The organism is Nocardia sp. CA-120079 (assembly GCF_050955745.1).
Lineage (GTDB): Bacteria > Actinomycetota > Actinomycetes > Mycobacteriales > Mycobacteriaceae > Nocardia.
On sequence record NZ_CP192088.1, the window covers coordinates 56,305 to 286,990 of the forward strand.

The 230,686-nt window shown below is 65.7% G+C and carries 208 protein-coding genes, 1 tRNA gene and 1 pseudogene (2 of these 210 running past the window's edge); 108 read left to right on the top strand and 102 right to left on the bottom strand.

Annotated features, from left to right (window positions below):
* On the top strand, positions 1-1,318 hold the 3' portion of the coding sequence (locus tag ACQPYR_RS00295; protein ID WP_433626158.1) for a hypothetical protein. Its footprint begins 98 nt before the window's first position; only the last 1,318 of its 1,416 coding nucleotides appear in the window; its start codon lies beyond the left edge, outside the window; its stop codon occupies positions 1,316-1,318.
* Here ACQPYR_RS00295 and ACQPYR_RS00300 read toward each other — a convergent pair.
* A complete protein-coding gene (locus ACQPYR_RS00300) occupies positions 1,311-1,943 on the bottom strand; it encodes a TetR/AcrR family transcriptional regulator (protein WP_433626160.1) in 633 nt (210 codons plus the stop codon). The genes ACQPYR_RS00295 and ACQPYR_RS00300 overlap by 8 nt on opposite strands.
* Positions 1,944-2,011: 68 nt before the next feature.
* Between ACQPYR_RS00300 and ACQPYR_RS00305 the strand changes: the two genes are divergently transcribed.
* Positions 2,012-4,198: an MMPL family transporter gene (locus tag ACQPYR_RS00305; RefSeq protein WP_433626162.1), complete on the top strand. Its 2,187-nt coding sequence runs from the start codon at positions 2,012-2,014 to the stop codon at positions 4,196-4,198.
* A gap of 725 nt (positions 4,199-4,923) precedes the next feature.
* Here the strand turns inward: ACQPYR_RS00305 and ACQPYR_RS00310 are convergent.
* Positions 4,924-5,955 (bottom strand): stage II sporulation protein M, encoded by a 1,032-nt coding sequence (locus tag ACQPYR_RS00310; protein ID WP_433626165.1) that lies wholly within the window; start codon positions 5,953-5,955, stop codon positions 4,924-4,926.
* 41 nt (positions 5,956-5,996) lie between these two features.
* Between ACQPYR_RS00310 and ACQPYR_RS00315 the strand changes: the two genes are divergently transcribed.
* Positions 5,997-6,803: an RDD family protein gene (locus ACQPYR_RS00315; RefSeq protein WP_433626168.1), complete on the top strand. Its 807-nt coding sequence runs from the start codon at positions 5,997-5,999 to the stop codon at positions 6,801-6,803.
* 307 nt (positions 6,804-7,110) lie between these two features.
* On the opposite strand, the gene ACQPYR_RS00320 is transcribed toward ACQPYR_RS00315, so the two are convergent.
* The 5 genes from ACQPYR_RS00320 to ACQPYR_RS00340 form a co-directional block, all read right to left on the bottom strand.
* Positions 7,111-8,406, bottom strand: coding sequence for a DUF58 domain-containing protein (locus ACQPYR_RS00320; protein ID WP_433626171.1), 1,296 nt, complete (start codon positions 8,404-8,406; stop codon positions 7,111-7,113).
* Positions 8,407-8,409: 3 nt separating this feature from the next.
* Positions 8,410-9,393, bottom strand: a complete 984-nt coding sequence (locus tag ACQPYR_RS00325; protein WP_040685688.1) for an AAA family ATPase — start codon at positions 9,391-9,393, stop codon at positions 8,410-8,412.
* Entirely contained in the window at positions 9,390-10,424 is a 1,035-nt protein-coding gene (locus ACQPYR_RS00330) for a DUF4129 domain-containing protein (RefSeq protein WP_433626174.1), read from the bottom strand. The genes ACQPYR_RS00325 and ACQPYR_RS00330 overlap by 4 nt, the downstream gene beginning before the upstream one ends.
* Positions 10,421-11,242 (bottom strand): hypothetical protein, encoded by an 822-nt coding sequence (locus ACQPYR_RS00335; protein ID WP_433626176.1) that lies wholly within the window; start codon positions 11,240-11,242, stop codon positions 10,421-10,423. Before ACQPYR_RS00335 ends, ACQPYR_RS00330 begins: the two co-directional genes overlap by 4 nt.
* A gap of 105 nt (positions 11,243-11,347) precedes the next feature.
* Entirely contained in the window at positions 11,348-11,515 is a 168-nt protein-coding gene (locus ACQPYR_RS00340) for a hypothetical protein (protein ID WP_433626177.1), read from the bottom strand.
* Positions 11,516-11,641: 126 nt separating this feature from the next.
* Between ACQPYR_RS00340 and ACQPYR_RS00345 the strand changes: the two genes are divergently transcribed.
* A complete protein-coding gene (locus ACQPYR_RS00345) occupies positions 11,642-12,466 on the top strand; it encodes an MFS transporter (RefSeq protein WP_433626180.1) in 825 nt (274 codons plus the stop codon).
* A 229-nt stretch (positions 12,467-12,695) separates the two neighbouring features.
* Here the strand turns inward: ACQPYR_RS00345 and ACQPYR_RS00350 are convergent, their stop codons facing one another.
* On the bottom strand, positions 12,696-14,261 hold the full coding sequence (locus ACQPYR_RS00350; protein ID WP_433626182.1) for an adenylate/guanylate cyclase domain-containing protein: 1,566 nt from the start codon (positions 14,259-14,261) through the stop codon (positions 12,696-12,698).
* Positions 14,262-14,665: 404 nt separating this feature from the next.
* A complete protein-coding gene (locus ACQPYR_RS00355; protein WP_433626185.1) occupies positions 14,666-16,411 on the bottom strand; it encodes a DUF4407 domain-containing protein in 1,746 nt (581 codons plus the stop codon).
* Between the two features lie 293 nt (positions 16,412-16,704).
* Here ACQPYR_RS00355 and aroQ point away from each other — a divergent pair, with 293 nt between their 5' ends.
* The 4 genes from aroQ to ACQPYR_RS00375 all read left to right on the top strand — a co-directional run bounded on the left by aroQ (position 16,705) and on the right by ACQPYR_RS00375 (position 25,523).
* Positions 16,705-17,259 (top strand): gamma subclass chorismate mutase AroQ, encoded by a 555-nt coding sequence (gene aroQ, locus ACQPYR_RS00360; RefSeq protein WP_433626187.1) that lies wholly within the window; start codon positions 16,705-16,707, stop codon positions 17,257-17,259.
* A gap of 766 nt (positions 17,260-18,025) precedes the next feature.
* Positions 18,026-22,678: a glutamate synthase large subunit gene (gltB, locus tag ACQPYR_RS00365; protein ID WP_433626190.1), complete on the top strand. Its 4,653-nt coding sequence runs from the start codon at positions 18,026-18,028 to the stop codon at positions 22,676-22,678.
* A 113-nt stretch (positions 22,679-22,791) separates the two neighbouring features.
* On the top strand, positions 22,792-24,261 hold the full coding sequence (locus ACQPYR_RS00370; RefSeq protein ID WP_433626192.1) for a glutamate synthase subunit beta: 1,470 nt from the start codon (positions 22,792-22,794) through the stop codon (positions 24,259-24,261).
* Positions 24,262-24,623: 362 nt separating this feature from the next.
* Positions 24,624-25,523 carry a cutinase family protein gene (locus ACQPYR_RS00375; protein WP_433626195.1) on the top strand — a complete coding sequence of 300 codons (900 nt, stop codon included), beginning with the start codon at positions 24,624-24,626 and terminating at the stop codon, positions 25,521-25,523.
* Between the two features lie 87 nt (positions 25,524-25,610).
* Here the strand turns inward: ACQPYR_RS00375 and ACQPYR_RS00380 are convergent, their stop codons facing one another.
* Both ACQPYR_RS00380 and ACQPYR_RS00385 read right to left on the bottom strand, forming a co-directional pair.
* Entirely contained in the window at positions 25,611-25,949 is a 339-nt protein-coding gene (locus ACQPYR_RS00380; RefSeq protein ID WP_433626197.1) for a hypothetical protein, read from the bottom strand.
* A gap of 160 nt (positions 25,950-26,109) precedes the next feature.
* Positions 26,110-26,727 (bottom strand): histidine phosphatase family protein, encoded by a 618-nt coding sequence (locus ACQPYR_RS00385; protein WP_433626199.1) that lies wholly within the window; start codon positions 26,725-26,727, stop codon positions 26,110-26,112.
* Positions 26,728-26,805: 78 nt separating this feature from the next.
* Here ACQPYR_RS00385 and ACQPYR_RS00390 point away from each other — a divergent pair, with 78 nt between their 5' ends.
* Positions 26,806-27,384: a Uma2 family endonuclease gene (locus tag ACQPYR_RS00390; protein WP_433626202.1), complete on the top strand. Its 579-nt coding sequence runs from the start codon at positions 26,806-26,808 to the stop codon at positions 27,382-27,384.
* Between the two features lie 12 nt (positions 27,385-27,396).
* On the opposite strand, the gene ACQPYR_RS00395 is transcribed toward ACQPYR_RS00390, so the two are convergent.
* Positions 27,397-28,104 (bottom strand): winged helix-turn-helix transcriptional regulator, encoded by a 708-nt coding sequence (locus ACQPYR_RS00395; protein WP_433626205.1) that lies wholly within the window; start codon positions 28,102-28,104, stop codon positions 27,397-27,399.
* A gap of 108 nt (positions 28,105-28,212) precedes the next feature.
* Here ACQPYR_RS00395 and ACQPYR_RS00400 point away from each other — a divergent pair, with 108 nt between their 5' ends.
* Entirely contained in the window at positions 28,213-29,727 is a 1,515-nt protein-coding gene (locus tag ACQPYR_RS00400; protein ID WP_433626208.1) for an MFS transporter, read from the top strand.
* 54 nt (positions 29,728-29,781) lie between these two features.
* On the opposite strand, the gene ACQPYR_RS00405 is transcribed toward ACQPYR_RS00400, so the two are convergent.
* Together ACQPYR_RS00405 and lysX are read right to left on the bottom strand one after the other, a co-directional pair.
* Positions 29,782-30,060: a hypothetical protein gene (locus ACQPYR_RS00405; protein WP_433626211.1), complete on the bottom strand. Its 279-nt coding sequence runs from the start codon at positions 30,058-30,060 to the stop codon at positions 29,782-29,784.
* A 79-nt stretch (positions 30,061-30,139) separates the two neighbouring features.
* A complete protein-coding gene (gene lysX, locus ACQPYR_RS00410; RefSeq protein WP_433635421.1) occupies positions 30,140-33,511 on the bottom strand; it encodes a bifunctional lysylphosphatidylglycerol synthetase/lysine--tRNA ligase LysX in 3,372 nt (1,123 codons plus the stop codon).
* A gap of 230 nt (positions 33,512-33,741) precedes the next feature.
* Between lysX and ACQPYR_RS00415 the strand changes: the two genes are divergently transcribed.
* The gene (locus tag ACQPYR_RS00415; RefSeq protein WP_040685709.1) at positions 33,742-33,963 is read left to right on the top strand and encodes an RNA-binding S4 domain-containing protein; all 222 of its coding nucleotides are present in this window, start codon (positions 33,742-33,744) and stop codon (positions 33,961-33,963) included.
* Between the two features lie 4 nt (positions 33,964-33,967).
* On the opposite strand, the gene rraA is transcribed toward ACQPYR_RS00415, so the two are convergent.
* From rraA to ACQPYR_RS00460, 9 genes are all read right to left on the bottom strand, one after another.
* A complete protein-coding gene (rraA, locus tag ACQPYR_RS00420; RefSeq protein WP_433635422.1) occupies positions 33,968-34,435 on the bottom strand; it encodes a ribonuclease E activity regulator RraA in 468 nt (155 codons plus the stop codon).
* A 234-nt stretch (positions 34,436-34,669) separates the two neighbouring features.
* Positions 34,670-35,035: a DUF5313 family protein gene (locus tag ACQPYR_RS00425; RefSeq protein WP_433626213.1), complete on the bottom strand. Its 366-nt coding sequence runs from the start codon at positions 35,033-35,035 to the stop codon at positions 34,670-34,672.
* Positions 35,036-35,098: 63 nt separating this feature from the next.
* Positions 35,099-35,479, bottom strand: coding sequence for a DUF5313 family protein (locus tag ACQPYR_RS00430; RefSeq protein ID WP_063044102.1), 381 nt, complete (start codon positions 35,477-35,479; stop codon positions 35,099-35,101).
* 44 nt (positions 35,480-35,523) lie between these two features.
* On the bottom strand, positions 35,524-35,982 hold the full coding sequence (locus ACQPYR_RS00435; RefSeq protein WP_433626215.1) for an SRPBCC family protein: 459 nt from the start codon (positions 35,980-35,982) through the stop codon (positions 35,524-35,526).
* A gap of 58 nt (positions 35,983-36,040) precedes the next feature.
* Positions 36,041-36,970: a copper resistance D family protein gene (locus ACQPYR_RS00440; RefSeq protein WP_433626218.1), complete on the bottom strand. Its 930-nt coding sequence runs from the start codon at positions 36,968-36,970 to the stop codon at positions 36,041-36,043.
* 22 nt (positions 36,971-36,992) lie between these two features.
* On the bottom strand, positions 36,993-37,550 hold the full coding sequence (locus ACQPYR_RS00445; protein ID WP_433626221.1) for a copper resistance CopC family protein: 558 nt from the start codon (positions 37,548-37,550) through the stop codon (positions 36,993-36,995).
* Entirely contained in the window at positions 37,547-38,200 is a 654-nt protein-coding gene (locus ACQPYR_RS00450) for a YcnI family copper-binding membrane protein (protein ID WP_433626223.1), read from the bottom strand. The genes ACQPYR_RS00445 and ACQPYR_RS00450 overlap by 4 nt, the downstream gene beginning before the upstream one ends.
* Positions 38,201-38,242: 42 nt before the next feature.
* Complete coding sequence (locus ACQPYR_RS00455; protein WP_433626226.1) at positions 38,243-38,782, bottom strand: hypothetical protein; 540 nt, start codon at positions 38,780-38,782, stop codon at positions 38,243-38,245.
* Positions 38,783-38,790: 8 nt separating this feature from the next.
* Positions 38,791-39,441 (bottom strand): DUF6474 family protein, encoded by a 651-nt coding sequence (locus ACQPYR_RS00460; RefSeq protein WP_433626228.1) that lies wholly within the window; start codon positions 39,439-39,441, stop codon positions 38,791-38,793.
* A 465-nt stretch (positions 39,442-39,906) separates the two neighbouring features.
* Here ACQPYR_RS00460 and ACQPYR_RS00465 point away from each other — a divergent pair, with 465 nt between their 5' ends.
* From ACQPYR_RS00465 to ACQPYR_RS00480, 4 genes are all read left to right on the top strand, one after another.
* Positions 39,907-41,580 carry a TM0106 family RecB-like putative nuclease gene (locus ACQPYR_RS00465; RefSeq protein WP_433635423.1) on the top strand — a complete coding sequence of 558 codons (1,674 nt, stop codon included), beginning with the start codon at positions 39,907-39,909 and terminating at the stop codon, positions 41,578-41,580.
* A 21-nt stretch (positions 41,581-41,601) separates the two neighbouring features.
* On the top strand, positions 41,602-43,557 hold the full coding sequence (gene htpG / locus ACQPYR_RS00470; protein ID WP_433626231.1) for a molecular chaperone HtpG: 1,956 nt from the start codon (positions 41,602-41,604) through the stop codon (positions 43,555-43,557).
* A gap of 160 nt (positions 43,558-43,717) precedes the next feature.
* Positions 43,718-44,200 carry an N-acetyltransferase family protein gene (locus ACQPYR_RS00475; protein WP_433626234.1) on the top strand — a complete coding sequence of 161 codons (483 nt, stop codon included), beginning with the start codon at positions 43,718-43,720 and terminating at the stop codon, positions 44,198-44,200.
* 91 nt (positions 44,201-44,291) lie between these two features.
* Entirely contained in the window at positions 44,292-45,110 is an 819-nt protein-coding gene (locus ACQPYR_RS00480; RefSeq protein WP_433626237.1) for a methyltransferase domain-containing protein, read from the top strand.
* A gap of 63 nt (positions 45,111-45,173) precedes the next feature.
* Here the strand turns inward: ACQPYR_RS00480 and ACQPYR_RS00485 are convergent, their stop codons facing one another.
* Positions 45,174-45,941 (bottom strand): SDR family NAD(P)-dependent oxidoreductase, encoded by a 768-nt coding sequence (locus tag ACQPYR_RS00485; RefSeq protein ID WP_063044096.1) that lies wholly within the window; start codon positions 45,939-45,941, stop codon positions 45,174-45,176.
* Between the two features lie 176 nt (positions 45,942-46,117).
* On the opposite strand from ACQPYR_RS00485, the gene ACQPYR_RS00490 reads away from it, so the two are divergent.
* Both ACQPYR_RS00490 and ACQPYR_RS00495 read left to right on the top strand, forming a co-directional pair.
* The gene (locus ACQPYR_RS00490; protein WP_433626239.1) at positions 46,118-47,041 is read left to right on the top strand and encodes an SDR family NAD(P)-dependent oxidoreductase; all 924 of its coding nucleotides are present in this window, start codon (positions 46,118-46,120) and stop codon (positions 47,039-47,041) included.
* Positions 47,038-47,712, top strand: a complete 675-nt coding sequence (locus ACQPYR_RS00495; RefSeq protein ID WP_433626242.1) for a TetR/AcrR family transcriptional regulator — start codon at positions 47,038-47,040, stop codon at positions 47,710-47,712. The genes ACQPYR_RS00490 and ACQPYR_RS00495 overlap by 4 nt, the downstream gene beginning before the upstream one ends.
* A gap of 414 nt (positions 47,713-48,126) precedes the next feature.
* On the opposite strand, the gene ACQPYR_RS00500 is transcribed toward ACQPYR_RS00495, so the two are convergent.
* From ACQPYR_RS00500 to ACQPYR_RS00510, 3 genes are all read right to left on the bottom strand, one after another.
* Positions 48,127-48,843 carry a TMEM165/GDT1 family protein gene (locus ACQPYR_RS00500; RefSeq protein WP_433626244.1) on the bottom strand — a complete coding sequence of 239 codons (717 nt, stop codon included), beginning with the start codon at positions 48,841-48,843 and terminating at the stop codon, positions 48,127-48,129.
* A 467-nt stretch (positions 48,844-49,310) separates the two neighbouring features.
* Positions 49,311-49,838 carry a hypothetical protein gene (locus ACQPYR_RS00505; RefSeq protein ID WP_040685718.1) on the bottom strand — a complete coding sequence of 176 codons (528 nt, stop codon included), beginning with the start codon at positions 49,836-49,838 and terminating at the stop codon, positions 49,311-49,313.
* A gap of 171 nt (positions 49,839-50,009) precedes the next feature.
* Complete coding sequence (locus tag ACQPYR_RS00510; RefSeq protein WP_063044086.1) at positions 50,010-50,633, bottom strand: superoxide dismutase; 624 nt, start codon at positions 50,631-50,633, stop codon at positions 50,010-50,012.
* A 284-nt stretch (positions 50,634-50,917) separates the two neighbouring features.
* Here ACQPYR_RS00510 and msrA point away from each other — a divergent pair, with 284 nt between their 5' ends.
* Positions 50,918-51,625, top strand: a complete 708-nt coding sequence (gene msrA, locus ACQPYR_RS00515) for a peptide-methionine (S)-S-oxide reductase MsrA (protein WP_433635424.1) — start codon at positions 50,918-50,920, stop codon at positions 51,623-51,625.
* Positions 51,626-51,675: 50 nt separating this feature from the next.
* Here the strand turns inward: msrA and ACQPYR_RS00520 are convergent, their stop codons facing one another.
* Positions 51,676-52,287, bottom strand: coding sequence for a hypothetical protein (locus ACQPYR_RS00520; protein ID WP_433626247.1), 612 nt, complete (start codon positions 52,285-52,287; stop codon positions 51,676-51,678).
* A 529-nt stretch (positions 52,288-52,816) separates the two neighbouring features.
* Here ACQPYR_RS00520 and ACQPYR_RS00525 point away from each other — a divergent pair.
* From ACQPYR_RS00525 to ACQPYR_RS00540, 4 genes are all read left to right on the top strand, one after another.
* Positions 52,817-53,188, top strand: a complete 372-nt coding sequence (locus ACQPYR_RS00525) for a rhodanese-like domain-containing protein (protein ID WP_433523779.1) — start codon at positions 52,817-52,819, stop codon at positions 53,186-53,188.
* Between the two features lie 19 nt (positions 53,189-53,207).
* A complete protein-coding gene (locus ACQPYR_RS00530) occupies positions 53,208-54,236 on the top strand; it encodes a DUF4328 domain-containing protein (protein ID WP_433626250.1) in 1,029 nt (342 codons plus the stop codon).
* A complete protein-coding gene (locus tag ACQPYR_RS00535) occupies positions 54,233-55,000 on the top strand; it encodes a glycerophosphodiester phosphodiesterase (protein WP_387287210.1) in 768 nt (255 codons plus the stop codon). The genes ACQPYR_RS00530 and ACQPYR_RS00535 overlap by 4 nt, the downstream gene beginning before the upstream one ends.
* 79 nt (positions 55,001-55,079) lie before the next feature.
* Positions 55,080-56,003 (top strand): DUF5926 family protein, encoded by a 924-nt coding sequence (locus ACQPYR_RS00540; RefSeq protein WP_433626252.1) that lies wholly within the window; start codon positions 55,080-55,082, stop codon positions 56,001-56,003.
* Positions 56,004-56,252: 249 nt separating this feature from the next.
* Here the strand turns inward: ACQPYR_RS00540 and ACQPYR_RS00545 are convergent, their stop codons facing one another.
* From ACQPYR_RS00545 to ACQPYR_RS00565, 5 genes are all read right to left on the bottom strand, one after another.
* A complete protein-coding gene (locus tag ACQPYR_RS00545) occupies positions 56,253-56,801 on the bottom strand; it encodes a ferritin (RefSeq protein ID WP_433626255.1) in 549 nt (182 codons plus the stop codon).
* A 71-nt stretch (positions 56,802-56,872) separates the two neighbouring features.
* Positions 56,873-57,421 (bottom strand): ferritin, encoded by a 549-nt coding sequence (locus ACQPYR_RS00550; RefSeq protein WP_433626258.1) that lies wholly within the window; start codon positions 57,419-57,421, stop codon positions 56,873-56,875.
* Between the two features lie 10 nt (positions 57,422-57,431).
* Positions 57,432-58,820 (bottom strand): LCP family protein, encoded by a 1,389-nt coding sequence (locus ACQPYR_RS00555; protein WP_433626260.1) that lies wholly within the window; start codon positions 58,818-58,820, stop codon positions 57,432-57,434.
* A gap of 109 nt (positions 58,821-58,929) precedes the next feature.
* Positions 58,930-59,718 (bottom strand): CPBP family intramembrane glutamic endopeptidase, encoded by a 789-nt coding sequence (locus tag ACQPYR_RS00560; RefSeq protein ID WP_433626263.1) that lies wholly within the window; start codon positions 59,716-59,718, stop codon positions 58,930-58,932.
* Between the two features lie 47 nt (positions 59,719-59,765).
* The gene (locus tag ACQPYR_RS00565) at positions 59,766-60,527 is read right to left on the bottom strand and encodes a DUF2470 domain-containing protein (RefSeq protein WP_433626265.1); all 762 of its coding nucleotides are present in this window, start codon (positions 60,525-60,527) and stop codon (positions 59,766-59,768) included.
* A gap of 730 nt (positions 60,528-61,257) precedes the next feature.
* Here ACQPYR_RS00565 and ACQPYR_RS00570 point away from each other — a divergent pair.
* The 3 genes from ACQPYR_RS00570 to ACQPYR_RS00580 are packed head-to-tail and all read left to right on the top strand — an operon-like array spanning position 61,258 to position 63,282.
* Positions 61,258-61,698: a hypothetical protein gene (locus ACQPYR_RS00570; RefSeq protein ID WP_433626268.1), complete on the top strand. Its 441-nt coding sequence runs from the start codon at positions 61,258-61,260 to the stop codon at positions 61,696-61,698.
* A gap of 10 nt (positions 61,699-61,708) precedes the next feature.
* Positions 61,709-62,623 carry a prephenate dehydratase gene (gene pheA / locus ACQPYR_RS00575; protein ID WP_433626271.1) on the top strand — a complete coding sequence of 305 codons (915 nt, stop codon included), beginning with the start codon at positions 61,709-61,711 and terminating at the stop codon, positions 62,621-62,623.
* On the top strand, positions 62,620-63,282 hold the full coding sequence (locus ACQPYR_RS00580; RefSeq protein ID WP_433626274.1) for a histidine phosphatase family protein: 663 nt from the start codon (positions 62,620-62,622) through the stop codon (positions 63,280-63,282). Before pheA ends, ACQPYR_RS00580 begins: the two co-directional genes overlap by 4 nt.
* 32 nt (positions 63,283-63,314) lie before the next feature.
* Here the strand turns inward: ACQPYR_RS00580 and ACQPYR_RS00585 are convergent, their stop codons facing one another.
* The 5 genes from ACQPYR_RS00585 to ACQPYR_RS00605 all read right to left on the bottom strand — a co-directional run bounded on the left by ACQPYR_RS00585 (position 63,315) and on the right by ACQPYR_RS00605 (position 67,310).
* On the bottom strand, positions 63,315-64,145 hold the full coding sequence (locus ACQPYR_RS00585; protein WP_433626276.1) for an ESX secretion-associated protein EspG: 831 nt from the start codon (positions 64,143-64,145) through the stop codon (positions 63,315-63,317).
* Positions 64,142-65,290, bottom strand: coding sequence for a PPE family protein (locus ACQPYR_RS00590; protein WP_433626279.1), 1,149 nt, complete (start codon positions 65,288-65,290; stop codon positions 64,142-64,144). The genes ACQPYR_RS00585 and ACQPYR_RS00590 overlap by 4 nt, the downstream gene beginning before the upstream one ends.
* Positions 65,291-65,340: 50 nt before the next feature.
* Positions 65,341-65,652 carry a PE family protein gene (locus tag ACQPYR_RS00595; protein WP_433626282.1) on the bottom strand — a complete coding sequence of 104 codons (312 nt, stop codon included), beginning with the start codon at positions 65,650-65,652 and terminating at the stop codon, positions 65,341-65,343.
* Positions 65,653-65,820: 168 nt separating this feature from the next.
* A complete protein-coding gene (locus ACQPYR_RS00600; protein WP_433626284.1) occupies positions 65,821-66,171 on the bottom strand; it encodes a metallopeptidase family protein in 351 nt (116 codons plus the stop codon).
* Positions 66,171-67,310 carry a septum formation family protein gene (locus ACQPYR_RS00605; RefSeq protein WP_433626287.1) on the bottom strand — a complete coding sequence of 380 codons (1,140 nt, stop codon included), beginning with the start codon at positions 67,308-67,310 and terminating at the stop codon, positions 66,171-66,173. The genes ACQPYR_RS00600 and ACQPYR_RS00605 overlap by 1 nt, the downstream gene beginning before the upstream one ends.
* A 251-nt stretch (positions 67,311-67,561) precedes the next feature.
* Here ACQPYR_RS00605 and serS point away from each other — a divergent pair, with 251 nt between their 5' ends.
* From serS to ACQPYR_RS00620, 3 genes are all read left to right on the top strand, one after another.
* Positions 67,562-68,824 (top strand): serine--tRNA ligase, encoded by a 1,263-nt coding sequence (gene serS / locus ACQPYR_RS00610; protein ID WP_433626290.1) that lies wholly within the window; start codon positions 67,562-67,564, stop codon positions 68,822-68,824.
* Positions 68,825-68,938: 114 nt separating this feature from the next.
* A complete protein-coding gene (locus tag ACQPYR_RS00615) occupies positions 68,939-70,801 on the top strand; it encodes a putative bifunctional diguanylate cyclase/phosphodiesterase (RefSeq protein ID WP_433626293.1) in 1,863 nt (620 codons plus the stop codon).
* Positions 70,802-70,936: 135 nt separating this feature from the next.
* The gene (locus ACQPYR_RS00620) at positions 70,937-72,370 is read left to right on the top strand and encodes an MFS transporter (RefSeq protein WP_433626295.1); all 1,434 of its coding nucleotides are present in this window, start codon (positions 70,937-70,939) and stop codon (positions 72,368-72,370) included.
* Between the two features lie 37 nt (positions 72,371-72,407).
* On the opposite strand, the gene ACQPYR_RS00625 is transcribed toward ACQPYR_RS00620, so the two are convergent.
* Entirely contained in the window at positions 72,408-73,052 is a 645-nt protein-coding gene (locus ACQPYR_RS00625; protein ID WP_433626298.1) for a TetR/AcrR family transcriptional regulator, read from the bottom strand.
* A 109-nt stretch (positions 73,053-73,161) separates the two neighbouring features.
* Here ACQPYR_RS00625 and ACQPYR_RS00630 point away from each other — a divergent pair, with 109 nt between their 5' ends.
* Together ACQPYR_RS00630 and ACQPYR_RS00635 are read left to right on the top strand one after the other, a co-directional pair.
* The gene (locus ACQPYR_RS00630) at positions 73,162-74,415 is read left to right on the top strand and encodes an oxygenase MpaB family protein (protein ID WP_433626300.1); all 1,254 of its coding nucleotides are present in this window, start codon (positions 73,162-73,164) and stop codon (positions 74,413-74,415) included.
* A 205-nt stretch (positions 74,416-74,620) separates the two neighbouring features.
* On the top strand, positions 74,621-75,577 hold the full coding sequence (locus ACQPYR_RS00635; RefSeq protein WP_433626302.1) for a DMT family transporter: 957 nt from the start codon (positions 74,621-74,623) through the stop codon (positions 75,575-75,577).
* A gap of 136 nt (positions 75,578-75,713) precedes the next feature.
* Here ACQPYR_RS00635 and ACQPYR_RS00640 read toward each other — a convergent pair whose 3' ends face one another.
* From ACQPYR_RS00640 to ACQPYR_RS00650, 3 genes are all read right to left on the bottom strand, one after another.
* Positions 75,714-76,064 carry a hypothetical protein gene (locus tag ACQPYR_RS00640; RefSeq protein ID WP_433626305.1) on the bottom strand — a complete coding sequence of 117 codons (351 nt, stop codon included), beginning with the start codon at positions 76,062-76,064 and terminating at the stop codon, positions 75,714-75,716.
* Between the two features lie 174 nt (positions 76,065-76,238).
* On the bottom strand, positions 76,239-77,777 hold the full coding sequence (locus tag ACQPYR_RS00645; protein ID WP_433626307.1) for a Rieske 2Fe-2S domain-containing protein: 1,539 nt from the start codon (positions 77,775-77,777) through the stop codon (positions 76,239-76,241).
* 43 nt (positions 77,778-77,820) lie between these two features.
* Entirely contained in the window at positions 77,821-78,657 is an 837-nt protein-coding gene (locus ACQPYR_RS00650; RefSeq protein WP_433626310.1) for a hypothetical protein, read from the bottom strand.
* 181 nt (positions 78,658-78,838) lie between these two features.
* Between ACQPYR_RS00650 and ACQPYR_RS00655 the strand changes: the two genes are divergently transcribed.
* Complete coding sequence (locus ACQPYR_RS00655) at positions 78,839-79,591, top strand: lysophospholipid acyltransferase family protein (protein ID WP_433626313.1); 753 nt, start codon at positions 78,839-78,841, stop codon at positions 79,589-79,591.
* Positions 79,592-79,598: 7 nt separating this feature from the next.
* Positions 79,599-80,351 (top strand): lysophospholipid acyltransferase family protein, encoded by a 753-nt coding sequence (locus tag ACQPYR_RS00660; RefSeq protein ID WP_433626316.1) that lies wholly within the window; start codon positions 79,599-79,601, stop codon positions 80,349-80,351.
* Here the strand turns inward: ACQPYR_RS00660 and ACQPYR_RS00665 are convergent.
* Positions 80,345-81,130 (bottom strand): helix-turn-helix domain-containing protein, encoded by a 786-nt coding sequence (locus ACQPYR_RS00665; protein WP_433635425.1) that lies wholly within the window; start codon positions 81,128-81,130, stop codon positions 80,345-80,347. The two genes, ACQPYR_RS00660 and ACQPYR_RS00665, sit on opposite strands and share 7 nt — an antisense overlap.
* 102 nt (positions 81,131-81,232) lie before the next feature.
* Here ACQPYR_RS00665 and ACQPYR_RS00670 point away from each other — a divergent pair, with 102 nt between their 5' ends.
* Together ACQPYR_RS00670 and ACQPYR_RS00675 are read left to right on the top strand one after the other, a co-directional pair.
* On the top strand, positions 81,233-82,099 hold the full coding sequence (locus ACQPYR_RS00670) for an NAD(P)H-binding protein (protein WP_433626319.1): 867 nt from the start codon (positions 81,233-81,235) through the stop codon (positions 82,097-82,099).
* A 99-nt stretch (positions 82,100-82,198) separates the two neighbouring features.
* Positions 82,199-82,274, top strand: a tRNA-Gly gene (locus tag ACQPYR_RS00675).
* A 475-nt stretch (positions 82,275-82,749) separates the two neighbouring features.
* Here the strand turns inward: ACQPYR_RS00675 and ACQPYR_RS00680 are convergent.
* Positions 82,750-83,256 carry a hypothetical protein gene (locus ACQPYR_RS00680; protein WP_433626322.1) on the bottom strand — a complete coding sequence of 169 codons (507 nt, stop codon included), beginning with the start codon at positions 83,254-83,256 and terminating at the stop codon, positions 82,750-82,752.
* Between the two features lie 756 nt (positions 83,257-84,012).
* On the opposite strand from ACQPYR_RS00680, the gene ACQPYR_RS00685 reads away from it, so the two are divergent.
* From ACQPYR_RS00685 to ACQPYR_RS00695, 3 genes are all read left to right on the top strand, one after another.
* A complete protein-coding gene (locus ACQPYR_RS00685) occupies positions 84,013-84,432 on the top strand; it encodes a hypothetical protein (RefSeq protein ID WP_433626325.1) in 420 nt (139 codons plus the stop codon).
* Positions 84,433-85,069: 637 nt separating this feature from the next.
* Positions 85,070-86,449: a serine hydrolase domain-containing protein gene (locus tag ACQPYR_RS00690; protein WP_433626327.1), complete on the top strand. Its 1,380-nt coding sequence runs from the start codon at positions 85,070-85,072 to the stop codon at positions 86,447-86,449.
* Positions 86,450-86,489: 40 nt separating this feature from the next.
* Positions 86,490-87,221: a MerR family transcriptional regulator gene (locus ACQPYR_RS00695; protein WP_433626330.1), complete on the top strand. Its 732-nt coding sequence runs from the start codon at positions 86,490-86,492 to the stop codon at positions 87,219-87,221.
* Positions 87,222-87,298: 77 nt separating this feature from the next.
* On the opposite strand, the gene ACQPYR_RS00700 is transcribed toward ACQPYR_RS00695, so the two are convergent.
* Positions 87,299-87,583: a hypothetical protein gene (locus ACQPYR_RS00700; RefSeq protein WP_433626333.1), complete on the bottom strand. Its 285-nt coding sequence runs from the start codon at positions 87,581-87,583 to the stop codon at positions 87,299-87,301.
* A gap of 121 nt (positions 87,584-87,704) precedes the next feature.
* Between ACQPYR_RS00700 and ACQPYR_RS00705 the strand changes: the two genes are divergently transcribed.
* The 4 genes from ACQPYR_RS00705 (at position 87,705) to ACQPYR_RS00720 (ending at position 91,421) form a co-directional block, all read left to right on the top strand.
* Positions 87,705-88,697, top strand: a complete 993-nt coding sequence (locus ACQPYR_RS00705; RefSeq protein WP_433626335.1) for an NADP-dependent oxidoreductase — start codon at positions 87,705-87,707, stop codon at positions 88,695-88,697.
* The gene (locus ACQPYR_RS00710) at positions 88,694-89,236 is read left to right on the top strand and encodes a TetR family transcriptional regulator (protein WP_433626338.1); all 543 of its coding nucleotides are present in this window, start codon (positions 88,694-88,696) and stop codon (positions 89,234-89,236) included. The genes ACQPYR_RS00705 and ACQPYR_RS00710 overlap by 4 nt, the downstream gene beginning before the upstream one ends.
* A gap of 326 nt (positions 89,237-89,562) precedes the next feature.
* Positions 89,563-90,390 carry a hypothetical protein gene (locus ACQPYR_RS00715; protein WP_433626341.1) on the top strand — a complete coding sequence of 276 codons (828 nt, stop codon included), beginning with the start codon at positions 89,563-89,565 and terminating at the stop codon, positions 90,388-90,390.
* Between the two features lie 110 nt (positions 90,391-90,500).
* On the top strand, positions 90,501-91,421 hold the full coding sequence (locus ACQPYR_RS00720; RefSeq protein WP_433626343.1) for a hypothetical protein: 921 nt from the start codon (positions 90,501-90,503) through the stop codon (positions 91,419-91,421).
* A 463-nt stretch (positions 91,422-91,884) separates the two neighbouring features.
* Here ACQPYR_RS00720 and ACQPYR_RS00725 read toward each other — a convergent pair whose 3' ends face one another.
* Positions 91,885-92,541, bottom strand: coding sequence for a TetR/AcrR family transcriptional regulator (locus tag ACQPYR_RS00725; protein ID WP_433626345.1), 657 nt, complete (start codon positions 92,539-92,541; stop codon positions 91,885-91,887).
* Positions 92,542-92,695: 154 nt separating this feature from the next.
* Between ACQPYR_RS00725 and abc-f the strand changes: the two genes are divergently transcribed.
* Both abc-f and ACQPYR_RS00735 read left to right on the top strand, forming a co-directional pair.
* Complete coding sequence (gene abc-f, locus ACQPYR_RS00730) at positions 92,696-94,303, top strand: ribosomal protection-like ABC-F family protein (RefSeq protein ID WP_433626347.1); 1,608 nt, start codon at positions 92,696-92,698, stop codon at positions 94,301-94,303.
* A 52-nt stretch (positions 94,304-94,355) separates the two neighbouring features.
* Positions 94,356-95,003 (top strand): CatB-related O-acetyltransferase, encoded by a 648-nt coding sequence (locus tag ACQPYR_RS00735; RefSeq protein WP_433626350.1) that lies wholly within the window; start codon positions 94,356-94,358, stop codon positions 95,001-95,003.
* Between the two features lie 354 nt (positions 95,004-95,357).
* On the opposite strand, the gene ACQPYR_RS00740 is transcribed toward ACQPYR_RS00735, so the two are convergent.
* A complete protein-coding gene (locus ACQPYR_RS00740; protein WP_433626352.1) occupies positions 95,358-95,501 on the bottom strand; it encodes a hypothetical protein in 144 nt (47 codons plus the stop codon).
* A 58-nt stretch (positions 95,502-95,559) separates the two neighbouring features.
* Here ACQPYR_RS00740 and ACQPYR_RS00745 point away from each other — a divergent pair, with 58 nt between their 5' ends.
* On the top strand, positions 95,560-96,003 hold the full coding sequence (locus ACQPYR_RS00745; RefSeq protein ID WP_433626355.1) for a GNAT family N-acetyltransferase: 444 nt from the start codon (positions 95,560-95,562) through the stop codon (positions 96,001-96,003).
* 100 nt (positions 96,004-96,103) lie between these two features.
* Here ACQPYR_RS00745 and ACQPYR_RS00750 read toward each other — a convergent pair whose 3' ends face one another.
* Together ACQPYR_RS00750 and ACQPYR_RS00755 are read right to left on the bottom strand one after the other, a co-directional pair.
* Entirely contained in the window at positions 96,104-96,742 is a 639-nt protein-coding gene (locus ACQPYR_RS00750) for an NAD(P)-dependent oxidoreductase (RefSeq protein ID WP_433626357.1), read from the bottom strand.
* A 40-nt stretch (positions 96,743-96,782) separates the two neighbouring features.
* Positions 96,783-97,154 (bottom strand): DoxX family protein, encoded by a 372-nt coding sequence (locus ACQPYR_RS00755; protein WP_433626360.1) that lies wholly within the window; start codon positions 97,152-97,154, stop codon positions 96,783-96,785.
* Positions 97,155-97,313: 159 nt separating this feature from the next.
* Between ACQPYR_RS00755 and ACQPYR_RS00760 the strand changes: the two genes are divergently transcribed.
* The gene (locus ACQPYR_RS00760) at positions 97,314-98,027 is read left to right on the top strand and encodes a TetR/AcrR family transcriptional regulator (protein ID WP_433626362.1); all 714 of its coding nucleotides are present in this window, start codon (positions 97,314-97,316) and stop codon (positions 98,025-98,027) included.
* A gap of 325 nt (positions 98,028-98,352) precedes the next feature.
* On the opposite strand, the gene ACQPYR_RS00765 is transcribed toward ACQPYR_RS00760, so the two are convergent.
* Together ACQPYR_RS00765 and ACQPYR_RS00770 are read right to left on the bottom strand one after the other, a co-directional pair.
* Positions 98,353-98,829 (bottom strand): NUDIX domain-containing protein, encoded by a 477-nt coding sequence (locus ACQPYR_RS00765; protein ID WP_433626365.1) that lies wholly within the window; start codon positions 98,827-98,829, stop codon positions 98,353-98,355.
* 41 nt (positions 98,830-98,870) lie between these two features.
* Positions 98,871-99,686 carry a class I SAM-dependent methyltransferase gene (locus tag ACQPYR_RS00770; RefSeq protein WP_433626367.1) on the bottom strand — a complete coding sequence of 272 codons (816 nt, stop codon included), beginning with the start codon at positions 99,684-99,686 and terminating at the stop codon, positions 98,871-98,873.
* Positions 99,687-99,959: 273 nt separating this feature from the next.
* Here ACQPYR_RS00770 and ACQPYR_RS00775 point away from each other — a divergent pair, with 273 nt between their 5' ends.
* Entirely contained in the window at positions 99,960-100,682 is a 723-nt protein-coding gene (locus ACQPYR_RS00775) for a GNAT family N-acetyltransferase (RefSeq protein WP_433626370.1), read from the top strand.
* A 380-nt stretch (positions 100,683-101,062) separates the two neighbouring features.
* Here the strand turns inward: ACQPYR_RS00775 and ACQPYR_RS00780 are convergent, their stop codons facing one another.
* Entirely contained in the window at positions 101,063-101,449 is a 387-nt protein-coding gene (locus tag ACQPYR_RS00780) for a winged helix-turn-helix transcriptional regulator (protein ID WP_433626373.1), read from the bottom strand.
* A 101-nt stretch (positions 101,450-101,550) separates the two neighbouring features.
* Between ACQPYR_RS00780 and ACQPYR_RS00785 the strand changes: the two genes are divergently transcribed.
* Positions 101,551-102,399 (top strand): alpha/beta fold hydrolase, encoded by an 849-nt coding sequence (locus ACQPYR_RS00785; protein ID WP_433626375.1) that lies wholly within the window; start codon positions 101,551-101,553, stop codon positions 102,397-102,399.
* 198 nt (positions 102,400-102,597) lie between these two features.
* Here the strand turns inward: ACQPYR_RS00785 and ACQPYR_RS00790 are convergent, their stop codons facing one another.
* Together ACQPYR_RS00790 and ACQPYR_RS00795 are read right to left on the bottom strand one after the other, a co-directional pair.
* Complete coding sequence (locus tag ACQPYR_RS00790) at positions 102,598-103,254, bottom strand: hypothetical protein (RefSeq protein ID WP_433626377.1); 657 nt, start codon at positions 103,252-103,254, stop codon at positions 102,598-102,600.
* A gap of 46 nt (positions 103,255-103,300) precedes the next feature.
* On the bottom strand, positions 103,301-104,902 hold the full coding sequence (locus ACQPYR_RS00795; RefSeq protein ID WP_433626380.1) for an ISL3 family transposase: 1,602 nt from the start codon (positions 104,900-104,902) through the stop codon (positions 103,301-103,303).
* A 332-nt stretch (positions 104,903-105,234) separates the two neighbouring features.
* Between ACQPYR_RS00795 and ACQPYR_RS00800 the strand changes: the two genes are divergently transcribed.
* The 4 genes from ACQPYR_RS00800 to ACQPYR_RS00815 all read left to right on the top strand — a co-directional run bounded on the left by ACQPYR_RS00800 (position 105,235) and on the right by ACQPYR_RS00815 (position 108,214).
* Entirely contained in the window at positions 105,235-106,413 is a 1,179-nt protein-coding gene (locus ACQPYR_RS00800; RefSeq protein ID WP_433626382.1) for a cytochrome P450, read from the top strand.
* Positions 106,414-106,580: 167 nt separating this feature from the next.
* The gene (locus tag ACQPYR_RS00805; RefSeq protein WP_433626385.1) at positions 106,581-106,778 is read left to right on the top strand and encodes a hypothetical protein; all 198 of its coding nucleotides are present in this window, start codon (positions 106,581-106,583) and stop codon (positions 106,776-106,778) included.
* The gene (locus ACQPYR_RS00810; protein WP_433626388.1) at positions 106,779-107,375 is read left to right on the top strand and encodes a MarR family winged helix-turn-helix transcriptional regulator; all 597 of its coding nucleotides are present in this window, start codon (positions 106,779-106,781) and stop codon (positions 107,373-107,375) included.
* A gap of 5 nt (positions 107,376-107,380) precedes the next feature.
* Positions 107,381-108,214 (top strand): EamA family transporter, encoded by an 834-nt coding sequence (locus ACQPYR_RS00815; protein ID WP_433626391.1) that lies wholly within the window; start codon positions 107,381-107,383, stop codon positions 108,212-108,214.
* A gap of 515 nt (positions 108,215-108,729) precedes the next feature.
* On the opposite strand, the gene ACQPYR_RS00820 is transcribed toward ACQPYR_RS00815, so the two are convergent.
* The 3 genes from ACQPYR_RS00820 to ACQPYR_RS00830 form a co-directional block, all read right to left on the bottom strand.
* A complete protein-coding gene (locus ACQPYR_RS00820; protein ID WP_433626394.1) occupies positions 108,730-109,218 on the bottom strand; it encodes a hypothetical protein in 489 nt (162 codons plus the stop codon).
* Between the two features lie 135 nt (positions 109,219-109,353).
* A complete protein-coding gene (locus ACQPYR_RS00825; protein WP_433626396.1) occupies positions 109,354-109,758 on the bottom strand; it encodes a nuclear transport factor 2 family protein in 405 nt (134 codons plus the stop codon).
* Between the two features lie 780 nt (positions 109,759-110,538).
* Entirely contained in the window at positions 110,539-111,435 is an 897-nt protein-coding gene (locus ACQPYR_RS00830; RefSeq protein WP_433626399.1) for a LysR family transcriptional regulator, read from the bottom strand.
* A gap of 48 nt (positions 111,436-111,483) precedes the next feature.
* Between ACQPYR_RS00830 and ACQPYR_RS00835 the strand changes: the two genes are divergently transcribed.
* The 3 genes from ACQPYR_RS00835 (at position 111,484) to ACQPYR_RS00845 (ending at position 113,678) form a co-directional block, all read left to right on the top strand.
* The gene (locus tag ACQPYR_RS00835) at positions 111,484-112,209 is read left to right on the top strand and encodes an SDR family oxidoreductase (RefSeq protein ID WP_433626401.1); all 726 of its coding nucleotides are present in this window, start codon (positions 111,484-111,486) and stop codon (positions 112,207-112,209) included.
* 60 nt (positions 112,210-112,269) lie between these two features.
* A complete protein-coding gene (locus ACQPYR_RS00840) occupies positions 112,270-113,193 on the top strand; it encodes an NADP-dependent oxidoreductase (RefSeq protein WP_433626404.1) in 924 nt (307 codons plus the stop codon).
* 344 nt (positions 113,194-113,537) lie between these two features.
* Positions 113,538-113,678 (top strand): hypothetical protein, encoded by a 141-nt coding sequence (locus ACQPYR_RS00845; protein WP_433626407.1) that lies wholly within the window; start codon positions 113,538-113,540, stop codon positions 113,676-113,678.
* Positions 113,679-113,956: 278 nt separating this feature from the next.
* Here the strand turns inward: ACQPYR_RS00845 and ACQPYR_RS00850 are convergent, their stop codons facing one another.
* From ACQPYR_RS00850 to ACQPYR_RS00860, 3 genes are all read right to left on the bottom strand, one after another.
* Positions 113,957-114,445, bottom strand: a complete 489-nt coding sequence (locus ACQPYR_RS00850) for a hypothetical protein (RefSeq protein ID WP_433626410.1) — start codon at positions 114,443-114,445, stop codon at positions 113,957-113,959.
* Between the two features lie 210 nt (positions 114,446-114,655).
* Complete coding sequence (locus ACQPYR_RS00855; RefSeq protein ID WP_433626412.1) at positions 114,656-114,910, bottom strand: hypothetical protein; 255 nt, start codon at positions 114,908-114,910, stop codon at positions 114,656-114,658.
* Between the two features lie 133 nt (positions 114,911-115,043).
* Positions 115,044-115,814: a hypothetical protein gene (locus ACQPYR_RS00860; RefSeq protein WP_433626415.1), complete on the bottom strand. Its 771-nt coding sequence runs from the start codon at positions 115,812-115,814 to the stop codon at positions 115,044-115,046.
* Between the two features lie 193 nt (positions 115,815-116,007).
* On the opposite strand from ACQPYR_RS00860, the gene ACQPYR_RS00865 reads away from it, so the two are divergent.
* From ACQPYR_RS00865 to ACQPYR_RS00905, 9 genes are all read left to right on the top strand, one after another.
* Positions 116,008-117,272, top strand: a protein-coding gene (locus tag ACQPYR_RS00865) for an IS3 family transposase (protein ID WP_433626418.1) whose coding sequence is annotated in 2 segments (ribosomal slippage) — positions 116,008-116,320 and positions 116,320-117,272 — 1,266 coding nt in all. Because the reading frame shifts where the segments join, the coding sequence is not laid out codon by codon here.
* 57 nt (positions 117,273-117,329) lie between these two features.
* On the top strand, positions 117,330-117,692 hold the full coding sequence (locus ACQPYR_RS00870) for a GFA family protein (RefSeq protein WP_433626420.1): 363 nt from the start codon (positions 117,330-117,332) through the stop codon (positions 117,690-117,692).
* Between the two features lie 437 nt (positions 117,693-118,129).
* Positions 118,130-119,230, top strand: a complete 1,101-nt coding sequence (locus tag ACQPYR_RS00875; RefSeq protein WP_433626423.1) for a hypothetical protein — start codon at positions 118,130-118,132, stop codon at positions 119,228-119,230.
* Between the two features lie 46 nt (positions 119,231-119,276).
* Positions 119,277-120,374, top strand: a complete 1,098-nt coding sequence (locus ACQPYR_RS00880; protein ID WP_433626426.1) for a hypothetical protein — start codon at positions 119,277-119,279, stop codon at positions 120,372-120,374.
* Positions 120,375-120,656: 282 nt separating this feature from the next.
* A complete protein-coding gene (locus tag ACQPYR_RS00885) occupies positions 120,657-121,058 on the top strand; it encodes a hypothetical protein (RefSeq protein WP_433626429.1) in 402 nt (133 codons plus the stop codon).
* Positions 121,059-121,060: 2 nt separating this feature from the next.
* Entirely contained in the window at positions 121,061-121,669 is a 609-nt protein-coding gene (locus tag ACQPYR_RS00890) for a type VII secretion target (protein ID WP_433626432.1), read from the top strand.
* On the top strand, positions 121,670-127,132 hold the full coding sequence (locus ACQPYR_RS00895; RefSeq protein ID WP_433626434.1) for a putative T7SS-secreted protein: 5,463 nt from the start codon (positions 121,670-121,672) through the stop codon (positions 127,130-127,132). It begins immediately after the preceding gene.
* Positions 127,133-127,138: 6 nt separating this feature from the next.
* Positions 127,139-127,372, top strand: coding sequence for a DUF6959 family protein (locus ACQPYR_RS00900; RefSeq protein WP_433626437.1), 234 nt, complete (start codon positions 127,139-127,141; stop codon positions 127,370-127,372).
* A 104-nt stretch (positions 127,373-127,476) separates the two neighbouring features.
* Positions 127,477-128,007, top strand: coding sequence for a HEAT repeat domain-containing protein (locus tag ACQPYR_RS00905; protein ID WP_433626439.1), 531 nt, complete (start codon positions 127,477-127,479; stop codon positions 128,005-128,007).
* 101 nt (positions 128,008-128,108) lie between these two features.
* Here the strand turns inward: ACQPYR_RS00905 and ACQPYR_RS00910 are convergent.
* From ACQPYR_RS00910 to ACQPYR_RS00945, 8 genes and pseudogenes are all read right to left on the bottom strand, one after another.
* Positions 128,109-128,612 (bottom strand): annotated as a pseudogene (locus ACQPYR_RS00910) (DUF4291 domain-containing protein); the annotation flags it as partial.
* 70 nt (positions 128,613-128,682) lie between these two features.
* Positions 128,683-129,827 (bottom strand): IS3 family transposase gene (locus tag ACQPYR_RS00915; protein WP_433626442.1). Its coding sequence is split into 2 segments (ribosomal slippage): positions 128,683-129,551 and positions 129,551-129,827, totalling 1,146 coding nucleotides; the frame shifts between segments, so codons are not numbered across the junction.
* 65 nt (positions 129,828-129,892) lie between these two features.
* Complete coding sequence (locus ACQPYR_RS00920; RefSeq protein WP_433626445.1) at positions 129,893-130,477, bottom strand: DUF4254 domain-containing protein; 585 nt, start codon at positions 130,475-130,477, stop codon at positions 129,893-129,895.
* Positions 130,478-130,649: 172 nt separating this feature from the next.
* Positions 130,650-130,979: a hypothetical protein gene (locus ACQPYR_RS00925; RefSeq protein WP_433626447.1), complete on the bottom strand. Its 330-nt coding sequence runs from the start codon at positions 130,977-130,979 to the stop codon at positions 130,650-130,652.
* A gap of 470 nt (positions 130,980-131,449) precedes the next feature.
* A complete protein-coding gene (locus ACQPYR_RS00930) occupies positions 131,450-131,890 on the bottom strand; it encodes a DUF4254 domain-containing protein (protein ID WP_433626449.1) in 441 nt (146 codons plus the stop codon).
* Positions 131,887-132,378, bottom strand: coding sequence for a DUF4254 domain-containing protein (locus ACQPYR_RS00935; protein WP_433626452.1), 492 nt, complete (start codon positions 132,376-132,378; stop codon positions 131,887-131,889). The genes ACQPYR_RS00930 and ACQPYR_RS00935 overlap by 4 nt, the downstream gene beginning before the upstream one ends.
* A 3-nt stretch (positions 132,379-132,381) precedes the next feature.
* Positions 132,382-132,762: a hypothetical protein gene (locus tag ACQPYR_RS00940; RefSeq protein ID WP_433626454.1), complete on the bottom strand. Its 381-nt coding sequence runs from the start codon at positions 132,760-132,762 to the stop codon at positions 132,382-132,384.
* A gap of 244 nt (positions 132,763-133,006) precedes the next feature.
* A complete protein-coding gene (locus ACQPYR_RS00945) occupies positions 133,007-133,309 on the bottom strand; it encodes a hypothetical protein (RefSeq protein WP_433626456.1) in 303 nt (100 codons plus the stop codon).
* A 101-nt stretch (positions 133,310-133,410) separates the two neighbouring features.
* Between ACQPYR_RS00945 and ACQPYR_RS00950 the strand changes: the two genes are divergently transcribed.
* The 3 genes from ACQPYR_RS00950 (at position 133,411) to ACQPYR_RS00960 (ending at position 135,945) form a co-directional block, all read left to right on the top strand.
* Complete coding sequence (locus ACQPYR_RS00950; protein WP_433626459.1) at positions 133,411-134,331, top strand: helix-turn-helix domain-containing protein; 921 nt, start codon at positions 133,411-133,413, stop codon at positions 134,329-134,331.
* Positions 134,332-134,340: 9 nt separating this feature from the next.
* Entirely contained in the window at positions 134,341-134,706 is a 366-nt protein-coding gene (locus tag ACQPYR_RS00955) for a DUF397 domain-containing protein (protein WP_433626462.1), read from the top strand.
* Between the two features lie 435 nt (positions 134,707-135,141).
* Positions 135,142-135,945 (top strand): LppP/LprE family lipoprotein, encoded by an 804-nt coding sequence (locus ACQPYR_RS00960; protein ID WP_433626465.1) that lies wholly within the window; start codon positions 135,142-135,144, stop codon positions 135,943-135,945.
* A gap of 11 nt (positions 135,946-135,956) precedes the next feature.
* On the opposite strand, the gene ACQPYR_RS00965 is transcribed toward ACQPYR_RS00960, so the two are convergent.
* Positions 135,957-136,187: a DUF6400 family protein gene (locus ACQPYR_RS00965; protein ID WP_433626467.1), complete on the bottom strand. Its 231-nt coding sequence runs from the start codon at positions 136,185-136,187 to the stop codon at positions 135,957-135,959.
* A gap of 442 nt (positions 136,188-136,629) precedes the next feature.
* On the opposite strand from ACQPYR_RS00965, the gene ACQPYR_RS00970 reads away from it, so the two are divergent.
* The gene (locus tag ACQPYR_RS00970; protein ID WP_433626470.1) at positions 136,630-136,761 is read left to right on the top strand and encodes a hypothetical protein; all 132 of its coding nucleotides are present in this window, start codon (positions 136,630-136,632) and stop codon (positions 136,759-136,761) included.
* Between the two features lie 77 nt (positions 136,762-136,838).
* Here ACQPYR_RS00970 and ACQPYR_RS00975 read toward each other — a convergent pair whose 3' ends face one another.
* Positions 136,839-137,192: a glycine zipper domain-containing protein gene (locus ACQPYR_RS00975; RefSeq protein WP_433626473.1), complete on the bottom strand. Its 354-nt coding sequence runs from the start codon at positions 137,190-137,192 to the stop codon at positions 136,839-136,841.
* 764 nt (positions 137,193-137,956) lie between these two features.
* Between ACQPYR_RS00975 and ACQPYR_RS00980 the strand changes: the two genes are divergently transcribed.
* The 6 genes from ACQPYR_RS00980 to ACQPYR_RS01005 all read left to right on the top strand — a co-directional run bounded on the left by ACQPYR_RS00980 (position 137,957) and on the right by ACQPYR_RS01005 (position 142,726).
* Positions 137,957-139,006, top strand: coding sequence for a serine/threonine-protein kinase (locus tag ACQPYR_RS00980; RefSeq protein ID WP_433626476.1), 1,050 nt, complete (start codon positions 137,957-137,959; stop codon positions 139,004-139,006).
* 103 nt (positions 139,007-139,109) lie between these two features.
* Positions 139,110-139,505, top strand: coding sequence for a DUF4352 domain-containing protein (locus ACQPYR_RS00985; protein WP_433626478.1), 396 nt, complete (start codon positions 139,110-139,112; stop codon positions 139,503-139,505).
* Positions 139,506-139,684: 179 nt separating this feature from the next.
* Positions 139,685-140,083 (top strand): TOBE domain-containing protein, encoded by a 399-nt coding sequence (locus tag ACQPYR_RS00990; protein ID WP_063039958.1) that lies wholly within the window; start codon positions 139,685-139,687, stop codon positions 140,081-140,083.
* 5 nt (positions 140,084-140,088) lie between these two features.
* Positions 140,089-140,868 carry a molybdate ABC transporter substrate-binding protein gene (gene modA / locus ACQPYR_RS00995; RefSeq protein ID WP_433626480.1) on the top strand — a complete coding sequence of 260 codons (780 nt, stop codon included), beginning with the start codon at positions 140,089-140,091 and terminating at the stop codon, positions 140,866-140,868.
* Positions 140,868-141,680 (top strand): molybdate ABC transporter permease subunit, encoded by an 813-nt coding sequence (gene modB, locus ACQPYR_RS01000; protein WP_433635426.1) that lies wholly within the window; start codon positions 140,868-140,870, stop codon positions 141,678-141,680. The genes modA and modB overlap by 1 nt, the downstream gene beginning before the upstream one ends.
* Positions 141,677-142,726 (top strand): ABC transporter ATP-binding protein, encoded by a 1,050-nt coding sequence (locus tag ACQPYR_RS01005; RefSeq protein WP_433626482.1) that lies wholly within the window; start codon positions 141,677-141,679, stop codon positions 142,724-142,726. The genes modB and ACQPYR_RS01005 overlap by 4 nt, the downstream gene beginning before the upstream one ends.
* A 6-nt stretch (positions 142,727-142,732) precedes the next feature.
* Here the strand turns inward: ACQPYR_RS01005 and ACQPYR_RS01010 are convergent, their stop codons facing one another.
* The 3 genes from ACQPYR_RS01010 to ACQPYR_RS01020 form a co-directional block, all read right to left on the bottom strand.
* Positions 142,733-143,770 (bottom strand): alpha/beta hydrolase, encoded by a 1,038-nt coding sequence (locus ACQPYR_RS01010; protein WP_433626485.1) that lies wholly within the window; start codon positions 143,768-143,770, stop codon positions 142,733-142,735.
* Between the two features lie 151 nt (positions 143,771-143,921).
* The gene (locus ACQPYR_RS01015) at positions 143,922-144,566 is read right to left on the bottom strand and encodes a dihydrofolate reductase family protein (protein ID WP_433626487.1); all 645 of its coding nucleotides are present in this window, start codon (positions 144,564-144,566) and stop codon (positions 143,922-143,924) included.
* Positions 144,567-144,660: 94 nt separating this feature from the next.
* A complete protein-coding gene (locus tag ACQPYR_RS01020; RefSeq protein WP_433626490.1) occupies positions 144,661-145,590 on the bottom strand; it encodes a MerR family transcriptional regulator in 930 nt (309 codons plus the stop codon).
* A 72-nt stretch (positions 145,591-145,662) separates the two neighbouring features.
* Between ACQPYR_RS01020 and ACQPYR_RS01025 the strand changes: the two genes are divergently transcribed.
* Positions 145,663-146,319 carry a maleylpyruvate isomerase family mycothiol-dependent enzyme gene (locus ACQPYR_RS01025; protein ID WP_433626492.1) on the top strand — a complete coding sequence of 219 codons (657 nt, stop codon included), beginning with the start codon at positions 145,663-145,665 and terminating at the stop codon, positions 146,317-146,319.
* A 284-nt stretch (positions 146,320-146,603) separates the two neighbouring features.
* Here ACQPYR_RS01025 and ACQPYR_RS01030 read toward each other — a convergent pair whose 3' ends face one another.
* The 3 genes from ACQPYR_RS01030 to ACQPYR_RS01040 all read right to left on the bottom strand — a co-directional run bounded on the left by ACQPYR_RS01030 (position 146,604) and on the right by ACQPYR_RS01040 (position 150,737).
* The gene (locus ACQPYR_RS01030) at positions 146,604-148,886 is read right to left on the bottom strand and encodes a heavy metal translocating P-type ATPase (RefSeq protein WP_433626495.1); all 2,283 of its coding nucleotides are present in this window, start codon (positions 148,884-148,886) and stop codon (positions 146,604-146,606) included.
* 34 nt (positions 148,887-148,920) lie between these two features.
* The gene (locus ACQPYR_RS01035; RefSeq protein ID WP_433626498.1) at positions 148,921-149,826 is read right to left on the bottom strand and encodes a hypothetical protein; all 906 of its coding nucleotides are present in this window, start codon (positions 149,824-149,826) and stop codon (positions 148,921-148,923) included.
* A 155-nt stretch (positions 149,827-149,981) separates the two neighbouring features.
* Positions 149,982-150,737 (bottom strand): carboxymuconolactone decarboxylase family protein, encoded by a 756-nt coding sequence (locus tag ACQPYR_RS01040; RefSeq protein WP_433626501.1) that lies wholly within the window; start codon positions 150,735-150,737, stop codon positions 149,982-149,984.
* Positions 150,738-150,856: 119 nt separating this feature from the next.
* Here ACQPYR_RS01040 and ACQPYR_RS01045 point away from each other — a divergent pair, with 119 nt between their 5' ends.
* Entirely contained in the window at positions 150,857-151,414 is a 558-nt protein-coding gene (locus ACQPYR_RS01045) for a TetR/AcrR family transcriptional regulator (RefSeq protein WP_433626504.1), read from the top strand.
* Between the two features lie 238 nt (positions 151,415-151,652).
* Here ACQPYR_RS01045 and ACQPYR_RS01050 read toward each other — a convergent pair whose 3' ends face one another.
* From ACQPYR_RS01050 to ACQPYR_RS01090, 9 genes are all read right to left on the bottom strand, one after another.
* Complete coding sequence (locus ACQPYR_RS01050; protein WP_433626507.1) at positions 151,653-152,357, bottom strand: sterol desaturase family protein; 705 nt, start codon at positions 152,355-152,357, stop codon at positions 151,653-151,655.
* Between the two features lie 109 nt (positions 152,358-152,466).
* On the bottom strand, positions 152,467-153,204 hold the full coding sequence (locus ACQPYR_RS01055; RefSeq protein WP_433626510.1) for a FadR/GntR family transcriptional regulator: 738 nt from the start codon (positions 153,202-153,204) through the stop codon (positions 152,467-152,469).
* A gap of 204 nt (positions 153,205-153,408) precedes the next feature.
* Positions 153,409-154,209, bottom strand: a complete 801-nt coding sequence (locus ACQPYR_RS01060) for a hypothetical protein (RefSeq protein WP_433626513.1) — start codon at positions 154,207-154,209, stop codon at positions 153,409-153,411.
* Complete coding sequence (locus ACQPYR_RS01065) at positions 154,206-155,873, bottom strand: ABC transporter family substrate-binding protein (RefSeq protein WP_433626515.1); 1,668 nt, start codon at positions 155,871-155,873, stop codon at positions 154,206-154,208. Before ACQPYR_RS01065 ends, ACQPYR_RS01060 begins: the two co-directional genes overlap by 4 nt.
* The gene (locus ACQPYR_RS01070) at positions 155,870-157,555 is read right to left on the bottom strand and encodes an ABC transporter family substrate-binding protein (protein ID WP_433626517.1); all 1,686 of its coding nucleotides are present in this window, start codon (positions 157,553-157,555) and stop codon (positions 155,870-155,872) included. Before ACQPYR_RS01070 ends, ACQPYR_RS01065 begins: the two co-directional genes overlap by 4 nt.
* A complete protein-coding gene (locus ACQPYR_RS01075) occupies positions 157,552-159,225 on the bottom strand; it encodes an ABC transporter family substrate-binding protein (protein WP_433626520.1) in 1,674 nt (557 codons plus the stop codon). The genes ACQPYR_RS01070 and ACQPYR_RS01075 overlap by 4 nt, the downstream gene beginning before the upstream one ends.
* A gap of 12 nt (positions 159,226-159,237) precedes the next feature.
* Positions 159,238-161,112 carry an ABC transporter ATP-binding protein gene (locus ACQPYR_RS01080; RefSeq protein ID WP_433626523.1) on the bottom strand — a complete coding sequence of 625 codons (1,875 nt, stop codon included), beginning with the start codon at positions 161,110-161,112 and terminating at the stop codon, positions 159,238-159,240.
* Positions 161,109-162,050: an ABC transporter permease gene (locus ACQPYR_RS01085; RefSeq protein WP_433626525.1), complete on the bottom strand. Its 942-nt coding sequence runs from the start codon at positions 162,048-162,050 to the stop codon at positions 161,109-161,111. The genes ACQPYR_RS01080 and ACQPYR_RS01085 overlap by 4 nt, the downstream gene beginning before the upstream one ends.
* Entirely contained in the window at positions 162,047-163,024 is a 978-nt protein-coding gene (locus ACQPYR_RS01090; RefSeq protein WP_063039893.1) for an ABC transporter permease, read from the bottom strand. The genes ACQPYR_RS01085 and ACQPYR_RS01090 overlap by 4 nt, the downstream gene beginning before the upstream one ends.
* Positions 163,025-163,184: 160 nt before the next feature.
* Between ACQPYR_RS01090 and ACQPYR_RS01095 the strand changes: the two genes are divergently transcribed.
* Together ACQPYR_RS01095 and ACQPYR_RS01100 are read left to right on the top strand one after the other, a co-directional pair.
* Positions 163,185-164,045, top strand: a complete 861-nt coding sequence (locus ACQPYR_RS01095; RefSeq protein WP_433626528.1) for a hypothetical protein — start codon at positions 163,185-163,187, stop codon at positions 164,043-164,045.
* Positions 164,046-164,119: 74 nt separating this feature from the next.
* A complete protein-coding gene (locus ACQPYR_RS01100; protein ID WP_433635427.1) occupies positions 164,120-164,920 on the top strand; it encodes an HAD family hydrolase in 801 nt (266 codons plus the stop codon).
* A gap of 9 nt (positions 164,921-164,929) precedes the next feature.
* On the opposite strand, the gene ACQPYR_RS01105 is transcribed toward ACQPYR_RS01100, so the two are convergent.
* On the bottom strand, positions 164,930-167,314 hold the full coding sequence (locus ACQPYR_RS01105) for an N-acetylmuramoyl-L-alanine amidase (protein ID WP_433626530.1): 2,385 nt from the start codon (positions 167,312-167,314) through the stop codon (positions 164,930-164,932).
* Positions 167,315-167,662: 348 nt separating this feature from the next.
* Here ACQPYR_RS01105 and ACQPYR_RS01110 point away from each other — a divergent pair, with 348 nt between their 5' ends.
* The gene (locus ACQPYR_RS01110) at positions 167,663-169,540 is read left to right on the top strand and encodes a SpoIID/LytB domain-containing protein (protein ID WP_433626533.1); all 1,878 of its coding nucleotides are present in this window, start codon (positions 167,663-167,665) and stop codon (positions 169,538-169,540) included.
* An 804-nt stretch (positions 169,541-170,344) separates the two neighbouring features.
* On the opposite strand, the gene ACQPYR_RS01115 is transcribed toward ACQPYR_RS01110, so the two are convergent.
* Positions 170,345-170,881, bottom strand: coding sequence for a MarR family winged helix-turn-helix transcriptional regulator (locus ACQPYR_RS01115; protein WP_433626535.1), 537 nt, complete (start codon positions 170,879-170,881; stop codon positions 170,345-170,347).
* Between the two features lie 70 nt (positions 170,882-170,951).
* Between ACQPYR_RS01115 and ACQPYR_RS01120 the strand changes: the two genes are divergently transcribed.
* The 3 genes from ACQPYR_RS01120 to ACQPYR_RS01130 all read left to right on the top strand — a co-directional run bounded on the left by ACQPYR_RS01120 (position 170,952) and on the right by ACQPYR_RS01130 (position 173,480).
* Positions 170,952-171,878 carry an EamA family transporter gene (locus tag ACQPYR_RS01120; protein WP_433626538.1) on the top strand — a complete coding sequence of 309 codons (927 nt, stop codon included), beginning with the start codon at positions 170,952-170,954 and terminating at the stop codon, positions 171,876-171,878.
* A 69-nt stretch (positions 171,879-171,947) separates the two neighbouring features.
* Positions 171,948-172,709, top strand: a complete 762-nt coding sequence (locus tag ACQPYR_RS01125) for a MerR family transcriptional regulator (protein WP_433626541.1) — start codon at positions 171,948-171,950, stop codon at positions 172,707-172,709.
* A 219-nt stretch (positions 172,710-172,928) separates the two neighbouring features.
* Positions 172,929-173,480, top strand: a complete 552-nt coding sequence (locus tag ACQPYR_RS01130; protein ID WP_433626544.1) for a hypothetical protein — start codon at positions 172,929-172,931, stop codon at positions 173,478-173,480.
* A gap of 252 nt (positions 173,481-173,732) precedes the next feature.
* On the opposite strand, the gene ACQPYR_RS01135 is transcribed toward ACQPYR_RS01130, so the two are convergent.
* A complete protein-coding gene (locus tag ACQPYR_RS01135; protein ID WP_433626547.1) occupies positions 173,733-174,359 on the bottom strand; it encodes a TetR/AcrR family transcriptional regulator in 627 nt (208 codons plus the stop codon).
* 104 nt (positions 174,360-174,463) lie between these two features.
* Here ACQPYR_RS01135 and ACQPYR_RS01140 point away from each other — a divergent pair, with 104 nt between their 5' ends.
* On the top strand, positions 174,464-175,186 hold the full coding sequence (locus ACQPYR_RS01140) for an SDR family NAD(P)-dependent oxidoreductase (RefSeq protein ID WP_433626550.1): 723 nt from the start codon (positions 174,464-174,466) through the stop codon (positions 175,184-175,186).
* Between the two features lie 168 nt (positions 175,187-175,354).
* Here ACQPYR_RS01140 and ACQPYR_RS01145 read toward each other — a convergent pair whose 3' ends face one another.
* Together ACQPYR_RS01145 and ACQPYR_RS01150 are read right to left on the bottom strand one after the other, a co-directional pair.
* Positions 175,355-175,741, bottom strand: a complete 387-nt coding sequence (locus ACQPYR_RS01145) for a hypothetical protein (RefSeq protein WP_433626553.1) — start codon at positions 175,739-175,741, stop codon at positions 175,355-175,357.
* Positions 175,738-176,040 carry a hypothetical protein gene (locus ACQPYR_RS01150; protein ID WP_433626556.1) on the bottom strand — a complete coding sequence of 101 codons (303 nt, stop codon included), beginning with the start codon at positions 176,038-176,040 and terminating at the stop codon, positions 175,738-175,740. The genes ACQPYR_RS01145 and ACQPYR_RS01150 overlap by 4 nt, the downstream gene beginning before the upstream one ends.
* A gap of 201 nt (positions 176,041-176,241) precedes the next feature.
* On the opposite strand from ACQPYR_RS01150, the gene glf reads away from it, so the two are divergent.
* The 15 genes from glf to ACQPYR_RS01225 all read left to right on the top strand — a co-directional run bounded on the left by glf (position 176,242) and on the right by ACQPYR_RS01225 (position 201,969).
* Positions 176,242-177,471, top strand: coding sequence for a UDP-galactopyranose mutase (glf, locus tag ACQPYR_RS01155; RefSeq protein ID WP_433626557.1), 1,230 nt, complete (start codon positions 176,242-176,244; stop codon positions 177,469-177,471).
* Between the two features lie 151 nt (positions 177,472-177,622).
* Complete coding sequence (locus ACQPYR_RS01160; protein WP_433626560.1) at positions 177,623-179,554, top strand: glycosyltransferase; 1,932 nt, start codon at positions 177,623-177,625, stop codon at positions 179,552-179,554.
* A gap of 80 nt (positions 179,555-179,634) precedes the next feature.
* A complete protein-coding gene (locus ACQPYR_RS01165) occupies positions 179,635-180,180 on the top strand; it encodes a phosphatase PAP2 family protein (RefSeq protein WP_433635428.1) in 546 nt (181 codons plus the stop codon).
* Position 180,181: 1 nt separating this feature from the next.
* Positions 180,182-181,114, top strand: a complete 933-nt coding sequence (locus ACQPYR_RS01170; protein WP_387295849.1) for a decaprenyl-phosphate phosphoribosyltransferase — start codon at positions 180,182-180,184, stop codon at positions 181,112-181,114.
* 7 nt (positions 181,115-181,121) lie between these two features.
* Entirely contained in the window at positions 181,122-183,047 is a 1,926-nt protein-coding gene (gene zomB / locus ACQPYR_RS01175) for a flagellar motor control protein ZomB (protein WP_433635429.1), read from the top strand.
* 239 nt (positions 183,048-183,286) lie between these two features.
* Positions 183,287-184,378: an alpha/beta hydrolase gene (locus tag ACQPYR_RS01180; protein ID WP_397043523.1), complete on the top strand. Its 1,092-nt coding sequence runs from the start codon at positions 183,287-183,289 to the stop codon at positions 184,376-184,378.
* 362 nt (positions 184,379-184,740) lie between these two features.
* The gene (locus ACQPYR_RS01185) at positions 184,741-185,844 is read left to right on the top strand and encodes an alpha/beta hydrolase (protein ID WP_433626563.1); all 1,104 of its coding nucleotides are present in this window, start codon (positions 184,741-184,743) and stop codon (positions 185,842-185,844) included.
* Between the two features lie 1,035 nt (positions 185,845-186,879).
* Entirely contained in the window at positions 186,880-187,917 is a 1,038-nt protein-coding gene (locus ACQPYR_RS01190; protein WP_433626566.1) for an alpha/beta hydrolase, read from the top strand.
* A gap of 201 nt (positions 187,918-188,118) precedes the next feature.
* A complete protein-coding gene (locus tag ACQPYR_RS01195; protein WP_433635430.1) occupies positions 188,119-189,921 on the top strand; it encodes an alpha/beta hydrolase-fold protein in 1,803 nt (600 codons plus the stop codon).
* A gap of 102 nt (positions 189,922-190,023) precedes the next feature.
* A complete protein-coding gene (locus ACQPYR_RS01200) occupies positions 190,024-190,554 on the top strand; it encodes a DUF732 domain-containing protein (protein ID WP_433626569.1) in 531 nt (176 codons plus the stop codon).
* Complete coding sequence (locus ACQPYR_RS01205; protein WP_433635431.1) at positions 190,545-191,540, top strand: cutinase family protein; 996 nt, start codon at positions 190,545-190,547, stop codon at positions 191,538-191,540. The genes ACQPYR_RS01200 and ACQPYR_RS01205 overlap by 10 nt, the downstream gene beginning before the upstream one ends.
* Before the next feature lie 188 nt (positions 191,541-191,728).
* A complete protein-coding gene (locus tag ACQPYR_RS01210) occupies positions 191,729-192,769 on the top strand; it encodes an LLM class F420-dependent oxidoreductase (RefSeq protein WP_433626572.1) in 1,041 nt (346 codons plus the stop codon).
* 192 nt (positions 192,770-192,961) lie between these two features.
* Complete coding sequence (fadD32, locus tag ACQPYR_RS01215; protein WP_433626574.1) at positions 192,962-194,878, top strand: long-chain-fatty-acid--AMP ligase FadD32; 1,917 nt, start codon at positions 192,962-192,964, stop codon at positions 194,876-194,878.
* Positions 194,879-194,984: 106 nt separating this feature from the next.
* A complete protein-coding gene (gene pks13, locus ACQPYR_RS01220) occupies positions 194,985-200,399 on the top strand; it encodes a polyketide synthase Pks13 (protein WP_433626577.1) in 5,415 nt (1,804 codons plus the stop codon).
* A gap of 25 nt (positions 200,400-200,424) precedes the next feature.
* The gene (locus ACQPYR_RS01225; RefSeq protein WP_433626580.1) at positions 200,425-201,969 is read left to right on the top strand and encodes an acyl-CoA carboxylase subunit beta; all 1,545 of its coding nucleotides are present in this window, start codon (positions 200,425-200,427) and stop codon (positions 201,967-201,969) included.
* Between the two features lie 58 nt (positions 201,970-202,027).
* On the opposite strand, the gene ACQPYR_RS01230 is transcribed toward ACQPYR_RS01225, so the two are convergent.
* A complete protein-coding gene (locus ACQPYR_RS01230) occupies positions 202,028-202,525 on the bottom strand; it encodes a peptidylprolyl isomerase (RefSeq protein ID WP_433626583.1) in 498 nt (165 codons plus the stop codon).
* 292 nt (positions 202,526-202,817) lie between these two features.
* On the opposite strand from ACQPYR_RS01230, the gene ACQPYR_RS01235 reads away from it, so the two are divergent.
* Complete coding sequence (locus ACQPYR_RS01235; RefSeq protein WP_433626586.1) at positions 202,818-206,186, top strand: arabinosyltransferase domain-containing protein; 3,369 nt, start codon at positions 202,818-202,820, stop codon at positions 206,184-206,186.
* A gap of 263 nt (positions 206,187-206,449) precedes the next feature.
* Here the strand turns inward: ACQPYR_RS01235 and ACQPYR_RS01240 are convergent, their stop codons facing one another.
* A complete protein-coding gene (locus ACQPYR_RS01240; RefSeq protein ID WP_169811244.1) occupies positions 206,450-206,611 on the bottom strand; it encodes a hypothetical protein in 162 nt (53 codons plus the stop codon).
* Between the two features lie 64 nt (positions 206,612-206,675).
* Positions 206,676-206,840: a winged helix-turn-helix transcriptional regulator gene (locus ACQPYR_RS01245; RefSeq protein WP_433626589.1), complete on the bottom strand. Its 165-nt coding sequence runs from the start codon at positions 206,838-206,840 to the stop codon at positions 206,676-206,678.
* On the opposite strand from ACQPYR_RS01245, the gene ACQPYR_RS01250 reads away from it, so the two are divergent.
* Complete coding sequence (locus ACQPYR_RS01250; RefSeq protein WP_433626592.1) at positions 206,775-206,945, top strand: zinc-binding dehydrogenase; 171 nt, start codon at positions 206,775-206,777, stop codon at positions 206,943-206,945. The two genes, ACQPYR_RS01245 and ACQPYR_RS01250, sit on opposite strands and share 66 nt — an antisense overlap.
* Before the next feature lie 204 nt (positions 206,946-207,149).
* Here ACQPYR_RS01250 and ACQPYR_RS01255 read toward each other — a convergent pair whose 3' ends face one another.
* Positions 207,150-210,020, bottom strand: coding sequence for a BTAD domain-containing putative transcriptional regulator (locus tag ACQPYR_RS01255; RefSeq protein ID WP_433626595.1), 2,871 nt, complete (start codon positions 210,018-210,020; stop codon positions 207,150-207,152).
* A gap of 99 nt (positions 210,021-210,119) precedes the next feature.
* On the opposite strand from ACQPYR_RS01255, the gene ACQPYR_RS01260 reads away from it, so the two are divergent.
* The 6 genes from ACQPYR_RS01260 to ACQPYR_RS01285 all read left to right on the top strand — a co-directional run bounded on the left by ACQPYR_RS01260 (position 210,120) and on the right by ACQPYR_RS01285 (position 214,351).
* Complete coding sequence (locus ACQPYR_RS01260; protein ID WP_433626597.1) at positions 210,120-210,686, top strand: carboxymuconolactone decarboxylase family protein; 567 nt, start codon at positions 210,120-210,122, stop codon at positions 210,684-210,686.
* A complete protein-coding gene (locus tag ACQPYR_RS01265) occupies positions 210,683-211,468 on the top strand; it encodes an SDR family oxidoreductase (protein ID WP_433626600.1) in 786 nt (261 codons plus the stop codon). The genes ACQPYR_RS01260 and ACQPYR_RS01265 overlap by 4 nt, the downstream gene beginning before the upstream one ends.
* 36 nt (positions 211,469-211,504) lie before the next feature.
* Positions 211,505-211,966, top strand: coding sequence for a carboxymuconolactone decarboxylase family protein (locus tag ACQPYR_RS01270; RefSeq protein WP_433626603.1), 462 nt, complete (start codon positions 211,505-211,507; stop codon positions 211,964-211,966).
* Between the two features lie 13 nt (positions 211,967-211,979).
* Entirely contained in the window at positions 211,980-212,471 is a 492-nt protein-coding gene (locus tag ACQPYR_RS01275; protein ID WP_433626606.1) for a DoxX family protein, read from the top strand.
* Positions 212,472-212,523: 52 nt separating this feature from the next.
* Positions 212,524-213,162, top strand: a complete 639-nt coding sequence (locus ACQPYR_RS01280; RefSeq protein ID WP_433626609.1) for a hemerythrin domain-containing protein — start codon at positions 212,524-212,526, stop codon at positions 213,160-213,162.
* A 199-nt stretch (positions 213,163-213,361) separates the two neighbouring features.
* The gene (locus ACQPYR_RS01285; RefSeq protein WP_433626612.1) at positions 213,362-214,351 is read left to right on the top strand and encodes a pyridoxal-phosphate dependent enzyme; all 990 of its coding nucleotides are present in this window, start codon (positions 213,362-213,364) and stop codon (positions 214,349-214,351) included.
* A gap of 33 nt (positions 214,352-214,384) precedes the next feature.
* Here the strand turns inward: ACQPYR_RS01285 and ACQPYR_RS01290 are convergent, their stop codons facing one another.
* The 5 genes from ACQPYR_RS01290 to ACQPYR_RS01310 form a co-directional block, all read right to left on the bottom strand.
* Positions 214,385-217,828, bottom strand: a complete 3,444-nt coding sequence (locus ACQPYR_RS01290; RefSeq protein ID WP_433626614.1) for an arabinosyltransferase domain-containing protein — start codon at positions 217,826-217,828, stop codon at positions 214,385-214,387.
* Between the two features lie 59 nt (positions 217,829-217,887).
* On the bottom strand, positions 217,888-219,729 hold the full coding sequence (locus ACQPYR_RS01295) for a glycosyl transferase (protein WP_433626617.1): 1,842 nt from the start codon (positions 219,727-219,729) through the stop codon (positions 217,888-217,890).
* 228 nt (positions 219,730-219,957) lie between these two features.
* Positions 219,958-221,967: a galactan 5-O-arabinofuranosyltransferase gene (locus ACQPYR_RS01300; protein ID WP_433635432.1), complete on the bottom strand. Its 2,010-nt coding sequence runs from the start codon at positions 221,965-221,967 to the stop codon at positions 219,958-219,960.
* A 349-nt stretch (positions 221,968-222,316) separates the two neighbouring features.
* Positions 222,317-223,078 carry a decaprenylphospho-beta-D-erythro-pentofuranosid-2-ulose 2-reductase gene (locus ACQPYR_RS01305; protein ID WP_433626619.1) on the bottom strand — a complete coding sequence of 254 codons (762 nt, stop codon included), beginning with the start codon at positions 223,076-223,078 and terminating at the stop codon, positions 222,317-222,319.
* Positions 223,075-224,529 carry an FAD-binding protein gene (locus ACQPYR_RS01310; RefSeq protein WP_433626622.1) on the bottom strand — a complete coding sequence of 485 codons (1,455 nt, stop codon included), beginning with the start codon at positions 224,527-224,529 and terminating at the stop codon, positions 223,075-223,077. The genes ACQPYR_RS01305 and ACQPYR_RS01310 overlap by 4 nt, the downstream gene beginning before the upstream one ends.
* A gap of 287 nt (positions 224,530-224,816) precedes the next feature.
* On the opposite strand from ACQPYR_RS01310, the gene ACQPYR_RS01315 reads away from it, so the two are divergent.
* A complete protein-coding gene (locus tag ACQPYR_RS01315; protein WP_433635433.1) occupies positions 224,817-225,266 on the top strand; it encodes a GtrA family protein in 450 nt (149 codons plus the stop codon).
* 80 nt (positions 225,267-225,346) lie between these two features.
* Here ACQPYR_RS01315 and ACQPYR_RS01320 read toward each other — a convergent pair whose 3' ends face one another.
* The 3 genes from ACQPYR_RS01320 to ACQPYR_RS01330 form a co-directional block, all read right to left on the bottom strand.
* On the bottom strand, positions 225,347-225,964 hold the full coding sequence (locus tag ACQPYR_RS01320; RefSeq protein WP_433626624.1) for a pyridoxamine 5'-phosphate oxidase family protein: 618 nt from the start codon (positions 225,962-225,964) through the stop codon (positions 225,347-225,349).
* A gap of 215 nt (positions 225,965-226,179) precedes the next feature.
* The gene (locus ACQPYR_RS01325; RefSeq protein WP_433626627.1) at positions 226,180-228,429 is read right to left on the bottom strand and encodes a molybdopterin-dependent oxidoreductase; all 2,250 of its coding nucleotides are present in this window, start codon (positions 228,427-228,429) and stop codon (positions 226,180-226,182) included.
* 241 nt (positions 228,430-228,670) lie between these two features.
* Positions 228,671-229,150, bottom strand: a complete 480-nt coding sequence (locus tag ACQPYR_RS01330) for a hypothetical protein (RefSeq protein WP_387295806.1) — start codon at positions 229,148-229,150, stop codon at positions 228,671-228,673.
* Positions 229,151-229,440: 290 nt separating this feature from the next.
* On the opposite strand from ACQPYR_RS01330, the gene ACQPYR_RS01335 reads away from it, so the two are divergent.
* Both ACQPYR_RS01335 and ACQPYR_RS01340 read left to right on the top strand, forming a co-directional pair.
* Positions 229,441-229,995, top strand: coding sequence for a DUF4282 domain-containing protein (locus tag ACQPYR_RS01335; RefSeq protein WP_433626630.1), 555 nt, complete (start codon positions 229,441-229,443; stop codon positions 229,993-229,995).
* A gap of 139 nt (positions 229,996-230,134) precedes the next feature.
* Positions 230,135-230,686, top strand: the 5' portion of a protein-coding gene (locus ACQPYR_RS01340; RefSeq protein WP_433626633.1) for a helix-turn-helix domain-containing protein. Its footprint extends 324 nt past the window's final position; the window shows 552 of its 876 coding nt (coding positions 1-552); the start codon lies at positions 230,135-230,137; its stop codon lies off the right edge, out of view.

The window sequence follows — 230,686 nt, forward strand, 5'->3', positions numbered from 1 at the left end:
GAATCCGTACCTCGGGCCGATCGGCACCGCGACCATGCACGGCGATGCCGGATCGTCGGATGCGACGCCGCTGGCCGGGCCTGGCACCGGAGCGATTTCGGTGGCCGGGTATCCACTGGCTTCGGCATGTCCGACCCTGCTGCAAGGGTCGGACAATCTGGTCATCGCGCTGTGCACACCCGTGATCGGCCAGACTCCGACCATCCATCTGCTCGATGCGTCCTTTGTCGGTCCGGTGGGCACCCCGCTGGCTTCGCTGGAGATCGCGAAGGGAAGTCTGCTCGGCGGTGTCTATGCCCATCTCGACAATGCCGACCGACTGGTCATCGTGGACGGTAACCGCACTCTGCTCCGCGTCGGCCACTCGCGTGACGCGGCGGGCAAATGGCGGCTGTCGATCGATTCGTCCACCGATCTCAGTTCCGTAATTCCGGTGGGCGACAACGTGACCGGGCTGGTGCCGGACTGGTCCGGCAATGTCTGGTTCGCCACCGGCAAGAGTCTCGTCGGCCTGGTGCCGCCCGCGGGTGCTGCGGCCACCGTCGCGCTGCCCGCGGGTGAAGCGGTGGCCAACAGCATTTCGTCGGCACCGAGCGGTCGGGTCGCGGTGGCCACCACGCACGCGCTGTACGAGTTGCGCGCCGATGCAACCGGGCGACCGGAGGTGCTGTGGCGCGCGGCCTACGACCGCGGATCGGCGCGCAAGCCCGGCCAGCTGAGCTGGGGTACCGGCTCCACCCCGACCTACTTCGGGCCCACCTCCGGCGCGGAATATCTGACCATCGTCGACAATGCCGACGGGCAGGTGAACGCACTGGTTTTCCGTTCCGGCACCGGACAATTGGTGTGCTCGCAACCGGTGCTCACCCGTGGTGGTGCGGGCAGCGAGAACTCGCCGATCGGCATCGGCCGGTCGCTGTTCGTCGCCAGCACCTACGGCTACCCGTACCCCACGGTCCCCGAGGGCGCGGGCCCCGCCGTTCCGGCATCCGCACCGTTCCTCGGCGGGATGACCAGGGTCGACGTCGAGGACACCGGCTGTCATACGGTATGGGAGAACACGGTTCGCAGCGCTGCCGTTCCGCATCTGTCCACCGCGGACGGCGCCATCTACACCGTGACGCGCGTCGGACTGGACCTCACCACCCCGCTCGACGGCTACGCGTTCACCGTCGTGAATCCCGATACCGGCGTGGTGATTTCGCATCGGCCGCTGGCCGGAACCATAGTCGACGATCCGCTGCAGACCTCACCGCTGATCACGCACGACCGCAAGATTCTGCAGGGCACGATCACCGGAATTCTGCGCGTCAGCTGAAGTCGGGGGCATTCGGGCCGGTGGCCAAACCCCGTTCGACCACCGCGAGGGCCCGGTGAATCGCGCTGTCCCTGGCCGCATCGTCGAGGTCGTCGAGTACGCCGTCGATGATCAGCGAGGCCATACCGTGGACCGTTGACCAGGCGGCGTATTCGGCGTCCGGTCGGTCCGCCGGGTCGAGGAAGCCGACGTCGACGAGTTCGTCCAGCAGTCCGGCCAGCAGATCGAAGGCGGGCGAAGGCATTTGGTCGCCGCAGAACGCGGTGCGGAACAGGCCGGGTTCGCGCAGCGCGAAGGTGATGTAGCCCCGGCCCACCGCGCCCAATCGGGTGATCGCATCCGCAGGCGGCGCCAAGCTCGCCATCGTCTCGGCCATTGCGCCGAACAGGGTGTGCTGAGCCTGTTCCTGTGCCGCGTTCAGTAACTCCTCGTGATTGGTGAAGTGCCGATAGGCCGCGGTCGGCGTGACGCCGACATGCCGGGCGGCCGCGCGCACCGTCACCGCCTCCGGCCCGCCGGTTTCGGCGAGTTCGGCGGCGGCGCGCACCAGGGCATTGCGCAGGTCGCCGTGGTGATACGGGCCGTCGCGGGTGGCGCGCTTCGGTGCTGTTTCCGAATCTGTCATCGCATCGATGTTGACACCCACACACATCGCGTGGCAAGTTAACACCCATAAAGTTTACGCATGACAACATGCCCGATCGGAGACCCGATATGTTCGAAATACTCGGCAGATTCGTTGTCCAACGCGCCCGCTGGATCCTGGTCGTCGGCGTGCTCGCCCTTATTGCGGGCGGTGTGGTCGGCGCGACGGCCTTCAGCAAGATGCAGCCCGGCGGCCAGCAGGACCCCAACGCCCAATCCAGTACCGCGCAGACCCAATTGGCCGATAAATTCGGCGCCGATACCGACTACGTCTTCATGATCGAGGCGAAACAGGGGACGGTCGACGGCGCTGCGGTCGCCACCATCGGCCGCGATCTGGCTCGGCGGCTCGCGGCCGATCAGCGCCTGACCAATGTCGTCTCGTATTGGGATACCGGATCACCGGCCATGCGCTCAGCAGACGGAACCGCGGCCGTCGTCCTGGCGGGCAATGTCGATAAGGACGCCACCGATAAGGAGAAGTCCGCCGCCTCGATCGTCGAGACCTATCGCGCCGACGGTCCGGTCGCACGGATCCAGGTCGGTGGCGGCACCGCGATCTTCCACTCGATCACCAAGCAGATCGGCAAGGATCTCGGCCTCGCCGAAGCCGTTGCGGTGCCGCTGATTCTGGCGCTGCTGGTGCTGGCCTTCGGCAATGTGGTCGCCGCGCTGCTCACCCAGGTGGTCGGCGGGATCGCCATCCTCGGCACCTTCACCGAACTCTCGATCCTCGGGTCCGTCACCGATGTGTCGATCTACGCGGTGAATCTGACCACCGGACTCGGACTCGGGCTCGCGGTGGATTACGGCCTGCTGATGGTCAGTCGCTTCCGTGAACGCCGCGCGGCCGGTGCCGAACCCGACGATGCGGTGATCGCTGCGGTATCGACGGCCGGACGCACCATCGCCTTCAGTGCGGCCACCGTCGTGGCGGCGCTGTCCGCGCTGGTGATCTTCCCGCAGTACTTCCTGCGGTCCTTCGCCTACGGCGGGATCGGCGTGGTCGCCATCTCCGCCGTTGCCGCGGTGGTCGTTTTGCCCGCGCTGCTCACGGTGCTCGGCGCGCGGACCGATGCGTGGCGGGTGCCCGGTGTCCGTGGGATTCGCGGTGACGCAACGCCGTTCTGGGCCGGCGTGGCCGGATTCGCGATGCGTCGGCCGTTGCTCGCGGGTGTGCCGGTGGTAGCGGTGCTGCTGCTCGCCGCCGCGCCGCTGTTGCACGTCCAGTTCGGTACACCCGACGATCGAGTGCTGCCGACCAGTACCGAGGTGCGTCAGGTCGGTGACGCGATGCGCGACGATTTCGGCGGCGGCGATGTGAACGCGCTGTCGGTGATCACCGAAACCGGCGTTGCCGCAGCGCCGCTCGCGGATTACGCGCGCACCCTGTCCAGGGTTGACCACGTCACCCAGGTCGAGTCGAGTGCGGGCACGTTCGTCCACGGCGAGCTGACGGCGAGCACACCCGCCGATGCCCGGTTCGCCCGCCCGGACGCGCAGCGCCTGACCGTACTCACCGATCTGGACCGCAATTCCTCCGCTGCCCGCGATCTGGTCGATCGCGTGCGTGACGTGCCAGGTCCGGCCGGTGTCAATGCGCTGGTCGGCGGGCAGGTGGCCGAACTGCGCGACGGCCTCGCATCGATCGGCGCGAAGCTGCCGATCGCCATCGGGTGGATCGTCGTGACGACCTTCGTGCTGCTGTTCCTGTTCACCGGCAGCATCGTGCAGCCGTTGCGCGCACTGGTGTCGAATGTGCTGAGTCTGGCCGCCACGCTCGGGCTGATGGTGTTCGTCTTCCAGCAGGGGCACCTGTCCGGACTGATCGGGTTCACCCCTGCGCCGCTGGATGTTTCGATGTTGCTGCTGCTGTTCTGCATCACCTTCGGACTGTCGATGGACTACGAGGTCTTCGTGATCAGCCGGATCAAGGAACTGCACGATCGCGGTGCGTCCACGAAGGAAGCGGTTATCGAGGGACTGGCCCGCACCGGCCGCTTGGTGACCACCGCGGCGGCGCTGATTTCGATCAGCTTCCTGGCCTTCACCAGCAGTGACGTCCGGTTCATCCAGTTCTTCGGACTCGGCGCGGGGTTGGCGATCCTGATCGACGCGACGCTGGTGCGCGGCGTGCTGGTGCCGGTCGCGATGCGACTGCTCGGTAGGGCGGCTTGGTACGCGCCGAAGCCGTTGCGTTTGGCGTACGGGCGGCTCGGTTTGGCCGAAGCCTGAGACGTAGGTCACGCGGCCCCGCATGCCACAGTGCGGGGCCGCGTTCGGCTGTCGCACTGTCGTTTTCGCCCGATCCGGCCGGGTCGAGCCAGGAAGGTGGCCGAGATCACAGAGCCGGTTATGGTTGCGGCCGTGGTGCTGACCGCGGTCCGATTCGGTGCTCCGGCGACCGCATTTGCGCACCTGGTTAATCATGATCTTGACCGGATGTAAGTCCACCCCGAAGGGTTACGGCTAGGTGTAGATCACGTTTATAACGCAGTAAACCAACCTGAAGTCTCTTTTGTTCTATCCAACTGTCAGCAACACCAATTATCGAGCGATAAATGTGCAGGTCCGAGCGGCATTTAGTAACCATTGAGGACTCTATGTTCACAATGCAGCTAATCGATCGAAGAATGTTTGTCGACAACCTGTGGTTTCTGGATCGTGATCTGGGATCGCGCGCCGAAGGTCGGTTCCGGGGTCTGGTTTCGGCCGCCGAATGGCCGCCGAAAGTTTGCTGGACTACCGAAAAACGATGCGCCCACCTGGGTTTGCTGGGGCGCTGCTTTATACGCCTGACCTCGGCGGGGAGGGTTGCGTCGGGATAACGATTGTGTAGAGTTGACGGTAACGCTGGCCGCAGCTGAGCTGGACTCGCTGCGGCCAGCGGAACTCAATTGGGGGACTTCGAATCTCAGTCGTTACATAGCGTTGCTACCGATTGCCCGGACCCATTTCACTCACCGTGTGCTCGGCGTTGTCTGCCAGCGCTTCGCGGAATCCTCTTCAGCGCCACCGAATCCCAGTGTCGCGGCGGCTCGTGCGTCCTGCTCGACTGCGGCCCGGCGACCCACCACGAAGACGTAGCCGAGAAACAGTGCCTCCGCGATGAATCCGACGCCGACCTTCACCGGCACAGGCAGCGAACTCGGTGTGACAAAACCCTCCAGCAGTCCGCAGACCAGCAGCACCGCGACCAGACCGAGCGCGACCGTCGCGGTGGCCCGGCCCTGGCGCGCGACCGCCTCCAGCCGACTCGAACGTCCCGGATCGATCAGCGTCCAGCCGAGCTTCAGACCGACCCCGCCGGCCACGAAGATCGCGGTCAGCTCGAGCGTGCCGTGCGGCAGGATGAATCCGAAGAACGAATCGAGCCGACCGGCATCGGCCATCAACCCGCCGGTCACCGCCGTATTGAGCGCGTTCCCGAACAGCAGGTACACCGCGGGCAGGATCAGCACCCCGGTGAACAGCACCATCGCCGTCACCCATGCGTTATTGGTCCACACCTGCGCGGCGAACGCGTCGTGCGGATGTTCGGAGTAGTAGGTCTCGAATTCGCCGCCTGGTGCGGTGAGCCAGTCGTTGTGATCGGAGATGCCGAACAGATCGCGCGCCGAACCGGAACCGGCGATCCAGACGGCCAGACCGGTGGAGACGATGATGAAGACCGCCGCCACCGCGACCCACCACGGCCACGCCCGATACAGCGTCGCGGGGAATCGGTGGGTGAAGAACCGGCCCACCTGGCTCCACGCGTCGCCCTTGGTGCCCAGCACCCGGCCGCGCGCCTTGGTCAGCAGTGCGCTGAGTCCGGCGATGAGTTCCGGATCCGGACTGTGCGATTGCAGCCGCGCCAGCTGCTGTGAGGTGCGCCGGTACAGCGCGACCAGTTCGTCGGCCTCCGCGCCGCTGAGCCTGCGCCGACCGGCCAGATAGGCCAGCCGATCCCATGCCCCCCGCTGTGCGTAGCTGTACGCATCTATGTCCATTGGTTGCCTCCCATACCGCCGGTCGGAAGAATGCTATCGACATGGCTGAATTCACCACCGGCGAAGCGGTCGCACTCGAGCTGCCGATCGCCCGGATCCCGACCAGGGCCACCGCGTTCCTCTTGGACGTGCTGGTGCAATTCATGCTGGGCAGCATGCTGATGCTCGGCCTGAGCGCGGCGCTGCTCTACTTCGGCGCCGACTCCGCGTGGTACAGCGCGGCGGCGATCACCACGATCGTCGCGACGCTGGTCGGCTATCCGGTGCTCTGCGAAACCCTCATGCGCGGACGGACTGTTGGCAAGCTCATGCTCGGCCTGCGGGTGGTGCGCGGCGACGGCGGACCGATCGATTTCCGCCACGCCCTGACCCGCGGGCTGGCGGGTGTGATCGTCGACTTCTGGATGTTGGGCGCATTCGGCGCGGTCGGGGTGATCACCTCGATGTGCTCGCCGAATGCGCGCCGGGTCGGTGATGTGCTCGCCGGCACCGTTGTCGTGCACAGCCAGCGCAGTGTGCCCTTCCCGCTGCTGGCCGTCGCACCGCCCTGGCTCGTCGCCTGGTCCGGACAGTTGGACCTGTCCGGCATCACCGAGGACCTCGCACTCGCGGTGCGCCAGTACCTGTCCCGCATCAACACCCTGAGCCCCGCCGCCCAGGCGAACCTCGGTCACACCCTGCTCCTCGCCGTGTGTGACCGGCTGCAAATTCCGGTACCCGCCGGGTATCCGCCCGTACAGATCCTCGGCGCGGTGATCGCCGAACGCCAACGCCGCACGCTCGCGCCGATCATCACGCCGATGGTGATGGCAGGTCCGCGCCCGATGCCGATCGCCCGCGCGAGCTGAGTCTCCATCTGCAACACGGTCATTCGGCGGTGACCCGAGCTGGGCTGCACGACCGCCGCGCTGGGGGACGGTTGACTCGCTGGCGGTTGAGGAGCGTGTTCATGGCTTCTATGGTCGGCGCTGCACCCGGGCTCGTAGTCGGGCTGGTTCTGATTGCCCGTCTGTGGGGCAGGGTTCGCGGGCGATCGTTCGCTCGCCAACGACTGGTTCGCCCCGGAGCGGGAGCTCGCAATCCGGATAGCGCAGTGTTCCCGGATCGACATCGATGCCGAGGCGACTTCGGGTCCACGCCCGAGCGATCGTGGAGTCACATTGTGCCGGACTGCTTCAGCTCCAGGTATTCGTCGGCAAGGGCTTCGGGGAGGCGCTCCGGGGAGGCCGCGACCACATCGATGCCCATGCGGCGCAGGGATTCCTGGACCAGGGCGCGTTCGGCGATCAGGGATTCGGCGGCGGCCGCGGGATAGAGGTCGGCGAGGGTGTCGCGTTTGGCGGCGGCCGCGGCGACGTCGGGATCGGTGACCGAGACGATCAGGACGCGGTGGCGTTGGGCGAGGGTCGGCAGGACCGGTAGCAGGTTCTCCTCGACAGCCGCCCCGTCCAGACTGGTGAACCAGACGACCAGGCTGCGGCGGCGGGCCCGTTGGATGGCGGCGCGCACCAGGCCCGCGCTGTCGGTGTCGACCAGTGCGGGGGTGACGCCCGCCATGGCGTGCATGAGTTTCAGTTGCAGGCGGCGGCCGCCCACACCGCGGACCTCGGTGCGTACCTGCCGGTCGTAGGCGAGCAGATCCACCGAATCGCCTGCGGCCGCGGCCAATCCGCCGAGCAGAAGCGCGGCCTCGATACTCGCGTCCAGCCGGGTGCCGGTGCCGACGCGGCCCGCGCTGATGCGGCCGGTGTCGAGCACCATCAGCATGTGCCGGTTACGTTCCGGACGCCAAGTGCGCACCAGCACATCGGTGGCGCGAGCTGTGGCCCGCCAATCGATGGCCCGCACATCGTCACCGGCGACATACTCGCGGAAGGAATCGAATTCGGTGCCCTGACCGCGCATATTCGCGACATTGCGGCCCTCGAGATGTTGCAGCCGTTTGACTTTCGAGCTCAGCAGCCGTTCGCTGTGGAATTCCGGCAGCGCCCGGACCCGCGCGGGCACGGTGTGGCGACTCTGCCATCCGGCCATACCGAGCAGGCCGAACAATCGCACCGTCACCGGACCGGCGACCCGATCGCCGCGGTAGGTCGGTGTCAATGCGGTTTGCACGCGCATGCGGGTGTTGGGCGGCAGATCCAGTCGGTGCGTGCGGGTTTCGGCGCGAGCGCTGCCGGGCCAGTCGTCCCACAGCCGCCCGCGCACGGTCCTGGTCCCGTTGTTCACCACGCCGAGTTCCACCTCGACGCTGCGCCCGAGCCGGATCACGGTCAACGATTCCCTGGTCAGCGTGAGGTCGCGCGCTCGCGCCACCGTGCCGAGATCGAAAAGGACAAGGGCGGCAAGCACACTCGTCATCAGTACGACACCGAGCCACGACGGCATGACGAAGCAGACGAACAGTGCGAGCACCGCCGCCGTCAGGGCGAGCCGACCGGTAACGACCACGAGCTACACCGGAACCGGAACCGAAAGCAGCAGTGACGACATGACGCCCTCGGTCGTCACACCGTCCAACTCCGCCTCGGGCCGCAGATGCAGCCGATGCCGAAGTACCGCGACCGCAACCGATTTCACGTCGTCCGGGGTCACGAACCCGCGACCGTTCAGCCATGCGAACGCGCGCGAGGCCGCCATCAGCGCGGTCGCGCCGCGGGTGGACGCACCGTGCTGGACCGCGGGGGAGTTGCGGGTGGCCCGGCAGATATCCACCGTGTAGGCGAGCACCTCCGGACTGATGGTGACCCGGGTGATCGCCGCCCGCGCCGCGGCGATATGCGCCGGTCCCGCGACCGGACGCAGACCGGCGGCGGTCAGATCGCGCGGATCGAAGCCGCCCGCGTGCCGCTGCAGAATGCGGAATTCGTCGTCGCGCCCGGGCAATTGGATATCGACCTTGAACAGGAAGCGGTCCAGCTGCGCCTCCGGCAGCGGATAGGTGCCCTCCTGTTCGATCGGATTCTGGGTGGCGACCACGACGAACGGGTCCGGCAGCGGCTGCGGCTTACCGTCCACCGAGACCTGACGCTCCTCCATCGATTCCAGCAGCGCCGATTGGGTTTTCGGTGGCGTGCGGTTGATCTCGTCGGCGAGCAGCAGATTGGTGAAGACCGGGCCGTGCCGGAAGGTGAATTCGGTGGTGTGCGGATCGTAGATCTGCGAACCGGTCACATCGCCCGGCATCAGGTCCGGGGTGAACTGGACCCTGGCGTGTTCCAGATCCAGGGCCGTCGCGAGCGCACGGACCAGCAGCGTCTTCGCCACGCCGGGAACGCCTTCCAGCAGCACATGGCCGCGGCAGAGCAGGGCGAGCACCAGATACATGATCGCGGTGTCGTTGCCGATCACCGCCTTGCCGATCTCGGCACGCAGTGCGGCGAATGCGGCGCCCGCCTCCTCGGCGGTCGGGGTGTGGTTGGTGTCCGTGCTGGTCATCCGACCTCCGCCTCTATCCATTCGAGTTGTGTGGCAACGAGTTGCAGGGTGCTCGCATCGGGCACCGGTCCGTACAGCGCGGCGCCGACGATGGCCGGATCGACCCGGGTCCGTGCGGCGACGGTCGCGACAAGCCGGTCCGGCGTGACATCGGTGCCGACGCCGAGCATCGGGCGGATGCGGCGCAGGGTGGCGGCGCGCAGCCGGGTCGCTACATGCTCGTGGTCCTTCGACCGGCGATAGAGCGCAGCCTGGCCGCCGAGCAGCTCGTTCGCGGCCACTTCCACGGGTCGCGGTTCGCCGACCAGCGTCCCGCGACGACGCGCCCGCCACCACACCAGCACGGCCGCGGCTATGAGGAATTGCAGGCCACCGAAGGCGACCGGTGCGGGCAGCCTGCCGAAGATGGAATCCTGGCCCGCGCCGAAGCCGGAGTCGTCGCGGTTGTCATCCGGATGGTGCTCGGGGGGTTTGGGCGGCGGGATATCCGGCGGTGTCGGCTTATGCGGTGCGGGCGCGGCACACGAATTCAACACCGCGTACAGCAGCACGATCAGCGCGATGGCGGCGAGCAGCGCGGCCCAGAATTTCGGATTGCGCAGCAGGTCCGGTAGCGGCGGGAGTTGTCTGCGGGCCTTGGTCTTCTCGGTGATCGTCGCTTCGACCGGTTCCGGTGCGGGCGGTGGGGCGCTGCGCGAGTAGCGGTCGGCATATTCGAGGCGGCGGTATTCGTCCTCGGTGGCGCGGCGGCCGCCGTACACGACCTCGTCGAAACTGTGTGCGGCCGGGTGTAATTCGCTCGCATGCTCGAGCGGTAGCGCGGTGGTCGCGTCGTCGGCGGTTTCCCGCGCGGTCCGCGAGCGGCGGACCTCCAGCATGCCGCGCTGTTCCAGGCCGCGTAGTACCGCGCGGAACCGCTCGCGGAGCGCGGTATCGAAATCTCGGTGCAGTGCGGCGTTTTCGGCGGCGTCGCGGTGGGCGTCCGCGGGTCCGAGTCGCGGGGTCGGCGGTGGGGCCGTGGGTTCTGTCATCGTTTATCCGTCCCGGGGACCCGGATATCGAGCCCCTCACGGCGGCACCGGCGATCCACATACGAGACCACCCGCGTCGCCGACTCGACCACCTCCCCGAAGGCGATGATCAACAGCGTCGACGTGGACAGCAGGACGATGACCTGCCAGCGATGAGTGCCGGTGAAATCCGAGAGGTACCACGGAATGCCGAGCAGCGGCACGGCGACGAGGACGACCAGGGCGCGGCAGGCGAACCACAATCCGGTTATCGACGACTGCGCCCCCTGGACGAGCAGCTTCGAGCGCGCGACCGCACCGGCATGGGTGGTCCGTTCGACGAAGATCACCGGCACCGCGACGAACCGTCCGGCGCGCAGATAGCCGAGCCAGATCAGCGCGAACGGATAGGTGATGATCAGCAGGCTGCCGACGATCAGCACGCCGATGCCGACCATCGTGAACAGCACGTGGAAGGCCAACAGCGGACCCGCGACCGCACCCACCCGACCCAGCGCGGTGCGCCAGCCGATCGGCGATCCGGCGACGGTCGCGAGTCCGTGGGCGACCGTCATCCCGCGCAGCAGGAACCGCAGCAACCAGGCGGCGGCCGCTGTCGACAGGATCGCCGCCCCCGCGGTGCCCGCGTCGGAGCCGTCGGTCAGATAGGAGATCCCGGCGGTGACCGCGACGACCAGCAGTTCGGCCAGGACGAGTCCGACCGCGGTCGTGCCCGCCAGCACGACGACATTCGCCTGGATCAGCGCGAACGGCTCGTCGAGCAGTTCGCGAAAGCTCAGTGGGCGGATCGGCACCGTCGTTCCAGGGGAGGTTGGCACCGGATCGTTCCCCGCCCCGACGGCACCGGCCGGCTCGGCGGCTGGTAACACGCGGCCGAGTCTAGCCGTCGGCGACCCGCCAGGTGGGGCGCAACATACGGGGGATCAACGCTCGAGCAGTCGGTCCACGACTTTTCGGTACCGCGTCGGGTCGACCGGCGCGAGACCGAGCAGCGCGCGCAGGTAAACGCCGTCGCCGACCAAACGAATGATGTCGGCCCGCACCGGATCCTCGATGTCGGTATCCAGGCCCTGCGACCAACTGTTCATCATGTCCGATAGCGCCTGCTGCACCTCGTCCGTCTCGGGGCCGGACTTGGCATCGATGGTGCCGGCTGCTGTCCATACTGGCCATGGTGCCGGTGGTGTACGCGGTCAAGGAAGTCCGCGGCGCACAGTATGAGCCCGCGGCTCTTGGTGATCGGTGCGATCGGCGTGATCGCGGGTGTGCTGTTCGTGCGCAGGCAGCGCGGTCTGGCACATCCGATGCTCGATTTGAAGCTGTTCGCATTGCCTAGGTTCCGCACTGCGGTGCTCACCAGTCGGCTTGCGGTATTCGCGCTGGCCGGTGTGCTGTTTTCCGGTTCGCAGTATCTGCAATTGGTGCTGGGGCGTTCGCCGATGCAGGCCGGATTGCTGCTGCTGCCCGGTCTCGGGGCGAGCGTATTCGCCTCGCTCGCGGCGGCGTGGATGGTTCGGGTGCTGCGTCCCGGAGTGGTGCTGGGTGGTGCGCTGGTGCTCGCCGCGGTCGGTGCGGCGCTGCTGCTGTGGCTGAGCCCGGATGCGGCGACCAGTACGGTGCCGTTCATCCTCGGGTTCCTGTTCATCGGGGCGGGTGTTGGTGTGGCGCTGACGGTTTCGTCCGATCTGGTGGTGAGTTCGGCTCCTGCCGAAAGGGCCGGTGCCGCCGCGGCGGTTTCGGAGACCGCCTACGAGAGCGGCATCGCTCTCGGTGTCGCCATCCTCGGCAGCGTGACCATGGCGGTGTTCCGCAGCGGGCTCGATCTGTCCCAGGTTCCAGGTGCGCAAACCGAGGCGGCGTCGGAATCCCTCGGCGGTGCTACCGAATTCGCGCGTCAGCTGCCGGAATCGGTGGCCGATGGATTCCTGACCTCGGTGCACGAAGCCTTCGTTTCGGGCGTCCACGCGGCTGCTATCGCCACGGCCGTCGTACTGTTGATCGCTGCTGTGGTGGCCTTCCGGTTGCGGAGGACACGCGGGTAGCCCATCGCAGCCGAGGAGATTCGCCACTGTCGCGAAGATCCCGGTCACCACGAGCGGCGGGGTCTCGGAGGCGGCCAACCGCCGTTCCTGGAGCGTTCGCCGACGCGGTCGAATACTCACTCGGCCAGGGCAGCCGCCATCGAGCGGGCCGCGTCCGCGGACTGGTCGCCGGTGCCGGGCGCGGAGACAGCGGCTCAGATAGCTGGTTTCACCCGGTCAGCCGGGGCTCCTACAGCGGCCTGCCCAGTTGGGTCTGTGTTATCCGGCCGCGGAGGGTGACGGACTCGCCGAGCAGCCAGTACGTCTCCTCGGACGGATCGGCGGCGGCGATGGTCGACGCCGAGGTGAGCAGGCGGTTGGGGTCGGATTTGGCGAGTTCGCAGAGTCGGGCGGCCTCGTTGACCGCATCGCCGATGACGGTGAATTCGTAGCGTTGGTGCGCGCCGACATTGCCCGCGACGACGCGGCCCGCGGCAACGCCGATGGCGGCGGTGAAATCGGAGGCCTTGGCGGTCAAGCGGTTTCGGATGGCGCGGGCACACGACAGGGCCGTGCCCGCCGCGTCGTCGAGCGGTGCCGGCGTGCCGAAGACGGCGAGTGCGGCGTCGCCCTGGAACTTGTTCAGCAGGCCGCCGCACCCTTCGACCTCGTCGACCACGATCTCGAAGAAACTGTTCAGGATGGCGACGATTTCGGTGGCGGGTCGGGTGGCGGTCATGGTCGTCGAGCCGATGATGTCGATGAACAGCACGGCCGCCTCGCGCTCCACCCCGCCGAGATTCGGCTCGCGCTCGAGCGCCGCCTCCGCCACCTCGTGGCCGACATGTCTGCCGAACAGATCCCTGATCTGTTCGCGCTCACGCAATCCCGCCACCATGCGATTGAATCCGCTTTGCAGCTCACCCAATTCGGTGCCGTCGTACACGGTGACCGCGACATCGAGATCGCCGTCCTCCACCCGACGCAGCGCGCGCCGCACACCTCGAATGGGTGCGACCGTCGCCGAAAGCGTCTGCGCCATCAGCAATAGACCGAAGCAGAGCCCGGCTCCGCCGAGCGCCAGCATGCACACCGCCAACCGCGCCGTGCTCACGGTGTCCATGGTCAGCGCCATGATCGCGAGCACCATAGAGCCTGCGACCGGCACCGCGGAGCCCAGCGTCCAGGCCAGAATCGACCGGCCGAAGACACCGATCCCGCGCCGCTGTCGTGAGGCGGCCGCCTCCAATACCCGGGCGGTCGAGGGTCGCAGCGCGAACTCGATGATCAGATAACTGTTGGCGGAAACCACGATCGCACTGATCCCGATGCCGAAGACGATTTTCGGAATCAGCGCCGGATCCGACAGTCCGTACAGCGTGGTCAGCAGCGCCATCCCGCCCAGCCACAGCACCGCCTGGCACCCTACGAGCAGTATCGGCACCCGCGTGGCCGCGATCTGTTCCGCCTCGTTCGGCACCTGATCCGGATCGATGGCCCAACGCAACGCACGCAGCCCGCGGGTCGTGCCCCACCACATCCCGATCAGCAGCGCCAGCACCCCGTACAGCGGTGTCGCAACGAAATTGAGCAGCACCAGCCGCCGGGTGAACACCGTCGGCCCGGGCAGTACGAAGCCGATCAAGGCGATCGAGACCGTAATCCCGGTGACATTCGCGATCAACAACGGCACTGTCAGCAGCAACTGCACCCGAATCCGCCGCTTCCCCGCCGACTCCCCGGCCGACCCGAGCAGCCGCGACCCCCACGGGGCAGCCCCCGCATCCGGCACGGTCCGCAAGTCACTGTCGGGCATGCGTTGCAGACTATGCGCCGCGGTGGTGTCAACGGCAGTCAGCGGTGCCGGCATCGAGCGGCCGCCGGTCGAGCTTGGCGGCAGCCTCTCGAACCGGGCCGCGACTTCCGCCGACAGCAGGGCACCCCACCGAGCCCGTCGCACAAGGCCGGGTGAACCAGATGTGGTTACCGCGGCCGATCGAAGGGACTCATGCCTCCGATGGCGCCATCGGTCAGGCCGCACGAACCGGCTGCTGGATCGTGCAGGCCAGTTGGCGGCAGCAGTTCCCCCGGAGTGACTGCGGCCCGCAGTTGGCACCGCATAGCACCCGCCGAACATTCGGTACACCAACGTGGACACGGCGGTTGATCCTCGGGCGTCCGGTCTCGGACGGCCATGAACCGGCTGCTGGATCGTGCGGATCAGTTGGCGGGCGGCAGTTCCCTTGGGCCGCGGTGGCCCGGGAGTTCGTTGCGGGGGCGGGTCGAGAGTTCGTCGTGGCGGTCGGCTTGGGAAAGGTTGTAGCCCTGGGAGTGGGGGTTCTGGGTGTAGTCCGCGTCGACGACAGTGGCTGCGACGCGTTGGGCGTGCCAGGACTCGGGGGTGGCGGGCAATTGGTAGCCGGGGTGCGCGGGCTGCGTCATGGCCGGGGCGTGCGAATCCTGGGTGTCGACGGTCACCTTGCGGGTGCGGCGCAGGGTGAAGGTGATCTCCTCGACCTCTTCGAACGCCTGGCGGGCGGTGCGCAGCGGGTGGGTGGCGGTGTCGAGCGCATTGGCGACGAACGCGGGCACCAGCGGTCGGATGAAGCGGGCCGCGGTATCGGAGAACGGCACGGTGCCGATCAGCGGAAGTTCCAGGCCGCCGCTCTTGGATGCGGCGGGTGCGGCCGAGGCGGTATGCGGTACCACCGCGCCTGCACCGCCGGTCGGTGCGAGCGCGCCCGCACTCACGGTGGCCGGAAGATTGGGGGTCACCTCATGAGACACGGAGCTGTCCTCTCGGTCGCCAGCCGTTCCGGCTGGAAGTTCACCGCGTCCCGGGTCCGTGATGCCGATTTCCAATCCGCCGATGGCGGCGATGATCCGGGTGCGCTGACGCTCCCGGTCGATGGCGGTATCGGCCTCGACGGCCAGTCGGGCGGCGGTCAATTGTTGTTCGGTGCGCAGGTTTTCGGCCTCGGTCCGCACCTCGGCGCGTTTCACCGCGATGGCGGCGTCGGCGCTGCGTTCGGCGCGGTCCTGCACGGTGTGGAAGGCCAGTCGCCGATCGAGTGAGGTCTCCCCGCGCCACCACCGCATGATCAGCGGCAGCAGCGCGAGCAGGACGAAGGTGAGGATGCTCAGCACCCGCAGCAGGAATGCGCCCGCCGTACCGGTGGTGTAGTCGTTCATGGCCAGCCAGCGCGCGCCGAGGCCGCGATCGGCTTCGGCGAAGGCGGCGGAACCGGCGGTGTCGAGGGCCTTCTGGTCCTCGGTGATCCGCTGGTCCAGTCCGGCGACCCGATCCTGCGCCGCGGCCAACTGCTTGCGCGCGTCGTCGAGCATCGCGTTGGCGGTCTGCGATTCGGGACCGCGACCGGGCACACCGGTGATCCGGGTCTGCGGGCATTCCGGCGTCGGGTTGTATTCGCAGCGCGCGATCACCAGCGCGTGGTCGATATCGGCCTGCGCTTTGGTAATCGACTGGTCCAGTGCGGCGCGATCGCCCTTGGCGCGGTCCAGTTCGGTCCGCGCGGTAACCACCGCAGGTGCGGAATCGACCGCACGCTGCGCCTTTTCATCGAGCAGCCGATCGACGGTGCCGCCGAACAGCACCGTCGAAGCGAGTTCTGCGACCAGTACCCCGGCCACCACCGCGACCGCAATCCGTCCGGCGAGGCCGCGGCGATCCGGTCCACCGGCGGGTCGTGCGGTCGCCAGGGCACGGGCCACCGTACCCGCCAGCAGTGCGACGACGAGCGCGACGAACACGATGGCTGACAGCGGCATGGCATCGACCGCGGCGAGTGCGATCGTGCCGACGATCCCGGCCACCGCCGCGAACAGCAGTACCACGGCGCCGCTCACGGCATAATCCGCCCGCTCATGCGGATAGTCGAGTTCGGTCCCACCCTGCTCGCGCCCGACACCTCCACCGAGCCAGGTGAACAAGCCGGTGACTGTCATGGGATCCCACATCCTCTACATCCCAAGTCAAAGTGGCGGCCCGCTAGCGACTGCTTGCAGGTCGCTCGAAAACCCGCCGAAGCTGTCACTGATTCGTTGTCACAGCGTGACAGGCCCGACCGCGACACACCGAGCACGCGGCCCGGGATGTGGTCAGGCTCACAGATTTGGTATGACCGCCCGACTTGTGCGCCCGCTCACCCTTAATCTGGCAGGAATGACCGCACCGGAAAGAGCCGACGAACGGGGTGTTGCGAGTGTTTTTCCGAGGCTCGGCAAGGGTTTTGTTGTGTGTGGCAGCTGCTCTGTTGATGGCCGCCCCCGATAGCCGTGCGCAAACACTCGATGACGATCCGGCCTTGGATCGCATCGTCGCTCTGGTGACCGAACGCCTGGATACCGCCGACGCCGTCGCCGCGGCCAAATGGGCGACGGCCGCGCAGAACGGCGGCAGGCCCTCGATCGACGATCCGGAACGCGAAGCGCAGGTGTACGGCGCGATGGTGCGCCTCGGCGCCGACCGCGGACTTCCGGAAAGCTGGATCTATCAGGTGTTCTTCGGACAGATCGAGGCCAACAAGATCGTCCAGCGCGGTCTGGTCACCCGGTGGCGCTTCGATCCGGCCGCGGCGCCGGGCACGCCGCCGGACCTGGCGTCGGTGCGTCCGGTGATCGACCGGGTGAATCTGGAAATCGTCGACCAACTCGTACTGCGCCGCGCCGAGCTCACCGGTCCGAACTGTGTCGTGCGCCTGGCATCGCCCGTTTTCGGGATGCTCGCCTCCGGCCGCGATGCGCTGCATCAGGCGGCGCTGGTCCGTGCCGCCGCCGCGCTGTGCGGTCCCTAGACGGGTGTGCCGCAAGCCGCAAGTCGTCGGCACCTGGTGTCGCCCGAGGTAAATGTGTTGTAAACCACTCGAATTCGATTGCTGGAAATGTGCTGAATCCCACATAGAGCAAAAGAGTCCGGACGGTCGGATCGGGTTGTGTGCTTGTCACACCCCTGTCGGAAATCTCTCATCCAGCCCGCCTGCGAGTTAGCCACCGTGGATCGGGTTTGCCCCGACCGAAGCAGGGGAAATCCACTTCGATGCAGGTGAGCGCCGGTTCTCGGGGTGTCGCGTGCGGCGTGGTGCGGGTACTGGGCACCCGTTCTCGCTGGTTGGCACCCGGTGCCAAGGGGATCGATCGCACCGCGTTCGCTGCTTTACACTGGACGACGCGCACACGTGGAGGACCAATTGAAGAAGCCCAGCTAGACCCGGTTATTAGCACGACCTAAGTTGGTTGGGCCCAGGACCTGACTTATCGTTTGCTCTTAATGCCGAACACAACAATGTTCGGCAATAGCGCCCGCTCGGGCTCGGAAAACCGGTGCCCAAGCGTAGCGGGCGCGCACCCGTGCGGAGGTAAGGGACACGTAAGCGTTCCGTTACCGACGAGCACCCCTACGTCATCGCAGCGGGTGGACAACTGGAGACGTGACTGCACGAAGAAGACCATCAGCGCGGCTGGTTTCGCAACGTACAGGCGCAGTCTTGACGGAGGCAATCGACGAAAGGCCCCTTTCCCATAGGCCGATTCATCGAGGCCGACTTTCTTGAAGGCAGAGGCATGACGCAACTTCCTGGCCACAGGTCCCCCGGACCCATCGGGCTCTATGACCCGGCGAACGAGCACGACGCCTGCGGTGTCGCATTCGTCGTCGACATGCACGGCCGCCGCAGCCGCGACATCGTCGACAAGGCTATTACGGCTCTGTTGAACCTGGAGCACCGCGGTGCCGCAGGTGCCGAACCCAATAGTGGTGACGGCGCCGGCATCCTGATCCAGATTCCGGACCGGTTCTTCCGTGCCGTGGTCGATTTCGAGTTGCCGCCGGAGGGCTCCTACGCCACCGGTATCGCCTTCCTGCCGCAGGCCCGCCGCGAGGCGACCAAGGCCGCCTACGGCCTGGAGCGCATCGTCGAATCCGAGGGCCTCGCCGTGCTCGGCTGGCGCGAGGTGCCCACCGACGAGTCCACCCTGGGTGCGCTGGCCCGCGACGCCATGCCGACCTTCCGCCAGATCTTCATCGGCTCGCCGAAGGGTTCGGCCGAGCAGCTGTCGGGCATGGATCTGGAGCGCCGGGCCTACGTGGTGCGCAAGCGCGTCGAGCACGAACTGGGCAAGGCCGGTGCGGGCGAGGGCGCGGTCGGCAAGGAATCGGTGTACTTCCCGAGCCTGTCCGGTCAGACCTTCGTCTACAAGGGCATGTTCACCACTCCGCAGCTGCGCGCGTTCTACCTGGACCTGCAGGACGGCCGGATGGAGTCCGCCCTCGGCATCGTGCACTCCCGGTTCTCCACCAACACCTTCCCGTCGTGGCCGCTGGCGCATCCGTTCCGCCGGGTCGCGCACAACGGTGAGATCAACACCGTCACCGGTAACGAGAACTGGATGCGCGCCCGCGAGGCGCTGCTGCGCTCGGATGTCTTCGGCATCGACGAGGCCGGCAACAACCGCCTGCAGAAGATCTTCCCCGTCTGTACCCCGGGGGCGAGTGATACCGCGCGCTTCGACGAGGTGCTGGAACTGCTGCACCTCGGCGGCCGCAGCTTGCCCCACGCGGTGCTGATGATGATTCCCGAGGCCTGGGAACGCAACGAGAACATGGACCCGCAGCGGCGGGCGTTCTACCGCTACCACTCGATGCTGATGGAGCCGTGGGACGGCCCGGCATCGGTGTGCTTCTCCGACGGCACCGTGGTCGGCGCCGTGCTCGACCGCAACGGTCTGCGCCCCAGCCGCATCTGGGTCACCGATGACGGTCTGGTGGTCATGGCCTCCGAGGTCGGTGTCCTCGATATCGATCCGGCCAAGGTGGTCCAGAAGGTGCGGCTGCAGCCGGGCCGCATGTTCCTGGTCGACACCTCGCAGGGCCGCATCGTCGGCGACGAGGAGCTCAAGAGCCAGCTGGCCGCCGAGCACCCGTACCAGGAATGGCTCGATGCCGGCGTGACCAAGCTGGCCGACCTGCCCGACCGTCCGCACGTGCACATGTCGCACGATCGCGTGCTGATCCGCCAGCAGATCTTCGGATACACCAATGAAGAGCTGAACCTGCTGATCTCGCCGATGGCCAAGACCGGCGGTGAGGCGCTCGGCTCGATGGGCACCGACACCCCGATCGCGGTGCTGTCCTCGCGCCCCCGGCTGCTCTTCGACTACTTCTCCCAGCTGTTCGCACAGGTGACCAACCCCCCGCTGGACGCGATCCGCGAAGAAGTGGTGACCAGCCTGCGCCGGGCCCTCGGCCCGGAGGCCGACCTGCTGCATCCCGGCCCGGAGTCCTGCCACCAGATCACCATCCCGCAGCCGATTCTGGACAACGACGAGCTGGCCAAGCTCATCCACATCAACGACGACGGCTCGCATCCGGAGCTGCGCTCGGTGGTCGTGCACGGTCTGTACCCGGTGAAGAAGGGTGGCAAGGGCCTGCGCAAGGCGCTCGAGGCCATCAACACCCAGGTCTCGGCCGCCATCGAGGGCGGCGCGCGGATCATCGTGCTGTCCGACCGCGAGTCCAATGAGAAGCTGGCGCCGATTCCGTCGCTGCTGCTGACCTCGTCGGTGCACCACCACCTGGTGCGCGAGCGCACTCGCACCATGGTCGGCGTGGTCGTCGAGGCCGGTGACGCCCGCGAGGTGCATCACATGGCCATGCTGGTCGGCTTCGGCGCGGCCGCGATCAACCCGTACATGGCCTTCGAGACCATCGAGGATCTGCTCGAGCGCGGTGGGCTCCAGATGCCGGGCAGCACCGGCGATCTGGCCGCCGATTACCGCAAGGCCGTCGCGAACTACAACAAGGCTGCGAGCAAGGGCGTGCTGAAGGTGATGTCCAAGATGGGCATCTCCACCATCGCCTCCTACACCGGCGCGCAGTTGTTCCAGGTGATCGGCCTGTCGCAGGAACTGGTGGACGAGTACTTCACCGGCCTGCGTTCGCATCTGGACGGCATCGGCCTCGACGAGATCGCCGCCGATGTGGCAGCCCGGCACACCGTGGCGTTCCTGGAGAACCGCAACGAGCGCGCGCACCGCGAGCTCGAGGTAGGCGGTGAATACCAGTGGCGGCGCGAGGGTGAATACCACCTGTTCAACCCCGACACCGTCTTCAAGCTGCAGCACGCCACCCGCAGCGGTCAGTACTCGATCTTCAAGGAGTACACCAAGCTGGTCGACGATCAGTCCGAGCGGCTGGCCTCGCTGCGCGGTCTGTTCAAATTCCGGACCGGTGAGCGCAAGCCGATTTCGATCGATGAGGTCGAACCGGCCAGCGCCATCGTCAAGCGGTTCTCCACCGGCGCGATGAGCTACGGCTCCATCTCCTCCGAGGCGCACGAGACCCTCGCGATCGCGATGAACCGCCTCGGCGGTCGCTCGAATTCCGGTGAGGGCGGCGAACATCCGGCCCGCTTCGAGGTCGAGGAGAACGGTGACTGGCGGCGTTCGGCGATCAAGCAGGTCGCCTCGGGTCGTTTCGGTGTCACCGCGCACTACCTGACCAACTGCACCGATATCCAGATCAAGATGGCGCAGGGCGCCAAGCCCGGTGAGGGCGGTCAGCTGCCCGCGCACAAGGTGTACCCGTGGGTCGCCGAGGTGCGGCACTCGACGCCGGGCGTCGGCCTGATCTCGCCGCCGCCGCACCACGATATCTACTCGATCGAGGATCTGGCGCAGCTGATCCACGATCTGAAGAACGCGAACCCGCAGGCGCGGATTCACGTGAAACTTGTTGCGGAGCCAGGTGTCGGCACGGTTGCGGCCGGTGTGTCGAAGGCGCACGCGGACGTGGTGCTGATCTCCGGCCACGACGGTGGTACCGGCGCCTCGCCGCTGACCTCGCTCAAGCATGCGGGCGGTCCCTGGGAGCTCGGCCTGGCCGAGACCCAGCAGACGTTGCTGCTCAACGGACTTCGCGATCGCATCGTCGTGCAGGTCGACGGCCAGATGAAGACCGGCCGCGACGTGATGATCGCCGCACTGCTCGGCGCCGAGGAATTCGGTTTCGCCACTGCGCCCCTGGTGGTTTCGGGCTGCATCATGATGCGGGTCTGCCACCTCGACACCTGCCCCGTCGGTGTCGCGACGCAGAACCCGGTGCTGCGCGAACGCTTCACCGGCAAGCCGGAATTCGTCGAGAACTTCATGCTGTTCATCGCCGAAGAGGTACGGGAACTGCTGGCGGAGTTGGGCTTCCGCACCCTGGACGAGGCCATCGGCCGGGTCGATATGCTCGACACCTCCCAGGCCAAGGCGCACTGGAAGGCCAGCAAGCTGGACCTGTCGCCGATCCTCGACGATGTCGAGACGGCATTCATGCGCCAGGACCGGTACTGCACCAAGAGCCAGGACCACGGCTTGGACCGGGCGCTGGACGTGCAGCTGATCGCGCAGAGCGCCGATGCGCTCGAGCGCGGCCAAGCGGTGAAGTTCGAAACCAAGATCACGAACGTGAACCGCACCGTCGGCACCATGCTCGGCCACGAGGTGACCAAGCTCTACGGTGGCGCGGGCCTGCCCGACGACACCATCGACATCACCTTCACCGGTTCCGCGGGCAACAGCTTCGGCGCGTTCGTGCCCGCCGGCATCACGCTGCGGGTGCAGGGCGACGCGAACGACTATGTGGGCAAGGGTCTTTCCGGCGGCCACCTGATCGTGCGCCCGTCGCTGAACGCACCGGCCGACTTCGTCGCGGAGCAGAACATCATCGCGGGCAACGTGATCCTGTTCGGCGCCACCAGCGGCCAGGCCTTCATCAACGGTGTGGTCGGCGAGCGGTTCGCCGTGCGCAACTCCGGCGCCACCGCGGTGGTCGAGGGCGTCGGTGACCACGGCTGTGAGTACATGACCGGTGGTCGGGTGGTCATCCTCGGTGAGACCGGCCGCAACTTCGGCGCCGGTATGTCCGGCGGTGTCGCGTTCGTCTACGACCCGAACGGCACCTTCGAGGCAAAGCTCAACCCCGAGCAGGCCGACGCGGTCGAGCAGCTCGCCGGTGACGACTTCACCTGGCTGCGCGACATCGTCACCCAACACCGCGATCAGACGGGTTCGGCTGTCGCCGAACGCATTCTGAGCGACTGGTCCCAGCAGGTGAACCACTTCGTGAAGGTTATGCCGCGCGAATACAAGAAGGTTTTGCTCGCGATCTCCGAGGCCGAGAAGAACGGCACGGACGTCGACGAGGCGATTATGGAGGCGGCACGTGGCTGACCAAAAAGTTCTAAAGATGTCGACGAGGCGCTGTGACCATTCAAGGCGGCACGTGGCTGACCAGGGAGTTTTAAAGATGTCGACGAGGCGCTGTGACTATTCGGGGGCGGCACGTGGCTGACCCGCAAGGATTTCTGAAGCACACCAAACGGGAACTGCCGACGCGTCGTCCGGTTCCGCTGCGCCTGATGGACTGGAAAGAGGTCTACGAGCAGGGTTTCTCACACCAGACCCTGCAGACCCAGGCCAGCCGGTGTATGGACTGCGGTATTCCGTTCTGTCACAACGGCTGTCCGCTGGGCAACCTGATCCCGGAGTGGAACGACCTGGTTCACAAGGGCCAGTGGCGTGAGGGCATCGACCGGCTGCACGCGACCAACAACTTCCCGGAGTTCACCGGGCGGCTGTGCCCGGCGCCGTGCGAGGCGTCCTGTGTCCTCGGCATCAACCAGGATCCGGTGACGATCAAGCAGGTCGAGGTCGAGCTCATCGAGAACGCCTTCGACGAGGGCTGGGTAACGCCGGTCTACCCGACCCGCCTCACCGGCAAGCGGGTCGCGGTGGTCGGTTCCGGTCCGGCCGGTCTGGCCGCCGCACAGCAGCTGACCAGGGCCGGTCACACCGTGACCGTCTTCGAGCGCGCCGACCGCATCGGTGGCCTGCTGCGCTACGGCATTCCGGAATTCAAGATGGAGAAGCGCTTCATCGACCGCAGGCTCGCGCAGATGGAGGCCGAGGGCACCATCTTCAAGACCGGGGTGAACGTCGGTGTCGACATCACCGCCGCGCAGCTGCGTGCGCGGTTCGACGCGATCGTGCTGGCCGGTGGCGCCACCCTCGCGCGTGACCTGCCCATCCCGGGCCGGGATCTGGACGGCATCCACCAGGCGATGGAATTCCTGCCGTGGGCCAACCGGGTGCAACTCGGCGACGATGTCACCGACGAGAACGGCCTGCCGCCGATCCACGCCAAGGACAAGAAGGTCGTCATCATCGGTGGCGGTGACACCGGCGCGGACTGCCTGGGCACCTCGCATCGTCAGGGCGCGGCCAGCATCCACCAGTTCGAGATCATGCCGCGGCCGCCGGAGGAGCGCGCCTCCTCCACCCCGTGGCCGACCTACCCGCTCATGTACCGGGTCTCCTCGGCGCACGAGGAGGGCGGCGAACGCGTGTTCTCGGTGAACACCGAGCGTTTCGTCGGCGCGGACGGCAAGGTCACCGCGCTGGAGGCGCACGAGGTCAAGATGGTCAACGGCCGCTTCGAGAAGGTGGAAGGCACCGACTTCACCCTCGAGGCCGATCTGGTGCTGCTCGCCATGGGCTTCACCGGACCCGAGAAGCCGGGCCTGCTCGAAGGTCTCGGCGTCGGCTACGACCAGCGCGGCAATGTCCAGCGCGATAAGAACTGGTCGACCAATGTCCCCGGCGTCTTCGTCGCCGGTGATATGGGCCGCGGCCAGTCGCTGATCGTCTGGGCCATCGCCGAGGGCCGCGCCGCCGCGTCTGCGGTCGACAAGTTCCTCGAGGGCGAGACCGCGCTGCCCGCGCCGATCCCGCCGACGGCGGTCGCGCAACGATAGAACCTCTCTTACCGGAGCGGAAAGGGCGCCTGTGGATCTCGAATCCACAGGCGCCCTTATCGTTTGCCATGCGTACGTATTCGATCTTGGCGCGACACGCGGAAGGTCGCTGAGCGGAGCCGTTTTCGGCGGGCGCTGACGGGAATCGGACACGGTAACGAGTTCGAATGGCGCAGGTCGAGGCGTTGCCTTATTGTGATCTGCGGCGTGGTGCGTGATCTTGGGATGTGGGTTGCGACGTATGTGTCATACCGGTGGGTGACCCGATATGCACTGGACCGACATCCGCCGAGGTCAGCACGGTTGGCAAATGACTGTCGGAGCTAGCTCTCGCAAGGGGCGATGTTTTGAACTGGAGCGGTATGCGGTTGAAGAAGGTGGCCGCCGCACTCGGTGCGTGCGCGGCTGTAGCATCCGGCGTAGTAGTTGGTAGCGGTTCGGTAACGGCCGATCCGGGCTGCCCGAGCCTGTATGTGGTCGCGATTCCCGGTACTTGGGAGACCGGCAAGGACAAGACGCCGCAGCCCGGCATGCTGGCCGGCGTCACCAATGGCCTGGGCCGATCGGTGGACGTCGATTACGTGACCTATGCCGCGACCGCGTTCCCGTGGGAGGGCGATGTCTACGGCGCGTCCAAGAAGGAAGCGACCGATCGCGCCCGCGGCCTGGCCACCGAGATGGCACAGAGCTGTGGCGGCACCAAGATCGCGATCGTCGGCTACAGCCAGGGTGCGGATGCGGCGGGCGACCTCGCCGCCGAAATCGGCACCGGGCTCAGCCCGATTCCGGCGGACCGGATCGCGGGTGTCGGCCTGATCTCCGATCCGCGCCGCTCGCCCACCGACATCCAGGTCGGACCGGTCGCGCCGGGCGCGGGCGCCGGCGGTGCCCGGGTCGGCGGCTTCGGCTGGCTCAGCGATCGCACCCGCACCATCTGCGCGCTCGACGATCTCTACTGCGCAACCGCCACCGACGATTTCGTGACCCGGTTCGCCGGCTTCCTCGCGCAGACCTCGGAGGCGAATCCGGCCAACCTCTGGCGCTACCAGCTCGAGGCGGGCGCCATCATGAACGACCTGATGAACCTCGGCGGCATCCCGACGCTGCAGTCGCAGCTCACCGAATCCGCCAACCAGCAGCGGGCGAAGGATCTGGAGCGGTTCTACAACTCGCACGCGCATACGCTCTACGGCAGCTACCCGGTGGGCGGCGGGCAGACCGCCATCTCCTGGATGCACAACTGGATCGCGGGCATGGCCTGACTCTGAGGCGATAGTCCCAGACAAAAGCGCAGGCCACCCTTCCACACGGAGGGGTGGCCTGCGCTTTTGCCGAACGCCCTGTACTGCTCAGCCAGCCGATCCGGTCGACGGCAGGGCCGGTACACCCGGCAGCAGCGGCGGCTGTCCGGGGCCATTGTGCCAATCACCGCCGGGGCCATTGTGCCAATCATCAGGACCGCGACCGTCATGGTCGCCGCGACCGTCCCAGTCACCGTGATGGTGGCGGTTGATTTCGGTGCCTTGCAACGGAATCTGGTCCGATACTGTCTGAACCGTCGGCACGGACGAATCGGCCGTGGCCGCGGATGCGGTGACCGCGAGCGCGCTGAGCGGAATTGCGGCCAACGCGCCCGCGATCGCAACGCGAGCGAAACCACGCCTGAAGGTCGATGTCTTGGTGAGCAAAACGGATTCCTTTCCTCGGACGATGAGTCGCTGGTTGGTTCGAGCGACCTTTCAGTAGTCGCTGCGGCGGCTCACCAGTCCAATACAAGGCTCCGTCACTGGGATTGAGGTGCGATCATTCTGGCAGTCGACTGTGAATGACCGGTGCTGGGAACAACCGTCAAGGTTGCTGTGAAATATTGCGCGGCAACAGATCCCACACGTGGCCGCTCTCATTGATGGTCGCGGCGGTCCGGCGGCCACTGCGGGAGAACAGGATCCGGGTGATCGAGCAGTAGTCGATCGGGAAGGTCAGCGGCCGGGCCAGGCCGAGCACCTCCTGCAGGAACACATTGATCACCCCGCCGTGCGCGAAGACGAGCACCGTATCGGCCGGATCGGTGTGCGCGGCGATCGAGGTGATGGCATCGCGTACCCGGGTGGTGAAGGCCGCCGCGTCGATCTGTTCGGGCAGATGCCCGGACTTTATCCGGTCGTAGACGGCCGCGAATTCGACCTTGGCATCCTCGATCGGAATGTAGGAGGGCAGGTCGCGATCGTATTCGGCCAGATCGTCGATCACATCCACCGCAAGCCCGAGTTTCGCCGCGGTCGGCTCGGCCGTCTCCCGCGCCCGTAGCTGCGGACTGCTCACGATCCGACTGATCCGATGCTGACTCAATGCCGCAGGCACTCGTTCGGCCTGCTCTAGGCCGACCGGCGCCAATCCGGGATCGGCCGGTCCATTGGAGTCTTGCACCCGCAACGGCTGAGCATGACGAACGAATATCAACTGCACCCAGCCCACTCTGCCGTATGATCGCTGTTCATTCGCACTAGGGGGATTAAGCGACGTATGGGTGCCATACTCGAAGCCATGACCGTCGAACCGTTTCCGCAGTGGCTGCGCCCGCCGCCGGGTGGGTTCGTCGCCGAGGATCTGGATCGCCTGCCGGACCTGCCCCCGCGTACCGAGTTGATCGACGGGAGTCTTGTCTTCGTCAGCCCGCAGGCGAAGTTTCACATGCAGGCCATTAACTTGCTCGCTTTCGCTCTGAACCCCTTGGCTCCCGCACATCTGCGGATTCGTCGGGAGATGTCAGTGACGCTGGGACGTGACCAGCGACCTGAACCCGACATCATCGCGGTACATGCCGACCGCGATGGTGGTCCGGAGCTGACGACATACCAGGCCGATGACGTCGTGCTCGCCATCGAGGTTGTGTCGGTGGAATCTCGCACTCGTGATCGCGAACGCAAGCCCCAGCTGTATGCACGGGCAGGCATCACCCACTTCTGGCGTGTCGAGAATGTCGACGGGCGTCCGGTGGTCTATGTCTACGAACTCGATCCCGCGACAAAGACATACGCCCTCACTGGGATCCATCATGACCGCCTGCGGCTGAGTGTTCCGTTCGAGATCGACATCGATCTGACTGAAATCGACCGGTGGTAGATTCGTCGCCGCTTACTGCGGGGGATTCGCGGTGCATTCCGGGGGTAGCTCGAAGAAGCTGACGAATTGTTCGACGGCAGCGGGCGGCCCACTGATCTCGGTTTCGCCGCAGGCCACGCTTTCGACCAGCGGTCGGCCGTGGAAGGCGATGGCGATGAAGACCGGGACCGTGGTGTGGATGGCGACGGTTGCGGAACCGGTCGCGCCACGGCTGATGCCCAGGGTGTCATCGGCGATCACCGCGTGGAATTCGTCTGTGCCGGAATCGGATCCGGTGAAGTACAAGTCGTAGTCGGCGTGCACACCTGCGGCACGGGCGGGTTGGAAGAAGGTGCGCAGGGTGACTATCAGCGAATCGGTGGACATGTCCGAGCAGCTGTAGCTGTTGGGGGTGCGGGCGCCCCAGCGGTTGAGCGCGACGATCACGTCATCGAGTTCGCGACCCCAATCGGTGAGGTCGTATACGGCGGCGCCGACCGGTGGCGGCAGCTTGCGTTTGTGCACGATGCCGATATGGACGAGTTCCTCGAGCCGTTGCGAGAGCACATTGGGACTGATGCCGGGCAGTCCGGCGCGCAGATCGGTGAAGCGCTTCGGGCCGTGGAGCAATTCGCGCACTACGAGCAGAGTCCAGCGCTCGCCGACGAGGTCGAGCGCGCGGGCGGCACCGCAGGCGTCGTGGTAGCTGCGCTTGGCGCGCTGCTCCGGGGCAACAGTCATGAGCTACAGCATATCAGTCGATTCTTCAACTGAATTAATTAGTTGTCTTTTAGGACTAACCATTGCTAGCGTGCCACAGTAACGATCTTCGGGTGGAAGGCGTCTGTGGTGACGGAAGCAAAAGAACGACATAGACAGGTGGGGGAGGCTCCGGCCGGTTCGGACAGCAAGCGCTGGCTCGCCCTCTATGTGTTGTGCGGCGGCATGCTGATGATCGTGCTCGATGCGACGATCGTGAATGTCGCACTCGCGGATATCCAGACCGACCTGGGCTTCACCGCATCGGGTCTGGCCTGGGTGGTGAACGGATATCTGATCTCCTTCGGTGGCCTGCTCATGCTGGCCGGCCGACTCGGTGACCTGATCGGTCGCCGCACCATGTTCCTGTCCGGTCTGGTGGTCTTCACCCTGGCCTCGGCGCTGTGTGGTGCGGCCGTCAACGAGGTGACCCTCATCGCGGCCCGCTTCCTGCAGGGCATCGGCGGCGCCATGACCTCGGCGGTCATCCTCGGCATGATCTTCGCGATGTTCCCGGATCCGCGCGAGCAGGCCAAGGCGATCGGTCGCTACGCCTTCGTCGCGTCGGCCGGTGGTGCGATCGGCCTGCTGCTCGGCGGTTTCCTGACCGCCCTGGACTGGCGGCTGATATTCCTGGTCAACCTGCCGATCGGCATTGCGGTCGGCCTCGGCGCGCTGAAGATCCTGGACAAGGACAAGGGCACCGGACTGAAGGACGGCGCGGATGTGCCCGGCGCCGTGCTGATCACGGCGGCGCTGATGCTCGGCGTCTACACGATCGTCAAGCCTGCGGCGGAATACGGCTGGACCGATCCGGTCACGCTCGGGCTCGGCGCGGCCGCGCTGGTACTGCTCGGCGGATTCATCGCGCGGGAAGCGACGGCGGCCACCCCGCTGATGCCGCTGAAAATCTTCCGCTCCCGGAATCTGTCCGGCGCCAATGTGATCCAGGTGCTGACCGTGGCCGGCATGTTCGGCATGTTCTTCATGGGTTCGCTGTACCTCAAGCAGGTGCTCGGTTATTCGCCGATCCAGCTCGGCACGGCCTTCTTCCCGGTCGCGGCGATCATGGGTCTGCTGTCGGTGCGCTACTCCGAACACCTGGTGATGCGCTTCGGCGCCCGCAAGGTGCTGATTCCCGGTCTGCTGCTGATCCTCGTCGCGCTGCTCTGGCTGACCCGGGCCCCGGTGGACGGCAGCTACTGGATCGACATCTTCGGCCCGATGGTGCTGTTCGGTACCGGTGCGGGTCTGGCGTTCCCGTCGCTGATGAATCTGGCCATGTCGGGGGTCGAGCCGCAGGAGGCCGGGCTGGCCTCGGGTCTGGCCAACACCACCATGCAGGTCGGTGGTGCGCTCGGTCTGGCGGTGCTGGCCACGCTGTCGGCGAGCAAGACCGAACATCTGCTGAAGGACGGTGTCGCGGCGAATGTGGCGCTCACCAACGGATTCCACCTGGCGTTCTGGATCGGTGCCGCACTGGTGATCGCCGCGCTGGTCGCGGCGATGGTGGTGCTGAAGTCGGTGCAGACGCAGTCGCACGACGAAATCGATGACGAGCTTTTGCTCGAGGCCGAGGTGGCCTCCGAACGCACCGTCATCTAGTCCGAAATACCGAAAAGGCCCGGTTCGCGAAGCGAGCCGGGCCTTTTCATGGATTTACTGCTGCTTCTTGCGCTGGGTCAGCAGGTAGATGCCGCCGACGATCAGGGCGACGACGACCAGGCAGCAGATGCCGCCGATGATCAGCCCGCTGCTGCTCTTCTTCTTTTTCTTGGCCGCGAACTCCACTGCCGATGCGACAGTGTCGGAGTTGGTCCACGTGTCCGCGCTCGCCCACACCTGCGGGTCCAGCAGGGCGGTGTTGGTCAGCAGATCAAGGTACATATGCATCCCATTGTCGAAGGTAACGGCCTCCTCCCGGGGCCGAATTGTCAACACTAGTAGGCGAATACCGCCTGGGAAGCCTTTCCAATGTTTGCAAATCCTTCAGAATGAAATTCTCACCGTGGAGATTTCAGCGCGGCTTCACCAATGGGAACGGAAGTGTCTCGCGGATGCTGCGGCCGGTGATCAACATGACGATGCGGTCTACGCCCATGCCCAATCCGCCGGTCGGCGGCATCGCATGCTCGAGCGCCTGCAGGAAGTCCTCGTCCAGCTCCATCGCTTCCGGATCACCGTTGGCCGCGAGCATCGACTGTTCGGTGAGCCTGCGGCGCTGTTCGATCGGATCGGTGAGTTCGCTGTAGGCCGTACCCAATTCGACGCCCCAGGCGACCAGATCCCAGCGCTCGGTCACGCCGGGGATGCTGCGGTGCGCACGGGTCAGCGGGGAGACCGAGGTGGGGAAGTCGATGTAGAAAGTCGGCTGCTCCGTACGGGATTCGACCAGATGCTCGTACATTTCCTGCACGACCTGCCCGGCATCCCAGCCGTGCTGATAAGGCACCTCCGCCTTGTCGCAGAGTTCGCGCAGCTCGTCGAGTGGGGTCTGCGGGTCGATCTTGGTGCCGAGCGCCTCCGATACCGCGCCGTGCACGGTCTTCACCGCCCACTCCCCGGAGATGTCCACCTCGTCGAAGGAGCCGTCCGGTTTGGGGCGCAGCGCAACCATCGAACCATTGGCGGCCTGCGCGGCGTTCTGGATGAGCTGGCGGGCCAGCTGCATCATCCGCTCGTAATCGGCATGTGCCTCATAGGCTTCCAGGCTGGTGAACTCCGGATTGTGGCTGAAGTCCACACCCTCGTTGCGGAAGTTGCGCCCGATTTCGAAGACCTTCTCCATACCGCCGACGCACAGCCGCTTGAGATACAGCTCGGGCGCGATCCGCAGATACAGATCCAGATCGTAGGCATTGATATGGGTGAGGAACGGTGTCGCATTGGCGCCGCCGTGCACTTGCTGCAGGATCGGGGTCTCCACCTCGAGATATCCCCAGGCGTTCAACGAATCCCGCAGCGAGCGCACCACCGCGGTCCGCTTGCTCAGCACCTCGCGGACTTCGGGATTGATCGCCATATCGACGTAGCGCTGACGCACCCTGGCCTCGGGATCGGCCAGGCCCTTCCACTTGTCCGGCAGCGGATGCAGGCATTTGCCGATCATCCGCCAGTCTGCGGCCAGCAGGGAGAGTTCACCGCGCCGACTGTGCCCGATCTGGCCGCTGACCTCGATCAGGTCGCCGAGGTCGAAGAATTCGCCGAATTCGGCGCTGCGTCCGGCGCCGACCCGATCGCGGTCGATGACCAGCTGGATATCGTCGGTCCAGTCCCGGACCACCGCGAAGATCACACCGCCGTAATCGCGGATGCGCAGCAGTCGGCCGCAGACCCGCACCGTGGTGCCGCGCGGTGAACGACGAGCTGCCGCAACGGTATGCGTCGGGGGATAGGCGACCGGATAGGCGTCGACGCCCGCGGACGCGAGCCTGTCGAGTTTGTCCATGCGCACCCGCACCTGCTCCGGGCGGCGGGGAAGCTGTTCCATACCGACGTTTTCCGGCAGATCCGGCGGACTGCCGTCGGCGTGCAGTCCGGTGACGCCCGCGGGTACCGCACTGTGCAGACCGGTGTGGGTGATGGTCTCGGGTTCCTTGCCGAAGCGCGGTAGGAAGCCCTCGGCGAGCGCACTGGCGATCGCCACCCGGGGTAGTTGCCTGCGCTCCTCGAACAGGAAGAACCGGGGCACCCAGTGCGGCTGATACTTCACATTCGACCGGTACAGCGCCTCCAACTGCCACCAGCGCGAAAAGAACAGCAGCACACCGCGCCACAGCCGCAGCACGGGTCCGGCGCCGATGCGTCCGCCCTCTTCGAAGACGGAGCGGAATACCGCGAAGTTCAGCGAAACCTTGGTGATGCCATGCTGTTCGGAGTTCAGCGCGAGCTGGGAGATCATCAGCTCCATGACACCGTTGGGGCCGTGTGGATCTCGACGCATCAGTTCGAGTGACGCACCGGTGCGTCCCCACGGCACCAGCGACAGCATGCCGAGCACCTGCTCCTCGGGTTCGGATGAGCCGGCCGCGGGCCCTCCGTTGCGGGTTGTGGTGGGCCGGCGGGTGGGCTTGACCGCCTCGACCAGCAGGCAGTCGCCGTCCAGCCGATCGCCGAGGCGGCCGAGCGCCATGGAGAAGCCGCGCTCGGTTTCGGTATCGCGCCAGGCATCGGCGTGGGCGATCACCTGCCGGAATTCCTCGGCCGGAATATCGCGATGGCGGCGGATCCGCACGGTGATCCCGTGCTTGCGCAACCGGTTCGCCGCCTGGCGGACCTGCTTCATCTCCGGGCCCGCGAGCGAGAACGTCCTGGTGTCGAGAATGGCCTCGTCACCGAGGCGCAGCGCCGAAAGTCCGGCCCGCCGGTACGCCGTGGCACCGAGTTCGCTCGCGCCCATGACCGCTGGCGCCCAACCGAATTCGTCGGCCAACTGCAGCCACGCATCGATCGCCTGCGGCCAGGCCTCGCGAATGCCGATCGGATCGCCACTGGCGAGGCAGACGCCCAATTCGACACGATAGGTCAGCGCCGCCTTGCCGCTCGGCGCGAACACCACCGCCTTATCGCGCCGAGTCGCGAAGTAGCCGAGCGAATCCTCGACATCGGAGCGCTCCAGCAGACCGCGGATCGCGGATTCGTCGGCGCCGGTCATCGCATTGCCCGCACGTTGCGAACGCAGCAGGATGACCACCGCGGCCAGCAGCGCGATGGCGCCGAAGAGGCCGAGCAGGAAGTTGACGAACGGGCGCGGATGGCCGTCGAAATGTTCGTTGTCGACCAAGACGGCGGCGGTAACCCGATATACCGACCACAGCGGCCGCTGCACGCCCCGGGGCAGCGAACCGGGGAGCAGCTCTACCAGACCCCAGCCGAGCAGACAGCCGACCGCGAGACCGCCTGCCAGTACGCCCAACGCCTTCCAGCCCGCCCCCGGGCGCACTTTGGTGTAGAACTCCCGCCAGGACGCGAGCAGCACGCCGATCGCGGCGAGCTGCACCACCGCGGCCACCAGCGCGTGCATATTGCCCTCGTCGGCGAATTCGAGCACATTCGCCAGCGCGTAGAGCGCGATATAGCCGAGCAGCAACCACCAGGCGATTCGCTTGCGGCTCGCCGTCGCCCCCGCGAGCAGACCGACCACCAGCGCCCACACCAGGCTGGTATCCGGTGCGTCGAAGTAGTACAGGTCGATGTAGCGACGCGGCACATGCGTCAGATATCGCAGTCCGGGCGAGAGGCTCCACAGGAAGCAGAGCACGGCGAACACGCCAAGGAGCAGACCCGCGATATGCGGGACCTCGCGCAACCGTCCGTGTCCGCGATGCGGAACCGGTGGTGCCGATCTTTCCGAGGGTGCTTCGGTGTCGATGTGTTGCCCGGCGTGCATGGTTGTCACAGCACCAGTGTGTACGGTGCCGCGGTAGTGGTGCTCGAAGACCACCCGGGCATGTCGGTGTTTAATTCGCGACACTCGCGGGTCCCTCCGTGGTCACGCTGCGCTACCGCCTCCGGGCCCGTCGCTCGCGTCGCCGGTATCGGTGCGTCATCCATGTGTGTCGGTCGCTTGCGTGGGGGTTGGATTTCCGGTCCGACGGCGACGGAGTAAGGATGTATCCCATGTCCGATGCAGTCGATGTGCCGATCGATGACGACGTCATTCGACTCGGTCAGTTCCTCAAGCTGGCCAATCTGATCGATTCCGGATCGGAGGCCAAGACCGTGATCGCCGCGGGTCTGGTTCGGGTGAACGAGGAGGTGGAACTGCGCCGCGGACGGCAATTGCATGTCGGCGACATTGTGGCCATCGCCGGTCACCGGGCCAGGGTGGCGGCCGTCTAGCCGCTCAGTCTTCGGCACGGACCACGATGCCGTCGTGGTCGCTGTAGAGCATATCGCCGGGCACGAAGGTGACACCGCCGAATTCGACCGGGACATCGCGTTCCCCGGTGCCGGTCTGGGTGCTCTTGCGCGGGTTGGTGCCCAGCGCCTTGATGCCGATATCGAGCGTGCGCAGGATGGCCGAGTCGCGCACCGCACCGTTGACGATGACGCCGGACCAGCCGTTGGCCACGCCGCGGCCGGCGATGATGTCGCCGACCAGTGCGGTGTGCACGCTGGCATCGCCGTCGACGACGAGCACGCCGCCGTTGCCCGGCTCGCCCAGCGTCTGTTTGACCAGCAGGTTGTCCTGGAAGCAGCGGATCGTGGTGATGCGCCCGGAGAACTCCCCGCGCCCGCCGAACTGGATGAACTGCGTATCGCAGCTACGGATTTCGGGGCCGATCTCGTCGGCGAGGTCCGCGGTGGCAATGGTGTTCACTGTGACATTCTGCCGCGCCTGCGGCGCGGCGTGTTCGCGGCCCCCTGGTGTGCGGTGGCCTCGCATTCGCTAGCGGTGCCGTCGAGACTCGCGCCTGCGGCGCATGCGCTTCGACGACTCGGACGCGAGACGGGCCGCGAACGGGTCGCTCGTAAGACTCGCTCCGTCGTGGTCGAGTGGTGCCGATGGTCTGCATTCACAGGCGAACCCGCTGCAAACCCGTCGCTAGCGATGCCCGTAATGCATCTGGTACTTGATTCGCTCGGTTTCGCGCATCTTGTTGTGGTTGATCCATTCCGGATCGAGGCCGTGCTGCTTCATCCGGTAGCGGCGCCAGACGTAGCTGCGCGCCACGGTGAACACCACCAGTGGCACGAGCATCATGATGATCACGCCGATCTTCAGCGCCACCGGCCCGGGGAACAGCAGCGGCAGTAGCAAGAGCGGGATGAACGGAACGATGAACCGGACGAGATAGCGCACCTCGGCCCCGTGCCCGACGAGGTCGTGGATGACCCACTCGTGCAGCTCCTCGGGGAGCTCGCGGCCGAGATCGTAGGAGATCCGCTGGCCTATCGTGGGACGTTTCATATGTTCAGGCTATGCCTGTGAGATGCGTCACGGCCAGGTTCGGCGAATATTCGGCAGCCGGATTCAAGCGCGGCCGTGGCGGCGTTCATAGGCCAGCCGCTCGGTCTCCGCGCGCTTCCTGGACGTGGCGTCGGCCAGTGCCGGATCCAAGCCGTGCTTGACCAGACGCGCCCTGCGATACACGTACATGAGCGCCGCGGTGAAGTAGATCAGCGGCAGATACAGCAGGGCCATCATCGCCAAACCCATCCATTTGGGTCCGGGTACCAGCAGGAACAGGCTCAGCACCGGAATCATCGGAATGAGGAAGCGCATCAGGTAGCGCCGTGCCGCACCGGGTCCGGTGAGATCCTCGAGCACCCACGCCGACATCGACTCCGGCAGCGTGCGCCCGCAGATGTAGGCGATGCGCTGCGGGAATGTCGGTGTCGTGCGGTCGGCCATATTGCACAGCATCCTCCGCCCGGACCGGCCCGGACAAGTGCTGGCTAGCCCTGCCTGCTGGCGTGGAATTCGGCGATCTGGGTGGTCAGGTTGTGCGTGGAGTGTTTGACGGCGAGCTTGACGAACGGCTCGATGGTCTTGCCGAGCACCTTGCCCGCGATTCCACCCGGCACGCGATAGTCGACGATCGCGTCGACCGTGCAGCTATCGGTGCCCTTGGCGTGGAACAGGAAGGTGGACTCGATTTCGAAACCCTTGATCGACTTCACCGCGATCGCGTAGTTCTCTTCCCACCGCACGACCCGCAGGCGCGAATGCAGCGCGGCGGGACCGAGTTTGATGGTGCCGTCGAAGGTCGCGCCGACGCCCTCGACCTGTTCGGTGATCGGCGTGAAGTCCTGGACCTCGGTGATGAAACGCGACAGATTCCGGTAGTCGTTGACGTACGCGAAGGCTGTTTCGGCCGATGCCACACAGTCTTCGACGATCTTCACCTCGGTCATGGCACAACTGTAACGGGTTGCTAACAGCCCGGCCGCAAGGTGCTTGCATTTGCAAGCGTCAGGCGGTTACCGCCAGGGTCGCGGCCAGTCCGAAGGCCACGGCCATCACTGCCACCTCGATGATCGCCCGCCGCAGTGAGGACTCGGCGGGCATTCGATGTCCCGTCGCCTGCGGTACCCAGCTTCGTCGCCACCACCAGCCGAGCGCCAGCAACCCAACCAGCACAAGGGTTTTCGCGAGCAGAATGCGGCCGTAGCCGGTCGTCACGAACGGGGCGATCCCGCCGACCCGCACCAACCCGTTGACCAGACCGGTGACCGTGACGATGCCGACCAGCGGCAGCGCCACCGCCGAATACCGGGGCAGCGTCACCGCCCACTCACCGCGGGTGCGCACCACCAGCGCCAGCGCGACCAGCAGGCCGAACCAGGACGCCGCCGCCAGTGCGTGCACCGCGGCGAGCACCGAGCCGAACGGCTGCTGCGACATATGCCCGGTGATCGGCCGCAGCGCGAGGGCCACCGCCGCGAAGACAAGCACCAGATCGGCCGACGCGGTCTCCGGCCGCCGGAACGCCATCGCCGAATAGCAGGCGACCGCACCGCTGCCGATCAGTACCGCGATGCCGACCTGACCGCCGCTGATCTCGACCAGGAAATTGCCGAACTGCCCAGCGCTGAGCTTGCCGACGGGCACGCCGACGACGGCGGCCGCCTCGAAGACGAGCACCGCGAATTCGGTGACACACCAGACCCCGGCCAGTACCGCGAGCGTCCACCACGGCGGCTGGAGCCGATCGTGCAGTCGGGGCAATGCGGCCAGTCCGAGCACTGTGGCCCCGGTGCAGTCCGCCAGCACCCGGATGACGCTCTCGGTTTGCGCGGGAGACGGGACAGCCAGGATCAGCGCGAGCGCCACCCCGAGCAGCCCGGCCGGGACGACCAGCAGCAGCGCTTGCGCATTTCCGCCGCCGGTCGTCCGCGGCACCCTGTTCACCCGTGTGCTCTTCTCACCGCTGCGATTTGCGGCTCCTGCCGCCGTACAGGGCGAATGCCAGACCACCGCCGAACAGGACGACCGCACCGATGATGAAGACCCACAGCGGAATTCCGCCGGAATCATCGTCGCCGCCACCGGAGTTGTGTCGGCTGTCGGCCTTTGGGCCGGGCGTACCGTTGCCCGCCTTGGTGAGGGTGAAGGTCCGCTCGCCCTTGACCGGATGACCGTCGGCGGAGGTGACCCGGTACCCGATCTTGTAGACGCCGGTCGGGCCGAGTTCGCCGACCGCGACGCTCACCGTCGGGCCGTCCACCTTCGGATCGCCCTTGGACCACAGATTCCCGTCCGGACCCACCACGGTGAGTGCCGGAAAGCTTTCCTGCAGCGGCTCGTTGAAGGTGATGCTCACCCGCTCCGGACCGGTTTCGATGCTCGCGCCGTCGGCGGGCACGCTGCTGACCGGCGTCGAATGGGCCGACGCCGTTCCGGCCGCGAGCGCGCCCATGCTCAGCAGGAGCAGGCCCGCGACCAGCCCGGCGACCGTGCGACGCACGGCGATGCCACTCATGCCCGGCGTCCGCGGATCACATTGCCCACACCGAGCGCCACGCCGAGCAGGCCGAGCGCGAGACCGATGCCGCCGAGCCAGCGCGCGGTGTTGTCGGTGTCCTTCGACTTCTGCGCGGCCGAACTGCCGACGTGGTGGTCGTCATGGCCGTCGCCGGAGGCTGCCGCGAGGGTGAGCATCGGTGCCGGATGCTCGGGTTCGGAACCGTCCGCGCCCATCGGCTGATCCCATTTGACGACCTTGCCGTCGCTGTAGGTCTGGGTGGCCGGGAAGCTGACCTCGTCCTGGGTCGGCAGCGGGCCGACCGAGAGGACGAAGCGCTGGAACTGGCCGGGACGCACACCGGGCGTGCCGGGATCGGCGGTCCAGGTGACCGAGGTGGCCTCGGCCTTGTCATTGCGGTCGACCTTGGAGCTCCAACCCGGGATGGGCTCGGTGCGGGCGCTCTTGAGGTTGGGCAGGGCGACGGTGAGCGTCGTGGTGTTCGCGGTCTCCGATTCGGTCGGGACCTTGAAGGTGATCACCGAGTAATCGCCCTGTGTCGCACCGGGTGCGTCGGCGGTGACGTGTGCGGAGGCGGTGCCGCCCGCGAGGAGAACGAAACCGGCTGCGGCGACCGCCGTGCAGGCGCGCGTGATCTGCGTACGCATGGGTGAAGTGCTTTCTGTCCGAAGGGGTTTGGGTGTGGCGGGTCAGGCCGACACCGGTGGCGCGCGCGGACCGATCGCGCCGTTCGGATGAAAGCGGTAGTGCCGCAGAATCGGATCGGACCAGCGGAGCGTGCGGTTGACCGCCAGCGGTGATCCGGCTGGGGAAACGGCGCGAATGACGCTGGACGCCAACGCATAGAGCCGCTCGGCCAGCAGGATCAGTGCGGCGCAGCCGAGCGTCGCGATCAAGTGCGCCGACAACATCCAGCCCGTGGGCAGAAATGGGGCGAGTTGCGGTACGGCGCTGTGGCTGTGGGTGTGGTCGATCAGCCCGGATAGCACCGCATGTCCGGCGAATTGTCCGAGCGTGAGCGGACCGAGCACGGCCCAATGCCCGATGGTGCCCCGGTGCAGCCGTCCTGCGGCCAAACCCGTCAATGCCGAAACAATCAGCAGCAGTGTGGATTCGGCCGAATCCGGAAATCCGCCACCGGCCGCACCGTGCGCGGTGATGGCGAGCGCACCGACCATGCCGCCGACCAGACAGCCACGCGGGCTGCCGGAGGGCTGGCCGGTAGACATCGGATGGATCAGCTGACGCCGAGGCGCGCCAAGACGTCGGCCTCGATACCGGACAGCTCGCTCGAGATCGACGCGTGTACGGCGCGGCGACGCGGTGCGGGCATCTGCTCCGCGGTCCGAATCGCGGCGGTCAGATTGCCGAGTCGATCCTGGGTGGCGGTGACGAATTTCTGGGTCTCCCCCTTGCCCGCCTTGTCGCCGGACTGCGTGCCGATTTTGTCGAGAGCGGCTTCGGTATTGGAGATCCGCGCCTGCAGCCGACCGCCGTGGCCGCTGAAATCACCGAGCTGTTCGACGCCGATGCCCAGCTGATGCGCCCGGCGGGTATCGATCCGGCCGCGGATGTAGGTCGCGGCGCGATAGGCCAGCGGTGCGAGTACGGGCACGAGCACCCGGGCGACACCGAGGTACTTGCGGACCTGGCTCGCGGTGAACGGATCCCGCTCGGCCTTGGCGGCCACCTTCAGTGCGGCCTTCTCCTCGGCTTGCAAGGTGGCGATCTGCGCCTTGGCAACCTTGGCCTGGGTGCGGGCCTCCGCTCGGCGAGCCTTGCGGTCGTTCCTGGCGCCGAGTTTCGCCTCCATGGCCGCCTTGTGCTTGAGGGCCTTCGCCTCGGCCCTGCGGCTCGGCCGCCGCTTGCGCTTCGTGAACAACCCCATCGAAGGCCCTCCGTGATGCTCGTTCGCCACTGGCAGTACGACGTCGGGGAACGCTCGTCCGCCCATGCCCCACATGTGTCGCAAGTACCCTAGCCTGTGTCATATTGTCGCGCCTACGGCGCTGTGTGCTCGCCTCCCCCGATGTCTCGCCGCCGACCCTGTCACGACCTGCGAGCAGTCGCTCGCGGTGCCGTTGAGACTCGCGCCCGCGGTGCATGCGCTTCGACGACTCGGCCGCGAACGGCGCTCTGAAGACTCGGTCGGAGCGGGTCCGGTTGATAGGCGAATCATTGGATGCCCCCGACCACCTTTCACCAGTCCCGCAGTAGGTCGCGTCATGCGGCTCACAGAGTTGTCAGGGGTCTGGACCATACTGCGTATGTGTATTCGGGCAGCGGTGACCGCGACGGTCGCAATCACGAAGGCGTAGCCGACGAGCGGCAGGCCGAGGTGAGTGCTGCGTCGATGCCCGCGGAGCCGAGCGCATTCGTCGATGCCAGGGCATTGATCGGGTGTCGGCACCGATTGCATTTGAATGCCGCGCATCCGAACCTGCTGACCGGGGTGGTCGAGGATGCCGGGGTCCGTCAGCGCCGGGAGGCCGCTACCGCGCATCGCACCCGGGTGCGTGAGGCGCTGATCGCCGCGGATCCGGGCAACTGGGTGGTGATCGATCCGACGCTGCGTGCGGGGGAGCGGGCCACGGCCACCATGCGCGCGTGTGCCGAAGGCGCACAACACATCTGGGGCGGACTGCTGCCGCAGGAACCGGATACCGGCCGCCGCGGCGGTTCGGAGATCCTGCTGCTCGACCGCGATCGCGGGGGCTACATCCCGGTCATCGTGGTCAATCACAAGGTCACCGATCCGCGCCAGCCCGAACCGGCCGATTTCCACCCGATCACCTCGGATCCGTATCACTGGGATCCGCAACCTGATCCGCATCGCAAACTGCGCCAGCAGCCCCGCGATCAACAGCGGCTCGCACATCTGTACCGCATGCTGCAGCGGCATGGTCTGGCTAGTCCGGCGCTGGTCGGCGGCGTGATCGGCTACCACTTCGACCGCATCCTGGTACACGATCTCGGCCCGCTGCTCGCCGATTACGACCGGCGCTATGCCGATCGAATCGCGGTGGTGCGCGGGGAATTGCCGACGGTTCCGTCGAAGGTGCCCGAATGCCGCCAGTGCCCGTGGTGGACGCGCAAGGCGCCCGCCGATGAGACGCAGGTCGCGGGTCACAGCTGCGAGGGCTGGCTGGCCGAGCACCGGGACGTGAGCCTGGTCGCGCCCGGTTCCCGCGCGGAGGTGCTGCGCGGACACGGCGTCGAGACGATCGACGATCTGGCCGCCTGGGTGGGCGACGATCCGGAGGACTGGCAGCACGGCCCGTTCGACGAGGCCGTGGTGACAGCCCGCGCTTGGCTCGCGGGTGCGCCGCTGGTGCGCCGGGTCGAGCGGGTCTGGGTGCGCCGGGCCGATGTCGAGGTGGATGTCGATCTGGAGAGCTTCCAGGAGTACGGCGCATACCTGTGGGGCACACTCCTCGACGGCGTGTACCGCCCGTTCGTCACCTGGGATCCGTTGCCCACCGAGGACGAGGGCCGCTCTTTCGGCGAATTCTGGACCTGGCTGATGACGGTGCGTGCCGAGGCCGTCGCGGCCGGGAAAACCTTTGCCGCCTACTGCTATTCGCGCACGGCCGAGGACAAGTGGCTCTACGAATCGGCGCGCCGGTTCGCGGGTAAGCCCGGGGTGCCCACGGTCGATCAGGTGCGCGCCTTCGTCGACGGACCACAGTGGGTGGATATGTTCCAGGCCGTCTCCGATCAATTCATCTGCCCGAACGGCAAGGGGCTCAAGAAGATCGCGCCGGTGGCCGGGTTCTCCTGGCGCGATCCCGAGGCGGGCGGCGAGGCGTCGATGAGCTGGTATCGGCTGGCCGTCGGCTACGAGGGCGAACCCGAGCTGAGTCAGCGCATCCGGCTGCTCGAGTACAACGAGGACGATGTGCGGGCCACCATGGTGCTGCGCGAATGGATGCATCCCCGGCCCACACGGGCGGATGACCCCCACCGCGCCGACATCGAGGTGCCCGGTCTGGCCGACTTCGGGCAGATGTCGGCGGATGTCGGATAGGCGTGGCGGTACCATCGCGACGTGACAGAGCACGTCGAACAACTCGAGTTCCAGGCAGAAACCCATCAGCTGCTCGAGCTGATGATCCATTCGGTCTACTCCAACAAGGACACGTTCCTGCGGGAGCTGATCTCGAACGCTTCCGACGCGCTGGACAAGCTGCGGCTGGAGTCCTTCCGCGATAAGGATCTGCACGTCGACACCGCCGATCTACATATCGAGCTGGAGGTCGACAAGGACAACCGGATCCTGACCGTCAGGGATAACGGCATCGGCATGTCCCGCGCCGAGGTGGTCGATCTGATCGGCACACTGGCCAAATCAGGCACCGCGGAGCTGCGCAAGAAACTGAACGAGGCGAAATCCGAGGCCGCCGCCGAGGAGCTGATCGGCCAGTTCGGCATCGGCTTCTATTCGACCTTCATGGTCGCCGACAAGGTCACCCTCACCACCCGCAAGGCGGGCGAGACCGAGGGCACCCGCTGGGAGTCGGCCGCGGGCAGCTCGACCTACACCATCGAAACCCTCGACGAGGCCCCGCAGGGCACCGCCGTATCGCTGCATCTCAAGACCCCCGACGAGGACGATCACCTCTTCGATTACACCCTGGAGTGGAAGCTCCGCGAGATCGTCAAGAAGTACTCGGACTTCATCGCCTGGCCGATCCGCATGCAGGTCGAGCGGACCGTCACCGAGGGTGAGGGCGAGGAGAAGACCGAGAAGACGATTCTCGAGGAGCAGACCCTCAATTCCATGAAGGCGCTGTGGACTCGTCCGAAGAGCGAGGTCAGCGACGAGGAGTACAAGGAGTTCTACAAGCACGTCAGCCACGGCTGGGACGATCCGCTGGAGATCATCCCGATGAAGGCCGAGGGCACCTTCGAGTACCAAGCACTGCTGTTCATTCCCTCGCAGGCGCCGTTCGACCTGTTCACCCGCGAGCACAAGCGCGGTGTCCAGCTCTACGTCAAGCGGGTGTTCATCATGGACAACTGCGAAGAGCTCATGCCGGAGTACCTGCGCTTCGTCAAGGGTGTGGTGGACGCGCAGGACCTGTCGCTCAATGTCTCCCGCGAGATCCTGCAGCAGGACCGGCAGATCCAGATGATCCGCAAGCGCCTGGTGAAGAAGGTGCTCTCGACGGTCAAGGAACTGCAGGGTGCGCAGGATCAGGAGAAATACCAGACGTTCTGGAAGGAGTTCGGGCGCGTCCTCAAGGAGGGCCTGCTCTCGGACTTCGACAACCGCGAGACGCTGCTGCAGGTCTCCTCGTTCGCCTCGACCAACTCCGAGGAAGAGCTGACCTCCCTCGCGGCCTACGTCGAGCGGATGCAGGACGGTCAGGACGCCATCTACTACATGACCGGTGAGACCCGGCAGCAAGTCGAAAGCTCTCCGCATATGGAGGCCTTCAAGGCCAAGGGCCGCGAGGTGCTGATCCTGACCGATCCGGTCGACGAGATGTGGGTCGGTTCGGTCACCGAATTCGACGGTAAGCCGTTGCAGTCCATCGCCAAGGGCGAGGTCGATCTGGAGACCGAGGAGGAGAAGAAGGCCACCGAATCGCTGCGTGAACAGCAGGACAAGGACTTCGCCGAACTGCTCGCCTGGCTCGGCAAGAATCTGGACAACGTCAAGGAGGTGCGCCTGACCAACCGGCTCACCACCTCGCCGGCCTGCCTCGTCGGTGATGTCTTCGACTTCACCCCGATGCTGGAGCGCATGTACCGCGCCTCCGGTCAGCTGGTGCCCGAGTCCAAGCGGATCCTCGAGCTCAACCCGACCCACCCGCTGGTCACCGGTCTGCGTGACGCCTACGACACCCGCCGGGACGACGCCGACGCGGGTAAGGTTCCCGAGCTCACCGAGACCGCCGAATTGCTCTACGGCACAGCGGTTCTCGCCGAGGGCGGCGAACTGAAGGATCCGGCCCGCTTCGCCCAGATCCTCACCGAGCGCCTGACCCGCACGCTCTGAAGGTCGACCCGCCAAGAATAGGGACACATAAACCAGTGAGCGGCTCACATAGGTTCCATCCAACCTGTGTGAGCCGCTCACCAGGTCTGCGACGACCCGCCAACGCGACTATCGTGGCACTTGATCTGGCTTGAATACGCGGGGAGGCGGGCTAGCTAACGTGCCGAATCCGAACGGGCCGGTCATCCGGGCCGCACGTGCCGATGACTACGACGCCATCGCCACCGTCATCGATGACTGGTGGGGACGCTCGGTGTTACCGCACCTGCCCAGGTTGTTCCTCGATCATTTCTACCGAACCAGCCTGGTCGCCGAGGTGCCCGGCGCCGGATGGCGGGAGCCGACCGAATGGCTGGCCGGATTCCTGATCGGCTTCCTCTCGCCGTCGGAATCCGATGAGGCCTACATCCACTTCGTCGGCGTCGACCCGCAGTCCCGCAAGAGCGGCCTCGCGCGCGAGCTGTACGAGCGGTTCTTCGCGATCGCCAGGGCCGATGACCGACACATCGTGAAGGCGATCACCGCGCCCGGCAATGACGCGTCGATCGGCTTCCACCGGCATCTGGGCTTCACCGTCGCCGGGCCGGTGCGTGATTACAACGGACCGGGCCATCACCTGGTCACCTTCGAACGCAAGATCTGATCCGCTTGGCGCACAGCGTGATCGGCCGGAGTTGGTAGGTTCCGGGGGTGCTGCCCGGTTAGCCTTTGACGGTCGAAAGGATCGTCAGCTGATGTCTGGTAACCCGCTTGCCGCCGCCGAACCGTGGGATCTCGTCGCCGACGGATATGCCGAATTCGGACCCGCGATCATGGCGCCCTTCTCCGCTCGCGCACTAGAACTGGCCGGTCTTTCCGCCGAATCACATGTGGTCGATGTCGCGGCCGGGCCGGGCACGCTGAGTCTGCCCGCCGCCGAACGAGTGGCACAGGTATCGGCCATCGACTTCTCCGAGCCGATGATCCAGCGACTCGCCGAGGATGCCAGCGCAGCTGGGCTGACCAATATCGAAACGCGGGTGGGGGACGGTCAGGCGCTGCCGTTCGACGACGACAGCTTCGACGCCGGTTTCTCGATGTTCGGGCTGATGTTCTTCCCGGATCGGGCCAAGGGCTTCGCGGAATTGTTCCGGGTACTGCGTCCCGGTGCTACCGCCGTGGTGTCGAGTTGGGCGCCGGTGGCCGAATCGACGCTCATGCGAATGATGTTCGGCGCCTTCGCCGCCGCCGATCCGACCATCTCCGAACCCCAGCCCGACTTTCTCAACCTGGAAAATCCCGAGGTCTTCGCGACCGAGATGCGCACCGCGGGCTTCGCCGGGGTGAGCATCCAACGCCATACCAGCACGATCGCTTTCGCCGACTCCGACGAGATGTGGGAGACCATGGTGCGCAGCAGCGCCCCACTGCTGCTGATGCGCCGCACGGTCGGGGAGCAGGTATGGGCCGAACGCGTTGCCCTGATGCGCGCCTACCTCGCCGTCAACTACCGCCCGAACAAACCCCTGTCCACCACGGCATTCCTCGGCATCGGCCACAAACCGACCCTCTGACAGCCGAAAAACGCCCCGCCATCCAGTGGATGACGGGGCTTGGTTGCCTTGCGACGCAGGCTATTAGCGGGGAGCCATGCGCAGGGCGCCATCCATGCGGATGGTCTCGCCGTTGAGGTAGTCGTGCTCGACGATGTACTGCGACAGCTGCGCGTACTCGTCCGGTCGGCCCAGGCGCGACGGGAACGGCACACCGGCCTCGAGGCCCTTGCGGTACTCCTCGGTGACACCGGCGAGCATCGGGGTGTCGATGATGCCGGGGGCGATGGTGTTCACGCGGATGCCGAACTGGGCCAGGTCACGCGCGGCCGGGACGGTCATGCCGTGCACGCCGCCCTTGGAGGCCGAGTACGCGATCTGGCCGATCTGGCCTTCGAAGGCGGCGACCGAGGCGGTGTTGATGATCACGCCGCGCTGGCCGTATTCGTCGACGGTGTCGGTCTTGGCGATCGCGTCGGCGGCCAGGCGCATCACATTGAAGGTGCCGAGCAGGTTGACGGTGATGACGGTGCGGAACAGTTCCAGGTCGTGCGGGCCGTTCTTGGACAGGATGCGTCCGGCCCATCCGACACCGGCGCAGTTGACCACGATGCGCAGCGGCGCACCGGAATCGACGACCTGCGCGACGGCGGCGGCGACCTCGTCGTTGCTGGTGACGTCGGCGGGGATGAGGGTGACACCGTCGGGCACGTTGTCCCCGGCGCGCTCGATGGATTGGGGTACGTCGAGTCCGAAGACGGTTGCGCCCAGATCGGCGAAACGCTTGGCAGTGGCGGCGCCGAGGCCGGATGCGCCTCCGGTGATGATGGCGGCGGAACCCGAAATCTCCACGATGGTCCTCTCGTTCGTGACAGCCAGTTGGCCCTTCGTCAATTGCACCCTAACCGGTGCCGTATGAGAGGCCGATCACGGCTCCCTCGCACCCGACGCCCGCCCTACATAGCACTGTCGGATAAACGGCAAATTATTTGCGAACATATATGTTCGCGGCTGGTATCGTCGCAGCTATGCAGCATCGCGTGTTTTCCGCCGCGCCCATAGCCGGGCGCCGGATTCTGATCACCGGCGCGGCGCGCGGCATCGGCGCCGCGCTGGCGCGGCAGTTGCACGCGAAAGGGGCGAAGGTAGCGCTGCTCGGGCTGGAGGCGGATCTGCTCGCGGAGGTGGCGCACGAATGCGGGGACGCGCCGTGGCGCTATTGCGATATCGCCGATCACCGGCAGGTGGAGCGCGTGGTGAGCACGCTGGTCACCGAACTCGGCGGGCTGGATGTGGTGGTGGCCAATGCGGGGATTGCCAAACAATTGCCGCTGCTGGGCGGGGATCCGACGGTCATGGAGGAGACGCTGGCGGTCAATGTGCTCGGCGTCTACTACACGCTGCGTGCCGCTGGACCGCACATCTGTCATCCGGACGGGTATGCGCTGGTCATCTCTTCGCTGGCGGCCGCGGTGAATCTGCCGCTGGTCGGGGCATACAGCGCGTCGAAGGCGGGGGTGGAGGCGCTCGGCAATACATTGCGGCACGAGGTCAGGCACACCGGCGCGAAGGTCGGGGTCGCGTATTTCGCCGAACTCGATACCGATATGACCGCGCGCGGCTTCGGCACCGCCGCAGCGCGGGCCATTCTCGGCCGGTCAACGGTGTCGGGAATCGCACCGCTCGGACCCGCGATCGATGTGGTCGAGCGCGCCATCGCCCGGCGCAAACGTCAGGTGGTATCGCCGTGGTGGGTGGCGGTGGCGCTGCCTTTCCGGCCGATCGCCCAGCGGGTCATCGATATCGCGCTGCGGCGCGGGGTGGCACGGGCGTTGGAGATCGCGCGCACCGAAGAGGCACCCTTCACCACCGACCAACCGGCCCGACCCCGCAAAATGGAGCGACCGGCGTGGCCGGACATCGCCCGCCCGACCCTCGGAGCCACTGAATGACCGAATCCGCAAGCAGCGCACGCCAACTCCCACGGGGGCGGCACGGCCTGCCGCGGGAGGAGGTGATCGCCTCGCAGCGCGAGCGGATCCTGAGCGCGATGGCCGAGGCCATGGTCGAGAACGGATACGTCGGGACCTCGGTCGCGGTCATCCTGAAGCGGGCCGGGGTTTCGCGGGAGACCTTCTACGAGCAATTCCGTTCCAAGGAGGATTGTTTCGAAGCCGCCTACGAGCGGGCCGTCGAACTGCTGATCGCGAATATCGCGAATGCGATGAGCGGTGATCCGCGGGATGCCGCCGACCCGGCCGATCCCGATCGGATGGGCCGCATCCTCGAGGCCTATTTCGACGGGCTCATCGCCGAGCCCGCATACGCCCGCCTCTACCTCGTCGAGGTCTACGCGGTGGGTTCGAAGGCGGTCGCCCGCCGCGCTCAATTGCAGGAATCATTCGTCGCCATGATCGCCGACGTCCTCGACGCCCGCACCGACCAACAGCGCTTCGCCTGCCAAACCCTCGCCGCCGCCGTCAGCGCCATGGTCACCGCCCGCGTAGCCGTCGACGACCTCCCCGGCCTCCGGGCACTGCGCGAACCCCTACTCGACCTGGTGCGCCGCAGCGGTGATCTGTACGGCGAGGCGATGCCGCGGCAGTCCGAAGTACGCGCCTGAGCGGCAGCAGGCCGAGGCTCCACGGTTGGCCCCACTTGCGGCGCTCGGCGGCATGCGGTTCGGGCCGATGATGTCCAAGGGCAAGCGAGTCGAGACGACTAGCCCAGAGAGTGACCGATGAGTGCATCTGTCGGCTTCTGGTGCCGGGTCGTTCGGGACGTGTGCCGAACTGCGCGCTAGCGGTGATCTGGACGGCGAGGCGATGCTGCGTAAGTCGGAAGTATGGGCCCAGCTGCAGCGGACTGACCGCTACTTGTGACGCTCGGCGGCATGCGGCCTGGGCCGATGATGTCCAAAGACAAGCAGCGTGGACCCGCCCTGGATGTCGATCCGCTTCGGCGCGGTGCCGTGCCCGAGACTTCTCCTATAGAGGCTGGCTGCTGTGGCCGAGTTGCTGCGAGCAGCAGTGCCTGGTCAGCGCAGCTCTTCGGCGGGCTCGGCCAGTGGGGCGCGTTCGGAAATTCGGCGTGCGCGCCGCGATCGAATCAGCAGGGCAATGCCTGCGGTGGCTGGGGCGAGGGTGGCGACTGCGCCGCCGGTGAGTATGCCTAGGTCGGGGAGGGCGGCGGCGAGCAGGCTCGCGGTGCCGAAGTAGAGGAACAGCAGGCCGGAGCAGATGCCGATGACATGTTCCGGGAGATGTTTGCCGACCAGGATGCCCGCTGCGATGGCGAGCGCGTCGGCGGCGACCATGCCGATGGTGGAGCCGATCCAGACGCCGATCCAGCTGTTGTCGGTGGCCAGGGCCGCGGTGGCGAACATGGTCCGGTCGCCGAGTTCGGCGAGCAGGAAGGCCGAGAGAACCACGAGGAACGGCGCGGTGGTCGAACGCGGCGGCTTGGGTTCGGCCTGGGCATCATCGCTGCCGAAATGTTCGCGCAGGGTCCACAGGCCGACGGCCAGGAAGGTGAGCGCGGCGACCAGTGTGATGGCCCGGGTGGGCAGCGCGGCACCGACGAAATAGCCGACACCGACCGAGATCAGATGCACCGCCGCACTCGCGCTCGCGATGCCGCCGAGCACCACCCACCAGCGGTAGCGCAGCGCGAACGTCAACGCCATCAGCTGGGACTTGTCACCCAACTCGGCGAGAAAGACGATTCCGACGCTGAGCAATATCGTCGCGATCATGTGGTCTGCACTCCCGGGCTCCGGCCTGCCGGCCGGGAGATCGGGTTACGCCTCCGGCCGACAACGAAATGGTTGTCTCGGCCGAAGGTCTCGCCCACCGGTTCTACGCCGGTTCACGCAGCCGGGTCCGCGCCCTCGTGGGGCGGCGGACCAGTATGTCGACAGCGCGATTGCGGGCTACTCCCCTTCGCTGTGATCGACTGTACCCCCGCAGCCATACTCACGCCAAGCCGTTGTAATCGAAATCGCAATGCGCACAATAAGTTTGGCGATCCAACTATCGAGTTTCGGGTGTCCTGACTGGTCCGGCAGCACGCGCTTATCCAGAAGTGAGCTAGCCCTTGGCAATCAGCGCAACCCGGTCGCGACCTGCTATCCGCGTTTGCTCAGCACCGGACAGCTCAACCCCGAGGACGCCGTCCGATTGCAGCGGCTCGCTCGGCGCAGCGGGCCAGGCGAAGAGTGGTTCAGGCGGCCAGGAGCATGGCCAGCACCGCGGTATCCGGATCGCTGATCGGATCCAGTCCGACCCGGCTCACCAAAGAGGTGACGGTGCCGTCGGATTCGGCCTCCGCCCACGCCGCCCGATGCTCCAATCCCAGATGCGGAACGCCGGGTAGGAGCACACAGCCCGATGCCACCCCGACGCATTCCGGCAGCGACGGCCGGGTTTCCGAGGGCGGGTGCAACATCAACAGCGCCGGCGGCACATGATCGGCGAACCGGCCGGGTTCCAGTGCCTGGTCGCCCAGCACCGGTCCCTCGGCGAGGACCAGCCCGACGGTGCCCGGCGCCGGATCGTCCGGTAGCTCCTCGCGCACACCGAAGACGGTCGAGGTGGTCAGCAGGCCCGGATACGAGGCCACCCGCACGGCGAGCACGAGTACCTGCGCCCATTCCTTGGTGGTGTCGGGCCAACGTCCGGAGATGACGAATCCCCGCAGCGATCCGCGGGCCTGGAACGGCGTGATGCCGATGGGTCCGTTCGTATGCATGATGCCTCCCGTGATCGAACCGGGGGCGGCTTTGCCCGTCCTCGAACTGTGGATTCTCGAGGATGCGCCAAAACTCAGTTGGCACACAAGTACCAAAGAGTGCTAATCGGACACGACGAACGCAACGAGCCCGCGAACCGGTCGGTTCGCGGGCTCGCAGGCGGGAAAAGCTCAGCCGAAGATGAGGCCCTTGGCCTGGCCGACGGCGCGCGCAAAGCGCTCCTGCACGTCCTCCCAATTGACGACGTTCCAGAACGCGGTCACGTAGTCCGCCTTGACGTTCTTGTACTGCAGGTAGAAGGCGTGCTCCCACATGTCGACCTGCAGCAGCGGGATGATGCCCAGCGGCACGTTGGCCTGCTGGTCGTAGAGCTGGAAGGTCAGCAGCTTCTGGCCGAGGGTGTCATAGCCGAGCACCGCCCAGCCGGAGCCCTGCAGGCCGTTGGCCGCTGCGGTGAACTGTGCGCGGAACTTGTCGAACGAACCGAACTGGTCGTCGATCGCGGCGGCCAGCTCGCCGGTCGGCTTGTCACCACCGTTGGGGGAGAGGTTCTTCCACCAGATCGAGTGGTTGACGTGCCCGCCCAGGTGGAAGGCCAGGTTCTTTTCGTTCAGGAAGATCGCGCCGTGGTCGCCCGCCTCGCGTGCGGCCTCGAGCTTCTCCAGCGCGGTGTTGACGCCGGCGACATAGGCAGCGTGGTGCTTGGAATGATGAATCTCGTTGATCTGCCCGGAGATATGGGGCTCCAGGGCGCTGTAGTCATAATCCAGATCTGGCAACGTGTACTCAGCCACGATGTCCCTTCCTAATGTCGGGCCGGGTGCGCCCGCCGTCTCGAACGCACTCAACCATCATTCGTACACCCGCTCGTTTGCAACCGCGCTCCTTGCCCCTACATTCCGCCGGGGCAACCTGCGCAGTGCGCTGGACAACTGACGGTACGACTGATTTCGTGAATACATGGGTAACTCGCCGGGCACGTCCGAAAGTCGGCTGGGCACCCCACGCAGGACCTGAGATTCAGGTCGTGCGGCACTCGACTCGTAGGCCTGAATACGCGGAGAGGCGGATGAGCACCATGTCCTGGTACGACGAACTAGTCGGACGGGTCCGTCTTCCCGAGCCGGTGATGGTGACGTCGGAGCAAGCGCTGCCCGGTCGTCTCGACCCGATACCGGTCCCGGAGAGCCATTATGTGAACGGTCGGCCGATCCATCCGCCGTTTCCGGAGGGTCTGCAGGTCGCGGTGGTGGCCATGGGCTGTTTCTGGGGTGCGGAACAGGAGTTCTGGCAACTCGACGGTGTCTTCACGACCGCGGTCGGGTACGTCGGGGGCTATACCCGCAACCCGACCTACGAAGAGGTCTGCAGTGGGCGCACCGGCCACGCCGAGGCGGTGCTGATCGTCTTCGATCCGAACGTCATCGACTACGCCGGTGTGCTGCGCCGATTCTGGGAGAACCATGATCCGACCCAGGGCATGCGGCAGGGCAACGATCGCGGCACCCAATACCGCTCGGCGCTCTTCACCGTCGACGCGGCGCAGGCGCGGCTCGCACGCAGCACCGCGCAGACCTTCGGTGAGCGGCTTGCTGTCGCGGGCTACGGCGAGATCACCACGGAGATCACCGAACTGCCGGGACAGGGCGGCACGGATCCGCTGCGGGCGCTGCCCGAGTTCTTCTACGCCGAGAGCTACCACCAGCAGTATCTGGCCAAGAACCCCGGTGGCTACTGCCCCGTGCACGCCACCGGCGTCAGCTGTCCGGTCGGACTCGGTGCCTGAAAACAGAACCGCACACCCGATGACCGGGTGTGCGGTTCGAGGTGCACCGACTACAGCTGCGGCACGATTCCGGCGCGCAGGGTCCGCGGATCGCCCGCGTCATGCGCTTTCCACCAGCGCACCCCGCCCGCGATGAACTCTTTCAGCGGGATTTCGGCGCCATCGGCATCGTGAATCGTCATGTCGTCGAACCACACCCGCACATCGAGTTCGCGCGGGTCGATGCCCTCCTCCTGGGAGAACTCGATGACGTGGGTGGTGGCGTGGGAGTCGATCCGGGTGTCGAAGCTGAGCAGTTCACTCCAGTGCACCCAGCCGCTTTCGTCCACGTCGATGAATTCCCAGCCGTGCAGCCGGCCGCCGCCGAAGCTGCGGATGGCCGCGTCCAGTTTGTCCAGCTGTAGCGGCAGCACCCTGGCCGCCACGTCGTCCCACTCCTGAATGCGCAGTGAGGCCGCGACTCGACCGACACCGGTGAATGTCAACTTCACGCGATAGTCCTCGGGCGCGGGGCCCTCGGCCGGAAGCGTCAGAACCTCCAGGTCGAGGCTCAGTTGTGCGTTCGCTGTATCGACCTCCACGCCTAGGCATGTGGCCTCGGAGAGTGCTGTGTTGAGTGCTGTTGTTTCCATTCCGTCGAGTAGCCCCCTGCTCACGTTCATGCATCCAGGCTACCGACAGCACCTGCGGGAACCCGGTATTTCAGTTATTCGCTGGTGTTCTGGTTTTTTTGGGGAACCGATCCGCGATCGGCGGCGTCCAAGAAGATATCGGGACCTGCACAGCCTCAGGTCCTGAAGCGGCGGCGAATGACCGCTCCGGGATGGCAAGGAGGGGAGTCTCGGATCGGTCGTTCGTACCGCGACCTGCTACAGCAAATCTCTCGGGATCGCCCGTTCGATCCGGTTCCAGCGCATCAGCCCTTGTAGATCGACAGCTGCTGGACGGGCGATATCCGCGATTGGTGTGCTGCCAGATAGCTGTGCCCTGTGGATCAAGTTGTGGATTATGTGGATAACTTTGACCGAGATATGCACAAGCGGCCCCGGAGCAGGGCATCGGACAGGATCCAGAAGCACAGAACATACCCGAGGTAACGTGCCGATGTCGAGGCCGTGAAGTGCCTGTGGGTCACCGGCATAGCGGGGCCGGAACTCCCCGGTGGTGGGCCACCCATGGCAGGATCGAAGCGTGACGAGCCCCGAAGTGTCGTCGGTGCCGGTGGAAGCCGTACCGGACGAATTCGACAAGACCGAGCGTGTCGCGGCGGACGCCCCGGCGGCGATTCTGCTCGACGTGCGCGAGGACGACGAATGGCAGCTCGGACATGCGCCCGGAGCGATCCACATTCCGATGGCAGACGTGCCCGCCCGCGTCGACGAGCTGGACTACGACGCCCAGCTATATGTGATCTGCCGCCAGGGCGGCCGCTCCATCGAGGTGGTCAAGTACCTGGCGCACATCGGATACGACGCGGTCGATGTCAGCGGTGGCATGGTGGCATGGCAGCGGGTGGGTCGACCATTGGTTGCGGACGGCGATCACCAGGCGAAGATCTACTGAGGAAAGAGAGAGGGGCGCCGTGAGTACGGTGGTACAACCTTGTGCGCGCTGCGGCGCGCGCTGGGCCGTGCAGACGACGCCGATGCACTGGTGCCCGCGCTGCCGTGGCGTGCTGTTGTCGCCGGCGCCCATCGACGCCCCCGCCGAGCGGCGAAACTACCGCTGGGTGGCCCGCCGTCCCGATCAGCGCACCCGCAAGTCGAGCTACGGTCGGCCGCGTCCGTCGGTGGAAACGCCGCGCTACCAGCAGATTCCGCGCTGGGGCCTACTGGATCCGCCAGTCGAGTCCGCGCCTGCGCCACAACGTCCGCTGGACCGGCTGACCAATCGGGCCGGTGCGCTACTCATCGCGACCGCGGCGGTTTTCGCGATCGCCGCCTGCGCCGAACTCGGGCGCTATCTGATCCTGCTGCGCAACCGCACCCGACTGATTCCGTCCTGGCTGCTGCACATCTCCGATGCCATGGTGTGGCTTTCGGCATTGGTCGGCCTCGCGCTCGGGTTGATCACCGCGATCGCGATGCTCGGCTGGTTGATCGAAACGCGTCGGGCCGCCTTCGCCGCGGTCGGCCGCCGTGACCCGCGCTTGGTCCGGACGCTCGCACTCGGCTGCCTGATACCGGTGGTGAATCTGTTGTGGCCCGGTGTATTTCTCACCGAGACGGTCGCCGTGCGGCCGGATCCGCGGACGCTGCGGGCCGTGCGCATCTGGTGGGTGGGCTGGGTGCTCGGCGCGGGCTGCACGGTGGCGGCGCTGCTGTGGCGGACCGCGGATACCCTGCAGGCCAAGGCGGACGGTGTGCTGTTCACCGCGTTCACCGATCTGGTCGCGGCCGGGGTCGCGGTGCTGACCTTCTGGGTGCAGCGGTCGATGTCGGGCCGGGATCTGTTCGGCCGCACCAGGATTGCGCGCCGGTGGGTGATCGCCGTCGATCCGGCGGTGCCCGTCATCGAACCGGTGCAGCCCGGTGGCGGCGCGGCGAAACAGCCCGTCGCACTCGAAACAAGTACACCGCACCGTGAGTACGAGGAGGTTTCGGCCAAGTGAGCCAGGGCAGTCGCGCACCGTTCGTCGTCGCGCACCGGGGATCATCGGCGGCGCTCCCGGAACATACGCTCGCCGCGTATGAACTGGCGCTGCAAGAGGGCGCCGATGGCGTGGAGTGCGATGTCCGGCTGACCAGGGACGGACATCTGGTCTGTGTGCACGACCGCACCGTAGACCGGACCTCGTCGGGCACCGGACTGGTCAGCGAAATGACCCTGGACGAACTCGAGGGACTCGACTTCGGGGCCGACGGCGCACCCGCATCGGTACTCACCCTCAGTCAATTGATCGAGCTGGTACTCGATTGGCGCAGCAGGCCGACCAAGCTGTTCATCGAGACCAAGCATCCGGTGCGCTACGGCGCGCTGGTGGAGAACAAGCTGCTCGCCGAACTCCAGCGCTTCGGCATCGCCACCCCCGCCTCCGCCGATCACTCCCGTGCGGTCGTCATGTCCTTCGCGGCCACCGCGGTCTGGCGGATCCGCCGTTCCGCACCGCTGCTGCCGACTGTCCTGCTCGGTGAATCATCGCGCTACCTGGGCGGCAGCGCCGCGACCACGGTCGGCGCGACGGCCGTGGGTCCCTCGGTGAAAACCCTGCGCGAACATCCGGACCTCGTCGACAAGGCTGCCGCCGCGGGCCGCGCCACCTACTGCTGGACGGTGGACGATCCCGACGATGTGCGCCTGTGCGCCGACCTGGGCGTCAGCTGGGTGGCCACCAACCACCCGGCCCGTACCAAGGCACTGCTGGCCGCGGCCTGATCTACCCGCCCGAACAGCTGCAAATCAGACAGAGCGGCGCGCAGCACATCCCGCGTTCGACCCTGTAGTTTGACCTGCCGTGGGTAAAAGCAAGCGCAATAGTCCGAAGCCCGGAGGGAACCGGGCCCAGCGTCTCGCCGAGCGGCGGGCGGCTTTGGAACTGCAGGCAGCGCGGTCCGGTGCGCGTCCGTTCGAAGGGCTGGCCGCGGAGTGCGATCTGGTCGCGCTGCGCGAATTCGTGCCGTCGGCGACCGCGACGCTGCCGCTGTCGTCCGATATCGCCGCGGAGCGTTCCGTCGTGCTGGCCACGGTATTGCCGGGCGCGGTCGCCGGATTGGTGCGGGCGGGCGAGCCGTCGATCGGATACGTCGCCACGCAGGTGCAATTCCAGGGTCCGGATCCGGCAGCCGATATCGCGGCGGCGATCCTGTGGACACAGTCCGCCGAACCCGGTGAATCGCTGACCGTGGCCGAAAGTGCCGAGGGCGGACCGCGATTGGCCGATGTAATCGATGCGGACGCACAGCTGGAACTGACCGTGCACCAGGACTTCGACTGGTGGGTACCCGAGGGCGTGCAGCCCGATCCGCAGGTCGCCGCGACCATCGAACAGGCCAAGCAGGCGATCATGCCGTCCGCGCGACTGGATCTCGGCCCCGATGCGATCAGCGCGGGCTGGTGGGTCGATGCCGGTGATAAGGCGCATCTGCGTTGGGTGCGCCCGGAGAACGAGGACGATCTGATGCTGGCGCTCGCGCGGCTGCATGCTTCGGGCGGACTGCATCTCGGCGATGGCTCCCGTTTCGCGGGCTCGTTCCGCACGCACGGCCTGCTGGTACCGGTATTCGACCTGGATCCGGAACTGCACGCCACCGAGTGGGCAAAACCGGCGATCGAATTCGGGGAACGCCTCGCGGCGGCGCTGGCCGACGACACGGCGCTCTCGGCGGAGGAGCGCCGTTCCCGGGATGGGCTGCGGTCGCGTCAGGTCACCCTCCGGTGATTTCAAAAAAATCGCAGAGAATTTTGTGAAACACCCTCCTTTCTAATCAACCCTCGGTTAGGTTCTCTGCATCACCGAAAGCTGGTGGTGGTGAGCGAAGTCTCACCGAAAGATGAGGAAAGTAGGACCATCATGGAAGCCATTCTGGCGCTGCTCAAGACGCTGCTCAGCTCCCTGAGCGCTGCATAAAGTCGACAGGGCCGGCTCGTCGTGACGAGCCGGCCCTGATTCCGCTATGGGAAGCGTGAATTAGATGCTGCCGCCCGCAGTGGACGGAGCGCCGGAAGCATCGCTCGGACCACTCATTTCACGAGCGATGAAATCCTCGAGGTCGAACAGGTTCGACCCGGCACGATCGGCGATGGTGAGCAGGGTCGTCATATTTGCGACTTCCTCCACCTGCTCCTTCAGGAACCACTGCATGAACTGTTCGCCCAGGTAATCGCCCTCTTCGCGGGCGGTGCTCGCCAATTGGATGATCTGCTCGGTGACGTTCTTTTCCTGCGCGAGGGCCAGCGCGATCGGTTCACGTGCATTCTCGAAATGCGATTTCGCGGCGTCGATGCCGGAAAGCTCGACGCTGATATCCCGGTCCAGGAAGTACTGCACGATCATCATCGCGTGATTGCGCTCTTCGACCGCCTGCGCATAAAAACGCTTGGCCAGCTGCGGCAGATCCGCATTGTCGAACCACACCGCGATCGCGATGTATTGATGCTCGGCATTGAATTCGTGCCGGATCTGATCGTGGAGCAGGCCGTGAAATTTGCTGCGTGGGGACTCCGGATGGCTGGACATAGTTGCGACATTAGCGCTGGTCATGCCGCGTGTCATCCAAGTGCAGCCTTATTGAGGCTAGTGTTGCCTAATTAATTCTTGGCAGCACCGGCCATTCTCGGAGCGGAAATATCGGCGCGCGGTGTGGTGCGCAGCTCGCGCGAGATGAAGTCCTCGACATCGAACAGATCGCCCGCGGCACGGTCGATGACGGTCAGCAGGGTGGTCATCCCGGCGACGTCCTCCACCTGCTCCTTGAGGAACCACTGGATGAATTGCTCGCCGAGGTAGTCGCCGGAGGTCCGCGCGGTGCCGGCCAATTCGGTGATCTGCGCATTGCGGGCGCGCTCGGATTCCAGCAGGAAAACGACGGCGCCGCGCGGTGATTCGAAGCTGGATCGCACGTCGTCGAGGCCGCCTACCTGCACTTCTAGATTGCGGTCGAGCAGGTACTGCACCATGCGCAGGGCGTGCGAGCGGTGCTCGGCGGATTTGCCGTAGCTGTGTCTGGCCAACTGCGGCAGGCGATTCGAATCGAAGTAGACCGCCGCCGCCAGATACTGCTGTGAGGCGGTGAAGCCACGACGGATCTGGTCGCGCAGCAGGTCCGGGAACGGCTCGTCGGCATCGGTATCGGGCATAGGCCCGACGCTACCTCGTAAGCAGATCGTCCGGGATCGGTTGGTCCTTCGCGAGGTCGTCGAAGAATTGACCCGCACGTTGCTTATCCCACAGCAATACATTTCCGCTATCGGTATCGGTGAAGCCGCCGATCGGGACGGTGGTCGCCACGGTATCGCCGCGCATCGCCCAGCCGAGCTGGCCGAGATTCCAGATGTGATCGCCTTTGTCGACCTTCAGCGATTTCGCGGTATCGCCGGCCAGCGGCCACAGCGTGAACGGATTGGCCAGCGTGCCCGCGCTGGTCGCCTTCTTCAGCAGGGCGGCCATGAACAGGCGCTGGTTGTTCATCCGGTCGATATCCGCGAGGGCGGTCGCCCGGCTGCGGACGAAGCCCAATGCCTGCGGACCATCCAGGGTTTGGCAGCCGGCAGCCAGATTGATGCCCGCGAGCGGATCGTCGATGGCCTTGGGCACGCAGACATCGATTCCGCCCAGGGTATCGACGATGCCGGCGAAGCCGCCGAATCCGATCTGCGCGTAGTGATCGATGTGCACGCCGGTCGCGGTTTCGACGGTCTGCACCAGCAGCGGTGCGCCACCGAAGGCGAAGGCGGCGTTGAGTTTGTCCTTGCCGTGGCCCGGAATGCTCACATACGAGTCGCGCGGCAGGCTGACCAGCGTGGTCGCACCCGATTTCGGAATATGCACCAGCATGATCGTGTCGGTGCGCTCGGGTCCGACCTCACCGCCGGTGGCGAGTTCCTGTTCCTGATCGGCCGTGAGTCCGGCCCGGCCGTCGGAGCCGACGAGCAGCCAGTTCGTCCCCGGGGTATCGCCGACGCGGTCGGAGTAGTTGGCGAGCGCGTCGATCCGGTTGAGCGAACCGTCGAGTTTGATGACGGCACCGACCACCGCGAGAACCAGCACCACCAGCAGCACGAGGAACCAGCGGAACGGGTGCCGTTTGCGACGACGGCGTGGTGGACGGGGTTCGCGGTCGCGGCGCGACGGCGGCAGGGATGGCGGCGGCGGGGGTTCCTTGCGGCGTGGGTGCAGGTTCCGCGGGTCGTGGTAGGGAACCGGCTGCTGCGGCGGCGCATAGCCGGGAACGCCGCGAGGCTGGGGCTCGTGATACGGCTGTGGCTGCTGCGTCGGCGCATGGGGGGGCCGGGAATTGCGCGGCGGCATCCGCGTTTCGGGCGGTACCTGCGAATATGCCAGTGGCGGTGCAAAATTCGACCCGTCGCGGCGGATGACCTTGGTGGGGTCGATATGCCTCGGGTCCGGACCGGGTCCGCGACGACCCGGCGGATGGGGGTCGCGCCGCTGCGGCGGCATGGATGGCGCACCGGGATTTCCGAAAGGTTGCGGCTCCCGGCGCGTCCGGTCGTAGCGCTGGGGGTCGTCGCCGTTCATCACACAGACTCTACTGTTCGAGGGCCGTCGGGGGGCTTGACGAGCGGCCGGAAGTTGGTGCGCTCGAGTGAGCGCTTGTCGATAAATTCGCCGCGGGGACCGGCGGGTGTTACGGCAACCAGGAAACGTGACCGCGTAGCAATGTATAGCCGATATAGGCGACCGCATCGATCGTCGCGTGCGCCAGCACCAGCGGCCACAGCCGGTTGGTGCGCTGCCAGAATCGGCCGAAAATCACACCCATGACCAGATTGCCGAGCCCGCCGCCCAAGCCCTGATAAAGGTGATAGCTCCCGCGCAGCAGCGCCGAAGCCAGCAGCGACCGGTTCTCCGCCCAGCCGAGCCTGCGCAGTCGGGTGATGAGATAGGCCACAACCAGGATTTCCTCGGCCGCCGCATTCGCACAGGCAGACACGATGAGTGCGGGCAACCGCCACCAGTGGTCACCCAGCGAACTCGGCACGATCGTCACGCTGAACCCCAGCGCATGCGCGGCCAAGTAGAGCCCGAGCCCGGGCAGCCCGATGACCGCAGCGAGGAGCAGTCCCGGCAGCACATCGGAACGCCAACGGACCCTGGCCAATCCGATCAGCCGCGGCCCTATTCCACTGCGCCACAACAGATACAGCCCGAGCGCACCCCACCCGGCCAGCCGCAACGCACTGAGCAGCTGGAAGAGCAGGTCGATGGTCGATTGCGCCGCCCGCGTCGGATTCAGCGCGACGGTCTGCCCGCCCACCCCGCCCGGCGACAGCGCGCTCTCGAGCAACGACAGCGCCGCATTCAACCCACTCAGCCCGAACGTCACCACCAGCACGACCAGGATTTCGAGCCGAATCCCCAGCCGCTCCCGATCGGTCAGCTCGGGCTCGTCCCCGGCACCGGTCTCAGCACGCATGCGTCCGAATCTATTGCCCGCGCCGTTCCGGCCCGAGCCTGGGCGCGTCAGATACGGCGCAGACCGTTCAGGAAGGGGCAGCCTGCGAGGGTGCGGACGGCGCGGCCGAGGGATTCGATGTCGTCGGCGGGGGAGTTGAACGGGAGGCGGAAGTCGTGGTCGCCGTCGTGGCCTTCGATGCGCAGGGTCACGCCGTAGCGATCGATGGCCAGTGGGTGCACCGCGCCGGTCTGCAGGCGTGGCGGGAGGTGGCGGGCGAGTTGGGCGATGATGTCGGCGTGGTCGGCATCCATATGCTGCAGCCAGGCGGATTCCAGTGCGCAGAACGGATCCGGTTGGGCCAGTCGGAGCTCGTCGACGCAGACGGATTCGGCGCCGGCCGAGTCGGCCACCACCGCGGAGTTGATCACCACGCGCAACAGGGTCGCGCCGTGGCCGACATCGAGCAGGTCGGGATGCGGATGATCCTTGGCGACTTCGGTGGCCAGCGCCCGCAGTGCCTGCGTCGGCACCGCGCGCACCCACCCGCGCAGCCACACCAGCGCACGCACCCGTTCCCGCAGCGGCAGCGTCGCATGATCGGTCAGCTCCAGCACCGCCGGCGCACCGCTCTCCCCCGAATTCCCGGCCAAGACCGCGGCCATGGACGCGGTCGGCACCGCGATCACCGCATCCCCGCACTGCCGCACGTGATGCACCGAAATCGGCGTCGGATCAATACCCGGCATCGCCAATACCGCCTGCTCCGCGTGGGCGCACGCACTCCGAACCCGCTCAGCGGTCGACGGTGCAACAGTCGGCTTCAGCATGCTGGCCTCCATACGAGTCACGCGGTGCAATTAGGTTACCCTAAGCTAAGTCACGCTCTCGCTTTCCGCAACCGCTCCCCGCACGAATCCCGACAATTCCCCGCCCTGAGTCCCGACTTGCGGCAGCACCGGCGCCGCGGCCCAACCCTTGCCGGCATCCTGCGCGAGCAGGCGGGCCGCGCGGGTCGAACGCGCGGAGCGGGCGGAGGTGGCGATGGTCTGTGCAGGCGAGTGTGCGCCGTGGGGCGGCCCGGTGCGAGGGGGTGGACGCCGGTGGCCGATCGCCGTGCGCGGGTGGGGATTGGACAGACGCGCGGAGTGGGCGGAGGTGGCGCTGGTCTGTGCGGGCGAGTGCGCGTCGTCGGGCGGCCCGGTGCGAGGGGGTGGACGCCGGGTGGCCGATCGCCGTGCGTAGGTGGGGATTGGGCAAACGCGCGGAGTGGGCGGAGGTGGCGCTGGTCTGTGCGGGCGAGTGCGCGTCGTCGGGCGACCCGGTGCGAGCGGTTGGACGCCGGGTGGCCGATCGCCGTGCGTAGGTGGGGATTGGGCAAACGCGCGGAGTGGGCGGAGGTGGCGCTGGTCTGTGCGGGCGAGTGCGCGTCGTCGGGCGACCCGGTGCGAGCGGTTGGACGCCGGGTGGCCGATCGCCGTGCGCGGGCGGGGATTGGACAGGTGGCCCGCGAGCCCGCGCAAGCGGGGTGGTGGGTGGGCGCGTGGTTACGGTGGACGTATGGCGGATGGAGTGCAGGCGGCGCATGGGGTGGCGGGGGAGCCGGTGTTGCTGTCGTTGGCGGCGCCGTCGGCGGCGCGGCGGAGTTTGGATGAGGGGCTGGTGCGGGCGGTGGGGACCGGGGCGGCCGGTGTCCGGGTTCTCGACGCGGATGTGAGCGATGCGGAGATCGCCGGATTTCTGGTCGAGGTCGCGCACTCGGATGGCGGGTTCATTGCGCGCACCTCCGATGGGCAGCGAGCGCTGGCTATTGTCGCGGGAACGGTTGCGGCGTTGTGCGGTGAGGATATTCGGGCGGCGTTGGCTCGGCCCGATATCGCCTTTCTGACCTCGTTGAAGCCACCTGCGGTCGAGGCTGCGCGCAGCGTGTTGCTGGCGATCGAATCCGATGCACCCGACGATCTAGCTGGAACTCTGAGCATCCTCCGCGCACGCAAGTAATGTCGTAACCGTGCCGCGAATCGCGTACTTCGGGCCGTCCGGAACCTTTACCGAGATGGCCCTCGCCAAGCTCGAGTCCTCGCAAGCCTTCGACGGACCGGTCGAGCGGATTGCCGCGCCCAGCCAAGGCGCGGCGCTAGATCTCATCCGGTCCGGTGATGTCGAGGGTGCGGTTGTGCCGATCGAGAGTTCGGTCGAGGGCTCCATCTCGTCGACCCTTGATTCGCTGGCCATCGGTCCGCGGCTGCAGATCGTGGCCGAAACCGAGCTCGAGGTGAGCTTCGCGATCCTGGCAAGGCCGGGCACGGAGCTGGCCGATGTTCGCATCCTGGCCGCCTATCCGGTCGCCGGGGCCCAGGTGCGGCTGTGGATAGCGCGGAGGCTGCCGGATGTCGAGATGTACACCTCGGCCTCGAATGCGGCTGCGGCCGAGGACGTCGCGGCCGGTCGTGCCGACGCCGCGGTCTCCACCGCGCTGGCCGGAGAACGCCTCGGTCTGACGGTGCTGGCGTCGGGTGTCGCCGACCACGACCAGGCGATTACCCGCTTCGTGCTGGTGACCCGCCCTCGAGTCGCGCCGTCGGCAACCGGTGCGGACCGCACCTCGATTGTGCTCGAGCTACCCAACGAACCGGGCTCGCTCATGCGCGCGTTCGCCGAATTCGCCACCCGCGGTATCGATCTCACCAGAATCGAATCCCGGCCAACCCGAACAGGTATGGGCACCTACCGCTTCTACCTCGACTGCGTCGGGCATATCGACGACACCGCGGTCGCCGAGGCACTCAAGGCATTACACCGCACGGCGCGGATCCGTTTCCTCGGTTCCTGGCCCGCGACCTCGGCGACCGGAACCCCACCGCCCTCGGATGAACCGGCCGCCGAGTGGCTGATCCAATTGCGTAAGGGGGTGGCCGACCTATGACCGGCAGACTGATACTCGTTCGCCACGGCGAGACCGAAGGCAACGTAGCCAAGATCTTGGACACCCGTATTCCCGGCCTACCGCTCACCGAACGTGGTGCGGCCCAAGCGAAAACATTCGGCTCGAGTCTGTTGAGACCGCCGAAGGCGCTGTTCTGCTCGGCCGCGCTGCGCGCCAGACAGACCGCCGGATACATCGAGGCGGCGACCGGCGTACCGGTCGAGGTACTCGATGACATCCACGAAGTTCAGGTCGGCGAGATGGAGGGTCTGAACACCGAGGAAGCCCACTCGTACTTCCAGCGGATCTACCGCGCCTGGCACGAAGGCGATCTCGCCGAACGCGTCCCCGGCGGCGAATCCGGATATGACGTCCTGGCCCGCTTCCTACCGGTCGTCGAGGACCTGCGCACCAAATACCTGACCGATGGCAGCGATGGCGACATCCTGGTGGTCAGCCACGGCGCCGCCATGCGCTTGGTCTCCCGGAACCTCAGTGGTGTGGCACCGCCTTTCACCACCAACAACCACCTCGACAACACCGAAACCATCGAACTCGTCCCCCGCCCCGTGGGTGGCTGGGAATGCATCCGTTGGGGCCGCTTCACGCCACCCTTCGCCTACGAAGTGGCGCCAACCGCCGACGACCCTATGGGCTGAATCCCCTTGGGGCACAGTGCCCCGTTCGGCCCTCAGGCCAACGTCGGACTTCTCGGAAACTCTTCCCGCTCCGGCAAGGAATGGATCAGATCCTCCACGGCGGCGCGCAGGCGGCCGGGCGTACCGCTGGCCAGTGACGACCACTTGGTGCCGTCGTCGGCAACGCTCGCCGTCGAGATGAATCGTCCGTTGCGCGTGTTGAATACGGCGATGTGCTTGTCGACGATGTCGCGGGTGCCGTCCCCATACAGCACGGCGCTGATCTGCGCATGCGAATGGATTTCGACCACGGCCGACGCGAGGGTTTGCGCGTCGTGCGCGGGAGTGCCGACCTTTGCGAGTCGTTCGGCGGTGGCGGCGGCATCGCCGAGGTCCTCGAAGATCGTGGCAAGCTCCTCGGTCGGTGCGTTCATGCCGTAGAGCTCGAGCGGCGGGGCCGTGCCGAGCGCCGCTATCACGGTGCCGGCCAGGTCGATTCCCACTTCGTCGATCACATACGAGTCCTGCCCGCGAAGGGCGACGACGGAAAGGTCATCGCTCTTCGCCAGACAGAAACGACTCACGTACCCCTCGACGATCAGCCGCATGGTGACAATCCAGTGCGGGCGGTTCAGTACCCGCAGTCGGTCCTCCAAGTCGGGTTGAACCGTGTTGTCGATCAGCAGGTCCCGTTGTTCGAGCGACTCGGCCGCGCGGGCCATTGCCGCCTGAAGCGCGGGCACACTGTCGAAGCGAGCGTATGCGTTCAGCACAACCGGAAGGTCATCGAGATCCAGCTTCTCGCGGAGAAACTGGATCTCGTCTGGCGACAGCACCACCGCCTCGAGTGCGGAGGGCCCACCACTGGTACCGAGGACGGTCACCCAACCGTCCCGGCGTTGGCGCCGATCACGCCGTCGGCGGCGAAGCGGCCGTCGGTGAAGTGATCGGACCGCAGGTCGACCTTGGTGTCGTGCTCGGACTCGTCGTCCTCGTCGCCACGAGTCTGGTTCCCCAGCAACGGGTTACCCGCACCGTTGTTGCTCGACCGGGCCGGTGCGGCTTCGACAGATGCGACCGTCTCGGGTGCCGCTGTCGCTGTGTTGCCGCCGATGACGCTGCCCGTACCCCAGCCTTCCGGCAGTTTGAGCTGGGTGCCGCCCGCACCGGCCGAGATTCCGGAGAACGAGACCGCGCGGGTCGCGGCCGTACTGCCCGCCGCTCCCATCGCGCCACCCATCGCCATCGGGGCCATTGTGCTCATCGGCGTGCTTGCCGCGGCGGTGACCGCATTGGTCGCCACACTGCCGACCGTCGAAACACCGGTGCTGACAACCGAACCGACCGCCTGTGCGGCCTGCGTGGCGGCACTGGCCACACCTGGGTTGGATACGAACGCCTGCACGGCGGCGACCGCCGTCGAGATCGGGTCGGTGGGCGCTCCGAACGCGGCATCGGCATTTCCGCTCGGCTCGGCCTGACCCGCGCCCGCAGCGATCGGCGGCGGCATCATGAAGTCGGCGGGTGTAGCCAACATCGCCGAGGTCGCCGCCTCATAGGTCTCCATCACCAGCGCCGCGCGGATGTCCATGGCGTTCCTGGCGATCTCGGCGGCCTCCATGGCGCCGGTGACGGCGCCTGCCGGGTTGGTCGAAGCGGCCAACGCGGCATTGACAGCCGCGATTTCGGGCGGGCTCGGCATCGCGAGCGCGGCAACGCCGTAAGCGATGACGTTCGCCGCGGCCTTACCGCCCATCGCCGCGGCCTGCACGCCCTGCTGCTCGGACCAGCCGAGGAATCCGGTCAGCTTGCCGAGCGCGGCGATACCGTTGACGCCCTGCATGCCGACGCCGAGCTCGGCCATGACGCGGGCAACGGTGGTCGTCGCGTCGACCCAGGCGGCGGTGAGTGCGCCCCACGCGGTAGCGGCAGCCGAAATCGGGATCGCATGTGCGCCCGCGTGAAGGGTGGCCGAGTTGACTTCGGATGGCCGGGCGATCCACACGACCCCGGTAACTCCTGCAACCATGCTTTAACTCCCCTGAATGTCTGAATGGTGGTTGAGGACAGCGGTGCGGGCTAGACCTGAATTGCGTCGACTCCGGCGGCGCGCACGACGTCGCCGGCGATGTGCTGGGCCAGCTGCATACGCAGTGTCTGGGCAGCATGGTGCAGTTCGAGAATGCCCTGGGCGATCGAATGATCGTGGGTCACCGCGCCCTGGTTGAAGTGGCTGGCGGATACGAGCGAAACCTCTTCGGCACCGGACGGGATCACGTGTGTGGCCGGCGCGGTGATCATGGACGCTGCGGAGAGCCGCTCGGCGACCAGATCGAGTTCGGCCGCGGCGGCGAGAATGGCCTCGGGCGAGATCAGTACATGTCCAACCATGACTCGACTCCTTCTAGTGGCTGTGGGGCGGAACCACGAGAATTCCCCCTTCGAGTGATAGGACGCGACAGCAACGCGATCGGTTCCATCGAATCCCCAAGTTTCTTCCGGTCATCCGTGCTGGTTTCGCGCTCGTCGAGCCGAGCCCGAAATACAGCTTGGATAAGACTAGCCCCATCCCAGCTCATGCAACCGGTCTTCGTCAATGCCGAAATAGTGTGCAATCTCATGGATCACAGTGATCGCGACCTCCTCGACGACCTCGTGCTCATCGCCGCAGACGTCGAGAATCGCCTCGCGATAGATGGTTACGGTGTCGGGTAGCGAGCCGCCGTAGTGACTGTCCCGTTCGGTCAACGCGATTCCGTGATACAGCCCGAGCAGATGTGGATCCTCCGGATTGCGCGGTTCGATCAGCACGACCACATTGTCGATTGCGCGAGCCAACTCCGGCGGGATGAGATCGAGCGCATCGCCGACCAGCTCCTCGAACCGGTCCGCGGACATGGTCACCGCCATCAGCGCGGTTGCGGCTGTGGTGGCAGCGGTGCGGCGCCGGGCAGCGGGGCGGGGGTGGAGCGTCCCGAATTCGGCGGCGGCACCGGAGCCTGGCCGTTGATCAGGATTTCGCCCCTGGCCGATCCGGTGATCGGTGCGAAACCCTCACGGTCGGTGCCCTTTCCGATCATGCAGTCCAATTTGCGGCTGCCCGCCAGCCAGCTGCGCGCGTCGAGGTAGTCGAAGAACAGCGTCAGCGTCTTATTGCGCACCGCGTCGGGCGAGCCGAGGTAGTCGTTGGCCGCCTTTGCGCACTCGTCCTCCATGAACTTGTCCTGGTCGTCCTTGGCGGGCGGGCCGCCGGAAAAGTGCTGGCCGAGGTCGACGGTGGACACGATCTCGACGGCATGCGCCTGCGCGCAGTCCACCGGATCGGTGGGCAGATTCTGATTGATGCCCAGACAGGTGCCGGGCTCGAAGACCTTCGACTGATCGTGCTCGGTAGCGGCGCCGGTGGTCGGTAGCGGAGTGCCGGTGCTGCCGGAGAACTGGAGTCCGCAGCGCAGTGTTCGATCACCGTGCTTCCACCCGTCCGGACTCGGATACATCAGGCCTACGACATAGCGGCCGCGCGGATCGAATTTGCCGTTCAGGTACTGGTCGACGGCCGGGGTGCAGTGCTCTTCCTTGAGTTCGGTCAGTCGCAGCGAGTCCGGAAAGCGTGAGCCCGGACCGAATTCCACGCCGGGATATTTGGCCATATCGACATCGGCCGCGACCTCGAACAGATGCTTGTTGGAGCAGGCGACCTTCACCAGATCGCCGCGGTCCTGTTTGCTCCAGCTGAGGCAATCGCCCTTGGCCGCGGTGCCGAACTCCTTGTCCAAGGCGGTCTGGCCCGGCGAACCCGGATTGTGCGCCTCCAGACGCTTGTCGTTGTCGTAGCCGGTGATGAACAGACCGACCAGCGAGATGATGACGGCACCGGTCGCTGCGGCGAGCAATACCCAACGCAGCTTCGGTGCGGACAGATGCAGCTTGCCGTCGGCGACGGCGTCGCGGTCGATGATCACCGACTGCGGGAACGATTCCGCGCGCGACGACTCGCCCGAGGGCGTTTCGGATTCGTGCGGGTCCATGGTCACATCCTCAGCAGACATTGCGACCCATCATGTCAGCGTCTGATCGCTGGTGCCACGACCTGGTCGAATCGATCCGAAGTGCCCCGGTCGTACCTATGCGCGGTGCGTCATCCACGGAACGTGGACAGGAACAGACCGGGCAACCGCGCGATGCGGACCGAAACCACTATCGAGAAACGCAGTGGCCGATCTTGTCGAGGGTGAGAAAATATGGTGCCTACCTATTGCGGCGTCGCCGCTCGATATCGCGACCATTAGGCTGGTCACCCATGATCGACCTCCGATTCCTGCGGGACAACCCCGACGCGGTCCGCGCCTCGCAGCGCGCCCGCGGCGAAGACCCCGCCCTCGTCGACGCCCTGCTCGAGGCGGACGCGGCGCGCCGTGCGGCGGTGGCCAACGCCGATAACCTGCGCGCCGAGCACAAGGCGATGGGCAAGCTGATCGGCAAGGCGAAGCCGGAGGAACGGTCCGTCCTGCTGGAACAGGCGCAGGAGATGTCGGCGAAGGTCAAGGAGGCCGAGGCCGCGCAGCACGCCGCCGACGCCGATATGGACACCGCGCACCGTGCCATCTCGAACGTGGTCCAGGAAGGCGCCCCGGCGGGCGGCGAGGACGATTACATCGTGCTCGAGACCATCGGCACGCCAAGGGAATTCGACTTCGAGCCCAAGGACCATGTGGAGCTCGGCGAATCGCTCGGTCTGTTCGATATGGAACGCGGCGCGAAGGTCTCGGGCGCGCGCTTCTACTTCATGACCGGTTACGGTGCGCTGCTGCAGCTGGGTCTGTTGCAACTCGCCGCGCAGAAGGCGGTGGCCAACGGGTTCACCATGATGATTCCGCCGGTGCTGGTCCGCCCGGAGGTCATGGCCGGCACCGGATTCCTCGGCCAGCACAGCGCCGAGGTCTACCACCTCGAGGAGGACGAGCTGTACCTGGTCGGCACCTCGGAGGTGCCGCTGGCGGGCTACCACGCGGACGAGATCCTGGACCTGAGCGCCGGCCCGAAGCGCTATGCGGGCTGGTCGTCGTGTTTCCGGCGCGAGGCGGGCAGCTACGGCAAGGACACCCGCGGCATCATTCGGGTGCACCAATTCGACAAGATCGAAATGTTCGTGTTCACCCCGCCGGAGCAGGCCGCGGCCGAGCACAAACGTCTTCTCGCCTGGGAGCAGGAGATGCTCGCGGCCGTCGAGGTGCCTTATCGAATTATCGATGTCGCCGCGGGCGATCTGGGCAGTTCGGCCGCTCGCAAATTCGACTGCGAGGCTTGGGTGCCCACCCAGCAGACCTACCGCGAGCTCACCTCGACCTCGAACTGCACCACCTTCCAGGCCCGCCGCCTCGCCGTGCGCTATCGCGACGAGAACGGAAAGCCGCAGATCGCAGCCACTTTGAACGGGACGCTGGCGACCACCCGCTGGATTGTGGCGATCCTGGAGAACAATCAGCAGGCCGATGGTTCTGTCCGGGTGCCTGCCGCGCTGGTACCGTTCGTCGGTACCGAGGTGCTGACACCACCGCGATAAATATCTCGAATTAGCCCGTCCCACATTGCCTACAGGTAAATAGCTAGGGGTTCGCCATGCCGGATTCACAGGATGTGGCAACTGTCGGTAATTTCTATGTCTAGGCTATTCCCCGTGCGAGGAATCGGGTCTCGCGGCGATACCCGAACCCGGGTGCGGGCCGCGTCTGCGTTGGCGACGGCAATGGTCATGTCCCGGACCACCGGTGCCTTCTACGTCATGGGGGGCGCGCTCGGCCTGCTGATCACGGGAATCGCCCCGGGCAGCGAAGGCAATCGAGCACTGGTGGGTACCGCCGCCGCGGTGGCGCTGCTGCTCGGACTCAGCCTGCTCGGCTGGGGTCCGCGGTTGCCGCACGGGATTCACCATGGTTATGTCGCGATTGCGACGGTATTGGTGACAATCGCGGTATACGCGTTCCCGAATACCGTCGGCGCGATCAGTCTCGCCTCCTTCTATGTATTCGTGGCCTGTGATGCCGCATTGTTCTTCGCATGGCCGCAGGCGTTCGCGCACATAGCGTTCGCTATGGGTTTGTGCCTGTGGGTGATGCCGACGCGGCCGGTGCACCCCACCTTGCCGTGGTGGTCCGGGTTGATTCCGGCCGGTGTGACGTTCGGCGTCGGCGTGGTGGTCGGCATCCTGACCCGAATGGCGTCCGAGGCCGATATCGATGTGCTCACCGGACTGCTCAACCGGCGCGGTTTCGACCGGGCGCTGAACGGCGCGATCGAAACCGCCACCCGCACCGGTCAGGGGCTGGCGCTGGTGCTGGTCGACCTCGACCGCTTCCAGAAGATCAACGATCACCTCGGCCATCGCGCGGGCGATGCGGTGCTGCAGCGGGTCGCCGATACCTGGTCGAAGTTGCTCGCGCCCGATCAGCGACTCGCCCGCTACGGCGGCGACGCCTTCGCGCTGCTGCTGCCGAATACGACCGAGCAGGCGGCGATTCTGCTGACCGAGCAGTTGCGGGCATCGGTGACCACCGGATGTTCGGCCGGTGTCACCTCCTGGCAGCCGGGTGAGTCGGGTTCGCTGCTGGTGAGTCGGGCCGATGTCGGTCTGTACCGGGCCAAGCAGGCGGGGCGCAACCGGACGGTGCTGGAGTCGTCGCGGCAGTTGCCGCTGGCGGTCGAGTTGCGCGAGGCGATCGACCGGGGCGCACTCGATGTGCACTACCAGCCGATCGTCAGCCTGACCGAGGGCGGCGGCAAGGCGGTCGGTGTCGAGGCGCTGCTGCGCTGGTCGTCGAGTGCGCAGCCGGATGTCACCACCGAGGGACTGATCCGGGTTGCCGAGGAATACGACCTCATCTCCGATCTGGACGAGTTGGTGCTGCGTCGGGCCTGCGCGGACGCGGCGCGCTTGCAGGAGACCTTCGCGCAACTGGATCTGACGCTGAACGTCAATGTCAGCGGTCTGGAACTGGCCGAGACCGGTTATGCGGACCGCGTAGCCAATATCCTGGCCAGCACCGGCTGGCCTGCCGATCAATTGGTGCTCGAGGTGACCGAGAGCGAGCTGGCGGCCGAATCTCAAACGGCCATCGGCAATCTGCACATCCTGCGCGAGCGTGGCGTCCGCATCGCGATCGACGACTTCGGCACCGGCTACTCCTCGCTGAGCCGCCTGGCCACTCTGCCCAGCGACATCCTCAAGGTCGACCAGTCCTTCGTCGCGGCGATCCGCTCGGACTCGCCCGCGCCGCCATTGCTCGGCGTGATCGCCGCACTGAGCAGTGCGCTGGACCTGCAGGTGATCGCCGAGGGCGTGGAGACCGAATACCAGGCCGCGGTGCTGACCGAACTCGGTTTCGCGCTGGCTCAGGGCTATCACTACAGCGATTCGCATCCGGTCTCGGAACTGATCACCGATCTGAACGAGCATCAGGGGCGAGTCGGCCCCGGGCTCAACGATCGGGAACTCGGCGATGGGGACCTGCATACCGCCAACGGATGGTTGCCGCTCGGCTGAGTGCGTCCGGAAAATCGCTTGACGTGCTCGGGGGCGGGTCGTCAGGCTGACGGTATGCGTTTGCTTATCTACGGCTATTGATTCGATAGGTCGCGGACCGGCGGGATCGATGTGCGCGCGCTTACGGTGCGAGCGGTGCTCTTCAAGGGCATCGGTGATCTCATTCCGCTGTATGCGCTGTATGCGGTGCTGTTCGCCGATCATGGTTTGAGCACCGGGCAGATCTCTTCGTTGCTGGCGATGTGGTCGGCGACCGCCTTCCTGTTCGAGGTGCCATCGGGTGCCTGGGCCGATACGGTGTCGCGGCGTGGGCTGTTGGTAACGAGCGGTGTGCTGCTGACCGCCGGTTTCACCTGCTGGACTGTGCTGCCGACTTACCTGGGTTTCGCGGCCGGCTTCGTGCTCTGGGGCACCTCGGGCGCGCTGGTGTCGGGGACGTTCGAGGCATTGCTCTATGACGAGCTCGTTGCCCGGAACGAGCAGCGGGCGTATCCGCGCATCATCGGATATGCCAGGGCGGCATCGGAAGCCGCGATCGTGATCGCGATCCTCGCCGCAACGCCGTTGTATATCTGGGGCGGCTATCCGTTGCTCGGCTGGTGCAGCGTGGCGTTCGCGGCGGTGCATACTCTGCTCGGGCTGTCGTTGCCGAGCGCGCCGAAGGCTGTATCGGCCGCGGCGGTCGAGGATCTGGATGATTCGGCTGGCTCGCCCGAGATCGTGGTTGCCCCAACTCGCGAGGTCGCGGTAAAGGAGTCGAGCGCGTCCCGGGTGGTCGCTGCCGCTGGGCAGTTGGATCGTGACAGTGCACAGGGTCCGGCGCAGCGTGGGAGCGTGGCGGCGGACGGACCCCTTCGGCGACGACCAGCGCTGGCAGCCGATTCCGGATCGCCAGGTGTCCACATCGCTGCGTCGATCTCGACGGAATCACGGCCGTTCGCTACGTATCTGAACATGCTGCGAACCGGTGTGGGGGAGGCGATTCGGGTGCGTGCCGTGCGTAATGGCGTGGCATTGGGGGCGCTGCTGTCCGGGGTTACGGCCTTCGACGAGTACTTCGCCTTGCTCGCCCAGGAGGTCGGGGTACAGACGGCGGTAGTGCCGGTGCTGGTCGGTATCACGGTTGTCGGTTCGCTGGTGGGTTCGGTGATGGCGGGGCGCACCGAGGGCATGTCGGCGCGCGCCATGGCGATCGCGGTGGCGCTGGGTGGTGTGCTGTTCGTCGGCGGCGCGGTGGTCGCCGGTCTCGCCGTCCGCTGGCCGGGTGCGGTGTATGTGCTTGCGGGCGTGGGATTTACGGCGATCGGTGTTTCCTACGGCATCGTCTACAACGCCAGTGTTGTGGCGGGCGCTCGGTTGCAGGACGCGATCGAAGGTCCGGCACGTGCGACGGTCACTTCGGTGTCCGGACTCGCCTCGGAGGTTATCGCGCTGGCGGTATTCGGTTTCGCCGCGGTCGCGACGCTGTGGCTGTCGATGTCGACAACGGTCGCGCTGCTGGGAGCATCCATGCTCGCGATAGCCCTGCTGATTCCGTCCTCGCTGCCGCGTCGGAAGTCCGATTCGTAGGTATCTCGCGTAACACCGCTGCCGACGGGCGGCACCATCACCCGCTCGTCAGTTCGATGAGATGGGTCGCGGTCAGCAGGAACTGATCGGTGGAGCGGTCGATCAGCGTGTCGCGGGATATCGCGAGGGTGCCCGCCAGCCAGCTGTTGGTGGTCTCCCATAGCCCGCCGAGCAGGTGGGTGGCGGCGAATTCTGCTTGGTCACCGGCACTTTCGACGATATCGGCACCGATCTCCTCGGCGCAGACCGCCATCATGATGCCCGCGAACGAGTGCATCACCTCGGCCCGGCGCATCAGCAGCGCCGGATTCAGCTGCGCCTCGACGGTGACGATGCGGGCCCTGCGTGGATCGTCGGCGATCAGGTCGACGGCCGCGGCGATGGCTGCTCGCGTCTTGGCGCGGATGTCGGCATCGGTCTCCATGAATGCGGTGACCACGGCCTGGCCGATTTCGTCGACGATGCGCTCGAACAAGTCGCTGAACACGGTGTCGAGGTCGCTGAAGCTCTCGTAGTAGTAGCGCTCGGAGAGTTTGGCCCGGGTGCACAGTCCGGAGACGGTGAGCTTGGCGAATCCCGAGGTCCCGATGATTTCCTGCGCGGCGTCCAGCAGTGCGGCGCGGCGGCGGGCGCGGCGCTGTTCGATCGGTATGCCGCCGTAGGACCGCGAGGTAGTAGCCATTGGGCTCCATTCTGGCATAGATTCTTGCCAGATATTCGAATTTGTGAGACGGTCTTGTCAGAATGTGCTCGGCCCGGGCGCGAACCTCTCTTGCGATGGGTGAAATGCAATGACGCATGACAACCAGCTCCTGCCCACTCCGCCGCTGTTCACGGAGTTCCCGTTCCGGTACGCGGTGCCGGTGCTGGCGCCCGGCGATCTGCGCTGCACCGCCGCGCAGCGGGATGCGTTCCGTCGGTTCACGCAGGTCGGGGATCCACTCGCGGACGATGTGGTCGCGATGTTCAAGCGGCTTCCGGTCGGCGAGGGTCGGCGGATGTTCGAGATGGCCGTGGAACGCGGTATCGATGCGGTGCCGGAGGCGCCCGCCGAGTTGACGGCATTCTTCGGTCGGGTCGAGACGGACCCGTACTGGCTGGACCGCACCAAGATCGACCGCGGTGCCCGGGTGGTGGAACGCACCAGCGTCTGGGGCGGCATCGCGATGGGCATGTTCGCGCTGATGGGGGGCTATCTGGCCGCCCGCGCGGATAAGATACTGGTCGGCACCGGCGACCTCGACGCCATGGCCCCGCGCCGCCTGGCCGAAACCACCCAGTGGTGGCTGGATGTCACGACTCCCGGTGGACTGCAACGCAATCAGGTCGGCTACAAGAGTGTGCTGCGAGTGCGGCTGATGCACGCGCTGGTTCGGGCGGGTATGAATCGACGTCCCGATTGGGATTACGAAGCCTGGGACCATCCGGTCAACCAGGTGCTCACCGTCGGCACGCTCGGGCTGTTCTCGATGGCGAATCTGGTTGGCGCACAGGCGCTCGGCCTGCGCTTCTCGGCGCAGGAGAAGGACGCCGTATTCCAGCTCTGGCGCTATGTCGGCTTCCTGCTCGGCATCGACACCGAAATCCTGCCGACCAATGAAACCGATACCTGGCGCGCATTCTGGATCCTGGCCGATACCGAATTCATTCCCGACGAGGACTCCCGCCGCTTGGCCCAGGCCCTGGTACCAGCTGCGGGTGGCCTGTTCATCGGCACCGACACCGCAGCTCAGCGTCTGATCCGCCGCGTGATCACCAGTTATATGGTCGCCTACAGCCGAATCGTCCTCGGCCCGACCAACTCCGATTTCCTCGGCCTGGAGAACAGCAAATTCTTCCAGAGCGCCGTCATGGCCACCGCCGTGGTCAACGGCGCATTGGAAGTGCCGCGCCAACTCATCCCCGGCGCCACCCGCTTCCAAGAACGACTCGGAGCCCGAATCCGCGCCCGCCTGGTTCGCGGCTCCATCGCTCGCAACGGGGGCGACCGCACCTACGCTCGTCACGACACCTACGCCGCCCGCACCACCCTGCGCGCCGGGTAACCGATGGCCTGTGCGCCAGGTGGTCGGCCTCCGGCCCGTTTCGACCGATGCCGCCGTGGCGGCACCGCGAGCTCTCGAGGGTCCGGCCATTGCGGGGCGAATTCGGGGCTGCGATCGCCAGCGAAGGGGTGTCTGATTCGGCCGTGCGGGGTCGCGGTGTGCTGTAGCGCGGTCGGGGATGTGGGGGTGGCGGTACGGTGCGGGGATGGTGGCGCGGGCGAAGGTGGGGTTGACCTTCGGGTTCTGCATCGGGGTCGGGGTGGCGGTGCAGGGCCGGATCAATGGGGCGTTGGGGGTGCGGTTGCAGGATGGGATCGCGGCTGCCTGTATCAGCTTCGGCCTCGGTCTGGTGGTGTTGCTGATTGCGTTCGCGGTCAGTCGGCGGTTGCGGGACGGGCTGGTGCGGGTGCGGCGGGCGGTGGCCGGTGGTGAGTTGCGGCCGGTGCAGTTGTTCGGTGGGCTCTGTGGAGCGTTCTTCGTTGCGTGCCAAGGACTCACCGTTGCGGCGATCGGCGTCACGGCCTTCACCGTCGCCACGGTCGGCGGTCAACTGCTGAGCAGTCTGGTGGTGGACCGGCTCGGGTTGGCGCCGAACGGCCGCACCCCGGTCACAATTTCGCGCGTCGGCGGCGCGGCGCTGGCCCTGGTCGCAGTGATCCTCGCCGCGGCGGGACGGTCTGGTGCGCCGGTCGGTTCCGCGGCGGTGCCCGAATGGCTGCGCACCGGGCCCACCGCCGCGCTGATCCTCTTGCCCGCGCTCGCCGGAATCGGACTGGCTTGGCAGCAGGCGGTCAACGGTCGCGTCGGCGCGGTCGGCGGCCCGTTCTCCGCCACCCTGGTGAACTTCGGCGTCGGCACGGCTGCCTTGTTCGCCATCGAGGCCTGCATCTTGTTCGGCACCGGCTGGCCGACCGAATTCCCCAGCGAGCCATGGCTCTATCTGGGCGGACTCATCGGCGTCGCCTTCATCGCCCTCGCCGCCGTCACCGTGCGCTGGATCGGTGTTCTGCTGCTCGGCCTGACCTCGGTAGCAGGCCAACTGCTGGCCTCGATAACCCTGGACCTCCTCACCCCAACCGGCGCCGGACTGTCACCAACCGCCGTAATCGGCTGCGCCCTGACCTTCGTCGCGGTCGTCGTCGCCACTCGTTCGCGAACCTGACCTGAGCATCCGCGCTCGAAGTTCCGGCACGGCAGTCCCTGCCTGCAGTTCCGGCTATCGAGGTGCCGATGTCCAGTGCGCCCGAACAGGGGTCACCCAGCGACGGCAACCGCAATGCCCGACATCGCCGGGAGATCTATCTCGCGGCGCTCGGATTTGTTCGATTAGCTGCTGCCGAACCAGCCTGGGGGAAGAACCAGCCCGGAGGGAAGAACCACTGGTTGCCCCAGCCGCACCCGCCCCAGCCCTTCCATGGGTTCCCGTGGAACTTCCACGGGTTGCCATGGCCGTGCCAGGGCTTGCCGGTGTCGAAGCCGAGGTCGAAGTCGAAGTCGCAATCAGTCTGTACGACACCGGGTCCAGGTGTCGGCATTGCCATGGCGGGAGCCGCCACTGCCGTCATCGGAACCGTCATCGCCGCCCCGATCAGTGCGACCTTTGCGATTAGTCGGCACGTGCCGTTGCCGCGCGCCTTGTTGGTGATCATGGTGACTTCTTCCGGCGAGCCGTCGCGCGGACCTGGCTCACCGACCGTTGAGAAGATCGTCGCTATTCCCGACGCTCCCGATTCTAGGAGCGCACAGTGGTCGCCACCAGCACATGAGCGGCTGGATTGCGTCGAATTTCAGAACCGCCGGCAGAAGGCCTCTGGGGCCAGGATTCAGACGAGCTTGCGCGAGCGCAGCTCATGCCCCTTGGAGGTTTTGCACCGGCCGGATTCCAGGTCCCACTGCCATCCGTGCAAATTGCAGGTGAGGTTATTTCCTTCGACCACGCCGAATTTCGACAGATCCGCCTTCAGGTGTGGGCAGCGGCGCTGGACTTCCCAGCCGGCCAATTCCGTCGAGGCGGAATCGTCGTGCGCCTCGGCGAACCATCCGTCCGCGTAGGCGATCCGCTCATCGGTGAGGCATTTGAAGAAGGTATACAGGAATTCGTTGTAGCCGCCGATGCGCCAGGCCTGGAATCGGGTGGACAGGAAAATGGTGTTCACCCAGTCCGGCTCCTCCTCGCGGAGCACGGTGCGCACCAGCTCCGGCGGGATCCGGAAGCCGTACCGGTACTTGCCTTCCCCCTCGACCGGCCCGCGCACCACCCGCTTGGGGAAGTCCAGCACCACGGTTTCGTCACCGATGACCAGCCCGACCGGATAGCCGATCCCGTCACAGATCAGATCGCTCTGCTTCATGATCGGCTCGAACAGTGCCTGCAGCGGTTCCAGCAGCCGTTCGTCACCAGTTGCCCACGCAGCCTTTTCGGCCGCCAGCACGGGCGCGAGGCGCTGCGCCATCAACTCGATGTATTCGGCCTTGTTGTCATAGATCAGGCCCGGCTCGAACGGATGGGTCAGCGTGAGTTCCGCACCGCGCACATCGGCGACCGAGCCCGGAATCATCAGGATCCCGCCCTCGTTGCCGTGGATCTTCATCTGTTCCAGGAACACCATCTGGTCCGGGAAGATATTGCCCTCGTCGCCGCGATCGTCATTGAGGTAGCGCAACTCGTCGTCGAGGAATACCGGCGGACCTGCCGATGGCACCACCCAGGTGGCGCCGACCTGCTCGATATAGCTGCGCGCCCGGTCCATTCCGCGCTGACGCTTCTGCTTACCGAAATTCGACTTGGTCCGCGCCGGAATGTCGTAGACCATCGGATACCAGATCGCGCCGGAGTACTGCAGCAGGTGGATATCGATATCCCCGAATGCGGCGTGCAGCACATCCATATCCACCGGACGGGCATCGTTCATGTTGAAACAGGTGGTCTCGCCGTCGGAGACGACCAGCCCGGAGTCGCCGATCGGTCCGTCGGCGGGTGCGCGCAGCGCGATGATCATGATGTCGATCTCGCCGCCGGGCCCGGCCACCCGGTGCTTCACCGAATCCTCGGTCTCGAAGAAGTTGTGGAAGCCGAGCTTCTCCAGTTCCCGCTTCAGATCCGGCACCGGGTAGTCCGGCAGCAGCACGGTCGCGTCCTTGTTGACGTGCTTCGCCAGGTGCGCCGCGTCGAAGTGGTCGCGGTGCAGATGCGAGACGTACAGGAAATCGCAATTGCCCAGCTCGTCCCAGTCCAGCTGGGTGTTGTCCGGAAACGGGAACCACGAACCGAAGTACGCGGGGTTGACCCAGGGATCGCAAAGGATCGACCCGGCCGCGGTACGGATGTGGAATCCGGCGTGTCCGACGCTGGTGATCTGCACGAGCTGTTCCTCCTGACCGGTTACCAGCCATCAAGGGTAGTGGTTAGGCAGAAACGTCGCCGATGCAGTAGCCCTCGTTGCCCGCGGTCAGGGTGAAGGTTCGGGTCTGCGTCACACCCGAGGAGTTCGTGACCGGAACCTCGACGCTGACGTAGCCCGCGCGCAGCCGCTCCGAGCGGATCTCCTGATCGGTGAATTTCGTGGTGCCGGTGAGCCTGCCCGGGTTGTTGGCCAGCGGCGGAGCTGTCGGACTTCCGGTTCCGCTCGGGTCCCAGTTCGCCGGGCTCGCCTTGCAGACCAGTGGGTAGGTTCCCTCTTTATCGGCGGGATCGAGTGGGGTGCCGACGAAGCGGGACAGATAGCGCCGCACGGTATGCCTGGCATCGGCCTCATTGGGTCCGGCGTCGGCCCCGTCCTGCGCCACCCATGGGCAGGCGATCTGGGACGAATTCTTCGTGGCTGCCACGAGTTCGTCCCGATCGAAGGCGACGGTCGTGCCCGCGTTCTGCCAGGTGACGGTGTTCTGTGTGGTGGTAGCGGGTTGTGCGAGGGCTTTGAGGATCGCCGTCTGCGCGGTGGCCATATCGGCCACATTGCCCGGAGCCAGCATCCAGCACTTGGACCGCAATTCGGCGGGTGTCGAACCAGCCAAGGCGGCCCCGAAGCGGGCCACGGCATCCGTCGCCCCGGGCAGGCCGGGGACCGCGCCGACCGGCACCGCGAACGCCTGCGCCACGGCCATAGGAGCTGTGGTCGCGATCGCGGCGGCCTGCGTGCTGGTAGTCGGCCCCGAGGTTCGCTCCGGCTCGTCGCCGGGAATGCCGGATACGGAATCACAGCCGGTGAGCAGGACGGCGCCGGTCAGAACCAGACCACCCATGATTGCCACCAGCCCTCTCCGGTCGCGGTCGCGCGGGTCCTTCCAGTCGCGTTCACGCGGTATCGGGCGGGCGCGTTCCACTTCGAGGGTCCTCTTTCATAGACGGTGAGCGACGGGTCAGACGCGCGCAGTCGCGGCGGCTCTGCCGGATGGGACAGTCAGCGACTACGCTAGCGGAATTGTGGAACCCGTCTACCGGACGATAATCGGGCTTGCCCGTACCGTCTTCTTTGTCGAAGGTTTGAAGTTCAGCGTCAAGGGCGCTGAACATATTCCGGCGCGCGGTGGCGCCGTCCTCGCGGTGAACCACACCGGCTACATGGACTTCACCTACGCGGGTCTGCCGGTGCGCACCCCCAAGCGGTACATCCGCTTCATGGCCAAGAAGGAGGTGTTCGACAACAAGATCTCCGGCCCGATCATGCGGGCGCTCAAGCACATTCCGGTCGATCGGTCCGCGGGGGCCGACTCGTACCAGGCGGCACTCGAGTACCTCCGCAAGGGCGAGTTGGTCGGCGTCTACCCGGAGGCGACCATCAGCCGCAGCTTCGAGATCAAGGCTTTCAAATCCGGTGCCGCGCGCATGGCGATCGAGGCGGACGTGCCGATCATTCCGATCGTCATCTGGGGCGCCCAGCGCGTGTGGACCAAGGGCTTCCCGAAGCGTCTGGGCCGCACCAATACCCCGATCTCCATTGCCGTCGGCGCACCGATCCAGCCCTATGAGCCCGCCGCCGAACTCACCGCCCAACTCCGCGGCACCATGCAGACCATGCTGCTGGATCTGCAGCAGGACTACGTGCACGAACCCGGCGCGTACTGGGTACCGGCACGTTTGGGCGGCAGTGCGCCTACTCTCGAAGAAGCTGATGCCATGGATGCCGCCGAAGCCGAGGAGAAGGCGGCGCGCCGGGCAGCCGAGGATTCGTTGTAGGGGAACTATGTCGCGGGAACCGGTCTATGACATTCTCACCGGTTTGGTTCGCGCGATGTTCGCGGTGCAGGGTCTGCGCATCGACATCACCGGCCAGGACCGGATCCCCCGCATCGGCGGCGCCGTACTCGCCGTGAATCACACCGCCTACCTGGACTTCATGGAGGTCGGGCTGGTCGGGCGCAAATCGCGGCGCAATGTCCGCTTCATGATGAAGGCCGAACTCGAGCACGGCATCGTCGGCTTTCTCATGAAGCACTGCAAGGCAATCGGCGTCGATCGCGCGGCCGGAGCGGCGTCGTTCCGGCACGCCCTCGAGGCGTTGCGCGGAGGCGAACTGGTCGTGGTCTATCCGGAAGCGACGATCAGCCGCAGTTTCGAGCTGAAGGAATTCAAATCCGGCGCGGCTCGTATGGCGATCGACGCGGACGTGCCGATCATTCCGATCGTCATATGGGGCGCGCACCGCATCTGGACCAAGGGTTTCCCCAAAAAGCTCGGCCGCCATCGTTTTCCGATCAATATCCGCATCGGCGATCCGATCCCGCCCGCCGAATCGACCGAGGACCTGACCGCCGAAATCCGTACGCGGATGGGCGAATTGCTCGAACAGGCGCAAACGGGCTATCCGATGCCCGAGGGTGCGCCTTGGGTTCCGGCCCGACTCGGCGGCAGTGCGCCCACCCTCGCCGAGGCCGCGGTGCTCGAGCGGGAAGAGATGGCCCGACGTCGTGCTGCGGCTCAGCGGAAGACTCACTGAGTTGGTCGGGCAGACCGGCACGAGGTCGGTGCGGGCACGTTTCCCTGGAAGAACTTGGCCGGTGGCACACCCATCAGTGCTTTGAAGTCCGCCGACATGTGGGATTGGTCGTAGTAGCCGTGGACGGCTGCGACGTCGGCCAATGAAGCCTCCGTGTTGCTCGCATCGACGAGGATCCGGCGGACGCGGCCGATCCTGGCGAAATGCTTTGGGGAGATACCGATTCCGCTGGTGAACAGGTTGCGTAGTTGGCGTTCGCTGACGGCGAGGTCGGTGGCGAGGTCGCGGACCGTTGGCGTCGCGGATATGGCGGCTACCGCATCGCGGAGAAGTTCGCGGTGGGTGCGTTGTGTCGCGTCTTCGGAGATCCGTTGTGGGAGAACCTCTTCCAGAAAAGGCAGGACCTCTTCGGCTGGCAGCATGGCGAGTTCGTTCGCCAATTCGGCGGCGACGCCGGGGACCTCGGCGAGGCGGACGACACGATCGGCGAGCTCGGCGGCGGGAACGCCGAGTAGTTGGCGGGTGGCGCCGGGGGCCAGGCGCAGGCGAGCGCAGCCAGCGGGTTTATCCGCCTTGGAGTACGAGGCGCGGGTTTGCGGGCCGAGGACCAATGCGTCGGGGCGGTCGGCAGCACGCAGCACGATCGTCGTGCCGGCATGCGGCACATGCGTGAACGGCAGGGACGCATCGGTGGCGGCGGGGAACCGTCCCAGCTCGGTGATCCACGGACGCAGCGACTCCGGCGCGGGCACCGTGGCTTCGATCAGGTCTACCTGCATGGTCACCCGACCCACTGTAAGCAGCGCACAGCCGGATACAGCGCCCGAAGCCGTGCCGAAATTTCCTATCGAACGGGGTGGCGCCGGCGGCACGCTCTCCTCATGATCGTCATCACCGGTGCCACGGGCACCATCGGCAGTGAAATTGTCCGTCAGCTGGCCGCACGCGGAGTGCGGGTCCGCGCGGTGACGCGGAATCCGGAGCGGGCGCCCGCCGGGGTCGAGGTGGTCCGGGGCGATTACCACGACCCCGACTCGATGGCCGCCGCGATGACCGGCGCGGATGCGGCCTTCCTCGTCGGCGTCCTCGGCCCCGACGACGCCGAAACCGATCGCGAACTGGTCCGCACGGCTCGCGACGCGGGCGTGCTCCGGATCGTCAAACTTTCCGCCATCGGCACCGGCGATCCGCAACTCGGCCGCGTCGGCACCTGGCATATGCCTGGCGAGCAGGCGGCTCGCGAAAGTGGTCTCGAATGGACGATCCTGCGTCCGACCAGCTTCGCCTCCAACACGTTGAGCTGGGCCGATCCCATCCGATCCGGCCGGCCCGTGCCGAATCTCACCGGTACCGGCAGCCAGGGCGTCATCGATCCACGTGACGTCGCCGCAGTCGCCGCCGAGGCTTTGCTGAGACCAGGCCACTCCGGACGCATCTACACCCTCACCGGCCCTGCGCTGCTCACCTGCGCCGACCAGGTCACCACACTGGCGACAATCCTCGGCCGCCCACTGGAGGTGGTCGATGTGCCGGAAGACGTTGCGCGCGAACACATGATCTCGTCAGGCATGTCCCCGGAATTCGCCGACGGAGCACTGGCCGGCCAAGCCTATGTCCGCGCCGGCGGCAACGCGACGCTCACCGACGACGTCCACCAAGTCCTGGGCCGCGCACCCCGCAGCTACGCCGATTGGGCCGCCGACCACGCCACCTTCTTCACCGCTCTCGCCGACCGCAGCGCTCCCTGATGCGCCAACGTCGCATGTCCGATTTTCATTTGGACGCGATGACGGACTACAGTTTTGACGCACGCCGTCGCGGCCCTCCCGGACCCCGACGAAGCGCATGCGGATGTAGCGCAGCTGGTAGCGCATCACCTTGCCAAGGTGAGGGTCGCGGGTTCGAATCCCGTCATCCGCTCCACTAAAACGCGGTCACAACCTGCTTCTCAGGGCACCTATCGGCTCTGGAGACTTCATGCTCACACCCCGCTCGCGACCCCGCCGCAACGGGTCGATCGCCTGGCAGGTTCCGTTCCACTACTACGACGAGACCAGGCGTCGGCGCTCGACTTCGGGAACGGGAACGGTTGGCACGGGTGTGCCCGTCACCAGGGCACTGTTCCGGCGTCGTCGAAGAATCCGCCGGTTGGTCCGTCGTCGGGCAGGGTCGCGAGGTGAATCGCGATCGCCGCGCCCTGTGGTGGTGTGCGGACGCCTCGGAAGCCGTTGAGGTCGGTGGCAGTGAAACCGGGACAGCAGCGAGATCTTGATGTGAAGTCTGCCGCGACTTGACGAACCAGGGTTGGCGACGGTCGTGGCCTTCCATGCCCACCCGGCCGACGCCACGCACGGGACCGACGAACATAGGTGGCGTTTGGTTCGGCGTGCGGCGGCGGTCAGCACTGTAGGTCCACATCAGTGGCATTCGCGGCGAAGGATACGTGCACGTGGTCGTAGTGATTTGCGGTCGGGCTCCCACGGTCTTCCATGGACGACCAGCCGTTGCCGTCGTTGTATCGCTGCCGCCAGATCACGTAGGTCACACCGAAACGCTGCTGATTGGCCAGCACGAATTCGGCGATCGCATCGCCGTGTGCAGAATCAGATGTCATCAAATCGACTGCCAGACCGGCGCCGTGATCGTCGCCGCCACGGCCCAAAGCACCGCCGATGTCGGTGATCCCGAACATCTTTCCGAGGAAGTTGCCCACCTGTGCCACATGCGGTCGGGTGCCGGCGAGTTCGGTCGAACACAGGACGCGTAGGTGTTTGATGTATTCCTCGGTCGGCGGTCGTAGTTGCTCGGCCGCGGCTGCCGGTGCCGGCCGTGCCGTCGACGGCGCGGCGGCAGGGGCTGCTTGGACCGCGGCATGTTGAGCGGTCGGGCTCGCCACCCACAGCACGACTGCGACAATGGCAGCGATGCCACACGTGGCCACAACCACAGTTAGCGGAGCGCGCTTGCGGCCTACCGGACGTTTGCGGTGTTGACCAGGCATAATGTTGACTACTGGCTATCGTTGGGGACGCGTCACCGATACATTACGAAATGATCTCGGAAATGTCACGCGGACGTGATCGGGTGCCGCTGGCTTGGAGGACCCCATCTCGGTGGTCCGTCCATCGGACTCAGCCCGAACGCAATCACACCTACCTGACCTCCAGACCCGATCCAGCACCCGGCCACCGTGCGGTGAATGCGCTCTTCTGCCGCTGACCGAACCGGCCAGCGCGAGGCGCTGGCGGCCGGAACCTGGTGCGGTGCAGAACATCCGCTACTGGCCGTTGTGACACGAAGTCACACGATTTGAGTGAGCTCGCAGATAGGAGGGCCGGATCTGGTTTCGGCTGTGTGAGTTCCGGGTGCGTGCTCGATGCCCGGCCCCGCTCTGACGTGCGTTGCTGGTAACGGCAGGGTGCAAAGCTCAGGGAAACACCGAAGGGCCTCCCGTTCCATCCCGGACCGACGGGTCAGGCCGGACGGGTGAATCGCGTGAACTTCGTTGATGTTTCGTAAAGCAGGCCCTGTCGATGGGTCGTGGTTGGCAGGGGTTGGGGCTGGCCGTTGAAGAGCGGCAGGCGCCGGTCGCGGCACTCGGTCGGGAGAGCACCGCCGCCCCCGGGATATAGAAGCCACCCGCCCCGAGTTCTCAGAGATTGTGACGTTCCTGCACGATCGGGAGCTGCTGCACATGGACTTCCACTTCGGCAACCTGCGCGCCGACGGCGAGCGTATCTATCTCAGCGATTTCGGGCTGGCTACCTCACCACATTTCGACCTGTCGCGCGCCGAACGTGACTTCGCCGAACGCCACGCCACTCATGACACCGACTACGCCGCTATGCGACTGGTCAACTGGCTGGTGACCGATGTCTGCGGAATACCGATGCCGACCAGCGGCGGCCCCGTCGCCCGCAATGAGTGCGTACTCCAGTGCGCCGCTGGCCACATCCCGGAGGGCGTGCCGCCAGTCGTGGCCGCGATCCTGACCCGGCACGCACCTGCCGCAGCGAAGATGAACGCCTTCTACTGGAAATTGTTCGGCGGCGACATCCACGCGGAATACCCGGCCGGTTGATACGCGATAGCGTCAGTGCACCCTGCGCGGCAACATGTTTCGGTGTTTTGCCATTGCACACCGACTGAGAGGGACCCGTATTCAACTGGTGTGCATTCCCCGGATCACCTCGTTGAGTCGCGGCCGGTTTCCTTGCCACCGACGCCCGCTACGGTCACAACGATCACCGCGCCAGCGCCGCAGCCGCACAGATCATCGCCAACAGGCTCCCCCGCGCCCGCGCCGCGATGCTGCGCACCGTCGCCTAACGCAGCCACACCCCGAGCACTCCACCTGCCCACCAGGATTCTTTTCATCACCGCAGTGTCGGAATGGAATGAAACGTCCATGATGCTGAAAGCCGTCAACCCACACACCATCACCACCGGCACCCCGACGGGAGCCCGTTGGACAACGGGGGCGCATGCGAGGCCGCCGTCCCGGCCAGCGGCAGACCGGGCGCACCGCGCAAATACTGCGACAACCCCGACCGCACCGCCCAAAAGCACTGCGCCGCAAGCGCCGAGGGTATCTCGCGAACGTTCGTTGATGAGATACCCCGAGGGGCAGTGGAATCCGGATCCGATGGGTCTTGCGGTCGGCGAGTTTCCGCTGAGGGCTTGACCTTGCCCCTGGGGCAGGGTTCGAGCATGGTGGCATGAACGAGGTAACGCAGCAACTGTCGGAATTCGTAGCGGCCACGGCCGAGAAGTTGGGCCTGCCGGGTGTGGCCGTCGGGGTGTCGGCCGATGGTCGAGAAGACTTCGCGTGCCACGGGGTGACGAGTATCGACAATCCGCTTGCGGTGGACCGGGACACGATGTTCGTGGTCGGGTCGGTTAGCAAGACGTTCACCGCGACCGCGTTGATGCGGCTGGTCGCCGAGGGGCGGGTGGAGTTGGACGCGCCGGTGCGGCGGTATGTCCCCGAATTCGCGCCCAGCGATGCGGTCGCGGACGAGATCACCGTATTGCGGCTGCTCAACCATACGGCCGGGCTGGAATGGAAGCTCGGCGTCGACACCGGCGAAGGAGACGATGCGTTGGCGCGGCACGCGGCGAAACTTGCCGAGTCGCCGTTGATCGCGGAACCGGGAGCGCGGGCGTCCTATAGCCAGGCGGCATTCAACCTGGCCGGCCGGATCATCGAGAACGTCACTGGATCGAGCTTCGAGCGGGCCGTCACGTCGCTGTTGTTCGAACCGCTCGGGCTGGCGCACAGCTGTTACGCGATCAACGACGTGATGACTCGGCGATTCGCGGTGGGCCACAACGTCGATGGGAACGGTGTGCTCGCGGTGGCCCGGCAGTGGAAGGACAACCGTTCCAACAATCCCGGCGGCGGTGTGGCGACCTCGGTGAGTGATCTGCTGCGCTGGGCGCGGTTCCATCTCGGCGACGGCCGGACCGAGGGCGGCAAGCGCATTCTGCCTACCGGAGTGCTGCACCGGATGCGAGAACAAACCGTAGAACTGCGCGGCAGCACCTTGGGTGACGCATTCGGCATCTGCTGGTTTCTGCGTGAAGTGGATGGTGTCGCGACCATCGGGCACGGCGGGTCGGGCAATGGTCAGTTCGCTGACCTCCTCATAGTGCCCGAGCGGAACTTCGCGGTTGCCGTGACGTCGAACGCGGGCCCGGATGCCGGCCTCGCGTTCAACCGGACCCTGGTGAACTGGGTGCTCGAACACTACCTCGGCGTGCTCGAACCCGACCCGGAACCGCTGCCCTACGACGCGGGGCGGGCGGCGGAGATCGCCGGGTACTACGAGAACGAGATGATGCGACTCACCCTCGACGCCGACGGGGCAGTGTTGACGATCGGTTGTGCCATCAAACCGGAGATCCGTGCCGCCGCGGACACCGAAATGCCGCCCGACCTGCCACCGGCTGTCCTCGGCCTGTTGCCCGGCGACGCGGACGAGTACATCGTCACCGACGGCGGTCTGCAAGGACAACGCGGGTTCTTCACCCGTGACGAATCCGGCGCCCTGACCGGAATCGATCTCGCCGGCCGGTTGTTCGCCCGGGTGCGATGATGTGCCACGCGCCTCGGCGCATCAGCGAAGGGAGACGCGCATGATCACGATCGGGCAGCTCGCACGGTATGCGGGCGTGACGATCAAGGCCGTGCGCGTCTACCACGAGCGCGGGCTGCTCCCGGAGCCGGCGCGCGACTGCTCCGGCTATCGCCGCTACGGTGCCGAAGACGCCGTCGATCTGGTCAAGATCAAGACACTGGCACGGGCCGGTGTGCCCCTGGCGCGCGTCAAGGAGTTACTGGCCGCGAACTCCGAGGAGTTCGCGGCGGCGATCGCCGAAATAGACTGCATGCTCGCAGAACGCGCCGAAGAGATCCGCCGGACCCGCGAGCAGATCGCCGAATTGGGTTGCGGCGACCGTCTATTCGTCTCCACCGACGTTGCCGAGTACCTCGACCGCCTGCAACACCTCGGGGTAAGCGAACGGGCGGTGCGGATGGAACGCGACATCTGGATTCTGTTGCAATCGGTCGCCCCGGAACAGGCGTCCGAGTGGATCGCCGACAAGCTCGACGCCATCGACGATCCGCAATTCCGGGCCATCTACCTCGATTACGACGCGGCCTTCGACTGGCCCCCCGACGACCCGCGCCTGGTCGATCTCGCCGACCGCACCCGGCAGTGGCTGACCGCCAGGTCCACTGGAGCAGGCCGGACAATCCCGGCGCTGGACCCGAAACTTGTTCGCCTGGTGAGCGAATCAATCGGAATCACATCGCCGGCCTGGGAACGACTTACACAGATCGCACAAAGCGCGACCGTTGAATAACCTTCTCTACGCGAAGGACACCACGGCAGCGCGTGCGCGAGCACGGCGCATCAAAACGGCGATGCCGAGCAGTTGGATCAGCGCGCCGGTGATATCCAGCGGTCGAGCGGAATCCATCCAGTGCCCTGCCCCAAGCCGCGGTCACCTCCGTCGAGCTGAGCCTCGTACCGTACCGCTACCTTGCCCTGCCGTGCCCTGGCCTGGGCCGTCGCCGCAGCCGCGATAGGCATCACGGCCTTCGCGATACGCACCCGCCCACACCGCAGCAACCACGGCAACGAGTCGGCCAGCCCGACCGTGGCCGACGACATCATCCGAAGCACCAGCTGAACCCAGTTGTGAATGTTCGAAGTCGCGTTCACCGCTGAACTGTGGTTTCGGTGTGTCAAAGCGAACGGGGCTGCTTGACCGATCGGTCAGGATGCTACACAATGAGAGTCCTGACCGATCGGTCAGGGCGTGGGTGGGAAGGTTGTGGTTGGCATGACGACGATGCGGGCCGTGGTGGTATTCACCTCGGGTGGTCCCGAGGTGGTGCGGGTGGAAGAGATCGACCGGCCGACCCCGGGAAATGGCGAGGTGTTGCTCGAGGTGCATGCGGCCGGGGTGAATCCCGCAGACCTGCGCGGCCGGAGCGGGTTCGCGGACCTGCCGCCGCAGTACCGGCCTCCGATTGCGCGCCCGTCCATTCCCGGCGCGGACGTCTCCGGTCAAGTCGTTGCTGTAGGCGCGGACGTTGCCGAGTTGTCTGTGGGGGACCAGGTCTATGGTCTTGTGCGCTTCCCGCCGTTCGACGGTCGCGGCCCAGGCCGCACACACGCGGAGTATGTGAACGTGCCGGTCGCCGACCTGGCGCCGAAACCGCACCGGCTCAGCCACATCGAGGCGGCGGCCGTGCCGATGGCGGCGCTGACCGCCTGGCAGCAGATCCACCGGCACGGCGCGGTTGCGTCGGGAGAGCGTGTGCTTGTCGTCGGCGCTGCGGGCGGGGTCGGTCATTTCGCAGTGCAGCTGGCGCGGCTGCACGGTGCCGAGGTTGTCGCAGTCGCGTCGGGTCGACACGAAAAGTTCCTGCGCGAGTTGGGGATCGAGACTTTCGTCGACTACACCGCCGCAGACCCGATCGGGGCCGTCGGCACGGTGGATGTCGTGATCGACTGTGTCGGCAGCGTCGGGGGAGTCGATTCCGCACGCTGGCTGTCGGTCATTGTCGACGGTGGCCGTCTGGTTCCCATCACGCTGGGGTTCTATCCGCCCGAAGAGCTTTCGCGGCGCGGTATCGCGCGAGTCGGCGGACAGGTGCAGTCCAGCGGGGCGGACCTGCGCGAGCTGAACAAACTGTTCGACGCCGGCACGCTCACGGTCGCCATCGACAGCGTCTACCCGCTGGAGGACGCCCGCAGTGCGCACGAGCGCGCCGAACGCGGGCACGCCCAGGGCAAGATCGTCCTGGCAATGGCGGCGAGCGCCCGGTGACCGCAGGCCGTCGTGACGAGATCCTGGCCGCAGCCCGGGAACTGTTCCTGCGCAAGGGATACGCCGCGACCTCGATCGCCGACATCGCTGCGGCGGCGGGCATCAGCAAGGCGGCGGTCTTCTACCACTTCAAGACGAAGGAGAGCATCACCGCCGAACTGCTGGAATCGCCGTTCACGGCCGTAGCCCGGCTGATCGAGCGAGCCGAGTCGCAGCGGCTGAGCCCAGCGCAGATCCTCGCCGACTACATCGACGGCGCGGCCGAAACCGGCGCCTTGTTCGTCGCATTCGCGACCGACCCTTCGGTGGTCGACCTCATCCCGCGACACGCCGCCGATGCCGCGTGCCGGCGGATCATCGATCTGCTCGCCGGCCCGACGGCAACGCCAGTCGACCGTGTTCGCGCCCGGGCCGCCTTCGCCGTCGCTCAGACCGTCATACCCGCGCTGCAGGAGAACGCGGGCCTACTCGACGACGCGGCCCGGCGGGAGATCCGCGACGCCGCGCTGCGGGCCCTCGGCACCGGATCAGGCTCCTGACACAATCCACTCACCGCTCGTGTAGATGACTTCCGACATCTGTGCACACGACTTTCCGGGCATGGCCAGCCAGACTCGCTCCCCCGACATCGCCGAACCACTGGCCCTCGATGGCCGCTCGCGTCGTTTTGGAGGCAATCTGGGGCCGCACCTGTCAGCGGTGGATGCCGACCTGGCGCGTCATCCACGAGATCCTCTGCCCAGGAAGCCGACGTGCCGGGAGTGGCAGCGACCATTGCTGCTCGTGACGATGGTGGCGGGAATACGATCGGCTCTGTGTTGCGGGGCGACGGGGGAGCCCGTTGCGGAATCGAAGGGCTACAGGGATGACCGATTCCAAGCGCGGACTTGACGGTCGGCCGCTTGTGCCGGGCGGTGTCGATTCCGCTGCGCGGCATCCGGATCCGCCGACAGGTGGCTGGGTCATGCCTGACGGGCCACCTGGCCGGGGATATGGGCCGACACTGTCGTATCAGCCACCATCGACTGGAGGCGGCAGAACGGTTCTCGTCATCGCGGGTGTTCTCGGGCTGGTGGTGATGCTGGGGGTCGGTGTGGCGATCGGTATCGTCGTCGGCCGGGGCGACAGGAGCAGTGACTCCGCCGGAGCCTCGGCTACTGGGAAAACCAGCACCTATTCGATGAATGCGGTCACCAATGCCTGCGATCTTGTCGATCCCACGTCGTTGACCAAGTGGTCGCCTACGCCGAAAGGTGTTCCCGAGCATAGGGAAACGCGGCCGACCGCCTACGAGAGCGGCGGGCTGAAGTGCGATGCCGGATATACCAGCGCGAGCGCTGGTGAGTTCCCCATGAACAAGGCCGGTATGAGCGTCGAGGCCGAATTCACCAACGGTGCGGCGCCTCCCTATTACGACCATTGGAAGCACGCCGATGTCGCCACACCTGCAGCGGAGTCGGCGTCTGGTGCGGTCACCGGAATCGGCAATCAGGGCTACTGGTACTCCGAAGTCAGAGGAGACCTCGTCGCGAACATGGCCTATGTCGTGTGTGTCCAGGACGGCAATGTTTCGGTGCGGGTGCAGATCTCCCTCACGCGTGAGCAGGGTTCGCCCGCGGTGCGGCGGGACGAACTCGATTCGATCGCCAGGTCCCAGGTCCGCAGGACACTGGACGGTCTGCGAGAGAAGTAGCGACCGGTGACTCGAGTGGAACGGTGCGGACGAGCGATGGTGGCTGGATACGATCGGGGCGGAGTTGAGGTCGACGGGGAGACCGTTGCGCAACCGGAGGGGCTATAGGGATGACCGATTCCCAGCATGGACCTGAGGATCGGCCGACGCCAGAGGGCGCCGATCCTGCTGTGCGACAACCCGATCCGCGAGTTGGCGGCTGGGGCATTCCGGACTTGGGCATGTACCCGCCTGCGCTCGAGGCTGCCCCCGGTCAGCCCGTTACCGCATACGGCCAACCTGGTCCGGGATACGGGCGGCCACCGTATCCGCCGCGAACCGGCAGCGGCAGAACGGGTCTGATCGTTGCCGGTGTGCTCGGGCTGGTGGTGGTGCTAGGTCTCGGTGTGGTGATCGGTGTCGTGGTCGGCAAGAGAGACAGCGGGTCCGCCGCTGCCCCGAACCGGTCCAACACCTCGGCCTCGTCCACTGCGGCCACGACGACATCCCTCCGGGAACCGGCGCCGGGAATCTATTCGATGAGTGGGATCACCAACGCGTGTGATCTTGTCGATCCCACGCCGTTGCATCGGTGGTCGTCCACCCCGCGGGAAGCCCCTGTGCATCAGGAATTCCCGCCGAATAACTCCGACGGCGGCAACCTGTACTGCGCCCTGCGCTACACCAGCCCCTCGACCGTCCCCGACGATGCCACCGTCGATGAAGCCGGCATCGGCCTGCAGGCGCAGATCACCGGCGCCGACGCCCCCGCTTACGACCGTTGGAAACAGACCGACACCACCGCCACCGGATCGGGGCGGGCCTGGGGCGAGGTCACCGGAATCGGCGCTCAGGGTTACTGGCATACCGCGAGCACGGACACCGGCAACGGGATGACCTATATCGTGGGCGTGCAGGACAGCAATGTTTCGGTGCGAGTGGAAGTCGCTGTCCTGCGCGCGAAGGGCGAGCGCCCGGTGAACCGGGACGAGCTCGCCGGGATCGCCGAAAGCCAAGCTCGCAGGGCGTTGGACGGATTGAAGAAGACGTAGCACGTTCGCCGACAGCGTCACCCGCGTCACGGGCTTGAATCCCAGCACCGATCCCTGCTGACCTAGCCCCCTCGAAATGAGGCTCTAGCTCAGTGCTGCACCCCGGGTTGCGTCACCGATCGGCAGAAACCGACCGCGACAATCTGTCCATACCCGACATAGCGCAGCTCATCGGCGAGACCACACACCAGATCAATTGTGTCCTTTGCCAGTTGATCTGACGCAGGCGACGAGGCCTGAGCAGGAGTGCGTCGGATGGGTGGCAGAGGATGGTGTCGGGTTCCTGTCAGGTTGTTGGCGCGATGTTGGGCTCGGCGGCCAGGCGGGGATTATGCGCATGGCTCTGTCTCGGGTGCGGTCCGTGGCGTTTCGACTTCGCTGGTGACCGACAGCGGTGGTTGGGGAGCCGGACCGATGTCGATCGGGAACCGGGGTTTCAGTGCGTCGGACCGCCCGGGGTCTTCTATTCGCTGCGCGTTCCAACGGTATTAGCGTCCGCCATCAGCGATTGGAAAGCACCGGCCTGTGCGGCCAGCACCGCCGCCGCGGCCGCACGCTCCGGAAAACCGGCGTCGGCGGGAGTGCGCAACAGCACCAACTGGTGATACACCGGCGCCGTAGCCGCGACAAGCAGTGCGCGCGTATCGGTTTCGGTCGGGATCTCACCGCGCTCGATCGCACGCTCCACGACGATCTCGCACTGCGTATAGCGATCCTCCCACAGTTGCCGCAGTGCTCGGGCCGCGTCCTCCGAGCGAAAAGATACCGCGATCAGTGCCATCGCGATCGACGATTCCTCGGTGAACGAATCCTGGATCTCGCGGTTCAATTCCGCGAGATCATCGCCAAGTGAACCGGTGTTAGGTGGATGCCAATCCAGATCGCGTGCGGCGGCGAACACATCGGCGATCAGGCCACCGACATCGCGCCAGCGGCGATACACGGTGGTGCGGTGCACGCCCGCGCGGGCGGCGACCGTGTCGACGGTCATTGCGTCGTAGCCGTTTTCGGTCAGTTCCGCCTCAACGGCCGCGAGGACCTGGGCGCGAATGCGGGCCGTGCGGCCGCCCGGGCGCGGGCGTGACCGCGGTGGGGCGGCGCTCTCTGTGACACGGGACATGGGACTTATCCGGTTGCTCGGCGGGACATCATGTGCGATCATCCTAACGCAACATTCGTCGCACTAGTGAGGTCGCCAATGCTCATTCGAAGTGTTCACCAGGCTCAGCGGTCGCCCCTGACCGTGTCGTCCTCGAATGCTTCGGAGGTAGTTCGTGCCCACTCAGATCACCGCGCTCGCGGTCAGCAAGTCCTTCAACGGCCGCACGGTTCTCGATGCGGTCACCTGCTCGCTCGGCGCGGGTGACCGCACCGGGATCATCGGGGAGAACGGGTCCGGTAAGAGCACGCTGCTGCGCCTGTTCGCCGGATGCGAGCAGCCCGATCAGGGTGAGATCGTCGTGCACGCCGAAGGCGGCGTCGGCTATCTCGCTCAGGACGAGCAACTCCCCGCGCACCTGAGCGTCCAGCAGATCGTCGACCGGTCGTTGCACGAGCTGCGCCGGATCGAGGATCGAATGCGCCGTCTCGAAATGGCGATGTCTACCGGCGACGAGTCGCACCTGGGCGAATATGCCGAACTGGCAACGGTTTTCGAGCTGCGCGGCGGTTACGATGCCGATGCTCGCGTGGAGCGAGCCCTGCACGGTCTCGGGCTGGGGGTGGTTCCGCGTGATCGAGCGGTCGGTGGACTGTCCGGCGGGGAACAGGTCCGTCTGCGCATGGCAGCCCTGCTCGCCGCGGCACCCGAGGTGCTGCTGCTGGACGAGCCGACCAACCATCTCGACGACGACGCGCTGACCTGGTTGGAGGACCATCTGCGGACTCGGCGCGGCACAACCGTCACCGTCTCCCACGACCGCACCTTCCTCGAGCGGGTAGCAACCACGCTGCTCGAAGTGGATTCCGATCGTCGATGCGTCGTGCGCCACGGCAACGGATACAGCGGCTACCTCGCCGAACGTGATGCCGCGCGGCAACGCTGGGCTCAGGCCCATCGGCGCTGGCAGGACGAAGCCGACCAACTGCGCGAAACCATCGCCACCACGGCACGGCGGGTCGCGCCGGGGCGCGCGATGAAGGACAACAACAAGATGGCCTACGACCGGGCAGGTGGCCGCGTGCAGCAGTCGCTGGCGGGCCGGGTACGCAATGCCGAGGAACGCCTGCGGCGGTTACTGGCCGATCCGGTACCGCCACCGCCGGAACCGTTGCAGTTCAAGGCGGTTCCCCCGGCGGCACGCGCGCAGGGGGTCGTCCTGGATGTCACCGATATCGCGGTGGACGGCAGGCTCGCACCCACGAGTGTGCGGGTGTCCGCGGGAGAACGGCTGCTGATCACCGGCCCGAACGGTGCGGGCAAGTCCACTCTGTTGCGGGTGCTGGCAGACGAGCTCACGCCCGACTGCGGCACAGTGATCCGGCGCGGCCGAGTCGGTTATCTCGCTCAAGAACCGCGTCCCCCTGTACCCGGTCAGACCTTGCTGTCCGCCTTCGCTCAGGGCCGTTCGGGGCAGCCCGGCGATCACACCGAACGCCTGCTGTCGCTGGGTCTGTTCACACGCGCCCAGGTCACGAACCGGGTGGAGAATCTGTCCACCGGGCAGCGGCAGCGGCTCGAACTGGCACGACTGGTCAGTGAACCATCGGAGCTGTTGCTCCTGGACGAGCCAACCAACCACCTCTCGCCCGGACTCGTCGAGGAGTTGGAAGCCGCCCTGGCCGGCTATCGAGGTGCGCTGGTGGTAGTCAGCCACGATCGCCGGCTCCGAGACCGCTGGCGTGGTGCCCGGCTCGATATGCGCGCACTGGCCTCGGCCTGATTTCGATCATCGACCACAACATTCGATCACTCACTGACAGAACGGATTCCGCATGCCCGAACAGCTCCCGGTCACCGCACCCACCGTGCTGCATCCGATGCCCGGACAGCCGCGCGTGGTACTGCTCAAACCCCTGGTCACCTCGCCGCTGATCGAGGTCGGCGAGTACTCCTACTACGACGACCCGGACGACCCCACCACCTTCGAAACCCGCAATGTCCTATACCACTACGGTCCGGAGAAGCTGATCATCGGCAAGTTCTGCGCCTTGGCCACGGGCGCGCGGTTCATCATGAACAGCGCCAACCACCGTATGGACGGACCGTCGACCTTCCCGTTCCCCACCATGGGCGGCGCGTGGTCGCAGCATGTCGATCTGCTCATGGACCTGCCGAATCGCGGTGACACCGTGGTTGGCAACGATGTCTGGATCGGATACAGCGTCACGGTGATGCCCGGCGTACGGATCGGCCACGGCGCGATCGTCGGCGCCGGCTCCGTGGTGACTGCCGACGTCCCGGACTACGGCATCGTCGGCGGCAATCCGGCCGAACTCATCCGCTATCGCTACAGCGCGGACGACATCGATCGCCTGCTGGCCCTCGCCTGGTGGGACTGGCCGATCGAGCACATCAATGCGAACGTCCGCACGATCATGTCCGGCACCATCGACGACCTGGAGAAGGCAGCGCCGGCGTAGGCGGTATAGCCATCATGTGGCCGCGCTCCCACACCAGTGGCCGATGACGTCGGACAGTGACCAGCTCCTCGGACGTCCACGCGCATCAGCGACGTCGTAGTTCGCCGATACCAGCGGATCTCAGCCTTGGCCGGTGACACCGTAGTTCGCGGCCACCCAGCAGGCATCACCAGCCGCGACCGCAGCGACAGCGCCCACCGGCCACAGATCTGGCGGTTCTGGACTTCCTGCTGTCGACGCGAGCTGAGCTCGATGTCGACGAATACGACTCGAGTGATGACGGCGACGACGGGTAGCCGCGATCCCGGGATTGCGGACGCTGTGACCAGCCCTGCCGTCACACTTGTTCCCTGATCACGGAATCGTCTTGTAGGCGCCGACGAGCCGACGTTCGGCTGCACGACTGCGATGCCACTGCAGGTATTCGTTGGTCGCACCGTCGGTGTGCTGGATATCGTCGGAAGTTCGGCAGATATGTACGGCGGTCCGAGCAGACATGACAACCCGAGGGGGCGGCGTGATAGAGGTGCGGGTCCTTCATCCTGAGGACTGGCGGATGTGGCGTCGGCTTCGTCGGGAGGCATTGACAGATGCACCGGCAGCGTTCGGCTCGACACTCGCCGATTGGAGCGGTGCTGGCGATACGGAGGTGCGGTGGCGTGCGCGGCTGACCGACTTTCCGTTCAATGTGATCGTTTGGTGGCGCGGGATCCCTGCAGGCATGGTCGGTGCCTACCTTGCCGATGCCGACCGGGTCGAACTCGTGTCGATGTGGGTCGCACCGTTCGCACGCGGCCGAGGTGTCGGAGACGCGGCTGTCAGCGCTGTCCTGCACTGGGCACACGACCGAGAAGTCGGGTTGTCGGTCAAGACCGACAACCAAGCTGCGATCCGGCTGTATCGGCGTCACGGATTCGTGGATTGCTCACCTCCCGACGACGCTGGCGAACGTCGGATGCTGAGGTCGATAAGCATGAACCAGAGGCCCGATGCGCCCTAACGCTGCATATCGTCGAGCGCTCAGCATCAGCCATCCGGCACTGCAAAAACACCGCCACTGAATGCTGCGAGTCACACTCTCCGGGAGTCTGGGTTTCGGGTCAGTTGCTGATGGCGGGCATGGCCCGGTGGTAGCGGGTGTCGGTGAGCTGGGTGATGAGGAACGCGGCGATATCGGCGCGGCTCATCGTGGAGCCGATCCGGTGGTGGCCGAGGAAACCGGACCGGATGTGGCCGGTGGCGGGTTTGTCCTTCGGCGCGGTGATGCGGGCGATGGTGTAGTCCAGGCCTGAGCCGGTGACCGCGGCGGTCATGTTCTCCAGCTCGATCAAGGCGTTGGGGAAGGCGAGCCGTGCCATCACCGGCAGGACCTTGTGTTTCCAGTGGGGCTTGTCGCGCGGGTCGGCCAGCGACGGGGTCGCCAAACCGATGAACCGCGACACCCCCGCGGCCTGCATGGCGGCCACAATTGTCTTCGTGGCGTCGGTGACGGGACGGCCGGTGTCGGAGCGTTTCAGCGAGGGGCCCAGGGCGCTGATCACCGCGTCCGCGCCGGTGACCGCCTCGGTTACCGCGGTGGTGTCGGTGAGCTCGGCGGTGACCACCGCGAGATCGGGATAGGTGAGGGTGAGTTTGGCGGGGTTACGGACCACGGCGGTGACGTGGTGGCCGGCCGCCAGCAGTTGGGCGACGACGAAGCGGCCGATACCGCCGGTGGCGCCGAACACGGTGACCTTCATATCGAAGTCATCTCCTTGTAGTCATGGAACAAGCGGGTGGTCAGAAGCTGTAGGGGCCGAATCGTCCCCATGCCACGAACACCGCGGCGGCCAGCAGCACGAGGTTGAACACGATCGCCGACGGTTCTTTGCGGCGGGCATGGGTGACGATGGCCAGGGCCATGATCACGGCCAGGCCGACCGCGGCGATCGGAGTCAGGATCGGGGCGATGCCTGTCCATGCCGGCAGGACCAACCCGAGCGCGCCCAGCGCCTCCGAGACACCGATCAGGCGCAGCGTGCCCACCGAGACGTCGGCGACCCACGGCAGCTTCTCGGCGAGTGTGTCCTTGGGCTGGGTGGCCTTCATCACCCCGGCCATCCCGAACATGACGGCCAGGACCCCGGCCACGATCCACAGGGCGACGTTCACGGCAGAACTCCTTGATTCGAATGATGGATCCAGCGGCTTTCCTGACAGGTCGGCGCTGGTCCGGCGGTTGCAGCAATAAGTGGAACGGTCTTCCCGGTTCGCTCGGGAAGTATAACCACGGAACTGGGTAGGGTGTTCCACTTGGGTAGAGTGGTGGCCGTGACATCCGCTGAACCCCCGGCCGAATCCGATGAGCAGCGCGAACTGCGCGCCGATGCCGAACGCAACCGCGAACGCATCCTGGCCGCGGCCCGGATCCTGTTCGCCCGCGAGGGCCTAGGGGTGTCGATGGCCGCGGTCGCCCGCGAGGCCGGGGTCGGCAAGGCGACCTTGTCGCGGCGCTTCGCCACCCGCGAGGACTTGATCACCGCGGTGTTCGCCGACCGCATGGACGCCTACGCTGCCGCGGTCGACACAGCCCTGGCCGACGCTGATCCCTGGCGTGGGTTCGCCGGCTACGTCCACGCGGTCTGCGCGATGCAGGCCGCCGACCGCGGGTTCGCCGATGTGCTCACCATGACCTTCCCCACCGCCAAACCCCTTGAAGCCCGCCGCGCCCAGGCTTACAACGGCTTACTCGAAGTCATCACCCGCGCCCAGGCCAGCGGACATCTGCGCCCAGAATTCTCCGACCGGGACATGGTGATCCTGTTGATGGCCAACGCCGGCGTCGTCGCCGCCACCGGCGACGCCGCCCCCGACGCATGGCAACGCCTGGTCGGCTACATGCTGCAGTCCTTTGCCACGCCCGGCACAGAACTGCCCCCGCTACCCCCGCCGCCGCAACCGCAGGCTCTCTACCGCGCCATGATCCGACTCACCCGGCCCCACCCGACCAGCGATACCGAAAAGCAGCCGCGCCACCCGGCGTGACCAGCGCGGATGACGGTCCAGCCTTCGGGGGACTGGAGGTGACAGACGGTACCGAAACGGGTGCGGATCTCGGTATCGGTGGTGGTGAAGTGCACGAGGTAGAACCGGCCGTCCATGGGGCAAGGCTGTCACCTGATCGACAGACGATGTGGCTCAGGTCATTTCACGTGAGTAGGTCGTGGAGGTCGGTCCACGATGCCTCTTCGGGAGTGGGCGATTCGTCGCGGGATTCGATGCAGTCCGCCGCTGCTTGCATCCGCTGCGTGTGGCGTCGTAATGCCGTGGCTCCTCCTCGTCGGATCGGGGGCTGCGGAACGCGGCCGCTTTATTTGTCGTTGTTCCAGCTGTGCCAGAACGATCTTGTGCCGCTGGCAATCACAGCTTTGAGGGCACCGGGGCGTAGGTCTGTGGTGTCGATCTGGTCTATTGGGAGCCAGTCGAATTCGAGGTGGTCTTCTTGGCTGGCCGGTGTGCCGTCGAGTTCTGCTTCGAAGATGAGATTGAGTTCGTGGTGTGTGTTGCCGTGATCGGTGTACCCGTGCTCGATTACACCGGCGAGGCCGGTGATCCTGCCTGCGGTTCCGAGTTCTTCGGCGAGTTCGCGGATGAGTGCGGATTCGACGGGTTCGCCGGGTTCGACATGTCCGCCGGGGAGGAAGGTCCAGGTTTTGCCGCGTTCGCGTGCCACGAGTAGCCGACCGCCATCGCGGATGATCGCGCGGGCAATGATTTCGGTGGCGGCGCTCATCGGTGGCTCTTCGTCGAAGGTCGTGTAGGTGTGGGTGGGGTGATTCAGAAGCAACGAGCTTCTTTGCTATCCAGCCTGTACTGACCGTCGGTGCGTTAGAACCGGAAGCGCACGATGCGGGTGGACCGTTTCATGCCCGGCAGCAGATTCAGGAGGCGGAACATGCGGCGCGCGTTCGCGGGTGCTTTGGCCATCAGCACCGGTGAGTCGTTCATCGGTGCCTCGTCGACGTATTCGAGGCGCGGGTGCCAATCGGCCAGCGCGGCCGGATCGTTGAAGCCGCAGTGGAATTGGGTGTCGTATTTGCGCAGGGTGGGGTCCCATTTCGAGGTGCGCCACGCCCAGACCGGCACCGTGTCGAACTGTATCTGGCCGGTGGGGAAGTCGTCGACGATGCTGGTCAGCAGCCGCCGGACGTCGGCCTCGGTCAGGTAGGGCACCAGCCCCTCGGCGATCATCAGCACGGGCTGCCCACGAGGGATACGCTCCAGCCAGGTCAGGTCGGTAACGCTGGAGCCGATCAGGGTGTAGTGCTCTCGCGGCGGCAGGAATTGTTGGCGCAGTTCGATAATGGAGGGGTAGTCCAGGTCGTACCAGTCGATAGTGGCGGGCGGGTCGATCCGGTACACGCGGGCGTCGAGGCCGCAGCCCAGATGCAGCACCACCGCGTCGGGGTGATCGGCGAGAAAGCTTCGGGCCCAGTCGTCGTGGGCCTTGGCGCGTACGACGGCGGCGAGGCCCATCTGGCTGGTTCCGAATCTGCGTTTGTCGTAGGCGGGGTCGAGGCGGCGCATCGTCTGCTCGGCGTATTTATCGCCGAGGATCGGGTCCGACAGCCGGTTGTCCAATGCTTTGGCCCTGAGGACGGGACTGACGGTCTTCTGCACTCCGACCAGTCCGGTGTCTTTCACGCCAGCGACACTACTCACATTCTCGGCCCCGCCTATCGAGGCCGCCGCCGCCCGATGCCGGATCGTTTCTACGAGCGTTCGCGCGTGTGGACGAGCCGACGACCCTATTGATATCCATGCGCCGATACCATTGGCGACTTCTTCGCCGGGCGAGGTGACGTTCGCCGGATCGAAGTAGCGCTCTTTCAGCCCGAGGAGTTCGGTGCTCCGTTCGGGACGGGTAGTCGCCGACCTGCCCAGCTTTCCGGCTCGGCGCCGTCCTCTTATCGCGCGATGAACCTGCCGATGCCTGCCGGTGACGATCGAATTGCGGGGGTCGGCGTGTGGCTGCGGTCCTCGGAAATGGAAGTGGTAGTGGTGACACCGGGCCGATATCCTGTGCATATTGTGGGGAGGCTGACCATGGACGATGCCCTGCAAGTACCGCATCTGAGAGCCACCGCAGACTTGGAACTGCGCCCGTGGTCGTTGTCTGCGGCAGACCTCGAGCTTGTCAGGGAAGCCTCTGCCGACGACCTGATTCCGATAACCACGGTGCCGGCGACCTTCTCGCGCGAGGCCGCAACGCGGTTTGTCGAACGCCAGTTGCAACGAGCGACCGATCGAACCGGATACCCGATGGTGATCGTCCGGCGACGGGACAACACACCACTGGGAAGTATCGACCTGTGGTTGAAGGACATCGACGAAGGCCGCGCATCGCTCGGCTACTGGGTGGTCCGCTCTGCCCGCGGCCATGGCGTCGCCGCGCATGCTCTGGCGGCAATGGCTACCTGGGCGCTGGAAGAGCTGCATATCCCACGGCTCCAGCTATATGTGGAACCTTGGAACCGCGCTTCGATCCGCACTGCGGAGAGAGCCGGTTTCGAATGCGAAGGGCTCCTCAGATCGTGGCAGAAGGTCGGCGATCGACGCCGCGACATGTTCATGTACGCGCGCCTGGCAACGGGAACCCTCGCAGAGGCGGATCGGGTTTGCGCCGTTAGACCTCAATGACCGTTTGCCGGCGGTCGCTGTCGTTTGCCACCGTCCGCGTTGCCAGTCGTGGGACCACCGACAGCAGGTGATCCGCTGGGAGAACATGTTCCAGATGCGTTATGCCGACAGATAACGGCGCCGGCAAACTGAACGTCCGGAGATCAGCGTAAGTCGTTTCGTGTCAAGCGGTTCGGTCGGTGCCTTCGTGGTCCCTGCATAGCGGTGATGGGGATGAGCCCAGCAGCGTGTAATCGGGTTGAGGTGACCGATTAGCGGATCATTCGCCTAGTCGACCCGAGCGAGGGCCGCTAGGTGCGCCGTCTCGTCTTCGACCTGCCACGTAACGCCGCCACACACCGCGGGAATCTTCATGGCTATCGCCGGGATCGACCTGAGGGTCATGCGTGGTCCTCAGGTTTTGCGGCGGCGTCGATCTCGGCCATGTGCTCCTCCGCCCACGCCCGCAGCGCGGCCAGCGGATTTTCCAGGGAGAGCCCGAGATCGGTAAGGCGATAGTGAACGCGCGGGGGAACGGTGGGTTCGACGCGGCGGGCGACCAGCCCGTCGCGGGACAGGCTTTGCAGAGTCACCGACAGCATCTTCTGCGATACGCCGGGCATCCGACGCTGCAGTTCGGCGAAGCGCACCTCGCCGGGCGCGGCCTCGGCGAGCAGTTTCACCACCATGGACACCCATTTGGTGCCGAGCCGATCCAGCAGCCGACGGGTCGGGCAGTCCGGAGCGAACAGATCCCCGCGCTGGCCTGTGCTGGTTCGGGTAGTCACCTGGAGCTCACCACCTGTATCAAAAGTGCCGTCTTGGCAGGCTACCTCAGGTTACCTACGGTCAGCTGGTAACTATCGGTAACCAGATAGCGGAGGATCGAATGTCTCACGAACTGCCAGATCTCACAGTGCGGATGGTGGCAACCAACGGGATCAACGCGAACGTGGCGATCGCGGGCACCGGACCGGCAGTCCTGCTGCTGCACGGCTTTCCGCACACCTGGCAGCTATGGCGCGAGGTGATGGGCCCACTCGCGCAACGTCATCGGGTGATCGCGCCGGACCTGCGCGGCCTCGGCGCCAGCACACGAGCACAGGGCGGCTACGACGCGGGCACGCTTGCCACCGACGCCGAGGGGCTGCTCGACGCCCTGGGTGAAACCAGCGCGTCCGTCGTCGCGATCGACGCCGGTGCTCCCCCGGCGTTCCTACTGGCGATGCGGCGGCCCGATCGAGTCAACCGGCTGGTGCTCATGGAATCGCTGCTGGGCACGCTGCCCGGTGCCGAAACCTTTCTGGCCGGTGGGCCGCCCTGGTGGTTCGGGTTTCACGCCGTGCCGGGTCTTGCCGAAAAGGTCCTTGCCGGAAACGAATCCGATTACCTCGACTGGTTTCTGGCGACCGGTACCCAGGGTCGCGGCATCCCCGCACCAACCCGCGATGCCTTCGTCGCCGCCTACACCGGCACTGATTCCCTGCGGTGCGCTTTCTCCTACTATCGGGCGATGCCCACCAGCGCTGAGCAGATCCGGCGGGCTGTCGACACCGCCCGGCTCACCGTACCGACGATGGCCATCGGATCCCATCCGGTCGGAACCACACTCGAAAACCAACTGCGTCCGGTCGCCGACACCCTGACCGGGCACTTGATCGAGGATTGTGGTCACATCATCCCCCTCGACCGTCCGGCGACGCTGGTGCCGCTGCTCGTCGACTTTCTCGATTCCTGAAGGGCCAGAACCTGATCTGGCCGTAAGCGAAGTCCCGATATCACGTCCCTACAGCAACGCACGATAATAGCCGCGTATCGGTCGTTCGGGAACGAAGCCTTCGCCAATCGACAGCGCAATAACCTGTTCCACTTCTGTTCCGCTGTCGGTGGTCCCACGACGGGGCTCTGTCGCAGGTTTCGTGAAACGCGCTGATGCTCAGGCGATATGAGTGTTGGCGAGTTCGTGAGTCGGGATGTCGGTGAGTTTCGCCCAGGTGCTGATGGTTCCGGCGAGGGCGAGGGCGACACCGTAGAGGACGTGCAGGCCGCCCTGGCTGGCGATGACGGCATCTTGTTTGGTGAAGGCGCGGTGCTTGCGGGCCAGGGCGAGCAGGTCGGTGGCTGCGCGTTCGCCGGTCCAGTGGCCGCGGGGCAGGCGAACGGCCGCGGCCAGCCCTTGCGGTGTATTCGGGTGGCGTCCGGACAGCCAGTCGTCGAGCAGGCCGGCGCCGACACCGATGGTGCCGGACACGATGGCTCCGTCGGGGCTGGTGGCGGTGGGCGGTATCGCGTCGAGCAGCTCGGTCGCTGTAGCGTCGTCGCCGTCGGTCAGGGCCGTGATCACCGCGCGCAGGGTGGCGAGGGTGTTGTCGCGGGCGGCGCCGACCGGGGTGGATTGGATCATGTTGTGGCGCTCGACTGCTCGGGCGAACGCGGCGTTGAGGGTTTCCATGTCGGGGACGTCGATGTTGTCGACATCGATGCCCTCTTCGGCCAGGAACGGTGCCAGCTCGCGCATCGTCTCCTGTGCCATGCCGGGGGTGTGTTGGATCCGCATCGGGCCGGGCTCGGATTCTGGGGTCTGTCGTCGCATGGTCGCCACCCGGCTCATCCTGCCAGCTCGTGTTCGGCCGGTACGATCAGTTCGGGTGCAGGACCCGTTTTCGAAGTAAATCGAGCCCGGCCCGACCATACATTTGCCTCTTGAGCGCCTTAATTCTCGTAACCGCGCCCTCGGTAGCGCCATTGCTGAACGGCAGGGTGAGCCCGGCGGTCACTGCGGCGAAGTCGTGTTTAAGACCGGTTGTGAACGAATGTAGCGCGGGCAGATCGTCGGTGCGGACCAGGTCGATCCAATGGAGGCGCTCGCCGCGCAGGTCACGCATCATGACAGCGAAGGCGCCGACATGGCGGCGGGTCGCAGCCAGCTCGGGGCACGCGTCCAGGATCCGGGAGAGTTTTCCGGCATCATCGGCGGGCAGGTTGTCGGGGTTGCGCATGATCCACGCGACCACGGTCCGGATCTTCGGTGCCACGGGCTTCACTACGGCGGGGCGGGCGGGTTTCCGGCCGGTCCGGTAGGGCTGCAGGAACCGGTAGACGGTGCGCTGGCTGCCGCGATAGCCGAGTCGGCGCAGCTCAGCGGTCAAGACGGCGATGTCGGTGCGACCGGAGTTCCATTGTGTGAGGAGGTGCGGCACGAACTCATCCAGCAGCATCACTCGCGATGCCGCGGCCGCGATGACATCGTCTGGACTGGTCGCAGCTGCGTAGCGCCTCGCCGTTTTCCGGTCGATGCCGAGCTCTGCGGCGATCGTGCGCAACCCCTTGCCTTCGGCGTGGAGCCGTTTCACGGCATCGAACCGTTCGCGGGCACGTTCTTGCAGCAGACCAGGCCGATCTTCGGGTTCGGGCCCGAATTCTGTCACCAAAGTTGGTGTGGCAGAGGTAATCTCGCTAGCGGTGACGATCGGCTCATGTTTTGCGGCGACCGCTGCGGTCAGGCATGATCGGTGCGCGATGACGGTCTTCTCCACGGCTTGGCCGAGGTTGTGCCACAGGTGCCATCGATCTGCGCATTGGGTGGCCTGCGGTGCACCGCGTCGGGCGCCTTCGGCATACGCACCGGCTCGGTCACGAGTAATGACCTCGATTTGCGGGTGCGCGGCCAGCCACTCGGCAAGCGGGTCGGCGTCCCGGCCTGCCAGCACGTCGATCGGCCGATGGGTGGCCATGTCCAAAAGGACTGTTGCATAACTCTGCCCACGCCGGATCGCGAAATCATCGACACCCAGAACCGTCACCGCACCGACCGGCGGATCCGGTAATCCGCGAATCAACCGCAGCAGCGTATCCCGGCTGGTCGACAACCCCAACAGCCGCGCCAGCCGAGTCCCGGCACGACCGGCCAGCGCCGACCCGATCGCGGTCAGCATCGATGTCAGCTGGTCCGTCCGCCGCGACCGCTTCCGCGTCAAGCCCTCAACCTGCTCGGTGAATGTCTTTGCCGCACAGGCAATGTTCACGCAGAAGAACCGACGCACCAACAGTCGCACCACAACCGATCGACTGGCGATCGGTGTATCGGTCAACCGACGCCGATAACGAGAGTGCACTCGCGCAGAATCAGTTCCACATCGCGGGCATCGAGCGGACGGAGCAGCGACAGCCGCCTCGATAACCACTGCGGATTCGTCCTCATCGACATCGATGATTACCAAATCAGTCAAGTGCGGCAACAACTTCCGAGCAAGATCACCAGCGCACGCCCGCCACTATTACCCCTCGACGCATCCCGCGTGCGGCAACACGCCGAACAGGCGCGTCACGAAACCTGCGACAGAGCCCACGACGGTGGCAAACGATGTCGCGGGTGCTCGTGAACCGGTATCACTGCTGGCACAGTGTTCGATAGGCCCCGGCGGTGTACTCGCATCGTGGTCGACCTCCACGGCCTCGCTTCTAAAATTGGTCGCGGCTACGCTTGATCTGCGTTTGTACGCACAGCCAGTGGATAAATCCGCTCGAAAACATCTGATGAATCGCTTCACCCTCTCTATGAGAGGACCGTCCGATGGGTTTTGCAGAAATGCGCCGGTTCCGGCGTGATCCGTTGGGTTTCCTCGAGAATCTGCGCCGGACCAGCCCGGTAGAGGTGTTCGGGCTGCCGTGGGGCGGGTGGTGTGTCGGCGATACGGGTCTGGCGCTGACGGTGTTGAGTGACCGCACTTTCAATGCGGGGAAGTCCGGGTTTTTCGGTTCTATGCTGCCTTCGCGGTCTGCTCAGGTCGATTTCGGCCGCGCGGTGCGCGCTTTTCTGCGGACGCATACGCCCGAGTATCGCGATTCCCTGGCGGCGGCGGTCATCGAAATGCCCTCCGTCACCCGCTGGCCCGCAGCGGGGGTCGAGCTGGTGTATCGGTGCACCGCGGACCTGTTGCTGCACCCCGATGGTTCTCCCGAGTTGCGGCAGTTGGTGGAGAAAAATGCACGCGTGGGCGCGCTTCGCCCGGCCCGAATGGCGCAGCGGGCGCGGGCGCAGCTGCTGCGCAACAAGCTGTCCACCGCGCTGAACGAGCAGATCCGGGACCGGCGCAGCGCCAGCGGCCGCGCTACGGAAGCCGAACCACGCGATCTGCTCGATGCCGTGATCGGTGCCTGTCCCGACGGCGTCGCCGATACAACGGTGGCGCAACTGTATGTGCTGATGTTCCGGTCCATTGTGGGACCGCTTGGCTACTCGCTCGCGTGGTCGGTGCTGCTGGGCAGTCTCCACTCTCCCGGCTCACCATGGCCTTGGCCTGTCGACTGGGTGGTACGTGAGGCCCTGCGGCACCGGCCGGTCTCTTGGATGGTCAGCCGTGCCGTCCCCTATCCCGCCGAGTTCGGGGGGATCGCCTTCCAGACCGGCGACCTGCTGTCGGTCAGCCCCTATCTGCTCCATCACGACGACAAACACTGGACCAGACCAGGGGCATTCCAACCCGACCGCTGGGTTCGACCGAGCGAACACGGCCCATTTGTGCCCTTCAGTTCCGGCCCGTTCACCTGCGCAGGCGCCGCGGTCGCCCACGATCTGGTCACCGATGCAGCCACCATCCTCATCGAGAACACCTCTCTGCGCGTCATCGGCGGCGGCGATACCCGCCCGATCGTGACCAATGCCGCGACCCCCAGGCCGTTCACCCTGCGGCGTACCCCACAAAGCCCTGTCCGCGCCCGACCGAGCTCCAGGAAGGAGGTGACATCATGATCAAGGCATTGCGGTTCATCTTCACCAACAAGCCGACCCGTACCTGGGACCCCGCTCAATACGGATGATTCTGCTACCGGCTGGATGGCTCGACCAACGCCACCCAGCTCTCGGTCATCGGTGGCGGCCCCGATGACATCGCGTTTCCACCGCGGTCTTTGGAGCGGATGAAACGTGCACTGTACGACGGGGATTCGGGGACACCATCGTGGTGGGACAAGATCGTCGACTATGTCGAGGGCGGGGTGTGGCCCAGCTCCGAAACCGACACCGCGTATCGAGCGGTTTTCAGCTGCTCGCAGCCGGTGAAAGCTGTGCTGGGTACCTGGTCATCGATGGTCAGGTGTGGCCTGATCGTGTTGTAGATGCCCTGGGCACGGGTCGTGAGTCAAGGAGGCCGCCATCTTGGGTTGTTTCATTGTCCGGCGAGCGGATATGCATGCTTTATGCATAGGTCAGGTTCGGTAAACCTACTGGGTGCCGCTGCGCTCGCGATCACTGACAAGATGATTCATGAGGTCACCGCGCGGTCGAAGCTGAACCCCAGTGCGTCGGCGGCGCTGGTGGTGTTGCTCGAATTCGAGCCGGTGGGGGTCAGCGAGCTGGGCCGGCACCTGGGATTGACCCAACCCGCCGCCACCCGAGCCTTGGACGCGCTGGAAAACGCGGGCTTGATCCGCAGGACCCAGATCGGGCGCGGTCGCGCGGTCGCGCTCACCTCCGCCGGGCGCCGCAGCGCCGCGATGATTTTGCAGGCGCGTACCGAGTGCCTGCAAAGCCTCGTCGACGGGCTGGGCGACGACGACCGCGCGCATCTGAACCGGATCCTCGGTCGGCTGCTGACCACGATCTACGGCCAGGTGCCGGACTCGAACCTGCTCTGCAGGCTCTGTGATCGGCAGGCATGTACACACGAACAGGTATGCCCTGTCGGGCAGGCGGCGCGCGATCGGTCCGGGTGAGCGTGATGGCCTGGTTACTTGCCCTGGCCTCCGCGGTCCTGTACGGCCTGTCCGATTATGTCGGCGGAATCACCTCGCGCCGATTACATTTCGCTGCAACCGCGATCATCGGGCAGGCGGCGGGCTTGACGGTAGCCGTCCTCCTGGCGGCAGTTACCAGGACCGGAGTGCCGCGGGCGGCAGATCTGGCCTGGGGCGCGCTGTCCGGTGTGGGTACCGCGGTGGGAATGGCGGCGCTGTTTCGCGGGCTGGGGCGCGGCACCATGAGCACGGTGGTGCCGGTCAGCACGGTGACGGGCATGGGCCTTCCGGTGTTGTTCGGTGTCCTGGCGCAGGGACAGCGGCCGACCTTCGCGGCCGGTATCGGGATCGGGGCAGCACTGCCGGCGCTCTGGATGGTTTCCCGCACCCCCGGCGGCGCTTCCACCACGTCACGCACTGCCGTCTTCGACGGGCTGGTCGCCGGTGTCGGTATCGCCGTCCAGTATCTAGCGCTGGCACATGTTGCCCCGGTCTCGGGATTCTGGCCGGTCGCGGCCGGTCGGGTTGCGGCCGTGTGTGCGCTGGTCCCCCTGGTGTTGCGGACGCGAGCCACGTTCGTGGCCAGCTTCCGGCCGATCGGCCTGGCCGCTTTCGCCGGGGCGACCGCAGCCCTGGCACTGGTGGCGTATCTCGGTGCGGCCCAGCGCCAATTGGCCGTCATCGCGATCTGCCTGTCGTCGCTGTACCCGGTGATTCCGGTACTGCTGGGAATCACTATCCTGCACGAGCGTCTCACTCGCGCCCAATACGCAGGGCTGGCCCTGGCCACGCTCGCAGTGGCATTGCTTGCGATCTGATCGATCGCCTACCGGTGCCACAGCCCTATCACGCGTGCACAGTCAGGACGACGCTTCCGAACCGAAACCGCTACGACCGAATCGTTGACCTACACGCACATCGGCACCGACCGAACCGCTTGACACAAAACGACTTACGCTGATTTCCGGATGTTCGAGGTGAAGGCGACAGCGTCCTTCGCCCCGCCGCGGTGACAGGAGCAACCTGTAATTGGTGACAACTGCCGCCTGCGGCACTCACCGAATGCAATGGTCGATGGCCACGGCTGGTGACAACTAAGACCTATCGTCACAACGGAATCAGCGCAAATTCATTGCCGGTGGTGGGAGTTCGGCGGTCCTGTACTGGGTTTCGGGTGGTAAGCACGGCCTGGGGGTAGGGCAACACCTGGCGGTCCCCTCCAGGCCGCGCTATTTCCCTGCGGCGCTGTCGGTTTCGGCGCTGCAGGGGGCTCATCAGGTGGCGAAGTTCGAGTGAAGTTGGCGAATGGTTGGCGGCGACCAGGGCTTACGCGTCATCTCGTCTGCGGCCGCATGCCCGACTTCGCCACAGACCGTACGGGGGTCGAGGAGTATATCCGCCCGAACAGCACGCTGGGTTCGCCGAAGGTGTCGACGACTTCGGTGAGGGTGCGGTCGTGTTCGGCGAATGGTGTGATCGCATCACGCAGCTCGATGTACTCGTCGCGTGTCAGTATGCGGTCCAACTCGAGCCAGCCTCGGTTGCGGGCGGCGTCGGCGTACATCGATGACAGGGCCTCGACGATGGTGTTGTCTGGAAGTTGGCGTTGCAGAGCGCCTTTGAGCCCGGTGGGAGTGAAAGCGTTGCGGTCGCGCCAAGATTGGCGTAGGTCGTCGATACCGCGGTCGTCGTCTTCGAGGTAGAACAGGTGGTCGAAGGTCGTCCATAGCGCGGGCTCACCGCCGAACATACCCAGTCGGCGCAGCATGGAGTTGATCTGGCCGACAAGGTAGCCGTGTATCTGATCGCCTGAGCGGACCATGGTGAGTTTGCTCCTTCTCGGCGCTACGATGATCGGTGCGTTACTCGCCACAGACCTGGACGATCTGGCTGAAACCAGTCCGACTGCAAATGGCGAACCGCAGCATAACGAGCCACCACAACCTGGAACGGACAGTCAGGCACCTTTTGCCCAAGCCCAGGCCGTCAGCCGCCACTGTGTCCCTACCTTGCCGAGCGCGACGGTGAAGAGTGAGCCGGTTTGCGTCATCTGCTTGCCCCGCAGATTGACCGTCATGGTCGCGGGCACAACGACATACGCGTGGTCACCGGTGACGTCGACGTGGCGTGGTTCGCCGAGCGCTATGTGGTAGCCCGAGGCTCCTGCGTGCTCGCCCTCCCTACGCACGTCCGTCCACCAGTCTTCGCTGGCTGTCGGTCCCTGCCAGACATGCGGCGACATACCGTCGAGTATCTGCATCGGGTCAGCGCACAGCGCAGCCATCGCCTTCGAGTCACCGCTGTTGAAGGCATCGACGTATTGGAGCACCACCGCCATGGGCGGGTCGAGGGCGATGTCCATGTCGGGGACGGTAACTCGAGTTCTTCGCGCCGGACCGAATGACGCTGTCGTGTCGTGGTTCGTCTGCGGGGCCCGGCACTGAAGTCCGCTCAAATCCGCACAGTAGGTCGGACACTTCGGCGGCCTGAACCGTCCGCGCAACTTCTCGGGCCGCAGGTCAGCAACTCGACGTCCGCAAAGTTCGACCGGAGCGGACATTTGTCCTGTGCGGATGTAGTTTTCGGTGTTCGGGCATGGATTGCGGGTGCGCTGGTGGTGACCAGCGGAGACGCGATTGTTCCCGTCGCCGACCCCACCTGCGAGTCGCGCACAAAGTCAGCGCTAGACCTATTCGGGTTCCTCGGGCACGTTGTAGATGGCGGACAGGGGACTTCCTGACCGGCCAGGTTCTCGGGGAACCGGCGCACCAGTGGCCGTTGCAGACCTTTCGGGTGAATGTGCTCTGGTCTATCTCGTTGGCCCAGGTCTGCTTGTCGACGAGTTCGTATAGTGCGTAGATGCTTTCGGGCACCTTAATGGTGGCGGGGATATCGCCGCCGAACAGTTCCTTCAGCTCGGCGGTGGTGCTCGGTCGGCGGCTCGATGTCGAGTCCGGCAACGCGGCATCGCGAATCCACACAGCGTCGTGGGCATGAGCGTGCATCGCCAGCGAATGCGCGCTACGCGGCAGATCCGGACGCTCGCGGATCCAGCGGCATTATCGTGCGTTCGATACGGTTCGAACCGAGCTTTTAGTCGGGTTCGGTCAGCGCGGTGCACGGCATGTGCGGATGTTGTCGGTTAGAGGCGGATCGCCGTGCGGACGAGGTCGGCGATGGCTTTGGATCTGCTGTGTGGTGGCCAGGCGATGACGGTCGTGACGGGGGGTGCGTCCGGCACCGGCACGATGGCGTGATCGTCGCGTAGTTGGGCTCGCAGCGACTCGGGCATGACCGCGCAGGCCCGTCCGAGCGTGATCAGCTGGGTCAACTGGGTGTGGTCGCGAACCTGTGGGCCGGGGCCGTCGGGATAGCTTCCGTCCGGTCGGGGCCAGCGCGGCAGGGGCAGGTCGGTCAGGGCGTGGACCTCGGCCATCGACATGTGGGGTCGGTTGGCGAGGGGGTGTCCGGCAGGCAGGACCACGACCTGCTGTTCGGTGTGCAGGTCCTCGGTGTCGAATCCGGCGGTCGTGTCGTAGGGCCGGTGCAGCAGAGCGACGTCGGCACTCCCGTTGCGTAGCAGGTTTTCCGGCTGGCCCGGCCCGCACAGCATCACCTCGACTGCGACCGCGCCGGGTTCGGCGGCGTAGGCGTCCAGCAGCTTCGACAACAGTTCGCTCGACGCTCCTGCCTTGGCGGCCAGCACCACGCCGGGCCGGTCGGGTGCGGCGCGGCGGGTGCGGCGCTCGGCGGCTTCGACCGCTTCGAGGGCGAGGCGGGCCTCCCGCAGCAGCACCGCCCCGGCCTGGGTCAAAGTGATCGCGCGCGAACTGCGGTGCAGCAGAACGACTCCGAGCCGCCGTTCCAGCTGCTGGATCGCCCGCGACAGCGGTGGTTGCGCCATCGAGAGCCGTTGTGCCGCCCGCCCGAAGTGCAACTCCTCGGCGACGGCGACGAAGTATCGCAACTCCCGGGTCTCCACCAGGTCATCGTATCCGGCGCTCACCTCGACCAATACCCGTGCGGTATCGTCGCCCACCCGACCGGTCTTGGACGCCCCGCCCGTGTCCGCAACATGATCGACGGCATGAGTGAACCGACGATCGCGCTGGTAACCGGCGCGAACAAAGGAATCGGATACGAGATCGCGGCGGGCCTGGGCGCCCTCGGCTGGCGGATCGGTGTGGGCGCGAGGGATCGACAGCGCCGCGAGACCGCGGTGGAGAAGTTGCGCGCGGCCGGAACCGATGCGTTCGGCGTGCCGCTCGACGTGACCGACGACGCGAGTGTGGCCGCGGCGGCCGAGCTGATCGCCGACCACGCCGGAGGGCTCGACGTCCTGGTCAACAATGCCGCGATCACCGGCGGTATGCCGCAGACACCCACCACGGTCGATCCCGCGACCGTGCGAGCTGTCGTGGAAACCAACGTGATCGGCGTCATCCGGGTCACCAACGCGATGCTGCCCATGCTGCGCGCCTCGGCCTCACCGCGGATCGTGAACATGTCCAGCAGCGTGGGCTCGCTCGCCCTGCAGACCACGCCCGGCATCGACATGGGCCCGGTTCCCACTGCGTACTTGGCGTCGAAGACCTTCCTCAACGCCGTCACCATCCAATACGCCAAGGAACTGAGCGATACCAACATCCTGATCAACTCCGGCTGCCCCGGTTTCACCGCCACCGACCTCAACGGCTTCCAAGGCGTCCGCACACCACCACAGGGCGCGGCGATCGCGATTCACCTCGCGACCCTGCCCGACGACGGACCGACCGGCGGATTCTTCGACGACGCCGGAACAGTGTCCTGGTGACGGGCACACCGGTGCGAACCGTTCCCGAAGTCAGCCGAGCACCGCAGGAGACGCAAGACAATGACATTGGCAGTCAGGTACGACGAGTTCGGCGGAATCGACGTCCTGCGGATCGAGGAGGTCGAGCGCCCCGTGCCCGCGGACAGGCAGGTCCTCGTGCACGTGAAAGCGGCAGGCATCAACCCCGGTGAGGCGGCCATACGCACCGGCACAATAACGGACATCTTTCCCTCGACCTTTCCGTCCGGGCAGGGCAGCGATCTCGCCGGAGTCGTCGCCGAGGTCGGCTTCGGAGTCGACCGATTCTCGGCCGGCGACGAGGTGATCGGATTCTCCGAGCTGCGGGCCGCCCAGGCCGAGCTGGTCCTAGTCGACGTCGACAACCTCACTCCCAAACCGGAAAACGTCTCATGGGAGGTGGCCGGTGGCCTGTACGTCGCCGGCGTAACCGCATGGGGGGCAGTGCATTCCGTACAGCTCGAGCAGGGCGAGAGCGTCGTCATCTCCGGAGCCGCCGGAGGAGTCGGCTCGCTCGCCGTTCAGCTTGCGCGCCGTGCTGGAGCCACGGTCATCGGTCTGGCGAGCGAGGGCAACCACGAGTGGCTGCGAAGCCACGGCGTGATCCCCGTCGCATACGGTGCCGGCGTCACGGACCGGATCAAGGCCGCCGCACGGGGCGGCATCCATGCCTTCATCGACACCTACGGCGACGGGTACGTCGAACTGGCCCTCGCTCTCGGCGTCGCAATCGAGCGGATCGACACCATCGCCGATTTCGCAGCAGCCGCAAAGTATGGGGTCAAAACCGAACCCGGGACCAAGCCCAGGCCGGGCGCCGAGGTCCTCGCCGAACTGGCCGCCCTGATCGCCGAAGGACACCTCGAAGTCCCGATCGCGAACGTCTACCCGTTGACGCAGGTTCGTCAGGCCTACACCGAACTCGAACGCCGACACACCCACGGCAAAATCGTGCTGAGGCCCTAGCCGGCGCCACACAGTGCGGCGCGCTTTCAGGGGACTGCCCGACCGCGGGGGCTGATTCCCGTCAGCACGGTTGTCTGCCACCCCAAGACCACGACACCGCCGACTACATATCCGGTATTCGGCTACTCGAGGCTGGTGGTAGGGCTTGATCCCGGCCAGGATCAGTCTCAGGTACCCGCTGGGAGGCCCCCTATCGGCTACACATCAGTGTCATTGGTGTGGCTCGCTAATGGCTTGCGTCCCACTGGTTACCGTGCGGGCGTGGCTGGAAAGGGGTCTGCCCTGGCTCGAAGTAGCGGTGCCTTCCTGCACGGATACCGATCCGTCGATCTGGAAGGATACCGATGTGGGTCATCATCGGCATGGACCCGCACAAACGCTCGGCCACCATCGAAATCATCGACCCTGACGCGAAGATCCTCGCGACCGGGCGTTACGGCACCGACACCGCCGGATATGGTGAAACGCTCACCGCTGCACAATGATTCCCGCAACGGGTGTGGGCGATCGAGGGTTGCAACGGTGTCGGACGGCATGTGGCGCACAGGCTCGTGGCCGACGGGAAACCGTAGCGACGATGACCAGCGATGGGGCAACACCCAGTTCGAGGCTGACAAAACGGTCGCCGTCGCGTGGTCGAAATTCCAGACCCGCTGTGGCACAGCGGCCCTCGCTGAGCGCTGGCAGAGACGCACTGCGACCGTGCTCTTGCTGCTTGCCGCGCTGGTGGGTTACTGATCCTCGCCCTGGCTGAGGACGCGGATCATGTGTCGAACAGCTGGATGTGGACGAAGCGTGTGGACGGGTCACGCTCGTCCACGATGACGATCCGGTTGACTGACTTTCCGTCGGGGCGATGGTAGACGTCCTCGGCCTGCATGATCGACGGCGAAGTCTCCAGAGGCGGACCCGCAATGGTGGTTTCGGCCACGCGGAAGACTTTGGTCAGTGGCGCGGAGAATTTCGATGTGGCCAGCAGCAGGGTGAGGCCCTGCGAATCGGTGGATATGGCTAGCCGGTAGAGCGTGTCGCGGCCGCGCTCCGATCGGGCGCCGAGCACGGAGGCATTGTCGGGAATGACGATCCCGCCGAATTCGGAAGCCTCCCTGGTGATGTCGGTGTCCTTCGCGGCCTGGGGCGGGTCCGACCGGTGGTCACCGTCATGTGTTTCGCTGCCGCAACCGGTCACACCGACCGTCACGGCCATGAGTCCGACGACACAGGCCAGCTTCATCTGCCGGATTCCAGGCATTGGGTACCTCATCGCGTGGGATCACTCCTATCGCCGTCGCGGCCGCCGGGCGCCCCTGGCAGGTTCACCGGTCCGTTCGACGGTACTGCCCCCTCGAATCGCCGGACCTCGCTGGATCCTGCGATGTCGTACTCCCGCGCCAAGCCCGCTGTGTGTAGCGCTCCCATGCGCTTGTCCGAGACTGTGATACCGGCGATGTCGGTGCTCTTGTCACCGTCCCAGTTGTAGCCGTCGGCTCAACAAGATGAGCAAGGACTCGCGAGACCTGTCGTAGAGGCCGAAGTTGAGCGATGCGCGCATGGACTGCTCGACCGTTTCGCGGCTGCGGCCAATGGCCCAAAAGGCGTCGGTCGAAAGCCGGCGGTGCACCAGGTCGACGTCGAGACGGTCCGGGTCGATGGTGATCTCGTATTCTTCTGCCCTGCAATTGATCAGATGATGGATCGTAGTTCCGGTTGCTGTCACACCGCCGACAGATTTGGGTGGCCCGCCGCTGTGAGCGCGACGGGCTGCGGAGATGAACCGGAGTTTGCTCCCAAAGGCATCGGCTGCCGCGCGGATCCGTCCGATCGCCGCCGGCCGGGCTGGTCCGCTCGCGCTATTCGCAGACCTGGTGGGAGAACCCGAATTCAACGGTGACGGCCGCCTGTGTCGGGGCGAATCGGTTGTGCGGTATGCCGGGGGTGAAGGCGAAGACCGAGACGTGCTCGTTCTGGCGATCCAGCCACCAGCCCGCGGTGCGGCAGGCGCGCCAGCGGGTGCCGCTCAGGTCGGCGAGCCGTTCCGCGCCCGCGGAACCGAATGTCCAGCCGCCGGAATCACCCAGATGAGCGAGCAAGCGGCTGGCCACCTGATCGTCGGGCGTGTCGTCGGTGGCGGCGATGGCGAAGGTGCGATCGCAGGAGGGGCCCGCGTCGGAGTCCTCGCAGTTGGTCGTGTTGTCGACGACCGTCAGGCCGGCGGGCAGGGGTAGCAGCAGTTCGGCGTCGGGGGTCGCGACGGCCTTGCCTCCGTAGGCTGGGGCGCTCGCGAAGACGCCGAGGTCGCCCAGCACGAAGAACAGCAGCACGAACAGGGCCAGTACGCCGTACAGCCCGCCGAGCACCCGGGCGATCCACTGCCGTACCCCGCCACCGTCGGTATCGGCCCAGTCCCAGATCAGTCCCGCCAGCAGCACCACGACACCGGCGGCGATCATCAGCACCTCGAGACTGTGCTGATAGTGGCGCACTCGCCAGCCCCCGAACGCCACACCCAGCTCGGCTGCGGTCAGCACCGCCAACACCGCACCCACGCGCCACCGGGTGCGGGGCGCTCGCGCCGCGAGCAGCCAGCAGGCCAACGGCACCAACAAGATCAGCCGAAACACGTCGCCAGTCTAAAGTGGCTGCGCCGGTGACCACCGGTTTCGATGATGCGAAGAGTGACCATGTCTGCTCGGTGCCGCGCCGACGGAGGCCTTGCCGTGCGTCGGTTGTCGTTGGTCAACGACGCGCGGCATTGGATGAAACTGAATCGCCCCGGAGTGTCGGGAGACTTCAACCTCTGTGAAGGATGGAGTCGTGTCGAGTTCGAAGAAGTACCCGCAGGAGCTGCGTGAGCGGGCCGTGCGGATGTTCGCCGAGATCCGTGATCAGCACGAGTCGGAATGGGCCGCGATGAAGGTGATCGCTGATCTGCTCGGGGTCGGCACCCCCGAAACGGTCCGGAAATGGGTACGGCAAGGCCAGATCGACACCGGAACCCGCCCGGGGGTGACGACTGAGGAGTCCGACGAGCTGAAGCGGCTGCGGCGGGAGAACGCAGAACTCAAGCGTGCCAACGCAATTCTGAAGGCGGCGTCGGCTTTCTTCGCCGCCGAGATCGACCGGCCCAGTCGCTGATCGTTCGGTTCATCACCGAACACCAAGGCCGCCGCGAGCACGGCGGTCTGCGATGGGGTGTCGAGTCGATCTGCGCCGCGCTCACCGAGCTCGGTGTGAAAGCTGCCCCGTCAACCTACTACGCCCACCGCGGCAAGATCGCCACCACCCAGCAGCGGCGTGACGCGGACCTGATCCCGCAGATCCAGCGTGTTCATGCCGAGAATTTCGGCGTCTACGGCGCGAGAAAAGTATGGCTGCAACTGAATCGGGAAGGAATCCGCGTGGCTCGATGCACTGTGGAACGGCTCATGCGTCGGCTGGGACTGCGGGGTGCGGTGCGCGGCAAGGTCAAACGCACCACGATCGCCGATCCGGCCGCGGCGCGACCGGCGGATCTGGTGCAACGGCGGTTCGCGCCGGCGGCACCGAACCGCCTGTGGGTAGCCGACATCACCTATGTCTCGACGTGGTCGGGGTGGGTGTATGTCGCGTTCGTCATCGACGCCTACGCCCGCCGCATCCTGGGCTGGCGCACCTCGACGTCGATGACCACCTCGCTGGTGCTGGATGCGATCGAGCATGCCGTCTGGACACGGGAACGCGAGGGTTGGGACGTGAAAGATGTTGTGCACCACAATGATCGAGGATCGCAGTACACGTCGATTGCGTTCACCGAACGTCTCGCCGAGCACGGGATCCAGCCCTCGGTCGGAGCTGTGGGATCGAGCTTCGACAACGCCCTCGCCGAAACGATCAACGGGCTTTTCAAGACCGAACTGATCAAGCCGCGGGCCCCGTGGCGCACCATCGACCACGTTGAGCTGGCCACCGCCGAGTGGGTGGACTGGTTCAATCACCGGCGCCTCTACCAGTACTGCGGGGACATGCCCCCGGCCGAGATGGAGACCGCCTACTACAGTCAACAACCAGCCCAGCAGATCGCTGAGCTGTCACACCAATAAGTCTCCGGACTCGCCGGGGCGATTCAAACTGCGTGGTGTGCAGCAAGAAGGAGCGATGTGAACGGCGGCTGTCTCTGCGGCAATATCCGGTTCTCCGCGACCGGTGACCAGGACTTCCCCCACCTGTGCTCGTGCGAGCACTGCCAGAGGCTTTCGGGCGCCCCGGTGATGTCGTGGGTGTCCTTCCCGGAGGAAGGATTCGAGTGGACGGGTCCGGGCGGGGAACCGACCTGGTTCGAGACCTTCCCACAGGTCTGCCGCGGGTTCTGTCCGAAGTGCGGTTCCTCGGTCGCGTCCAAGGGTGATGAAGCTGGCTTGGTGGGGGTCACGATCACGGCGTTGGATGATCATGCCGACCTGGTGCCGGTCAAGCAGAGCTTTGCTCACAACGCAGTCCCGTGGATGGCCCCGCTGGGGTGAGGCGCTGCCCTTGCGGGACAACCCATCCGGGCTGTCCCACAAGGGCGTTGGGTTTGTTCTCCTAGCCCCTGCTGGACGGTGGCGCCAGGGTGACCATGACGGCTGGCCGGGCCAATCGCTCTGTCTCCGAGCGCCTTTGCCGTAAGAAGCGCAACGTCGGATTGATCCTTCGATCTCGCCGAGCCAGGCACTCGTGTTCGTGGATCGGGTTTCCCGCATCCCTAATGGTGACGTCGGAGGTTGCGCCGGAATCCGGCTGCATGGGCGGGGACCGTTCCACGTGGCCGCCCAGCGGTTCCAGTACAACTCAATGAGTGCGTAGGGCACCACGTGGGCAGGTAGCGCAGCCGCGACGGTCCGTTCGGTCGAAACCGCCCGATCGCCAGGAGTCCTCGGTGGTTTCTGTGATACTGGCCAGACCGAAAATGCTTGGGGGGGTGTTGAAGACGGACGACGAGCCCGATAACGGCCAGTTCATATTGGGGTGGGCGGAATCTGTTGCGCTGGCGACGATGCAGATCGCGATGATGCAGGCGGATCTGGCGGCAACCCGGGACGAGGACGAGATCGCGGCGAAGCGGGTGGTTCGTGACGAGGCGGTAGCACGGTTGTGTACGGGGTTGGCGTCTGCTGAAAGTCCCACCTTCGACACACAATTCGTGTCGGAACTTGTCACCGAGATCGAGTCGGATGGCATCGCTCCCGTTGCGCAGCGGGTAGCCGATTTCGGTCGGCGGGCACCGCGGAGTATCGGTTCCCGCTCCCGGTCTCTGCTGGTGCTGGTCGATCTCGTGCTCTTCGATCCCTGGCCCGCCAAGCGCAGGTGGAATGCATCGGCCCGTCAGGAAATACTGCGGGTATTGACCGCGGGGTTTCCTGATGCGAGGGAGTCAGACCTCGATGCGATGTTCACCGAGCAAAAGGCACTCATCCGTCGGCTCCGCCGCAAGAACGTCCGTTGGGGGAGAGTAGCGGTGGCCGGTGTGCTCGGCCTTGGTGTCGGAGTCGCGACCGCTGGCTGGGCCGCGCCATTGATCGGCACCGCGATCGGCACGGCGGCAGGACTTTCCGGCGCGGCGGCCACCTCGGCTGGGCTGGCCACCCTCGGTGGCGGAGCGATCGCGGCGGGCGGCTTCGGTGTTGCCGGTGGTACGGCGCTGGTCACCGGTGTCGGTGGTGTCGTGGTCGCGGGTGCAGCCGCGAGCGGTGCGCGCTGGACTCCGTTGGCCGCCGGACAGGTCGTGGTCGGGGCGATGCGTTTGGATCTGATCAATCGGGTTGTGCTCGCGGAGCAGACCGATCGGGACGAACAGCGTCGACGGGTGGTGCTGGCACTGCATCAACGTTTGGAAAGCCTTGTCGCGGACCGTGAGTTGCTGATCGGGCGGATCGGGCGGCTCAGCGCCGATAACAAGCGACTCACGGCGGAGAACCGGCGGCTGCGCGAGGAGCTGCGGCTAGAGCGTGATCAGGTCGAAATGGCGGAGAGCGCAATCGAAGTCGTGCTCAGCCGTATTCCCGAGTCGGCTGTGAGCTGAGATGGACGAGTCCATCGATCGGAATCTCGACACCATTAGTCGACGAATGGCCGAGCTAGAGGCGGCCACGGAATCGGCGCTCTCCGACGGCGATGCGGTGGTTGTTCGCGGCGAGCCGATACCTGTGTCCTACACCGAGATGACGGCGATCAACGATCGGGTGCGCGCCGAGTCCGGTTGGTTCGACATAGATTTCGACGCCGCTCTGACACCCGTGCAGCGTGCACAGTTGGAGAGTTGGCGGGCGCGCCAGCGCATCGCCTGGGATCACGACGACCTGCTGGCGGTTGGTGTCACCGGCGTCATCGGAGCGCTTGCGGCGTGGTTCGATTCGACGCTGGACCGCGTGGTCGTGAAATCGATGGGGCCGATTCGACGCACCAAGCGGATGCGGGCTTGGGAGCGTGCCGGGAAGCGGCTCCCGATCGACTACACCGGGCCGGGATTCGGCGGGCGAGCCCATCGTGTCCGCTCTGCCGGACACGATCTCGCCCGACCGTTGGAGGCGCTGCGGCAGATCCGTACTGGCGAATTTCGTGGGGTGCGTTGGGATCACGGAGAGAAAGAAACGATCTCGGTATCGGGTCGGTTCCGTGCGGTCGAATCCACCCCGGAGGCGTTCGTGCTATGGGTCAAGCACCTCGCCGCGGATCTGGTTACACCGATGAGTCTGCCGCTGCCCGGGTCATCGTTGTTGTATGAGCTCGACAATCGAGATCTCCGCAAGTTCGCGCATGCTGTCTACCTCGGCCCCTCCGCGGGAAATGGGCTGAATGTGCGATCGGGGATTCTTACGCCGTCGCTGAGTGTTCTGGCCACCGAGGTCGTTCTGCGAACCCACGTCCATGCGAAGGCGTACGTCGTTACTGGCAGTGCTGATCTCGATGAGCGGCGCCAAAGGCTGCGTGGTGAGCTTCTCCTCGCGGCGCACGCCTTGGCGGGTGCGGCTGCGGCGGGCAAGACGCTGTCCCGGTTCGTCATGCTGGATGACAAACAACGTTGGACAGCGTTGCGCCACATGAATATTCCACTGGCACTGCGGATCGGTTGCCTGGCTGTCGAGAACGCGCGCGCGATGCAGGCCAGTCATCGGTCCAGCGCCGAAGGATGGGATGAACTCGAGCGAATGCTGGCCGCGGACTAGCAGGAGAAGCCCTGAACCCCTTGACGCTGATCATCGAGCTGAATGCCGGGCTTCTCCACCGACTGGGCAGTGCGATGGTTTACCCCAGGCCCGGCCGACGGTGTGATGGACAGCATGGCATCCGCTGAACTGAGCGCGTATTCCCTGCGGATGTGGGTGCTGTCGGTTGGTTTTGTATCCCAAGGGAATTGGCGAGCATTCCTGGATCGGGCGGTGGCCGGCGAGCCGTAGGTATGCTGCGAGGGCCTTGGTTTGGTGGGTGGCCGATAGATCGTGAGCGGGGTGGCTAGGCGATTGGCTGAATTCGACAGTGGTGCCGCGTTGCGGGCGGAGATCGCGGCTTTCTATGCCGGTTTCGGGCAGCCGGAGGTGCTGGCGGCGGCGTTCCGGCAGGCTGGTTTGTTGGTGCCGTTGGTCGATGATGATCGCCTGTGCACGTCCCGGCTCAGGGGTGTCGATTGGATTTGTGCGTTCACCAGTGTCGAGGAGTACGCCCGCTATATGGCTGCGCGGGGTGTCGCTGGTGATCAGGAGTATCGGTATCAGTCGCTGTTGGGGTCGCGGCTGGTCGAGTACGCGGCGGGGCGGTCGGAGCCCACCGGTGTGGCTGTCGATATCACCGGTTCGGCGCCAATAGCGTTTCCGCCGCAGGTGTCGGACGATTCGGCCGGGCAGGGGAGGTAGCGGTGGGGGATCAGCTGAACGTTGACCCCGCGGTGCTGCAGCAGGCTGCGGACGGGATCACCGGGGTGATCAGTGAGCTGTCGGATCTGGGTGTCGGGGAGACCGGGGCGATGGGGCGCGGGTTCTCGTTGTTGACCCTGTCGCCGATGGAGGCGGGTAAGGCGTCGGTACAGAGCGCATTCGAGACCTTCACCGAGCGTTGGTCGTGGGGGGTGCGGTCGTTGGTGCAGGCGGGCAACGAGATCGCGAAGACGTTGGGGTTGGCGGCGGGGCGCTATCACATCATGGATGAAAAGTTCTCCGACACGTTCAAGGAGATGTTCACGCAGCTGACCGGCAACCCGCATCTGTCGAAGGAAGAGATCGATGCGCGGTCGTGGGGAGAAACGCTGGCCGACAACCAGTTCAACCAGATCCGCCACACCGACTACAGCGCCGAGTCGTTCCAGAACGCGTTCACCCATATCGGCACGAACGTCAAGGTGATCGAGGCGGTGGGCCCGGACGCGTTGGGCAACAACGGTCCGATACCAGGGATCCCAAGGCATTGGAATACCGGTGCCGCCGAGCGGGCGGCGGAGATCATGAATGGCCAAGGTGGGGGCGAATAGGTGAGTGGTCTCGGTGATTTCGTCAACAAGGTCGGTGACGCGGTCGAGCACGGCGTCGAATCGGCCACGCAGAAGGCGGGTGAGCTCGCCGATGCTGGTCTGGATGCGGCGGCGGGGCTGGCGCGCAAGGTCGGTGCCGACGGGGTCGCGGAGGACCTCGACGATCTCGGCGACAAGATTGCCGATCTGGCCGGCGGTGAAATCAAGGAACGCGAACTCGGACAGACCACTGACCCGAAAGAGCTGATCCGGGGTGAGCCCTCTGCGATCCACGACGCGGTCGAGGCGCTGCAGAAGATGGGCGATTCGATCGGCAAGACCGGTGACGCGCTGCGCACGGTCAACACCGCGGACTGGACCGGCTCGGCGGCTGAGGAGTTCCACACCGAGTTCGCCAAACAGCCGAAGCTGTGGTGGGAGGGCGCCGATGCGATGCATAAAGCATCGAGTGTGCTGGATGGCTGGTACCACGAGGTCACCGCGGCACAAACCAAAGCCGCTGATGCGATCGCGAAATGGGAAGCGGCCGATACCGAGGAAACCAGCAAGAAGAACCAGTGGAACGCCCTGTCGGATGAGCAGAAACGCAAGACTCCTCTGACTGACACGTGGACCTCGATCCGCAACGAGGCCCGCGAGATCCTGCGTGGCGCACGCACCCAGCGTGACAACGCGGCAGCCTCGGCCGCGTCGGCGTTGGCGGCGGCGACCGAGGCTGCCCCGACCGAACCGCCGTTCACCGAACGCTGGACCGACAATGTCTCGGATCTGTCGGGGGCGTTGGATCAGGCGAAGCTGAACTTCACCTCCGGGTTGCTGACCAGTTTCACCGGGATCGTGCAGTTCGTACGTCAGGTCAGCCCGATGGACCCCTACAACCTGACCCATCCGGCCGAATACTTCTCGGGCATGTCGGATCTGGGCACCGGGCTGGTGGTCGCGGCGGCCGATCCCGGGGCGACGGTGTCTTCGATTCTGTCCGGTGCGCGCAAGAATCCGTCGGAGTTCATCGGTTCTTTGACCGGGGATCTGATCACCACCGTGGGCACCGGTGGTGCGGGCGCGGCCAAACCTGCCCTGTCCGCGTTGGACAAGATCGGTGACGTCTCGAAGGTCAGCAAAGCGACCCATACGGTGGCCAGCGCGGCAGAACACGCCCCGCACACCACCCCACACGCCCCCGGCAGCGCCGCATCCGGGGCGCGTACGCCATCATCGACCCCGCATGAAACCGGTACACCGACCGGCACTCATCCGTCAGCAGAGACACCGTCGAGCAGCCCGACTGGGCACGAGCCGGGCACACCGTCCGGAACCCAGCCGAGCGCCACAGAGTCCGGCACACACCCGAACGCGACAACTGAATCTCCGACACAACCGGGAACGACCAACCCGCAACCTGAAACACCCACGCACACACCGGACTCCGGCACACCAGGGCCCGACAACACCACACCGGGGCACACTCAGCCGGATGCGCCGCAGCAGGCGCACCCCGAACCTTCGGCACCTGACTCCCGCCCCAGCGGTGAGCATCCCGGCGACGCGCCCCAAACTCCCCACCAACAGCCCTCCGACACTCCAGCGGTTCGACCGGATGCGGAGGTGTCCTCAGGACCGAACCCGAGCCACGAGACACCCGTCCAACACCCTGATCCCGACTCGAGCCCGCCTACTCACACCGATTCGCCCGACACCCCGACCGATCACGGTGACGGCAGTCCGCGTCAAACCCACGACGGGACAGAACCCAACCACCCGGACGGGGATGGCACGAACCCCAATGGCCACGACAATGCGTCCCCGGAAAACCAACCGTCCCATCATGATTCGCCACAGGAGCACCCGACACCGCAGGAGCGAGCCGAGGCCGATCAAGGTGCTGGCGATACCGCGCGGGAGAACGGTGCCGACCACGACCGCGTTGAGGGCGACAAAACGTGTTCCGAGGATCCCGTCGATATCGCGACCGGCGAATTCCTGCTCCCCGAAACCGATGTCGACCTCCCCGGTGTCCTCGCACTGACTCTGCGGCGCACGCACCGCTCGAACTACCGGTACGGCCGCTGGTTCGGCCCATCGTGGTCGACCACCCTGGATATGCGTCTGGTCGTCGAGCACGAAGGCGTCACCTTCCTCGGCGAGGACGGCATCATGCTGGCCTACCCGCACGCCGAGGTCGGTGCCGCCACCGAACCGGTGACCGGTGGACAGGGGTGGACGCTGACCCGCACCGAGGTCGGCGGTTACCGCATCTGGGACCAGCAGCGGGAAATACTGTGGCATTTCGCGCCCGAACCGACCCTCGATGGCATCGAGTCCCGCCTGGGCAACTACGCCATCTCCGCGATCACCGACCGCCACCGCAACCGGGTCCGCTTCCACTACGGCACCGACGGCGCACCGATCGAGGTGTCACATTCGGGCGGCTACCGAGTACGCATCGACACCGCCGCGGGACGCGTCACCGGGCTATCCGTACTCGACGCCGACCCTGATGGCGCCGAAACGCGAACCCGATTAAGGGAATTCGGGTACGAAGCGGGCGAGCTGTCGGCGGTCGTGAACGCTGTCGGCGCTACCACGAGCTACACCTACGATGACGAACATCGGCTGACGTCTTGGACCGATTCCAACGGCAACCAGATGGTCAACACCTACGACGAATCCGGCCGCGTCGTCTTCCAACGCGGCACCGCCGGGATGCTGGATACCGATTTCGACTACTTCGAATTCCCTGATGGCACTGGCCGTCTCACCGCTGTCACCGATTCTCTCGGTGGTGTCACCACGCATGGCTTCGATCGAGATCTGCGTCTGCGTGACCTCGTCGATCCCTCCGGCGGCCGCCTCCACACCGACTACAACGCCGACCGCAAACCACTGGCGGTCACCGCCCCGGACGGGACGGTGACCCGGTACCGATATACCGGCGAGGGTGACGTCGCTGAAGTCACTCGCCCCGACGGTCGCACCGTCCAGATCGACTACATGTGGCGTAACCGTCCCATCCGAGTCACCGACGCGGATGGCACTGTGCGGCAACAGGAGTGGGACACCAACGGTAACCTTGCCGCCGTTGTCGACGCGGCGGGCGCTCGAACCGAGTACGCATATCACCCCAATGGTGCGATCGCGGCGATCACCAATGCAGGCGACACCCGGACCCGGATCGAAGTTGATGCCGCTGGTCTGGCCGTTCAGGTTACCGATCCATCCGGGGCGATCACGCGCATCGAGCGTGACTGCTGTGGCCGCCCGATAAGTGTCATCGATCCGCTGGACGCACAGACTCACTATCAGTGGGGGCCGGATGGAAAACTGCTGCGACGCCTCGACCCGGACGGGTACGCCGAGTCGTGGACCTACGACGGCGAAGGCAACCTGCTTACGCAGACCGACCGTGCAGGCAACACCACCCGCTTCACCTACGGTGCCTTCGATCTGTTGCGCTCGCGTACAGATCCCGACGGCTCGACAACTCACTACACCTGGGACAGCCAACGTCGTCTCACCACCGTGACCAACCCGCTCGGCCAAACCTGGACATACAGCTACGACTCGGCCGGGCACTTGACCGCCCAAACCGACTACACCGGCGCCACCACCCGATACGCCTACGACACCGCCGGGCGAGTGACTGCGATCATCCCGGCCACCGGCGATACCCGTCACCACACCTATGACCTCCTCGGTCGCCTCACCGCGGTCAGCACCGACAGCGGGGACTGGATCCGATACACCCATGACCCTGCTGGCCGAGTCCTGACCGCGGTCTCCGGAGTAAACGACGATCCCACCCACTCCCTCGAATTCACCTACACCCCTACCGGCCAACTCGCCTCACAACAACTCGACGACCAACCCGCGATGCGCCACGAACATGACCGACACAGTCGCCGCATCCGCCGCACCACTCCCACAGGCGCAACGACCGGCTGGGACTACGACCACACCGGCAAAGTCCGAAGCCTATCCGCCGACGGGCATCACCTCGCCTTTCACTATGATCCGGTCGGGCGCATCGACGGTTGGCGCGTCGGTGAAATCGCCATCACCCGAACGCTTTCCGATATCGGCCGCGTCATCGGTCAAGAGGTGATCGCCCATCCCGCCACCTCGCTGAACCTCGACACCGGACCACGGCCAGACGCCCGGACGCTGCGCCACGACGAGTATGCCTACCGCCCCGACGGATACCTCCTCAACCACGCCCTCACCCGCGCCGGCACCACCCCTGTGCTGAGCGACTACACCCTCGACCCTGCTGGGCGGGTTACAGCGATCACCCGCGACAGCGCCCTCGCCGAGCAGTACACCTACGACCCACTCGGCAACATCACCAGCACATTGCTGCCACGATCGCCCAAGGACACCGGCACGACGACCGCCAAGGCGACAGAAATGCGTGCGTCGCACGACGCGCCCCAGTTTGATGCCGACGGACGCCGCGAATACCGCAACAACCTGCTCATCCATGACGGCCGAACCCGCTACCACTACGACGAGGTCGGGCGCCTCATCCGCAAAACCACCACCCGGCTGTCCCGCAAACCCGATATCTGGCACTACCGCTACAACAGCTTCGACCAACTCACCGACGTCTGGACTCCCGACCGCCAATGGTGGCGCTACACCTACGACGCACTCGGCCGCCGCACCACCAAACAACACCTCACCAACGACGGCGGCGTGCTCGAACGCATCGACTACACCTGGGACGGCACTCACCTGGTCGAACAGCACGCCACCGACTCGGTGACGAGGTGGCAGTACCGACCGGACTCCTACACCCCGATCACTCAGCACACGGACCAGACAAGCATGGACCGCGAGTTCTACGCGATCATCACCGACCTGGCAGGCACTCCCGTCGAGGTCGTCACTCCGGCAACGGCAACCACCGCGGGCATCGCTGTTGTAGGCCTTTGGGGTAATTTCACCTGGAATGGTGAAGCCGCCACGCTTCTCCGATTCCCGGGGCAGCAATACGATTCTGAAACTGGGCTGCACTATAATCTGAACCGCTTCTATGACCCTGGTACCGGTCGCTATTTGACGCAGGACCCTCTGGGGTTGGCGCCAGCATCGAATCCGGGCATTTACCCTCATAACCCCACAACCTGGATCGACCCACTTGGCCTTATCCCGGAACGATGCAATGCAGAGGTCGGTGGCGGGGCATCACTGGACAACATAAGTCCCGGTGAGGCCCAGCGTATCCAAAACGCAGCAGACAAGATCGGGCACCCGATTACGCTCGTCGGCAGTAGAGCAGAAGGTACCGCGCATGCATTTTCTGACTGGGATTACATCGTAGAAGATTTCAACAACCAGATCAGAAAGAAGATCTATAATTCCCTACCGATCGGACCAGCCGAGTTGGGATATGGCCGTAGATTCGACATCCTCAGGGGTCCGGTAGATACGAGCAGACCGTACATAACCTTCAATCCAAGGTAGGCGTAGATGGATGTAGAGTTGCAAGAGATCGCGAATCGTGGAAACATTCGCTTGGTTCGTGATTCGACCCGAAAGTTTCCGGGGTTGCTGGTGCAGGGCGACACGCTGAAATCCTTGCTGGAGGCCGTTGAAGAGGATTGCCCCGGATCGTTTGCCCATGAAACCGTGGTCGAATGGGTTGATCTCTATGAATCCATGATGCGGGAGGCTGGCCTCGCCTTGCCATACTATAGTGAGTGATAATGGCGAAATGAAAATCCTTGAGGCGCGAAGTCCGGCAGAGCGCATAATTCAGTACTGGGTATACTCAACGACGCGATAGTCAAGTGCGGGAAAATATTACGATGACTCCAGAGGATGAGAAAGTAATACTAGGGTTGGTGTACAGCCCGGTAAATCCGACTCGGGTCGGTTCGGCCGAAGAAGTACTGCAGCACTTCAGGGTAAGTGATGGTCGCGAACTCGGATTGAATTTACTGAAACAGGCGACTGAAGATCACGATGCTGACGGTGTCGAGCTCGCTCTAATTGTAAGCTCAGAGTTCGGGCTCACAATGGATTATCTCGACACGCTGTTGAAGTTGAGTTCAGCAGATTGGCATTTCATGCACGAAGCTGTGGCGTCAAGCCTGGGGCAGCTTCGGACAAAGGCTGCCGTCGACGCGTTGTATCGAACTGCGGTCTGGATTCCAGATTATCTCGATTACGACGACAACAGGGCTCTCGCTAGAAAAGCGATTTGGGCGCTTGGCGACACACCTGGGCCGGAAGCCGAAGCCGCTTTAGTTCGCCTGCGTGATTCGGATAGCGAGATTGTGCGGAAGCGAGCCGAAGCGCAGCTCGAACGCAGGCAAAAATCTCATACGGCAACGTAGGGAAGGGGTTCGCATGTCCGTCGTCCAACGTGGTGAGCCGCATGTCGCGAATGGTTACAAACCGTCATCGCCAAAAGGGGACTAGAACTCTCGGCCGCTGATCAGTGGGCGACTAGTCCGGTGCCCATTCCTAGTTGCCCGCGCAGATCGGGTGGGGTCGGGTACGGCTTTTCCGCGGGCAGGCGATCGGGAACGTGCCTCCCGGCGGCTACCTCACGTCCGATCTTATGGGCGAGTCCAGTGACGTCTTCGATCCCGACGATCCACTCGTCGCAGTAGCGATTCACCGCTTCACCGGACAGCCCCACCTGCAGTGATCGGAATGGTAAGGGACGAAATGCGGTGTCACGCTCGGGATCCCACTGAATCCGAACCGGCGCGGCCAAACTGGCCTTCCACTGCGCATGGTCCTGATGCACAGCGCTGTCGAAATGCGCGAACGCCGAATGACGAAGTGCCCATTCGAAACCCGAACGCGAGATCCGGACGGCCAGCACATGCTCCTGCCCAGGTTTACTAGCCCAGCCGGATCGGTACATCATCCACAGAAATGATGGCTTGATCCAGGTCATGCGCTCCCGCTTGAAGGCGCTCGGGAACCGCCCAGAAGCCGTGACCGGGGTCCCCGATAACGGATCAACCCGGTCTTTGAGTCCGGGTTGTTTTCATCCAGTTTCAGTTGATGCTGCAGGCCACCGGATGGTGGGTGTGGCCGCAGCGGGCAGCGTACTCGGCCGGGGTCAGATAGCCCAGCGCCGAATGTCGGTGCCGCCGATTGTGTTCGTCCTTGAAATCGCCGATCACCACCCGGGCCTCGAGCAGGGAAGTCCAGTGGTTGCGGTTGAGGCACTCGGCCCGGAGCCGCCGGTTGAACGATTCGATGAACCCGTTGTTCCACGGCGTGCCCGGCGGGATGTAGACGATCCCGACCCTGTTGGCGCAAAACTGTTGCAACGCATGGGAAATCATCTCCGGACCGTTGTCCATACGCAGCACTCGCGGTGGACCGCCCCGCGCGAGGAACACCCGCTCGAGTTCGGCGACAAGTTTCTCAGCGGTGATCGACCGCTCCACCAGATGCAGCAGCGACTCCCGGGTGTGCTCGTCGATCATCGACGCGATCTTCACCGCTTTGCCATCGACGGTGGAGTCGAACTGAAAGTCCAACGCCCACACCACCTTCGGTGCATCCGCGTCCACCGGCGGCACCGACGAGCACCCGGCCCGCTTGCGCGGCGAATGCTCGCGCACCTGCAATCCCTCCTCACGCCAGAGCCGGTGCACCTTCTTCAGGTTCACCGCGCTGCCCTCGTCGAACCGCAGCGCCGCCCAGGCACGACGGAACCCGTGACCCTGATGTTTCGTGGCATAGGAACGCAGCCAGGCCCGCACACCGGCATCCGGATCGGCCGGGGTCGCCGCGGCCGGCAGCCGCCGATAGGTCGAACGGTGAAGCCCAACAACCTTGCACGCCAACCGTTCCGACATGCTCTTGACCTGTTTGAGCATGTCCACAGCGCGGCGCTTGGCCGCTGGGCTCAGAATTTTCCCCGAGCGATCTCCCGCAGCGCGTCCTTCTCCAACTCGGCATCGGCCAGCAACCGCTTCAACCGGGCGTTCTGCTCGCGCAGCTCCTTGAGCTCCTTGGCCGCGTCGGTGTCCACACCGCCGTATTGACGCCGCCAGTTGTACATCGTCGCCGCCGAGATCCCCAGCTCCGCGGCGATCTCCTCCCCGGACTTACCCGCCGCCGCCAACTCGTCGGCACGGCGCAGCTTCCGCACGATCTCCTCCGCGGAATGCCGCTTGCGTCCAGCCATGATCCCTATCGTCCCTTCCAGCCCCTGATCAGGGCAAACAGGACTCTAATACCGAGCGGTCTCATTCACTGGGGACAGGCCACCCCAACCTGCTGATTTCCGTGGAAGAGTACAGAAGGCGGCATTGGATTCGTCCACCAACTTTCGACGGCGTACCTGTTGTGCGGGTAGGAGTGGCTTGCCACTATGGCCCGCGCCCGCGATCCGGCTCGGCCGAATCTCGTTCTGGCACAGGGAATGAGAAGTCCGGCAGTCGACGCGTTCCGGCCGCGATCTCGAAGCACAGATCGCTGTAGCCCACGGCGAGCTCGGTGAGGCGATGCTCGGACCAGTGTCGACGTGCCCTGCGCGGCGCCGACGCGAGCATCGACCGCGAACTGAGCGAGCCGGTCGATCACCATGCCGACCGTCTCGGTGTGGTGGTACGCGGCATCTGAGGCTGGCGGTTGATCGGCGGCCACCCAGCTGTCGATGCGGGACACCAGTCGATCGCGCTCGCGGTCGATCATGCCGATATCGGCGTTGTCGTCGAGACGGGCCTCGTGCAAGCTGGCCAGTTCGTAGGCGCCTTGCAGGACCGGATGTTGGATGGCCACTGTTCCAGCGCAGGCTTGCAAGATCATGTCTTTGGACGGCAGCGGCGTCCTCATGCCTGCCTCACCGGGCGGGCCAGCAGTCCGGACTCTGCGGTCACCGAATGCTCTGGTCGCTGTCCTTGGCGGCGGTCCTGCCGAATCGCGGTTGCATGGGTGCAGGCAGTATTCAGAATCAGCCAGCGCCGGTCTTGGATTCGTGGGCGCGCGAAGATTGTTGTCGCGGTGATCATCTCGTCTCTTCGATGTGTGCTTGGAGCTTCCGGATTTGGCAGGCGAGGTGGTGATCCAGCTCGTTGGATCGCGCCGATTGCAGGGGAGTGGTTGCGGATAGTTGCGTCGGGTCGGCGACGTTGGACTGGGCACGTGGGGTGGTGGTCGAGGTATATGCCGTACTGAGGGTGTCCAGCGCCCGCCCGAGAACTAGGCATTGGGGCGGGCAGCGGTGGTGGATGCTCATGGCGCGTATCGCGTCGTTGTCGGTGAGCGCACCGGGGTCTGTGAGGCAATCGTGAAGGTAGGCATCGTCGTCAGGATCGACGGCTGTTGGTGTGTTCATGAGACCGCTCGTGCCGCGGGGTCGGTGTCGTCGATGATGCGCGCTCCGACCCACTGGCATCGGTGGGCGTCCCATGTGCGGTGTTCGCCGATCCGGTTGCCGGACACTCGGACTGAGCCGCAGAGCACGGCGGGGCACGTCACGCTGACTAATCGGTTGTCGCTGTCGAATTGTGCGCGCCCGCAGTCGGCGTACAGCCGAACATGGCCACAGCCCGTTGCGCCATAGGTCGGTGTGGGCTCGTGATAGCGAGGGTGTGTGCGGCCCGAGGTACTGGGAGTTTGTGGTGGATGTGACTGGATCCAGCGTCGCCAGTTCAGGCGAAGCGTGAACCGCGCCGATACAGGGCTGGTATGAAAGCTGTGCGGGCGCGTCTTGTTGCAGTACCGGTCATGGAACATGGGGCAGTGCACTCCCTTTCACGGGACGATCATCGATTGTGTCCCGAATACGTTGGGGGACATTGCTATTCATTGCGGTGTGGTGTGTTGTCGTAGTCGGCGGATGCCGCAGGAGAGTTCGTTGGCGAGGTCCTGATACGCGTCGGCGGCCTCGGCGAGTTGCAGTGAGGCGTCGTAGAACAGTCCGTCCGGTGCGGTGGCGAGCGCGATATGGGTGTGCACGGTCAGCTGCGCGAGTTGGTCGATGACTTGGCCCATGGTGTGGGTGGATAAGCGCGCGGCGGGGAACGGGATCGGGGTGGCCGCCGCTACCCATTGATCGATTGCCGAGATCACGTGGGTGCGTTGCCGGTCGATGTGCTCGAGTGCGGACAGCGGCGTGTGTTCGCGGGTCTGATGCAGTATCGCGAGTTCCCCGGCCGCGTCCAGCATCGGATGGTCGGTCATGGTGGGGAGCCCCCGGCATGCGGCGAGCACGGCGTGTTTGTCGGGGAGTCCGGCGAAGGTCACCAGTGATCCCCCAGGGTTGGAAGTCGCCGCGCTCGCCGCGCGATGTCGGTGGTCAGATCGGTGTAGCCATCGACAAGTTCAGCCAGCCGGTACCAGGCCGCATGCACGGCGGGGTCGGCAGGATCGATGGTCATCAGCAGGCGGTAGGCGTGTACCTGGGCTTCAGCCAACCGGGCTATCACCGCTCCCAATGTCTCGGTGTGCATGGTCGCCCCGGGGTGCGGGATCGGCAGGTGATCGGTAACCCACACATCCACCGCGAGCACGAGTTCATCTCGACGGCAATGACATTCACCGCCGATCATCGCCAAGTGCCGGTGGTACATGACCCCGAAGTCGTGCGCCAGCTTCGCCAGTGGATGGATTCCTACGTGATGCCCCCGGATCGCCGACAACAGCGCCTCACCCGAGGGAAACAGGGCTACCGCGCCGGGTTCGCAACTGCCCGAGACCGTTTCGCTCCCAGCCGGATCTGGAATGGTGTGCATCGCTCACCGCCACACCGCAGAAGACCGAACCGGGCCGAGGAGCCGACGAGCAGCGGAGACCACGCTGGTACGTGACGGCAGCGAATGTGCAGTGGCGGGCTGCGACACCCAGAACCATCCGGTCGGATGATCGGTCATCGGAAGCCAGACTCGTTCGCCGGACGCGAGGATCCGCACGCCGCGTTCCTCTAATTGGGCCAAGGTGTGCACGCCGAGCCTGGCGCCCCACGCCGGACCGACGAGGAAGACCCAGTCGCGATTTGGTCGTGAGTAACTGATGATCGGCATCGACACGCAGCGGGTCTCCTCGAGAAGCACCTCGCGCACGTGCTTGCCCAGCCCCGCGGGCATCGCCACCGCCCCCAAAGCTGGAGTCGCGATCAACGACACACGCTCGAATGAACACGACACCGAGAACCCCAACCCGCGATACACGTGGGCTACCTCATGGGCGCTGTGACAGCTCTGGAACATTACCGCCCCTTCCGATGACGCCCACCAAGCTGTGGCACCACCGAAAGGTGGGATCGCGACCTTTGCCGCGCCTCCGCCGCTACCCGACGACCCCACGTGGCACCAGCGCTGAACGACACGATTCCCGACGCACGCTGCAGCGCTCGCCTATGTATCACCGGGAACCTCCATGCCAGAAACCGGTATGCAGTCCGCCTGACTGTCTGTTCTCGGGTTGCCGCCATGTGCACTCGGTCGTGGCCATGCCGGCAATCTTGAGCGCGGTCAGACCCAGTAGTTGGGCGCACTGCTGAATCGCCGACAGTTCCTCGGCGGCAAGCAGGGCTGCAACTGCCTGGTCCTCGGTAATCGTCCGCGCCGGCAGGTAGCTGATCACCCATCCGCCATCGCCGACGCTGCGGGCGTGATGTGTGGTGCGGTCGCTTCGTAGCACTTGCGAGTCGTGGAGAACGGTCATCGCTGATCCCTGTTCCCGGTCGTTGTTTGCGGTCTTACCGCCCTCCGTTGAGAATAAGCAAATATATAAGCACATACAAGAGCTTATGAACGGCGCTATACGTGGCCTTCGAGGGTGTGGTGAATACTGAATCGGACGACTTGGGATCGCAGGAGGACACCGCAGTGACCGTCAGCCGCTCCGACCCGTCAGCGCTACGCTTCCTAATCGGGCATGAGCTGCGGTCTGCGCGTTTGCGTGCCGGAGTCAGTCAGGCGGAAGCTGCCAAGGAGCTCGGCTGCACTCAGCCGAAGATCAACAACATGGAAACCGGCAAGTATCAGCAACAGCCGGACGAGTCCGCGAAGTTGATGCGGCTGTATGGAGCGGACGTCGATCAGATCGATCGCATCGCGTCTCTCGCTGGCCGAGCGGACCAAGCGACGTGGTGGGCACCCTTCAGCGAGGTTCTTCCAAACTGGTTCAAGGCGTTCGTCGGTCTCGAAGGCTTGGCAACGAGCCAATTCACTTACCAAGCCATGACCCTGACGGGTCAGCTGCAGACCGAGGGGTACGCAAGTGCACTGCTCAGCGGAGGGCTCCAAATTGCACCACTGGATCTGCCCCAGGCGATTCGGGCTCGTATGGCACGGCAGCGCTTAACCAACGAGACCAATCCACTGCGTCTGAAGGCTGTCATCGAGGAGCACACGCTAGACAGGCTGGTCGGTGGCCCAGCGGTCATGGCTGAGCAACTTCAGCATCTGCTCGAGCTGATGGAACGCGAGAACGTCGAGCTTCGCATCATGCCAACCAGCACGGCTGTTCATGTTGGTCTCGACGGCGACTTCACGCTTCTGAACTTCGACGAAGCGCTCAGCCTCGGGTACATCGAGTATCAAACTGGCGCGCTTTACGTGCAGGATCAGGACCAAGTCTCGATGTATAAAATGATTGCAGATCGACTCCAGTCCCTGGCTTTGCCGGTTGAGGAGTCCGCCCAGGTAATCCGTGGGCGCGTGGATCGCCTAGAGCGAGTGTAGGAGTATGGAATGACTTCCCAGGACCGCCTGGTATGGCGGACCTCGAGCTATAGCGGAACGAACGGTGGCCAGTGTGTACAGGTCGCCTTCGGCGAGCGATCGGTTTTCATCCGGGACAGCAAGTACCTCCGCGATCCGGCGAATGACCCTGCAACACAGCCCACGATTGCGGTCTCGGCTGAGGACTGGAACGCATTCCTTCGAGCAGCAAACGGGACGGAGCCGGACGCGTGGCGTGACCTGCCGATCATCACTCGCCATGGTTCCGGCGAAGTGACTGTGCAGGCCGCCGACGGCATCACACTCAGTTACACAGCAGCCGAGTGGGTTGCGTTCGTCGCCGGTGTTCGCGACGGCGAGTTCGCCGCAGCCTGAGACCACTGGGCGCCGGGCGGGTCTCAGAACTCGTGGCGGAATCCCGGAATGGATGGCGGTGACGTGGCGGATCCGTCATGTTTTTGAGATTCCGCTCCCTTTTGCTGGTTGTTGGGCTGATCTTCGCCAGTTGTCTTCCGCGGCAGGAGGATTCGAGTTGGCGAGCGTGGTGGTGTTAAAAGCATCCTGGTCTCGAGGGTCGGCTACTGTCGATGCTGTGCAGGTCGGGTCCCACGTGTTGCCGACGACGTCGCGAGGTCGGTTCGCTTGCGGCGGTGAGTAATTGGTGGGATACCGCGTCCGGCATGTCATCTACGAGTCGCGGCTGATCGGGGTGTTCTTTAGGACGCATCCTCACGGCCGGGACCAATTACGACGAGGCGACCGCCGCAGTCTTTCAGAGGAGAGTTATGTCCTTACTCCGCTACCGTTGCCGTGTCGGGATCAGTTCAGCCTTCCGTCACTCAGCTGTCACCGAATGCCACGCAGCCTGGTGGTGACGATGCTCCTGCCACTGCCGGAAACGGCAGATGCGTCGATCTGAAGTCGGCGGTGGTCACCGCCGCGCTCGGGACGCTCGGTACCGGTGTCGGCGGCGACGGGTTCTACGCAGACAGCGGCACCGACGCCTCCGTCGGCGCCTGTCCGGCCATACTTTGGGTGCTCGCTGGGACTCCGCACGGCACCGCCAGCTCACCGTGGCACGTGATGCTGTTCAACCACGCGGGCTATCTGGGCACTGCGACCAAGAAGTCGACTGCTTATACGCAGGTGGTCGGCTCGTCTGATCGCGGTATCCGGGTCCAGTACCGTTGGCTGGCGGGTAAAGACGCCAGTTGCTGTCCCTCGGGCGGGCCGGTCATTGTGACACTCACCTTGGGCGCCGACGATCGCACGGTGACCCCGGACCGTGACTTCCCCACGGAGGTGATCGATCCGAGTTCAGCGAGCTTGCCGCCGGTGTGCCCGGTTACCAAGGCTGTTTTGCTCGAAGCGTTGCGAGGCACTGATATCGAGTCGCGGTTGGCGACGCCGATCGAACTCGAGGATCGAATCGACTGTGCCGGTGAGTGGGCGATGGCCCATACGGGAACCCACGACAACACTGTCAACCGAGCTCGAGTCCTGTTCCACTACGTAGCGGCCGACGGAGGCTGGAAGCCTGTGGACCTCGGCAGTGCGCTGCACTGCACCGAGGCCGGCGTGCCTGCCGATGTCGCGGACAAGATCTGCCACTGAGCGTCGTGAGATCAGTCGGCAATTTGGCGAGTCGCCCGTTCCGGCAGGATCCCGGCCTGCACGAGTTCCTCGTAGATCCGCTGCTGCTCATCGTCGAGATTCGAGTACAGCATGTCGTATGCCAGATCTTCCTCGGCGAGCACCGCGACCGGATCCCAGTCGTCACCGAGCGCCGCGACGACGGCGCTGCGCCGTCGTGCCTCGTCCAGCGTGAGGTCGTAAGCAAAATTGTGGTCGGCCATGTCGGCATCTCCAACCGGGTTCTTTCCAAAAACGATTTGACGACGATGCCCAACCACGCCTGCTCGGGCAATGACCTGCATCACATTCCGCGCTGGACTTCGTCACATTCGATGCCCGTGCGCGGGCTGGACCGCGGAGTAAATGCGTCCACATAATCGCCAGGAAACCGCCGAAATCGGGCACGGCGACGCTATCGCGCCACCAAGAGAGCAGAACTCGCCAATGGCCGTCGCTGGCGCCTGGCCACCCCGACGCTATTTACGCCGACGCGAACACCGCGCACAGATCGAACCCGAACCGGGCCGTACGACATCAGTGGCCGATGACGCGCGCACGATATTCGGCAAAGTAGTGCATGTCGAGTTTTGGATCGTCGGATGACCTTGCAGGCCAGGTGATCTCACTTCATCGGCCCAGGCAGATCTTCCGGGGAGGTGTGCCGTGACGCAGCTGGACAGCGCCCGTCCCGAATGCGGTGCCGAGAGGACAGGCGCGCTGGTTTGGCTCGGTGCTGCGAATCCGTTGCGCAGCGCGATCGGTGCGGCGGCCGCGTACTCGATCCAGCTGGACTGACTATTGGTCGGTGAACGAGACGAGTCCGAGCAGCGTGAGCTGCTCGGACTCGACGAAAAGAGTTGTGCCCTAGGGGATCAGGGCAGTACCTGGGGGATGACGCCCGGGTTGATCGAGCCGATGATCCCGCCGATCACGGCGCCGATCAGGGTGGGCACGGGATCGATGAAGGAACCGGTGGCGGAGCCGATCGCAGCGCCCGCAGCCGCGCCGTTCAGCACCGGATCCGGGTACTGGGCGTCGGGGTTGGTGGTGACATCCTCCAGCGGGAGTCCGGCGATCGGCTGGGCGACAACCGGTGCCGCCGGAGCCGCAGCAGCAGCCTGACCCGCGTCGGCGGACGATGCGCCCGCGAATACGACGGCCGCAGCCAACGGCAGGGCGCTCACCGCAAGGACGCGGCTCGTCTTGATCAGGGCATTACGGAACATTGTTTTCCTAACCTTTCGGGCCCTCGGAACAACCGAGTTCCACTACTTCATCAGGGGAAGGCTGCCTCTTGCTGCTCCGATGAATAGACAGCAATCGAGCGGCCATTACTGCGCACCGCGCCCGAAGATACTGCGCTACATGCGAACCCGCACAGTACCGGCATAACAAAGTAATGACCAGAGACCTGACCGGAAAGCCGGGTTCCGTCGGATCATCGCAGCACCCGGTGCGCTCGCGCGAAATAGCGCCGATGCATGAATGGGCGTTCGCGCATCCGGCATTATCGGATGTTCGAGAGAGATAGAAGCTCGGCCGAGTGCGAAACGCTGATCCCCGCCCCTGTTGTCATTCGCGAATATCTTCGGTGCATGCACGTGGCGACACGCCACGCGGATTCGCGAATAACTGCCGTAATCGCGCACGGACAGAGCCGCCGGGCCGAGCAGGCTCACCAACCCATTTGTGGCCGGAATGCGGTGCACAGATGAGTTTTCCGGCTGGCGGCGTACGCCGGGTGCATCGAGGACGGGCGCATACCGCTCGGGCCAAGGGGCCGGGTTCCGGCGGCTGGCGAAATCTGGTTCTCGGTTGACAGGTATGTCACCGTTGACCTTCGTGAACGACAACGTCGCCGCGATCTGAAATCTAGCGGGTTCGGCCACGCCGATGGCGCTACGTGTTGCGGTAACCCTGGGACTGCCGGACCGGCGTCATCCGCTCTCCCGGTCGCGGGGGCATCTATTCGCAGCGATACGGTCAGGGGGTGTCGGTGCAGAGCGCTGGCGGCTCGTTCGGGGATTACCACCTCGAACGCTTGGTGGGTCGTGGCGGTATGGGTGAGGTGTGGTTGGCGCGTGACCGCACCGGTCGCATTGTTGCGTTGAAGGTGTTGTCCGCGGCGTATTCCGCCGATCCGGGCTATCGGCGCCGTTTCGAGCGCGAGGCGCGGCTCGGCGCCCAGGTGCGCAACGCGCACGTCGTGCCGATTCACGCTTTCGGTGAGGTCGACGGTCATCTTTTCTTGGAGATGGACTACATCCCGGGCATCGATCTGGCCACGCGGCTGCGGTCGGGTGCGTTGGTGCCTGCTCGGGCGGTCGAGGTCATCGCCCAAGCGGCGGAGGGCCTGGATGCCGCTCATGCGGCGGGGCTTGTTCATCGGGATGTGAAGCCGGGCAATATCCTCGAGGACACCAGCGGTTTCGTGTATCTGATCGACTTCGGTATCGCCCGCGCCGCGGACGGCAGCGCCCTCACGGCCACCGGTTTGGTGGTGGGCACGTTGGGTTATATGGCGCCGGAACGGTTCACCGGAACGGCCGATGTCCGCTCGGATGTCTATTCGCTGGCCTGCGTGCTGTATGAAACCCTCACCGGGAAGCTGCCGTATGGCGACGGCGATCCGGCACAGCAGATGCATGCGCATTTGATGTCCGAAACCACCGCGTGCGTCGCGGGCTGCCGCGGGTGTACCGCCGCAGCTGGACGCTGTTATCGCCCGCGGGATGGCCAAGAAGCCGGTCGAACGCTATGCCAGCGCGGGGGAGTTCGCCGCCGCCGCAAATGCGGCTTTGGGCGGGCCCGTGTCGGCGCAACCGGCCTCAGCGAGATCGGGCAGTCACCCGCCCACCCGCGTTATGACCGCCGTCGGCCCGCACCCGACCTTGGCCGAGCCCCTGTCGGCGCCGCAATCGCCCGAGCCTCGGACATTCTCACCAGCGCCTCGAAAGCTGTTGGTGCGCAGATGGTTACCGATCGTCGCCGGTCTAGCACTTGTCGCTGCGGCGGCACTGTGGCTGCTGCTGAGCAGTGATCTCGGGTCTGATTCCGCGCCAGGCACGACGACGCCCGCTGCTGCCTCGACCAGTTCGCTGTCGCCCGCAACCGGTGGACAATCCCCGGTTCCAGCTGGTGCGGTGCGTGACGGGAACTTTGCTTTCACCGTTACCGGGGTTGCGTCCAACGTGAGCCGCACCGGTTCGGTAGCCCCGGGTGGTTCCTACACCATCGTGACGCTGTCGGTCACCAACGTCTCCCAACATGGCCAAGTCTTCCGCATCGCCGACCAGCGCCTGAACACCGCCGCCGGCCGCTCCCTCGCCCCCGACGCGGCCGCGACCACCGAACTCAACCCGTCCGGCCCTGGCGTCGACCAGATCGATCCCGGCGGTACCCGCACCATCCGCTTGGCCTTCGACCTCCCCGGCAAGGACAAGAACGGCAAGAAAAACGACAAGAAGAACGACGCCGCGAGCCAGCTGGTCCTGCACGGCGCCCCGTCGTCCTCCGGCGTGACCGTGCCGGTCGGCTAGCCGCGGGCCGACCGGAACCTCGGAGTCGGATCGCTTGCCGACCTCGTGCAGGTCGTCGCAGACGTCGTGTTTCGGATAACTCTCACTGCCCGACCCCGCCGCGAAGGTATGGACAACGATCCGCTGGCGCGTCTTCATTCGGCTATGCATTCCGTGGATACGGCAATATGCTGCCAATTGTGTCGAATCTGCGGATCAGTGAGGTTGCTGCGTTGATGGGTGTCAGCGATGACACCGTGCGGCGGTATATCGATCAGGGCCGACTCAACGCGATCCAGCTGGACAACGGGCGCAAGGGTGTGAGCGGCCGCGAGCTCGCGGAATTTCTGCGGGCCAACGCGGAGGCCCCGGAGCCGGGTGCCACGGTGGCGGTCTCGGCGCGGAATCGGATGCGCGGGATTGTGACACGCATCGTGAAGGACACGGTGATGGCTCAGGTCGAGATGCAGGCCGGGCCGTTCAGATTGGTGTCGCTGCTGAGTCGCGACTCGGTCGACGAACTCGGCCTGGAGGTCGGCAGCGTCGCGGTCGCATCGGTCAAGTCCACCCATGTTGTTGTAGAAATCCCGGAAAGTTGATGAGGATGATTCGTTCGCTGAGTGCGGTTGCTCTGACCGGAGCTGTCGCATTGACGTTGGTCGGCTGTGGGTCGGACACGTCGTCCGATCCGGCCCCCACCGACAAGATCTCCGGAACGGTGACGGTATTCGCGGCCGCATCGTTGACCGAGACGTTCACCGAGTTGGGCAAGCAGTTCGAGGCCGCCCACCCCGGCGTCAAGGTTGTCTACAGCTTCGGTGCGAGTTCGGCGCTGGCCGAGCAGATCAAGCAGGGCGCCCCGGTCGATGTGTTCGCCTCGGCTGCGCCGAAGAATATGCAGCAGGTCGTCGACGCGGGCGATATCAAGGCCACACCGGTGACGTTCGTGCGCAACCGGCTCGAAATCGCGGTCCCCAAGGGCAATCCCGGCCACGTCACCGGTCTCGCCGACTTCGGCAAGACCGAACTCAAGATCGCGCTGTGTGCTGAGCAGGTGCCCTGTGGTGCCGCGGCGAAGAGCGTGTTCGAGGTCGCCGGTGTCACCCCGCAGCCCGACACCCGTGAGGCCGACGTCAAAGCGGTACTGACGAAGGTCACCCTCGGTGAGGTGGATGCGGCGCTCGTCTACCGCACCGACGTCAAGGCCGCCGGTGACAAGGTGGAGGGCATCGACTTCCCCGAGGCGGACAAGGCGGTCAACGACTATCCTGTCGCGCCGCTGGCCACGGCCCCCAACTCCGCGGCCGCCGGGGCGTTCGTCGATTTCGTCCGGTCCGACCAAGCGCGCTCGGTGTTCACCAAGGCCGGATTCGACAACCCGTGATCCGAACGTCGGCGCGACGGCGGGCAGCGCGCGGGCGGCGACCGCTCGTTCTCGTGCTGCCCGCCGTCTGCGGTTTGGCGTTCTTGTTGTTGCCGCTGGCCGGGCTGCTGCTGCGCGCGCCGTGGCGCGGTCTGCCCGACCGGTTGTTCAGCGCCGAAGTCGGCCAGGCGCTGCGCCTTTCGCTGGTGTGCGCGAGTTCGGCGACTGTCGTCTGCCTTGTTTTCGGGATTCCCTTGGCGTGGTTGCTCGCTCGCGGTGAGATCCCTGGACTCGGGTTCGTGCGGGCGCTGGTGACGGTCCCGCTTGTGCTGCCGCCGGTGGTCGGCGGTGTCGCGTTGCTGCTGGTCTTGGGCAGGCGCGGGGTCATCGGCCGTCATTTGTATGAATGGTTCGGTGTCTCACTGCCTTTCACCACTGCCGGGGTCGTCGTTGCCGAGGCGTTCGTGGCGATGCCGTTTCTGGTGATTTCCGTCGAGGGTGCTTTGCGGGGAGCCGACCCACGCTACGAAGAAGCCGCCGCCACCTTGGGTGCGTCGCGTTGGCTGACTTTCCGGCGGGTGACCTTGCCCTCGGTGCTGCCGGGTGTGATCGCGGGTGCGGTGCTGTGCTGGGCCCGTGCACTAGGTGAGTTCGGTGCCACGATCACCTTCGCGGGCAACTTCCCGGGTAAGACGACGACCATGCCGCTGGCGGTCTACCTGGCATTGGAAACCGATCCCGAGGACGCGATCGTGCTGAGCTTGGTGCTGCTCACCGTATCGGTGGCCGTACTGGCGGCGCTGCGGGAGCGGTGGACGCGAGGAGCGCTGTGACACTCGACGCCGAAATACGCATCACCCGAGATAAATTCGAACTCGATATCGCCGTCAGCGTGGCACCCGGTGAAGTCGTCGCACTGCTGGGCCCCAACGGTGCGGGTAAAACCACCGCGCTGCGGGCGCTGGCCGGACTCACCCCACTCACCGGTGGCAGCATTCGTCTCGACGAAAACACTTGGGACGCACCGCCGAAGCTGTTCACCCCGGCCGAGCGTCGCGCGATCGGCGTCGTATTCCAGGACTACCTGCTGTTCGCGCACATGTCCGCCCAGGACAATGTCGCCTTCGGACTGCGCGCCCGCGGGCACCACCGCCGGGCCGCACGCGACCGCGCGAAGTACTGGCTCGAGCGAGTGGGCCTCGCCGAGCACCTGCACGCCGAACCGCGTGCGCTGTCGGGCGGTCAAGCTCAACGTGTCGCGCTGGCCCGCGCGCTGGCCACCGATCCGCGACTGCTGCTGCTGGATGAACCGTTGGCGGCACTCGACGCCAGCACACGTTTGCAGGTTCGCTCCGATCTCGCCCACCATCTCGCCGACTACACCGGACACACCGTGCTGGTCACCCATGACCCGCTCGATGCCATGGTGCTGGCCGACCGCCTTGTCATCGTCGAAAACGGCAGCATCATCCAGGAGGGACCGCCCAGCGAGGTCGCCCGCAGACCACGCTCGGACTATGTCGCGAACCTGGTTGGCCTCAACCTTTATCGCGGCACAGCCCACGGCAACATGATCGATCTCCACGACGGCGGCACACTCACTGTCGCCGAACCTGCCCAGGGTGCTGTACATGTCGCGTTTGCGCCGAGCGCGGTGAGTCTGCACCTCGAACAACCAACGGGCAGCCCGCGAAATACCTGGCCGGTCATCGTGGTCGGTCTCGAACAGCATGCGCACACCACCCGGATTCGCCTAGATGGCAGCCCATCCGTGCTCGCCGACGTCACCCCCGCGACCGTCGCCGATTTGCGTCTTCAGATCGGAGCGCGCATGTGGGCGGCGGTCAAGGCCACCGAAATCCACACCTACCCGGCGTGATCCAGGTCAGTAGAGATCTTTGGACAGGACCGGCCACGATTGCTTGAGGTCGTCCTGCCAGTAGCCCCAGGTGTGCGTGCCGGTGGGGGGCAGGTCGAATGTCGCCGGAATTCCCAACTGGTTCAAGCGGTTCTGGAGGTTGTGTGAGCAGGCGCTCATCGCGGCCTCGATGATGCCGCCGACGACGACGTGGTTGGCCACGCTGATCGGGTTGTACTTGTCATCGCCCATGATGAACGGGTCGCCGGGGCCGTCGTGCGCGCCGGGCAGACCGCCGCCCGCCGCAACCCAGAGGTTCGTTCCGCGCAGTTTGTCGGCGTGCAGGACCGGATCGTTCGTTTGCCAGAGCGGGTTGTCCGCGGGTCCCCACATATTGTCCGGGTTACCGCCGCCCCATGTTTCGACCGTGGTCTGCACGAACTTCTGGCCGACCGGATCGCTGGTCTGCGCGCAGCCGCTGTAGGCGGCGACATTCTGGAACAGGCCGGGCTTGGTGATCGCCAGCATCAGCACCGATGTACCGGCCATCGAGTAGCCCGCGATCGAGTTCTTGCCGTTGGTGCCGAGCGCCGCATCGATGATCGGCGGCAGCTCCTCGGTGTAGAAGGTCTGCCATTTGTTGACGCCGAGTACCGGGTCGGCCGCGCGCCAGTCGGCGAAATAGCTCCACCGGCCGCCGATCAGCTCGACGACATTGATGTTCTTGTCGCCGAGGAATTGCTTGGCGTCGGTCTTCTGGTCCCATGAGGCGTTACCGTCGACGCCACCGCCGCCGCCGTTGACCAGATACAGCGTCGGACGCGGGACCGAGTTGTCCGCGGGCAGATCCACCAGGACCGGGAACGTCCGATCCATGGCCGTGGAGTGGACCTCGAGCTGCAGCTTGCGGTCGCCGAGGCTCTCTACTTTCTCGATGTAGGAACCGTCGGGTGCCTTGGCCGAGCTGTTGATCGGTGCGGCCGAGGCCGCAGGCGACCCCAGGCTCACTCCCGTGCCGACGACCGTCACAGCGGCGGCCGCCGCAACGAGAACTCTGAATCGCATACCGCGTCTCTCCTGAAAATCGCATCCGCGCAACGTTCAAGCCCGTTTAGGTAGTCCACCAAATGGGCAATCGTTACTACCGTAGATCGAATCGGACGCCGGACGCGGCCGGAAGCCCCCAGTCCTGGGGGTGGTGTGACCGAGAGTTGTGTCACTTTCGCCAGAAGAAGTGATGTACCACGCCGCTCGGGCTCGGGATCTGTTCCAGATGGAAACGGTCGGTGAGTTCGTCGGGGCTGGTCCACAGCCTTTCGCCGCGACCGATTTCGATCGGTGCGACGGCGATGTGCATGTTGTCGATCAGGTCGGCGTCGAGGAATTCCCGGACTGTTGCGACACCGCCGCCGATTCGCACATCCTTGCCCTCGGCGGCGTCGAATGCCTGCGCCAGAGCGTCTTTCGGAGACGCGTCGAGGAAGTGGAATGTGGTTTCCCCCAGGGTGATCGAGGGGCGCACATGATGAGTGAGGACGAAAACCGGTGTGTGGAACGGGGGTTCGTCGCCCCACCAGCCTTGCCAGTCGTAGTTCTCCCATGGACCCCGCTGCGGGCCGAATTTGTTGCGCCCCATGATCTCGGCGCCGATGTTGTTGGTGAAGTCGCGGGTGCAGTAGTCGTCGAGGCCGTAGCTGCCGCCAGGATCGGTTCGGTTGGGCCAGTGGGCGGTGGCGCCTGCCCAGAACATGAGCGCGCTCGGATCGGCGTGGCCGAATGGGCGCTCGCGGGTTTGTCCCTCGCCGGCGCCGTAGCCATCGCTGGAGACGGTGAAGTTCTGAACTCGGACCAGCTGTGTCATTGGAATCCCTTCTGATTGCAATTTGCAACCGGTTCAGAATTTACCTGAACTGATCCCGGTGTGCAACCAGTTCGGGTCGAACAGTTACCGCTGGTCACGCGCGAATGTCATCGGCCATGTCGGCCCACTGTGCAAGTGCTTTGTACAGCCAATAGAGAGCAGCTCCGGCGGTGGTGGTCCCGGTGATCTCGGCGGTGAGTTTCCAGTAGCGATGGATGCGCGGGTCGTTGTCGGGTGCGTTGTCGAGGAGTCGGTGTCGCAGCCGTGGAGTGTCGCGGCCGCGTCGGGCGGTGGCATGCGCGTCGATGAACCGGTCGAGTTCTGGGCCCGGGTGCGGTTGAGTGCCGAGCGAATCCACGACCGCGCATGCTTCGGCGACCCCGGTGACCAGTGCGAGTTTGTCGTGGATTCGGGTGGGGTTCGTCCGCCAGAGCTGTCGTGACATCGCGGCGGTGCTTGCGGGATCGGTGATGAGGGTGGTGAGTTCGGCGAAGGCGACGATGTGCTCAGGGGTTGGACCGGCGGGTAGCCGTGGGACGTTCATCGCGATGAATCCGTCGAACAGTGCCGGTGGGATCGGGGCGAGCAGTGTCCGCCAGAACGTCACCAGATTGTCGTGGGCGCGGTCCCGATCTGGTACGGACGCAAGCAGTTCCAACCGTCGGGCGCGTTCGGCCGGTGGCGCATCCTCGACCGCGCGTAGCGATGCGCGCCGCCAGGACAGTACGCCGAGTTCGGTGTCGAGTGCGGCGCGTTCCGCGGCGATCGCATCGGCGATCGACAGGCTGCCGGTGAGAACCTCGATGATTGCCGGCAGGCTCAGGCCGAGCGTTCGGAGCCGACGCACCAGCAACACCTGATCGACCGTGGTCGCCGGATCGAACAATCGGTGCCCGCCGCCGCTGCGCCGCGACTCCAGCACCCCGTTGTCGCAGTAGAAGCGGAGTGTGCGGACCGGTACGCCGGTGACTCGCGACAGCTCCCCGATACTCACGAGGCCGTCGCGGTGTGTGTTCTCGGTCACATTCGCTGGAACCTCCACCTCGGTGGAGTTCCTACCCTACTGGAACACCCACCGGGACAAGGAGATACGCGGATGGCCGAGGACACCATGATGAGCACCGACCAGATCTGGCGGGCTGTCGCCGCCGAGCGAGCCAGTCTGGTCGAGCTATTGGAGCCGCTGTCGGAAGCCGACTGGGACCATCCTTCACTGTGCGATGGCTGGCGGGTCCGCGACGTCATCGCGCACGTCGTGCTGTCGGCCCGCGCCTCCATCGGTTGGATTCTGATCAATGTGATCCGCGCCCGCGGCAGCCTGGACCGGGCGATCCGCGATACCGCCATTCGTCACGCGGACCACATCACGACCCAGCAGCTGCTCGGCGAGTTGCGTGACAGCATCGACGCACGGGTCACAGCGGTCGGCACCACACCGGCCGATCGCCTGATGGACCTACTGGTGCACGGCCAAGACATCGCGGTCCCGCTCGGCATCACCCGGGAAATGCCGGTCGCCGCCGCACGAGCGGCCATCCGCCGAATCTGGACAATGGGCGCCCCATTCAACGCCCGCAAGAAATTCACCGGCTACCGCCTCGCCGCAACCGACACCGACTGGTCCGCAGGCGACGGATCCACCATCACCGGCCCGGTCGCCGCCCTGCTCCTGATCGTGACCGGTCGCGAGCACGCATGGGATCAGCTCACCGGTGCAGGCGCAGCGCTATTTCCGCAACGTGACCGACGGTAGAACGCGAAATTTCTTGCTGGGAATTGACTGGCAATGTCGCGAGAGGTTGCCGAGAGTATCGCGCAGCTGATTGTGGACGCCTTTGGGCCGCAGTAGTTTTCGATTGCTGATCGTTGCTCTACGAAAGGTCGAACCGATGATTCTGCTTTCCCTCTTGGGTATGACCGGAAGTGCCGCTGCCGCATGGGCCACCGGAAGTGCCGCGATGGGTCTGGGAAATAGCGGCATTCTGCAGTGAGCCATGGGATCGGGCGGGACGGCATGGACGTCGTCCCGCCCGATTCCTATCGAGCGGTGGAGCGGAAGCCGCGCAGGCGCAGACTGTTGCTGACCACGAAGACCGAGGAGAACGCCATCGCGGCGCCGGCGAGCATCGGGTTCAGCAGTCCGGCCATGGCGAGCGGAATCGCCGCGACGTTGTAGGCGAAGGCCCAGAACAGATTTCCCTTGATGGTGCCGAGGGTCCTGCGAGACAGCCGGATCGCATCGGCGGCCGCGCGCAGGTCACCACGGACCAGGGTCAGGTCGCTGGCCTCGATGGCGACATCGGTTCCGGTGCCCATCGCCAGGCCGAGGTCGGCCTGAGCCAGAGCCGCGGCATCATTGACGCCGTCGCCGACCATCGCCACCACCTTGCCCTCGGCCTGCAGCCGCTTGACGGTGTCGACCTTGTCGGCGGGCAGCACCTCCGCGATCACCGCATCGATACCGACCTGTGCCGCAATGGCTTTCGCTGCGGCGGTGTTATCGCCGGTCAGCATGATCGGGGTGAGACCGAGTGCCTTCAGCTGCGAGATCGCCTCGGCGGAAGTGGGTTTCACCGCATCCGCGACCACGAGCACGCCGCGGGCCTTACCGTCCCAGCCCACCGCGACGGCGGTCCTGCCATCGGTTTCGGCAGTGTGCATGGCCTGCTCGAGGTCGGCGTCCAACTGCTGCGACCAGTCCGTGAGCAGCCTTGCGCGCCCGACGATCACCGCATGGCCGTCCACCACGCCTTGCACGCCGAGGCCCTCGATATTCGCGAAATCCTCGACCTGCCGCAGCGCACCGACCTTATCCCGGGCACCCTTGGCGATCGCCTGGGCGATCGGGTGCTCCGACGAATCCTCCAGCGCCCCGGCCAGCGCCAGCACCTCGGCGGTGTCCTCACCTTCGGCGGCAATGACATCCAGCAGGGTCATCTTGCCGGTGGTGACGGTGCCGGTCTTGTCGAGCACCACGGTATCCACCCGACGGGTCGACTCGAGCACTTCCGGACCCTTGATCAGAATGCCGAGCTGCGCACCGCGACCGGTGCCGACCAGCAGCGCCGTCGGCGTGGCCAGCCCGAGGGCACACGGGCAGGCGATGATCAGGACCGCGACCGCGGCAGTGAAGGCCGCGGCGACCGAACCGCCGGTGCCCAACCAGAATCCGAGCGTCGCGACCGACAGCGCGATCACGATCGGCACGAAAATCCCGGAGATCCGGTCCGCCAACCGCTGCGCTTGCGCCTTACCGGTTTGCGCGTCCTCGACCAGTTTCGCCATCTGGGCAAGCTGGGTGTCGGCGCCGATGCGATTGGCGCGCACCACGATCCGGCCGCCCACATTGACCGTCGCACCGACCACCGCATCCTCGGGACCGACCTCCACCGGCACCGATTCACCGGTGAGCATCGAGGCGTCGACCGCCGAGGAACCCTCGACGACCACGCCGTCGGTGGCGATCTTCTCACCGGGCCGCACCACGAAGGTGTCGCCAACGCTCAACTGCTCGACCGGAATTCGCTGCTCTACTGCGCCTACCCACCCCGCCGACTCCGTCGGCTGCCGTCCCCCTGCACCGCGCAGCACCGAGACTTCCTTCGCACCGAGCTCCAGCAGTGCCCGCAGTGCCGCCCCGGCCCGCCGCTTGGAGCGCGCTTCGAAGTAGCGTCCGGCGAGGATGAAGGTGGTGACGCCCGCCGCGGCCTCGAGGTAGATGCTGCCGGTGCCGTCCATCCGCGAAATGGTCAACTCGAACGGATGCTTCATGCCGGGCATCCCGGCCGTGCCCCAGAACAGGGCATACAGCGACCAGCCGAATGCCGCGAGCGTGCCCATCGACACCAGGGTGTCCATGGTGGCGGTGCCGTGCCGCAGGTTTGCCCACGCGGCGCGGTGGAAGGGCAGTGCGCCCCACAGCACGACCGGCGCGGCCAGCGTCAGCGAAAGCCACTGCCAATTGTCGAACTGGAGTGCGGGCACCATCGCCAGCGCGATGACCGGAACCGTCAGCACCAGCGAAACCAGCAGTCGGGCCCGCAGCGCCGCTGTCGGATCCTGTTCCGCGGCCGTTTCCGCGGGCTCCTCGATCGGCAGCGCGGCGGTATAACCGGCCTGTTCGACGGTGGCGATCAACTGCTCATGTGAGATATCACCGCTGAAGTCGACCCGCGCCTTCTCCGTCGCATAGTTGACCGTCGCGGTGACGCCGTCGAGCCTGTTCAGCTTCTTCTCGATGCGATTGGCGCAGGACGCGCAGGTCATGCCGCCGATCACCAATTCGACCTGTCCGGCGGATGGTTGTGTCGCGGTGGTCATCGTGTGCTCCGTTCTGTGCGACTCAGGGTAGTGATCAGTGGCCGTGTCCGGCAGGTTCGGCTGCCGGGATGGGTGCGGGACCGGCAACCGAGACGGTGAATTCGGCGGTGCGAACCACGCCTTCGTGCTGGAAATCCAGGAAGAGTCGGTAGTCGCCCGTGCTCGGCGCATCGACATAGAAGGTAATGCCTGGTCCGGCCGGGGTCACACCGTCGCCGGGGCTGCCCTCCGGGTGGACGTGCAGGTAGGCGAGGTCGGCGGCGCGTAATGCCACGAGGTGACCATAGGCCCCCAGGTAGGGCTGCAGATCGGTGACCGGTTTGCCATTGCGGCTGACCGAGACCACGACCTTCGAGGCCTGGCCCGGCGTGACCGTGCCGTTCAGCGCGACCGTGTACTCGCCGACCTGCGCGGTAGTCGACGGCGCGGGCAGTGCCTGCGCGTCGTAGTTGCCCGCGACCCGCAGATCGGCGCCCAGCGTCAGATTCTTACCGCCATCGGGTGTGAAGTCGGCGAAGACCCGGTAGTCACCGGCGCGGGTGAGATCCAGCGGGACGCTCCAGGCTCCGGCCTGGTCGAGTACCGGATGCACGTGCTGGAAGGCGGCCATATCGCGGCGGACCACGATGAGGTGCAGATCCTTGTCGTGGCTGCGCACATAGCTGGTGACGGGTGCGCCGTCGCGATTCAGGATGCGAAACCGCAGCGCAACATTCGCCGCCGCGGTGGTCTGCGGGGTGTCCAAGCGCAGGGTGTAGCCGTTTTCGCTGGCCATGAGTCCCGCGGGCAGCTCCTCGGACTCGCTCATGGCCTCGTGCCCCTTCGAGTCGTGCGCGGACTCGGTGGGTTCCGGCCCGAGCGTGGCACCGACGGCCAGTGCGATCCCGAAGACCGCCGCGAGACCGAGGGTGAAGCCGGTGAACTTGCTTGCTGCGTTCATCAGGGGGCTCCGTTCGGATCATTCGGCGGACCGTCCCGTCGAACTCGGCTCTACCATACCCCCCTAGGGTACATTGTCAGCATGGTACGGGGTGAGGGTATGCAGACGAGAGCCCGGCTCGGTACTGGACCGGGCCGGGCTCTCGACTGCGATGCTCAGGCTCCGGGGCGGTAAGTGACCAGCGCCACCGCGGGCGCCGAAACCACCTGCACCTCGGCCGACTCCGCAATCTTGATGTGCAGGAATCCACCCTCGATCGACACTTCGACGTCATCGATCGTCCGAACCGGCTGTCCATCCCGGTCGAGCAGTGAATATCCGTCGACCAGGGCGACTTTGGTGGCCTTACGCCATTTCGCGTTCATCGCGCTGCCTTTCGTGGGTTCGGCGGGAGGAAAGTCCAGCTCCGGCTGGGCGACGTGATTGAAGTAGTTCGACAGGACGTTCAGCGCGATATGACCGACCACTTCGCTCAACTCGGCATCGCTCACGCCACGCTCACGGGCCGAGTCGATGACGCGATCGTCGACCCGGCCGCGCGATCGCAGCACCTCGCGCGCGACCTGCAGTACCGCATCCGCGTGCGGATCATCGGCGTGCGCCGCGCGGGTGGCCGCGATGGCCTCCTCGGTGAAACCCATCCGCCCCGCTCGCATGCTGTGCGCGGCGACGCAGTAGTCGCAACCGTTTTCGCTCGCGACGAGCAGGGCCAGCTGTTCGCGGATGCGGGCCGAGAGCTTGCCGCGGGTGAGTGCGTCGCGCATGTTCAGGTATCCGCGCAGTGTCGCGGGGCTGTTCGCCATGGCAGCGTAGAGATTCGGAACCCGGCCCAGTTGGCGCTGCACCTCGGTGAGCAGGTCGGCCTGCTCGGCGTCGGCGATTTCGGTCGATACAAGCGGTAGCCGAGACATCGTGACTCCAAACTCGAACGTGATGGTACTGATCGGTACCGAATCGAGACGGTACTGATCGGTACCGAATGTGTCAAGTCAGATGGTACCGATCGGTGCCGTCCTGGTATGGTGATGCCATGGCAACACAGGCCAAGCAGCGACTACTCACCACGGCCGAGGAACTTTTCTATGCCGAGGGCATCAGGGCGGTCGGTGTCGATCGCCTGCTGCAGGAGTCCGGCGTCGGCCGCGCCTCCTTCTATCGCCACTTCGCGAGCAAAGACGACTTGGTCGTCGCCGTACTCGAGGACCGGGATCGGCGCTGGTTGGCGTGGTTACGGGAATCCGTCGAAGCGAAGGCCGGCGATCCGGCGGACCGCCCGCTCGCGGTCTTCGAAGCACTCTCGGAACGCTTCGCTCGCAACGACTTCCGCGGCTGCGCCTTCATCAACACCATGGTCGAGGTAGCCGATCCGGACTCGGCCGCCCATCATGCGGCCGATCGGCACAAGCGGAGCGTGATCGACTATCTCGCCGAATTACTGGCCGCCGCAGGCCGCTCCGACGCGCCCGAACTGGCGGCCGAGTTCGCTCTCCTCGTCGATGGCGCAATCGTCACGTCTGTTCGCGAGGCGACCCCGGCTGCCGCCGACCGCGCCCGAGCCATTGCCCAACGTTTGCTCGCGGCGAGCTGAGACTGTCGGTGGGTAGCGATCCCGCCCGACTGTGTATCGACGCCGATTCAATTGGTGTGCACCATGATCCGCCCGCCGGCAGGGCCGGTCCTGCCGACCACCGCACGATTTCCTGGGGACGGCGTGCCTGGGCGCCGCCGCCCACCTCGGCCATCTCGCCCAGCGCAGGGTGGCCCCGGACGGTGACTGAGTGCGAGTGGTGAAGGCTGGAAGCGCCGCGCTCACGGTAGTGCGAGCTTCAGGCCGAGTGCAGGTGGCGGGCTGTCGGGGAGGTTTCCGTGGTCGCCGGATCGGGATAGGTGCCGAGTAGACGGTCGGCGGTGCCAGAGGTCGTCACGGTGAACCAGTAGTGCTCGTTCTTGTAGTGGTGATGACGATGGTTGCGCCAAACCGCCCGGTAGAGCGAGCCTTTCGGCTTGTAGTCGGTGTGGATCAGATAGTGGGTCCACTCGTAGCCGAGGCCTAGTGCGGTGATCATCAGCAGGAAGGTCAGGCCGAGGGCGAGCCGGGGGAAGGCCAGGGTCGCGATCGCGATCAGGACGACCACCAGTACCGAAAGCGTTTTGGTCGGGATGAAGATCAGCGGGATATCGCGCGGATCCACATGGTGCTCGCGGTGTTTGCGGGCCAGTTCGCTATCGATCGGGATCGGGCCGAGTTGCCGCGGCCGCCAATGCAACACCGTGACGTGCACGATCCATTCGAAGACCGGGAAGACCGCGAGCATGACCGCGGGCACCAGCGCATCGGTCGATTGCCAGTCGCCCACAATGATTCGGGCGACCAGCGCTGCCACCAGGGTGGTGCCGATCAGCCATGGCGACGGGTGCCGGATGAATTCGCGGAAAGCGGCGGCGAGGGTGAGGCCGCGGCGCAGGGGCCGCTCGTCCTGACGCACGCGCGCCGTGGCCGAATCCTTGCTGGATGGTTGTGGTTTCGTCATGGTCTTTCCTCGATGGAGCCAGTCGGTGCCATCCATTCGGTGGCGACCGAGCGATATTTCGAACCGTCGCGGTGATCCGGATTGCCGATGCCGGATCGCGTATTCGCCGTCAGCGTTCGATGTTTTCGGTGCCCTCCAATACTTCGATCAGGGCCGCGGTCGCCGGTTCGAGCAGCGCCCGAGCGGTGCTCGAGGCCTGTTCCGGCGTACCGGCCTCGATGGCGGCGGCCAGGTTTCGATAGGCCTCGACATTGCCCACCTCGGCGGACATGATCGGGGCCAGTGCCGCGAGCGCGGGTTCATAGGCGGCGCGCAACATGTTGAACATCAGCCGGAAAACTATGGAGTCGGCGGCGTCGACGACGTGATCCCAGAACTCCATCGCATGGCGCTGCTGTGCGATCGGATCCTGTTCGGCGGCAAGCGCTTCGACCGTGCGATCCAGGGCAGCGCGCACGCCGGCCGATTCGGTTTTGCCGAGCCGGATCGCCGCGAGTTCGGCCACCTTCGGTCCGTTGTGCAGCCGCGCTTCCAGGATGCTGCGCGCGACCTTCGGTTCCAGCTCACCGGCCTGAACCAGCAGTCGCGGCAGCACCTCCAGCCCGGCCCCGCGCCGGTAGTCCAGCACGGTGGTCGCATCTCCCTGCCGCACCACAACCAGTCCGGCCGCCGCCAACCGCTGCAGCGCCTCGCGCACCGCGGGCCGCGAAACTCCCAACGCCTCCGCCAACTGCCGCTCGCTGGGCAGCGTCGCGCCGGGCGCCAACTCCCCACTGAGCACATCCGCCGCGATCTGCTCGAATACATCGCCCGATACCGACCGCTTGACCACAGGTTGCAACGCCATACCCCCACTCTGCGCTTAAAAGGTCAGGAGGTCAAGTGGTCAGACCAGTTGATCGCTCGGTTGGCACCTTGGGAGTGGTCGTGCCGATGCGCCGCTCAGCTCGACGAGTCGATGTTGGTCCGTGATGGTGCAACACCGGCAGGATCTGGAGCGAGGGCCGATGTCGGTCGGCCGCTGGTGCGGACGGGTGTGGGCGATTCGACATCAGCTGGGGTCGGAGCCGCGGATGGCGGCGAGCCAGATGGCGGTGGCGGCGGCTACCGAGGTGGCAGCGACGAAGGCCATGAAGCCACCCGCGGCGATGTAGACCCACATGAGGGCTACGAAGGGTGCGGCGACGGTGGATTGTGCGTCGAGCAGGAGACGGCGACGGACCCGAGCGGAGTCGGTGGCGAGGTTCGCGGCGTCGGGATCGGGAAGGGATGGGTTGTCGATCAGTCGGCCGGGCGGTTCGGAGCTCCGAGCCTTTCCGGACGGGTAGAAGTGCAAGGTGGCGGTGTCGACTGATCTGTCGGTCACCTCGGCTTCGGTCTCGGCTATGGCGAGCAGTGCCGGATCGAAAAAGATTGGCAGCCAGCGAGTTCGATAGTTCTCGTTGATCTCGAGCCAACTTCGGCTGACGAGCCGATGTTGCTGGCGCACCCGCTTCATCTCCACGGTGCGCGTGGTATGTGCGCTACTGCCGGTATCCGAACTCCCGCCGCCGGCATCGAAGTGCGCGCCGACGTTGTGCGGCGTATCCCGGTGCGGGCGGGCATTGCCTTCGCCGCGAGACGTGTCCGTGCGGTTATCCCGGCGCCGCCCGATATCTGCCAACCCATTCGACAGCTTGCCCGACGCCCTGCCGAGCTGAAATCCCGTATAACCCAGAATGCCAACAGCAACCGTCGCCAATGCCGCCACCTGGTCCAAATCGCCGAACGGCGCCCAGGCCAGGCAGACAACCAGGGCGCCGATCGTTATGCAGACCGGATAGGCCAGGGGGTGGCCCGGTCCGAATTTCACTTCAGGAAGCCGACTTTGGTGTAGTCGGGGTAGGCGAGACCGAACGCGCCGTAGTTGGCGAGGTTGTCGCGCACCGCGTAGGTGCCCGAGGCCTGCTGCAATGGCACCGAATAGCCCTCGGCGAAGATCATCTGATCGCATTTGTTGGCCAGCTCGATGGCCTTCGCCGGATCGAGTTCGGCAATGGTCTGCTCGATCAGCGCATTCAGTTCCGGTGATCCGATGCGGGCTTTATTACCCAACTGACTGTTCGGATTGTTCGGATCATACGTGTAGATCTGCTGCAGGGCCGCGAGCGGTAGCACGCTACCTCCCCAGCTGAATTGGGCGATGTCGAAGTTCCCCGGATCGATCACGTCCTTGAACAACCCTTGGCCGGGTACGGTTTGGATGGTCATCTTCACCCCGACCTTCGCCAGGTTCTGCTGCACGATCTGCGCGGTCTGCACCCAGCCCTCCTGCTGGTACATGACGTCGCGCAGTTCCAGCTTCCGGCCGTCCTTTTCGCGGACATCGCCGTTGAGCTTCCACCCGAGCGCGTCGAGCATCCGCGCCGCCTCGGCGGGGTCGTAGGCGATGGGAGCCGAATTGTCCTGGTAGCCCTTCTGTCCCTTCATGTAGATGTGATTGTTCAGCGGCGTCGGATTTTCGACGACACCGTTCTGGGCAGCGGTCACCAGGGCCTGCCGATCGATTGCCTTCGAAATGGCAATGCGCAGTTGCGGATCCTCGAGCAGGGCGCCTTTGCCGCCATTGAAGGTGAGATGCGACCAACTGGGCTCGGGTGTGCGCCGCACCACCACGTTCTTCGAATTCCGCGCGCCGGTCACATTCTCGATGCCGGACATATAGGCGTAGTCGATCTCGTTGTTCTGGATCCCGGGCAGCACCGCGGAAGCGTCGAGCACGCTGAGCGTGATCGTGTCCAGCTTCGGAGTATCGCCCCACCATTTCGGATTGCGGCCCAGCGTGATCCGGTTCTGGGCGCGATCGATGCTGGTGAGCACGAACGGACCGGAGCTGACCGGGAAGGTGTCGTGGTCGGCGTTGCTGAACGCATCCGGGGTGGCAGTGACGGACTTCGGATACAGCGGACTGAATTGACCCTGCCATTCGGCATACGGCTTATCGAAGGTGACGATCGCCTGCCGGTCGTCCTCGCCGCGTTCGACCTTTTCGACCCGGTCGAAGCCACTGGGGGAGGAGATGAGGAAGCCGGGGTCCTTCGTGCTCAGCGCGGCCGCCTCCGATCGCAGGTCCTCCCAGGTGATCGGGGTGCCATCGGACCATACGGCCTTGGGGTTGATCGTGTAGGTGACCTGCTGGGGGCTGGTATTCGTCAGCTTGATGTCGGTGAAGTAATTGTGATCGACGGTCAGTTCTCCCGCGGCATTGCTCACCCAGGGCGACGGCATGGTCGGATTGATCACCGAGGCCGTGGTTTCGGTGGTGCCGTCGATATGCAGATAGTTGAAGTTCTCCGGGAAGCTGGTGATGGCAAGGCGCAGATTCCCGCCGTCGCGCAGCTCGCTGCGATCCTTCGGGTTGATGTCGTTGGTACTACCGATATCGACCGTGCCGGGCGTGATGCTGTCGTCGGAGCAACCGGTTGCGATCAGACCGAGGGCGACAACCGGAACTGCTACGGCGGTTGCGAATCTCATTTCTCGAACCCGATCTTGGTGTAATCCGCTGACGCCAGGCCGAAGGCGCCGTAATTGGCCAGCCCCTCGCGCACCGCCACGGTGCCCGCGGACTGCACGATGGGCAGCGAGAAGCCCTCGTCGAAGATCATCTTGTCGCACTCGTTTGCCAGCTCGATGGCCTTTTCGGGATCGAGTTCGGCGATCGTCCGCTCGATCAGCGCATTCAGTTCCGGGGAGCCGATCTTGCCCTTATTGCTCAACGTATTCGCCGGGTCGAAGGCATAGATCTGCGGCAGCGCACCGAGCGGAAGGATGCCACCGCTCCAGGTGAACTGGACGATGTCGAAGTTGCCCGGGTCGACCACATCGGTGAAAAGCCCATTGCCCGGGTAGGTCTGGATGAGCAGCTTGACGCCGATCTTGGCCAGATTCTGCTGCGCGATCTGGGCCATCTGCACCCAGCTCTCCTGCTGGTACATCACATCGCGGATTTCCAGCTTGCGACCGTCCTTTTCGCGGACATCACCGTTGAGCTTCCACCCGAGGTCATCGAGCTCCTTTGCCGCCTGTTCGGGGTTGTAGGCCACCGATGCCGCGTTGTCCTGATAGCCCTTCTGGCCAACCATGAAGATGTGGTTGTCGAGCGGCTTGGGATCGATCACGACCCCCTGCTGGGCCGAGGTCGCGATGGCCTGCCGGTCTATCCCCTTCGAAATGGCAACGCGCAGTTTGGGATCCGCGAGGATCGAGCCGGGCGCGCCGTTGAAGGTGAAGTGCGAGAACCGCGGCGCGGGCGCGCGGCGCACCTTGATGCCGGGCGCGTTCGAGGCCGTCTTGACCTCATCGATGCCCGATACCGATGCCGAATCCAGTTCATTGTTCTGCAGTGCGTTCAGCCGCGCCGAGTAGTCGAGCACGCTGTAGGTGACCGTATCCAGCTTCGGTGTATCACCCCACCACTTCGGATTGCGGCTCAATACGATTCGCTGCTGCGCCTTGTCGATCGAGGTGATCATGAACGGGCCCGCCGACACCGGCAGACCATTGCGGTTGACGTCGTCGAAGGCCTGCGGGGTCGCGGTCGAAGCCTTGGGGTAGACCGTGCTGAAGATGCCCTGCCATTCCGCATAGTGCTGGGCCATGGTGACGATCGCCTGCCGGTCGTCGACACCACGTTCGACCGTGCCGATCTGGGCGTAGCCCTGGGTTGCCGCCACCTGGAAGGCCGGGTTGCGCCCGCTGAGCGCCTCGGCCTGGGATTTCAGATCTTCCCAGGTGATGGGCGTGCCATCGGTCCATACCGCTTTGGGATTGATCGTGTAGACGATGGTCTGCGGATTCGTATTGGTGAGTTTGATCTCGGTGAAGTAGTTGGTGTCGGTGGTGATATCGCCCGCCGCATCGGATTTGACCGAGCCGGGCAATGCCCACCCGACCAGATCGGAGACCTCACCGTCGGAGTCGACGTGCGATGCGTTGAAGGTCGCCGGGAAGTTCGTCAGCGCCAGCCGCAGATTCCCGCCGTCGCGCAGGTCGCCGGCGTCCTTCGGATTGATGTCGTTGGACGTGCCGATCGAGCTGGAACCAGCCGTCACGGCCTCGCCCGACCCGCACCCGGACAGAATCAGCGCGATGGCGACAGCGGGTGCCGCGATCCGAATTCCCACCCGGCGCTGCCGGGCGATGCGTGCTGTTGTCATTTCACGAATCCGATCTTGGTGTAGTCGTAGGACGCGAGGCCGGGGGAACCGATATTGGCGAGATTCGCGCGGACGCCGAAGCTGCCGTCGCTCTGCATCAGTGGCAGCGAATGACCCTCCTCGAACACCTTGCGATCCACCTCATTGGCCAGCTCGAGCGCCTTCGCCGGATCCAGTTCCGAGAGGGTGCGATCGATCAGGGCATTGAGCTCCGGCGAGCCGACGCGGGCGTAGTTGCCCTGCAAATCGTTCGGGTCGTAGTAGTACGCCTGTCGAATACTGCTGAACGCGAACGCATCACCCACCCAGATGAACTGGGCGGCGTCGAAATCGCCAGGCTGGATGACATCGGTGAAATACCCCGCGCCGGGCCTTGTGTCGATGGTCAGCCCCACGCCGATCTCGGCGAGGTTGCGCTGGATGATCTGGGCGATCTGCACCCAGGTCGGGTCGTTGTACATGACATCGCGGATGACGAGCTTGCGCCCGTCCTTCTCCCGCACATCGCCATTGCGCTTCCATCCGGCCTCGTCGAGTTCGCGGGCCGCCGCGGTCGGGTCGAAGCCGAGACTGTTGTCCTGATAGCCGGCCTGACCCTGCAGGAAGATGTGATTGTTCAGCGGCTTCGGATTCTCGACCAGCCCGTTCTGAATCGCGCTGACGATCGCCTGCCGATCGATGGCCTTGGAAATGGCGACGCGCACCTTGGCATCGGACAGGATGGACCCCGGCGCGCCGTTGAAGGTGATGTGGCGCCAGCGATTACCCGGCGCGCGGCGCACCACCAGGCCGCCGGTATTGCGCACCGTCTGGACGTCGTCGACCGTGGTCAGCTGCACCAAATCGAGTTCGTTGTTCTGCAGCGCCGTCGTCCAGGCGGTGTGGTCGAGCACGCTGTAGGTGATGGTGTCGAGCTTGGGCGCGGCTCCCCACCATTTCGGATTGTGGCCCAGCACGATTCGGCCCTGCGACCGGTCGGTGGAGACAACCTGGAACGGCCCGGCACTGGGGCCCATCGCATCGGCGAGGCTGTTGTTGAACGAATCCGGGTCTGCGGTAACGGATTTCGGGAACAGTGAGGCATTGCCGGCGAACTGGCCGCGCCATTCGGCGTAGGGGTGGCTGAAGGTCAGGACGGCCTGGCGGTCGTCGACGCCGCGCTCCACCTTGTCCACGAATTCGAAGCCGTTGGTGATGGCGATCAGGAATCGCTTGTCCCTACCGCTGAGCGCGTTGGCCTCGGATTTGATGTCTTCCCAGGTGATCGGATTGCCGTCGGACCATACGGCCTTCGGGTTGATCGTGTAGGTGACCTGTTGCGGGTTGGTGCCGGTCAGCGCGACGTCGGTGAAAAAGTCCTTGTTGATGGACAATTCGCCTGCCGCATTGGTGTCGAACGCGCGCGGCATCAGCGGCCGTTCGATATCGGCTATCTCGCCGTCGTTACCGTCATTGGAAAGGGTGTTCCAGTTGGCCGGATACGACGTGGTCGCCAAGCGCAGATTCCCACCGTCGCGGACTTCGTCGACGCTCTTGGGGTTGATGTCGTTGGTGGTGCCGAGCGTATCCGACAGCCCCGCCGTCGAATCGCCGCCCGAACCACAGCCCGCCGCGATCAGACCCAATGCGACAACCGGTGCCGCCCATTTGGTTCGGGTTCTCGATCGCATCGCGTTCTCCCTCTATCGGCTGACGACCGGCACCGGGACCGCATCGATCAACGCCCGGGTGTACTCGTTGCTCGGACGGTCGAAGATCTGTTCGGCGGGCCCGGCCTCGACAATCTTCCCGCGATACATCACCGCGATATCGTGGGCCAGATTGCGGACCACCGAAAGATCGTGCGAGACGAACAGATAGGACAGACCGTTTTCGGTCTGCAGGTTGCGCAGCAGATTCAGCACACCCGCCTGGATCGACACATCAAGTGACGACACCGGCTCGTCCAGCACGAGAATCTCCGGATCCAGGGCCAGTGCCCGGGCAATGCTGATGCGTTGCTTCTGGCCGCCGGAGAAATCGGCGGGATAGCGGTCGGCGTGTTCGGGCCGCAGACCGACCTGTTCGAGCAATTGCGGTACCCGCTTGGTGATTTCGGTGCGGGGCCTGCCATCGATGCGCATCGGTTCGGCGAGCACGTCGAAGATCGGCAGCCGCGGATCCAGTGCGGCCGTCGGATCTTGGAAGACGATCTGCATCTTCCGGCGGATCTCCCGCTTGCGCGCCTTGGTCAGGGTCGCGATATCGCTGCCCATGATCTCGATGGTGCCCTCTTGCGGCTGCACCAGGTCGAGAATCTGGGTGAGCGTGGTGGATTTTCCGGATCCGGACTCGCCGACCAGCGCCAATGTGCGCCCGGCGCGCACCTCGAAGCTGATGCCGTCGACGGCGCGGACCTCGCCCTTACGGCGCTTGAACACCACGCCCGAGGTGATCGGATAAGTCTTCACCAGATCCGAAACCCGCAGCACCACACGCTCATCGGTATCGGCTTCGGCGGATGGCTCCGAAATCTCCTGGCGGTAGGCCTCGAACAGATCGGCGGAGGTGACTTCCGCGGTGCGGATGCAGGCGGCCGAATGGCCGGGGCCGGTCTTCTCCAACGGCGGCTCGGCCGCACGGCAGTCATCGATAGCTATTGGGCAGCGGGGTGCGAACGAGCAACCCGGCGGCAGCGCGTGCATGGCCGGCGGTGCGCCGACGATCGGGATCAGCGGGCTGCGGGGCGGACCGTCCATGCGCGGTATCGAGCCGAGCAGGCCGACGGTATACGGCATCCGTGGAGCGGCGAAAAGCTCTGTCGCCGGAGCGGTTTCGACAATTTTCCCCGCGTACATCACCGCGACCCGATCGGCGAGTGTGGCGGCGATGCCCATATCGTGGGTGATCATGATGACACCGGCGCCGGTGATATCGCGCGCCTTGCGCAGCAGATTCAGGATCTGCTTCTGCACCGTCACATCGAGTGCGGTGGTCGGCTCATCGCAGATGATCAGCGCGGGATCATTGGCAATGGCCATGGCGATGACCACACGCTGACGCATACCGCCGGAGAACTCGTGCGGAAATGCCTTTGCGCGCAATGCCGGTTCCGGAATGCCGACCAGATCCAGCAGCTCGACAGCCCGTGCCGAGGCCTCTCGACCGGTCATATCCGTATGTGCGAGTAGGGCTTCGGCGACCTGATCGCCGACCCGATACACCGGTGTCAGTGCCGAGAGCGGGTCCTGGAACACCATGCTGATGGAACGCCCACGCAGCTTGGACAATTGGCGATCGCCGAGACCGAGCAGCTCGCGGCCGCGCAGCCGGATGGAGCCGTTGATCCGCGCCTGCTCCGGCAGCAATCCGATCACCGCGAGCGAGGAGACCGACTTGCCGGATCCGGATTCGCCGACGATGGCGAGCACTTCGCCATCGGAGACGGTGTAGTTCACCCCGCGCACCGCGTCGATGCGGCCCTCTTCGCTGGGGAAGGAGACCCGCAGGTCGGAGACCTCCAACAGCGGTGCGGTGGAGTTCTTTTCGGTGGAGACCGTGTCCGCTGGGCCCGTCATGCCGCTACCTTCTCTTCCGACCCAGCCTTCTTGCGCGAGCGAGCCCGTTTGGCACTGGGATCGAATGCGTCCCGCAAGCCGTCACCGACCAGATTCGCCGAGAGCACGATGACGATCAACAGTCCACCGGCGAACATGAACAGCCAGGGGAAGGTGAGTGCCGATGCGGTGCCCGAGGCGATGAGCGTGCCGAGTGAGACATCCGGCGACTGCACACCGAATCCGAGGAAGCTCAAACCGGTTTCGGCCATGATCGACGCGCCCACCGACAGCGTGGTGTCGATGATCAGGATCGAGGCGATATTCGGCAGGATATGACTCAGGATCACCGTCCTGGTCGGCGCGCCCATATACCTTGCGGCCTTGACGAATTCGCGTTCACGCAGACTCATGGTCAGGCCGCGCACGATGCGCGCGCTGATCATCCAGCCGAAGACGCTGAGCAGCAGGATCAACAGCAGGATCGACCCGCTGCCCTTCGTCTTCGGCGCGAACAGCGCGACGATGATGAAACTCGGCACCACGAGCAGCAGGTCGACCAGCCACATGATGGCCTTATCGGTGAAACCGCCGATGAGGCCGGCGATCGAACCGGTCAGCGCCGCGATGGTGGTGCTGATGATGGCGACGCAGAAGCCGATGATCAGCGATTTCTGCATACCGCGCAGGGTTTGAGCGAGTACGTCGTGGCCGATGGCGTCGGTGCCGAAGGGATGCTCGGCAGAGGGCGGTTTGCGCAGTGCCGTGCCGTCGAGTTCCTGATAGTCCCAGGTCCAGAAGTACGGCAGCACATAGGCGACCAACACCAGGATCAGCAGCACGATCACGCCCGCGACGGCGGCCTTGTTGCGCAGGAACCGCCGCAGTACGAGCCTGCGCCGACCCGAGGCGGCCGCGACCTCCGGCGCGCCCTGGACAATGATTTCGGCTTCTGTCATCCCACACGCACCCTGGGGTCGAGAATCGCGTACACGACATCGGAGAGCAGACCCGATACCAGCACGACAAGACCGGCGAATGCCGTCACCGTGACGACAACGTAGAGGTCCTGGGCATTGATCGAATTGACCAGCCACTCCCCGACGCCGTGCCAGCCGAAGATCTTCTCGGTGAAGGTCGCGCCGGTGATCAATCCGCCGAGGCTGTAGGCGAACAGCGTCGCCATCGGGATCAACGCGGTCCGCAGGCCGTGCTTGTAGAGCGCTTTGTTGCGGGTCAGACCTTTGGCTCGGGCGGTACGGATGAAATCGCTCTGCAGCACGTCGAGCATGGCATTGCGCTGGTAGCGGCTGTAACCGGCCATCGCGCCGAGGGCCAGACCGGCCGTCGGCAGCACCAGATGCTGGAGGCGGTCGAGCAATTGCGGGAAGAAGCCGTTGATCTTGTTCGCCGAGGTCTCGCCGGTGTACAGGAAGATCTGTGATCCGGTGAGCGTATTCACTTCCAGCGCACCGTATTTCAGCAAGGTGGCGAGCAGGAACACCGGCGTGCTCAGCACCAGCAGGGACACGACCGTGGTGAAGTAATCACTGAATTTGTATTGCCGGATCGCCCCGGCCGCACCGATCAAAACCCCGAGCACCGTACCGACGATCGAACCGATGATCAGCAGCCGCAGACTCACCAGCACCCGGCGCGGCAGTTCCTCACTGACCGGCTGCCCGGCCAGCGTCTGGCCGAAATCACCCTGCGGGATGCCCTTCAGCCAGCTGATATAGCGCTGTGGAATCGGCTCGTTGAGATGCAGCTGTTCGGCCTTGGCATCGATCACCGCCTGCGGCGGACGTGGATTGCGCTGTTCGAGACTGTCCAGCGGCGTGAACGTCAGCGACGCCAGACTGAACGTCAGGAACGAGGCCAGCAGCAACAGCACGACATAATTGAACGCGCGTCGTAGCAGGAAGCCGGTCATCAGTCCTCTGGTCCTACGGCTGGTCGGGCCAGCATCGAGTATTAGTCCCTGATCATAAGGACGTGCGTGCGAGCGTGCGTGACACGCGTGAGATCGGCATGTCCTCTATTCTGTGGAGACCGGTGTTTCCAGGCTTTTCCGGTGCTCAAAGGGGGATTGCATGGGTTATCCGCAATATGAGCCATATCCATCGGTCCCGGCACCCGCACCCGGTGGCGGCACCGCGATCACGGCCGGGGTGCTGGCGAGTATCGGCAGTGTGGGCCAATTGCTCGGCGGCGGTTTCAATATCGTGCTCGGGCTCACCGACCTGACCCGTGATCTCTCGGAGTACGACTCGACCGGCCTGTTCGCGCAGAGCTGGATCAAGACCTACCTGCTGGTCGCCGGTTCGATCGCGGTGGTCACGGCGTTCCTGCTCGGTATCGGCGCGATCATGATGTTCACCAGGCGGCCGCTCGGTCGGGTGCTCGTCGTTGCCGGATGCGCGGTGGTGGTGATCGCGGGGATCACGGAGTACGCCGTAACCCTGCACTACACCAGCTCGGGCGGCAGCGCGGCGGAGATCGGCGGCGGCATCGGTGGTCTGATCGGGTTGATCTTCCCGATCGCGACCGCGGTGCTCGCCCTCGTGCCCGCGACAACGCGCTGGCTCAACCACAACCCGGCAGCCGCGCCGCCGGTGGCCATGTATCCGTATGGACCTGGTGCTCCAACCGCTGGGCACCCGTCCGGACCTGCCGTGCCACCGGCTGGGTATCCGTCCGGACCTGCTGTACCACCGGCGGGGTATCCGTCGGGTTCGACGCCTTATCCGCCGTCGCCTTATCCGCAATACGGTCCGTCAGCCGATGTTCCCCCGTATCCCCAAGCAGGTACCGATCAGGCGGGCGCGCAGCCGCAATGGGGAGCGAATCCGCAGGCAGCACCGGATTCTCCGCCACCGGATCTGGCGAAACGGCAGTCCGACCCGACGATGCACGCCGAGGACTCCCCGTGGCGGCGACCGCCGTCACAGTGATAGCCGCGACCTCGCCGAGATGGTCTTCCGGCAGGATGGAATAGGTGACTCGCCTGCACCTGCCCAAGCCGAAGATGGTTGCCACCGATGTGGACGGCACCCTCATCGATCACGACGAGCGGGTCACCGCGCGAACCAAGGCGGCGGTGGCTGCCCTGATCACCGATGGGGTGCCGTTCGTACTCGCCACCGGACGGCCGCCGCGCTGGATCGATCCGGTGGTCGACGGGTTGGGTTATGCGCCGCTCTGCGTCTGTGGCAATGGTGCGGTGATCTACGACAGCGCCGCGGACCGCGTGCTCGCCAGCCGGACCCTGGACGTGGACGCCCTGGCCTGGATCGCCGACCTGGCCGAACGCGCACTGCCCGGCTGCGGTCTGGCCGCCGAACGCGTCGGCGCCAGTGCACACGACGCGGTGACGCCGCAATTCGTCAGCTCACCGGAATACGAACACGCCTGGCTGAATCCGGATGACACCGAGGTTTCGCGCGCCGAGGTCATTGATGCGCCCGCGATCAAAATGCTGGTCCGACTACGCGGCACCCCCAGTGCCGATATGCGCGCGGTTCTCGCACCGCTGATCGGCGACCGCGCCGATATCACCTATTCGACCGACCACGGCCTGATCGAACTCTCCGCACCCGGCGTGACCAAGGCGTCCGGCCTGACCATCGTGGCCCAACGCCTCGGTGTCGAACATTCGGCGATCATCGCATTCGGCGATATGCCCAACGATGTTCCGATGCTGTCGATGGTCGGCCACGGCGTCGCGATGGCCAATGCGCATCCGGAGGCGCTCGCCGCCGCGGACGAGATCACGGCGGCGAACTCCGAAGACGGTGTGGCGCAAGTGCTCGAGCGCTGGTGGGTGTGAACGCGCGGTTCAGCTGGCCGGGCCCGGCGCGACGACTTGGCCGACCGGACTGCGGTTGACCTGCTGCTGGTAGGTGTCGTTATAGGTCTTCCGGACGGTGGTGATGATGCCGGTCAGCTGGTTGAGAATCAGTGAGCCGTACTGGAAGTCGGTTCGCAGCCCGTCCGGCACCGAGTAGCCGTTGCTCATCGGCAGCCCGAGCAGCCCGGCATCCCCGCCGAGGGCGAGGAAGCGATCCAGGATCGCGCCCATGACCTCGAACACCTGACCGTTCGGGCCGGTATAGACATACCCGTTGACGAACTTCGCGTACTGCTGTCCCTGCGCGGCGGGCAAAGGCTCCGACACCGGCTTGCCGAGTGGACCGTCCGGACCGCCCTTATCGGCCCAGTGCCTGGCGATCGCATTCTGATTCACCATGCCGAGCAGCTTGGCCGTGAGTGCGGCCAACGTGGCGATATCGCTCTGCGGGGTGGTCTGCATCTGCGGTTGCTGTGTTGTCGGCGCCTGTGCCTGCTGTTGCGGCTTGGTCGAGGTACCGGACGGTGCCGATATGCCCGCTGCGATATCCCGAATGCGGTCCATATCGGCATAGGCGGAGTCACCGGGGCAGCTGGTATTGCCGACATCGCGATGCGCGAACACCACCGGCAGCCGAACCGCCTCACCCTGGGCATACGAGGTGAATTCGGTGCCCTCGGAATACATCGTGGTGTAGCCCTCGGGATCCAGGCCCGCGATCTTGGACCGCCACCCGATGAACCGGCCGATCGCATTGATCGCCGCTTCCGACGGTTCCTCGGATTCGTAGTTGCCCATCAGTGCGACACCCGAAGTGTTCTCGTTGAACCCACCCGCGTGCGCGCCCTGCACCGGGCGATCCAGTCCGCCGAAGCGGCCCTCGAAGATCTGGCCGTACTTGTCGACCAGTGCGTTGTAGCCGATATCGCACCAGCCCAACGTCTTTGCGTGATACGTGTAGATCGCGCGGACGATGCCCGCCGATTCGGCCGGGGTGTAGTCGTTGCGACCCGCGGTGTGGTGCACGGTGAGACCGCCGAGCTGGTCGTCGTAGGTGGGTTCCTCGCAGCGGATGGATTCGTCCGCGCCCCACTGGGATCGGGTGATGACATTGGGTCCGCCACCGGGAAGCGCCGCGGCGACATTCGCGAGTGCGCCATCGATCGCGCCGCGGCCCGGATCGATCAGCACGGCCGTCAGTGCGGCGTCGGTCTGGGCCGGATCATCGGAACGCCCGGCGGTCGGGGTGGGCAGCATCGGCACGGCGCCCTCCGCGTCACCCACGACCGGCGGACGCGGTACCGCCGCCACGGCAGGCTTGCGGGTCACCAGGATCTGCACGGACTTGGTATTGCCGACGTAGATCGGTTCGGTGCCGGTGGGGCCGCCCGTCGCCCGATCGTTGCGACGGGTGTCGACGGCCTCGGCGTCGTACCAGGGACCCCAACCGCCATCGGACTGACGGGCCCGGACCAACGTCTTGGTATTCGCCAGGTCGTGCGCGGTCAGTGCGACAACGCTGAACGGGGTATCGCGGCTGAGCTCCTTGACCTGCGCACCCACCTGGCCGAGGAGTTCCGGCGGGACGGCGCCGGGCGACAGTGCCGGTGTGTCGGGGGTGACGTCGGGCTCGAGCTGGGCGGGATCGGCGATGAATGCGACGGCAGGGGAACGGCCTTGGGTGGGTTGACCGGGGGTTGTGCCCTGAGCTGGGGCGGCGGTCTGACCCGGGATGGTCTGGCCGGGTGCCGATTGACCCGGCGTGGTTTGGCCGGGGAGTGATTGGGCGGGGGTGCCCTGGCCTGGAACTGTTGGGCCGGGGAGTGATTGGGCGGGAGTGCTCTGGCCTGGAATCGTTTGGCCGGGGAGTGATTGGGCGGGTGAGCTCTGGCCTGGAATCGTTTGGCCGGGGAGCGACTGGGGGGGTGAGTTCTGGCCCGGAATCGTTTGGCCGGGGAGCGACTGGGCGGGGGTGCTCTGGCCCGGAACCGTTTGGCCGGGAACCGTTTGGCCTGGTGTGGTGTGTTCGGGGTCGAGCTTGGGTAGGGGAATTTCCGTCGGTAGCTCGACACCGGGCGGCAGCGGCAAACCCTGGGGAACCGGAATGGACTCCGGAATCGGCAGCATGCGTAGATCCGAAAGATGCAGATCAGGCAGGTCGAGACCGGTGAGTTCACGCAGCGGAAGGGTGATGTCGGGCGCCGTGGCGAGCACCACCTCGGCCAGTTGCGCGGGGATTGCGGCGAGCTCGCTGCCGGTTGTCGGGCGGTAATCGGTCGAATCGCTCAGCGTGAATGTCGCGAGCGGAGCCGCTACCGCAAGTGTGGTGACAACCGGGAGCACGTAGGAACGTTTCGGTTTGCGGTACGGCACGAGCATCTCCAATCAGGTCGAACCGAGCGATCATCTGCACGAATGTCAGGGTTGCTTCCTGATGCATCAACGACCACACTAGTTCACAACTGTCACATATCTAAACCTCTGGTTGAGGATTATGTGATTGCTCGAATGTAGCTCTCGATTTGCGACCGGCTGGAACGACATGCCGACAGGTATCGAACCGATCAGGTCCTGGAAAACCGTGGGAGTGAACGGATGCGAAGTAAACGGCACCGGAATGACGCGACGCGGGGGGAGCGAAAATTGCGGATGAAAACGAGTGCGCCACACGAACGAATTGGCGGGCGACGGATATCGGGAACTCCGATTTCCATCCGTCCTGTGCTGGTCACCGGTGGTGCGGCCGTGCTGGCCGGCACAGTACTCGCGTTCTGGGTCCGGCCGACCGACGCCCCTGTCCGTCCGTTGGCGGGACCGGGCCATGGGCGCGGTATGAGTCAGGTCGGCGCGTTCGACAGTGCCCTGGAAGGCTGGACCGCCGAACGCATCCTCGATCACTACTACCCGGGCGCGACGCTCGGCAAAATCTCGGCGACCACCGTCGGGGTGCGGCTGTTCGCCCAGGACGATTCGACGCTGGACGTCCATGCCGACGCCGGATTGCGAGTCGCGGGCCAAATGCTGCCGCGCGGCCAGGTCGCGCATCTCACCGCGCTGCCCGACGGCGGCGCGAATGTGGTTGTCACGATGGGCTGTGACGGTGCGGTGCTGTGGCAGCGGGCGACCCCCGACCCGTGGATCTATCCGCTCAACCCGCGGCCCAACCGTCCCGCCGCCGAACATCTGACGCTGTGCGGTGGTTCGGCATATCGCGGCTCACTCGGCGTTGCCATGGAAAACGGTGAGGCGCGCACGGTGAACCGGGTCGACGTCGAGGACTATCTGCTCGGTGTCGTCCCAGCGGAGGTGCAGGCCAACTGGGTCGACAAGGGAGCGACGGAAGCCCTTCGCGCACAAGCGATCGCGGCACGTTCGTACGCGCTGGCGGAGCACCGTCACCTATACGCGCAGACTTGCGATACCGCCGACTGTCAGGAGTACCCCGGCACTGCCAAGGAGGATCCGCGCGCGGCCGCCGCCATCGCATCGACCGCGGGGATGGTGCTCTTGCGGGACGGCCGAATCCTGCGTTCGGAGTACTCTTCCGCACCCGACGGTGGGGAACCGGCCGATATCTACGCCTTCGATGTCGGACCGACGCCCGCCGAACTCGGCACCCCGGTGGTCGGCGCGGGTAATCCGGTGGATCCCCGCAAGCAGACCCTCGTCGCCGAATCCCCGATCGATGCCGAGTACCGCCGGATCGGCGGCGCGAACAGCGCGGTCGGCCAGCCGCTCGGACCGGAAATGGCGCTACCCCAAAACGCCGGTACCTACCGGCTTTTCACCAACGGCGTCATCATCGCGACACCGACGCTCGGCGCCCAGGTCGTCGACTTCACGACGCTGATGCAGCTGGCGCCGGATACGCACGAGGGCAAACTTGGTGGCTCGGGGCGGCCGGGCAATAACGAGCGCGCCGTACCACCCGGCACGAATGGCACACCCGAGGGCACGGTGCCCGGTGCTGCGAATGGTGTGCCCGAAAGCGCCTCGCCCGGACGTGCGCCCGGCGTGAACAGCTCACCGGAGAGGTCGGTGCCTGGTGCTGCGAATGGTGTGCCCGAAAGCGCGTCGTCTCGAAGTGCGGTAGCGCCCGGCGTGAAGAGCTCTCCGGAGGGCGCGGTGCCGGGTGCTGCGAATGGCGTGCCCGAAAGCGCGTCGCCCGGACGTGCGCCCGGCGTGAACAGCTCACCTGAAAGCGCAGTGCCTGGCGGCGCGAACGCCGCGCCCGGCAATGTCGCGCCCGGGCGCGTGCTGCCTGGCGGCAATGTATTGCCCGAGAACGCATTGCCGAGTGGCGCGCCCGAAAGTGTGCCGCCCAGCGGCAACATATTTTCCGAGAGCGCGTTGTCGGATGGTTCGAATGCCTCGCCCGAAAGTGCGCCGCCCGGAGGCGCGCTCGCGCCCGGAAGTGCCGTGTCGCCGGGACATTCCGCTGTATCAGGCGCCGCCATCGCGCCCGAGGTCTCGCTCCCGCCCGGAACTACCGTCGCACCGACCACGGCATCAACCCCAACCCCGCCGCCCCCACGCGGTCCCGCGATCCCCTCGGCCGCGCCGACAAGTGAGGAATCGGAGGTGACCGAAGAGCTCTAGTCGCCCTGAGCACCTTTGTAGTCCGCTGGCCTTGGCCTCGCTTCCTTGGCTCCTTGGCCTCTCGGTTTCTTGGCTCCTCGGTTTCTTGGCTCCTCGGTTTCTTGGCTCCTCGGTTTCTTGGCTCCTCGGTTTCTTGGCTCCTCGGTTTCTTGGCTCCTCGGTTTCTTGGCTCCTCGGTTTCTTGGCTCCTCGGTTTCTTGGCTCCTCGGTTTCTTGGCTCCTCGGTTTCTTGGCTCCTCGGTTTCTTGGCTCCTCGGTTTCTTGGCTCCTCGGTTTCTTGGCTCCTCGGTTTCTTGGCTCCTCGGTTTCTTGGCTCCTCGGTTTCTTGGCTCCTCGGTTTCTTGGCTCCTCGGTTTCTTGGCTCCTCGGTTTCTTGGCTCCTCGGTTTCTTGGCTCCTCGGTTTCTTGGCTCCTCGGTTTCTTGGCCTCTCGGCTCCTCGGCCTCTCGGCTCCTTGGCTTCTGGGCGGCTTGGTGGCTGGGCGGCTCGGCTTCTGGGCCTCTCGGCGGCTGCGGCTGCCGCCCGCCCGATTACCGCTGCTCGTGCCGCGTGGCGTATTGCCCGCACAGGTCCTCATCCCGGCCCGGCCGCACGCTCGCACTCGCGGGCGCGCACCGTGCACTGGGGGTGCGGCTCACAAGGGAGTGCTGCCCTCCGGGCGACCGGCGCTGGCGGGATGCCGTGTAGACCGTTGGCGTCGGTTCATGGGTGGCGCGGGCGCGACTCATTTGCCGCAGCCGGTGTCGACTGTGGCGAATCCGATTGCGCGGCAGTAGTTCTCGGGCGTAATCGGGCCGTCGTCGAATCAGGACGACGCGGTATCGCCCAGTGATTCGGTCAGGGTTCGCAGCAGATCGGCGAGGTGACCACGGTCCTGCTCATCGAGTGCGGCGAGGAGGCGCTGCTCGTTCGCCATGTGCAAGGGCAGTAGGTCGTCGATCAGGGTGCGGCCGGTGGCGGTGAGTTGGACGCGGATTGCTCTGCGATCCTCTGGGCAGGGTGCGCGCTCGACGAGGCCCTTGGCTGCGAGGCGGTCGATGCGGTTGGTGATGGCACCCGAGGTGAGCATGGCGACCTGGTTGAGGGCGCCTGCGGTGAGCCCGTCGGCGCCGCCGGAGCGACGCAGGGTCGCGAGCATGTCGAACTCCCAGAACTCCAGTCCGTGTCCGGCGAAGAATTTCTTCAGCTCCTGTTCCAGCAGGCGGGAAAGCCGCTGGATGCGCCCGATCACTGCCATCGGTGACACATCGACGTCCGGCCGTTCCCGGTTCCAGTGCACGGTGAACAGATCGATCGCGTCGGCCACGGCATTCCTCTCGATAGTGATTATCTCAACATTCATCTACTTGACGGTGAGGTGTGTCGGCGAGTAGATATTTCAACGTTGAGATTATCAATGAGGAGCGACCAACATGACAACAACCACCGCCGCGCGCGACTCGTACGCCGGCACCCTGGCGCTCGCCGCACTCGCCCCGATCGCATGGGGCTCCACCTACGCCGTGACCACCGAATTCCTGCCGCCGGATCGTCCGCTCTTCACCGCGCTGATGCGCGCGCTGCCCGCCGGACTCGCGCTGCTCGCCATCACCCGCGTGCTGCCGCGTGGGGTCTGGCTCGGGCGCGCCGCTGCCCTCGGTGTCCTCAATATCGGCGCGTTCTTCCCGCTGTTGTTCCTCGCCGCGTACCGGCTGCCCGGTGGTGTCGCCGGTGTTCTGGGTGCGGTCGCACCGATGTTCGCACTGGCTTTCGCAACAGTCGTGCTCGCCGAAAAGCCCAACGGGCGCAAGGTGATCGCGGGCCTGATCGGTGTCTTCGGGGTCGCGCTCGTGGTGCTGCGCGCCAATGCGCAACTCGATACGGTCGGTGTGATCGCCGGACTCGCCGGTGCGGCGTCCATGGCGATGGGCACGGTGCTCACTCAGCGCTGGGGTCGGCCCGATGGTGTCGGACCGCTCGCGATCACCGGCTGGCAGCTCACCGCGGGTGGCCTGTTCATCGCGCCGCTCGCCTTCCTGATCGAGGGTGCGCCGCCCGTACTCGACGGCCGGGCCGTCGGCGGCTACCTGTACCTCGGCGTGATCGGCACCGCGTTGGCGTACTTCCTCTGGTTCCGCGGCATCGCCAAGGTGCCGGCCACCTCGGTCGCCTTCCTCGGACTGTTCAGCCCGGTATCGGCCGCTGTGATCGGGTGGATCGCGCTCGGTCAAGCGTTGAGCCCGCTGCAGGTGGTCGGACTCGGTATCGCGCTCGGCGGCACGCTGCTCGGTCAGGTGGCCGCAAAGCCGCGGATCGAACCTGCCGTGGTCACACTTCGGGTGCCGGTGGACACGCATTAAAGGGTTGACCTTGACGTAACGTCAACTTGCAAGCTGGTTGTACCGACGAGAAAGAAGGGAGAACAGGTCATGCGAACGGGCACCGAATGGTCCATCCAGGATCTGGCCAAGGCGGCCGGTACCACCAGCCGAACACTGCGCCACTACGGGCAGCTCGGGCTGCTGCCGCCGAGCCGGATCGGCGCCAACGGGTACCGCTACTACGACCAGGACTCCCTGGTTCGGCTGCAACGCATCCTGCTGCTGCGCGAACTCGGCCTCGGCCTCCCGGTCATCGCCGAAGTTCTCGCGGGCGAACAGGACACCGCCGCCGCACTGCGCGCGCACCTGGAACTGCTTCGGCAGGAACAGGATCGGATCCGGCGCCAGATCGAGTCGGTGACCACCACGCTGCACAAGACGGAACGAGGTGAACAACTCATGGCAGCAGAGGTTTTCGACGGTTTCGACCACACTCGGTACAAGGATGAGGTGATCGAACGCTGGGGCAAGGCCGCCTACGAAAGCGCCGACCGCTGGTGGCGCTCGCTCACCGAGGCGGATAAGCAGGCGCACTTCCAGACCCACCTGGATATCGCCGCCGACTACGGCCGGGCACACGCCGCCGGACTCGCCCCGGACAGCGACGAGGTCCAGGCCATCGTCGCGCGGCACTACGACTGGATCGGGGTCGGTTCGCAGCGCCGCCCGTCGTACGAGTACTTCACCGGACTCGGCGAAATGTACGTCGCCGACCCGCGTTTCGCGGCCAACTACGACGTACATGGCGACGGCACAACCGAATTCGTGCGCGACGCGATGAAGGCGTACGCCGAGGCCAACCTGCGATAACAACAAGGTAGGGCGCCCGCGTCCAGCGGACGCCCTACCCCCGGTTCGCATTCACGGAGGCGGACCGGCAGTATCGATCCGGGCGTTGTACTTCGTCGTGGCTCCGCTCATCCTTGCCGCTGTGCCGTCGACCGGCCGCTGAATCGACATCTCGACCGGGTTCGGTACGGCGGCCGTAGGATCGAATCGTCCACAACCAGGTGGTGAGGAGTGTCGACGATGCTTTACCGGAGTGGGGATCGGCCGCCGAGCGGTGCGGCCGCGCAGATCGGCGCGGTGCTTGCGGTGCTGTATGGGTTGCGGAGCCTCGTCGGGGGCACGTGGCTGGTCGTCGATTTCCTCGGTAATCGAAGCCGGTTCGACAATTCGCTCGTCATCTTCACCACGCTCGCGGCGGCGCTGATGGCCGCTGTCATGATCTTCGGCGGTGTCCAACTCTGGCGTCAGGACGAGAGCGGGCGCTACACCCTGATCGTCGCGTCCGGTCTGTCGATCGCGATCGGCATTGTCGGACTTGCCGTTTCGCTCACCGGTTACGAATTCGGCCTCGGCATCTTCTGGTGGTCCCCCGACGACCACCCACTTTGGGTGTCGTCCTCCTTCTTCGGCCTGGTCGGCCAGATCACCGCCCTGATCCAGGAAGACCTGCTCCGAACCGCTCTAGACCTCATTCAACCCATCCTCATTTTCATCCTGTGTGCCAACGGAAACGCCGCCCGCTGGACCGCCGCCCGCCCCACTCGCCCCTCCCACCCCGCGCTGACCTACTGACCGCGCTCGCGTCGAACGAAACCCGCACGGCGCGGTACAGTTTTCCGCTCGACCATCGGAGGAGTGATGGTGCTCCTGGGCTGCGGGCTGGCCCTGGTGGACTTGCCGCCCGCATGCCAGCCCGGGGCACTACCCGTATCCGCCACAGCCTCCTGCTGGGCAAACACCGTATCCGTCTCAGCGAGCTCGGCTCACAGGTCGTTTCGGCCGCGCTGAAGTACTCCGGACGGAATGCCTTGGGCGCATCCGTCACTAGCCTTTGAGCGCCTGCATCAGTTGACCTTCTGTGATGGGGGGTACGGGGAGGGGGTGGGCGGCCGTGGCTCGGAGTCCGTCCAGGACGAGGGCGAGGTGGCGGCGCCAGGCTTGGGGGGCGATTTTGGCGGTGGCTTCGATGATGCGGGTGTGGGACCAGGTGATGAAGGCTATGTCTTCCAGGACCCAGTCGGGGCGCAGGGCGCCGGATTCCTGTGCGCGGGTGACGATTTGACGCATCAGCCCGTGGCCGTATTCCTGGGCGCGCGCAATCGCGGGGCTGGGGGCGCCGCGTAGGGCGAGGTCGCTGAGTAGGCGGTCGGCGGCCTGGAGTTCACAGACCTTCTCGACCAGGTAGACGAAAGCGTCCCAGGGGTCCTGGATTTCGATCGCCTCCCGGGCGATGCGGCCGCCCGCTTCGATGCGGTCCTCGACGGCGGCGGCGATGAGGTCGTCGCGGGTGGGGAAGCGGTTGTAGAGCGTGCCGATGGCCACGCCGGCGCGGGCGGCGATTTCCTTGAGTGGTGCGTCCAGGCCGCGTTGCTCGAAGACCTCGCGGGCGGCGTTGACGAGCGCGTCCCGGTTGCGTCGGGCGTCGCTGCGTAACGGCTTGTCCACGGGCATTCGCCGATCCTACAAATCCGGTACCCGATTTATCTTGAGCATGGGTTCAACTTAATGCTACCGTCGAAGCTAACTTGAACCCCTGCTCAACTTAGCGAGGAAGTATGACCAAGACGATCGCGATATTCGGCTTCGGGCCAGGGCTCGGCATGGGGACCGGACGGCGGTTCGGCCGGGAAGGATTCCGAGTGGCGGTCATCGGGCGGAATCCGGATAAGGCCCGCGGACATGTCGCGGAACTGGCCGCCGAGGGCATCGAGGCCGCGGCCTTCCCCGCCGATCTCACCGATGAAAAGCAGCTGTACAGCGTGGTCGACAAGATCACGGCCGAGTTCGGGCAGATCGATGTCGCGATGCACGGCGCGGCGGGCGATGCGGTGAATCGCATCCCGACCACCCTCGATGTCGACGCCGACAACCTGCGCATCCCGCTGGAATTGAAGGTCTACTCACCGATCTGGATGACCCGCGCGCTCGCGCCCACGATGATCGAGCGCGGGGCAGGGGCACTGCTGTTTTCGTCCGGATATTCCGACAGGTATCCGGTCCCATATCTGTCCAATTTCGGCGTCGCACTCGGCGCGCAACGCACCTACATTCGCCAGCTCGCGATCGAACTGCAAGGCACCGGCGTCTATGTGGGCCTGCTCAATATCGGCGCGCTGATCGGCAACAGCAAGGCCGAGCGCCTGGTGGACGAGCAGCCGGAACTGTTCCCGGCCGGGCTCGAGATCGTCCGCATGACCAATGCCGAACTGGGCGACCACTATTGGCGCATGTACACCGACCGCGATGCCGTCGAGTCGGATATCGGCTTTCCGGAGTAGTGCCACGGTGACGGTCGACGGACCTGCCCTCGCAGGCGGATTCGATCCGGCGACCCGCTGCGATATCCGCATCGCAACGGAGACAGCGGTTTTCGCGCATCCGGAACCGGCCTGCTCCGATGCGCTCTACCGCCCGCTGGCCGAGCTGGTCGGCGGTGCGGCCGCGCGCTACCCCACCCTGTCGGGCCGATGCATCGATGCTGCGAGGCATTGCGCATCGGCCTGGTCGCAGAGGTCGAGCCTGCGGCGGAGCTGATGGATACCGTGCGCCGCCTGGCCCGAGATATCTCGTGCGGTCCGCGGGAAGCGCTGATGCGCACGAAGGCGAAGGCAGTGCGGCGCATGGGCATAGCGGTGGGATCCCAGTTCCTCGGTCCAGCGCATCAGTGCCAGTTTCGCGACCCGGTTGTCGCGCAGAAAGCCTTGCAGGGACTCGGCGCCGACGTTCAGCCCGGCTCGATCCAGCGGCAGATCGGCCTGCTGCAGGAACGCCCTGGTGCGTTCGACCAGCGTCCAGACGATCGGATCGTCGAGGAATTCGGTGCGCTCGTTCACCACCGACGGTGCGACCGGCAGTCCGTCCTGTGCACCCGCACCGCGGCGATGGTGCCGTGGAAATCGGCGACCTGACGGTCGAAGGCGGCGACCTGCTCGCCCGGCGCCGTCGTGCGCAGCGCGGTCGCGGTGGCGGTGACGATGTCGTCGAAGGTCGGTGCACCGCCGACGCGCACCGTGTCCGCAACAGGTGTAGCTGCCAGCGAGTCGAACTCCGCCGCGTTCGTGGGCGCCGGGACGACTATCGCCACCGACACCGCGAACAGCGGGAGGAACGGGATATGGAATTTCCGCATCATCAGGTCTTCCGGGTCGGGCCGCTGGCGACTGCCGAACTGGACATGTGATCAGTTCGCGTCCGATGTAAGAGCGGCTCTATTGCGACGGGCGTATTCGTTTCGGCAAACACCAGGAGAAATTCCGATGGCATCCGTCGCCGAATGCACGCAGGTCGCGACTCCACCCGGCTCGCGCGCGGACTTCCGATACGCTGGGCACCCGTGACCGTCGCATCGTCCCCGGGTAACTCCGCAAACTCCGCCTCTCAGTTCGATCTGATCGTCGTCGGCTCCGGATTCTTCGGGCTGACCGTCGCCGAGCGCGCCGCCAATCTGCTCGGTAAACGGGTGCTGGTGATCGATCGTCGCTACCACCTCGGCGGCAACGCCTACTCGGAGCCGGAGCCGCAGACCGGGATCGAGGTGCACAAGTACGGGGCGCACCTGTTCCACACCTCGAACAAGCGGGTGTGGGACTACGTGACCCAGTTCACCGAATTCACCGGCTACCAGCATCGGGTCTTCGCGATGCACAAGGGGCAGGCCTATCAGTTCCCGATGGGCCTCGGTCTGATCTCCCAGTTCTTCGGCCGCTACTTCACGCCCGAGCAGGCGCGCAAGCTGATCGCCGAACAGGCCTCGGAGGTCGAGACCAAGGACGCGCAGAACCTCGAGGAGAAGGCGATCTCGCTGATCGGCCGTCCACTCTACGAGGCTTTCGTGCGCGACTACACCGCCAAGCAGTGGCAGACCGACCCGAAGGAACTGCCCGCGGGCAATATCACCCGCCTGCCGGTGCGCTACACCTTCGACAACCGCTACTTCAACGACACCTACGAGGGTCTGCCCAAAGAGGGCTACACGAAGTGGCTGGAGAATATGGCTGCCTCCGAGCTCATCGAGGTCCGGCTGAACACCGACTGGTTCGACGTGCGCGAGCAGATCCGCGCCGAGAACCCGGACGCCCCGGTCGTCTACACCGGACCGGTGGACCGCTACTTCGACTACAGCGAGGGCGAACTCGGCTGGCGCACCATCGATTTCGAGACCGAGGTGCTCGAAACCGGTGACTTCCAGGGCACCTCGGTGATGAACTACAACGACTCGGATGTGCCATACACCCGCATTATCGAACCGCGGCACTTCCACCCGGAGCGCGACAGCTACCCGAACGACAAGACCGTGATCATGCGCGAATTCTCCCGCTTCGCGCAGACCGGTGACGAGCCGTACTACCCGATCAACACACCGGAGGACCGCGCCAAGCTCACCGCATACCGGGCGCTGGCGAAGAAGGAAACCGCTGCGGCGAAGGTGCTTTTCGGTGGTCGCCTCGGCACCTACCAGTACCTGGACATGCATATGGCGATCGGCAGCGCGCTCAGCATGTTCGACAATGTCCTGCGACCGCACCTGGAGTCGGGCGAACCTCTTTCGGACCAGGAGGCGTAGATGAGCGACACTGGCGAAGCCTTGCTCATCGAAGCCGACCGGGTGCGGGTGTCCCGCACTGACGCGAGGCGTAGATGAGCGACACTGGCGAAGCCTTGCTCATCGAAGCCGACCGGGTGCGGGTGTCCCGCATTGACGCTGAAAGCGACGAATGACCTCCCAATCGATCCTGGAAGATATGACCACCGAAACCCGCGCGAAGTCGCTGCTGCAGCGCATCATCCTGCCCCGGCCGGGTGAACCGCTGGACGTGCGCACCCTCTACCTGGAGGAGTCGCCGACCAATGCCCGGCGCGCGCACGCCACCACCCGCACCTCGCTGTCGGTGGGCGCGGAGTCGGAGGTGTCGTTCTGCACCTACTTCAATGCGCTGCCGGCGAGCTACTGGCGGCGCTGGAGCATCCTGAACTCGGTGGTGCTGCGGCTGGAACTCGCCGGGCACGGACGCGTGGACGTCTACCGCTCGAAGGCGGACGGCTCGCGAATCCACGTGCAGGGCAAGGAATTCGCGGTCGCACCGGGCACCGAATCGGTGCATGTGGAATTCGAGACCGATCTCGGCCCGTTCGAAGACGGCGGCTGGATCTGGTTCGACATCACCACCGATACGGCAGTCACGCTGCTCGCGGGCGGTTGGTACGCGCCGGTCGAGGCGCCCGGTGCGGGCACCATCGCGGTCGGCATGCCGACCTTCAACCGGCCGACCGATCTGGTGAAAACCCTTGGCGCGCTGGGCTCGGATCCGCTGGTGCTGGAGAAGATCGCCGCGGTCATCGTCGCCGATCAGGGAAACCGCAAGGTGGTCGACGAGCCCGGCTTCGCCGAAGCCGCCGCGGTGCTCGGCGATCGGCTCGCCATCCGCAATCAGCCCAACCTGGGCGGTTCCGGCGGCTACAGCCGGGTCATGTACGAGGCGCTGAAAACCACCGACGCCGAGTACATCGTCTACATGGACGACGATATCGAGATCGAACCCGATTCGATCCTGCGCGCGCTGGCCTTCGCCCGCTTCGCCAAATCGCCCATGCTGGTCGGCGGGCAGATGCTCAACCTGCAGGAGCGCTCACACCTGCACAGCATGGGCGAGGTCGTTGATCGCGGCATCTTCATGTGGACCTCCGCGCCGAATGTCGAATACGACCACGACTTCTCGAAGTACCCGCTCAAGGACCGCGACAACTCCAAGCTGCTGCACCGGCGCATCGACGTCGACTTCAACGGCTGGTGGACCTGCGTGATCCCGCGCCAGGTCGCCGAGGAGATCGGTCAGCCGCTGCCGCTGTTCCTGAAGTGGGACGACGTCGAATACGGGCTGCGCGCCCGCGATCACGGCTACTCCACCGTCACCCTGCCCGGCGCCGCCGTGTGGCATATGGCCTGGAGCGACAAGGACGACGCGATCGACTGGCAGGCGTACTTCCACCTGCGCAACCGCCTGGTGGTCGCCTCGCTGCACATGCCTGGCAACGGGCGCGGCATGGTCGTCAACACCGTCAAGGCGACCTTGAAACACCTGCTCTGCCTGGAGTATTCGACGGTCGCCATCCAGAATCTGGCGATCAAGGACTTTCTCGCCGGACCGGAGCGACTGTTCCAACTGCTGCCGAGCGCCCTCGGCGTGGTGCACGAAATGCGCAAGCAGTACCCCGATGCGGTCATCCTGCCCTCGTCCACCGAACTGCCGCTGGCCAGCCACATCGGCGTCGGCGCGGTCGGTGAACCGGCGAATCCGATCGCCAAGGTGGTCCGCCTGGCCAAGGGAGTCGTGCACAACTTCCGCCCGGCGCATGCCGAGCATCACGAGCGTCCGCAGCTGAATGTGCCTACGCTGGACGCCCGTTGGTTCCTGCTCTCGCAGATCGACGGCGTCACCGTCACAACCGCGGACGGCCGAGGCGTGGTCTACCGTAAGCGCGATCCGCGTCAGGCCCTCGGCCTGTTCAAGGAGGCCATGCGGCTGCGCAAGGAGTTGGCGGCCCGCTTCCCGGAGATGCAGCAGCGCTACCGCGCCGCTCACCCGACGCTGACCAGCACGGCGGCTTGGGAGAACGTCTTCGGTATCGATACGAAGGATGAGCAGTAGTGAGTCTGGAAGCCACCGCCGCGGACGACAACACCGCGGTGCACTCGAGTGCGAACGGCCACGGCGGCCCGGTATCGGCGGTGCCGTCGGCGCCGCAGCCGCCCGAGGTCAAGATCATCAACGCGGTTCAGGCGACCATCGGCACCAAGCCGGAGGTGATCAAGGCCGCGCGCGGCATGTCGCATTTCGGTGAGCACGCGCTCGGCTGGATCGGCATCGCGGCGGCGGGCTGGGTCGTCGACAAACCCCGGCGCAGGCAGTGGGCCGGGGTCGCGGTCGGCGCGGTCGGCGCGCACGCGGCATCGATCGTCATCAAGCGCATCGTCCGGCGTCCGCGCCCCAATGATCCATCGGTGCAGGTCAACGTCTCGACGCCGAGCAAGCTGAGCTTCCCGTCCTCGCACGCGACCTCGACCACGGCAGCGGCGGTGTTGCTCGGCAGACTGACCGGGCTACCCTTGCCTGCGGTGCTCGTCCCACCGATGTTGCTCTCCCGGGTTGTGCTCGGGGTGCACTATCCCTCCGACGTGCTCGCCGGTTCCGCGCTCGGCGCCGCGTCCGCCGCTGTTGTGCTTGCCGCCGAAAAGAGACTCGATAGTGACCGCACAAGAAAAGACGTTCGTTGACATGAGTGAAGAGCCGACCAGCACGGACCTAGCCGAAGCGGTAGTCAAGGGTCCGCCCAAGACACTGGCCGGGGGGCTGTTCAAGGCGGTCCGCCCGCGTCAGTGGGTCAAGAACGTGCTGGTGCTCGCCGCGCCGCTGGCCGCGGGTCCGGATACCGCGACCGAACTGAGCGTGCTCGGCCATGTCGGCATCGCCTTCGTGGTCTTCTGCATGGCGGCCTCGGGCATCTACCTGGTCAACGACGCGCTCGACGTGGAGGCCGACCGGGCGCACCCGACCAAGCGGTACCGCCCGATCGCCGCGGGCGTGGTCCCGGTGAATCTGGCCTACCTGCTCTCGGTGGTGCTGCTCGTCGGCTCGATCGCCGGATCGTTCCTGGCGTCCTGGCATCTGGCCGTGGTGATGACCGTCTACATCGGCATCCAGCTGGCCTACTGCTTCGGCCTCAAGCACCAGGCGGTGCTGGACATCTGCATCGTGTCCTCCGGCTTCCTGCTGCGCGCGGTTGCCGGTGGCGCGGCCGCGAATATCGACCTGTCGCAATGGTTCCTGCTGATCATGGCCTTCGGCTCGCTGTTCATGGCCGCCGGTAAGCGCTATGCGGAACTCCAGATCGCGCTGAGCACCGGTGCCAAGATCCGCAAGTCGCTGGAGTACTACACACCGACATATCTGCGCTTCATCTGGACTCTCGCCGCGACCGCGGTGGTGGTGTTCTACGGTCTGTGGGCGTTCCAACAGGACAGCCTCAAGCACACCAACTGGTTCGCAATCTCGATGATTCCGTTTACCATCGCAATCCTGCGTTACGCGGTCGACGTCGATGGCGGCGAGGCCGGTGAACCCGAAGAGATCGCGCTGGGGGATCGCATCCTCCAGTTCCTCGCAATCGCCTGGATCGGAGCGGTAGGTGTCGCTGTCTATCTCACCTGACGAACTGCTGGTAGAGGGAGCGGAGCGAACAGAACAAGTGACGGAGGAGCCGGCCGAAGGGCCGGCTCGTTCGGCCTTGCGGTTCGTCAGGCTATCCCGAGCCACCTTCGTCGGTGGGATCGCGCTCAGCGTCGCACTATTCTCGGTCGGCGGCTGGCAGCGACGCTGGATCGCCGACGACGGCCTCATCGTGCTGCGCACGGTGCGGAATCTGTTGGCGGGCAACGGGCCGGTCTTCAACGAGGGCGAGCGCGTCGAGACCAACACCAGTACCGCATGGACCTATCTGGTGTGGTTCTTCAGCTGGCTCACCAGGGCCAGGCTGGAGTACGTCGTACTCGGCGTGGCGCTGACGGTGTCGATGCTGGCGATCGTCTTCGCCATGCTCGGCGCCGCGCGGTTGTGGGGCGGGACCAAGTCTGCGCTGCTGCTGCCGGCGGGCGTATTCGTCTATATCGCCCTGCCGCCCGCCCGTGACTACGCCACCTCCGGTCTGGAGAGCGGTCTGGTCATCTGCTGGCTGGGCCTGCTGTGGTGGCAACTGGTGCGCTGGAGTCAGACCGAGCGGGTGAAGCTGCCCGCGCTGTTCGGGCTGGTTTTCCTCGCCGGACTCGCACCGCTGATCCGTCCGGAGATGACGCTGGTCGGCGTGCTGTCGCTGCTGATGATCTTCCTGGCCCCGATGCCGCAGTCCCGGCTGCGCCCGATCGTATTGCGCGCCTTGATCGTTGTCGCCGCCGGACTGGTGCCGATGTGCTATCAGGTCTGGCGGATGGGCTACTACGGCCTGCCCTATCCGAATACCGCGGTCGCCAAGGACGCGGGCGGCGCCAAGTGGGGGCAGGGCTTCAAATACCTCTGGGATCTGGTCGGTCCGTACTACCTGTGGGTGCCGCTGCTGGTGCTGCTGGTCCTCGGCGTTGTCGCGGGCCGCTCGGCGCGTGCCGACAAGGCGACCGACGAGCGCGGCTGGACGGTGCGCCGGGTTCGTGAATGGCTGCACTCGCCGAGTGCGGTGGTCGCGCTCATGCTCGGCAGCGGATTCGTCCTCACGATCTACGCCCTGCGCGTCGGCGGTGACTTCATGCACGGCCGGATGCTGCTGCCGCAGCTGTTCTGCCTACTGCTGCCGGTCGCCGTGGTGCCGATCCGGCTGCCTGCGGGCGGTCTGCGCGCGGTGACCGCGAAGGACTGGTCCTTCGCGGTGATCACACTCGCGCTGCTCGGCACCGCGGGCTGGGCGCTGTTCGCGGCCAACACCACCGCCATCAAGTCCGGCACCAAGATCAGTGCCTCCGGCATCGTCGACGAGCGCGTCTACTACGTCCTCAATACCGGCCACGACCATCCGATCCTGGCCGAGGACTACCTGGACTACCCGCGCGTGCGGGCCATGGTGAACAACATCGCCGAAACCCCCGACGGCGGTCTGCTGCTGAACTCGCCGTCGTTCATGTTCTGGTACATCGCGCCCCCGCCGCAGCCGATTCCCGACGGCGGCGCCGGGCATACCGTCTACTTCCTCAATCTCGGCATGACCAGCATGAACGTCCCGCTGGACGTGCGCGTCATCGACCAGATGGGCCTGGCCTATCCGCTGGCCGCGCACACCGACCGGCTCACCGACGGCCGGATCGGCCACGACAAGAGCCTGTATCCGGACTGGGTCGTGGTGGATACCGGCATGGTCGACCGGCATCCGTGGATGCCCTGGTACATGGACGAGAAGTGGGTCACCCAGGCGCGTACCGCCATGAGCTGCCCGGACACCGTGGCGCTGAATATCTCCTACCGTGATCCGCTCACCTGGGGTCGCTTCAAGCACAACCTGATTCACGCACTGCACTTCGCGAAATACCGGATCGATCGCGTGCCGAAGTACGAGATCGAGCGGTGTGGGCTGGTGGATCCGTATCCTCAACCGCAAAGATGAGAAGCAACTCCTGTCACACTGAGCCCATGGATCTCCGTGGGCTCAGTTCTTTCACTGACCAGGGCAGATAAACGTGGCGCATATCGCTTTATCTCTTTTTGATAACGCAACCGCATCGATGAAGCGATATGGTACGTGGGAACGCCCGTTGGGGGCGTCCTATTCGACATGGGCCCATCCAGTGGTCAACGTAGAGACGCGGTCGAAGTACGACCGCATAACGAAAGGCCTATAACCAGATGCGAGGCGTGATCGGGCGAAGGACGCAGAATGGACGTCTGAAAACCCGTAGAGCCGGTTCGTGGCTCAAGCGGTCGGTGCTGATGTCGCTGGCTATCTTGCTGCCGCTCGGGGTGTCAGTAGCAGGTCCGGCGGGTTCCGCGTCGGCTGCTTTCAACCCGGACGGCTTCGATTTCTGGGTCGACTCCAGCATGGGTCCGATCAAGTCGCGAATCTTCCGCGCAGCGGACGGCAATACCGGGCGCGTGGTCTACGCGCTGGACGGTATGCGGGCCCGAGGTGACCTGAGCGGCTGGGAGATCGAGACCGAGGTCGCCCGTGAGCTGACCAAGTGGAATATCAATGTCGTCATGCCGGTCGGCGGCCCGTCCAGCTTCTATGCGGACTGGAACGCGCCGGGTAACTTCCTTGGGCTGAGCACCGGTTCGTCGGGTTCGGCCAATGGTTCGTCCTCCGGGTCCGCGATGACCGGCTCATCGGGTTGGAACGAGACCCTCGGCAAGTCGAACACCTATAAGTGGGAGACCTTCCTGACCAGCGATCTGCGCAATGCCCTGCGTGATCGCCTGGGCTTCAGCCCGACGCGCAACGGTGTCTTCGGCCTGTCCATGGGCGGCAGCGCCGCGCTGACGCTCTCGGCCTACCACCCGGACCAGTTCGTCTACGCCGGTTCGTATTCCGGCTACCTGAACATCTCCGCGCCGGGTATGCGCGAGGCGCTGCGCGTCGCGATGATCAGCGCGGGCGGCTACAACATCGACGCGATGGCGCCGCCGTGGGGCCCGCAGTGGCTGCGCATGGACCCGTTCGTCTTCGCGCCGCAGTTGATCCGGAACAACACCAGGCTCTGGGTGGCCGCAGGCAGCGCACTGCCCGGTCCGGCCGACGCGAGCTCGCCGATCGACGTCATCCAGGGCACGCCGCTGGAGGCGCTCGCACTGGTCAACACCCGGGCCTTCCAGGTCCGGATGGCGACGCTGGGTGCGCAGAACGTCACCTACAGCTTCCCGTCCGTCGGCATCCACAACTGGCACAACTGGGAGTCCGAGGTCTACCGCATGATCCCGGATCTCTCCGCCAACATCGGGTAGTAGCCGTGTTTGATTCGCAGCGCCTTCGGCGCGAACGTCGCTCGTAGGACTCGCTCCGAGCGGGGCTGGTAATGCGGTGAGCTGACCGCCTGGTGTGTTCGCACACCAGGCGGTTTTTGTTTGCTCGCATCCGTCCGAAACCCCCGTTGACAACGAATCAGCTATTGGATGCCTTCGCATAGTTGTGGGTTGGATCACTTTTCAGCAACATAGAAGAATTCGCTGGACATTGATGCGCGATCAGTATGTATGCAGGTGGTATGCCTGTTTTGGACAGGGTCGGTTGTCTTATGCCCGATGAGGCGCCAGTCGAAATTGCTTGATGTTTGCTGACTGGCCGTCTGGACGAAAGGTCGAGTCGAATGCGAAGTGTGCGCTGGCAGCGTAGGCCCGGAAGCTCGGCCGGTTCGTCGGCCGGGGCGCCCGGTGGTTCCTGGGCGAAGAAATGGGTGCTCGGTGTGGCGACGGCGATGGTGTTACCGCTCGGGATCTCGCTCGCGGGCAGTGGCGCCATCGCATCGGCGGGCGTCGACCCGGCGGCCTTCGACTTCTGGGTCGATTCCCCGGTGATGGGTCCGATCAAGAGCCGGGTGCTGCGCGCGGCGGATGGCAATACCAACCGCGTCGTCTATGTGCTCGACGGCCAGCGGGCACCGGAAACGCTCAATGGCTGGGAGATCGAGACCAACGTCCCCGCGGTCCTCGCGAGCTGGAATATCAATGTGGTCATGCCGGTCGGCGGCATGTCGAGCTTCTACGCGGACTGGAATGCACCGAGTAACTTCTTCGGCGTCACGCCCGGTTCGATGGGTTCGGCCACCGGATCCGGTGCGACGGAAGCCTTTTTGGCAGGGCCCGGCAAAAGCTATCGCTACGACTGGGAAACGTTCCTGACCCAGCAACTGCGATCGGCGCTGCGGGATCGCTTGGGCTTCAACCCGAATCGCAATGGTGTGTTCGGGCTGTCGATGGGTGGCAGTGCCGCGCTGACGCTTGCGGCCTATCATCCGGACCAGTTCAGCTTCGCCGGAGCGTTCTCGGGCTACCTCAATATTTCGGCGCCGGGTATGCGGGAGGCGATTCGGACGGCGATGGTCGACGCGGGCGGCTACAACGTGGACTCGATGGCGCCGCCGTGGGGTCCGCAGTGGTTGCGGATGGATCCGTTCGTCTTCGCGCCGCGCTTGATCGCGAACGGCACCCGGGTGTGGGTCGCCGCCGGTAGTGCGCTGCCGATGCCCGAGGATCTGAATATTCCATTTCCGGTTGCCGCGGATCGTCTCCTCAGGGGCTCGCCGCTCGAAGCGCTCGCCTTGGCGAATACCAGGGCATTTCAGGTCCGCATGATGTCGTTGGGGGCGCAGAACGTGGTGTATTCGTTCCCGCCCGCCGGACTGCATGCGTGGACCAACTGGCAAGACGAGGCCTATCGGATGATTCCGGACATGTCCGCCAATATCGGTTGAGCCCTCGGCCGCCGCGCACGGTCGCTCGCTCCCCCGCGGGCATGTTGCGGTGCACAAGCCGCCCGGTGCACGCACCGGGCGGCTTTGTCTTGGTCCGCGTCGAGCAGTTGCCCATCGGTTGGCTGGATGATCGCTGGATCGCGAGTCTCGGCGCAGCATGCCCGGCGAAGGCGCGTGGTAAGAGTTCGCGTCGGTATTCCCCGGACCTCATCACGACCCGACATCGCGGCCATTTCTGGTTCGAGCACTTGCCCGTAGAAGGGTGATAACGCCGAGACCTTCTGTCCGCGCGGAGCATCGGTGTCGAGTGTCGATCCTCAAACTCGACAGCGCGAGCAATGGTGCTCGCACGGGCGAAAGGTCGGATCGCTGCGGCATCACTGAGTGCGCTGAATAGTTGCCGTTGGCTGGCTGCGGAGCTCGGCGGTTGGGTGGCATTCGGCATTGGCGGATCTCCCGGATGCTGCCGCAGTGGAATATCAACGTTGTCATTCCGGTCGGCGGGCAATCCAATTCCGCTATGCGGGTTCGTATTCGGGCTACCTGAATATTCCGCGCCCGGTATGCGCGAGGCGCTACGGCTGGATTCCCGCGGCCCGACGAACCCGGTCTTGCGCTACCCCGGCGGTCGGTGTGCACGCCTGGCACTACCTGGCCGACCAAGTGCTCGAGATGCCGCCGGATCCGAGCCGGTACCCGGGGTAAGGATTCGGACTCCCTAGTGACCCCCTAATCTTTGTTCGAAATTCCCGTTCCGACACGACATCTCCGCATGAACGCGATAGGGTCTCCGCACGATCACAGCTTGTGAACGGGCGGAATTCGGCCACTCGAATACCCCGGTCTTGCTAAGGCTTCGCACGTCGAATAACCTCCAGCGAGCGCAAGTGTGACCAGATCGTTGTAGCGCCGTCTCTTGTGCCGGAATGTCGGGTACCGGTTCGCATGTGACGCGCGTCTCGTTGGCAGCACGGGTGTTGCCCGGCCCGCAAGGGCTACGGGCGACACCACAACAGCAGAAAGAGAGCAGGATTCATGCGTTTCGGCAGGGCGGCCGCGCCGAAGAGAACCAAGTCGGGACGGCGAGGCACCCCTCGTGGTTGGCGGAATCGAATTCTGGCTGTCGGTGCGGCGGCGTTGGCGCTACCGATCGCCGCGGGCGTGACGGGCCCGACCGTTGCCTTGGCCGCGCCGGTGCACGGCCCCGCGCTGCGGACGCCGTCGGGCGGCTTCGAGGATCTGATGGTCCCGTCGCAGATGGGTCCGATCAAGGTCCAGGTGCAGTGGGCGGCGCGCGGCGGCGGCGCGGCGCTCTACCTGCTCGACGGCTTGCGGGCACGTGACGACCGCAATGCGTGGTCGTTCGAGACGAACGCCCTCCAGCAGTTCGGCAACGACAACATCTCGCTGATCATGCCGGTCGGCGGTCAGTCGAGCTTCTACGCCGACTGGTACGCGCCGAGCAACACCAACGGCCAGAAGACCACCTACAAGTGGGAGACCTTCCTGACCAAGGAACTCCCCGCCTTCCTCGAGGGCTACGGCGTGTCGCGCACCAACAACGCGGTCGTCGGTCTCTCGATGGGTGGCTCGGCCGCGCTGGCGCTTGCCGCCTACCACCGTGACCAGTTCAAGTACGCCGCTTCCTTCTCCGGCTACCTGAACATTTCCGCGCCCGGTATGCGCGAGGCGATCCGCATCGCGATGCTGGACGCGGGCCGCTACAACGTCGACTCGATGGCCGCGCCGTGGAGCTCGCAGTGGCTGCGGATGGACCCGTTCGTGTTCGCCCCGCAGCTGCGTGGTCTGCCGATGTACATCTCGGCGGCCAGCGGTCTGCCGGGTCAGTACGACAACCCGAACTCGGCCGTCGGCTACTTCAACACTGCCAACGGTATGGCGCTGGAGGCGCTCTCGCTGGTGAACACCCGCGCGTTCCAGTCTCGCCTGGCCTCGCTCGGTATTCCGGCCACGTTCGACTTCCCGGCCTCGGGTACCCACTCGTGGAAGTACTGGGAGGGTGAGCTGTGGAACGCCCACAACGGCATCCTCGACGCCACCGGCGGTTGGTGAGCTAAGGGTCCAGACGCCGAACGGCGCCGTCTGCTTCCGAACGGAAGCGGCGGCGCCGTTTCGCATTAGCCAGGCGGATAAGCCTGCCCGCGTGTCTTACCCGCAACCGCGCCGCAACCGGGGTAGGAAACACGTGTGGCAGGACTTGCATTCGGCAGATGTGTGCGGCGTAGCGGACATGTGACCCGTGGCGCGGTCGCGATGCTGGCCACCGCCATCGCGATCCCACTCGCCTCAGGGCTTTCCCCGAGCACCGCCCCCGCAAACGCCCAACCCGCCGCGGCACCCGCTGTCGGCGCGACGGTGCAGCGGGCGGTGTGGCTGACCGATCGACGGGTGGCGCTGTGGATCAATTCGCCATCGATGGCCACACCCATCCAGGTGCAGTTGCTGCTGGCCCGGGATTGGAACACCCGCCCGGAGGCCAGGTTCCCGGCTCTGTTCATGCTCGATGGTCTGCGGGCAACCGATGAGGAGAGCGGCTGGACCCACGACGCCGGTGCGGTGGATTTCTTCGCCGATAAGAACGTCACGGTGGTGCTGCCGGTCGGCGGTCAGTCCAGCTTCTACTCCGACTGGCTGCAGCCCGACAACGGTCGTAACTACAAATGGGAAACCTTCCTGACCAAGGAACTTCCGCCGCTGCTCGAGAGTCAGTGGCGGACCACGGACGTGCGTGGCATGGAAGGCATTTCGATGGGCGGCACGGCCGCGATGTTCCTGGCCGGGCGCAATCCGAACTTCGCGAAATACGCCGCGTCGTACTCCGGTGTGCTGACCACGACCACTCTCGGCATGCCGCAGGCGATCCAGTACGCCATGCACGATGCGGGCGGTTTCGATTCGGCGGCCATGTGGGGTCCGCCGGGCGGTCCGGAGTGGGAGAGCCACGACCCGTATGCGTTGGCGGACAAGCTCAAGGGCGTCAGCCTGTACATCTCGAGCGGTAACGGGTCGATCGGACCGTTCGACCAGGCCAGCGGCATTCCGGGGGTCAGCACCAATTACGCGGGCATGGGGTTGGAGATCCTATCCCGGCTGACCTCGCAGAACTTCGTGACCAAACTCGGCAAGCTGTCCATCCCGGCCCAGGTGAATTACCGTCCCTCCGGCACACATTCGTGGCCGTACTGGGATTTCGAAATGCGCCAGTCCTGGCCGCAGGCCGCCGCCGCGCTCGGGGTCGACCCGAACAAACCGGCCTGCCAGACCGGGGGCGCGATTGCCGCCCTGGCGAGCGGCAACGGCTGGCTCGGCGAATGCCTCACCGGTGAGTATCAGGTGGCGGGCGGCATCGCACAGGACTTCAAGGGCGGCCGGGTTTTCTATTCGCAGGCCGACGGCGCGCACGCGGTCGGGGGCATGATCGGCGGCGGCTACCAGGCCGCGCTCGGCCCGGGCGGTGCGCTCGGCCTGCCCGCCGATGACGAGCGCGGGCTGCCGGACGGCCGCGGACGCATGCAGGCCTTCCAGAACGGCCTGCTCTACTGGACCCCGCGGACCGGCGCGCAGGTGGTGCGCGCCGCGATTCTCGACGAATGGGGTAGGCAGGGCTTCGAGCGCGGTCCGGCCGGATATCCCACCGGACCCGAGACCAAGGTTCCCACTAAGGACGGTGTAGTCCAGTCCTTCGAAAACGGTCCGTTCTACTACAGCGCGAAGACCGGTGTGCATCATGTGCAGGGAATGATCTTGGGCAAGTACGCCGAATTGGGTTATGAGAACAGCCAACTCGGCTTCCCCACCGCCGACGAGGCCCCGAGCAAGGATTTGGGTCGCTACTCCAAGTTCGAGGGCGGAAATATCTACTGGAGCCCGCTGTCGGGTGCGTGGCCGGTGCGTTCGGGTCCGATCATGGATATGTGGTCGGTGGTCGGCTACGAGAACGGCAGGCTCGGGTACCCGACGAGTGACGAGTTCGCCGTTCCCGGGGGGATCCAGCAGAATTTCCAGACCGGATTCATTACGGTGCGCGACGGCAAACCCGAAGTCCACGGCATTTAATTCCAACCGGTCTGTTTGCCTACCGCCTGCACGTATGCTCGGCTTTCCTCTAGCCTGGGTGGCGACCCGTCCCCTTAGCGAACAGATCGAGGACACGAATTCATGCATCGGACCCGCGGAAAGGTTATCGGCGTAGTCGTGGGGATCGCCGCTACCGGCTTGCTCGCCGCCTGTGGCAATAACGATTCGACTGTGTCGAGCACGCCGACGCTGTCCCACACCACGACGGCGGCGGCGACGACCTCCGCCTCGAGCCCTGCCTCGACCAGCGCCGGCGCAACCGGTCAGCCGTCGCAGGCCCCCGAGACGCCCGCCGATACGGCGACGCCGGAGCGCCCGCAGCCCGTCCCGACCAATGCCGCCCCCGGTGACACGTCGAAGCTCACCGACAAGGACAAGAAGTTCCTCGACGCGCTCAAGGCCGCGGGCATCACTCCGTCCAGCCCGGATATCGCGCTGAGCATCGGCACCTACGTCTGCCAGGGCGTCGCGGCGAATGCCTCCGATCAGGATCTGATGACCTTCGCTACCGCGATGGCCGGATCGGATCCGTCCTTCGATCCGGCGAAGATGCCGGTGGAACAGGCCGGAAAGATCTACATCGATACGGCTAAGTCGACGTACTGCCAGTGAGTGCGCGCGGTTCGGCCTCCCGCCGGTCCCGAAAACCGGCGGGGTGCCTGCTCTTCATCGGTCTGGTAGTGCTCGTCGTCGTCATCGCGCTGCTGCTGTGGTTCGTGCTCGCCGGACCGCTGCGCAAGCCGAAGCCCGGTCCGAAGCCGCCGCCGACACCGCCGGCCTCCCAGCCGGCCTGGTGTCCCGACGTGCAGATGATTTCGATACCCGGTACCTGGGAATCGAACAGCAACGACGATCCGCACAATCCGACGGCCAATCCGATCTCGTTGATGCTCAACGTCTCCGGGCCGGTAGCGCAGCAGTTCCCGGAGGGGCGGCTCGATGTCTACACCGTTCCGTACGTCGCGCAGTTCTCCAATCCGATCGCGATTCCACCGGACGGCCAGCAGTCGTACAACAACAGCCGTTCCGAGGGCTGGCAGCGCACGCAGGACGCGATGGCGAATCGGTATCGCGACTGTCCGCTGACCACCTATGTGGTCGCGGGGTTCTCCCAGGGCGCGGTGATCGCGGGCGATATCGCCAACCAGATCGGCGCGGGCAAGGGACCGGTACCCGCGGAGAAGGTGCTCGGCGTCATGCTGATCGCCGACGGCCGCCGCACCGGTGACAACGGACCGGGCCAGGCCATCCAGATCGGCACCGCGCCCGCCGGAGTCGGCGCCGAGGTTTCGCTCAACGGGTTGAAGGTGCCCGGGATCACGATGACCGGTGCGCGTTCGGGTGGGTTCGGCTCGCTAGCCGATCGCACGTACACCATCTGCGCGCCCGGCGACATGATCTGCGATTCGCCGCGCGATGCGTTGAGTCCCCTGAACATCGTCGGCAGTGTGCTGACCCTGGTCCGCGCGGTCGGCAACCCGGTGCACAGCCTCTACAACGGCTACGTGGTGGACGGCGATGGCACCACCGCGACACAGTGGACGGTGAGCTGGGCCAACGGTTTGATAGAAGGCGCACCACACCCGGCGCATTCGTGAGATCGCACAGCGGACGCGGTCACAACCTGTGTTCGAGCGGGCGGACCGCGACAACCGCACTGGAGTTGCGTCGCACGCTGTAAAGTGCGCCTGATGATCGCGACGCCGGCCCTCGAGCCCCCAGAAGCGTGGGCACGATGCGGCCCGGCCTCGCGCCCACATTTCCTTACAGCCAGGAGCATGAGTTCATGACAGAAGCCGCACCGGCCACCACGGCGAGCCGTGAAGCGGATGCTGAGTTGACCGCGCTGGGTACTCCGCTGCGGCCCTTCCGCTTCGCGGCCGCGGGCGAGGGAAATAAGCAAGAGGGCGGGGCCAGGAAGTTCGTCCAGACCGCGCAGACGGCCGAGGAGTACGGCTTCGACACCTTCGTCGTGCCGGACCACCTGGGTGACCAGATCGGCCCGATCGCCGCACTCGGTGCGCTGACCCAGGCCACCGAGCGGATCCGGCTGGGAACCTCGGTGCTGGCCAACGGTTTCCGGCATCCGGTGGTGCTGGCCAAGGACCTCGCCACCATCGATGTGCTGTCCAAGGGCCGCCTCGAGGTCGGCATCGGCGCGGGCTGGAAGCAGGACGAATTCGTCGCCGCGGGTCTGCCGTACGAATCGCCGGGCGTGCGCCTCGCGAAGCTGGACGAGACCCTGACCATCCTCGATGTGCTGCTGCGTGGCCAGGAATGCACCTTCGAGGGCAAGTACTACCAGGTGAACGGCATCAAGGGCACGCCTCGGCCGCGGCAGGGTCCGCGCCCGCCGATCTGTACCGGTGGCGGCGGTCCGAAGATGCTGCGGCTGGCCGCCAAGCACGCCGACATCGTTTCGGTCGTTCCGGTCACCACCAAGAACGGCAAGGGCCTGCTGTCCGGCATCACCTTGGAGAAGACCATCGAGAAGGTGAACCTGATCAAGGAAGCCGCGGGTGAGCGTTTCGCCGATATCGAGCTGAACTGGGCCATTACCGCGATCGTCATCACCGACGACCGGGAGAAGACCGCCGAGATGGCGCTGTCCGCGATCGAGCGCGGACTGCACCCGGACCTCGAGGTCGACGTAAAACTGTCGGTCGAGGAAATCCTCGCCTCGCCCTATGTGGCGATCGGCACATTCGAGGAGATCGCCGAGCAGATCCGTCAGGTGCGGCAACTCACATCGATGTCCTATGTCGGTGTGTTCCCAACCCAGATGGACGCGTTCGCGCCGATTATTCCGCTGCTGCGGGGGGAGTGACCCGGTCTTCTCTGTAACATGACTCTGGTTTGAGAACATCTAGCCGATAGCGGTCTACCGCGCAGACCGCAATAAAATCTGCAGGCTGGCTCTCGCATGTAGAGCACCCGCGGGCGATAGCGAGTCGGGGCCTCACAGGTAACAGCGGCGTTGTCGCCGTCTTGCTGCGTGTGCCTCGGAGGAGATGAAGGAATGGAAGAGACTTTCGACGATTACCTGGATGAGACCGGGAACATCCGTATTCCCGATGATCACACCCTGGTAGACCACGTCGAGAAGCACACCCGCAACGACGCGAACACCCTCGCGTACCGCTACATCGATTATTCGCGCGAGCGTGACGGTGAAGCGCAGGAGCTGACGTGGCGTGAGTTCGGTATTCGGCTGCGCGCGGTGGCCGCTCGACTGCAGCAGGTGACCAACCCGGGTGACCGGGTCGCGATCCTGGCCCCGCAGGGCCTGGATTACGTGATCTCCTTCTTCGCCGCGATCTACGCGGGCACCATCTCGGTGCCGCTGTTCGACCCGGACGAGCCGGGCCACACCGACCGCCTGCACGCGGTGCTCGGCGACTGCGAACCCTCGGCCATTCTGACCGCGAGCTCCTCCGCGGCCGGTGTGCGCCAGTTCTTCCGCTCGCTGCCCGCCGCTCAGCGTCCGCGCATCATCGCGGTCGACGCGATTCCGGACGCCGTCGGCGAGAGCTGGGTGCGTCCCGATGTCGCCGTCGATGACATCGCTTACCTGCAGTACACCTCGGGCTCCACTCGCGTCCCGGCCGGTGTCGAGATCACCCATCGGGCGGTCGGCACCAACCTGCTGCAGATGGTCGACGCGATCAACCTGGACTGGAACTCGCGCGGTGTCACTTGGCTGCCGCTGTTCCACGACATGGGCCTGCTGACGGTGATCCTGCCCGCGGTCGGCGGCAAGTACATCACCATCATGTCGCCGAGCGCGTTCGTGCGCCGCCCGTACCGCTGGATCAAGGAACTGGCCGCACACAACGACGGTGCCGGAACCTTCGCCGCCGCACCGAACTTCGCCTTCGAGCACGCCGCCGCGCGTGGTCTGCCGAAGAACGGCGAGTCCCTGGATCTGTCGAATGTCATCGGTCTGATCAACGGCAGTGAGCCGGTGACCACCTCGTCGATGAAGAAGTTCAACGACGCGTTCGCCCCGTACGGCCTGCCCAAGACCGCGATCAAGCCCTGCTACGGCATGGCGGAGGCGACGCTGTTCGTCTCCGCGACCAAGGCCGAGGACGAGGCCAAGGTCGTCTACGTCGACCGCAACGAGCTCAACGCCGGTCGCATGGTCAGGGTCGAGCAGGGCGCCGAGAACGCCATCGCGCAGGTCTCCTGCGGTTATGTGGCGCTGTCGCAGTGGGCCGCCATCGTCGATCCGGAGACCGTCGATTCCGACGGCGGCGGGCACGAACTGGCCGACGGCCAGGTCGGTGAGATCTGGCTGCACGGCAACAATATGGGCATCGGCTACTGGGGTCGTCCGGACGAGACCGCGGCGACCTTCCACAACAAGGTCGCGCATCGTCTCACCGAGGGCAGCCACACCGAGGGCACCGCGGCCGATGCCAACTGGATGCGCACCGGCGACTACGGCGTGTACTTCGAGGGCGAGCTGTACATCACGGGGCGGGTGAAGGACCTCGTGATCGTCGACGGCCGCAACCACTACCCGCAGGACCTCGAGTTCTCCGCGCAGGAGGCCTCGAAGGCACTGCGGCCCGGTTTCGTGGCCGCGTTCTCGGTACCCGCGAACCAGCTGCCGGCCGAGGTGTTCGAACAGGGCAGCCATTCCGGCCTGAGTTTCGATGCCGACGATGCCTCCGAGCAGCTCGTCATCGTGGGCGAGCGCGGACCCGGCGCAGGCAAGGCCGATCCGCTGCCCATTGCCGACGCGGTCCGCGCGGCGGTATCCCAGCGTCACGGTGTGACCGTGCGCGACGTGCTCTTGGTTCCCGCGGGTTCGATTCCACGGACCTCCAGCGGCAAGATCGCTCGACGCGCCTGCAAGACTGCTTATCTGGAGGGAACGCTGCGGGGTGGTTACACCCAGCAGGCCTTCCCCGATGCACCGGAAGAGTAATTGCCCGAGGGTGGCTCGATCCGAATATCGACGCTAGGCGTGGCTTCCCACGTCAGGCGTCGATTCGCGGCGCGCCCGGTACGCAGACAGGTAGCTTGAGGAACTGATGGCTGACAACGAGGGCACGCCCGACCAGACGACCGAGATCGTGCTCGCCGATGCGGACGCGATCGAGCCCACTGGCGCCGGGGACGTTTCGCAATCCGCCCCGCGGACCGACATATCCGTCGCGGAGCTGCGGGAGTGGCTGCGCCGCTGGGTCGCCGACGCGACCGGTCAATCGATCGAGCAGATCACGGTGGACCGGCCGATGGAGGAGTTCGGGCTGGCCTCACGCGATGCCATCGCGCTCGGCGGTGATATCGAAGAGCTGACGGGTGTGGTGCTGACGGCGACGATCGTCTATCAGCATCCGACCATCGCGTCGCTGGCCGAGGTCGTCGTCAACGGTGAGCCGGAGTTGCCGCAGGAATCCGCTGACGATTCGTTCTACACCGCGGGTTATCAGCCGGGCGAGGCGCACGATATCGCGATCGTCGGCCTGTCCACCCGGCTGCCGGGCGCGGGCGATACCCCCGAGTCGACCTGGGAATTCCTGATCAACCGCGGTGACGCGATCCGGGAGCTTCCCGAGGGCCGGTGGGATGAGTTCACCGACGACCCGGCGGTGGCTGCGAAGGTCGCCGAGGGCAACACCCTGGGCGGTTACCTCGACCAAGACGTAGTCAAGGGCTTCGATGCGGAGTTCTTCGCTATGTCCCCGATCGAGGTCGAGCGGGTCGATCCGCAGCAGCGCTTGATGATGGAGCTGGTCTGGGAAGCGTTGGAGCACGCCAGGATTCCCGCGAGCGAGCTCAAGGGCGAGCCGGTCGGAGTTTTCGTCGGCACTTCTACCAACGACTTCCAGCTGGTGTCTGCACTCGGATTGGGCCAGTCCGATCCGACTGCGCCTGCCTCGGCCGATGCATATGCGCTGACCGGTGGATCCTCCGCCATCGTCGCCAACCGGATCTCCTACTTCTACGACTTCCGTGGGCCGTCGGTCGCTGTCGACACAGCCTGCTCGTCCACGCTGGTCGCGGTGCACCAAGCGGTGCGCGCACTGCGCGATGGTGATGCCGACCTGGCCCTGGCCGGCGGCGTGAACATGTTGCTCGCACCCGCGATCACGCTTGGATTCGATTCGATCGGCGCGGTCGCGAAGAACGGTCGTATCAAGGCGTTTTCCTCCGATGCCGACGGCATGGTCCGTTCCGAGGGCGCCGGTCTCGTTGTGCTCAAGCGCTTCGCCGACGCCGAACGTGATGGCGATCAGATTCTGGCGGTGATCAAGGGCTCGGCGGTCAATTCGGATGGCCGGTCCAACGGCATCGTGGCACCGAACCCAGACGCCCAGGCCGATGTGCTGCGCCGTGCCTACCGCGACGCAGGCATTGCGCCGTCCACGGTGGACTACATCGAGGCGCACGGCACCGGCACGCTGCTCGGTGACCCGATCGAGGCCGACGCGCTCGGTCGGGTGGTCGGCCGTGGCCGCGACGACGACAAGCCAGCGCTGCTCGGCTCGGCGAAGACGAACTTCGGGCACCTGGAGTCCGGTGCGGGCGCTGCCAGCCTGGCCAAGGTGGTCATGGCGCTGCAGAACAACATACTGCCGCCGAACGTCAACTATGCCGGGCCGAACCCGTACATCCCGTTCGAGCAGGCCCACCTGAAGGTTGTCGACGAGCCGACGGAATTCCCGCGCTACAGCGGCACCGCGACCATAGGTGTTTCCGGCTTCGGTTTCGGTGGCACCAACGCCCACGTGGTCATCCAGGAATACAAGCCGACTCCGACTGCGGTCGAGCGGAGCCAGGTCGCGGGCTCAGAAGACGAGACCGCGGAACTTGTCGCCGAGGCGGCAGACCAGAGCGAAACGATAGACGCGGATATCGAGACCACAGGTGTGGTCGCGGAGGTCGATCAGATAGTCGCGGAGAGCGCCGAGCAGGTTGCGGGAGACGTAGCGGCCGTTGCGGAATGGTCGACCGAGCGGGCCGAACCGCTGCCGGTGATCCTTGCGGTATCGGCCTACCTGCCTTCGCGCCGCCGCCGCGCCGCCACGGAGCTGGCCGACTGGCTGGAGACCGAACAAGGCCGTAACACCCCGCTCGAGGATGTGGCGCGTTCGCTGGCCAAGCGCAGCCACTGGCGTTCGCGTGGCGTGGTCATCGCCAAGACCCATGAAGAGGCCGTCGCTGGTCTGCGCGCCATCGCCGCGGGCAAACCAGGCCCCGGTGTGTTCACCGCGGACGCGCCCGCCGCACAGGGCCCCATCTGGGTGCTGTCCGGATTCGGCGCGCAGCACCGCAAGATGGGCAAGCAGCTCTACCTGGAGAATTCGATCTTCCGCAAGACCGTCGACGAGGTCGACGAGCTGGTGCAGGACGAGGCCGGGTATTCGGTGCGCGAGATGATCCTGGACGACGCTCAGGATTACAACGTCGGCACCTCACAGGTCGGCATCTTCACCATTCAGATCGGTCTGGCCGCACTGCTGCGCGCGCACGGCGCGCAACCCGATGCGGTGGTCGGTCATTCGATGGGTGAGGTGGCCGGGGCCTATATCTCCGGTGGTCTCGTGCTCGAGGACGCGGTGCGCGTGATCTGCGCCCGTTCGCGCCTGATGGGCGAGGGCGAGGCGATGATCAGCGATGACGACGTGCGCAATATGGCGCTGGTCGAGCTGAGTGCCGCCGATGTCGAGGCGATGCTGGTCGACTATCCGGATGTCGAGTGCGCGGTGTACGCGGCACCGACGAATACCGTGATCGGTGGTCCGCAGGATCAGGTCGCGGCGATCGTGGCCAAGGTCGAGGAGGCGGGCAAATTCGCCCGCGTGCTGGCGACCCGCGGCGCCGGGCACACCTCGCAGATGGATCCGCTGCTCGGCGAACTGGCGGCGGAGCTGGCCGGTATCGAGCCGACCAAGTTGACGGCTGGCCTGTACTCGACCGTCAACAAGGAAGAGTTCTACCGCCCCGGCAGCGATCCGGTGCACGACGAGGCCTACTGGGTCAAGAACATGCGCCACTCGGTGTACTTCACCAATGCGGTGAAGCTCGCGGTGGACACCGGCCACACCACCTTCCTGGAATTGGCGCCGAATTCCGTTGCGCTGATGCAGGTTCTGGGCACGACATTCGCGGCCGGTGTGCACGATGCGCAGCTCATCCCGACGGTCAAGCGCAAGGAAGACGAGTCGGCGGGCGTAATCTCCGCGCTGGCACAGCTTTACGTGCACGGGCATCGCGTCGATCTGCCGTCGCTGCTGCCTGCGGGCGGTTACGCCGATATTCCGCGCACCGCATTCCTGCGCAAGCAGTACTGGCCGAAGGCGAAGATGGCCGGTGGCAGCGGCAATGCCCGCGTGCCCGGTGCGCATGTCGCGCTGCCGGACGGCAGGCACGTGTGGGAGGTGCAGGCCTCGGCCGTCACCGATCTCGCCTTGCTGGTGAAAGCCGCTGCGGCACAGGTATTCGGCGAGGTGTCGTTGGGCGCGTCGGTCCCGCACGCGGTGCTGCCGACCACCGGAACGCTGACCACCACGTTGATCCCGCACCTCGGTGGTGCGTCGGTACAGGTGCATGCGCGTGCGGGTGCGAGCTTCCAGCTGCTGTTCGAGGCGGTCGTCGCCTCGGGGGCGCCGCTGCCCGAACCCGTTGTCGCCGTCGCGGTTCCGGGAACCGAGGTCGCGACCACCGGCGAGGCCGATCTGGAGGTCGTCGAAACCTTCGGTGAGCGTTGGGATCCGGCGGGCACCCAGACACTGGAGGAGCGGCTGGCGCTGATCGTCGCCGAGTCCATGGGTTACGCGGTCGAGGATCTGCCGATGGAGATCCCGCTGATGGAACTCGGCCTCGACTCGCTCATGGCCATGCGGATCAAGAACCGGGTGGAATACGAATTCGATATTCCACAGCTGCAGATCCAGGCCGTGCGCGATGCCAACCTGAACGAGGTCGGCAAGGTGCTGCACTACGCCATCGAGCACCGCGACGAGGTGCAGGCGATCGCCGATAAGCAGGCGGCCGGTGAGGAGATCGCGGTCGACGGCGGATTCATCGCCGCGGCGCGCGCCGCGGTCGCGGCGGGTGCGGATCCGGCGGCCGTGGTGGCGAATGCCGCTGCCGCTGAAGGGGTTTCGCTCGACACCGAGAACACCTCGGTGGAGGCGGAGGCCGAGAAGATCGTCGTCGAGGCGGAGACGGCCGCCGGTATCACCGGTGCTGTGGCTGGTACCGCCGCGCCTGCCCCGGCCACTCCCGCGCAGGCCGTCGCGGCCGAGGCCGACGAAGCCGCGATCGAACGCGCTCTGGATACTGAGGACACCACCGCGGTGGGTGGGGCCGAGGCCGTAGCCGCCGCTGCGATCTTCGGTGGTCAGCCCGCCGGTGCCGATGAGGACGATGTGCCCCCGCGTGATGCCGCCGAGCGGTTGACCTTCGCCACCTGGGCGATCGTCACCGGTAAGTCGGCGGGTGGCATTTTCAATACCCTGCCGATCCTGGAGGAGGAGGTCGCCGAGAAGTTGGCGGCCCGACTGACCGAGCGGGTCAAGGCCGAGGTCACCGTCGATGATGTGCTCGACTGCGAGACCATCGAGCAACTCTCCGATATCGTGCGCAATCTGCAGGACAGCGGTGCGGATGTGGACGGGTTCGTCCGTACGCTGCGCCCGCGCGCCGAGGGCTCGGATGCGGTGCCGGTCTTCGTCTTCCACCCTGCCGGTGGCAACACTCTGGTGTACGAACCGCTGCTGAAGCGCCTGCCCGCCGACACCCCGATGTACGGCATCGAACGTGCCGACGGCGATATCGAGGACCGTGCCAAGCAGTACGTGCCGCAGCTGCGCCGCATCCAGGGTGACGGCCCGTACGTGCTGTACGGCTGGTCGCTCGGCGCGGTGCTCGCCTTGGCGGTCGCGCATCTCCTTCGTGCCGAGGGCGCGGACGTTCGCATGGTCGGCCTGATCGACCTGGCCATTCCGACCGAGCCGGAGGACAACAGCCCGGCGGAACGGATTCGCCGTATCCAGCGCTACCAGGCATTCGCCAAGAAGACCTATGGGGTCGAGGGTGAACTGCCGCAGGAGCAGTTGGAAGAACTGGCGCTGGCCGATGACGAAGATCAGTTCAAGATGATCAGCGATCTCGTCAAGATCAGCGGAACCAAGATTCCGGGCGGTGTGCTCGAACATCAGCGCACCTCGTGGATCGAGAATCGCGCATTGCAGAAGCTGCGCCCCACCCGCTACGAGGGCGAGGTCGTGCTCTATCTCGCCGATCGCTACCACGACGGCGCGATCGAGCTGGAGCCGCGTTTCGCGGATCGGCGACCCAATGGCGGTTGGGATGAATACATTCCGAACCTCGAGGTTATACATATCCCGGGTGACCACCTCCAGATCGTTGACGAGCCGCGGATCGGAAAGATCGGAGCCGACCTCACCGCGAAGCTTGCCGTTTTTGCCCCGTAGGGGTGCACCTGATGAGAGGGGCCAAGTGAGCACTACTGCCGAGAAACTTGCCGACCTGCGAAAGAGACTGGAATTAGCGCAGGAACCGGCGGGCGAAGCGGGGGTGGCGAAGCGGGCTGCAAAGGGAATTCCGAGCGCTCGCGACCGGATCAATATGTTGCTCGATCCGGGTACCTTCGTGGAAATCGGTGCGCTGGTGCGCAAGCCGGGTGATCCATCGGCACTGTACGGCGACGGTGTGGTCACCGGACACGGCCTGGTCGAGGGCAGGCCGGTGGCGGTGTTCTCACACGACCAGACCGTCTACGGCGGTTCGGTCGGGGAGATGTTCGGCCGCAAGGTCGCCGCCGTTCTGGAGTTCGCGGCCAAGGTCGGTTGCCCGGTGGTCGGTATCAACGACTCCGGCGGCGCCCGGGTACAGGAAGCCGTGACCTCACTGGCCTGGTACGCCGAACTGGGGTTGCGTGTGGAGCCGCTTTCCGGGATGGTGCCGCAGGTTTCGATGATCCTCGGCAAATGTGCGGGTGGGGCGGTGTACGCCCCGATCAATACCGACGTGGTGGTGGCCACCCACGAGGCCTATATGTTCGTTACCGGGCCCGGTGTGATCCGGGAGGTCACCGGCGAAGACGTCAGTCTCGAGGAACTCGGCGGCGCCAATAGCCAAGCGCAGTACGGCAATATCCATCACGTCGCCGATGATGAGCAGTCCGCGTTCGAATGGGTGCGCGCGTATCTCGGCTTCCTGCCGACGAGCTGCCACGAGCGGCCGCCGATCGTTAATCCGGGTCTGGAGCCGGAGATCACCGAATCGGATCTGGAACTGAATTCGATTGTCCCGGACTCGGATAACGCCGGGTACGACATGCACGACATCCTGTTGCGCATATTCGACGACGGTGATTTCCACGAGATCGGCGCAACGGCCGGGCGCAATGTCATCACCGGATTCGCGCGGGTGGACGGTCGCAGCGTCGGTGTGGTCGCGAATCAGCCGATGGTGTCCGCCGGTGCGCTCGATGCCAGGGCCTCGGATAAGGCCGCGCACTTCGTGCGGATGTGCGACGCGTTCGATATTCCGCTCGTATTCGTTGTCGACACACCGGGATTCCTACCCGGTGTGGAACAGGAGAAGATCGGCGTCATCAAGCGCGGCGGCCGCTTCCTGTTCTCCTACGTCGAGGCCACCGTGCCGAAGGTGACCGTGGTTATCCGCAAGTCCTATGGCGGCGGATATGCGGTGATGGGTTCGAAACAGCTCGGCGCGGATGTGAATCTGGCCTGGCCGACCGCCCGGATCGCGGTCATGGGCGCGGAGAGCGCGGTCAGCCTGATCGGCCGCAGACAGATCGATGCGGCGCCGGAGGATCAGCGCGCCGCGGTGCGCCAGCAGATGATCGACTTCTACAACGCAACCGTGGCGACCCCGTGGGTCGCCGCCGAGCGTGGCTATATCGACGCCGTCATCGAACCGTCGACCACCCGCCTGGAACTGCGTCGCGCCCTGCACCTCCTGCGTGACAAGGCCCTCGTCCGCAACCCCCGCAAACACCACCTGCTGCCGCTCTGACGGCATCGGGCCGCATCCCCGGCAGGATGCGGCCCGATGCTCTTCGTGGCGGCGGAAGTCAGGCGATGGTCGCGGACTCGATGATGACGGCGTCCTGCGGCACGTCCTGGTGCATGCCCGCCGAACCGGTGGATACCGCGGCGATCTTGTCGACCACCTCGGAGCCCTCGGCGACCTTGCCGAAGACCGCGTAGCCCCAGCCCTGCGGGTTCGGCGCGGTGTGGTTCAGGAAGCCGTTGTCGGAGATGTTGATGAAGAACTGCGCGGTGGCCGAATGCGGGTCGTTGGTGCGGGCCATCGCAACGGTGTACTTGTCGTTCTTCAGGCCGTTGTTCGCTTCGTTCTGAATCGGGGCCTGCGTGCCCTTCTGCTGCATCTCGGGGGTGAAGCCACCGCCCTGGATCATGAAACCGGGAATGACGCGGTGGAAGATGGTGCCGTTGTAATGGCCGGCGTTCACGTAATTCACGAAGTTCGCGACGCTGTTCGGAGCCTTCGCGTCGTCGAGCTCCAGCACGATCGGTCCGTAGTTGGTTTCGAGATTCACCTTTGTCATACCCAACACCTTTCCATCCCTCCGGCAACTGGTCAGCAGTTCGGGTCCGCAACTACGTCTCTGCGTTCGGCGAGTTCGTCACCCTCCGATGAATGGTGACCAAGGAATCGGACACCAGGTTTCGAGCGAAGCGACATCGAGCATGCGCCGTTCGCGGCCCGGCTTGCGTCCGAGTGGCCGAAGCGCATGCGACGCAGTCGCGAGTCTCGGCCGCTCGGACGCAAGCCATCCAGGGGCCGCGAACACGTCGCGGCGCAGCCGCGACAAATAAACACAGCTACCATTGCCAACCGTGCCCGACGCCGCTACCGCTGTCTTGACAAAACCGCCCGCCGCGCCCGAAGTCGCACCGAGCGATTTCCGAACCGCGCGTCTCGTCGCGCTGGTCGCCGGCGTGCTCGGCGCGCTGTTCGCGCTGGCAGCTCCGTTCTTACCGGTCAGCCAGACCACCGCGACGCTGAACTGGCCGCAGGACGGCGCCCTCAACAGCGTGCAGGCGCCGCTCATGTCGCAGGTGCCGATCGATCTCGACGCGCGCATTCCGTGTTCGGCAATCGATCAGCTGCCGAGTTATGGCGGGATGCTGCTGGCTACCGCGCCGCCACAGGGCGACCGGGCCTCGCTCGAGGCGATGTTCGTGCGGGTCTCGGACACCACGGTGGATGTGGTCGACCGCAATGCCGTGGTCGCCTCGGCCGAGCGTGCGCAGTTGGGCGCGTGCACGTCGATCACCATCAGCTCCGACATCAATCGGACCAGGGCGTCGTTCGACGGTGTGACCACGACGATCGAGCGGCCGGTCGAGGGCGCGGCGCCCGGGACGACGCAGAAGGTCGAGGTGCCGGTCGAGGGGCAGTTGAACGGTGATCTGCGGCCGCAGGTGGTCGGCGTGTTCACCGATCTGAAGGGCGCGGTGCCCACCGGCCTTTCGTTCCATATGACGGTCGACACCCGGTTCTCCTCCAGCCCGACCCCGGTCAAGTTGATCGCGATGATCGCGGCGGTGCTGTGCACGCTGATCGCGCTCGGCGCACTGGCTCGGCTCGACGGCAGTGACGGGCGCGGGCACCGCCGGATCCTGCCCGCCAACTGGCTGAAGCCGAACTGGGCGGACGGTGCGGTCGTCGGCACGCTGCTGCTGTGGCATTTCGTCGGCGCCAACACCTCTGACGACGGCTACATCCTGAGCATGGTGCGGGTGGCGCCGCACGCGGGCTATATGGCCAACTACTTCCGCTGGTACGGCGTGCCGGAGGCGCCGTTCGGCTGGTACTACTACGTCATCCAGGCCTTCTCGGAGATCTCCACCGCGAGCCCGTGGGTCCGGTTGCCCGCGCTGTTCTGCGCGATTCTCTGTTGGATGGTGATCAGCCGCGAGGTGGTGCCCCGGCTCGGGCGCGGGGTGCGTAACAGCAAGGTGGCGCTGTGGACCGGTGGGCTGGTCTTCCTGGCGTTCTGGCTGCCGTTCGACAACGGTCTGCGCTCTGAGCCGATCGTCGCGCTCGGCGCGCTGCTGACCTGGGTTTCGATCGAGCGGGCCATTGCGACGGGGCGGTTGCTCCCGGCCGCGGTGGCGATTCTGGTGGCCGCGTTCACCCTGGCGGCGGCGCCGACCGGTCTGATGTGTGTGGCGGCTCTGCTCGCCGGTATCCGGCCGCTGGTGCGGATCGTGGTGCGGCGGCATCGGCAGTTCGCGGCGCAGGGTGTCGGCAAGTGGGGTTCGACGCTGCCGCTGCTCGCGCCGATCGCGGCGGCGGGTCTGCTGGTGCTGATCGTGGTCTACACCGACCAGACCTTCGCCGGTATCCAGGAGGCCAACCGGGTGCGGCAGGTGACCGGCCCGAACCTGGCCTGGTACGAGGACTACCTGCGCTACTACTACCTGTTCGTGGAGACCGTCGACGGATCGCTGTCGCGCCGCTTCGCCTTCCTGATCATGCTGCTGTGCCTGTTCACCACCATGCTGGTGCTGTTGCGGCGCAGGCAGGTTCCCGGCATCGCCAGCGGTCCGACCTGGCGGCTGATGGGCGTGGTCTTCGGAACCATCTTCTTCATGATGTTCAACCCGACGAAGTGGACGCACCACTTCGGCGCGTACGCGGGCATCGCCGGATCACTGGCCGCGGTCACCGCGGTGGCGGTTTCGGCAAGTGCGTTGCGGGCCAGGAAGAATCGGGCGATCTTCCTCGCCGGATTGCTGTTCGTGCTTGCGGTCGCCTTCTCGGGTATCAACGGTTACTGGTACGTGTCCAGCTTCGGTGTGCCGTGGTTCGACAAGCGGATCTCGCTGCACGGCCACCAGTCGAACACGCTGATGCTGGTGCTGTTCGCGCTGGCATTGGCACTGGTCGGCTGGTCGGCGCTGCGTGAGGACTACACCAAGCCGCAGCCGTCGGCGAAGTCGGTGCGCGGCAAGCGGATTCGTAAGTTCGCCGCCATCCCGCTGACCGTCGTCGCCGCGCTGATGGTGCTGCTCGAGGTGTGCTCGCTGGTCAAGGGCGCGGTGTCGCAGTACCCCGCATATTCGCTCGCGCGCTCGAATTTCGATGCGGTGCAGGGCAACTCGTGCGGTCTCGCGAATGACGTGCTGGTGGAACCGGATGTGAACAAGGGCAACGGCATGCTCACGCCGATCGCCGATCCGGCGAATCCGCCGAAGAACGGTGATCCGCTGGCCGGCGCCGATCCGGTCGGCTTCGATCCGAACGGTGTGCCCGAGAAGCTCAGCGCCGACACCATCGAGGTGAAACCGGGCACCGGCAATACCTCCACCCAGTCGGTCGGTCCGGTCGGCGCGGACGGTCAGAACGCGGGCACCGACGGCGGTTTCGGCGCGACCGGTGTCAACGGCAGCCGGGCCACCCTGCCCTTCGGCCTCGATCCGGCCACCACGCCGGTAATGGGCAGCTACCAGCAGGGCGTGCAGCAGCCCGCGCATCTGGTCTCCAGCTGGTATCAGCTGGCGCCGCGCTCGGGTGATCGTCCGCTGGTGGTCATTTCGGCCGCGGGCCGGATCCTGTCCGTCGATGACACCGGCGACACCAGGTACGGCCAGTCGCTGACCGTCGACTACGGCAAGCACCTGCCCGACGGCAGTGTGCAGCTGCTCGGCACCTACCTGCCGCGCGATATCGGTCCGTTCCCGTCGTGGCGCAACCTGCGCATCCCGCTCGACGAGATCGCACCCGATGCCGATGCGGTGCGCATTGTCGCCAACGACCCGATCCTGATCGGCGACCAGTGGCTGGCGTTCACCCCGCCGCGGATGCCGAAGTTGGCCACGCTCAACAGCTTCATCGGCTCCGAGCAGCCGGTGCTGCTGGACTGGGCGGTCGGGCTGCAGTTCCCGTGCCAGCGGCCGCTGGACCACAAGAACGGCGTGGCCGAGGTGCCCGGGTACCGGATCCTGCCGGACCGGCCGCTGGCCATCAGCTCGACGAATACCTGGCAGGCCGAGGAATTCGGCGGGCTCCTCGGCTTCAGCCAGATGCTGGCGAAGTCGAGCACCGTTCCGACGTATCTGAAGAACGACTGGGCGCGGGACTGGGGTTCGCTGGAGCGGTACGACCAGTACTACCCGAATGCGGTTCCGGCCAAGTTGGATACGGGTACGGCCAGCCGTTCGGGGCTTTGGTCGCCCGGACAACTGCGCGTGTTCTAGGTCGTGAATGAGGGCAGGCCCGTCGAATCGGAACTCCACCGATTCGTCGGGCCTGTTCTATATCTAAATGCGACCGCGCGGAATGTTTAATAGCGCGGCGCGGAACTCAACTGTCTATTCGCGAGCCCATATGCGAAAGCGCGATGTGGTTCCGAACCCGCGTGTGGCCTGCACTTACGTGTTATCGACAGCGAAAGGCCGCCGCACTGGCGATTCGCGCCATTGCGACGGCCGGGTGGTCGGTTGGTAGCTGAACGGCGGGCTCAGACTTTTGCCATACGCAGGCCGAGTTCGCGACGGAGTAGTTCTTGCGGGGTTTGGCGGGATAACACGCGCAGCACCGCCGGTCGAAGCTCCCGTAGTTCATCTTCGGTGAGCAGTCCGACGAGGTCGCGCAGATCCATATCATCGAAGGCCGCGGTCATGAATAAAAGGTTAAGGCCAGCTTCACGTGTGGGAAGGCTTTCGCGGCCAACATTTACGACATGGTCACGCTGGTTCACCGTCGTAACGTGCGCGGGCCGCGAGCACTTCGTCCATGCGCTGCTCGGCCCACGTTTTTATGGCGCGCATCACAGGCCGCAGGCTGTGGCCGAGCGCGGTGAGTTCGTAGTCGACGCGGACCGGCACCTCGCATTGGTCGACCACGGCCACCTCACCCTCCGGGTAGCCGAAACCTATCCCTTGGACGCGGTAGCCGCCGCCCACCAGCGCCTCGCGGCAGGCGGGCTCCGCGGTCGCCTCGTTCTCATCCCCTGACCCCTCGAAAGTACGACATCAAGCCGGAGCGCAGCGTGCGCGTCGCGGCCGACCCGTCAACGCGGACGATCGAGCCCGGTGCGCCGCACTCGATCGTGTGCGGTCGTTCTCATGTGGTTGGGATTGTGACTCGTGGTCGCCATAGCGTCGGGGCGGGGCGCGGCAATGACACCCGGCCGACGCCGGCCGTCGTGGCGATCGGGGCTAATCGGAGTCTGCGAGTAAATCCAGGAAGGTGCGCATCTCGTCGGCCTCCGGGACGTCGAGATCCGCATACAGGCTCATCGCGACAGCGGCGTATTCGCGCGCTCGACCGACGTCGCCGAGATCTCGGTACGCGCGCGCCAGCCCGTCGTTGGCGCGCGCTCGCTCGGGTAGGTTCAATGCCTCGTCGGCCAACGCCAGTGCGGTGCTGTGCTTTTCGGCGGCTGAGCCAGGATCGCCTGCGGTGCAGGCGGTCTCGCCGAGGCCGTTGAGTGCGGACGCCTCGTCGCCACGACTGCCCAGCATCCGATACAGGTCACGGGCCCGGGAGTGGTTGGCTCTGGCCTCGTCCAGCAGGTCGTTGCGGCGGCACAGCGATCCCAGATAGTTCAGCACCAACGCTTCGCCGCGCTGATTGCCCATCTCGCAGTGCAGTGCCAGCGCGCGGTCGAGATGTTCGCGGGCGTCGCGGTACTGGTTGTTGTCGGCGCCGAGCAGCATGCCGAGGTTGCCGAGCACGTGCGCCTCGCCGACCCGGTTGCCCAGTCGGTTGGCGAGCTCGAGCGCGTCGCGCAGGTATCGCCTGGCCTCGTCGTAGTCCCGTTTACGCCACGCCACATTGCCGAGCGTGTTCAGCGCTCTGGCCTCTTGATAGCGATCCCCGGACGTGCGGGCAATCCGCAGTGCCGCTTGCGAATGCGTGGTCGCCGCCTCGTAATCGCCTTGGCGCCAGCAGGCCCAGCCCAGGTCGGTCAGCGCTCTGGCCTCGCCGATCGAGTCGGCCAGCTGTCTGCTCGCCAGCAGTGCCACCTGGTGCAAGCGTGCGGCGTCGGAGTGGCGGGAGTTGCCGTCGAGATAGGGACGCAGGGTTTCGGCCGTGTCTCTGGCGTGCGCGGGCGTACCGTGGCTGGACGCGTAAGCCGCAGTGGTGACGAGGTTTTCGCGTTCGGCATCGAGCCACTCGGCCGCGTCCTCGGCGTTATCCAGTGGCGTCACCCGGGCCGCGGAGGGCGGCAGTGGTTGGCGGTGATCGGCGCTGTAGGGGAACAGCAGATCCACCGCTGACCGCGCGGTGTGCAGGTAGTGGTCGAAAAGTCGTGACAGCGCGGTGGTTCGGGCATCGTCGGATTCGTCCATCGACACCATGGCGCGGGCGTGCTGGCGCAGCAGGTCGTGAAAGGTGTAGCGGCCGGGCTCGTATTGAGCTATCACGTGAACGTCGAGGAGGTCTTCCAACAGCATTTCGGCGTCGTCCACCGGGATATCGGCCAGCGCCGCCGCGGCACCGGGATCGATGTCCCGCCCGGGGTGCAGGCCGAGCAGCCGGAACATCCGTTGCCCGTCCGCGCGAAGCTGCCGATAGGAGAGGTTGAACGCGGCAACGACACCCCGTTCTGCCGTGGACAATTCGGCCAGCCTGCGCCGCTCCCCACGCAACCGCCCCGCCAGATAGCCGACGGTCCACTGCGGGCGATGCAGTAGTCGAGCGGCGGCGATCCGCACCGCCAATGGCAGGAACCCGCACAGGTGCAGCACGTCCAACACCGCGAGCGGTTCGGCGGTGGCGCGTTCGCCGACGATCCGGTCGAAGAGGTCGACAGCATCGCGTGCGGGCAGTGGATCGACCGACAATGCCCGAGCCCCATCCAGGTCGACCAGCCGACGCCTGCTGGTTATCAGGATGAGACTGTCTGTTCCGCCGGGCAGCAGCGGCCGGACTTGATCGGCATCCACGGCGTTGTCCAGCACCGCGACCACTCGCCGCCCGGCCAGTTCCGACCGCCACAGCGCGCCGCGATCGGCGGTCGTCTGCGGAATGCGTTCGGCGGGAATTCCGATCTGGCGCAACAGGATTTCCAGCGCCGCGTCCGTCGCGACCGGTTGCCGGTCGATCGTGTGCGCTTGCAAGTCGATGAACAGCTGACCGTCGGGGAATCGGTCGGCTACGCGGTGCGCGGTGTGTACGGCAAGCGCGGTCTTCCCGATGCCCGCCATGCCGTCGATCGTTGAAATGGTCGCCGCGGTGCCGGTGCACGGTGCGAGGAGATGTTCGAGTTCGGCGCCTCGGCCCGCGAAATCCGGTATGTCGTATGGCAAGAAGTTCGCACAACGTGGCGCTGGTTCGGTGCGTGCGGCCAGTGCCGTAACGCGTGTGACCGGTTCGCCGTCGTCACGCAATACTGCCTGCTCCAGCGCGACAAACGCGCGTCCCGGATCCAGACCCTGCGCCTGCGCGAGTGCTGTCCGGAACGATCGTGCGGCGGCGAGCGCATCGACCTGTCGTCCCGCTCGATGCAGTGCGAGTATCAGTTGACCGGCCAGCTTCTCCCGCAGGGGGTTTGCGGTCACCATCGCTGCCAACTCGTCGAGCACCGCCTCGTGCCTGCCCAGCCCGAGTTCCACCTCGGTCAATTGCTCGAATGCCGCCAACTGCTTGTCCTGCAGGCGGCGCCGCGCGGGCTCGACGTAGTCGGCGTTCAGATCGGCGAGCGCCTCGCCGTGCCACAGCGCCAGCGCCGCACGCAGTTCCGCCACTGCGGCCTCGGGGTCGGCGGCGGTCAGCGATCGGCCGGCACCCACCCGGCTGGTGAATTCCTCGAGATCGAATTGCCCCGGCTCCGGTAGCGCAACGTATCCGGCGGATCTGGTCTGCAGGACCTGCGCCGCGTCCGCTTCGCGCAATACCTTGCGGATCGCCGTCACCGCGGCGTGGATCTGTGAGCGCGCGGTGTCCGGGGGATCCGTGCCCCACATGGCCTCGATGATTCGGTCTGCGCTGCACACTCTTCCGACATTGACCAGGAGATAGGCGAACACTGCCCGATGTCTCGGCGCTGCGGCCGACTCGCGACCGTCGACCACGATTTTCATTGGTCCGAGGACCGTAAAACGCACACCCATCTCGGCTCCATACAACACCCATCGTGCAGGCATCGCAAAAGTATCAACGGGCCGTAACACGCTGTTCCCATGCCGCAAATGCCCCCGATAGACCCGGAGAACGCGGGTGACGCTGCCGGACACCTGTTCACTGTCAGCCAGCGGCTGTTCGGCGTCACACCGAATAACGTCAAGGTGATGGCGCAAAGCCCTGCCGTCCTGCGGGGGTATGTGGCCCTGATCGAAGCGCTGGGAGGCAGCGAGATGCCGGCGTTCGCACGTTTCGCTGTCGGGCTGCTGGTCGCCCAGGAGCACGGGTGTGACTACTGCCTTTCGGCGCACAGCTTCCTCGGCAGCCGCCTCGCGGGGATGACCGAGGACGAGCTCAGCGACGCCCGATTCGGCGCGGCCGACGATCCGAAGTACGCGGCGATCCTGGCCTTCGCGGCGGCACTGATCCGGCGCCGCGGCGCCATCACCGACGACGAACTCTCCACAGCCCAGGCGGAACTGACGTCTACCGAACTCGTCGACGTCATCGCTCACGTGGCGCTGGCGATCTTCGACAACTACCTCGTCCTGGCCGGACGAGTGGATATCGATTGGCCGCTGGTCCGGCACACGGACCACGCCCACGACACGAAGGATGCGGAATGACTATGCAAGACAGCACGATCGCGGTGGCGGGCGCCACCGGACGGCTCGGCCGCCACATCGTCGATGTGCTCACCGAAGCCGGGCACAAGGTCGTGGCGATGTCGCGGTCGACCGGAGTGGATGTGGTCACCGGTGCCGGACTCGCCGAAGCGTTGCACGGCGTAACCGCGGTGATCGACGCGTCGAGCACGCCGTCCTTCGAACAGCAGGCAGCCACCGACTTCTTCACCGCCTCGGCCCGCAACCTGCACGCGGCCGCGCAGTCGGCCGGAGTGCGGCGGATCGTGGCCGTGTCCATCATCGGCATCGACGGCTCCACCGCTGGATACAACGCCGCGAAGCTGGTGCACGAGCAGGCACTGCTGGCGGGCCCGGTGCCGACGCGAATTCTGCGGGCCGCGCAGTTCCACGAGCTCGTCGAACAGATGATGCAGTGGGGCGCACAAGGTTCGGTGATCTACATCCCGAAGATGCGTACCCAACTGGTCTCCGCACGCGCGGTCGCCGAACAGCTGGCCGAATTCGCGACCGGTGCGTGGTCGGCGCACCAAGTAGGCCCCTTCCCGGAGATTGCCGGACCGCGCGCCGAATACCTGGCCGAGATGGCCCGGCTGGTGAACGCGCGACGCGGGGACGACAGGTCGATCGAGGAGGTCAGCGATCCGGCCAACCCCGACCGCGACCTGTACGAGAGCGGCGCTCTGCTCCCCGGGCCGGATGCCGTCCTGTCCGGTCCGAGCTTCGCCGACTGGCTCGACCAGCGGGCCCACATCCACCACTGATTTCGAATTATCGACTCCCCGAGAGGAACACCTGACATGAACGCTCGCATGAAGAACCCCGCCATGGTCCTGCCGGACGCGATGAAGGGAATCAACACCCTCTACAAGGCCACTTATCAGGGCGGAGTTTCCGCCGAACTACTGGAATTGGTCGCACTGCGGGTCAGCCAGATCAACGGGTGCAGCGCCTGTGTGCACTCACACCTGGCGGGTGGTCGTAAGGCGGGGGTCGGTGACGAGAAGCTGTTCGCCGTCGCCGCGTGGCGCGAATCCGCCGAGTTCAGTGCGGCCGAGCGCGCGGCGCTGCTGCTGGCAGAGGTCGCCACCCGGATCGCCGACAAGTCCGAGGATGCCGTGCCGGACGCGGTGTGGGACGAGATCGCCGATCACTACGACGAAAACCAGCTCTCCGCAGTCATTCTCATGATTGCGCTGACCAACTTCTTCAACCGACTCAACACCAGCATCAAGGAGCCCGCGGGCGCCAGCTGGGCCTGAGCGGAATATTGCGATGACTGCACAGAACTCGAGATCAGCTGCACTTTCCCGGATCCAGACCGCCGCGTACTGGGTGACGACGCTGCCGGTTGCCGCCGAGATGGTCAAAGGCGGCATGTGGGATCTGACCCGGGAGCCGTTCGCGGTCGAAACTTTTGATCAGTTGGGCTACCCCAGGTATTTCTTGACGATTCAAGGCATCTGCAAACTGCCCATGGCCGCAGTGCTGCTGGCGCCGGGAATGCCCCGGCTCAAGGAGTGGGCCTACGCCGGATCCCTCGCCGTCTATCTCGGCGGCGCGGCCTCGCACCTGGCGAACGGCAATCCACGCAAATTCGCCATGCCCGCAACGGTTCTCGCCGGGTTCGCGGCTGCTTCGTGGGCGCTGCGGCCAACGGCGCGCCGCGATCCGAGTCCCGACCCGATCACGGCGACCCTGCGAATCGGGCGGGGCATCGTGCACGCCCTGCTCTCCGCACCGCCGCCGGAAGCGGCGCGTCCGTGAGCGCCGACCTCGTCGGCGCAACCGTTCCATACCGTTCCATCAGGAGAAACCCGTGACCCTCGACATGACGACGATGTACGCCATGCATCACGCGCTGCGGCGCGAACTCGAAGACATCGCCAAAATCGCCGATCGGATCGACGACGATCCGCGCAAGATTCTCGCCACCGCTGCCGGTTGGCGAATGTTCACCAAATCCCTGCTGGTGCACCACACCGCCGAGGATGACGCGCTGTGGCCGGTGATGCGGCAGACGCTCGCCGAGCGACCCGACGAGTTGGCACTACTGGACGCGATGGAGGCCGAGCACGCCGTCATCGATCCGCTGCTCGAGCAGATCGACGCTACCTTTGCCGCTCCCGACAGTGGCCCGGAACGCATCGGCGGTCTGCTCGATGCCTTGGCGACCGGGTTGACGCGGCACCTGAAGCATGAGGAGGGCGAGGCATTGCCGCTGATTCAGGCGGTCGTGACACCGGAGCAGTGGCAGGCGTTCGGTCAGTTGCACGCCAGTCGCATCGGTCCCGCTGCTCCGCAACTGATTCCGTGGCTGCTCGACGGTGCCGACGAGCAGACGGTCCAGGTGCTGCTCGCACCGATGCCGGAGCCGGTGCGTGCCGCGTACCGCGATCAGTGGCAGCCCGCGTATGCCGCGCTCGATCGGTGGAGTGCGGGCACGGCGACTTCATGAAGGCCGCAAGCCGCCCTCGAACCCGGGTATTCGGTCCGAGGGCGGCTGTGCGTCGGCGGTCCGGGACTCACAGTGCCGACTCGCCAAGCTGCGATTAAAGTACCGGACGGTATTGAGATGAGGGCATGTGCGATACGCCGGGTCTTGCCGGACTGGGCGGCGTCGACGGAAACCTGTGATCGATGAGGAGAACCGTCGGATGTGCACTCCTACCTATGGCGAGGTCGAGGCGGCCGCCGAACGTATCGCCGGTGTGGTCCGCCCCTTGACTATTGCGCCGATGGGCAGGCAATTCGATGACGAGCAGGCGGCCGGTTCCCTCCGGCCGTCGACCCGTACGGGCGGCGCCGAAATCTTCCTGGGACTCGAATTCCTGCAGCACACAGGATCTTTCAAGGCCCGCGGCGCGGCCAACCTGATGGCGGGGCTGATCGAAACCGGGGCCATGCCGGATGCCGGCATCGTATCCGCTACCGGTGCCAACGCCGATATCGGATTCGCCTGGGCGGCAAGAGTGTTCGACGTGCGGGCGACGGTATTCCTGGCCGGTTCGACGCCGCGGGCGAAGGTGGCGCGGCTGCGAGCGTTGGGCGCTGAGATTCGGTTGTCAGGCGAAACGCAGGACCACGCAAGGGAATCCGCCCACGAGTTCATGGCGAGCACCGGTGCGATCGACGCCTACACCCACGACGACAACCTGACCTCGGCCGGTGCGGGCACCATCCTGCTCGAATTCGTCGACGCGGTAGCCGGCTTGGACACAATCGTCCTCGCGGTCGGTGCGGGGGGTATGTTCTCCGGAATCGCGGCGGTCGCCGACCATTTCGGCATTCGAGTGGTCGGCACCGAACCCGATGGCAGCCGGGCACTCAATGCGGCATTGGCTGCCGGCACGGTGCTCGACGTGGATGTGGATTCCATCGCGGCCGATTCTCTCGGCGCACCAAGGGTTTCCGCTGCCGCGCTGGCCTGGGCCAAGGCCACAGACGTGCGCTCGGTCGTCGTCGACGACGAAGCGATCGTACGGGCGCGGCGGCAGCTGTGGGAGCGGCATCGACTCGTCGTCGAACACGGCTCGGCGACCGGCCTGGCGGCGCTGGCTACCCGGGCATACCAGCCACGCGACAGTGAACGAATCGGTGTCGTACTGTGTGGAGCCAATACCGATCCCAGCGACCTCGTCCCTTGAGCGTTCCGTCGCGGGCTGGAAGCGCTGAATGGGCTAGCGCGCTCGGATCGGGTCGGCTTTCTTCCAGCCGTTGACCGATTGCACGGTGGTGGCGATGGTCGCGGGGGTGGCGGTGGGGTCGTAGGGGGTGAATTGTTCCAAGGAGCCCCAGTCTCGGGTCCAGTTGTGGGTGAGATAGGTGGGGATGGTTTGGGACTTCAGGAGTAGACCGGTCCAGCCGAGGGGGCCGCCGCCGATATCGTCCTGCCAGGCGTTGGAGGCGTCGGAGCCGACGCGGTCGGGCAGGATGCGCCAATTGGGGACCTCGGCGACGCCGTCGTGGTGGTCGAACGGGCGCTGGCAGGGGAAGGCCAGGCCGACGTGCCAGTCCAGCAGGACCGGAGCGGTTTCGCCGACAACGGAATTCAGCGTGGCCAGATGCGGCAGCCGGGGCGGGGTGACGGCCAGCCATTGCTTCTGGGTGATGTCGTTGTCGACCGCGACCAACCGGACCGCGTTCACTCCGGTGGGCAACTTGTCCAGTGGCACCCGGAGATTGCGCCAGGACGGTGCGGGCCCGATGTCGAGCGGATCGGCCGAACCGAGCGTTTGCACCTCGCCGTCCGCTCCGCGCACGCCGTACTCCAAGTGCAGCTCCTGTCCGTAGGTGAGCACACCGTCGGCATCGACCGAGCGGATCCGGCCCGCCGCGGTAATGGCGAGCACCTGGTAGGCCGGGTCATCGCGCATGCTGTCGGTCAGATCGAGCCGGTACCACTGCGAGGTGAGTTCGGCCTGCTGCTGATCGGCCCCGTCCTGGTAGCTACCCATGATCGGGGTCCGCGCCGGATCCAGGCCGAACGGCAATGCCACTGTGCTGCCGTTGATTCCGGCCTGCTGGGTGGTGCCGCCGCCGGTGCCCGCACCGGTCGTTTTGGTGGTCTTGTTCTTCGAATCCTTGTTCACCGAATTCGCACCGCCGGTGACTGTTTCCTCGGCATCGGCGGTGAGGTCGGCGGCCACCCCGTTGGACGTGAAGCCCTTCGATTCGGCGGACAATCCGTCGGCGGGGGAGCCGGTGTAGGGGAGCAGCAGCGAATTCGCGGTATCGGTCTCCACCAGCACCTCGTTGGCGAGGGCACAGGTATTGCCACTCAGCGATTCGAGATTCGACTTGGCGATCGAGTACGCCGGGTACTGCGTGACCGCCGCCTTGGCCAGCGACGCCACCTCGAACAGCACGAGCAGCGCCGCCGCGATCGTCAACGGCGCGGAGGCGTAACGCTCGAAACAGCGTGGCGCATCGGTCTTCTCGCGGTACGGCTCGCGATAGTGCAGCCACACCGCGACGATCAGCGCCACCCCGCTGAGCCCGAGGAACAGTGTGGACAGGCCCTTACCCGCGACCAGCGGCGCCTTGTCCCACCACGGCACACCGTAACTGGATACGTACCACCAGCCATTGGATCCGGTGAAGGTGATCGCCAGCAGGAACAGCACGGCCGCCGCGAACAGCGCCCGGTTGCGTGGCGAGCGAATCCCATTGGTGCCCACCGCGACCGCCGCCAGCGCCGCAAGCGACCCGGCCAGCCCGGCGTAAACGCCGAAGTGGTGGGTCCATTTGGTCGGCGTGAACATCATCAGCAGCAGCGAGGCGAAGACGATGCCGAGAATCCGCACCGACGGCCCGCGCGACGTTCCCGGAATCCGTCCCTTGCGCAGCACCTGCAGCACACAGACCAGCAGGCACAGCAGCATGATCAGCACACCGAAGCGCCGCGCCAGCGATCCGTCCGGCGAGAGCATCAGCAGCGAATCCCACCGCGTCCGCTCGTCGAACCAGGCCACATTCGGTCCGACGAGGGTGCGCACCCGGGTCGCTTCCATCACGGTCGCCAATGTCTGATCGGCGAAAACGACCACCAGCACGAGCGTTCCGGCGGCCAGGCCCGGTGCCAGCAACGCGGCATATCGGAAGAAGGTGGCCAGGCGTGAGGTGCTCCGATCCGTACGCACGTCGACGCGAGCCTGTCGTCCTGACTGTTCGGCATTCGGATTTCCCTGGTCCCCACCAGGGTTCGCGGCATAGGCGGGTTCTCTTCCGACAGTGTCGGGTTCGTCGGCCGATCCTGCGGCAGCCGCCGCAGGTCCCTGCTTCGCGCTGGGCGCGGAATCCGGCAATGTGCCGGCCGCATCGCGCGCCCGCCGAATAATGATCTGCAGCACCGGCCGCGACCCCGCGATCAGCGCCGCCACACAGATCAGCCCTGTCGGACCGGCCGCCAGCGAGAACGCGGCGATCAGCACACCCACCGCGGCGGGCAGCAGCCGTCCCGTCGCAATGGCCCGCTCGATCGAGCACCAGGTCAACAGCGCACCCGCGGCGATTAGCGGTTCGGGCCGCAGACCGTTGTCATAGGGCAGCCAGAACGCGAGAAAGACCAGACCGGCGGTCCACAGCGCCACCTTGTGCCTGCGCACTCGAGCGCCCAAGCGCGGCAGCACCTCTCGGCTGATCACCATCCAGCACACGATGCCGGCGGCCAGCGTCGGCAGCCGCATCCACGGGCTGGCATCGGAGACCTTGGTTATCCAGGCCAGCACCTCGTAGGACCAGCCGAACGGGGCCTCGGGCACCGCGAACCAACGGTAGTAGTTGGCCATGTATCCCGAATGCTCCGAGACGCGGGCCATATTCAGGATGTAGCCGTCGTCGGAGGTATTCGCGCCGATGAAATGCCACAGCACCAGGAGCCCGAGCACCGCCACATCGGCTACGGTGAACCGCCACCAGTGCGCGGGCAGGAACCGGCGCGCGCGCCGGCCATCGGCATTGTCGAGCAGGTGCAATGCGATCAGCGCGACGATCGTGCAGATCGCCGCCGCGATCATGGCACCGAGCTTCAGCGCGGACGGGGTCGAGGAGAAGCGGGAATCGATATCGGCGTGCAGCTTCGCGCCATCGAGCTTCGCGGCATCCAGATCGGTGAAGACGCCGACCACCTGCGGGCGGATATCGCGGGTGATGGTGTTGCGGAAGGGCGTACCGTCCTGACGCTTCGCACCGACGAATTCGACCGAGGTCGCGGCCGCCGTGGTGGTGATGGTGACGGACTCGCACCCGGCGATCTCCGCGACCGGTGCGGACAGCAGCGGCACATCACGCTGCAGCACCGCGAGCGTGCCGTCGGTGACCGAGACGATCAGTCCCTTGGCACTGGCCTGACCCGAGGCGTGCGGAATGGTCGACAGCACCGTGCCCGACCCGGCCGCGGTCACCACCGAACACGGCAGCGTCGCATCCAACCGCAGCGGCACATACGAAACCAGCGGCGCCTCGACACTGGTACGGCCCGCCTGGGGCCAGTCGAGCGCGGCCTGATCCTGTTTCACCGGAAGCAACGGCGTCAACAGTGCCAGCACGAATCCGAGCAACCCGGAGACGAGGGCGATCAGGCGGTTTCGGGTGAACGCTGCAGAAGTTCGGTCCGGTCGCACGAGGCACCATGCTAGCCACCCGCATCGGTGACGCTCGCCACCGAGATCATCGCCGCTGCCTATCGCAGCGGCCGGACGTCCCAGAGCCACACGTCGTCGACCTGTCGCGGCGCGACGCCGAGCAGTTGCGTCACGGTCGTGCGCAGCACTTCGGAGTTCTTGGTTGCGGGCAGGACCATCACGTCGGCCTCCCAGAAGCGCAGGTCGTCGAGTGCCTGTGCGCGGGTGTCGTCGTCGATGGGCGGTACCACCCCGGTGTCGAGGGCGCCGACGAGCAGGGCGGTGGTCGGACGGAAGTCGGGTCCGTAGATGCCTTTCTTGTTCGCGCCGGTCGGGCCGACAAAATAGCCGCCGGCGAGCGGGAAGTCGAAGTCGGCGTCGGCTTGCCAGCGCAATGCCTGCGCATCGGGGGGACGCGGCGGCGGCACCATGACAACCGAGCCGCCACTCACGTACTTCTGCACTGTCCCGTCGGCGAAGAACTCCGGAGTCGGTGCGCGCTCGATCACCGGAAGGACGGTTGGGATAAGCGGAGCCAAGGCCAGGCCGAGCGCTGGGAACCAGGCCAGCGGCCGCCAATCGACCGGCGACTGCTTCCACCAGGTGAGCGCCTGCTGGGTTGCCAACGCCAGCACCGCACCGATGGCCGGAATCGCGGCCATGGTCAGCCGAGTCTCCAGCACGGTGTTGAGCAGCGGGACCAATTCGGCCCAGCGCCAAGGCAATTCGATCCCGGTCGACACCTTGCCGAACATGGCCGTCGCACCGAGTGAGAGCACCCCGAAGGCAACCATCACCGCGGTCGCCGCCCGGACCACCCGGTCGCGCCACAGCAGCGCCACCGTGACCAGCAGCAACAGCAGCAGTGGCCAGCCGAAATAGGCGTTCTGCTCGGTGTCGTTCATGGAAACGTACTGGCCGGGCGCGAACATCCCGCCGAGCGATTCGGCGGGGAACTGCACGATGGCCTTCAGATCGTTGCCCATCGGCCCGTGGTCGATCGAGCGATAACTCTGCGGCCCGAAGAACTGCCACCACAGCGGAATTTCGGTGAGCATCAAGGTGATCCCCGCAGCCAATGCGATGGTCGGGGCGAGCGCCCGCGCTACCTGCCAGCCGGTGCGCGGTGTGTGCAGGTAGTACACGAGGCCGAAGAGTCCGAAGGCGAGTGCGAAGATCAGCAGCGGTTCCTCGCCGAGTGCGATCTGCAGCGCCACCAGGAAGCCGAGCGCGACGGCATCGCGAACTCGCCTGCGTGGCTTGGCCGTCTCCGCACCTGATACGCGTCGTGCGAAGCGGATCAACAGCAGTGCGATGACCGGAAGCAGCGCCAGCAGTACGAAATTCGGGTGCGCATTGGCATGGGAGATCATCGCGGGCGCGAAACCGCAGAACAGTCCGCCGATCGCGGCGGCCGGCCGGGACTCCACCAATTCCCGGGAGAACAGCCAGTACCAGGCGAAGGCGGTGGAGGCGAGGCCGAGCGTGAGGACGAGCACGAAGGTGACGGTCGGTCCGAACAGCAGCGTGACCGGCGTCAACGGCACCCCGACCCCGAACATGGCCGTATTGGCCATCATGTTCACCCCGGCCGGGAAGTTCTGCAGATCGGTGCCGAGCGGGTTCTCCAGATGCGCCACCGAATGTGCGGTGACCGCGAAGAACCACTCCCACATGGTCTGGTCCTGACCGCTTTTGATCAGGTACCCGCTATGTGTGTTGCGCCACTGTCCGGACAGCACCGTGACGGCCAATGCGAGATAGCTCACCGAGGCGACCAGATCACTGCGATCGACCCGGATCCGTCTCCGCTTCAGGGTGCGCTGCTCGGGTCTGGCCCCGCCAGCCGGTGTCGATCCGTTGGTGACGACGCCTATTGCTGGTGGTGCTTCGACCCGCAAAACAAACTTCTCCCGTAAGTGGTCAGATCAGCGATCCACCGTAACCGAATACCCTGTGAACCGCCTCCCCGGCGCCTTCGGGCCGGACTCGAGTGCCGCGACGCGACCGTTGGCGGCCGCCGGTCAGTGGCCGGCTGGGTCAGCAGTTCCCCACGAGTTACCCAAGTCCTCGCGAAATCATGCGTCGAGCGAGCGCACCGGCTGCGCTGATCAGTCGGGCGGGCGACGTCAGCGATTGACGACGACCAAGGTGAAGGGGCCGATATTGGTCGTGGTGAAGTGCGGGTCCGCGAAGAGCTCTTTGGGGAAGCTCACGGTGTAGCGCTTCACATTGGGGTCGTTGGGGTAGACGTCCTTGGCCAGGCGCAGGGTGTAGGTGTCGCCGCTGCTGCGGAAGAGGAACGCGTCCGGTGCGCGCCACGGGGTCTTGCCGAGTGCGTCGACCAGGGCGGCGGAGGAGTTCAGCTTGCTCCACGACTCGATGGTGGCGGCGCGGCCCGCGAAATCGGCAAGCGGGTTCGCATAGTGCGAGGTCAGTGCCTGGAAGCCGTAGTACGGGTAGAACGAAAGGAAGCTGGTGTCGGCGGTGAGGACCACCGATTCCGAGCGCGGACGGCCGGTCTGCGCGATCAGTGCCGCATCGATTTCGCGGTAGTACGACGCCGCACCCGGTGCCCGCTTATCGGCGCGTTCGCCGTGGCCGTCGGTATCTGTGTATGCGGTGGTGATCTCGGACTTGAGTACCTGCGGGATGTCCTGGGTGAACGCGAGCGCACCGACGATGGCAACCACGACGACGGCGAACTGGAGCCGCCGCGGCTCATCGAGTGCCTGATATGCCGCCCGCGCGCCTTCGACGAACCCGAATGCACCGGCCGCTGCCAGCAGCACTTCGAGCACGGGGGTCAAGCGGAACGAGAGCAAAGTTGTACCCGCCGCGGTCGCCGTCATCGACAGCAGACACCACAGATAGATGGCCACCACGCCGATCCCGAGCGCCTGCGCCCGCCGCGACGACGCCGCCCGCAATACCAACCACGCCGTCCCGAGCAGGAAGAACGCCCCGGAAAGCGAGAACTCCGCCATCGGCAACGGCAATTGCGACCCGCCCTCGGGCAGGTAGTGGAACGCCGTCCCCGAACTCGGCATCGTGCCACCCAGCATCTTCAACACGAACGGCAGCCAGACGACCAGCGCCACCACACCCGCGATGGCCGCGATGACAACCAGCCGAACCAGTGGCGGCACCGCGGCCCGCCACACCGAACCCGACCCGCCCTCGCCGGTACCGAGCCCCGCTCGGTTCGCGGCCCGCTGTGCCCGCACCGCAAGCCCCGCCGATACGAGTCCCATCAGCCCGACCGCAAAGGCCGCCACCGCGAAATACAGCGTGTAGAACGACGCCGCCATCCCGAGGAACAGCCCTGCGCCGATCACCGCGCCCCAGCCCCCGGCCGTTCCGATACCGCCCGCCGCCGCGGCGCTGCCCGCCACGCGCCCGCCCGATGCGACTCCGTCCTCAGATGCAGCCGCGCCCGACAACTCGCGCGGCCGATACAACGCGCCCCACGCAAGAATCAACGCGGGCGGCAGCAGCAGCACGATGACCGCGCTGTAAGCCTCCGGCGAGGCATAGGCGATTGTCACCGCGGTCGTCGCCGCACTGACTCCGATCGCCCAGTCGGCGCGAATCAGCTTGGACCACAATACGAGTGCGATCACCGCGACCACCGCGAGCGAACCGATGGCGTACGGCTTGAACGCCTCCCAGCCGTCCATTCCGAGTACATTCGCCACTCGACCGCCGATCCAGAACCAGCCGGCCGGATAGAACGGCGGCAGGTCGGCGTAGGTCATATCGTGCAGTGCCGCGCTGTCGGTCAGCCGCGTCAGATATTCGGTGCGGAATTCCTGGTCCACCGAGACGCCGAACAGGTACAGCCTGGTCGCCGCCAGCGGCATCCCCAATGTCACCGTGACGAACGTCGAAATCCCGACCCAGGACAGCGCTTTCGCCACCCACGGCCACCGCCGCGCCCGCACCAGCCAGATCGCCGCCCCCAGCAGCACAGCCGCGCCGACCTGTCCGACCGTGGTCAACGACCTGGTCACATTGGACGAGTTGAATGCCGGCCACTGCACCATCGAAAACGCCACCAGCCCAATGGCGGCAACGATCGCGGCCACTACGGCAGCCAGCAGCGCCTCGCCGACCCCGGAGCCGATGTGCCGGATCAGCAGCGCCCCACGGCCGCGCTCCGGTGCGGAGTGCTCGGCGCGTTCTGCCGTGATTGTGCTCAACGGAGTGCTCCTTCGACGATGCGACGGCTCGAGGTCGGCTCCGAACTTGCCACGTCGCCCGGCCGCTCGCACGGGCAGGGTGCCGGATGCCGCATCGACCGGTCCCGGCGAACCGTGCCGATGGCATCCACCGAAATGGCACAGTGGCGCGGGCTGATGCCGGACTCGCTGTCACATCGGCACCGAACTCGCCGGGCAGCCACGGAAGCGCGTGGTGCTGATATAGACGAGCCGCACCTGTCCCGCGCAAACGAATGCGCGGCCGACACGGTGCGGCTCGTGGAAATCAGATGGGCAGCTTGCGGAAGATCGGGCGCGGGATGTGGCGCAGGATCATCATCACGAAGCGGAAGGTGCCGGGTGCCCAGACGAGCTCCTTGCCCCGCTGCGACGCCGAAACCGCCAGTGCCGCAATGTCTTCCTTGTTGACGGTGAGCGGAGCCTCTTTGACGTGCGCCGAGAACCGGGTCCGCACCATGCCCGGCCGGATCACCAGCACGCGCGGTCCGTACGGCCGCAGTGCCTCGCCGAGCCCCAGGTAGAAGCCGTCGAGTCCGGCCTTGGTGGATCCGTAGACGAAGTTCGAGCGACGCACCCGCTCACCGGCCACCGAGGACATGGCGATGATCCGCCCGAAGCCCTGCTTCTTCATCTTCTCGCCGACCAGCACACCGACGGAAACCGCGGCGGTGTAATTGATTCCGGCGACCTGCACGGCCTTGCGCTGGTTCTGCCACAGCTCTTCCGGATCGCCGTCCAGGGCGAACGCGACGATGGCGACATCCACGTCGCCGCCGTCCCAGGCCGCGTCGATAACCCTGGGATGGGCCTCGGTATCGAGCGCGTCGAAGTCGATGACGTCGACCTGGGTCGCACCGGCCGACTTCAGCTCGGAGACGGCGTCCTCGCGCAGCGGATCACCGGGCAGTGCGGCCAGGATGATGCGCGCTGGACTCTTGCGCAGGTACTCGGCGCAGATCGCCAAGCCGATCTCCGAGGTACCGCCCAGCAGCAGGATGGTCTGCGGGTTGCCTACGGCATTAATCACTGGAGCTCCAGCCTTCTCGCCATATCGGACATGAAAACGCCTGTGGGATCGACACTTCGGCGGATCTTGATCCACTCGTCGATCCGCGGGTACATCTGGTGGAAGGTCTCCGCGGTGGTGCGCGAATCCTTCGCGGTGTAGAGCCGCCCGCCGAACTCCATGACGCGGCGGTCCAGTTCGCTCACCAACTCGTTCAGACCCGGCTTGATCGGGAAGTCGACGCAGATGTTCCAGCCCGGCATCGGGAAGCTCAGCGGTGCGGGGTTACCCGGGCCGAACAGCTTGAAAACGTTCAGTGCCGAGTAGTGTCCGGAGCTCTGGATATCGATGATGATCCGCTTGAACTCCTCGACCGCCTCGGTCGGCACCACGAACTGGTACTGCAGGAAGCCGTTGGAACCGTAGCCGCGGTTCCACTCCGCGATCATGTCGAGCGGGTGGTAGAACTGCGTCAGATTCTGCACCTTGCCGGTGTAATTGCCGCCCATGGCGTAGTACGCCTCACCGATGGCCTGGAGCGTGAGCTTGTTCATGGTCCAGTTCGGGAAGATATCGGGCACCGTCATCAGCTGCGGCGCGTCGAACTTCAGCGGCTTCTTGCGCAGACGCTTGGGTAGTTCGTCGACCTTGGCGAGGCGGCCGCGGGTGATGGTGGCCCGGCCGAGCTTCGGCAGCGGGCTGATCACGTCGAACCACGCGCTGGAGTAGGTGTAGTTCGCCTCGCTGCCGTCGCTGTGCGCGGCGATGGTCTCGTCGAGCGTCGTGGTCTTCACGCCGTCGTTGAGGAAGTACGCCGTCTCGGTGGGCGCCATCTCGATGGTGGCGCGCAGGATGATGCCGGTGAGTCCGTTGCCGCCGACGGTCGCCCAGAACAGCTTGGCATTGCGCTTGGGCGTGATGTGCTGCACCTGCCCGTCGGCGGTGAGCAGATCGATCGAGCGCACGTGGTTGCCGAAGCTGCCCTCGCTGTGATGGTTCTTACCGTGGATATCGGAGGCGATGGCGCCGCCGATGGTCACCTGACGGGTGCCGGGCAGCACCGGAACCCACAGCCCGAACGGCAGCGCGGCCTTCATGAGCTGGTCCAGGCTGACGCCGCCGTCCACATCGACGATCCGGGTGTCCCGGTCGATCCGGTGGATATTGTTCAGCGCCGTCATATCGACGACGAGGCCGCCCGCGTTCTGCGCGTGATCGCCATAGGAGCGGCCGAGCCCGCGCGCGATGATGCCGCGACGCAGGTGGGCCGGCTTGGAGTCGTTGTCCTCGGCGACCATGGCGACGGCCTTGGCGATCAGTTCGGGATCGCTCGTCGAGAGCACTTCGGAAGATGTTGGTGCGGTGCGACCCCACCCGGTCAATGCCTTGGTCCGCGTCGGCAGCGCGTAGGTGCCGTCGGTGACATTGCCGGAGTTACCGGTTGTGGTGGCGGTCGGAGCTTTCGTGGACATCGGCATAGAGGCTACATGCATGAGGCGATATGCGGTCGGCGTCGCCGTACTCCCCAGTATGTGGGGTCCGGCAGCGGTCGCGTCGCGCCGGACAAGTGTCCAATCGGTGCTCGGTCCGCGTGCCGCGGGTCACCGGCGTTACGCTCGTCGGCGTGCAAGCAGAACCCCAGCTGCCGCTCCCGGCCGAACTGCCGTTGGTCGACGAGCCGGCCGGCGTGACCGACGGGCCCGAAGGCGGTAGCCCCGGACCAGCGCAGTCGGCCGAAGGCCGCCCGTCGAGGGTGGCGGTGGGCGACGGGCGGGCCCACGAAGGGACCCGGGAGCGCCGAATCGAATCCGGTACCGAGGTCGACCTCAAGACCCAGATCATCCGGTTCACCCTCACCGGTGGCCTCTCGGCCATCGTCGACTACGGGATCTACAGCTTCCTGCTGAACCTGATCGGCCTTCCGGTCAGCGTCGCCAAATCGATCAGCTTCATCGCGGGCACCACCACCGCCTACCTGATCAATCGCCGCTGGACCTTCCAGGCACCCCCGAGCCGCGCCCGCTTCATCGCGGTGGTGATCCTCTACGCCGTCACCTTCGCCGTCCAGGTCGGCATCAACCAGGTGCTCTACGCCACCCTGCCGGGCGACTGGTGGCGCCAGCCGCTGGCGTTCGTCATCGCCCAGGGCACCGCGACGGTCATCAACTTCGTCGTGCAGCGCCTGGTCATCTTCAAACTCGGTGTCTAATGGCAGCGCCTGCGGCGCCGCGAACTCCTCGCTCGTAAGACTCGCTCCGTTTGGGTCGAGTATGCAGCTCGGCGAACGAATCAGCGCGGAATCAGGGCGTTGGCCTGCGCCTTGGCTCCGAAGTAGTCGCCGCCCTTGGCGCGGACGTTGTCGGTGCCCCACTCCCGCTGCTCACGCGCCGCGGGGACCAGATGCGGGATGTGTTTGCGGCAGTGGATGTAGGCCTCTTCCACATCGACCACCACCCAGTGCTGCGCGGCTCGCCCCTTGACGTTCTCGGGTAGTTCCGCGACGTTGTGGCGCAGCGCGGTGTCGTCCACGATCCGCGCCGAACCGTTGATGTGCAATCCGATCAGATCCTGGACGAAATCGATTAGCAGGATGCCTACGTGCGGGTTCTCCAGGATGTTGCCGAGGCTGGCGTGCACACCGTTGCCGCGGTATTCCGGGTAGGCAAGAGTGCGTTCGTCGATCACGTGCAGAAAGCCGGGCAGGCCGGCACGGAAGCTTGTGTCGCATTCGCCGTGTTTGTCCGCGGTGGCGATGAACGCCATATCCATCCGGGCGATGAATTCGATCATCGTCGGGTTCAGCTGGTCGAGTACTTGATCTTGGTAGAAGCGTTCGGCGCGGTCCTGCGTACCGTACCTGTCCTGTAGTTCGCGCTCACCGTCACTGCCACAACGTGTACCGGGCATCGCGCCCCCTCTGGTAGCTGGAATCCGGCACACCGCAACGGGTTCGACGCTGAGCCCGCGACTAAACCGAAATCCTGTCCATTTTAGTCTGGCAACACAGCAAAATCCATGTTGAGAATGCATTGAATCTTTAGTTAGCGCAAGGGTTTCCAGAAAATAGCTACAATCCGACCGGCCGGAACTTTTACTGCCCGGCCGGTCGGATCGAGCGCAACTCAGGCAGGGGTCAAAGTCACCGGAACGCCATTGAAGACCGCATTTCCGGACGGCACATCCACCACCGAATCATCGGTCAGCACATTGGCATTCACCCCGGCATGCGCCCGGGCCACCGTCTGTGTGCTGTCGGTATGTCCCCAGCCGTGCGGCAAGCTGACCACCCCGGGCATGATCGCCTCGGTCGGCTCCAGCGGCACCGTCAGCGTCCCCGCGGCGGACTTCACGACCGCGGTATCGCCGAGCCCCAACCGCGCCACATCCGCCGGATTGATATGCAGCGTGCAGGTATTCGACCCGCTGACCAGCGTCGGGATATTGTGCATCCAGCTGTTGTTGGATCGCAGTTGACGCCGCCCGATCAACACCACATCCGGCGCGGCATCGGCGAGCCGGGCCCGCATCCGCGCGACATCGTCGAGCAGCGGCTGCGGCGCCAATTCCACCTGCTTGGACGCCGTCCGCAGCACGCCGGGCAGCCGCGGCTGCAAAGGGCCGAGATCGACACCGTGCGGATTGTCCAGCAGCACCTGCAGATTCAGCGTGCTGTATCGACCTCGGCGCTCCCGGGGCCCTGCGTCGTCACCCGAGCTACCGGCTGCGGGCCCGTCGCTCGCGGCGGCATTCCACTCGCCGTAGGGCCCGAGCCGCAGCATCAGGTCTATGCGCTGCTCGGTACTGTTGGACCCGATGAGTTCGGGCCGCCGCTCCGGTATGCCCGCCTTGTGCAGCATGCCCGCGATGATCAGTTCGTCGACGCCGGTCAGCGCCTCCGGTCCGGCAGGCTGCCCGGTGAGTGCGGCCCCGAGCCTGGCCAGGATCTCCGACTCCGAAGGCCGATCGCCGAGCGGGACCAGCGGCCGCGAGTACCGCGCGTAATTGCGAACCGCGAACTGCAGCAACGCGAAGTCGTAATGCGGCGACTGCGTCGAGCGCGGCGGCGGCAGGATCACATCCGCATGCCGGGTGGTCTCGTTCAGGTACCGGTCCACGCTGACCATGAAGTCCAATTGCGCGAATGCCGTATCCAACCGGACCCCGCTCGGCGCGGACAGCACCGGATTACCCGCGACGGTCACCAGCGCGCGCACCTGCCCCGCGCCCGGTGTCATGATCTCGTCGGCCAGGGTCGCCACCGGCAGTTCTCCCATTGCCTCGGGCAGCCCGCGCACCCGGCTGGCCCAGCGCCCGATGCGGAACGGCTTGGTGCGCGGGATACCGCCCGCCGCCGCATCGGCGAACATGGCGCCGCCGGGTGAATCGAGGTTGCCGGTCAGCACGTTGATCACCTCGACCAACCACTGGGTCAACGTGCCGAATTCGGCTGTGCAGGTGCCGATTCGCGCATACACCGCCGCGGTCGGCGCGGCCGCCAACTCCTGCGCGATCCGGATAACCGTCTCGGCGGGAATTCCGGTCCGTTCCGAAACCACCCCGGGTGTGAAATCCGCGGCTGCCGCGCGCACTTCGTCCAGTCCAGCGACATCCACGCGGATATCGGTAAGCCCCTGTTCGAACAATGTGTGCACGATCCCGAACAACAGATAAGCATCGCTACCCGGCCGGATGAACAGATGCTCATCGGCCAGCTTCGCGGTCCGCGTTTCCCGCGGATCGACCACGACGAATTTCCCGCCGCGCTTGCGCAATGCCTTCAACCGGCCAGGGAAATCCGGTGCGGTGCACAGCGATCCGTTCGATTCCAGCGGATTCGCGCCCAGCATCAGCAGATAGTCGGTGCGATCCAGATCCGGCACCGGCACGGTGAGCGGATCACCGAACATCAACCCGCTCGCCACCTGCTTGGGCATTTGATCGGCGGTACTCGCCGAAAACAGATTCTTGGTGCCGAGCGCCCGGATCAGCACCGGCACATACAGCGCCCCCGCCACGGTATGCGCGTTCGGATTGCCGAGATACAGCGCCGCCGATTGATTTCCGTGCTCGGCCACGATCGCCGGGAAACGTGCGGCGATGAGCTCGAATGCCTCGGGCCAGGATGCGGTGCGCCAGGTATCGGTGGCCCGGTCCCGGATCATCGGTTCGGTCAGCCGATCCGGATCTTCGTCGAGATGACCGAAGCTGGCCCCCTTGGGGCAGATGAACCCCTTGCTGAACGGATCCTGTCGATCCCCGCGAACCGAGGTCACATGGTCGTTCGAGTCGAGTGTGATCTCGAGTCCGCAGACCGCCTCGCACAGCGGGCAGGTCCGCAGAAGCGTCCGGGAGTCATCAGTGAGCTGGGCCATAACCCCCATCATCGCGCGCGATGGATCTAAGTGAAACAAGAACGATCGATATATTCGCGCGGAGTGCATCGGCATATTCCGCGAATCAGTCGAACGGCACCAACGCAACGACTGATTTCGCGAGAACATGGGTAACTCGTCGGGTACGCCCAACACTGATCATGCACTCGACGCAGGACCTGTACGCAGGCCGAGCGGCACCCCACTTGTATGGGCTAAGTATGCGGGGAGGCGGATGAGCTCAGCAGGCGACGGTGCTGACGGTCGTGCGACGCGAGAGCGCCGAGCGAACCGCCGCGCCGATCGCGACTACCGGCGGGATCCAGCGGGCCTCGCCGGGCGCCACGCCCCAGCAAGCCTCGCCGGTGGTGAGCTGGGTGGGGGGCAGCGGGATGCCGTCGCCGTCGGTGTAGACGGTGGCGCCCGCCTCGCGCAGTGCCTCCAGCGCCATCGCGGCCTTGCGCAAGCCGGTGACCAAGTGGATCTCGCGACGCTCGGCGCCGGGAATCTCGATAACCGGACCGGTCAGGTTGTTCGCGCGCAGGAACCGGCGGACCTCGCCGGCCAGCTCACCGCTGATCTCGATACCCGACAGATCCTCATCCGTGATCAGGCAGATTCCGTTGGTCGTTTCAGCGATCGTCCACCCGCGCTGGATGTAGTCCTGCGCCGCGGCAGTCATCTCTGCCGCCGATGCGGAAGTCGGAAACGTGGTGCGCACTGTCTTTCTCCATTCCCCGATTGATCTGGGTCCTGCATACGTGGGTGGTATCGGGGCGGGGTGGGGTGGGCGTTACGGGTTGTACAAAAGATCTTGGTGACTGTCGGGTTCGTCTCACCCGGTAGTGATCGGCTATCACCGGGACACCTCTTTTAATGGGGTCGTGCCGCCGTCCCACGCGGCTGTACCGGTCGGTGTGAATCCACTCCTATTGGCCGGGCGTCGGATTGGGGGAAGGATCGCCATATGGGTGAGCATCGCGTAGCGATTCGATGGGGGGTGATGGTCGGGTGACGGGCGGGCGAGATGAATCCGATCGTGACGGGGCGGCGGATTCGGCAGAGTTCGAAACCGAATCACGCTGGATCACTTGGAAAGGCACCGCGTCCAAGCGGTTCTCGCGCACCGCGGAGCCCGAACCCGCCGAACCCTTCGAAAGTCCGCGGGCCTGGACCGCAGATGCCGCCCGCGGTCTGGTCGACGTGCAATTCCACCGTCCCGCGACCAGGACGTTGCTGCCGCTGGCCTACATGCTCGGCCTGGCCTTCGCGATCGGTATCCCGATCGCACTGACGGTGCTGATGTGGCAGGTCTCCGCGGTGCTCGGCGTGCTGACCGCCTTGATCGCGATACCGCTCGGCCTGACCATCGCGGCCGTCGTACGCCTGCTGCTCGAATTCCTGGAGAACGCGTCCAAGCTGGCCGGCAAGGTCGAGCACATCGCCGATCTCGCCGACGATCTGTTCCAGGCGCTTGCCGATGTCGCCGAGCCGGTCAACCAGCTTTCCGAAGACGTTCGCGCCGTGCAGTTCTGGCGCTTCCGCAAGGGCGGCGCACGCAAGTAGAACCCGGCTGGATTGCCGGATCATCCCCTGCGGGAACCTATTCGTCACTGTTGCGCCCCTGGCCTGCGTGCGACACCAATCGTGACCTGTGTCGGATTTACTGTGAAACAATGCTGTTCGGATATCGCGAGGGGGAAGCATGGCTTTACCGCAGGGCACAACCGGATCGACCATGCCGCGCAGGCAGCTCGGCCGACATCTGCGTGATCTGCGCAATCGGGCCAGGATGACCACTCGGATGGCGGCGCAGCAGCTCGAATGGTCCGAGGCCAAGATCTGGCGGATCGAAACAGGGCAAACCTCATTGCGCAGCCTGGACGTCGAGGCCATGTGCAAGATCTATGGTGCGCCAACCGATCTCGTCGAACCGCTGACCACACTGGCCAAGGAGACCAAGGCCAGGGGTTGGTGGACCGGATACAGCGATGTGATCGCCGAGGGTTTCGAGGTGTACATCGGTCTCGAGGAGGCCGCGCGAGCCCTGGCCACCTACGAGAACGAGCTGATCCCCGGACTGCTGCAGACCGAGGCGTACACCCGCGCGTTGCTGAAGTCCGCGCGTCCGGACGCGTCGGAGTCCGAAATCGAACGTCGGGTGCAGCTGCGCACGGCCCGACAGGCGTTGCTCACGCGCAAGGATTCGCCGCTGCATCTGGATGCGGTGATCAGTGAGTCGGTGCTGTGGCGGCGG

Bases quoted from the DNA above. Each gene is read 5' to 3' on its own strand.
- ACQPYR_RS00300 (WP_433626160.1), bottom strand. From the start codon at position 1,943: ATGACAGATTCGGAAACAGCACCGAAGCGCGCCACCCGCGACGGCCCG.
- ACQPYR_RS00305 (WP_433626162.1), top strand. From the start codon at position 2,012: ATGCCCGATCGGAGACCCGATATGTTCGAAATACTCGGCAGATTCGTT.
- ACQPYR_RS00310 (WP_433626165.1), bottom strand. From the start codon at position 5,955: ATGGACATAGATGCGTACAGCTACGCACAGCGGGGGGCATGGGATCGG.
- ACQPYR_RS00315 (WP_433626168.1), top strand. From the start codon at position 5,997: ATGGCTGAATTCACCACCGGCGAAGCGGTCGCACTCGAGCTGCCGATC.
- ACQPYR_RS00325 (WP_040685688.1), bottom strand. From the start codon at position 9,393: ATGACCAGCACGGACACCAACCACACCCCGACCGCCGAGGAGGCGGGC.
- ACQPYR_RS00330 (WP_433626174.1), bottom strand. From the start codon at position 10,424: ATGACAGAACCCACGGCCCCACCGCCGACCCCGCGACTCGGACCCGCG.
- ACQPYR_RS00340 (WP_433626177.1), bottom strand. From the start codon at position 11,515: ATGATGAACAGTTGGTCGCAGGGCCTGGATACCGACATCGAGGATCCG.
- ACQPYR_RS00345 (WP_433626180.1), top strand. From the start codon at position 11,642: ATGAGCCCGCGGCTCTTGGTGATCGGTGCGATCGGCGTGATCGCGGGT.
- ACQPYR_RS00350 (WP_433626182.1), bottom strand. From the start codon at position 14,261: ATGCCCGACAGTGACTTGCGGACCGTGCCGGATGCGGGGGCTGCCCCG.
- ACQPYR_RS00355 (WP_433626185.1), bottom strand. From the start codon at position 16,411: ATGACAGTCACCGGCTTGTTCACCTGGCTCGGTGGAGGTGTCGGGCGC.
- gltB (WP_433626190.1), top strand. From the start codon at position 18,026: ATGACGCAACTTCCTGGCCACAGGTCCCCCGGACCCATCGGGCTCTAT.
- ACQPYR_RS00375 (WP_433626195.1), top strand. From the start codon at position 24,624: ATGCGGTTGAAGAAGGTGGCCGCCGCACTCGGTGCGTGCGCGGCTGTA.
- ACQPYR_RS00390 (WP_433626202.1), top strand. From the start codon at position 26,806: ATGACCGTCGAACCGTTTCCGCAGTGGCTGCGCCCGCCGCCGGGTGGG.
- ACQPYR_RS00395 (WP_433626205.1), bottom strand. From the start codon at position 28,104: ATGACTGTTGCCCCGGAGCAGCGCGCCAAGCGCAGCTACCACGACGCC.
- lysX (WP_433635421.1), bottom strand. From the start codon at position 33,511: ATGCACGCCGGGCAACACATCGACACCGAAGCACCCTCGGAAAGATCG.
- ACQPYR_RS00415 (WP_040685709.1), top strand. From the start codon at position 33,742: ATGTCCGATGCAGTCGATGTGCCGATCGATGACGACGTCATTCGACTC.
- ACQPYR_RS00425 (WP_433626213.1), bottom strand. From the start codon at position 35,035: ATGAAACGTCCCACGATAGGCCAGCGGATCTCCTACGATCTCGGCCGC.
- ACQPYR_RS00430 (WP_063044102.1), bottom strand. From the start codon at position 35,479: ATGGCCGACCGCACGACACCGACATTCCCGCAGCGCATCGCCTACATC.
- ACQPYR_RS00435 (WP_433626215.1), bottom strand. From the start codon at position 35,982: ATGACCGAGGTGAAGATCGTCGAAGACTGTGTGGCATCGGCCGAAACA.
- ACQPYR_RS00445 (WP_433626221.1), bottom strand. From the start codon at position 37,550: ATGAGTGGCATCGCCGTGCGTCGCACGGTCGCCGGGCTGGTCGCGGGC.
- ACQPYR_RS00450 (WP_433626223.1), bottom strand. From the start codon at position 38,200: ATGCGTACGCAGATCACGCGCGCCTGCACGGCGGTCGCCGCAGCCGGT.
- ACQPYR_RS00455 (WP_433626226.1), bottom strand. From the start codon at position 38,782: ATGTCTACCGGCCAGCCCTCCGGCAGCCCGCGTGGCTGTCTGGTCGGC.
- ACQPYR_RS00460 (WP_433626228.1), bottom strand. From the start codon at position 39,441: ATGGGGTTGTTCACGAAGCGCAAGCGGCGGCCGAGCCGCAGGGCCGAG.
- ACQPYR_RS00465 (WP_433635423.1), top strand. From the start codon at position 39,907: ATGCCCGCGGAGCCGAGCGCATTCGTCGATGCCAGGGCATTGATCGGG.
- ACQPYR_RS00480 (WP_433626237.1), top strand. From the start codon at position 44,292: ATGTCTGGTAACCCGCTTGCCGCCGCCGAACCGTGGGATCTCGTCGCC.
- ACQPYR_RS00490 (WP_433626239.1), top strand. From the start codon at position 46,118: ATGCAGCATCGCGTGTTTTCCGCCGCGCCCATAGCCGGGCGCCGGATT.
- ACQPYR_RS00495 (WP_433626242.1), top strand. From the start codon at position 47,038: ATGACCGAATCCGCAAGCAGCGCACGCCAACTCCCACGGGGGCGGCAC.
- ACQPYR_RS00500 (WP_433626244.1), bottom strand. From the start codon at position 48,843: ATGATCGCGACGATATTGCTCAGCGTCGGAATCGTCTTTCTCGCCGAG.
- ACQPYR_RS00505 (WP_040685718.1), bottom strand. From the start codon at position 49,838: ATGCATACGAACGGACCCATCGGCATCACGCCGTTCCAGGCCCGCGGA.
- msrA (WP_433635424.1), top strand. From the start codon at position 50,918: ATGTCCTGGTACGACGAACTAGTCGGACGGGTCCGTCTTCCCGAGCCG.
- ACQPYR_RS00520 (WP_433626247.1), bottom strand. From the start codon at position 52,287: ATGAACGTGAGCAGGGGGCTACTCGACGGAATGGAAACAACAGCACTC.
- ACQPYR_RS00545 (WP_433626255.1), bottom strand. From the start codon at position 56,801: ATGTCCAGCCATCCGGAGTCCCCACGCAGCAAATTTCACGGCCTGCTC.
- ACQPYR_RS00550 (WP_433626258.1), bottom strand. From the start codon at position 57,421: ATGCCCGATACCGATGCCGACGAGCCGTTCCCGGACCTGCTGCGCGAC.
- ACQPYR_RS00555 (WP_433626260.1), bottom strand. From the start codon at position 58,820: ATGAACGGCGACGACCCCCAGCGCTACGACCGGACGCGCCGGGAGCCG.
- ACQPYR_RS00560 (WP_433626263.1), bottom strand. From the start codon at position 59,718: ATGCGTGCTGAGACCGGTGCCGGGGACGAGCCCGAGCTGACCGATCGG.
- ACQPYR_RS00565 (WP_433626265.1), bottom strand. From the start codon at position 60,527: ATGCTGAAGCCGACTGTTGCACCGTCGACCGCTGAGCGGGTTCGGAGT.
- ACQPYR_RS00570 (WP_433626268.1), top strand. From the start codon at position 61,258: ATGGCGGATGGAGTGCAGGCGGCGCATGGGGTGGCGGGGGAGCCGGTG.
- ACQPYR_RS00580 (WP_433626274.1), top strand. From the start codon at position 62,620: ATGACCGGCAGACTGATACTCGTTCGCCACGGCGAGACCGAAGGCAAC.
- ACQPYR_RS00590 (WP_433626279.1), bottom strand. From the start codon at position 65,290: ATGGTTGCAGGAGTTACCGGGGTCGTGTGGATCGCCCGGCCATCCGAA.
- ACQPYR_RS00595 (WP_433626282.1), bottom strand. From the start codon at position 65,652: ATGGTTGGACATGTACTGATCTCGCCCGAGGCCATTCTCGCCGCCGCG.
- ACQPYR_RS00600 (WP_433626284.1), bottom strand. From the start codon at position 66,171: ATGGCGGTGACCATGTCCGCGGACCGGTTCGAGGAGCTGGTCGGCGAT.
- ACQPYR_RS00605 (WP_433626287.1), bottom strand. From the start codon at position 67,310: ATGTCTGCTGAGGATGTGACCATGGACCCGCACGAATCCGAAACGCCC.
- serS (WP_433626290.1), top strand. From the start codon at position 67,562: ATGATCGACCTCCGATTCCTGCGGGACAACCCCGACGCGGTCCGCGCC.
- ACQPYR_RS00625 (WP_433626298.1), bottom strand. From the start codon at position 73,052: ATGGCTACTACCTCGCGGTCCTACGGCGGCATACCGATCGAACAGCGC.
- ACQPYR_RS00630 (WP_433626300.1), top strand. From the start codon at position 73,162: ATGACGCATGACAACCAGCTCCTGCCCACTCCGCCGCTGTTCACGGAG.
- ACQPYR_RS00635 (WP_433626302.1), top strand. From the start codon at position 74,621: ATGGTGGCGCGGGCGAAGGTGGGGTTGACCTTCGGGTTCTGCATCGGG.
- ACQPYR_RS00640 (WP_433626305.1), bottom strand. From the start codon at position 76,064: ATGATCACCAACAAGGCGCGCGGCAACGGCACGTGCCGACTAATCGCA.
- ACQPYR_RS00650 (WP_433626310.1), bottom strand. From the start codon at position 78,657: ATGGGTGGTCTGGTTCTGACCGGCGCCGTCCTGCTCACCGGCTGTGAT.
- ACQPYR_RS00660 (WP_433626316.1), top strand. From the start codon at position 79,599: ATGTCGCGGGAACCGGTCTATGACATTCTCACCGGTTTGGTTCGCGCG.
- ACQPYR_RS00665 (WP_433635425.1), bottom strand. From the start codon at position 81,130: ATGCAGGTAGACCTGATCGAAGCCACGGTGCCCGCGCCGGAGTCGCTG.
- ACQPYR_RS00670 (WP_433626319.1), top strand. From the start codon at position 81,233: ATGATCGTCATCACCGGTGCCACGGGCACCATCGGCAGTGAAATTGTC.
- ACQPYR_RS00690 (WP_433626327.1), top strand. From the start codon at position 85,070: ATGAACGAGGTAACGCAGCAACTGTCGGAATTCGTAGCGGCCACGGCC.
- ACQPYR_RS00695 (WP_433626330.1), top strand. From the start codon at position 86,490: ATGATCACGATCGGGCAGCTCGCACGGTATGCGGGCGTGACGATCAAG.
- ACQPYR_RS00705 (WP_433626335.1), top strand. From the start codon at position 87,705: ATGACGACGATGCGGGCCGTGGTGGTATTCACCTCGGGTGGTCCCGAG.
- ACQPYR_RS00715 (WP_433626341.1), top strand. From the start codon at position 89,563: ATGACCGATTCCAAGCGCGGACTTGACGGTCGGCCGCTTGTGCCGGGC.
- ACQPYR_RS00720 (WP_433626343.1), top strand. From the start codon at position 90,501: ATGACCGATTCCCAGCATGGACCTGAGGATCGGCCGACGCCAGAGGGC.
- ACQPYR_RS00725 (WP_433626345.1), bottom strand. From the start codon at position 92,541: ATGTCCCGTGTCACAGAGAGCGCCGCCCCACCGCGGTCACGCCCGCGC.
- ACQPYR_RS00735 (WP_433626350.1), top strand. From the start codon at position 94,356: ATGCCCGAACAGCTCCCGGTCACCGCACCCACCGTGCTGCATCCGATG.
- ACQPYR_RS00740 (WP_433626352.1), bottom strand. From the start codon at position 95,501: ATGTCTGCTCGGACCGCCGTACATATCTGCCGAACTTCCGACGATATC.
- ACQPYR_RS00745 (WP_433626355.1), top strand. From the start codon at position 95,560: ATGTGGCGTCGGCTTCGTCGGGAGGCATTGACAGATGCACCGGCAGCG.
- ACQPYR_RS00750 (WP_433626357.1), bottom strand. From the start codon at position 96,742: ATGAAGGTCACCGTGTTCGGCGCCACCGGCGGTATCGGCCGCTTCGTC.
- ACQPYR_RS00775 (WP_433626370.1), top strand. From the start codon at position 99,960: ATGAACCTGCCGATGCCTGCCGGTGACGATCGAATTGCGGGGGTCGGC.
- ACQPYR_RS00785 (WP_433626375.1), top strand. From the start codon at position 101,551: ATGTCTCACGAACTGCCAGATCTCACAGTGCGGATGGTGGCAACCAAC.
- ACQPYR_RS00790 (WP_433626377.1), bottom strand. From the start codon at position 103,254: ATGCGACGACAGACCCCAGAATCCGAGCCCGGCCCGATGCGGATCCAA.
- ACQPYR_RS00800 (WP_433626382.1), top strand. From the start codon at position 105,235: ATGGGTTTTGCAGAAATGCGCCGGTTCCGGCGTGATCCGTTGGGTTTC.
- ACQPYR_RS00805 (WP_433626385.1), top strand. From the start codon at position 106,581: ATGAAACGTGCACTGTACGACGGGGATTCGGGGACACCATCGTGGTGG.
- ACQPYR_RS00810 (WP_433626388.1), top strand. From the start codon at position 106,779: ATGCCCTGGGCACGGGTCGTGAGTCAAGGAGGCCGCCATCTTGGGTTG.
- ACQPYR_RS00815 (WP_433626391.1), top strand. From the start codon at position 107,381: ATGGCCTGGTTACTTGCCCTGGCCTCCGCGGTCCTGTACGGCCTGTCC.
- ACQPYR_RS00820 (WP_433626394.1), bottom strand. From the start codon at position 109,218: ATGGTCCGCTCAGGCGATCAGATACACGGCTACCTTGTCGGCCAGATC.
- ACQPYR_RS00825 (WP_433626396.1), bottom strand. From the start codon at position 109,758: ATGGACATCGCCCTCGACCCGCCCATGGCGGTGGTGCTCCAATACGTC.
- ACQPYR_RS00835 (WP_433626401.1), top strand. From the start codon at position 111,484: ATGAGTGAACCGACGATCGCGCTGGTAACCGGCGCGAACAAAGGAATC.
- ACQPYR_RS00840 (WP_433626404.1), top strand. From the start codon at position 112,270: ATGACATTGGCAGTCAGGTACGACGAGTTCGGCGGAATCGACGTCCTG.
- ACQPYR_RS00845 (WP_433626407.1), top strand. From the start codon at position 113,538: ATGTGGGTCATCATCGGCATGGACCCGCACAAACGCTCGGCCACCATC.
- ACQPYR_RS00850 (WP_433626410.1), bottom strand. From the start codon at position 114,445: ATGCCTGGAATCCGGCAGATGAAGCTGGCCTGTGTCGTCGGACTCATG.
- ACQPYR_RS00880 (WP_433626426.1), top strand. From the start codon at position 119,277: ATGGCCGAGCTAGAGGCGGCCACGGAATCGGCGCTCTCCGACGGCGAT.
- ACQPYR_RS00900 (WP_433626437.1), top strand. From the start codon at position 127,139: ATGGATGTAGAGTTGCAAGAGATCGCGAATCGTGGAAACATTCGCTTG.
- ACQPYR_RS00905 (WP_433626439.1), top strand. From the start codon at position 127,477: ATGACTCCAGAGGATGAGAAAGTAATACTAGGGTTGGTGTACAGCCCG.
- ACQPYR_RS00920 (WP_433626445.1), bottom strand. From the start codon at position 130,477: ATGAGGACGCCGCTGCCGTCCAAAGACATGATCTTGCAAGCCTGCGCT.
- ACQPYR_RS00925 (WP_433626447.1), bottom strand. From the start codon at position 130,979: ATGAACACACCAACAGCCGTCGATCCTGACGACGATGCCTACCTTCAC.
- ACQPYR_RS00935 (WP_433626452.1), bottom strand. From the start codon at position 132,378: ATGCACACCATTCCAGATCCGGCTGGGAGCGAAACGGTCTCGGGCAGT.
- ACQPYR_RS00945 (WP_433626456.1), bottom strand. From the start codon at position 133,309: ATGACCGTTCTCCACGACTCGCAAGTGCTACGAAGCGACCGCACCACA.
- ACQPYR_RS00955 (WP_433626462.1), top strand. From the start codon at position 134,341: ATGACTTCCCAGGACCGCCTGGTATGGCGGACCTCGAGCTATAGCGGA.
- ACQPYR_RS00965 (WP_433626467.1), bottom strand. From the start codon at position 136,187: ATGGCCGACCACAATTTTGCTTACGACCTCACGCTGGACGAGGCACGA.
- ACQPYR_RS00975 (WP_433626473.1), bottom strand. From the start codon at position 137,192: ATGTTCCGTAATGCCCTGATCAAGACGAGCCGCGTCCTTGCGGTGAGC.
- modA (WP_433626480.1), top strand. From the start codon at position 140,089: ATGATTCGTTCGCTGAGTGCGGTTGCTCTGACCGGAGCTGTCGCATTG.
- ACQPYR_RS01010 (WP_433626485.1), bottom strand. From the start codon at position 143,770: ATGCGATTCAGAGTTCTCGTTGCGGCGGCCGCCGCTGTGACGGTCGTC.
- ACQPYR_RS01015 (WP_433626487.1), bottom strand. From the start codon at position 144,566: ATGACACAGCTGGTCCGAGTTCAGAACTTCACCGTCTCCAGCGATGGC.
- ACQPYR_RS01025 (WP_433626492.1), top strand. From the start codon at position 145,663: ATGGCCGAGGACACCATGATGAGCACCGACCAGATCTGGCGGGCTGTC.
- ACQPYR_RS01030 (WP_433626495.1), bottom strand. From the start codon at position 148,886: ATGACCACCGCGACACAACCATCCGCCGGACAGGTCGAATTGGTGATC.
- ACQPYR_RS01035 (WP_433626498.1), bottom strand. From the start codon at position 149,826: ATGAACGCAGCAAGCAAGTTCACCGGCTTCACCCTCGGTCTCGCGGCG.
- ACQPYR_RS01040 (WP_433626501.1), bottom strand. From the start codon at position 150,737: ATGTCTCGGCTACCGCTTGTATCGACCGAAATCGCCGACGCCGAGCAG.
- ACQPYR_RS01045 (WP_433626504.1), top strand. From the start codon at position 150,857: ATGGCAACACAGGCCAAGCAGCGACTACTCACCACGGCCGAGGAACTT.
- ACQPYR_RS01050 (WP_433626507.1), bottom strand. From the start codon at position 152,357: ATGACGAAACCACAACCATCCAGCAAGGATTCGGCCACGGCGCGCGTG.
- ACQPYR_RS01055 (WP_433626510.1), bottom strand. From the start codon at position 153,204: ATGGCGTTGCAACCTGTGGTCAAGCGGTCGGTATCGGGCGATGTATTC.
- ACQPYR_RS01065 (WP_433626515.1), bottom strand. From the start codon at position 155,873: ATGAGATTCGCAACCGCCGTAGCAGTTCCGGTTGTCGCCCTCGGTCTG.
- ACQPYR_RS01070 (WP_433626517.1), bottom strand. From the start codon at position 157,555: ATGACAACAGCACGCATCGCCCGGCAGCGCCGGGTGGGAATTCGGATC.
- ACQPYR_RS01075 (WP_433626520.1), bottom strand. From the start codon at position 159,225: ATGCGATCGAGAACCCGAACCAAATGGGCGGCACCGGTTGTCGCATTG.
- ACQPYR_RS01080 (WP_433626523.1), bottom strand. From the start codon at position 161,112: ATGACGGGCCCAGCGGACACGGTCTCCACCGAAAAGAACTCCACCGCA.
- ACQPYR_RS01085 (WP_433626525.1), bottom strand. From the start codon at position 162,050: ATGACAGAAGCCGAAATCATTGTCCAGGGCGCGCCGGAGGTCGCGGCC.
- ACQPYR_RS01090 (WP_063039893.1), bottom strand. From the start codon at position 163,024: ATGACCGGCTTCCTGCTACGACGCGCGTTCAATTATGTCGTGCTGTTG.
- ACQPYR_RS01095 (WP_433626528.1), top strand. From the start codon at position 163,185: ATGGGTTATCCGCAATATGAGCCATATCCATCGGTCCCGGCACCCGCA.
- ACQPYR_RS01100 (WP_433635427.1), top strand. From the start codon at position 164,120: ATGGTTGCCACCGATGTGGACGGCACCCTCATCGATCACGACGAGCGG.
- ACQPYR_RS01115 (WP_433626535.1), bottom strand. From the start codon at position 170,881: ATGAATGTTGAGATAATCACTATCGAGAGGAATGCCGTGGCCGACGCG.
- ACQPYR_RS01120 (WP_433626538.1), top strand. From the start codon at position 170,952: ATGACAACAACCACCGCCGCGCGCGACTCGTACGCCGGCACCCTGGCG.
- ACQPYR_RS01125 (WP_433626541.1), top strand. From the start codon at position 171,948: ATGCGAACGGGCACCGAATGGTCCATCCAGGATCTGGCCAAGGCGGCC.
- ACQPYR_RS01130 (WP_433626544.1), top strand. From the start codon at position 172,929: ATGCTTTACCGGAGTGGGGATCGGCCGCCGAGCGGTGCGGCCGCGCAG.
- ACQPYR_RS01135 (WP_433626547.1), bottom strand. From the start codon at position 174,359: ATGCCCGTGGACAAGCCGTTACGCAGCGACGCCCGACGCAACCGGGAC.
- ACQPYR_RS01140 (WP_433626550.1), top strand. From the start codon at position 174,464: ATGACCAAGACGATCGCGATATTCGGCTTCGGGCCAGGGCTCGGCATG.
- ACQPYR_RS01150 (WP_433626556.1), bottom strand. From the start codon at position 176,040: ATGATGCGGAAATTCCATATCCCGTTCCTCCCGCTGTTCGCGGTGTCG.
- ACQPYR_RS01160 (WP_433626560.1), top strand. From the start codon at position 177,623: ATGACCTCCCAATCGATCCTGGAAGATATGACCACCGAAACCCGCGCG.
- ACQPYR_RS01170 (WP_387295849.1), top strand. From the start codon at position 180,182: ATGAGTGAAGAGCCGACCAGCACGGACCTAGCCGAAGCGGTAGTCAAG.
- ACQPYR_RS01180 (WP_397043523.1), top strand. From the start codon at position 183,287: ATGCGAGGCGTGATCGGGCGAAGGACGCAGAATGGACGTCTGAAAACC.
- ACQPYR_RS01185 (WP_433626563.1), top strand. From the start codon at position 184,741: ATGCGAAGTGTGCGCTGGCAGCGTAGGCCCGGAAGCTCGGCCGGTTCG.
- ACQPYR_RS01190 (WP_433626566.1), top strand. From the start codon at position 186,880: ATGCGTTTCGGCAGGGCGGCCGCGCCGAAGAGAACCAAGTCGGGACGG.
- ACQPYR_RS01195 (WP_433635430.1), top strand. From the start codon at position 188,119: ATGCTGGCCACCGCCATCGCGATCCCACTCGCCTCAGGGCTTTCCCCG.
- ACQPYR_RS01200 (WP_433626569.1), top strand. From the start codon at position 190,024: ATGCATCGGACCCGCGGAAAGGTTATCGGCGTAGTCGTGGGGATCGCC.
- ACQPYR_RS01210 (WP_433626572.1), top strand. From the start codon at position 191,729: ATGACAGAAGCCGCACCGGCCACCACGGCGAGCCGTGAAGCGGATGCT.
- fadD32 (WP_433626574.1), top strand. From the start codon at position 192,962: ATGGAAGAGACTTTCGACGATTACCTGGATGAGACCGGGAACATCCGT.
- pks13 (WP_433626577.1), top strand. From the start codon at position 194,985: ATGGCTGACAACGAGGGCACGCCCGACCAGACGACCGAGATCGTGCTC.
- ACQPYR_RS01230 (WP_433626583.1), bottom strand. From the start codon at position 202,525: ATGACAAAGGTGAATCTCGAAACCAACTACGGACCGATCGTGCTGGAG.
- ACQPYR_RS01240 (WP_169811244.1), bottom strand. From the start codon at position 206,611: ATGACCGCGGCCTTCGATGATATGGATCTGCGCGACCTCGTCGGACTG.
- ACQPYR_RS01255 (WP_433626595.1), bottom strand. From the start codon at position 210,020: ATGAAAATCGTGGTCGACGGTCGCGAGTCGGCCGCAGCGCCGAGACAT.
- ACQPYR_RS01260 (WP_433626597.1), top strand. From the start codon at position 210,120: ATGCCGCAAATGCCCCCGATAGACCCGGAGAACGCGGGTGACGCTGCC.
- ACQPYR_RS01265 (WP_433626600.1), top strand. From the start codon at position 210,683: ATGACTATGCAAGACAGCACGATCGCGGTGGCGGGCGCCACCGGACGG.
- ACQPYR_RS01270 (WP_433626603.1), top strand. From the start codon at position 211,505: ATGAACGCTCGCATGAAGAACCCCGCCATGGTCCTGCCGGACGCGATG.
- ACQPYR_RS01275 (WP_433626606.1), top strand. From the start codon at position 211,980: ATGACTGCACAGAACTCGAGATCAGCTGCACTTTCCCGGATCCAGACC.
- ACQPYR_RS01285 (WP_433626612.1), top strand. From the start codon at position 213,362: ATGTGCACTCCTACCTATGGCGAGGTCGAGGCGGCCGCCGAACGTATC.
- ACQPYR_RS01310 (WP_433626622.1), bottom strand. From the start codon at position 224,529: ATGTCCACGAAAGCTCCGACCGCCACCACAACCGGTAACTCCGGCAAT.
- ACQPYR_RS01320 (WP_433626624.1), bottom strand. From the start codon at position 225,964: ATGCCCGGTACACGTTGTGGCAGTGACGGTGAGCGCGAACTACAGGAC.
- ACQPYR_RS01325 (WP_433626627.1), bottom strand. From the start codon at position 228,429: ATGGCCCAGCTCACTGATGACTCCCGGACGCTTCTGCGGACCTGCCCG.